The 230,686-nt window shown below is 34.2% G+C and carries 186 protein-coding genes, 3 tRNA genes, 2 other RNA genes and 2 pseudogenes (2 of these 193 only partly in view); 93 read left to right on the top strand and 100 right to left on the bottom strand.

Going from position 1 to position 230,686, the window contains the following annotated elements; all coding sequences use genetic code 11:
• The 6 genes from FQU23_RS11025 to FQU23_RS11000 form a co-directional block, all read right to left on the bottom strand.
• Positions 1-495, bottom strand: partial view of an MlaE family ABC transporter permease gene (locus FQU23_RS11025; RefSeq protein WP_132112906.1) — the 5' portion only. The gene continues 297 nt to the left of window position 1, outside the view; 495 of the gene's 792 nt are visible here — the first part of the coding sequence; it begins with the start codon at positions 493-495; the stop codon falls past the left edge of the window.
• Between the two features lie 328 nt (positions 496-823).
• Positions 824-1,690, bottom strand: coding sequence for a ribose-phosphate pyrophosphokinase (locus FQU23_RS11020; protein WP_147673864.1), 867 nt, complete (start codon positions 1,688-1,690; stop codon positions 824-826).
• 5 nt (positions 1,691-1,695) lie between these two features.
• Positions 1,696-3,189 (bottom strand): thymidine phosphorylase family protein, encoded by a 1,494-nt coding sequence (locus FQU23_RS11015; protein ID WP_147673863.1) that lies wholly within the window; start codon positions 3,187-3,189, stop codon positions 1,696-1,698.
• A 145-nt stretch (positions 3,190-3,334) separates the two neighbouring features.
• Positions 3,335-3,628, bottom strand: a complete 294-nt coding sequence (locus FQU23_RS11010; protein WP_207917115.1) for a chaperone modulator CbpM — start codon at positions 3,626-3,628, stop codon at positions 3,335-3,337.
• The gene (locus tag FQU23_RS11005; protein ID WP_147673862.1) at positions 3,625-4,515 is read right to left on the bottom strand and encodes a DnaJ C-terminal domain-containing protein; all 891 of its coding nucleotides are present in this window, start codon (positions 4,513-4,515) and stop codon (positions 3,625-3,627) included. Before FQU23_RS11005 ends, FQU23_RS11010 begins: the two co-directional genes overlap by 4 nt.
• A 240-nt stretch (positions 4,516-4,755) precedes the next feature.
• Positions 4,756-5,568 (bottom strand): AraC family transcriptional regulator, encoded by an 813-nt coding sequence (locus FQU23_RS11000; protein WP_147673861.1) that lies wholly within the window; start codon positions 5,566-5,568, stop codon positions 4,756-4,758.
• Positions 5,569-5,748: 180 nt separating this feature from the next.
• On the opposite strand from FQU23_RS11000, the gene FQU23_RS10995 reads away from it, so the two are divergent.
• Genes FQU23_RS10995 through FQU23_RS10985 form a run of 3 tightly spaced genes read left to right on the top strand, consistent with a single transcriptional unit; the run spans position 5,749 to position 9,672 of the window.
• Entirely contained in the window at positions 5,749-7,008 is a 1,260-nt protein-coding gene (locus FQU23_RS10995) for a TolC family protein (RefSeq protein ID WP_245181109.1), read from the top strand.
• A 2-nt stretch (positions 7,009-7,010) separates the two neighbouring features.
• Positions 7,011-8,072 (top strand): HlyD family secretion protein, encoded by a 1,062-nt coding sequence (locus FQU23_RS10990; protein ID WP_147673860.1) that lies wholly within the window; start codon positions 7,011-7,013, stop codon positions 8,070-8,072.
• A gap of 7 nt (positions 8,073-8,079) precedes the next feature.
• Positions 8,080-9,672 (top strand): MFS transporter, encoded by a 1,593-nt coding sequence (locus tag FQU23_RS10985; protein ID WP_147673859.1) that lies wholly within the window; start codon positions 8,080-8,082, stop codon positions 9,670-9,672.
• Between the two features lie 347 nt (positions 9,673-10,019).
• On the opposite strand, the gene FQU23_RS10980 is transcribed toward FQU23_RS10985, so the two are convergent.
• The 4 genes from FQU23_RS10980 to ppsA all read right to left on the bottom strand — a co-directional run bounded on the left by FQU23_RS10980 (position 10,020) and on the right by ppsA (position 16,510).
• Positions 10,020-12,653 (bottom strand): cation-translocating P-type ATPase, encoded by a 2,634-nt coding sequence (locus tag FQU23_RS10980; RefSeq protein ID WP_147673858.1) that lies wholly within the window; start codon positions 12,651-12,653, stop codon positions 10,020-10,022.
• 54 nt (positions 12,654-12,707) lie between these two features.
• Positions 12,708-13,697: a 2-hydroxyacid dehydrogenase gene (locus FQU23_RS10975; RefSeq protein WP_147673857.1), complete on the bottom strand. Its 990-nt coding sequence runs from the start codon at positions 13,695-13,697 to the stop codon at positions 12,708-12,710.
• 93 nt (positions 13,698-13,790) lie between these two features.
• Complete coding sequence (locus FQU23_RS10970; protein WP_147673856.1) at positions 13,791-14,051, bottom strand: zinc ribbon domain-containing protein; 261 nt, start codon at positions 14,049-14,051, stop codon at positions 13,791-13,793.
• A 44-nt stretch (positions 14,052-14,095) separates the two neighbouring features.
• The gene (ppsA, locus tag FQU23_RS10965) at positions 14,096-16,510 is read right to left on the bottom strand and encodes a phosphoenolpyruvate synthase (RefSeq protein WP_147673855.1); all 2,415 of its coding nucleotides are present in this window, start codon (positions 16,508-16,510) and stop codon (positions 14,096-14,098) included.
• Between the two features lie 552 nt (positions 16,511-17,062).
• On the opposite strand from ppsA, the gene FQU23_RS10960 reads away from it, so the two are divergent.
• The 6 genes from FQU23_RS10960 to FQU23_RS10935 all read left to right on the top strand — a co-directional run bounded on the left by FQU23_RS10960 (position 17,063) and on the right by FQU23_RS10935 (position 24,691).
• Positions 17,063-20,197 (top strand): PAS domain S-box protein, encoded by a 3,135-nt coding sequence (locus FQU23_RS10960; RefSeq protein WP_147673854.1) that lies wholly within the window; start codon positions 17,063-17,065, stop codon positions 20,195-20,197.
• Between the two features lie 7 nt (positions 20,198-20,204).
• Complete coding sequence (locus tag FQU23_RS10955) at positions 20,205-20,933, top strand: sensor histidine kinase (protein ID WP_147673853.1); 729 nt, start codon at positions 20,205-20,207, stop codon at positions 20,931-20,933.
• Between the two features lie 4 nt (positions 20,934-20,937).
• Positions 20,938-21,348 (top strand): response regulator, encoded by a 411-nt coding sequence (locus FQU23_RS10950; RefSeq protein WP_132112878.1) that lies wholly within the window; start codon positions 20,938-20,940, stop codon positions 21,346-21,348.
• A 19-nt stretch (positions 21,349-21,367) separates the two neighbouring features.
• Entirely contained in the window at positions 21,368-21,778 is a 411-nt protein-coding gene (locus tag FQU23_RS10945) for a response regulator (RefSeq protein ID WP_147673852.1), read from the top strand.
• 20 nt (positions 21,779-21,798) lie between these two features.
• Positions 21,799-24,153, top strand: a complete 2,355-nt coding sequence (locus tag FQU23_RS10940) for a response regulator (RefSeq protein WP_147673851.1) — start codon at positions 21,799-21,801, stop codon at positions 24,151-24,153.
• A 175-nt stretch (positions 24,154-24,328) separates the two neighbouring features.
• A complete protein-coding gene (locus tag FQU23_RS10935) occupies positions 24,329-24,691 on the top strand; it encodes a response regulator transcription factor (protein WP_132112872.1) in 363 nt (120 codons plus the stop codon).
• Between the two features lie 53 nt (positions 24,692-24,744).
• On the opposite strand, the gene FQU23_RS10930 is transcribed toward FQU23_RS10935, so the two are convergent.
• Entirely contained in the window at positions 24,745-25,416 is a 672-nt protein-coding gene (locus tag FQU23_RS10930) for an FAD-binding oxidoreductase (RefSeq protein ID WP_147673850.1), read from the bottom strand.
• Between the two features lie 381 nt (positions 25,417-25,797).
• Between FQU23_RS10930 and FQU23_RS10925 the strand changes: the two genes are divergently transcribed.
• A complete protein-coding gene (locus FQU23_RS10925) occupies positions 25,798-27,330 on the top strand; it encodes a SulP family inorganic anion transporter (protein ID WP_147673849.1) in 1,533 nt (510 codons plus the stop codon).
• Between the two features lie 279 nt (positions 27,331-27,609).
• Here FQU23_RS10925 and FQU23_RS10920 read toward each other — a convergent pair whose 3' ends face one another.
• The 9 genes from FQU23_RS10920 to thrA form a co-directional block, all read right to left on the bottom strand.
• On the bottom strand, positions 27,610-27,924 hold the full coding sequence (locus FQU23_RS10920) for an HPF/RaiA family ribosome-associated protein (protein WP_147673848.1): 315 nt from the start codon (positions 27,922-27,924) through the stop codon (positions 27,610-27,612).
• A 325-nt stretch (positions 27,925-28,249) separates the two neighbouring features.
• Positions 28,250-28,873, bottom strand: coding sequence for a murein L,D-transpeptidase catalytic domain-containing protein (locus tag FQU23_RS10915; RefSeq protein ID WP_147673847.1), 624 nt, complete (start codon positions 28,871-28,873; stop codon positions 28,250-28,252).
• 266 nt (positions 28,874-29,139) lie between these two features.
• Positions 29,140-29,313 carry a hypothetical protein gene (locus FQU23_RS16365; protein ID WP_317165200.1) on the bottom strand — a complete coding sequence of 58 codons (174 nt, stop codon included), beginning with the start codon at positions 29,311-29,313 and terminating at the stop codon, positions 29,140-29,142.
• On the bottom strand, positions 29,303-29,677 hold the full coding sequence (locus tag FQU23_RS10910; RefSeq protein WP_317165199.1) for a DUF488 domain-containing protein: 375 nt from the start codon (positions 29,675-29,677) through the stop codon (positions 29,303-29,305). Before FQU23_RS10910 ends, FQU23_RS16365 begins: the two co-directional genes overlap by 11 nt.
• A complete protein-coding gene (locus FQU23_RS10905; RefSeq protein WP_147673846.1) occupies positions 29,674-30,369 on the bottom strand; it encodes an SMUG2 DNA glycosylase family protein in 696 nt (231 codons plus the stop codon). Before FQU23_RS10905 ends, FQU23_RS10910 begins: the two co-directional genes overlap by 4 nt.
• Positions 30,370-30,779: 410 nt before the next feature.
• On the bottom strand, positions 30,780-31,403 hold the full coding sequence (locus FQU23_RS10900; protein ID WP_147673845.1) for a hypothetical protein: 624 nt from the start codon (positions 31,401-31,403) through the stop codon (positions 30,780-30,782).
• 278 nt (positions 31,404-31,681) lie between these two features.
• A complete protein-coding gene (thrC, locus tag FQU23_RS10895; RefSeq protein ID WP_147673844.1) occupies positions 31,682-32,971 on the bottom strand; it encodes a threonine synthase in 1,290 nt (429 codons plus the stop codon).
• A 73-nt stretch (positions 32,972-33,044) separates the two neighbouring features.
• Positions 33,045-33,965, bottom strand: a complete 921-nt coding sequence (locus FQU23_RS10890; protein ID WP_147673843.1) for a homoserine kinase — start codon at positions 33,963-33,965, stop codon at positions 33,045-33,047.
• Between the two features lie 76 nt (positions 33,966-34,041).
• Positions 34,042-36,489 carry a bifunctional aspartate kinase/homoserine dehydrogenase I gene (gene thrA / locus FQU23_RS10885; protein ID WP_147673842.1) on the bottom strand — a complete coding sequence of 816 codons (2,448 nt, stop codon included), beginning with the start codon at positions 36,487-36,489 and terminating at the stop codon, positions 34,042-34,044.
• A 679-nt stretch (positions 36,490-37,168) separates the two neighbouring features.
• Here thrA and hutH point away from each other — a divergent pair.
• The 3 genes from hutH to FQU23_RS10870 are packed head-to-tail and all read left to right on the top strand — an operon-like array spanning position 37,169 to position 40,750.
• Positions 37,169-38,677: a histidine ammonia-lyase gene (hutH, locus tag FQU23_RS10880; protein WP_147673841.1), complete on the top strand. Its 1,509-nt coding sequence runs from the start codon at positions 37,169-37,171 to the stop codon at positions 38,675-38,677.
• A 51-nt stretch (positions 38,678-38,728) separates the two neighbouring features.
• Positions 38,729-39,373: a DUF47 domain-containing protein gene (locus FQU23_RS10875; protein ID WP_147673840.1), complete on the top strand. Its 645-nt coding sequence runs from the start codon at positions 38,729-38,731 to the stop codon at positions 39,371-39,373.
• 30 nt (positions 39,374-39,403) lie between these two features.
• Entirely contained in the window at positions 39,404-40,750 is a 1,347-nt protein-coding gene (locus FQU23_RS10870) for an inorganic phosphate transporter (protein WP_147673839.1), read from the top strand.
• Positions 40,751-40,862: 112 nt separating this feature from the next.
• On the opposite strand, the gene rimK is transcribed toward FQU23_RS10870, so the two are convergent.
• Positions 40,863-42,233, bottom strand: a complete 1,371-nt coding sequence (gene rimK / locus FQU23_RS10865) for a 30S ribosomal protein S6--L-glutamate ligase (protein ID WP_132112845.1) — start codon at positions 42,231-42,233, stop codon at positions 40,863-40,865.
• Between the two features lie 146 nt (positions 42,234-42,379).
• Positions 42,380-44,926: an ATP-dependent Clp protease ATP-binding subunit gene (locus tag FQU23_RS10860; RefSeq protein WP_147673838.1), complete on the bottom strand. Its 2,547-nt coding sequence runs from the start codon at positions 44,924-44,926 to the stop codon at positions 42,380-42,382.
• A 255-nt stretch (positions 44,927-45,181) separates the two neighbouring features.
• Between FQU23_RS10860 and gyrA the strand changes: the two genes are divergently transcribed.
• Together gyrA and FQU23_RS10850 are read left to right on the top strand one after the other, a co-directional pair.
• Entirely contained in the window at positions 45,182-47,824 is a 2,643-nt protein-coding gene (gene gyrA, locus FQU23_RS10855) for a DNA gyrase subunit A (protein ID WP_147673837.1), read from the top strand.
• 51 nt (positions 47,825-47,875) lie between these two features.
• Complete coding sequence (locus FQU23_RS10850) at positions 47,876-49,147, top strand: tetratricopeptide repeat protein (RefSeq protein WP_147673836.1); 1,272 nt, start codon at positions 47,876-47,878, stop codon at positions 49,145-49,147.
• A gap of 55 nt (positions 49,148-49,202) precedes the next feature.
• Here FQU23_RS10850 and FQU23_RS10845 read toward each other — a convergent pair whose 3' ends face one another.
• Complete coding sequence (locus tag FQU23_RS10845) at positions 49,203-49,964, bottom strand: C40 family peptidase (RefSeq protein WP_147673835.1); 762 nt, start codon at positions 49,962-49,964, stop codon at positions 49,203-49,205.
• Positions 49,965-50,035: 71 nt separating this feature from the next.
• Positions 50,036-51,214: an acetyl-CoA C-acyltransferase gene (locus tag FQU23_RS10840; RefSeq protein ID WP_147673834.1), complete on the bottom strand. Its 1,179-nt coding sequence runs from the start codon at positions 51,212-51,214 to the stop codon at positions 50,036-50,038.
• Between the two features lie 241 nt (positions 51,215-51,455).
• On the opposite strand from FQU23_RS10840, the gene FQU23_RS10835 reads away from it, so the two are divergent.
• The 4 genes from FQU23_RS10835 (at position 51,456) to FQU23_RS10820 (ending at position 52,563) form a co-directional block, all read left to right on the top strand.
• Positions 51,456-51,539 (top strand) — tRNA-Ser (locus FQU23_RS10835).
• Between the two features lie 98 nt (positions 51,540-51,637).
• Positions 51,638-51,712 (top strand) — tRNA-Pro (locus FQU23_RS10830).
• Between the two features lie 39 nt (positions 51,713-51,751).
• Positions 51,752-51,825 (top strand) — tRNA-Arg (locus tag FQU23_RS10825).
• An 81-nt stretch (positions 51,826-51,906) separates the two neighbouring features.
• Entirely contained in the window at positions 51,907-52,563 is a 657-nt protein-coding gene (locus tag FQU23_RS10820) for a M15 family metallopeptidase (RefSeq protein ID WP_147673833.1), read from the top strand.
• A 1-nt stretch (position 52,564) separates the two neighbouring features.
• Here FQU23_RS10820 and FQU23_RS10815 read toward each other — a convergent pair whose 3' ends face one another.
• From FQU23_RS10815 to tsaD, 7 genes and pseudogenes are all read right to left on the bottom strand, one after another.
• Positions 52,565-53,131, bottom strand: a complete 567-nt coding sequence (locus FQU23_RS10815) for a hypothetical protein (protein ID WP_147673832.1) — start codon at positions 53,129-53,131, stop codon at positions 52,565-52,567.
• A 5-nt stretch (positions 53,132-53,136) separates the two neighbouring features.
• Positions 53,137-54,315 (bottom strand): THUMP-like domain-containing protein, encoded by a 1,179-nt coding sequence (locus tag FQU23_RS10810; protein WP_147673831.1) that lies wholly within the window; start codon positions 54,313-54,315, stop codon positions 53,137-53,139.
• Between the two features lies 1 nt (position 54,316).
• Positions 54,317-55,408, bottom strand: coding sequence for an AI-2E family transporter (locus FQU23_RS10805; protein WP_147673830.1), 1,092 nt, complete (start codon positions 55,406-55,408; stop codon positions 54,317-54,319).
• 79 nt (positions 55,409-55,487) lie between these two features.
• Positions 55,488-56,436: pseudogene (locus tag FQU23_RS10800) on the bottom strand (zinc metalloprotease).
• Positions 56,437-56,879: 443 nt separating this feature from the next.
• A complete protein-coding gene (locus tag FQU23_RS10795; RefSeq protein ID WP_147673829.1) occupies positions 56,880-57,518 on the bottom strand; it encodes a DUF4159 domain-containing protein in 639 nt (212 codons plus the stop codon).
• 109 nt (positions 57,519-57,627) lie between these two features.
• Positions 57,628-58,335 (bottom strand): 16S rRNA (uracil(1498)-N(3))-methyltransferase, encoded by a 708-nt coding sequence (locus tag FQU23_RS10790; RefSeq protein ID WP_147673828.1) that lies wholly within the window; start codon positions 58,333-58,335, stop codon positions 57,628-57,630.
• A gap of 3 nt (positions 58,336-58,338) precedes the next feature.
• Positions 58,339-59,361 carry a tRNA (adenosine(37)-N6)-threonylcarbamoyltransferase complex transferase subunit TsaD gene (tsaD, locus tag FQU23_RS10785; protein WP_147673827.1) on the bottom strand — a complete coding sequence of 341 codons (1,023 nt, stop codon included), beginning with the start codon at positions 59,359-59,361 and terminating at the stop codon, positions 58,339-58,341.
• 232 nt (positions 59,362-59,593) lie between these two features.
• Here tsaD and FQU23_RS10780 point away from each other — a divergent pair, with 232 nt between their 5' ends.
• From FQU23_RS10780 to FQU23_RS10760, 5 genes are all read left to right on the top strand, one after another.
• Positions 59,594-64,000, top strand: a complete 4,407-nt coding sequence (locus FQU23_RS10780) for a translocation/assembly module TamB domain-containing protein (RefSeq protein WP_147673884.1) — start codon at positions 59,594-59,596, stop codon at positions 63,998-64,000.
• 357 nt (positions 64,001-64,357) lie between these two features.
• The gene (gene pfkA / locus FQU23_RS10775; RefSeq protein WP_132111159.1) at positions 64,358-65,344 is read left to right on the top strand and encodes a 6-phosphofructokinase; all 987 of its coding nucleotides are present in this window, start codon (positions 64,358-64,360) and stop codon (positions 65,342-65,344) included.
• A 78-nt stretch (positions 65,345-65,422) separates the two neighbouring features.
• On the top strand, positions 65,423-66,427 hold the full coding sequence (gene gap, locus FQU23_RS10770; RefSeq protein ID WP_147673826.1) for a type I glyceraldehyde-3-phosphate dehydrogenase: 1,005 nt from the start codon (positions 65,423-65,425) through the stop codon (positions 66,425-66,427).
• Between the two features lie 126 nt (positions 66,428-66,553).
• The gene (locus FQU23_RS10765; protein ID WP_132111163.1) at positions 66,554-67,405 is read left to right on the top strand and encodes an N-acetylglucosamine kinase; all 852 of its coding nucleotides are present in this window, start codon (positions 66,554-66,556) and stop codon (positions 67,403-67,405) included.
• A gap of 6 nt (positions 67,406-67,411) precedes the next feature.
• Entirely contained in the window at positions 67,412-67,786 is a 375-nt protein-coding gene (locus tag FQU23_RS10760) for a methylglyoxal synthase (RefSeq protein WP_147673825.1), read from the top strand.
• Here FQU23_RS10760 and FQU23_RS10755 read toward each other — a convergent pair.
• Both FQU23_RS10755 and FQU23_RS10750 read right to left on the bottom strand, forming a co-directional pair.
• Positions 67,767-68,147 carry a RidA family protein gene (locus FQU23_RS10755; protein WP_147673824.1) on the bottom strand — a complete coding sequence of 127 codons (381 nt, stop codon included), beginning with the start codon at positions 68,145-68,147 and terminating at the stop codon, positions 67,767-67,769. The two genes, FQU23_RS10760 and FQU23_RS10755, sit on opposite strands and share 20 nt — an antisense overlap.
• 63 nt (positions 68,148-68,210) lie before the next feature.
• Positions 68,211-70,964, bottom strand: a complete 2,754-nt coding sequence (locus FQU23_RS10750; protein ID WP_147673823.1) for a putative LPS assembly protein LptD — start codon at positions 70,962-70,964, stop codon at positions 68,211-68,213.
• 75 nt (positions 70,965-71,039) lie between these two features.
• Here FQU23_RS10750 and FQU23_RS10745 point away from each other — a divergent pair, with 75 nt between their 5' ends.
• The 9 genes from FQU23_RS10745 to FQU23_RS10705 all read left to right on the top strand — a co-directional run bounded on the left by FQU23_RS10745 (position 71,040) and on the right by FQU23_RS10705 (position 81,670).
• Positions 71,040-71,816, top strand: a complete 777-nt coding sequence (locus FQU23_RS10745) for an N-acetylmuramoyl-L-alanine amidase (RefSeq protein WP_147673822.1) — start codon at positions 71,040-71,042, stop codon at positions 71,814-71,816.
• Positions 71,817-71,986: 170 nt separating this feature from the next.
• Positions 71,987-73,168 (top strand): N-acetylmuramoyl-L-alanine amidase, encoded by a 1,182-nt coding sequence (locus tag FQU23_RS10740; RefSeq protein ID WP_245181108.1) that lies wholly within the window; start codon positions 71,987-71,989, stop codon positions 73,166-73,168.
• Positions 73,169-73,216: 48 nt separating this feature from the next.
• Positions 73,217-74,182: an MlaD family protein gene (locus FQU23_RS10735; protein WP_147673821.1), complete on the top strand. Its 966-nt coding sequence runs from the start codon at positions 73,217-73,219 to the stop codon at positions 74,180-74,182.
• Positions 74,183-74,187: 5 nt separating this feature from the next.
• Positions 74,188-75,525 carry a (Fe-S)-binding protein gene (locus FQU23_RS10730; protein ID WP_147673820.1) on the top strand — a complete coding sequence of 446 codons (1,338 nt, stop codon included), beginning with the start codon at positions 74,188-74,190 and terminating at the stop codon, positions 75,523-75,525.
• A gap of 81 nt (positions 75,526-75,606) precedes the next feature.
• Positions 75,607-76,398 (top strand): (Fe-S)-binding protein, encoded by a 792-nt coding sequence (locus FQU23_RS10725; RefSeq protein ID WP_147673819.1) that lies wholly within the window; start codon positions 75,607-75,609, stop codon positions 76,396-76,398.
• Between the two features lie 43 nt (positions 76,399-76,441).
• Complete coding sequence (locus FQU23_RS10720) at positions 76,442-76,924, top strand: ABC transporter ATPase (RefSeq protein ID WP_147673818.1); 483 nt, start codon at positions 76,442-76,444, stop codon at positions 76,922-76,924.
• A 17-nt stretch (positions 76,925-76,941) separates the two neighbouring features.
• Positions 76,942-79,944, top strand: a complete 3,003-nt coding sequence (locus tag FQU23_RS10715) for a glycoside hydrolase family 3 N-terminal domain-containing protein (protein WP_147673817.1) — start codon at positions 76,942-76,944, stop codon at positions 79,942-79,944.
• 100 nt (positions 79,945-80,044) lie between these two features.
• Complete coding sequence (gene bshA / locus FQU23_RS10710) at positions 80,045-81,214, top strand: N-acetyl-alpha-D-glucosaminyl L-malate synthase BshA (RefSeq protein WP_147673816.1); 1,170 nt, start codon at positions 80,045-80,047, stop codon at positions 81,212-81,214.
• A gap of 27 nt (positions 81,215-81,241) precedes the next feature.
• Complete coding sequence (locus FQU23_RS10705; RefSeq protein WP_147673815.1) at positions 81,242-81,670, top strand: protease complex subunit PrcB family protein; 429 nt, start codon at positions 81,242-81,244, stop codon at positions 81,668-81,670.
• A gap of 48 nt (positions 81,671-81,718) precedes the next feature.
• Here the strand turns inward: FQU23_RS10705 and FQU23_RS10700 are convergent, their stop codons facing one another.
• On the bottom strand, positions 81,719-82,228 hold the full coding sequence (locus FQU23_RS10700; RefSeq protein ID WP_132111187.1) for a hypothetical protein: 510 nt from the start codon (positions 82,226-82,228) through the stop codon (positions 81,719-81,721).
• Between the two features lie 485 nt (positions 82,229-82,713).
• Between FQU23_RS10700 and aroC the strand changes: the two genes are divergently transcribed.
• The 4 genes from aroC (at position 82,714) to FQU23_RS10680 (ending at position 88,981) form a co-directional block, all read left to right on the top strand.
• Entirely contained in the window at positions 82,714-83,784 is a 1,071-nt protein-coding gene (aroC, locus tag FQU23_RS10695; RefSeq protein ID WP_147673814.1) for a chorismate synthase, read from the top strand.
• An 81-nt stretch (positions 83,785-83,865) separates the two neighbouring features.
• Positions 83,866-85,146 (top strand): dicarboxylate/amino acid:cation symporter, encoded by a 1,281-nt coding sequence (locus FQU23_RS10690; RefSeq protein ID WP_147673813.1) that lies wholly within the window; start codon positions 83,866-83,868, stop codon positions 85,144-85,146.
• A gap of 80 nt (positions 85,147-85,226) precedes the next feature.
• Positions 85,227-86,507, top strand: coding sequence for a dicarboxylate/amino acid:cation symporter (locus FQU23_RS10685; protein WP_147673812.1), 1,281 nt, complete (start codon positions 85,227-85,229; stop codon positions 86,505-86,507).
• A 260-nt stretch (positions 86,508-86,767) separates the two neighbouring features.
• The gene (locus tag FQU23_RS10680; RefSeq protein WP_147673811.1) at positions 86,768-88,981 is read left to right on the top strand and encodes a response regulator; all 2,214 of its coding nucleotides are present in this window, start codon (positions 86,768-86,770) and stop codon (positions 88,979-88,981) included.
• 87 nt (positions 88,982-89,068) lie between these two features.
• On the opposite strand, the gene FQU23_RS10675 is transcribed toward FQU23_RS10680, so the two are convergent.
• The 3 genes from FQU23_RS10675 to FQU23_RS10665 form a co-directional block, all read right to left on the bottom strand.
• Positions 89,069-89,545 (bottom strand): Hsp20/alpha crystallin family protein, encoded by a 477-nt coding sequence (locus FQU23_RS10675; RefSeq protein WP_245181107.1) that lies wholly within the window; start codon positions 89,543-89,545, stop codon positions 89,069-89,071.
• A 177-nt stretch (positions 89,546-89,722) separates the two neighbouring features.
• Positions 89,723-90,982 (bottom strand): DEAD/DEAH box helicase, encoded by a 1,260-nt coding sequence (locus tag FQU23_RS10670; RefSeq protein ID WP_147673810.1) that lies wholly within the window; start codon positions 90,980-90,982, stop codon positions 89,723-89,725.
• A 132-nt stretch (positions 90,983-91,114) separates the two neighbouring features.
• The gene (locus FQU23_RS10665) at positions 91,115-92,152 is read right to left on the bottom strand and encodes a formimidoylglutamase (protein WP_147673809.1); all 1,038 of its coding nucleotides are present in this window, start codon (positions 92,150-92,152) and stop codon (positions 91,115-91,117) included.
• 98 nt (positions 92,153-92,250) lie between these two features.
• On the opposite strand from FQU23_RS10665, the gene FQU23_RS10660 reads away from it, so the two are divergent.
• Entirely contained in the window at positions 92,251-93,135 is an 885-nt protein-coding gene (locus FQU23_RS10660; protein WP_147673808.1) for a hypothetical protein, read from the top strand.
• A 46-nt stretch (positions 93,136-93,181) separates the two neighbouring features.
• On the opposite strand, the gene hutI is transcribed toward FQU23_RS10660, so the two are convergent.
• On the bottom strand, positions 93,182-94,420 hold the full coding sequence (gene hutI / locus FQU23_RS10655; protein WP_147673807.1) for an imidazolonepropionase: 1,239 nt from the start codon (positions 94,418-94,420) through the stop codon (positions 93,182-93,184).
• A 13-nt stretch (positions 94,421-94,433) separates the two neighbouring features.
• A complete protein-coding gene (locus FQU23_RS10650) occupies positions 94,434-95,507 on the bottom strand; it encodes a glutaminyl-peptide cyclotransferase (protein ID WP_147673806.1) in 1,074 nt (357 codons plus the stop codon).
• An 87-nt stretch (positions 95,508-95,594) separates the two neighbouring features.
• Here FQU23_RS10650 and ffs point away from each other — a divergent pair.
• From ffs to fsa, 3 genes are all read left to right on the top strand, one after another.
• Positions 95,595-95,692, top strand: an RNA gene (ffs, locus tag FQU23_RS10645) — signal recognition particle sRNA small type.
• A gap of 105 nt (positions 95,693-95,797) precedes the next feature.
• The gene (locus FQU23_RS10640; protein WP_147673805.1) at positions 95,798-96,601 is read left to right on the top strand and encodes an SDR family oxidoreductase; all 804 of its coding nucleotides are present in this window, start codon (positions 95,798-95,800) and stop codon (positions 96,599-96,601) included.
• 162 nt (positions 96,602-96,763) lie between these two features.
• Entirely contained in the window at positions 96,764-97,420 is a 657-nt protein-coding gene (fsa, locus tag FQU23_RS10635) for a fructose-6-phosphate aldolase (RefSeq protein ID WP_147673804.1), read from the top strand.
• Between the two features lie 107 nt (positions 97,421-97,527).
• On the opposite strand, the gene fahA is transcribed toward fsa, so the two are convergent.
• Entirely contained in the window at positions 97,528-98,811 is a 1,284-nt protein-coding gene (fahA, locus tag FQU23_RS10630; protein ID WP_147673803.1) for a fumarylacetoacetase, read from the bottom strand.
• Positions 98,812-98,918: 107 nt separating this feature from the next.
• Here fahA and glyA point away from each other — a divergent pair, with 107 nt between their 5' ends.
• From glyA to FQU23_RS10600, 6 genes are all read left to right on the top strand, one after another.
• Positions 98,919-100,193 (top strand): serine hydroxymethyltransferase, encoded by a 1,275-nt coding sequence (gene glyA, locus FQU23_RS10625; protein ID WP_147673802.1) that lies wholly within the window; start codon positions 98,919-98,921, stop codon positions 100,191-100,193.
• Positions 100,194-100,328: 135 nt separating this feature from the next.
• Entirely contained in the window at positions 100,329-100,922 is a 594-nt protein-coding gene (locus tag FQU23_RS10620) for a tRNA-(ms[2]io[6]A)-hydroxylase (RefSeq protein ID WP_074722355.1), read from the top strand.
• A 179-nt stretch (positions 100,923-101,101) separates the two neighbouring features.
• Positions 101,102-101,656, top strand: a complete 555-nt coding sequence (locus tag FQU23_RS10615; RefSeq protein ID WP_147673801.1) for a helix-turn-helix domain-containing protein — start codon at positions 101,102-101,104, stop codon at positions 101,654-101,656.
• Between the two features lie 50 nt (positions 101,657-101,706).
• Complete coding sequence (locus tag FQU23_RS10610) at positions 101,707-102,159, top strand: response regulator (protein ID WP_245181106.1); 453 nt, start codon at positions 101,707-101,709, stop codon at positions 102,157-102,159.
• Between the two features lie 14 nt (positions 102,160-102,173).
• Complete coding sequence (locus FQU23_RS10605) at positions 102,174-103,967, top strand: ATP-binding protein (protein ID WP_147673800.1); 1,794 nt, start codon at positions 102,174-102,176, stop codon at positions 103,965-103,967.
• Between the two features lie 129 nt (positions 103,968-104,096).
• Positions 104,097-104,597: a GNAT family N-acetyltransferase gene (locus tag FQU23_RS10600; RefSeq protein ID WP_147673799.1), complete on the top strand. Its 501-nt coding sequence runs from the start codon at positions 104,097-104,099 to the stop codon at positions 104,595-104,597.
• Between the two features lie 104 nt (positions 104,598-104,701).
• On the opposite strand, the gene ssrA is transcribed toward FQU23_RS10600, so the two are convergent.
• Positions 104,702-105,098: a transfer-messenger RNA gene (gene ssrA / locus FQU23_RS10595) on the bottom strand.
• Between the two features lie 97 nt (positions 105,099-105,195).
• The gene (locus tag FQU23_RS10590; protein WP_147673798.1) at positions 105,196-106,392 is read right to left on the bottom strand and encodes a serine hydrolase domain-containing protein; all 1,197 of its coding nucleotides are present in this window, start codon (positions 106,390-106,392) and stop codon (positions 105,196-105,198) included.
• A 245-nt stretch (positions 106,393-106,637) separates the two neighbouring features.
• On the opposite strand from FQU23_RS10590, the gene FQU23_RS10585 reads away from it, so the two are divergent.
• Positions 106,638-107,840 carry an NAD(P)-dependent oxidoreductase gene (locus FQU23_RS10585; RefSeq protein ID WP_147673797.1) on the top strand — a complete coding sequence of 401 codons (1,203 nt, stop codon included), beginning with the start codon at positions 106,638-106,640 and terminating at the stop codon, positions 107,838-107,840.
• A gap of 115 nt (positions 107,841-107,955) precedes the next feature.
• On the opposite strand, the gene fumC is transcribed toward FQU23_RS10585, so the two are convergent.
• The gene (fumC, locus tag FQU23_RS10580) at positions 107,956-109,353 is read right to left on the bottom strand and encodes a class II fumarate hydratase (protein WP_147673796.1); all 1,398 of its coding nucleotides are present in this window, start codon (positions 109,351-109,353) and stop codon (positions 107,956-107,958) included.
• A 255-nt stretch (positions 109,354-109,608) separates the two neighbouring features.
• On the opposite strand from fumC, the gene FQU23_RS10575 reads away from it, so the two are divergent.
• The gene (locus tag FQU23_RS10575; RefSeq protein WP_132111227.1) at positions 109,609-109,776 is read left to right on the top strand and encodes a hypothetical protein; all 168 of its coding nucleotides are present in this window, start codon (positions 109,609-109,611) and stop codon (positions 109,774-109,776) included.
• Positions 109,777-109,910: 134 nt separating this feature from the next.
• On the opposite strand, the gene FQU23_RS10570 is transcribed toward FQU23_RS10575, so the two are convergent.
• Together FQU23_RS10570 and arsC are read right to left on the bottom strand one after the other, a co-directional pair.
• Positions 109,911-112,379, bottom strand: coding sequence for a TonB-dependent receptor domain-containing protein (locus FQU23_RS10570; RefSeq protein WP_410503914.1), 2,469 nt, complete (start codon positions 112,377-112,379; stop codon positions 109,911-109,913).
• Positions 112,380-112,477: 98 nt separating this feature from the next.
• Positions 112,478-112,819, bottom strand: coding sequence for an arsenate reductase (glutaredoxin) (arsC, locus tag FQU23_RS10565; RefSeq protein ID WP_147673794.1), 342 nt, complete (start codon positions 112,817-112,819; stop codon positions 112,478-112,480).
• Positions 112,820-112,934: 115 nt separating this feature from the next.
• On the opposite strand from arsC, the gene FQU23_RS10560 reads away from it, so the two are divergent.
• Entirely contained in the window at positions 112,935-113,855 is a 921-nt protein-coding gene (locus FQU23_RS10560) for a CPBP family intramembrane glutamic endopeptidase (protein WP_147673793.1), read from the top strand.
• A 30-nt stretch (positions 113,856-113,885) separates the two neighbouring features.
• Positions 113,886-114,932, top strand: coding sequence for an AMP-binding protein (locus FQU23_RS10555; protein WP_147673792.1), 1,047 nt, complete (start codon positions 113,886-113,888; stop codon positions 114,930-114,932).
• Between the two features lie 69 nt (positions 114,933-115,001).
• Here the strand turns inward: FQU23_RS10555 and FQU23_RS10550 are convergent, their stop codons facing one another.
• The 6 genes from FQU23_RS10550 to prfB form a co-directional block, all read right to left on the bottom strand.
• A complete protein-coding gene (locus tag FQU23_RS10550; RefSeq protein WP_147673880.1) occupies positions 115,002-116,561 on the bottom strand; it encodes a S41 family peptidase in 1,560 nt (519 codons plus the stop codon).
• Between the two features lie 78 nt (positions 116,562-116,639).
• Entirely contained in the window at positions 116,640-117,152 is a 513-nt protein-coding gene (locus FQU23_RS10545) for a GNAT family N-acetyltransferase (protein WP_147673791.1), read from the bottom strand.
• A gap of 396 nt (positions 117,153-117,548) precedes the next feature.
• The gene (locus tag FQU23_RS10540; RefSeq protein WP_147673790.1) at positions 117,549-119,177 is read right to left on the bottom strand and encodes an acyl-CoA carboxylase subunit beta; all 1,629 of its coding nucleotides are present in this window, start codon (positions 119,175-119,177) and stop codon (positions 117,549-117,551) included.
• Between the two features lie 153 nt (positions 119,178-119,330).
• The gene (lpxD, locus tag FQU23_RS10535) at positions 119,331-120,329 is read right to left on the bottom strand and encodes a UDP-3-O-(3-hydroxymyristoyl)glucosamine N-acyltransferase (RefSeq protein WP_147673789.1); all 999 of its coding nucleotides are present in this window, start codon (positions 120,327-120,329) and stop codon (positions 119,331-119,333) included.
• A gap of 482 nt (positions 120,330-120,811) precedes the next feature.
• The gene (locus tag FQU23_RS10530) at positions 120,812-121,516 is read right to left on the bottom strand and encodes an energy transducer TonB (RefSeq protein ID WP_147673788.1); all 705 of its coding nucleotides are present in this window, start codon (positions 121,514-121,516) and stop codon (positions 120,812-120,814) included.
• Positions 121,517-121,611: 95 nt separating this feature from the next.
• Positions 121,612-122,713 (bottom strand): peptide chain release factor 2 gene (gene prfB / locus FQU23_RS10525; RefSeq protein ID WP_147673787.1). Its coding sequence is split into 2 segments (ribosomal slippage): positions 121,612-122,649 and positions 122,651-122,713, totalling 1,101 coding nucleotides; the frame shifts between segments, so codons are not numbered across the junction.
• Positions 122,714-122,803: 90 nt separating this feature from the next.
• Between prfB and FQU23_RS10520 the strand changes: the two genes are divergently transcribed.
• Entirely contained in the window at positions 122,804-123,823 is a 1,020-nt protein-coding gene (locus FQU23_RS10520; RefSeq protein WP_147673786.1) for a threonine aldolase family protein, read from the top strand.
• 65 nt (positions 123,824-123,888) lie between these two features.
• Here FQU23_RS10520 and FQU23_RS10515 read toward each other — a convergent pair whose 3' ends face one another.
• Positions 123,889-124,209: a YbaB/EbfC family nucleoid-associated protein gene (locus tag FQU23_RS10515; RefSeq protein WP_147673785.1), complete on the bottom strand. Its 321-nt coding sequence runs from the start codon at positions 124,207-124,209 to the stop codon at positions 123,889-123,891.
• A gap of 141 nt (positions 124,210-124,350) precedes the next feature.
• Here FQU23_RS10515 and FQU23_RS10510 point away from each other — a divergent pair, with 141 nt between their 5' ends.
• The 3 genes from FQU23_RS10510 to wrbA all read left to right on the top strand — a co-directional run bounded on the left by FQU23_RS10510 (position 124,351) and on the right by wrbA (position 128,880).
• Positions 124,351-126,411 (top strand): S9 family peptidase, encoded by a 2,061-nt coding sequence (locus FQU23_RS10510; protein ID WP_147673784.1) that lies wholly within the window; start codon positions 124,351-124,353, stop codon positions 126,409-126,411.
• 70 nt (positions 126,412-126,481) lie between these two features.
• Positions 126,482-127,522 (top strand): PLP-dependent cysteine synthase family protein, encoded by a 1,041-nt coding sequence (locus tag FQU23_RS10505; protein ID WP_132111259.1) that lies wholly within the window; start codon positions 126,482-126,484, stop codon positions 127,520-127,522.
• Between the two features lie 191 nt (positions 127,523-127,713).
• Positions 127,714-128,880 carry an NAD(P)H:quinone oxidoreductase gene (wrbA, locus tag FQU23_RS10500; protein WP_147673783.1) on the top strand — a complete coding sequence of 389 codons (1,167 nt, stop codon included), beginning with the start codon at positions 127,714-127,716 and terminating at the stop codon, positions 128,878-128,880.
• Positions 128,881-129,091: 211 nt separating this feature from the next.
• On the opposite strand, the gene FQU23_RS10495 is transcribed toward wrbA, so the two are convergent.
• A complete protein-coding gene (locus FQU23_RS10495) occupies positions 129,092-130,291 on the bottom strand; it encodes an aminotransferase class I/II-fold pyridoxal phosphate-dependent enzyme (RefSeq protein WP_147673782.1) in 1,200 nt (399 codons plus the stop codon).
• A 19-nt stretch (positions 130,292-130,310) separates the two neighbouring features.
• Positions 130,311-130,943, bottom strand: a complete 633-nt coding sequence (locus FQU23_RS10490) for a MarC family protein (RefSeq protein WP_147673781.1) — start codon at positions 130,941-130,943, stop codon at positions 130,311-130,313.
• 157 nt (positions 130,944-131,100) lie between these two features.
• Between FQU23_RS10490 and FQU23_RS10485 the strand changes: the two genes are divergently transcribed.
• Both FQU23_RS10485 and lpdA read left to right on the top strand, forming a co-directional pair.
• Positions 131,101-131,559, top strand: a complete 459-nt coding sequence (locus tag FQU23_RS10485; RefSeq protein WP_147673780.1) for an Lrp/AsnC family transcriptional regulator — start codon at positions 131,101-131,103, stop codon at positions 131,557-131,559.
• A gap of 155 nt (positions 131,560-131,714) precedes the next feature.
• On the top strand, positions 131,715-133,118 hold the full coding sequence (gene lpdA / locus FQU23_RS10480) for a dihydrolipoyl dehydrogenase (RefSeq protein ID WP_147673779.1): 1,404 nt from the start codon (positions 131,715-131,717) through the stop codon (positions 133,116-133,118).
• Positions 133,119-133,204: 86 nt separating this feature from the next.
• Here lpdA and FQU23_RS10475 read toward each other — a convergent pair whose 3' ends face one another.
• Positions 133,205-133,582, bottom strand: coding sequence for a DoxX family membrane protein (locus FQU23_RS10475; protein WP_147673778.1), 378 nt, complete (start codon positions 133,580-133,582; stop codon positions 133,205-133,207).
• Positions 133,583-133,829: 247 nt separating this feature from the next.
• On the opposite strand from FQU23_RS10475, the gene FQU23_RS10470 reads away from it, so the two are divergent.
• The 3 genes from FQU23_RS10470 to FQU23_RS10460 are packed head-to-tail and all read left to right on the top strand — an operon-like array spanning position 133,830 to position 138,519.
• Complete coding sequence (locus FQU23_RS10470; RefSeq protein WP_147673777.1) at positions 133,830-135,116, top strand: anthranilate synthase component I family protein; 1,287 nt, start codon at positions 133,830-133,832, stop codon at positions 135,114-135,116.
• Positions 135,117-135,163: 47 nt separating this feature from the next.
• Positions 135,164-136,474 carry a tRNA lysidine(34) synthetase TilS gene (tilS, locus tag FQU23_RS10465; protein WP_147673776.1) on the top strand — a complete coding sequence of 437 codons (1,311 nt, stop codon included), beginning with the start codon at positions 135,164-135,166 and terminating at the stop codon, positions 136,472-136,474.
• A complete protein-coding gene (locus FQU23_RS10460) occupies positions 136,474-138,519 on the top strand; it encodes a protein-disulfide reductase DsbD family protein (protein ID WP_147673775.1) in 2,046 nt (681 codons plus the stop codon). Before tilS ends, FQU23_RS10460 begins: the two co-directional genes overlap by 1 nt.
• A 105-nt stretch (positions 138,520-138,624) precedes the next feature.
• On the opposite strand, the gene FQU23_RS10455 is transcribed toward FQU23_RS10460, so the two are convergent.
• The 9 genes from FQU23_RS10455 to FQU23_RS10415 form a co-directional block, all read right to left on the bottom strand.
• Positions 138,625-139,938, bottom strand: a complete 1,314-nt coding sequence (locus tag FQU23_RS10455; protein ID WP_147673774.1) for an ammonium transporter — start codon at positions 139,936-139,938, stop codon at positions 138,625-138,627.
• 277 nt (positions 139,939-140,215) lie between these two features.
• A complete protein-coding gene (locus FQU23_RS10450) occupies positions 140,216-141,520 on the bottom strand; it encodes an amidohydrolase family protein (protein WP_147673773.1) in 1,305 nt (434 codons plus the stop codon).
• A gap of 46 nt (positions 141,521-141,566) precedes the next feature.
• Positions 141,567-144,557, bottom strand: a complete 2,991-nt coding sequence (locus tag FQU23_RS10445; RefSeq protein ID WP_147673772.1) for an amidohydrolase family protein — start codon at positions 144,555-144,557, stop codon at positions 141,567-141,569.
• Positions 144,558-144,731: 174 nt separating this feature from the next.
• Positions 144,732-145,805 (bottom strand): alanine/ornithine racemase family PLP-dependent enzyme, encoded by a 1,074-nt coding sequence (locus FQU23_RS10440; RefSeq protein WP_147673771.1) that lies wholly within the window; start codon positions 145,803-145,805, stop codon positions 144,732-144,734.
• Positions 145,805-146,956 (bottom strand): alanine racemase, encoded by a 1,152-nt coding sequence (alr, locus tag FQU23_RS10435; protein WP_147673770.1) that lies wholly within the window; start codon positions 146,954-146,956, stop codon positions 145,805-145,807. Before alr ends, FQU23_RS10440 begins: the two co-directional genes overlap by 1 nt.
• Positions 146,946-148,100, bottom strand: coding sequence for an amidohydrolase (locus FQU23_RS10430; protein ID WP_147673769.1), 1,155 nt, complete (start codon positions 148,098-148,100; stop codon positions 146,946-146,948). The genes alr and FQU23_RS10430 overlap by 11 nt, the downstream gene beginning before the upstream one ends.
• A 6-nt stretch (positions 148,101-148,106) precedes the next feature.
• A complete protein-coding gene (locus FQU23_RS10425; protein WP_147673768.1) occupies positions 148,107-148,541 on the bottom strand; it encodes a GNAT family N-acetyltransferase in 435 nt (144 codons plus the stop codon).
• Positions 148,519-149,994: a sodium:solute symporter gene (locus FQU23_RS10420; protein ID WP_147673767.1), complete on the bottom strand. Its 1,476-nt coding sequence runs from the start codon at positions 149,992-149,994 to the stop codon at positions 148,519-148,521. The genes FQU23_RS10425 and FQU23_RS10420 overlap by 23 nt, the downstream gene beginning before the upstream one ends.
• Before the next feature lie 369 nt (positions 149,995-150,363).
• Entirely contained in the window at positions 150,364-151,566 is a 1,203-nt protein-coding gene (locus FQU23_RS10415; RefSeq protein ID WP_147673766.1) for an NAD(P)/FAD-dependent oxidoreductase, read from the bottom strand.
• Positions 151,567-151,738: 172 nt separating this feature from the next.
• On the opposite strand from FQU23_RS10415, the gene FQU23_RS10410 reads away from it, so the two are divergent.
• Complete coding sequence (locus tag FQU23_RS10410; protein ID WP_147673765.1) at positions 151,739-153,274, top strand: YifB family Mg chelatase-like AAA ATPase; 1,536 nt, start codon at positions 151,739-151,741, stop codon at positions 153,272-153,274.
• Between the two features lie 137 nt (positions 153,275-153,411).
• Here the strand turns inward: FQU23_RS10410 and FQU23_RS10405 are convergent, their stop codons facing one another.
• The 10 genes from FQU23_RS10405 to FQU23_RS10360 form a co-directional block, all read right to left on the bottom strand.
• Positions 153,412-154,071, bottom strand: a complete 660-nt coding sequence (locus tag FQU23_RS10405; protein WP_147673764.1) for a hypothetical protein — start codon at positions 154,069-154,071, stop codon at positions 153,412-153,414.
• A 298-nt stretch (positions 154,072-154,369) separates the two neighbouring features.
• On the bottom strand, positions 154,370-155,653 hold the full coding sequence (locus FQU23_RS10400) for a DEAD/DEAH box helicase (protein ID WP_147673763.1): 1,284 nt from the start codon (positions 155,651-155,653) through the stop codon (positions 154,370-154,372).
• A 279-nt stretch (positions 155,654-155,932) separates the two neighbouring features.
• A complete protein-coding gene (locus FQU23_RS10395) occupies positions 155,933-156,793 on the bottom strand; it encodes a neutral zinc metallopeptidase (protein WP_147673762.1) in 861 nt (286 codons plus the stop codon).
• 89 nt (positions 156,794-156,882) lie between these two features.
• Positions 156,883-160,380: a PAS domain S-box protein gene (locus FQU23_RS10390; protein WP_165425759.1), complete on the bottom strand. Its 3,498-nt coding sequence runs from the start codon at positions 160,378-160,380 to the stop codon at positions 156,883-156,885.
• A gap of 693 nt (positions 160,381-161,073) precedes the next feature.
• Positions 161,074-161,844 (bottom strand): hypothetical protein, encoded by a 771-nt coding sequence (locus FQU23_RS10385; protein ID WP_147673760.1) that lies wholly within the window; start codon positions 161,842-161,844, stop codon positions 161,074-161,076.
• A gap of 42 nt (positions 161,845-161,886) precedes the next feature.
• Entirely contained in the window at positions 161,887-162,624 is a 738-nt protein-coding gene (locus tag FQU23_RS10380; protein ID WP_147673759.1) for a nitroreductase family protein, read from the bottom strand.
• Positions 162,615-163,943 carry an aldehyde dehydrogenase gene (locus FQU23_RS10375; protein WP_147673758.1) on the bottom strand — a complete coding sequence of 443 codons (1,329 nt, stop codon included), beginning with the start codon at positions 163,941-163,943 and terminating at the stop codon, positions 162,615-162,617. Before FQU23_RS10375 ends, FQU23_RS10380 begins: the two co-directional genes overlap by 10 nt.
• Before the next feature lie 73 nt (positions 163,944-164,016).
• Positions 164,017-164,706: an RluA family pseudouridine synthase gene (locus FQU23_RS10370; protein WP_147673757.1), complete on the bottom strand. Its 690-nt coding sequence runs from the start codon at positions 164,704-164,706 to the stop codon at positions 164,017-164,019.
• A 100-nt stretch (positions 164,707-164,806) separates the two neighbouring features.
• Positions 164,807-165,625, bottom strand: coding sequence for a 3-methyl-2-oxobutanoate hydroxymethyltransferase (panB, locus tag FQU23_RS10365; protein ID WP_132111313.1), 819 nt, complete (start codon positions 165,623-165,625; stop codon positions 164,807-164,809).
• 224 nt (positions 165,626-165,849) lie between these two features.
• Positions 165,850-166,893 carry a glycosyltransferase family 9 protein gene (locus FQU23_RS10360; RefSeq protein ID WP_147673756.1) on the bottom strand — a complete coding sequence of 348 codons (1,044 nt, stop codon included), beginning with the start codon at positions 166,891-166,893 and terminating at the stop codon, positions 165,850-165,852.
• 248 nt (positions 166,894-167,141) lie between these two features.
• Between FQU23_RS10360 and FQU23_RS10355 the strand changes: the two genes are divergently transcribed.
• Positions 167,142-167,498: a hypothetical protein gene (locus tag FQU23_RS10355; RefSeq protein ID WP_147673755.1), complete on the top strand. Its 357-nt coding sequence runs from the start codon at positions 167,142-167,144 to the stop codon at positions 167,496-167,498.
• A gap of 79 nt (positions 167,499-167,577) precedes the next feature.
• Here FQU23_RS10355 and arsB read toward each other — a convergent pair whose 3' ends face one another.
• From arsB to FQU23_RS10330, 5 genes are all read right to left on the bottom strand, one after another.
• Positions 167,578-168,648, bottom strand: a complete 1,071-nt coding sequence (arsB, locus tag FQU23_RS10350; protein ID WP_147673754.1) for an ACR3 family arsenite efflux transporter — start codon at positions 168,646-168,648, stop codon at positions 167,578-167,580.
• A gap of 1 nt (position 168,649) precedes the next feature.
• Complete coding sequence (locus FQU23_RS10345; protein ID WP_147673753.1) at positions 168,650-169,282, bottom strand: low molecular weight phosphatase family protein; 633 nt, start codon at positions 169,280-169,282, stop codon at positions 168,650-168,652.
• Between the two features lie 19 nt (positions 169,283-169,301).
• Entirely contained in the window at positions 169,302-169,772 is a 471-nt protein-coding gene (locus FQU23_RS10340) for a DUF6428 family protein (protein WP_147673752.1), read from the bottom strand.
• 18 nt (positions 169,773-169,790) lie between these two features.
• The gene (locus FQU23_RS10335; protein WP_147673751.1) at positions 169,791-170,123 is read right to left on the bottom strand and encodes an ArsR/SmtB family transcription factor; all 333 of its coding nucleotides are present in this window, start codon (positions 170,121-170,123) and stop codon (positions 169,791-169,793) included.
• A 169-nt stretch (positions 170,124-170,292) separates the two neighbouring features.
• On the bottom strand, positions 170,293-170,538 hold the full coding sequence (locus FQU23_RS10330) for a heavy-metal-associated domain-containing protein (RefSeq protein ID WP_147673750.1): 246 nt from the start codon (positions 170,536-170,538) through the stop codon (positions 170,293-170,295).
• Between the two features lie 269 nt (positions 170,539-170,807).
• On the opposite strand from FQU23_RS10330, the gene FQU23_RS10325 reads away from it, so the two are divergent.
• Complete coding sequence (locus tag FQU23_RS10325) at positions 170,808-171,164, top strand: hypothetical protein (RefSeq protein ID WP_147673749.1); 357 nt, start codon at positions 170,808-170,810, stop codon at positions 171,162-171,164.
• A 63-nt stretch (positions 171,165-171,227) separates the two neighbouring features.
• Here FQU23_RS10325 and FQU23_RS10320 read toward each other — a convergent pair whose 3' ends face one another.
• The gene (locus FQU23_RS10320) at positions 171,228-172,331 is read right to left on the bottom strand and encodes a DUF3667 domain-containing protein (RefSeq protein WP_147673748.1); all 1,104 of its coding nucleotides are present in this window, start codon (positions 172,329-172,331) and stop codon (positions 171,228-171,230) included.
• Between the two features lie 443 nt (positions 172,332-172,774).
• Here FQU23_RS10320 and FQU23_RS10315 point away from each other — a divergent pair, with 443 nt between their 5' ends.
• The 6 genes from FQU23_RS10315 to msrB all read left to right on the top strand — a co-directional run bounded on the left by FQU23_RS10315 (position 172,775) and on the right by msrB (position 177,340).
• The gene (locus FQU23_RS10315) at positions 172,775-173,110 is read left to right on the top strand and encodes an arsenosugar biosynthesis-associated peroxidase-like protein (RefSeq protein WP_132111333.1); all 336 of its coding nucleotides are present in this window, start codon (positions 172,775-172,777) and stop codon (positions 173,108-173,110) included.
• A gap of 24 nt (positions 173,111-173,134) precedes the next feature.
• The gene (arsS, locus tag FQU23_RS10310; RefSeq protein WP_147673747.1) at positions 173,135-174,190 is read left to right on the top strand and encodes an arsenosugar biosynthesis radical SAM (seleno)protein ArsS; all 1,056 of its coding nucleotides are present in this window, start codon (positions 173,135-173,137) and stop codon (positions 174,188-174,190) included.
• A 17-nt stretch (positions 174,191-174,207) separates the two neighbouring features.
• The gene (locus tag FQU23_RS10305; RefSeq protein WP_147673746.1) at positions 174,208-175,026 is read left to right on the top strand and encodes a purine-nucleoside phosphorylase; all 819 of its coding nucleotides are present in this window, start codon (positions 174,208-174,210) and stop codon (positions 175,024-175,026) included.
• Between the two features lie 26 nt (positions 175,027-175,052).
• The gene (gene arsM / locus FQU23_RS10300) at positions 175,053-176,021 is read left to right on the top strand and encodes an arsenosugar biosynthesis arsenite methyltransferase ArsM (RefSeq protein WP_147673745.1); all 969 of its coding nucleotides are present in this window, start codon (positions 175,053-175,055) and stop codon (positions 176,019-176,021) included.
• A 132-nt stretch (positions 176,022-176,153) separates the two neighbouring features.
• Complete coding sequence (gene msrA, locus FQU23_RS10295) at positions 176,154-176,792, top strand: peptide-methionine (S)-S-oxide reductase MsrA (protein ID WP_147673744.1); 639 nt, start codon at positions 176,154-176,156, stop codon at positions 176,790-176,792.
• A gap of 5 nt (positions 176,793-176,797) precedes the next feature.
• Positions 176,798-177,340 carry a peptide-methionine (R)-S-oxide reductase MsrB gene (gene msrB, locus FQU23_RS10290; RefSeq protein WP_245181105.1) on the top strand — a complete coding sequence of 181 codons (543 nt, stop codon included), beginning with the start codon at positions 176,798-176,800 and terminating at the stop codon, positions 177,338-177,340.
• An 81-nt stretch (positions 177,341-177,421) separates the two neighbouring features.
• Here msrB and FQU23_RS10285 read toward each other — a convergent pair whose 3' ends face one another.
• From FQU23_RS10285 to FQU23_RS10220, 14 genes are all read right to left on the bottom strand, one after another.
• Positions 177,422-178,111 (bottom strand): haloacid dehalogenase type II, encoded by a 690-nt coding sequence (locus FQU23_RS10285; protein ID WP_147673743.1) that lies wholly within the window; start codon positions 178,109-178,111, stop codon positions 177,422-177,424.
• 14 nt (positions 178,112-178,125) lie between these two features.
• The gene (locus FQU23_RS10280; RefSeq protein WP_147673742.1) at positions 178,126-179,154 is read right to left on the bottom strand and encodes a glycoside hydrolase family 113; all 1,029 of its coding nucleotides are present in this window, start codon (positions 179,152-179,154) and stop codon (positions 178,126-178,128) included.
• Between the two features lie 122 nt (positions 179,155-179,276).
• A complete protein-coding gene (locus FQU23_RS10275) occupies positions 179,277-180,341 on the bottom strand; it encodes a DUF2652 domain-containing protein (RefSeq protein WP_147673741.1) in 1,065 nt (354 codons plus the stop codon).
• Positions 180,342-180,644: 303 nt separating this feature from the next.
• On the bottom strand, positions 180,645-181,985 hold the full coding sequence (locus FQU23_RS10270) for a glycosyltransferase 87 family protein (RefSeq protein WP_147673740.1): 1,341 nt from the start codon (positions 181,983-181,985) through the stop codon (positions 180,645-180,647).
• Positions 181,982-183,463, bottom strand: a complete 1,482-nt coding sequence (locus tag FQU23_RS10265) for a cellulose synthase family protein (RefSeq protein ID WP_147673739.1) — start codon at positions 183,461-183,463, stop codon at positions 181,982-181,984. Before FQU23_RS10265 ends, FQU23_RS10270 begins: the two co-directional genes overlap by 4 nt.
• A gap of 4 nt (positions 183,464-183,467) precedes the next feature.
• On the bottom strand, positions 183,468-184,157 hold the full coding sequence (locus FQU23_RS10260) for a glycosyltransferase family 2 protein (protein ID WP_147673738.1): 690 nt from the start codon (positions 184,155-184,157) through the stop codon (positions 183,468-183,470).
• A 75-nt stretch (positions 184,158-184,232) separates the two neighbouring features.
• Positions 184,233-185,825, bottom strand: coding sequence for a 4Fe-4S binding protein (locus tag FQU23_RS10255; RefSeq protein ID WP_147673737.1), 1,593 nt, complete (start codon positions 185,823-185,825; stop codon positions 184,233-184,235).
• A gap of 1 nt (position 185,826) precedes the next feature.
• Positions 185,827-187,122 carry an NAD(P)/FAD-dependent oxidoreductase gene (locus FQU23_RS10250; protein ID WP_147673736.1) on the bottom strand — a complete coding sequence of 432 codons (1,296 nt, stop codon included), beginning with the start codon at positions 187,120-187,122 and terminating at the stop codon, positions 185,827-185,829.
• A gap of 88 nt (positions 187,123-187,210) precedes the next feature.
• Positions 187,211-187,966 (bottom strand): hypothetical protein, encoded by a 756-nt coding sequence (locus tag FQU23_RS10245; protein WP_147673735.1) that lies wholly within the window; start codon positions 187,964-187,966, stop codon positions 187,211-187,213.
• A gap of 71 nt (positions 187,967-188,037) precedes the next feature.
• The gene (locus tag FQU23_RS10240) at positions 188,038-188,730 is read right to left on the bottom strand and encodes a TIGR04283 family arsenosugar biosynthesis glycosyltransferase (protein ID WP_147673734.1); all 693 of its coding nucleotides are present in this window, start codon (positions 188,728-188,730) and stop codon (positions 188,038-188,040) included.
• Positions 188,723-189,484, bottom strand: a complete 762-nt coding sequence (locus FQU23_RS10235) for a DUF547 domain-containing protein (protein WP_147673733.1) — start codon at positions 189,482-189,484, stop codon at positions 188,723-188,725. Before FQU23_RS10235 ends, FQU23_RS10240 begins: the two co-directional genes overlap by 8 nt.
• Positions 189,485-189,551: 67 nt before the next feature.
• Positions 189,552-190,424, bottom strand: coding sequence for a sterol desaturase family protein (locus FQU23_RS10230; RefSeq protein ID WP_147673732.1), 873 nt, complete (start codon positions 190,422-190,424; stop codon positions 189,552-189,554).
• A 22-nt stretch (positions 190,425-190,446) separates the two neighbouring features.
• Complete coding sequence (locus FQU23_RS10225; RefSeq protein ID WP_147673731.1) at positions 190,447-191,055, bottom strand: TIGR04282 family arsenosugar biosynthesis glycosyltransferase; 609 nt, start codon at positions 191,053-191,055, stop codon at positions 190,447-190,449.
• Positions 191,045-191,539: a rhodanese-like domain-containing protein gene (locus tag FQU23_RS10220; protein WP_147673730.1), complete on the bottom strand. Its 495-nt coding sequence runs from the start codon at positions 191,537-191,539 to the stop codon at positions 191,045-191,047. Before FQU23_RS10220 ends, FQU23_RS10225 begins: the two co-directional genes overlap by 11 nt.
• A gap of 263 nt (positions 191,540-191,802) precedes the next feature.
• On the opposite strand from FQU23_RS10220, the gene FQU23_RS10215 reads away from it, so the two are divergent.
• Complete coding sequence (locus tag FQU23_RS10215) at positions 191,803-192,624, top strand: alpha/beta fold hydrolase (protein WP_147673729.1); 822 nt, start codon at positions 191,803-191,805, stop codon at positions 192,622-192,624.
• A gap of 72 nt (positions 192,625-192,696) precedes the next feature.
• On the opposite strand, the gene nhaA is transcribed toward FQU23_RS10215, so the two are convergent.
• Entirely contained in the window at positions 192,697-193,998 is a 1,302-nt protein-coding gene (gene nhaA / locus FQU23_RS10210) for a Na+/H+ antiporter NhaA (RefSeq protein ID WP_147673728.1), read from the bottom strand.
• Between the two features lie 607 nt (positions 193,999-194,605).
• On the opposite strand from nhaA, the gene FQU23_RS10205 reads away from it, so the two are divergent.
• The 20 genes and pseudogenes from FQU23_RS10205 to FQU23_RS10110 all read left to right on the top strand — a co-directional run bounded on the left by FQU23_RS10205 (position 194,606) and on the right by FQU23_RS10110 (position 218,597).
• Positions 194,606-195,778: an acyl-CoA dehydrogenase family protein gene (locus FQU23_RS10205; protein WP_147673727.1), complete on the top strand. Its 1,173-nt coding sequence runs from the start codon at positions 194,606-194,608 to the stop codon at positions 195,776-195,778.
• 180 nt (positions 195,779-195,958) lie between these two features.
• The gene (locus FQU23_RS10200) at positions 195,959-196,927 is read left to right on the top strand and encodes a type I phosphomannose isomerase catalytic subunit (protein WP_147673726.1); all 969 of its coding nucleotides are present in this window, start codon (positions 195,959-195,961) and stop codon (positions 196,925-196,927) included.
• A gap of 247 nt (positions 196,928-197,174) precedes the next feature.
• Positions 197,175-198,182 (top strand): LacI family DNA-binding transcriptional regulator, encoded by a 1,008-nt coding sequence (locus tag FQU23_RS10195; protein WP_147673725.1) that lies wholly within the window; start codon positions 197,175-197,177, stop codon positions 198,180-198,182.
• A gap of 95 nt (positions 198,183-198,277) precedes the next feature.
• Positions 198,278-200,275, top strand: coding sequence for a glycoside hydrolase family 2 protein (locus tag FQU23_RS10190; RefSeq protein ID WP_147673724.1), 1,998 nt, complete (start codon positions 198,278-198,280; stop codon positions 200,273-200,275).
• A gap of 135 nt (positions 200,276-200,410) precedes the next feature.
• Complete coding sequence (locus tag FQU23_RS10185) at positions 200,411-201,262, top strand: endonuclease/exonuclease/phosphatase family protein (protein ID WP_147673723.1); 852 nt, start codon at positions 200,411-200,413, stop codon at positions 201,260-201,262.
• A 72-nt stretch (positions 201,263-201,334) separates the two neighbouring features.
• A complete protein-coding gene (locus FQU23_RS10180) occupies positions 201,335-202,189 on the top strand; it encodes a family 16 glycosylhydrolase (protein WP_147673722.1) in 855 nt (284 codons plus the stop codon).
• Positions 202,190-202,319: 130 nt separating this feature from the next.
• Positions 202,320-203,237: an ROK family protein gene (locus FQU23_RS10175; RefSeq protein ID WP_147673721.1), complete on the top strand. Its 918-nt coding sequence runs from the start codon at positions 202,320-202,322 to the stop codon at positions 203,235-203,237.
• A gap of 242 nt (positions 203,238-203,479) precedes the next feature.
• Positions 203,480-204,478, top strand: coding sequence for an isoaspartyl peptidase/L-asparaginase family protein (locus FQU23_RS10170; RefSeq protein WP_147673720.1), 999 nt, complete (start codon positions 203,480-203,482; stop codon positions 204,476-204,478).
• Between the two features lie 3 nt (positions 204,479-204,481).
• The gene (locus FQU23_RS10165) at positions 204,482-205,156 is read left to right on the top strand and encodes a copper homeostasis protein CutC (protein ID WP_147673719.1); all 675 of its coding nucleotides are present in this window, start codon (positions 204,482-204,484) and stop codon (positions 205,154-205,156) included.
• Positions 205,157-205,591: 435 nt separating this feature from the next.
• Positions 205,592-206,173: an RNA polymerase sigma factor gene (locus tag FQU23_RS10160; RefSeq protein ID WP_165425758.1), complete on the top strand. Its 582-nt coding sequence runs from the start codon at positions 205,592-205,594 to the stop codon at positions 206,171-206,173.
• A gap of 62 nt (positions 206,174-206,235) precedes the next feature.
• Entirely contained in the window at positions 206,236-207,399 is a 1,164-nt protein-coding gene (locus tag FQU23_RS10155) for a FecR family protein (protein ID WP_147673717.1), read from the top strand.
• A gap of 215 nt (positions 207,400-207,614) precedes the next feature.
• A complete protein-coding gene (locus tag FQU23_RS10150; RefSeq protein ID WP_209282341.1) occupies positions 207,615-210,974 on the top strand; it encodes a TonB-dependent receptor in 3,360 nt (1,119 codons plus the stop codon).
• A 15-nt stretch (positions 210,975-210,989) separates the two neighbouring features.
• Entirely contained in the window at positions 210,990-212,828 is a 1,839-nt protein-coding gene (locus FQU23_RS10145; protein ID WP_209282340.1) for a RagB/SusD family nutrient uptake outer membrane protein, read from the top strand.
• A 129-nt stretch (positions 212,829-212,957) separates the two neighbouring features.
• Positions 212,958-213,791 (top strand): glycoside hydrolase family 16 protein, encoded by an 834-nt coding sequence (locus FQU23_RS10140; RefSeq protein ID WP_165425757.1) that lies wholly within the window; start codon positions 212,958-212,960, stop codon positions 213,789-213,791.
• A 328-nt stretch (positions 213,792-214,119) separates the two neighbouring features.
• Positions 214,120-214,281 (top strand): IS6 family transposase, encoded by a 162-nt coding sequence (locus FQU23_RS10135; protein WP_147673713.1) that lies wholly within the window; start codon positions 214,120-214,122, stop codon positions 214,279-214,281.
• Between the two features lie 12 nt (positions 214,282-214,293).
• Positions 214,294-214,713 (top strand): annotated as a pseudogene (locus FQU23_RS16405) (DDE-type integrase/transposase/recombinase); the annotation flags it as partial.
• Positions 214,714-214,869: 156 nt separating this feature from the next.
• Positions 214,870-215,283, top strand: coding sequence for a response regulator (locus FQU23_RS10125; protein WP_147673711.1), 414 nt, complete (start codon positions 214,870-214,872; stop codon positions 215,281-215,283).
• A gap of 7 nt (positions 215,284-215,290) precedes the next feature.
• A complete protein-coding gene (locus FQU23_RS10120; RefSeq protein WP_147673710.1) occupies positions 215,291-215,833 on the top strand; it encodes a heme NO-binding domain-containing protein in 543 nt (180 codons plus the stop codon).
• A gap of 1 nt (position 215,834) precedes the next feature.
• Entirely contained in the window at positions 215,835-218,444 is a 2,610-nt protein-coding gene (locus tag FQU23_RS10115; protein ID WP_147673709.1) for a PAS domain S-box protein, read from the top strand.
• Positions 218,445-218,456: 12 nt separating this feature from the next.
• Positions 218,457-218,597 (top strand): hypothetical protein, encoded by a 141-nt coding sequence (locus FQU23_RS10110; RefSeq protein WP_209282339.1) that lies wholly within the window; start codon positions 218,457-218,459, stop codon positions 218,595-218,597.
• 299 nt (positions 218,598-218,896) lie between these two features.
• On the opposite strand, the gene FQU23_RS10105 is transcribed toward FQU23_RS10110, so the two are convergent.
• From FQU23_RS10105 to FQU23_RS10085, 5 genes are all read right to left on the bottom strand, one after another.
• A complete protein-coding gene (locus FQU23_RS10105; protein WP_147673708.1) occupies positions 218,897-220,189 on the bottom strand; it encodes a type II toxin-antitoxin system HipA family toxin in 1,293 nt (430 codons plus the stop codon).
• On the bottom strand, positions 220,189-220,536 hold the full coding sequence (locus FQU23_RS10100) for a helix-turn-helix domain-containing protein (RefSeq protein ID WP_147673707.1): 348 nt from the start codon (positions 220,534-220,536) through the stop codon (positions 220,189-220,191). The genes FQU23_RS10105 and FQU23_RS10100 overlap by 1 nt, the downstream gene beginning before the upstream one ends.
• Before the next feature lie 1,084 nt (positions 220,537-221,620).
• Positions 221,621-222,472 (bottom strand): nucleotidyl transferase AbiEii/AbiGii toxin family protein, encoded by an 852-nt coding sequence (locus FQU23_RS10095; RefSeq protein WP_147673706.1) that lies wholly within the window; start codon positions 222,470-222,472, stop codon positions 221,621-221,623.
• Complete coding sequence (locus tag FQU23_RS10090; RefSeq protein ID WP_147673705.1) at positions 222,469-223,107, bottom strand: hypothetical protein; 639 nt, start codon at positions 223,105-223,107, stop codon at positions 222,469-222,471. Before FQU23_RS10090 ends, FQU23_RS10095 begins: the two co-directional genes overlap by 4 nt.
• An 867-nt stretch (positions 223,108-223,974) precedes the next feature.
• Positions 223,975-224,580 (bottom strand): RNA polymerase sigma factor, encoded by a 606-nt coding sequence (locus tag FQU23_RS10085; RefSeq protein ID WP_147673704.1) that lies wholly within the window; start codon positions 224,578-224,580, stop codon positions 223,975-223,977.
• Between the two features lie 338 nt (positions 224,581-224,918).
• Here FQU23_RS10085 and FQU23_RS10080 point away from each other — a divergent pair, with 338 nt between their 5' ends.
• From FQU23_RS10080 to FQU23_RS10070, 3 genes are all read left to right on the top strand, one after another.
• Positions 224,919-226,073 (top strand): FecR family protein, encoded by a 1,155-nt coding sequence (locus FQU23_RS10080; protein WP_147673703.1) that lies wholly within the window; start codon positions 224,919-224,921, stop codon positions 226,071-226,073.
• A 205-nt stretch (positions 226,074-226,278) separates the two neighbouring features.
• Positions 226,279-229,791, top strand: a complete 3,513-nt coding sequence (locus FQU23_RS10075; protein ID WP_245181104.1) for a SusC/RagA family TonB-linked outer membrane protein — start codon at positions 226,279-226,281, stop codon at positions 229,789-229,791.
• Positions 229,792-229,809: 18 nt separating this feature from the next.
• A protein-coding gene (locus FQU23_RS10070; RefSeq protein WP_147673701.1) for a RagB/SusD family nutrient uptake outer membrane protein crosses the window boundary here: on the top strand, positions 229,810-230,686 show its 5' portion. Its footprint extends 533 nt past the window's final position; the window shows 877 of its 1,410 coding nt (coding positions 1-877); it begins with the start codon at positions 229,810-229,812; the stop codon falls past the right edge of the window.

Genomic DNA, 230,686 nt, shown 5'->3' with positions numbered 1-230,686 from the left:
TGCATCACCAAAAAACACAAGTATAGGAAGCATTAATGTAGTAGCCATGATGCGAGTAACCACTAAGTATTTGAATGGATTTGTACCCGATACTTCCATTGCATCAATTTGTTCGGTGACGCGCATGGACCCTAATTCTGCACCAATCCCAGAACCGATACGCCCAGCACATATTAAGGCGGTTATTATAGGTCCTATTTCTCGAATGATCGAAATACTTACCATTGAAGGCATCCAGGAAACGGCACCAAACTCAAGAAGGGTAGGACGCGATTGTAAGGTAAAAACCAAACCAATGATGAATCCAGTTACAGCAACCAACAATAAGGATCGATTTCCCATGTAAAAACATTGGCGAAGGAACTCTTTAAATTCAAAGGGACGTCTAAAAGATTCTCTAAAAAAGCGACCCGCAAAGAAGGAAAGTTCTCCAATTTCAAGCAAGAAAGATTGGATCAGTTTTATTATTTTAAAAATAGGATTCATAGGTGTCATGAATTAATTTTTATAATAAGGAGCTACTCAAATATACGAATATTCCACTGATTATCAGTTATTTTGAATTTGTTAAACTGGTTTTTTGATGTTTTAATCGGGGGGAAATAGTTTTTACACCGATAATAAAACATTTGCAAAAGACATTCTCATAAAAACACGAAATATGAACGGAATAAATGAAGAAGAATCTAGATTCTAGGTTTTGAGTCTAATTGTTAAATGACTTACTATTTCCGGTAAAAAATTCTGGTGACTGGTTTGTTTTTCGAAGAAAAAATAGCTTAGTTGGATATTCTTCGGATTACAAAAGACTGATGTTTTTAGCTTAGAGAATCAACAAATCGCTAATGTCAATTCTATTGCTTTCATGAGGAATCGTGTTGCAAGTAATGATTTCCTTTGCTCCTGATTTTTTTATTTCCTGAAAAGCATTTTTAGCAAATACGGCGTGTACGCCAATGCAAATGGGAGGTTTCATTCCAGCGTTTTTCAAATGAGTAATCGTCTCTATCATCGTTCGTCCAGTTGAAATAATATCATCCACTAAAACGGGAACATGGGTTTTGTATTTATCAATTTGTGGTATGGAAACTTCTACATCACGGTCACCATGTCTAATTTTCGATAAAATAATATAGGGTGCGTTAGCATTTTTTGCGACTTCTGCAACCCATTGTTCACTTTCACTGTCGGGGCCAATTAGTACCGGGTTCTCAATAGTATATTTTATCCAGGCCGAAATATGCAGTGCTGCATGAGAGACCGTTGTTGGTATGCTGTAGATTTCAGATAAAGAAGTTCTTCGATGTAAGTGGGGATCAACCGTAACTAATGTATCTACAAATCCGGAAAGTAAATTTGCAAAAAGAGTAGAGGTAACACTTTCTCCAGTATTGAAGACCTTGTCTTGGCGCATATAGGAAAGATATGGCGCGATTAAACAGATGCTTTTAGCACCAAATTCTTTTGCGGTCTTCGCCAAAAAGTAGAGCGGTAACAATTTAGAGTCAGGCTGATGAAGGGTACAAACTAGAAATACTTTTTTGTCTTTCACATCTGATATAATCCGAACATAGGTTTCTCCATCAGGAAAAGAGCGGATTTCTACGTTTCCTTTTTCAGCATTTTCTTTTTGAATAAGTATTTCTGCCAACTCTTCATTTCCTGGTAAAGCAAAATATATTTTTTTCATGAGCATTATTGAATTAGAATAATATCCTTTTCTGATTTCATGTAGTCGACAGAGTATTTCAGTTCACCATTTGTTTCGGAGTAAATTGTATACAATATATCACCTTTCTCGACTTTGGTATTCAAAGGCGTTTTTAATAGCAGTCCTGCTTTACTATCGTGCGGTGCACCAGCAAGTTTTGCGATTTTCGCAAGTTTGCGGTTATCAATTTCAATCACAACTCCTGACTTATCAGCTGTAACATCTTCTTTAAAGACGGCAAATTCAGGTTCTCTAAAACCACCTTGGGCTTTGCATATCGAAAGAAACTTTTCGTAAGCCTTTCCGGAGGATAGGATTTCTTGAGCATTTTGTAATCCATTTTTGTCATCTACTAAGTCGATGATACTAGCTGCAATTAGGAGTGATTTATTTTTTAAATCTTGAGGTGCATTTTCTTCATTACGCAACACACTAAGCACATCCATAGCTTCTAGTGTAGGGCCAATTCCTCTGCCAATGGGCTGGGAGCCATCCGTAAAAAGAACATTTACTTTGATGCCCATCGCTTTTCCAACGACATTGAAATAATATTTTAGTTTTTCGGCATCTTCTTCTGTTCTTACTTTTGCTGTTTTTCCTATTGGAATATCAATAACCACATGTGTCGAGCCCGCGGCGATCTTTTTTGACAATACTGATGCGATCATTTGTCCTTCACCATCTACATCAAGCGCTCTTTCGACACGAATTAAGATATCATCGGCTGGGCTTAGTTTGATGGAACCACCCCAAACGAAGCATCCATTTTCCTGCTCTACTACTTTTTGAATTTGTTTGATGCTGAGATCAATTGTCGTCATGGTTTCTAAGCTGTCAGCCGTACCTGCAGGCGATGTAATTGCCCGAGAAGAAGTTTTGGGTATTGTAAGACCGTAGGCAGCAACTATTGCTACCACGATAGGTGTTGTTCTATTTCCAGGAAGTCCTCCTACACAATGTTTGTCGACCACAATTTTTTTATTCCAAGAAAGTCTTTGTCCTGAAACTACCATCGCTTTAGTGAGTCCTATTATTTCTTCGATGTTGAGATTGTCACCGGCACAAGCAGTTATAAAAGCAGCAATTTCGATATTAGAATATTCGCCCTTGACAATATCGTTTATTATGTTTTGTAGGTTCTCATTGTTCAGCTGTTTGCCATACATTTTAGCTCTAATACTACTCATGGAAGTCACGGGCTGCACATGTGAAAAACTAATTTCGTCCCCTTTTTTAGCGTTTAAATCTTTCCATGCACTTTCAGACAATCCCGCTTCTCCCGCTTGTAAAATTCCATCAGTGATAATATATAAAGTGGCTATTTTAGAATTGCCATTTACAGTTACTAGTACTCTATTTAGTGCTTCGAAACCTTCTGATTTACAGATATGGCAATCTTTTCGCATGAAAACAACGTGTTCTCGCTGCGCATCGATGCCAAGATGGATTAATTTTAGAGTGTTAAAAGTAGTATCCATAAAACAAATATTTAATGGCGCAATTCATTAGAAAGGTACAACCTCAATTATTACGGTTGAAGGATTTTTGGAGCTAAATCACAATTAAAACTGAATATAAAAATAGTTGAACTTCAGTTATTGTAATTTGTAAAATTAGCGCCATTTAGTTCTCATATAGTCTTAATCTGTTTCTAACAGCTATAAGCTCTGTCTGTAATGCATCAATTTTCTGTAGTAAGTTAAAAACAACATCAATTCCTTCTATATTGACATCTAATTCTTGATGCATCCGGATGATCTTTTCGATTTCATAAATGGAATCTTGATGAATATATTGCACCTGTTCCACTGTTTGAATCTCCACTAATCCAAGTTCGCTTAAATGACTAAAGAAAGCCAGTTCGACTTTATAGTGGCTAACTAATGTGTGGAGTGGAATGAAGTTTTCTGTATTCATAATGTTCTTAGCTTAGAAAGTTCAGTGTATAATTCCTTTTCTTTTTCAGACAGACTTGTTGGAATTTTTATTTCATAAGTGATGTATAAATCACCAAATTGATTTTCCTTTTTATAAACGGGAAAGCCTTTTCCTTTTAGTTTTACTTTGGTTCCATTTTGAGTTCCCGCGGGTACTTTCAATTTTACTTTTCCGTCAAAAGTGTCTACGGTAATCTCACCTCCTAATATGGCTGAATAGACATCTAAATCTACAGCTGTGTACAGATTTGCTTTATCTCGTTTAAAAGCAGTATGATTCTCTATGGTGAAAGTGATGTATAAATCCCCTTTTGGACCGCCTCCAGTACCTTCTGCTCCAAGTCCAGTAATTTTTATTATTTGTCCGTTTTCTACTCCTGCGGGAATAGTAAGCCGAATGTTTTTTCCATTGATCGTCAATGTTTGTTTGTGAGTGGTATAGACCTCTTTTAAGTCAAGATGCAGTTCAGCATTAAAATCCTGACCTTTAAATTGTGTACTACGGCCACCACCTCTTGCAGATTGTCCACCAAACATAGATTCGAAAAAGTCCGAATAATCTCCGCCGCCGCTAAAACCGGCTTGTTGTCTTCCTCCTTGGTATTGCTGCTGCTGTCTTCTTGATTGTTCATACTGCTCCGCCTGCTGCCAGTTTTCACCGTGTTGATCATATTTTTTACGATTCTCGGCATTGCTCAAGACTTCATTGGCTTCATTTAGTTCTTTAAATTTTCTTTCGGCCTCTTTGTCATTAGGATTCAAGTCGGGATGGTATTTTCGGGCCATTTTTCGATACGCCTTTTTAATGTCAGCTTCGCTAGCCTTTTTTTCGACTCCTAATACTTTATAATAGTCTATAAATGCCATTGTATATTTTTTTTTTCAATTGTTGATACGGCGATTCCCTTTTAGCGATACTACTTTTCTAATAGTCTGAAAAGATATAATATAGTAGCTGTATAAATTTACTGATTTTTTATATGATTAATTGTAATAAAATGTTTTATTTCAGTTTGTTAGGGGGATTTTATAAAGTGTATCAATAATAATATATTTTTGGTTACAGATTAGCAGAAGGATGGGTAAGATTAATGATAGATAAATCTTTTATTCTGATATCTCTCGGTTCTTTTTTCTAAAATCAACCGGTCTTATCTTAACCAAATTATAAAAAGTGTTGCTAAAAGTAGCCGGACTATTGTATCCAGATGCATAGGCAATCTCACTGATAGTCATTTCAGTTTGCAGTAATTTTTCCATACTATGAATTATTCGAGTGAGTTTTACATATTGCAAAAATGAAATATCTAAGTTATCTCGAAATATTCGCGAAAGGCTGCGGCTGCTGAAACCAAAATGTTTAGCAACATCTTGTAAAAGAAGCAGTTGGTCTACATTAATATGGATGTATTTTAAAATTGGGCGTAATCTCTGGTTAGTAGTTGTGGGAAGTACTACAGGAAGTGGATTTTTGCTAATTTCTGCAATAATATTTCCTAAGGTTTTTATATATTGAAATTTATTTTTTTCTTTTTTAAAAATATTTCCGCTCCAATTTTCGGTGAATAAAATCATTTCCAGAACCAAATTTGATGCAGGGAAAATCCCCATTTTCGAATAGAAATCATTACTATTAAGAATGTGAGTAGGAATATAAATATTCCGTATCATAGTTATGGAGCTTTTCAACTCGATAAAATGCTCCATACCTGCTGGAATCCAAATATAGTGACGGGCAGGTAAGAAATAGGAATTGTCATTTGTCTTTAAATAAGCCGCTCCTCCTTCTATATAAGTAAGCTGATGCTTGTTGTGACTGTGCATGGCAAGTTGCTCTTCAATCTTAGTATGGTAGATGTAAGTAGTCTTGGGATATTGATTTACCTTTTCTAAAAAACTAGGCTCTTTTATCGTGGGCATATCATGAGTTTTAATTTGGCTCAAATTAACAATTAAATGGCTTAATTAACAAATTAAGACTTAAAAAGAAATTGGAATTTTGCAGTTCTAATTTAAGAAGTAAATATGCACTTTAATTATTGTAAAATAGGACTGCCTATATTCTTGTTTTTTTTTGTTCCAATACAAGCTCAAAAACTAATGAAAGATAGTGTTGCAATTTCGCTCGAAAGCGTTTGGGAAAAAGCCGCTCGAAATAGCAAGGAAATTAAAATCCATCATTTGCATACAGCATCTGGTGCCGAAGCTGTAAAAAATGCAAAGAGCAAACAACTTCCTGAAATAGGTTTTAATGCTAACTATGGCAAATTAGCTAACATTCCCATTTTTAACAATGGAATTTTACACCATCCAGACTATATACCCTTAGAGGATCATTCTATTTATGGTGCTACAATTGATGCGTATTTTGAAATTTACAATGGGCATAAGCTAAAAACAAATATCAAAAAAGAAGTTGCGAAACAGGAGTTATCAGAATATATAGAAGAGGAAACTATAGAAAACATCCATTATCAAGTGGCTGAAACTTATTTGAAATTGCAACTCTATTTACAATTTGAAAAATTAGTAAAGAAGAATATTTATCAAAATGAAGAACGCTTAAAACTAATTCAAAAATTACATGCAGGAGGAGTCGTTTTGAAAAGTGATTTACTTCGAGCGCAATTGCAATTGTCTAAGCAGAAAACTTCTTTAACAGAAATTCGAAATAATGCGCAATTAGCCATGCAGGAGCTAAATATTTACATGGGAGAACCTGATTTTCAAAATTTGAAACCCACAGATTCTATAGGTTTTCGAGAAGGTCAGCATTTAATGAGCTATGATGATTATGTTGATAGCGCTATAAACAAGTCTCCATTACATAAGATTGCTAAGCAAAAAGTAGCACTAAGTAAATTAAATATAGAAGGCTTAAAATCGGATAAATTACCAAGAATAGGTTTGTTTGGCGATTATAATTATTCCTATCCGCAGATCAAATTGTATCCCTATGAAAATGCGCCCTACTTACTAGGAGTTGTGGGGGTTAAATTATCGTACTCGATTTCGTCGATATATCATGATGTGCATAAAGAAGAAGAAGCTAAAATCCTCTATGAAGAGCAAAAAATAGCACAAGAAAATGTGCAAGATAATTTACGAAAAGACATCAATAGGGCCTATAAACGTTACATAGAAGATCAAGGAAAAATAGAGGAATTGCAATTGAACATAAAACAAGCGGCAGAGAATAGTCGCATACTCAATCATACCTATTTTAACCAATTGTCATTAATAACTGACTTGCTTGATGCGGACACACAGTTATTGCAAGCACAATTTGAACTCGTTTCAGCCAAAATATCAGAGCAAGTACACTATTACCAACTACTAAAAAATACAGGAAACCTATAATTATGGCTACAACAACAGAAAAACACGAACGTATTGACAGGATTATTGTTAAGATTACTTATAGTATTGCCTCAATAGTATTGGTTTTATTGGTTATTTATGGTCTATATGCACTCGTAAAAATGTATCGCTATGAAGAAACTAATGATGCTCAGGTAGAAGAATATATTAATCCAATAGTAAGTAGAACGACAGGATATGTTCAAGAAATTAAATTTAGAGACCATCAACGTGTTTATAAAGGAGACACTTTGCTAGTGATCGATAAAAATGAAACTATGATGGAATTAAAAGAAGCCGAAGCTGAGTTGAGTTCCGCCAGAGCTTCTTTAGTAGTGCTCGAAAGTAATACAGTAACCACAACCAGTAGCGCATCAATAAGTGAGGCTAGTATTGCTGCATCTAAGGCAAAGCTGTGGCAGCAAGAAAAAGAATTTAGTAGATATAAAAAATTACTAGCTGAGGAAGCAGTTACGCAACAACATTTTGAGGCTATAAAAACCAGCTTCGAAATCGCAAAGTCAGAATATAAAGCGGTTCAAAACAGCTATAAAACAGCCAAAGGGAAGATAAATGATGTTGGTTCACAATTAGTCGTAGCCAAAGCAAATGTTCAGCAAAGAGAAGCTATCGTAGAACATATTAAGCTCAATTTGACCTATGCTGTTATCACCGCACCAGCCGATGGGATTATGGGAGATAAAACCTTGCAAGTAGGGCAATTAATTCAAAAAGGACAAACGATAGGCTTTATTGTAGATCAAGATCAAGGGAAATGGATTGTAGCTAATTTTAAAGAAACCCAAATTGCAAATTTGAAAGAAGGACAAGAGGTAGAAATTAAAGTAGATGCTTACTCTAAGGAGACTTTTCATGGTACCATACAATCTCTTGCCCCAGCTACAGGATCTCGATTCTCGCTTTTGCCTCCTGATAATGCTACGGGGAATTTTGTGAAAATTATTCAGCGTTTTCCAGTTAGGATACTTTTGACAGATGCTGTAGCAAAAACAAATAATCTTCGTGCAGGTATGAATGCTGAGGTTTTGATTCCTAAATTATAACTTTTATATGAATCCATCGTCAAACATTTTTAAAAATTGGGTTCCGAAATGGCTAATTAAAGTTACGATATTTATAGTAATTCTTCCAGCGGTATCCATGTTAGCGGCTTATATAGGAGGAGTTAGTAGTGCCGCAAGTTTTTATGGTCTGGACCCTACAGATATCCAATTTTCGATCGTACTGTATTATGTTGGAATTGCTAGTTTTTTTCCATTGGAAAGAAGGTTTTTTAGCTATTTTGATTCCAAAACTTATTTTTTAATGTGTGTTTTATTGTTTACAGCAATCAATTTACTACTGTATAGTACTCAAAATGCATTACTTTTTCTGGTCTTACGATATTTAGGAGGAGTGGTTACGGTGGGTTTAATTGGTGTTACAATAAATCTGATATTTTCTCAGTTTCATTCGAACCGATCAAGAGTTTTAGGATACGCTGTTTTTTATGGAACCTTGCTAATATCTAATGCATTTATCTACTTGTTTGATGCTTATATATTTCAAAATTATGATTTTAATGTATTGTATTTAGCGATTATTTATGTTCAAATTCCGGGCGTGCTTCTACTGCTACTGTGTCTGAAAACAAATTTACGGTTGCACCAAAAAAGGCTTCCCTTGCTGGATTTAGATTGGAAGAGTTTCGTGATTTACAGCACACTACTTACTTTAATAGCCTATGTGATTATGTATGGTCAATATTACAATTGGTTTGAAAGTATTCGTATTTGGGTATGTGTAGGAGGCATCATGCTATTGCTTGGAGTTTTTATTTTAGTACAAAAAAATCGAAAACGTCCGTTTATCGATTTAACAATTTACAAATTCCGAAATTTTCGAATAGGCGCCTTGCTACTAATTCTCTATTATATTTCTAAAGGTGATCTTAGTGCCGCTAATACTTTTCTTTTTAATGAGATGGGTTTAGATTCGTATCATTATGCCTACATCATGTTATTTAATGCCATTGGTATTGTTGTTGGTATAACAATAACGGCGCGATTTCTTTTACGTAAGCGAAATATGCGCTTAATATGGCTTACAGGATTCGCTTTTTTACTGCTGTATCATATACAAATGTTTTTTGTTTTTGGCTCTCAAGCCAATGAAGATAGTGTTGTACTGCCTTTATTTTTTCAAGGACTTGGAAATGGGATTTTGATGCTTTCTATTGTTTTTTTTACAATTTCCTCTGTTCCAGAATCTAAGAGTTTCTCCGCTTCCTTGAGTGGCGTCTCTTTTCGTTTTTTTGCATTCACAGTAAGCTTAGCACTTATTTCCTTTGTGAATTTAAAACAAGTAAGTGTACATTATAACGAACTTGGAAATACTATAACCATTTTAAATAGTGAATCCAGTAAGCGTTTACAACTGTATGAAAATCTGGCTCTTGACAAAGGAGCTTCAACAATTAAAGCCAAAGTAGTGGCGAAGAAGTTAATGGGGAAAGCTGTTGCAAATCATACGAATATTCTGTTTGCAAGAGATTATTACTATTATATGGGTGTTTTTATATTTTTTATAATGCTAGGTATTGCACTAATTCCTCATTTACATTTTCGATTCCGGAAAATTGGTGCAGAAGTGATTCCTATCTAATTTGAAAGTAACCATCATTGCATTATATCCTATTCTATAATTGATGAAAACAATAAACGCAATAAGTAGCGAAAATGTCCAATGTCTAAACAGATCGATACATGATATTTTTCTGATTTTTAATGTTCCTTTCGTTTTTATTTTTTTTATGAGTTGTTTAAATACAGAATATATTTAAATAACTAAAAATCAACATTGTACCTTGGAGATTAATTAGCATAAAGTTAAACCAAAAATTAACGCATTTGTATAATTGGTCTTTGGTATTAAATAGTATGTAGTCAAAAATCGATTCGATTATAATTAGGTCGAATTCGTCGAAGCGGGATTAGAATAAATCTAACCAGCTATTGTTTTTTTTCAACTTTTAGCTTTTCATTTTTAGTATTCCGACGAAATATCCATTTCTCTATTTCTACTGCCCAAAAAATGATGCTTGACACGGCTAAGGTTATAACTAACTCTAAATAAGATAATGGTTGCGTTCTAAAAACTTCATTGAAAAAAGGAGTGTAGATAATAATCAATTGTAAACTAACCGTTAATAATAGAGAAATCAACATGGGTTTATTCGAAAAAAAACCGATTTTGAAAACGGATTCCCGCGTGGAGCGAATTGCCATTACGTGTCCCATCTGACTGAAGCAAAGCACTGTAAAAGCCATTGTTTGCCAATGCACAATCTCACTATGAATTGCCCAGGCTTGTATACCAAGTGTTACTACTCCCATCAAAAGTCCGACCCATAAAATGTGTATGGCCATGCCTCCGGCAAAAATATTCAACTTCGGATTTCGTGGTGGACGCTGCATGATATTTGCTTCGGCGGGCTCAGAGGCTAATGCCAGTCCTGGTAGTCCATCGGTTACAAGATTAATCCAAAGTATATGAATAGCAAGCAACGGTATTGGCAAACCGAAAAAAGGGGCTAAAAAAATTGCCCAAATTTCGCCAGAATTAGATGTCATAGTATATTTTATAAATTTCAGGATATTGTCAAATATTCTTCGGCCGTGTTTTACTGCTACTACGATTGTGGCAAAATTATCATCGAGTAATATCATCGCTGCGGCTTCCTTAGAAACGGCTGTTCCATTAATTCCCATTGCTATACCTATGTCGGCATTTTTAAGTGCTGGCGCATCATTTACACCGTCACCGGTCATAGCAACAAAATGATTTTTAGACTGTAAGGCGTTAATGATTAGTAATTTTTGTTCGGGATTTACTCGGGCATAAACACGTACATTTTCTACAATTTCCGAGAATTTTGTGGGTGATAATTTGGCAAGTTCTATTCCTGTTAAGACAAGGTTTTTCTCGGAAGTAATGATTCCTAACTTCTCAGCAATGGCTTTGGCGGTCAATTTATGATCGCCAGTAATCATGACAGGAATAATACCTGCTTCTACGCATTGTGAAACGGCCTGTTTAGCCTCTTCACGTGGAGGATCAATCATTCCCACAAAACCGATAAGTGTTAATGAAGACTCTATTTCATTCGAAACTAATTTGTCAGGTAAATTGGGTAGGGTTGTCATCGCATAGCCTAAAACCCGATATCCTTTTTCGGCCATCTCGTTTACCCTGAGTTCTAGTTCTGGAATAAGCGATTTTTGATTGTCATTTAATTTATTGAACAATACGTCAACCGCGCCTTTTACAATGACAATTATTTCGTTTGGCTGGCCCGAAGAGGGATTTTGGATTTGATGTAATGTGGTCATACATTTCCTTTTCGAATCGAAAGGCAATTCTGCAATGCGGGGAAATTTTAATTCTAATTCGGCCCGCTCCATTTTTTTTTGTGAAGCATATTGAACTAATGCTACTTCAGTTGATTCCCCGAGCCATTCTCCAGTTTTATCTTTTGAGACATCATTGTTCAATGCCATTAGATGGAGAAGGATGTCTCCTTCGAGAAAAATAGTATCGTATTTTTTGTCAAACGTTTCATAAATGCCTTCGACTGTCATTTTATTTAATGTAAGTGTACCTGTCTTGTCAGAGCATATGTAAGTCACGGAACCTAGTGTTTCAACGGCTGGAAGTTTACGTATTAACGCATTTCGTTTCACTAATCGCTTAGCGCCAAAGGCAAGAGCAATAGTCACCAAAGCGGGTAAAGCTTCGGGAATGGCGGCCACCGAAAGGGAAATAGACACTATTAACATGGAATATGGGGATTCTCCACGCAGCCAGCCAATTAGAAAAATAACGAGGCAAATAAATAGAATGACCATTGACAATCGTTTTCCAAAAGAGGCTAATCTTTTTTGCAATGGAGTCAAAGCTGCTTCAGTCTGAATCATTTTTGCAATTCCTCCTAACTCGGTATTCATTGCCGTTGCCACGACATAAGCAAGTGCTCTGCCGTTAGTGACAAAAGTTCCCTTGAATCCCATATTCGTAAGATCTCCTAGGGAATATTCTTGTTTAGGAAGAGAGTCAGCGTTTTTTTCTACATTATAGGATTCTCCTGTAAGTGTAGATTCATCTACTTTTAACTGATGGGTTTCAAAAAAACGAACATCAGCAGGAATACTATTTCCAACTTCAAGAATCACCACATCTCCAGGAACAATATCAGAAGCGGGGATATCAATTCGATGTCCTTCACGTAGAACCTGCACCACGTTTGACACCATGTTTTTTAAAGCCTCCATTGCTTTTTCAGCGCGGTATTCTTGAACTACACCAATAACTGCATTAATAATTACGATCGCAACGATAACTATAGTATCTGTTAGGTCACCCATTATTCCTGAGATAATTGCCGCAATGACTAAAATAATAATCATAAAATCTCGGAACTGACGAACCAACATCTGCAGAAGGGTCTTCTTTTTTTTATCTTCAATCTGATTTTTACCGTACTGGGCTAGACGTTCTTCAGCAGTTCTTTCATCTATACCTGAGGGGGATGTCTCCAACTTCTCAGAAACTTCAGAAAGTGAAAGTAAATGCCAATTGATATTCATCTGAATTTATTTTAAGTAATGCGTGCTTTCTGCTTTTCAAAATAAAATAAATAATTAATTTATTTCGTTTTCACAAATACCAGCGTAGGCCCATGCATTAAAATTAGCAATTGTAGTATTTGCAATTCCCTGTAAAGCTTCATTGGTCAGAAACCCTTGGTGTCCTGTAATTAAAACATTGGGAAAGGCGCGAAGAATGGTATATAAATTATCTTCAAATTTTTTATCCATATGGTTGCCAAAGAAGATGTTTTTTTCCTTTTCATAAACATCTAAACCGGCTGCTCCAATTTTTCCTGACTTGAGCGCCATTATCAAATCTTCGGTATTCACGACGCTTCCTCTGGCGGTATTAATAAAAATCACTCCTTTTTTCATCATATTAAAGTAACTTTTATGGAACATGTATTTTGTTTCTGAATTTAACGGACAATGAACTGAAATCACATCAGAATTTTTACAAAGTTCTTCCAGTGTGCTATAGCTAATGTTAATTTGTTTGCTTAACTCCTCATTTATTTGTGGATCATAAGCTAAAATTTGGCAACCAAAACCATGCATAATTTTCGCAAAAGCGGTACCTATTTTTCCGGTTCCAATAACTCCCACTTTTTTTCCATGCAAGTCAAAACCTATCAATTTATCTAGGCGGTAGTCGCCCATTTGCATTAGTTTTTGGCCGAGCGTAATTTTTCGATTTAAAGCCATTAGTAATGCGACAGCATGCTCCGCTACAGAATAGGGGGAATAGGCCGGAACATTAGCCACTTTGATTCCCAATGCTCTTGCTTTTATAATGTTTATATGGTCGTATCCTACAGAGCGTAAGGCAATATATCTAATGCCAAGTAAATATAATTTTTCCAGTACAACATCAGAGGCATCGTCAGCTGTAAAAAGAGCAATGCCTTCAAATCCTTTGGCAAGAATTGCAGTATCTTCATTTAATGATTTATCTGTGTATTCTATTTCCAGTTTGCCATGGGGTGTATTCTCGATAAAGGATTTGTCAAATGCGAATATGCTGTACATTAGAATTTTCATGATGTTTACTTTATTTCAAATGATGAATATTTTAGTTGTTTACATGGTTATAATTTTTATTATTTCGAATAAGTTATTTTAAAGTGAAACATATCAAATCGCTTTCCATCTGCTTAAGTAGGGAAGAAGATCTAACGCTTTTTGAATCGTATGTTCTGAAAGTTTTAGTTTTTTCATTTGTGTTTCTACCGTTTCTTTCATGTCGGAAAATGTCATATTTGGCTGTGTAAATTCCCCAGCTTGGTAGCAATATTTGCAATACTCATCCGTTTTTAATCCATTTAATTTTGTTCCTTTCAATTGCTCGTTATCAAGTGGAATTCCACAACTCTGACATAATGTATCTAATTGCATAATATTGATTTTTAGAGAGTTAAATTGATCTTTTTTCTAGTCATTTATGGCCGTACCATATTTTTCTTTTCGGTTTTCAAAATGTTTTCAATTCCTTTTATGATGGCATCTGGGTTAAATGATATGCTATCGATTCCCTGTTCCACTAGAAACTGTGCAAATTCTGGGATGTCACTAGGCGCCTGGCCGCACAATCCTACTTTTATATTATTTCTCTTAGCGGCAAGTATTGTTTCCCGTATTAATTTTTTTACCGCTGGATTTTGTTCGCTAAACAAATCACTTATTAAAGTAGAGTCGCGATCCAGCCCAAGAGTGAGTTGTGTTAAATCATTTGAGCCAATGGAAAATCCGTCAAAAATCGAGGCGAATTCGTCGGCCAATATTACATTACTTGGGATTTCTATCATAACATATACTTCTAAACCATCTTCACCCTGAACCAACTGGTTAGTGGCCATCTCTGCTAATACTTTTTCTCCTTCCTCAACTGTTCGACAAAAGGGAATCATCAGTTTTACGTTGTGGAATCCCATTTCATTTCGTACTTTTTTCATGGCTGCGCATTCTAAAGCAAACCCTTCTCTATAAAAATTACTATAGTAACGAGAAGCACCCCTAAAACCAATCATTGGATTTTCTTCCTCGGGTTCAAAGTATTTTCCTCCAATGAGGTTAGCGTATTCATTGCTTTTAAAATCACTCATTCTAACAATAACCTCTTTTGGATAGAAAGCGGCCGCGACGATCGAGACTGCTTCAGCTAGTTTGTCAATGAAATATTTTTTACCGTCATCATAACCTTTAGTTAATTCTGATATTTGGTCATTTATATTTTGGTCGGTTATTTTATCAGGTTCACAAAGTGGTAGGGGATGAATTTTAATGCTGTTAGAAATCGCAAATTCCATGCGCATCAAACCAACTCCTTTATTAGGGTAGTTACTTAATTCAAAAGCTCTTTCGGGATCCGCAAGAATGAACATTGGAGCTGTTTCGGGCATAGATAGTTGACTGAAATCATGTTCTGTAATTTCCCAATTTAATTTTCCGTCATATATTTTTCCAACTTTACCCTCAGCACAACAAACTGTAATTTGTTGACCATTCTTTATGAGATTTGTCGCGTCACCGCAACCTACAACTGCAACAGTCCCTAGTTCTCTTGCGACAATGGCGGCATGACTTGTACGTCCACCTTTGTTAGTAATTATGGCTGCCGCCTTTTTCATAATTGGATCCCAATCTGGATTTGTCATATCGGTAACGAGAATCTCGCCTTCTAATAATTGATTACCTTCCAAAGGACTATGCAGTATGCGTGCTTTTCCAGTTGCTATTTTATCGCCTAGTGCGATTCCTTGAGTGATAATAGTACCAGTTTCTGTAAGTGAGTAAATCTCCCTAACTTTTTTTTGAAACTTACCGTGAATCGTTTCAGGTCGAGCCTGAACAATATAGAGTTGATTGTTTAAGCCATCTTTGGCCCATTCAATATCCATAGGTTTTTTATAATGTTTTTCAATCTTAGTACACCATTGTGCCAGCTCAATTACTTCTTTGTCATTTAATGAAAATTGATTTTGTTTTTCGACAGTCGTTGTTATATTTACAATTGTATTTTCAAAAGTGGTTTCTTCATTTTTTTCGGCATAAATCATTGTAAATTCTTTTCTGCCGCAATGTTTTTTTATAATAGGTTTCAGTTTTGTATCCTCCAAAGTAGGTTTGAAAATCATCCATTCATCTGGTGTTACAGTTCCTTGTACGATATTTTCTCCAAGTCCCCAGCAACTGTTTATAATGATTGTGTTTTGAAAACCAGTATCAGGATCGATAGTAAAAGCAACTCCAGAAGCTGCCTTATCACTTCGAACCATCTGTTGTATTCCAACCGAGATTGCGATATCTAATTTTGTAAAACCCATATCATGCCGGTATTTTATGGCGCGATCAGTAAACAGGGATACATAACAACGATGTACAGCATCAAGTAATTGATTTTCCCCGCTGATATTGAGAAAGGATTGCATTTGTCCTGCGAAACTTGCTGTGGGTAAGTCTTCTGCTGTGGCGCTGCTTCGCACTGCGACATCAAGATTGTAGATATCGCTTTGTTTGCTTAGCGATCGGTATGCTGCACTTATTTCAGCGCGCACTTCGTCAGGAATAGTTCCTGAAAGAATTAAATTTCTTGCTTTTTCACCTACTTCAGAAAGGTTGCTGTACTGCTTTGTGTCTAATTGGTTTAAAATTTCATCTAATGAATTCTCGAGATTGTTTTTCTTTCGAAAAAGACGGTAGCCAGCTGCAGTAACTGCAAACCCATTGGGAATATTAACTCCAATAGGTTTTAATTGATTGTATATTTCTCCAAGAGAGGCATTTTTACCACCTACCTGATCTATGGTATTGATACCAAATTGGTTAAAGAATAAGATGTATTTGTAATCTTCCATTTTTATCATTTTAAATTGTAAGTGCGTACTCCTTTTAGTAGATTAGACGATAGATAGTTATTCAAGGCACGATTTAATTATGCAAATCAAAAAATGATTTTAAAGCCAATACTAGGAATAATAGGAGCAATCTGCTAGTAAAGGTAGAGCGGAGTAGGTGTGCTCGTTTTTATTTCCTTAGTGCTCCACTAATTTAATCAAAAAAAGACGGAATTAGTACTCAAAAGATACTTATTTTATTAATAAGTATCTAATTTATAGTTATTAGAGTATTTTTTTGGTTTAATGATTTAGCAGCTTTTGATTTTTAATAGAATTAGCTCTTATTTTTTTGTAAGATACACTTATTAGCAGCAATTTAATTCTATAAAATGTTTCAAAAAATCCGTTAAAAAGGGCAGCACAAGGGCCAATAATTAACAGAGAAATACAGTTTTAATTCAATTTTTATTTTATTTTTGTAAGGTTTCGGGAGTATTTGACTTATTAGAATTGTATTTTTAATAATCATTTTTTCGAACGATTAACCCCAAAAGAAGACCTACCTATATAATGAAAAAACCAATATTGCCTCTAAATGAATCAGAGAGACTTATGGCTCTTGAAAGTTATTCAATTATGGATTCATTGCCTGAAAAGGAGTATGATTCGATAACACAGTTAGCTTCCTTCATTTGTGGAACTCCCATAGCCTTGATAAGTCTATTAGATGAAAATCGACAGTGGTTTAAATCAAGTGTCGGTTTAGGAGCTAGTGAAACTCCCCGAGAACTCTCTTTTTGCCAATATGCAATTATGGGAGAGGAAGTTTATGAGGTAAATGACGCACTTGAAAATGAACTTTTTGCTGATAATCCATTGGTGACTGGAAGTCCAGATATTCGGTTTTATGCTGGCGCACCGCTGCATGATGGAAACGGGTTTACCTTAGGGACACTTTGTGTGATTGATACAGAACCAAAAGAACTAACTAAAGATCAAAAAAATGCATTACAACTCTTGGCGTACCAAGTAGTTTTATTATTAGACCTACGAAAAAAAAATGTAGAGCTTAAAACGACGCAACTGGAATTTCAGAATTTTATTGAACTTTCTAAAGATTTAGTATGTATTGCTAATGTTGATGCTACTTTTCATAAAGTAAATCCGGCATTTACTACTGTTTTAGGGTATGCGAAAGAGGAATTAGAAGGGAAGCCATTTGTAGATTTTATTCACGGCGATGATTTAGAAAAAACCTATAAAGAAATAGAAAAGCTGGAGAAAGGAGAACAGACAGTTAGTTTTGAAAATAGGTATCGATGTAAAAATGGTGAATATGTTTTATTGAATTGGAATGTCTCACCTCATCCTGAAACAGGTAATTTATACTGCATCGCGAGAGATACAACTTTTGAAAAAAAACAAGAAGAAATACTTATCAATACAACAAATGAGCTAAAAGCTATATTAAATGCATCCGATTTTTCAATAATAGCCACTGAACTTGATGGTACAATAAAACAGTTTAACCGCGGAGCTGAGAAGATGACAGGGTATACAGCGGAAGAGCTTGTAGGTCTTTCGTCACCCGCTATTTTACATTCTATTGATGAAATTGTTAAACGATCACAAGAATTAACAAAGGAATTAGGAGAAGAGATTGAGCCTGGTTTTGACGCTTTCGTTGTAAAAGCACACAAGCTTAACGTTCCTGATTCGAATGAGTGGACTTATATCAGAAAAGATGCAACAACATTTCCTGTAAAACTAACTGTAACTGCTATAAAAAATAGAGATGGGGAAGTATCTGGTTATTTAGGTATAGGTAAAGATATTTCACAGGAAAAAGAAATTGAGCTCAATTTAATAAATAGCAATACGCTGTTAGATGAATCTCAAAAGATTGCTAAGATAGGAAGTTGGAGGTTTGAATTTAAATCAAACCGTCTTACATGGTCACAGCATCATTATACTATTTTCGAACTTGAAAATTTACCAGTTCAGGAACTAAATATTGCGTTTAGAGATAGAATTCACCCAGATGATATTACAATTCTGGACAAAATCGGCGACGAAGTTGTAAAAACGGGATGCGATTTTAAAATTAATTATAGAATAATTCTTCCAGGTAATAGAATCAAAGAAATCTTAGAAATTGGGCAACCTTACAGAAATAGTAGGCGGGAAATAGTTGGAATAAAAGGTACAGTTCAAGATGTAACCGATGAAAAAATAGCGGAACAGAATTTAATAAATAGTAAAAAATTATTAGATGAGTCCCAAAGCATCGCAAAAATTGGTAGTTGGAAATATGATTCAGCAGCAGATTTTCTGGTATGGTCGAAGGGACATTATCAGATATTTGAAATGGAAGAATTGCCATCAGAGCAACTTCTTAAGGCCTTTAGAAGTAGAATTCACTTCGAAGATGTTTCAGTTTTAGATGAATTGATGACGAAAACTTTAACAAATGGTACAGACTTAACTTATCGATACAGAATTGTACTTCCAGATGGCGGTATTAAGTACTTAATAGGAATTGGTCAAGCCATCAAAAATTCAAGAGGCGAAATTACAGGTATTCAAGGAACAGTACAGGATATCACTGAGAAAACGCTAGCGGAGCAAATCATATTCGAAAAAGCCAAAGAAATCAATGATGTTAGGACTGCCTTAGACGAGTCTTCTATTGTTACAATTACAGATGAACAAGGAGTAATACTCTTCGTGAATGACAAGTTTTGTTCGATTACCCAATATAAAAAGGAAGAACTAATAGGACAATTTCATTATCTGGGTAATCACAGCGATATGATCAATAAATTTGTTGAAAATATATTTGCCACTATTTCGGATGGAAAAATCTGGAAAGGAGAGATCAGAAATAAGAGAAAAGATGGAACATATTATTGGGTTTATTCTACTATTGTTCCTTTTTTAAATAAGGAAGGAAAGCCCTACCAATATGTTGCAATTAGTCAAGATATAACAGAACAAAAACAGGATCAGAAGAGTTTAAATAATGCATTATTTGATCTTGAAAGGAAAAATAAAGAACTGGATCAGTTTGCTTACATTGTCTCTCATGACTTAAAAGCGCCTTTAAGAGCGATAAATAACTTGTCAGAATGGATTGTAGAAGACATGCCAGATATGCCAGAAGAGGTAAATAGTAATTTTGGCTTGTTGAGAGGCCGTATTCAGCGAATGGAGAATTTGATCAATGGAGTTTTAGACTATTCTCGAATAGGCCGTACAAAAATAGAAAAAGAAACTTCCGACGTTAAAGTAATGCTTGATCAGATTGTAGAAATGATTGTGCCAACTGCAGGTTTTGAAGTTTTTATAGGAGAAGGATTTCCTGTTTTTGACACTGAAAGGATTCTATTACAGCAAGTGTTTAGTAATATTATAAGCAATGCCGTAAAGTATAGCGATAAACCGATTGGCAAAATAGAATGTCTTTATGAATCATTGCCAGATTTCCACCAATTTTCCATAAAAGACAATGGTCCTGGTATAGCTGAGGAGTATCATGAAAGGGTGTTTCAAGTATTTCAAACTATAGAAGCCAGAGATAAAAAAGAAAGTACAGGAGTAGGTTTGTCTATTGTAAAAAAAATAATTGAAGAAAAGGGCGGCAGTATTCGAATAGAATCTGAAGAAGATAAGGGAGCCAATTTTATATTTACAATTCCTAAATAAATGATAAATGGAGGAAACAGAAAGAAATTATAAAGAGGAATTAGAAGTTCTTAAACAGGAATATGAAGATTTTGTATACATTGTTTCGCATGATATAAAAACACCTATGAGAGCAATTTCTAATATTGCAACCTGGATTGAAGACGATTTAGATCCTAGCGTGGGAGGAGATATAATCAGTAATTTTAATTTGTTAAAAAACAGAGTGGGACGCCTTGAGAATATGATGAATGGTTTGCTGGAACTCTCAAGAGTTAATCGAATGGAATTAGAATTTTATGATATAAATATTCCTAAAATTATTAGTGAAAGCATTGAAACTTTAGAGGATAAAGAAAACGTTGATTTTCTAATTATCAATAATTTATCGAATGAAAATGTTGATACTTTAGGAAAAAAATTAACCCGAGTTTTAAATCATCTTATCACAAATGCAGTTCGATTTAATAACAAAGAGAAGAAAGAGGTAGTTATTGAGCTAAATGAAACGGCTGAGGCCTATGAAATAAAGATATGCGACGACGGTCCCGGAGTGCCCGAAGCAGTAAAAGATAAAATATTTTCAATTTTTTATACTGTAAATTCGAAAGATGTTGTAGATTCGACTGGTGCAGGATTAGCAATAAGTAGTAAAATCTTACAAGTCGTTGGAGGAAGCATAAAGTATGAAAAAAGAGATACTGGGGGCTCAATTTTTAAATTTAATTGGCCAAAAACAATAACATTAAAAATATAAAAGAATGATTCAAAAATTAGTAAGTATTTTATTAGTTGAAGACGATGAGGTCGATGTAATGAATGTGAAAAGAGCATTTTCTAAAAATAATATAAAAAATGAATTATTTGTGGCAGGAAATGGAGTTGAGGCTCTAGACATGTTGCGCAATGTAATTAATCCTTTACCTAAAATCATTATTTTGGATATTAATATGCCAAAAATGAATGGGATCGAATTTCTAAAAGAGATGCGAGCAGATGAAAATCTTAAGAATATATCAGTATTTGTCATGACCACTTCTAACGAGGATAGTGATAAAATTAACGCCTATAATCTAAATGTAGCCGGTTATATTTTGAAGCCGCTTTCGTTTGAAAAATTCCTTTCTTCGGTAGCTACACTTAAGAACTTTTGGTCACTATGCGAAATGTAATTTTTTATAGATTTACTTTATGAGAAGCTCAAACATCCTCTATATCGATAGCTGTAAAACAACAATCGAAAATGCCAAAACAGCTTTGTTAAAAGTTGAGGTTCAATCGAATTTATATTTTTCCGAAAGTTATCCCGATGCATGGCAAATGCTAACAGGCGAAAATACCTTGACACCTGCGCCAAAGATTGTTTTGATAGCCATAAATGAAATTGGAAGTGAAGGAATAGAGTTAATAAAGAAAATCAGAAAAGATCCTAATCTAAGGTCACTTTTAATTTTTGTGATTACAAGTGTACATGATGATAAAAATAAAGTCGCAGCCTTAGATTTAAATATTGCGGGTTATTTTGACAAACCTTTTGAAAACTATAAAATATTGGAATTTTATACAATAATGAATGATTATTGGAATATCATAGAGTTTTAAGCGACATAAAATAAAAAAAGATGGCTATAGCCTTAAATATATTAATTATTGACGATGATAAAGTTGACTCTATTACTATTATTAGATCAATTTCAAAATCAGGAATAATTGCCGATGTCGAAACCGCTTTTTCTGCAAAAGAGGCCATCGAAAAGATTAAATCATCGCAATATGATTTAATCTTTTTGGACTATTTAATGCCAGATAGCGATGGTATTTCCTTTTTAAAGAAACTACGTGCTATTGATATAGACATTCCAGTAATTTTTGTGACTTCTCAGGGAGATGAGAAGGTTGCGAGCCAAGCTATATTGGGTGGAGCTTCAGATTACATTCCAAAATCATTACTGACTCCTGACGGTGTGTCACAAAGTATAAGAAATGCGCTTAAACTTCACGAGAATCTTGTGCATCGCAAGAAAACCGAATTGGCTCTAAGGATTAATGCTAACCGACTTTTGGAGGCACAAAAACTTGCTAAAATTGGATTCTGGGAATTGAATCTAATTGATGAAGAGGTGTTTTTCTCTGAACAAGTCTACGCTATTTTTGAAATAGACAAAAGAAGTATTCCTTCGTTAGCTCTTTTAAAGTCACGCCTAGTCAATTCAGATAGTGTTAAGCTATTCGAGGATAACCTGAATTTGATTATAAAAAACAATTCGGAAGTAAAGTTCAGTCATAGTTTAACTACTAAAAGAGGTACTGTTAAATATATTAATGAGTATATAAAATGCTTGAATGATGAGCATAACAGGCCTTTTAAAATTTTAGGAACAATTCAAGATATCACTGAACAAAAACATATTGAGAGAGAACTTATAAAGGCCAAAGAACTGGCTGAACAATCCGTTCGAGCAAAGGAGCAATTTCTAACTAATATGAGTCACGAAATTCGTACTCCAATGAATGGTATTATCGGATTTGCACGAATTCTGGAGGGAACTAATTTAAATGTTGATCAAGAACAAAGTGTAAAAGCCATAAAAAGAGCCGGGAAAAATTTGATGGTTATGATAAATGATATCCTTGATTTTTCGAAAATTGAAGCTGATAAAATGGTTATCGAAGAAGTGAAATTCTCGTTATCAAAAAATATTAAAACCGTTATAGAGCTGCTTTCCACAATTGCTAAAGAGAAGAACGTAAAATTGCTTTATAAAATTGATCCTAAAATTGACGATTTCTTAATAGGAGACCCAACAAGGCTGTCTCAAATTTTGATTAATTTATTAGGGAATGCCTTAAAATTTACAGAAGAAGGACAGGTGGAGTTAATTATTTCATTGGATAAAGAATCTGAAACTGATGTTTTTATAACATTTGCAGTTACTGACACTGGTATAGGTATTCCTCAAAATAAAATTGATTCTATATTTGAAAGTTTTAATCAAGCCTCAAATGAAACCACCAGAAAATTTGGAGGTACAGGTTTGGGCCTAACCATAACAAGGAAGTTGATTGAGTTGCAGGGTAGTAAGATTAATGTAAAAAGTGCAGTTGGAAAAGGTAGCGAGTTCTCCTTCCCAATGCAATATGCAAAGGATCAAAGTAGAATAGGGGACGTTCCTATTGTAGAAAACAAGCAACTTACTCCTGATTTTCTAAAAGGGATTAAAATATTAATGGTGGAGGATAACGACCTAAACCAACTTTTAGCCATTAAGGTTTTTAAGAAATGGGAGAAAGAAATTGATATTGCTGAGAACGGAAAAATAGCAATTGATAAAATTGAAAAAAATGATTACGATATTATATTAATGGACATTCAAATGCCAGAAATGGATGGAATCGAACTAACAAAATACATTCGAAATAATATGGGAGCTAAGGCTAATATCCCTATTATTGCGTTGACGGCACATGCAACTTTAATAGAAGAAACGCGTTGTTTAGAAAACGGAATGAACGATTATTTATCAAAGCCGTATCATTTTAATGCATTACTTGAAAAACTATATAAAAATTTAATGAAGACAAACACCAATGATGCTGCTGACGGAGCTGCGAAGGAAAGTAAAGATGAAAAATTAATTGATTTAACATATTTGACTGATTTTGCAGACGGAGATGTTGATTTTATTGACCAAATGATACAGTTGTTTAGAAAAAATTCTCCAATAGCACTAAAAATAATCTTAGAATCAAATGAAGCAGATGACTTAATTATTCTAAAAAATGAAGTGCATAAATTGAAGTCTTCTATCAATTTGTTAGGAGTTGTTTCAGCGTTAAAAAGTATTGAAATTATCGAGGCAGAAATTACGACTGATCCTTTTGGTCAAAAGAGGAAAGACGAAGTACTCCATCTTCATGAAATATGCCAGTCTGTTTTTACTGAATTGGAATCAATACACACTGTATCAAAAATATAGTTTAGTTTTGCATCTAGAATGATACAGAAAGAAACTATTTGTACCATATTATTTTTTAACTTTTAAAATGAAGGACTTACCAATTACTATTTTTTTAAAGAAGCTCTAGCGATAGAGTTAAAAATGCAGTTTTTGAACTAATTATTTCCCCCAAATAATAATTAAATTAAAACAAATGAAAATTTTAATAGCCGAAGATGACGAAATGTTGCTTAAAACTATGGAGTTTAAGCTAAAGAGAGAAGGGTTTAATGTAATTTCATGCGCCAATGGCGAAGAAGCGATTGCTATCGTTACAGCCGAAAATCCTGATATAATAATTACTGATATTATGATGCCCATAGTCAACGGACTTGATATCGTAAGAGCAATAAAAGTTGAAATGAAACTAGAGATTCCTATAATAGTGTTGTCTGCGATGGGCTTAGAGAAGACAGTTCTAGAAGCGTTTGAACTAGGTGCTGATGATTTCATCACGAAGCCATTTAGCCCGAACGAACTTATTGTAAGAGTAAAACGATTGTTAGTTAAAGCTTAAGTACTTTATAAATAGATATGAAGTTGTTTTTATGAGATCTAAAATCTTTATTTTTAAGATTTTTCAAAAACAACTTCATCTATCTTGGCTCCCAAATCAATCAAATAGCCAGAAATACTTTTTACAAACTCTTTAGATCCACAGATGTAGAAATGCTGGCTAAAGTCAGTAATGTTTTCGATAAGGTATTTTCGATCAATCCTCTTTCCTGTAAAACCCATTACCTTTTCTCGGGTAAATAACTTAATAAAATTATCTTTTAACATTCCCTCTAATTCCTCGTTCATTATAACATCTTCTGAAGTTTTATTTGAATAAATTAGTTTGTTACCCGCCAGTTGCTTTTTTATAAATAGGTCTCTAAATATCGAAATAAAAGGTGTGATTCCAGCACCTCCAGCAATAAAAACTCCAGGACCCTTGTACTGAATCGCGCCCCATACATCATGAAGAATTAATTCATCTCCTTTGTTGATTCGGCCCAGCATGTTTGTTACACCATTATGCTCCTTGTAAATTTTAATCATGAATTCGAGATAATTTTCTTCCTTCAAATTAGTAAAGGTGAATGGTCTTGGTTTATCGTTCCACTCAGTTGTATTAATTGAAACCTCCGTTGCTTGACCGGGTATAAAATCATATCCTTCCGGTTTTTCGACTTTAAAACATTTTACGTCATGAGTTATGAATTGCGCATCAAGAACTCTAACAGTATGATTTTCCATTTTATTTAGTTGTAAAGAGTTACAGTGAAACAACCGTAACTATTGTTTAGGTCTGATTTAATACTATAAATTTAACCATAAAAATAAAACTTCACAATTTTATATGTCATTGTTTTTCAGACGTATATGTATTTTATTGAAGTGATCCATGAAATGCAACTTTCTGGGTAATAAATAGTATAGTTACATTCCTTTTTGAACAGCCATTTAAAACGAGTACATTTGCATTCCTAAAGAATAAATAATATTTTTTATTAATGGCTAAGAATTGATTATGCCATTTTAGTCTAATGATTATATGTCATTTTTTTTGGTTTTAAAGTTTGACTTATTTTTGACGACTTTTTCCATCCTAAACTCATTAATATTTTATAAAATAGAATGAAACAGTATTTCAACTTATTTGATTTTACACAAAAAGTAAATTACAGAACCGAAATTTTAGCTGGTTTAACAGTTGCGATGACTATGATTCCGGAATCATTATCATTTGCGATATTAGCTGGTTTTCCACCTTTAGTAGGACTGTATGCAGCATTTATAATGGGTTTAGTTACTGCTATTTTTGGTGGTAGGCCTGGAATGGTGTCTGGAGGAGCAGGAGCAACGGTAATTGTTTTAATTGCGCTAATGAATTCAAACGGCTTAGAATATATCTTTGCTGCTGTCGCTTTGGCAGGGATAATACAAATTTTGATTGGTCTGTTTAAGTTAGGTAAATTCATACGGCTGGTGCCACAGCCCGTTATGTTTGGTTTTGTAAACGGTTTAGCGATAATTATTTTTATGTCGCAGCTGGATCAATTCAAAACTATTGTCAATGGTGAAAGTGTTTGGTTATCAGGGAGTCCTATGTTTATCATGGCTGGTTTAGTAGCATTAACAATTGCAATTGTTGTACTATTTCCTAAAGTAACAAAGGCAGTACCTGCTTCCTTAGTGGCAATTATAGTTGTTTTTGGATTAGTTTTAGGATTTGGAATTGAAACAAAAACAGTTGCCGATATTGCTTCCATAAGCGGTGGCTTTCCTCCATTTCATATTCCTGAGATTCCTTTAAGCTTTGCTACTTTAGAAATCATTTTTCCCTATGCATTAATAATGGCTTCAGTAGGATTGACTGAAGGATTATTAACTTTAAACTTAGTGGATGAAATAACAGGAACAAAAGGTAATGGTAACCGAGAATGTGTCGCTCAAGGAAGTGCTAATATTCTAAATGGTTTTTTCTTTGGAATGGGAGGTTGTCCTATGATTGCACAAACTTTAGTTAACCTTTCAGCAGGCTCGAGAGCCCGATTGTCTGGTATTGTGGCAGCATTTGCAATTCTGATCATTATTCTATTTGGAGCACCAGTAATCGAACAATTACCCATAGCTGCTTTGGTAGGAGTAATGGTAATGGTGGCCATAGGTACGTTTGAATGGATTAGTTTTCGAATCATCAATAAAATGCCGAAACACGATATATTTGTTGGAGTTTTAGTAGCAATCATTACTATTTTAATGCATAATTTGGCACTAGCAGTTTTGATAGGAGTTATTATTTCAGCTTTAGTTTTTGCTTGGGAGAGTGCTAAACGCATTCGGGCTAGAAAATATATTGACGAAAAAGGGATTAAGCATTATGAAATATATGGACCGTTATTTTTTGGTTCCACCACTGCATTTGCCGAAAAGTTTGACGTTCACAATGATCCTAAGGAAGTAATTGTTGATTTTAAAGAAAGTAAAATTACTGATATGAGTGCAATAGACGCCGTAAATAAATTAACGGAACGCTATGCCAAAGTGGGTAAAAAGATTCATCTAAGGCATTTAAGCACTGACTGTCGCCAGTTACTGCACGATGCTGACAAGGTAATTGACATTAACATCATTGAGGATCCTACTTATAAAGTGTTGATGGATTAAGATAAAAATAGACTTGAAAAAAATCAAGTCTATTTTTATTTATAAGAAAGTGAATATTTTCATCAAACTTGTTTATTAAGTAAAACGTATTTTAAAAGGCTACTAATTTGTTAATTGGTTTATAAAGAACAGTTCAAACAGTGCTATAAAAAAGCGTCCTCAAATATTAAATGAGGACGCTTTGCGTATTGAATTAGAAGTAACAGTTAGATAAACACCTTTTTATTATAATCTATAATTTTCTAAAGATTTAAACCAACTGTACTTTTCTATTTGAAATTAATGATTGTTCAAACGGCCAAGGGTGGTGTCTAACGTTGTTTTCAGCTTATTTATAGCGCCTTTTACAGCTAGTTCATGATTGTTGCCATGATTGGAAACAAGAATTGGTTTCATTCCTTCAAGACGTGCCTCAAGTTTACATAATTTATCGTTTTGCCCTTCTTTGTGACCGTTTTCGTCAGAAAAATGAGCTTCTAGTCTTGTAATATGTCCGCTAAATCTGCTTAATTCCTCATTTAGTAAAGTATTTAACTGTGTTCTGAAAGCTTCGTGTAATGTTAAGTTGTTGTCTGAATTTAATTGAATAGTCATAAATGTATATTTTATTTGTTATTAATTTTTTTCCGAAAGAGGCGGTGTTTAAAATAATAGTAGGCAGCGTGTCCTACTAATTTTATGACTGTTCTAATTCCTTTGATAAAGGATAAAACGCCAATACTGCATTTAAACAACCTCCGGGCTTTTCAGAGATTTTGTTCTAATGTAAATTTAAGCTTTATGATTCGAAATGTGTTACATCTATGCGTAAATTAATTACATGATTCACACATCTAGCTAGCGCTACTTCTGCCATAAAGAAGAAATAGAGTAAGTGAAATAGAGTATTTAAAGTGAAGAATCTTAGGACAGTTTCAAATTAGTAGTAGATGTCTAAAATGATAGCGGTTTTTGAATCGTCAATAAGTTTTTCGATTCGTTCGTAGTATTTTTCATTTACCATTGGACAACCAAAACTATAACCAATTTGATCATTCTGTTCTTCATAGGGTACGTCAGTACTTTTATGGAGTACAATACTTCTGGAGAATGAATTATCGTTAGAAGAATCTAGGCCATATAATTTATACGCTTTACCAAACTTGCCATTGTAACTGTGTCCAATGCTATAATTGCCTAAGGCAGTGCAAAGAGAACTGTTTTCATTGCTGAATTTTTGTTCACCATTTATTTTTATTCTGGAGCCAAAACCGTGAGCTACTAATCCCTGATCTAGTAATACATTGTTTTTAATGTCGTATATAAAGAACCTATTTTTTCCAGACATCACTTTCATATCTATAAAAAAAGCAATTTCTTGATTGTATTTGGAATTATCAGCTACTAATTCCTTAACGTTTTTTACCTGTTGTAAAAGTTTGGCCTCTGTTATGAAATCTAATTCAGAATACGCAAAAGGAATGCTATTAGAACTTTTAGAAAAAATTCTGATAGTCAAAAAGAATATTCCTATTGATAGTAATACAAAGAAGATCTTTCTCATTTTGCTTTGGTGTAAGTATTATTTTTATTTGTACCAATACCTTTATAATAAGGCGGAGGTATTTAAATTGGCAATAGCTTCTACTATTGTACAAAGTTATTAAAAAAACAAACGCATAGTATGCTGTAAATCAATAATTTAACATTTTAAAAATAGAGAAATAGCTAGTTTTTTTCTTTTTTAAATTCATTCATTTCCTTTAATTTCGAAAGAACCATGTACTCTTTCAAGTTATTTTACTTCCATAATTCGCTTTTTAATTATTTTTATACATCATCTGAATAAAATACATTGTCGTCAATTACTTGCGCCGGTGCAGTATATTTATGTTCCTGCACTTTTCCTATTCCTATAATATGTAATACTGTCCAAAGTTTTGCTTTTAGATGATCAGAAACCAGAGAGCGATGGCAACGCCACCAAAGGGCTTCAGAGCACATATATACTGTGTTTTTTTTTTAAAGCGATTTCTTCTAGTTTGTCGACTGCAATTTCAAAGGCTGTTATTTCCATGTAATCAGCATAACCTCTGAAGGATTCATTGTTCCAGCGCATATTTTTAGAGTCTTTATTTGCTTTTCTTTTTCCTCCCAAATCGATCATATGGAGGTGTTGGATTCCATTTGTTTCGAGAGCTAATTTTAAATTTTCTTGATTGAATTGAGAAAATTTTCGAGAACTATGAAACTTACGGATGTCAACAACAATTTGTGTATTAAAAGAATGGAGCATAGCTAAAAACACTTCTAGACTATGGCTAGAATGGCCTATGGTGTAAATTGCAGTTGGCTTCAAAGTGTTCATAGCACATTATTCAAGGTTAAAATATACTTGTCAATATAGATCTGTTTTTCTTTTGACTTGTATTGTTGGATGTAGCGTGGATGTTCTAGTACTTTTATGTGGTCAAATAATTGAGCTTCTTTGTTTAACTTTTGGATGAAAACGGCGTTTTTCTTTCCCAATACGTAAACTTCCGAGGTATCTAAACCCAGACTGATGTGGTTTTTTATGGTCGAAATCATAAAATCCTTCAACATCTTAAAAAGAGTAGGATCGTCATAGTAATTGGCATTAAGATATTTTCCTTCTTTTGTTCGGCGAACAATTGCTAACGGGAAGGGCGAGTTGATGTAAAATTGCTTGTAAAAGGCATTCACTCCTCCATATTCGGCGATCATATCGTACATAAACACTGAGGAAATCTCATGTGTATGTGCTGATTCCATTCTAATCCCACAAACCCTTTCCAGTCGTTTGGTATCTGTAAAAGGGACACCCGTTACACCAGCTCCGTGACGACTGGGGTTAATACCGATAAGGAATTTTCGTTGATTAGAATCGTAGTAAAATTTATGATAAAACTGTTGCATGACCTCCAAAGTTTCCGGATTATCCATAAAAGGATTAAGTACCATAAAGTCTTCTGGCAGCGCATCAGAATAGTGTAAACCTCGATTGAAATCAATCACTTTTTCTCCGAATGTTTTTGACATAATAATTTCATCTATTTTATAATCAAGCAAACTCTTTTACTATAGTTGTCCAAATATTAAAAAGAATGCTCCCCTAAATGTTTTGCATAGAATTCTGCCGTTTTGCTACTAGAATAGGAGCTACCTTATTAACTGAATAATTTCAATTTCAAATATCTAAGGTAACAAAATAAAGTAGAACGTGCTTAAGTGGAGAAGAGAGTGTTTTTTGAAGTAGTTGTTTCTTTTTCTAGATGTTAATTTTTATGATGGCGAGTCTAATTTTTAGAAATATTCCTGACTAGTAAATTAAAAATAAGTGTTGAAAGTGATTCACTTCTAAAAAAATAAAGGCTTCATTGGTAGCTTTTTTGCCCAATGAAGCCTTTATTATTGCAGTCACAAGTGGAATGCTTGAGTACTAAGGTTTTCTAGTTTTTCTTCAATAAAAGATCAGCATGTACTGCCACTTCATTCCATGTTTTACTTACGCCATCTGGACCTGTATGCAATGCCTCACATGCTTTATTGATTGACGCTACTGCTGCTAAAGCATCCCAGTTTTCTAAATTCATCACCCCATCAAAAGAAAGGCTTGTGTCACTATTTGTAGTGTATTGTAAAGGGATATTTGCTGTTTTCCCGTTTAATAATACATCTATAGAACAAGTATTATCGGCAGCGACTTTAAACTCACCAGAGATAAGCTCTGTATTTTTCATTACTCCAAAAAAGAATTCTAAAATTTTAGGATCTCTGGTTCCGGTAGCATCATTTGTAAATAAGCTACTCACTGGAATACTGAATTTTGTACCATTTAAAGCTTCTAAGGCAGTTTCTCCTTGTCCGATGTTTGCAAACGTAATTTCTTTAAATGTACCACCTACAGCTACTTTGTCCGTTGTTTTATAAGCAGTAAAGCTAACTTTTGTAGAGTCATTTACGATGCTGTAAGTTGCTGCTGTAGTTGCTTCTTCTGTAGTTTTTTTAGAATCTTTACAGCCAATAGCAGTAAAAAAAATCATTCCTAGAGCAATCAGTTTTAAGTTTTTCATTGTTTTATTCTATTTTTAATGTTTAGCGTAAAACTAAACATAATTAGACAGACAGCATACTTTATAGTGGAAAGAGTGCGAGGTATTTAATGTTAAATCTTACAAAACGGAATGTTAAGAACTGTTAAAATTAGGTTTCTTTTAGATTATAAAAGCTACAGCTACAGCCTGATTTTGTTGCAGAAACGACTAGAATAACGTTTTGCTCTACCAAGTTAAGCCATAAAAAAAGCGGCTGAAAATTACTTCTCAGTCGCTTGTATTTATGAGTTTAAATTTTATCCTAAAAAAGCCTTTAATTCTTCATACGTCTTAATTTTAGTACTTGCTTTTTCTCTATCCATCACACTTTCTATTTGTGCGGGAATTTCTAATTTTACGTTTAATGTAGGTTCTACGACATCCAGAAACTTAATAGGATGTGCCGTTTCTAGGAAAACACCAATAGCATTTGGATAATTGTGTAATTCTCTTTTCAATCCTAAATAACCCACGGCACCATGGGGTTCAGCGATATAACCATTAGCTGTAAAAATGGTTTTCATCGCTTCGATCGTTTCTTCATCTGTAAAAGTATAAGAAGAAAAATCTTTCTTGAATTGTACCAAATCATTGTGGTACATTTCCTGAATTCGAATAAAATTACTTGGGTTTCCTACATCCATAGCATTCGAAATCGTCGCTTTTGATGGTTTAGGGTCATAAAATCCACTTGCTAGAAACCTTGGTACAGTATCATTTACATTGGTGGAAGCCACAAAATGGAGTAGAGGCAAGCCGAGTTTTTTAGCCATGATTCCCGCACAGATATTCCCAAAATTTCCACTTGGGCAAGAGAATACCAATTCTTTGTTTTGCTTCTTTAATTCTTTATAAGCAAAGAAAAAGTAAAACATTTGGGGTAACCAACGTGCAATATTTATCGAATTTGCCGAAGTCAGGTTTTTATGCTTCAGACTTTCGTCTAAAAATGCTTTTTTAACCATGTCTTGGCAATCATCAAAAACACCATCTACTTCGAGCGCTTTTATATTCTGCCCTAAGGTCGTTAGTTGTTTTTCCTGAATGTCGCTCACTTTTCCCGATGGATAGAGAATGATCACCTCGACGCCAGCAACACCTAAAAAGCCACTTGCGACTGCACCGCCGGTATCTCCCGAAGTCGCCACAAGCACAGTGTTTTTACTGTCTTTTTTGTCTTTGTTGAAGTAGGCCAAACAACGTGACATGAAACGCGCTCCAACGTCCTTGAACGCCATTGTAGGTCCGTGAAATAATTCAAGGGAGTAAATCCCTTTTTCCACTTCGACAACGGGGAAATCAAAGCATAAGGTGTCTGCGATGATTTCTTTTAATTTGTTTTCTGGAATTGCATCTCCGACAAATTGCTTAATAGCTTCAAAAGCAATTTCTTCATTGCTTAAATTTTCGATCTTGTCAAAAAAACTTTGCGGCAGCGCACTGATCGTCTCCGGAAAATACAATCCTTTATCAGAGGCTAATCCTTGTATTACCGCTTCCTGAAAGGAAACTTTTGGAGCATTATGGTTTAAACTGTAGTATTTCATTTTTTAGCTTTTTAGTACTTAGTTGTTAGTCCTTAGTGGCTAATCTAAGGACTAACAACTAAGTACTTTTTTCTTATAATATTCTCACGCCATCTGGATTTACTTTCGACACATGTATTTCAAAAGGTAAATTCATCTCTTGGTACACTTTGCTCATTGCCTTTGCAATTTGATTTGCCGTTTCTTCGCCTTTGCTTAAAGCAAAAATAGAAGGACCAGAGCCAGAAATACCAGAACCCAAAGCACCATTTTCTAAAGCAGCCTGTTTTATTAAATCGAAGCCTGGAATTAGTACACTTCGTATTGGTTCTACAATTTCATCATGTAGGGAACGCCCTATCAAATCATAATCTTTAGTATATAAACCAGCAATTAGACCACCGACATTTCCCCATTGGATGATAGCACTTTTTAGCGAAACCGTTTGTTTTAACACAGAACGCGCATCCGATGTTTTTAGCTCAATCTGAGGATGAACCACCGTGGCGTATAATTCATCAGGGCTTTCTATCTTTATAATATCTAGAGGGTTATAGCTTCTTACCAATGTAAAACCACCTAAAAGGGCAGGAGCAACATTGTCAGCATGAGCGTTTCCGCAAGCCAACTTTTCGCCTTGCATGGCAAACTGCACTAGATCTTTTAATTCAAAAGGTCTTCCTAATAATTCGTTGATTCCAAAAACGGCTCCGGCGGCACTGGCGGCACTACTCCCGATTCCGCTACCAGCTTTTATATTTTTGTAAATTTCGATATCAAAACCAAAATCACTTTCAACAGCATCAAGCAAAGCCAGTCCGGCAACACCTGCAACGTTTTTCTCTGTTTCTAAAGGTAAGTCGGCGCCCACAAGTTTAGTGATGCGAATTCCTTTTTGATCTGATTTTCTGATCACCATTTCGTCGCCTACATTGTTTAAGCAAAGACCAAGCACATCAAATCCGCAGGATAAATTAGCAATGGTGGCTGGGCAAAATATTCTTATTTCATTCATCTATTTTAGTCTTAAAGTCGTAAAGCCGAAAGCCAAAAGTTAGTTTACTTTATGACCTTGGAGATTACGATATTTTTTATACGTTTCCTATTCGAATTACATCGGCAAAAATTCCCGAAGCAGTCACAGCAGCTCCAGCGCCGGCGCCTTTTATCAATAAAGGTTGGTCTACATATCGATCTGTGTAAAACAATACAATATTGTCTTTTCCTTCTAAATTGTAAAAAGGATGGTCTTTTGGTATGAATTGCAAGCCAACGCTTGCTTTACCATCTTCAAATTGAGCTACAAATTTCAGTCTGCTTTCTTTTTCATTCGCTTCAGCCAAAATTCCCTCAAAATGTGCCGCATGATCAACAAGAGATTTGAAAAAATCTTGATTATTTACTGTTTCCATGCATGCAGCAGGAAGAAATGATTCGTTTTCAATAGATTCAATTTCCATTTCGTAACCGCTTTCTCTAATTAAAATCAATATTTTTCTGGCAACATCAATTCCGCTCAAATCAATTTTCGGATCTGGTTCTGTAAATCCTTGAACTCCGGCTTCTTTTACCACAGTTTCGAAAGAATTATTTTTATCGAAATTATTAAAGATAAAGTTTAAACTACCGGATAAAACAGCTTGGATTTTATTGATCTTATCTCCAGATGCTACTAAATTTTTAACAGTGTCAATGATTGGTAAGCCCGCTCCGACATTCGTTTCAAACAAGAAAGGCGCATTATATCTTCGGGATAAATTTTTAAGGTTTTTATAATTATCAAATGCAGATGAACAAGCAATTTTATTACAAGTTACTACGGCAACACTTTGTCTTAGAAAATGCTCGTATGTTTTAGAAACACCTTCATTTGCAGTAATATCTACAAAAATACTATTACGTAAATTCTGGTCTTTTACTCTTTTAATAAACAACTCTTGATCAGCTGGCTCTCCATTTTCGATAGCTGATTGCCATGCTTTTAGATCAATTCCTTCTTCGTCAAAAATCATTTTTCGAGAATTAGACAAAGCGATAACACGAAGATTTATTTTTAAGTTCTCTTTTAGGAATTTTTTTTGCTGGTTGATCTGGTCGATGAATTTCTCGCCAACATTCCCAACTCCCATAACAAACAAGTTCAATTGTTTAGTGTTGTCTTCAAAGAAACGTTCGTGAAGCGTGTTCAATGCTTTTTTCACATCTCTTTGATTGATTACCGCCGAAATGTTTCTTTCGGAAGCACCTTGGGCAATTGCACGAATGTTGACATTGTTTTTTCCTAATGTACTGAACATTTTACCACTCAATCCTTGATGATTTTTCATGTTTTCACCAACTAATGCAATGATACATAAGTTTTTTTCTACGATGCAAGGATCTATTTTGTGCTGTAAAATCTCAATTTCAAAGGCTTTATTGATAGCATCTTCAGCTGCTTCGGCGTCTTCATTTAGGATCCCGATACAAATTGAATGCTCAGAAGAGGCTTGAGTAATAAAGATTACATTGATTTTCTCTTGAGACAAAACTTCAAAAAGTCTTTTTGAAGAACCAGTTACACCTATCATTCCAGGGCCTTCCAGCGTAATCAATGTAATATTCTCGATATGGCTGATTCCTTTTACGGGCTGGCCATTAGAAATCGATTGGGCCGAAATATAAGTTCCTTCTGCTTTTGGTTCGAAAGTATTCTTTATATGAATAGGAATGTTTTTTCTTAAAACCGGCTGAATGGTAGGCGGAAATAAAACTTTGGCTCCAAAATGAGACAACTCCATTGCTTCCTGATACGATATGGAAGCTATTGGCTGCGCTTGTTTTACAATTTTCGGATTGGCAGTATACATTCCGTTTACGTCAGTCCAGATTTCTAAATCAGTTGCGTCTAATGCTCCAGCCATTATTGCAGCGGTATAATCTGATCCGCCACGACCTAAAGTGGTGTTGATTCCGTCAACAGAGGACGCAATAAAACCGGGCATTAAAATTACCTGAGATTCATTCGCAGCATAAAACTTGTTGATTAATTCATTTGTAACTTTGAAATTGACGGCTGCTTTTCCAAAATTATTGTCGGTTTTAATCAACTCACGGCTGTCTTTATAAGTACTGTTTTTATAATTTTGTTTCAGTGCTTCAGCAATAATATAAGAAGAAAGCAACTCGCCAAAACTTAAAATCGTATCTGATGTTCTATTAGATAGTTCGCCCAATAGGAAACAACCGTCTAGTAAGGTCTCTAGATGATTGATGATGCGTTTGATATGACTTAGAACGCTACTTTGCTCACTAACAGGAATTAATTCTTTAACAGCGTTTAGATGTTTTTGCTCAATTTCGGCAACGATTTCCTTATAACTTTCATCCGTTGAGGCTGCTTTTTGTGAAGCCAACTGAAGAAGATCCGTAACTTTACTTAGTGCAGATACAACTACGATTAATTGGTCTTGTTTTGCTTGATTTTGAACTATATCTAAGACTAGTTTTATATTTTGGGAATTGGCTACCGAAGTTCCGCCAAATTTTAATACTTTCATTTTGTTTGTTTTATTTTAGAGAAAAAGCAATGTAATACACCTATCCAAAATCTTTCCTTCCAAAAAAAGAAAAATATAAAATAGGATTATATGTAAAATGTATACCCCTAAGGGGTAGTAGTAGTTGTAGTAATTGTAGAAGTAACAGAAAGTGCAACCCAAATTTGAGTTGTTATCGAAGAGTGATATGTAGTTCTGTTATTTGTCATTATTGTTTTTCAAAAATACAGCTTTTTATAAAGAGGAAGTGTCTTTTATTTGCTTTTTGCGAATATTTTAAAATTTAGAAGAGAATTCGTCCTCAATTGAATATTTCTTATTTTATCTCCTTCTTATTGTAGCAATCGTTATTTGACTTCTAGGCAACTAGCTTTATTAAGTAGTTTTAGAGCGCGTTTTTTTTGATTATAACTCTTAATTCCATCTGGTTTATAGGATAAAGAACCAAGATTGATTCCTAATAGTGATTTTTTCGAATTTGAACTACCATGGATAAAACTAGGTGATAATCCACTCAATACAATTAAAATGATCACTTTATGAAGCATGGTAATTCTGTAATAAACACTGTCAAGTTTGGCAAATCGATACTTTTTAATCTGAAATCTAAATTATAGTTAATATATGTTGCTTTTTAATATTGATTTAGTCAATTTTGGATTCTCAAATTAAAGCCTAAATGGATAATACACATTATATAAGTACTGCGCTACTTTCCCTGGAAACCGTAAACGAGATTATTTCACAACAGATGTTATTAGACCTCTCTGATGAGGCTAAAATTAATATTCAAAAATGTAGGGATTATTTAGATGCAAAAATGGCGACGCATTCTGAACCTATTTACGGTATAAATACGGGTTTTGGATCGCTTTGTAATGTTAAGATCTCTAATGAAAACTTATCAAAACTTCAGGAAAACCTAGTAAAATCGCATGCTTGTGGTACTGGGGAAGAAGTTTCGCCTGAAATTGTGAAATTGATGTTGTTGTTGAAAATCCAGTCATTGAGCTATGGGCATTCAGGAATACAATTGCAAACAGTGGAGCGTTTGCTGGCTTTTTATAACAATGATATTTTACCTATTATATATACTCAAGGTTCCCTTGGTGCATCTGGAGATTTAGCTCCTTTAGCACATTTATCTTTACCTTTATTAGGAGAAGGTGAAGTGTATTTTGAGGGTAAAAAAGTGCATTCAAGCGTGATTATGGAACGGTTTAACTGGCAGCCTATTGTATTGCAGTCTAAAGAAGGACTGGCTTTGCTAAATGGAACGCAATTCATGAGCGCTTATGGAGCTCATATTTTGATGAAAGCCAATAAATTTTCTTATTTAGCTGATTTAATAGGCGCGATATCCTTAGAAGGTTTTGATGGTCGCATCGAACCATTTAATGAGTTAATCCATTTTATTCGTCCTCATAAAGGGCAAATCACAACTGCAGGACGTATAAAAGAATTTCTGGAAGGAAGTGAAATTATCAAACAAGTGAAAGTACATGTTCAAGATCCGTACTCATTCCGTTGCATTCCACAGGTTCATGGCGCTTCAAAAGATGCTATTGATTACGTTAGAAAAGTCTTTAAAACTGAAATTAATTCGGTTACAGATAATCCAAATATATTTATCGAAAGTGACCAGATTATCTCTGGTGGGAATTTTCATGGACAGCCTTTGGCATTGGCATTAGATTTTATGGCAATTGCTTTAGCTGAATTAGGTAGTATTTCCGAAAGAAGGACCTATCAGTTGATTTCAGGATTGCGTAATTTACCTGCTTTTTTAGTGGATAATCCAGGATTGAATTCGGGTTTTATGATTCCACAGTATACGGCTGCTAGTATTGCGAGTCAAAACAAGCAATTAGCGACACCTTCTAGTGTAGATAGTATTGTTTCCAGTAATGGGCAAGAAGATCATGTGAGCATGGGGGCAAACGGCGCTACAAAAGCGTTGCGTGTTATGGATAATCTGGAACGTATTTTAGCGATCGAATTGATGAATGCTTCTCAAGCGATGGAGTTTAGAAGACCACTTCAGTCAAGTGAGTTCATCGAAATGTTTTTAAGCTCTTATAGAGAAGAGGTTTCGTTCGTAAAAGAAGACCGAATTTTACATTATGACATTGAGAAAACGGTTGCTTTTTTAAACAGTTTTCAAATAGAAGATGATTTATTGGATTAGATAATCGATCGAATAATAAAATAAAGTATTTTTGCATCCAAAAAAAAAAATATGTCGTTAAATACCATCTTCCAATTTTTAGTTCCGAAGGATAAAAAATTCTTTCCTTTATTTGAGGAAGCTTCTAGTAATTTAATTGAATTAGCAAGTTATTTACATGAGGCTGTTAATCAACCATTAAAAGAAAGAGAAGTTCTTTTTCAAAAAATCGATAAATTAGAAGAAAGAGGAGAGGAAATTACTCGTCAGACTAATCTTGAGTTAAGTAGGAACTTTATTACTCCGTTTGACAGAGAAGACATTCATGCACTAATTACATCTATTGACAATGTTGCTGACAATCTTCAAGGTGCAGCAAGTAGAATGAGATTGTATCAAGTGGATAAAATTACTAAATCAATTCGAAAATTGACAGAAATCAATTTAGAAGCATGTCAAAACATTGACACAGCCGTTAAAGAATTAAAAGGTTTTAAGAATATAAAGAATATAACTGCTGCCTGTGCTCGAATTAATAAATTAGAGAATAAATCAGATAACGTTTATAACAAAGCCGTTTTTGAAATTTTCGAAAATGAGACAGATGTTAAGAATTTATTGAAGTATAAAGAAGTATTATCGGTTTTAGAAACTGCTACAGATAAATGTAAAAGCGTTGCCGGTGTCCTTGAATCAATCGCTGTAAAGCATTCTTAATTTTATCTATTTCTTTCTGAAATTACATTTATGGAATTTACTTTACTTATAGTTATTATAGTCCTGGCTTTAATTTTTGATTACATCAATGGTTTTCATGACGCAGCTAATGCTATTGCTACCGTTGTTGCCACAAAAGTTTTATCGCCTTTCCAAGCCGTTGTTTGGGCTGCTTTTTTTAATTTCTTAGCTTATTGGGTCTTTGGTTTTGGAGTCGCAGATACTGTCGCTAAAACCGCTAATACATTAGAAATTAATCTAGTGGTGATTCTCGCCGGTGTTATTGCGGCCATTATTTGGAATTTATTTACCTGGTGGCAAGGAATTCCGTCCAGTTCTTCTCATACTCTAATTGGTGGGTTTGCAGGTGCGGCTATTGCCCATGCCATTGCGGTTCACGGTTTTCTTAAATATACAATCGTTAATGGTGCCGAAATTAAAACTGCTTATTGGTACGATACCGTAAACTGGTATACTGTAGGTAAAGACGGAAGTTTTCCTTCGGGAGTTTTGGTGATCATTGCTTTTATTGTTTTAGCTCCTTTATTGGGTGCTTTAATGTCTTATTTAATATCTATTTGGCTTCTTAATGCTTCGAAGAAAAGCATTTATCCTAAATTATTTACACTGAGTTTAATGATTTTGACTATTTGGTTTGTTGCAAGTCAGATGGTTCCCTACGATGAAATTAAAAAGCCTCGTTTTGATTCTCACATGTGGAGTGTTGTTTTTGAATCACACAATATTAAATGGTTTTTGGTTGCTTTTATCATTTTGTCAATTAGTACTTTTTGTTTAATATTTAGTAGTTTAAACTTACATCAATCGGCAGCGTGGTTGAAGAAAATGCAATTATTGTCTTCTGCTGCATTTAGTTTAGGACATGGTGGAAATGATTCTCAAAAAGTAATGGGAATTATTGCTGCGGCAGTTACTGTTTATATTCATACAAGTGGAATTGCTCAAGAAAGTCTGCCTCATTGGTTAGATGTGGTGCTTCCAAATGAAGATGGCGATTTTAGAATGCCGGAGTGGATTCCGTTAGCTTGTTACTCCGCAATTGCGGCAGGAACATTGAGTGGAGGTTGGAAGATTGTAAAAACAATGGGATCAAAAATCACAAAAGTAACTTCATTTGAAGGGGTAGCTGCTGAAACTGCTGGAGCTTTAACTTTGTATTTCACAGAACACTTTAAAGTTCCCGTGAGTACTACACATACTATAACAGGGTCTATAATTGGAGTAGGGATGACTAAACGTGTATCTGCAGTACGATGGGGAGTGACGGTAAGTTTACTGTGGGCTTGGGTGTTAACGATTCCTATTTCGGCTTTGTTAGCGGCTCTGGTTTATTATGCACTTTCATTTTTTCTTTAAGATAATTATATTTTCGAATAAATAAAAAACCATCCTAATTTTAATGTTAGGATGGTTTTTTTATCGAATTTATTAAGTCTAAAACTGTTGATTTCTAAGAGAACTGAATCTACTATCTCATCTTAAAATTCTTTTCGATAGCTTTTATCATTTCGCCGGCGATATCTTTGTTTGTAGCGCCTTCTATTCCTTCTAATCCTGGAGAGGAATTTACTTCAAGTAATAACGGGCCTTTCGCTGAACGGATAATATCTACTCCGGCCACCTTTAAGTCCATCGCTTTTGCTGCTTTAATAGCAATTCGCTTTTCTTCCATGGTTGCTTTAATAACAGATGCTGTTCCGCCAAGGTGGATGTTAGCTCTAAATTCACCTGGCATCGCTTCACGCTGAATAGTCGCAACTACTTTTCCGTCAATCACAAATAAACGTAAATCTTTACCATTAGCTTCTTTTATAAATTCTTGAACTAGTATATTAGCATTTACACTTTTAAAAGCGTTGATTACACTTTCTGCTGCTTTCTTAGTCTCTGCAAGAACAACACCTTTACCTTGAGTTCCTTCTAGTAATTTCACAATCAATGGCGAACCGCCTACCATTTTTATCAAGTCATTGGTGTCTAAAGGTGAATTAGCAAAACCAGTTGTAGGAATCCCAATACCACTGTTTAATAATAATTGCAATGAGAACAACTTATCGCGTGATTGTGTAATTGCTGCAGCTGAATTTAAACTAAATACTTTTAAAGCTTCAAATTGTCTCGTTAAAGCACAGCCGTAAAACGTGATACTCGGTCTTATTCTTGGAATGATTGCATCAAATTGATTTAATATGATTCCGCCTCTGTAGTGAATTTCAGGTGTTTTAGCATCAAGCCGCATGTAACACTCTTTGATGTTTAAAAAATGCATTTCGTGACCACGCATTTCACCCGCTTCCATAATACGTTTGTTGCTGTACAATTCAGGATTACTAGCTAAAACTCCAATACGTAAACCAGTAGCTGCTTTTTCTGAATTTTTATATAATTCTTTAAGATTGTCATTTGTTGGTTGGCCCAATAGGTATTGTTGTGCTGGATCAACTAGTACTCTTCCGCTCATGGCTTCTCTACCTAAAAGCATTCTGAATCCCATTGAATCTCGATTTGTCAATGTCATTTCAATAGGCCAGCTCTCGGTACCAATCTCTAGATTAGTTTGAATTACGTAACGCTGTTCTCTAAATCCACTAGAGCTTTTTACAATACGCTTATCAACTAAACGCGCCTCGCAATGGATGACGGTTTTTAAATTATTTTGAATAGGATTGATGTCAAATCGCACCCAATTTGTTTCATTTTTAATAAAAGGAGCAATGTTGATAGCGTGTAAAGCAGATGTTTTTGCACCAGAATCCACCCGTGCTTTTATTGTAGGAATTCCTAGTTCGGGAAAAGAACACCATTCTTCGCTACCTAGAATAACTTTGTCTTGAGCCATATATTTTTATTTTTGTTAAGTGCATATTATAAAAGTCAAATGTAAATATTTGTTTTTATAAATATACAGAATTGCTATTAAGAATAAACCCGTTACGTAAGAAAGACGTAACGGGTTTACGGTATTATAAAAAACGCAGTTTGCAATTACTTAGTAGGTGCTTCTGCTTTATTAACTTTTACATTTAATTCTTGTGCGCCCTCTTCAATATCCATGAATATCTCATCTCCGGCAGCGATTTTAGAAGTAATAATCTCTTCAGCAAGACTATCTTCAACATATTTTTGAATGGCTCTTTTTAATGGTCTTGCTCCAAATTGCTTATCAAAACCTTTCTCTGCAATAAATGCTTTTGCTTTATCAGAAATTGTCAAATTGTATCCTAGTTCAGTAAGACGAGCATATAATTTTTTCAATTCAATTTCGATAATTAAATCGATATCATGTTTCTCTAATGTGTTGAATACAATTACATCGTCGATTCTATTTAGAAATTCAGGTGCAAAAGTTTTCTTTAACGCGTTTTCAATAATGCTTTTAGAGTTATCTTCAGCATTTGCTGTTCTTGCGGCAGTTCCGAAACCTACACCTTGACCAAAATCTTTTAATTGTCTGGCTCCAACATTTGAAGTCATGATAATTATCGTATTTTTGAAATCAATTTTTCGACCTAAACTATCAGTTAAATAACCATCGTCTAAGACTTGAAGTAGCATATTGAAAACATCTGGATGCGCTTTCTCAATTTCATCCAAAAGCACTACGCAATATGGTTTTCTACGAACTTTCTCAGTCAATTGACCGCCTTCTTCATAACCTACATATCCTGGAGGCGCCCCAACTAATCTAGAGATCGCAAATTTCTCCATGTATTCACTCATGTCGATTCGAACCAATGCATCCTCAGAATCAAACAATTCTTTAGCAAGAACCTTGGCTAATTGTGTTTTTCCAACACCTGTTTGACCAAGGAAAATAAAGGAACCAATAGGTCTGTTTGGATCTTTCAATCCCGCACGATTTCTTTGAATCGATCTCGCGATTTTTAAAACTGCTTCTTTTTGTCCAATAACTTTACTTTCGATCAATTCTGGTAAAATGGCCAGTTTGTTGCTTTCTGTTTGTGCAATACGGTTCACAGGAATTCCAGTCATCATGGAAACTACATCGGCAACATTGTCCTCTGTAACTTCAATTCGATTGTTTTTTGCATCCTCTTCCCATTGTTCTTGAGCAATTGCTAATTCTTTTTCGATGCGTTTTTCGTCATCACGAAGCTTAGCGGCTTCCTCGTATTTTTGTTTTTTAACAACTACATTTTTTAATTCTCGAATGTCTTCTAGTTGACGCTCTAGATCCAATACCTTTTTTGGAACTTCAATATTGGTGATATGCACGCGTGAACCTGCTTCATCCAAGGCATCGATAGCTTTGTCTGGCAAGAAACGTTCGGACATATATCTATTTGTTAACTTAACACAGGCTTCAATAGCTTCGGGTGTATAAGTAACATTATGATGGTCTTCGTATTTGTTTTTGATATTGTTTAAGATGGTAATTGTTTCCTCAACAGATGTAGGTTCTACAATTATCTTTTGAAAACGTCTTTCTAATGCACCGTCTTTTTCAATATATTGTCTGTATTCATCCAGCGTTGTTGCTCCAATACATTGGATTTCTCCTCTTGCTAGAGCAGGTTTGAACATATTGGATGCATCCAAAGAACCAGTTGCGCCACCAGCACCAACGATAGTATGAATTTCATCAATAAAAAGAATGATATCATCATTTTTTTCTAATTCATTCATTACCGCTTTCATGCGTTCTTCAAACTGTCCTCTATATTTAGTTCCAGCAACAAGACTTGCTAAATCTAAAGTAACTACGCGTTTGTTAAAAAGGATTCTTGAAACTTTTTTTTGTATGATTCGTAAAGCTAAACCTTCGGCGATAGCTGATTTACCAACTCCCGGCTCACCTATAAGGAGCGGGTTGTTTTTTTTGCGTCGGCTCAAAATTTGGCAAACACGTTCAATTTCTTTCTCACGCCCTACAACTGGGTCTAGTTTTCCTTCTTCGGCCATTTCAGTTAAATCCCTTCCGAAGTTATCTAATACAGGAGTTTTAGATTTCTTATTGGATTTATTGGCTGGATTATTGAAACTTCCCTCTTTAAGACTGTCATCTTGTCCTGAATCGTCATTGTATGAGTCTGTAGCTCTTGGTAAATTTTCCAAGAATTCTTCTTCGTTTGGTGTCATATTGATATATTGTTCTTTAGCTACATCATAATCAATTTTAAGTTTATTCAGTAGCTTGGTTGTGGGATCGTTTTCGTTTCTCAAAATACAAAGCAATAAATGCGCTGTACTCACAGAGGAGCTTTGAAACACTTTTGCTTCTAGAAAAGTTGTTTTTAAAGCGCGTTCTGCTTGTCGGGTCAAATGAAGATTTTTCTTTTCTAAATTTGTTTCGATGCTAGGAGTTGCGGGGCTTAGTATTTCTACCTTTCGACGCAAATGGTCTAAGTCGACAGATAGGTTATTTAATATTTGAATTGCTTTACCATTACCATCGCGAAGAATACCTAGCATCAAGTGTTCAGTTCCTATGAAGTCGTGACCTAAACGCAAGGCTTCTTCCTTGCTATAGGTTATAACATCTTTTACTCTTGGTGAAAAATTATCATCCATAATGTGTGTTTTGTATATGTAAACTTAGTGAATTAGTATTTTAAAAACAAAAATCGTACCCGAAGATGTCATGTCAGCTAATTGACAAAAAAATATGGGGAAATATTGTGAAAACGCACTTAATTTATTAAACAAAGCTCCTCTAATTTTGTTAATAAATCTTTGAAATTAGAATGCTAAAACAGGACTATAAATTTCAAAAAGCCGTATATTGGCACGTTTTGAAACTAATATAATATTTTAATATAACAACTTATGTCTGAAGGAGAAAAGTTAATTCCTATTAACATAGAAGATGAAATGAAGTCAGCTTACATTGATTATTCGATGTCAGTAATTGTATCAAGGGCGCTTCCAGATGTTAGAGATGGTTTGAAACCAGTTCATCGAAGAGTTCTTTACGGAATGTATGATTTAGGAGTTTTTTCAAATAAAGCCCATAAAAAATCCGCCAGAATTGTCGGGGAAGTTTTAGGTAAGTATCACCCTCACGGAGATACATCAGTTTATGATGCCATGGTTCGTATGGCTCAGGAATGGAGTTTGCGATATTTATTAGTGGATGGTCAAGGTAACTTTGGATCTGTAGATGGTGATAGCCCTGCAGCAATGCGTTACACGGAAGCTAGAATGCGCAAGATTTCGGAAGAAATAATGGCTGATATCGAAAAAGAAACGGTTGATTTTCAACTGAATTTTGATGATACTTTATATGAGCCAAAAGTAATGCCAACTCGTGTTCCTACTTTATTGATCAATGGAGCAACAGGAATTGCTGTAGGTATGGCGACTAATATGCCTCCTCACAATCTTACCGAAGTAATCAACGGTACTTTGGCTTACATGGATAATAACGATATCGAGATAGATGAGTTAATTACCTATATAAAAGCGCCGGATTTTCCAACAGGAGGAATTATCTACGGTTACGAAGGTGTTCGTGAAGCGTTTAAAACGGGTAGAGGACGTGTTGTAATGCGTGCTAAAGTTGGTTTTGAAGAAGTGGACGGAAGAGAATGTATCATTGTTACCGAAATTCCATACCAAGTGAATAAGGCCGACATGATCAAGCGTACTGCTGATTTAGTTAACGATAAAAAAATAGATGGGATAGCAAATATTCGCGATGAATCAGATAGAAACGGTATGCGTATTGTTTATATCTTGAAGCGCGATGCGACTCCAAACGTAGTTTTAAATACGCTTTACAAATACACGCAGTTACAGTCTTCTTTCAGTGTGAATAATATTGCATTGGTAAAAGGTCGTCCGCAAATGTTGAATCTGAAAGATATGATTCACTATTTTGTGGAGCACCGTCATGATGTGGTAGTTAGAAGAACACGTTTCGAATTGCGTAAAGCTGAAGAAAGAGCTCATATTTTAGAAGGATTAATCATTGCTTCAGATAATATTGACGAAGTAATCGCTTTAATTAGAGGTTCGAAAAATACCGAAGAAGCTCGTGAAAAATTAATCGAAAGATTCAAATTATCAGATATTCAAGCGCGTGCTATCGTAGAAATGCGTTTGCGCCAATTAACAGGTCTGGAACAAGACAAGTTAAGAGCTGAATATGAGGAATTAATGAAGTTAATAGCGCACTTAAAAGCATTGTTAGAAGATATTAATCTTAGAACGGCTTTAATTAAAGACGAGCTTATCGAAATACGTGATAAATACGGAGATGAGCGTCGTTCTCAAATTGAATATTCAGGTGGAGATGTAAGTATCGAAGATTTAATTGCTGATGAGAATGTAGTTATTACAATTTCTCATGCAGGATATATTAAACGTACAAATTTAACAGAATACAAAACACAAAATAGAGGTGGAGTAGGTCAAAAAAGTGCTGGAACAAGAGATCAAGATTTCTTAGAGCACATGTTTGTGGCTACTAACCATCAATATATGATGTTCTTTACTCAAAAAGGAAAATGTTTCTGGATGCGTGTTTATGAAATACCAGAAGGAACTAAAACTGCTAAGGGTAGAGCGATTCAGAATCTTGTTAATATCGAAAGTGATGATAAAGTAAAAGCATTTATTTGTACACAAGACTTAAAAGATCAAGACTATATTAAGAGTCATAATTTAGTTATGGTGACTAAAAAAGGTCAGGTTAAGAAAACTTCTTTAGAGAAATATTCTAAACCTAGAGTGAATGGTGTAGCTGCAATTACAATTAGAGAAGGGGATGAATTATTGGAAGCTAAATTAACGAATGGTGAGAGCCAAATTATCCTTGCTGTTAAATCAGGGAAGTTAGTTCGTTTTGAAGAATCTAAAACCCGTCCAATGGGAAGAACAGCTTCTGGAGTGCGTGGAATCTCGCTTAAGGATGATACTGATGAAGTTATTGGCATGGTTACTGTAGATAAAGATGCTGTGAACGAATCTCAAGTTTTAGTTGTGACTGAAAATGGATACGGAAAACGTACTAAATTAGTTGATGACGATGGAGAAGATGTTTATCGTATTACTAACCGTGGTGGAAAAGGAGTCAAAACTTTAAATATTACTGAGAAAACAGGTAATCTGATTTCGATCAACGCGGTTACTGATGCCGATGATTTAATGATTATCAACAAATCAGGATTAACAATTAGAATGGCTGTCGAAGACTTAAGAGTTATGGGACGTGCTACTCAAGGTGTGAAATTGATAAACTTAAAAGGTAAAGATTCTATCGCTGCAGTTACAAAAGTGATGAAAGATGATCCAGAAGTTGTTGTTGATGAAGACGGTAACGTTATTGAAGTGGAAGCAATCGAAAGAGTAAAACCTATCTTAGAAGTTTTAGAAGACGAAGGTGTTACTGACGAAGATGAGAGCGAAGATGACGAAGTAGAAGATGAAGCTGAGGATGAGGCAGACGATGCTGATGACGAAGTGTAAACAAGAATGATATACAAAAACAAAGATTAATTAATTATTAAATAGAATTTTATGAAAAGTAAATATGCAGTACTAGCGTCAGCTTTATTGATATCAGTAGCATCTTTTGCTCAAAAAGATGAAATTAAAGCTGCTGAAAAAGCGCTGAAAAAAGGAAGTACTCAAGAAGCAGCTACTATTTTACAAGGTGCTGAATCTTTATTGTCTAATGCGAGTGCTGACGAAAAAGCACAATTTTTCTTTTTAAAAGGAAATACATATCTTGAGTTAGCAAATAAAAACGTTGATACAGATAAAAATTTAGCCTTGGCTGCAGATGCTTATTTAAGTTTAGTAAATGCAGAGAAAGCGTCTGGAAAAGCTAAATTTTCTGCCCAGGCTGCGACATCAATCATTGATATAAAGTATAAATTGATTAATAGTGCCATTGCTGACTCTAAAGTTGAAAAACATTCAGATAGTGCAAAGAAATTGTACGATGCTTATTTATTGGACAAAAAAGACACTTTAAATCTTTACTATGCAGCTTCGACTTATGTAAACGCAAAAGAGTATGATACAGCATTAAAGATGTACGAGGAGTTAAAAAGAATGAACTACTCTGGAAAAGGAACTAGCTACTTAGCGGTAAATAAAATTTCAGATAAGGAAGATCTTTTTAATACCCTTGCAGAAAGAGATAGAGCTGTTAAGTTAGGTACGCACGAAAAACCTACTGTTGAAGTTATTCCTTCAAAAAGAGGAGAGATATACAAAAACATGGCCTTAATTTTGGTCGAAGGTGGTAAAACAGAAGAAGCTAAAAAAGCAATTGAAGAAGCTAGAGCTGCTAATCCTGACGACACTTCATTGATATTAACACAGGCAAACTTGTATTTAGAAACTAAAGACTTTGATACTTATAAAAAGTTAATTAATGAAGTTTTAGAAAAAAATCCTAATGATGCAGATTTAGTATTTAACTTAGGAGTAATTAGCGGTAATGCTAAAGATCTTGTAAATGCTGAAAAATATTATGATAGAGCGATTGCAATTAACCCTAAATATGTTAATGCTTATATAAATATGGCGGCATTAAAGTTAGACGCTGAGACTGGTATTATCGATGAAATGAATAAGCTAGGAGCGTCTGATAAAGATATGAAACGTTATGCAGTTTTGAAAACCCAAAGACAAAACGTATTTAAAAGCGCTATACCTTATCTAGTAAAGGCATTAGAAGTAGATCCAAAAAATGATGATGTAGCTAAAACACTTTTAAATGTGTACAGTGCATTAGAAATGACTGCTGAAAAGAAAGCTTTGCAGGCAAAAATGAATTAATACATTAGTTTAAAACTAAAAAAAAACCTATCTGATTTAGTTCAGATAGGTTTTTTTATATAATCTTTTTTATGACTCTAAGTTTGTGAGTGTGCTTGTTAATTTCGGGATTATAAATCCCTAGATGATCTAATCTATCAATCCGTATTTTTCCGCTGGCATGGATAATATAGTTGTTTTCCATGATGATACCTACATGAATAATACTGCCTTCTTCATTGTCGAAAAAAGCCAAATCACCTGGTTCACTTTCTTCGATAAAGCTTAAAGCTTCTCCTTGAGTGGCTTGTTGCGAAGCGTCTCTTAGTAGTTTGTAGCCGTTAAGTTTGTAAACCATCTGTGTAAAACCAGAACAATCAATACCAAAAGGTGTTTTCCCACCCCAAAGATAAGGAGCGTTAAGGTATAAAAACGCGGTGTTTATGAGCTGCTTTTTATCTTTTACACCATTTACTTTTGTTCCTTCAAAATCAAAGTTACTTGTATTTATAGCCTCGTTGCTAATAAATGAAATAGAGGCTCCTAGAGGAATTGGCATCAGTAAATTATCAGATCCAGTGACGTATTCGATTAAATCAGCATTTAAAATAATAGGTTCGTCAGAAAGCTGATTGAAGTCAGACTCTGAAATCACTTGGTATTGTTTGGAATCTACCCAGCCTTCATACCCATCAAATTGCATCTTGATGCGAGACCATTGTTTTTGTTGTTCTAAAACTTCAAAATGTTCACCAAATAAAACTTGAGAAACGATTTCGCTTCTATCATTTGGTTCAAACCGAAGCGGGATAATAGCCAGATTACAAATTCCGAACATTTAGGTAAAATTATGGGTTTAGAATTAGGAGTTGCAAGTGATAGAACTTGCAACTTCTAATTCAAAAATATTTAAAGTCTTTCTATCACAATTGCTGAAGCGCCACCACCACCATTGCATATAGCTGCGGCTCCAGTTTTAGCATTATTTTGCTCTAAAACATTCAATAAAGTAACAATAATTCGAGCTCCTGAACATCCTAGAGGATGTCCTAGTGAAACGGCACCACCATTTACATTTAATTTATCATTTTCTAAACCTAAAATTTTAGCATTTGCAAGTCCTACGACTGCGAAAGCCTCGTTGAACTCAAAATAATCAACATCACCGATTGCTATTCCTGCTTTATCTAAAGCTTTAGGAAGTGCTTTAGATGGGCTTGTTGTGAACCATTTCGGTTCTTGAGCAGCATCAGCATAGCCTTTGATGAATGCAAGAGGTTTTAATCCTAAAGAAAATGCTTTTTCTTCGCTCATTAAGATCATAGCTGCTGCACCATCATTTATGGTTGATGCGTTTGCGGCAGTTACAGTTCCGTCTTTTGAAAAAACAGCGTTTAATGTTGGAATCTTATCTATTTTGACATTTGTGTATTCTTCGTCTCTTGATACTATAATTGGATCTCCTTTTCGTTGCGGTACAGCTACAGGAACTATTTCGTTATCAAACTTACCAGATTCCCAAGCTTTTGCTGAACGCTCATACGATTGAATTGCGTACTTATCTTGATCTTCTCTAGTGAAATTATATTCAGTCGCACATAAGTCCGCACAAACGCCCATAGCGTTGTTGTCGTAAGCGTCAACAAGTCCGTCCTTTTGCATTCCGTCAACCATAGTCGAAGGGCCAAATTTAGTTCCAGCTCTCAAATTCATGTAATGCGGAATTAAACTCATGTTTTCCATACCACCAGCAACTACGATTTCGGCATCACCGCATTGGATAGCTTGTGCTGCTAGCATTACTGATTTCATGCCTGATGCACATACTTTATTTATTGTTGTGCAAGCAACGGTATTGGCTAAGCCTGCAAAAATTGCAGCTTGACGTGCGGGAGCTTGTCCTACACCGGCCTGAACCACATTACCCATATATACTTCATCAACTAATTTTGGATCTAATTTTATTTTATCTAAAGCTCCTTTAATGGCTATAGCGCCTAATCTTGGAGCAGGCACTGTAGATAATCCTCCCATAAAGCTTCCGATAGGTGTCCTAACGGCAGAAACGATAACAACTCTTTTGTTCATGATTTTTGTAATGTTAGTTTATCTAGCAAATTTAATCAAATTAATATAAAATCTGATTTTGATTTGGGTATTATATTTTTCTCGAAATAAATATGATTTTTATTTCAAGCTATATGTTTGATTGTTAAGTGGTTTTATAAAAATGCGAAAAAACATTAAAAAAAAGCCCTGAAATAGTTGTGAGTAATGCAATGAAGTGTTACATTTGCAACCGCAAAACGAGACATGTTTCTCTGAGCTTGGAGGGGTGCCAGAGTGGTAATGGAGCAGTTTGCTAAACTGTCATCGGGTAACCGGTGCCAGGGTTCGAGTCCCTGTCCCTCCGCTTACTTTTTTTGTTTCGAAAGATAGCATTTTCGAATTAAATAACTCAAATATTTTGAGAGCTATTTGAAAAAAGTATAATAATGATTTTATGTTTTACGGGGTGTAGCGTAGCTCGGTTATCGCGCCTGCTTTGGGAGCAGGAGGCCGCAGGTTCGAATCCTGCCACCCCGACAGAATAAACTTTTTCCATTTAAGTTTTAAAAGAAAAATGGAGGCATAGCTCAGCTGGATAGAGCACCTGCCTTCTAAGCAGGCGGTCGAAGGTTCGAATCCTTCTGCCTTCACAAAAACGACACTAGTAATAGTGTCGTTTTTTTTGTTTATAATAATTTCAAATGTTTTATTTTTATAAAAAAAATAACATCATGACGCTTCCTACTAAATCACTTTTTCTTTTCTTGTCGTGCTTTGCGATAATTTCTTGTAAAGCACAAATAGAAATCCCTGCCAATAATGCAAACTTAGCTCAGTTACATGACACCACATTTGTAAATTTAAAGGACTATAGTAGCGATTTTGTGTATGATATGAAATATGCAACTGACGATAATTTTTTGAAAGCTACGGTATACGATTGTGCGGAATGTTTTTTGCGTTTAAAAACGGTAACGGCATTGGTGGAAGCCAATAAAGAATTTATTAAAAAAGGATATAGAATAAAGCTTTTTGATTGCTACAGACCCTTAGATATTCAAAAAAGAATGTGGACAATTGTTTCCAATCCAAAATATGTTGCTGATCCTGCTAAAGGATCTATTCACAATAGAGGTGGGGCAGTAGATATCACTTTGGTCGATGCTGCAGGAAACGAACTGGATATGGGAACTGGCTTTGATTTCTTTGGTATCGAAGCCAGTCATGGTTATTCTAAGCTTTCACAAGAGGTGAAAGACAATAGGCTGTTATTAAAAAACGTAATGATAGCGTCGGGTTTTATGCCTTTCGATTCAGAATGGTGGCATTACAATCTAAAATCAGGACTGAAAGATGCTGTTTCTAATGTGAAATGGGATTGCGAATAACTTATTCGATACACTTTAAATTATTTATAAAGTAGTTTTCGGGTTTGTAAACTTTATTATCTAATTCGGATTGAAACTCCTTTTTGAGTATATAATCTTCATTTTCAGTTAAGTATTTGATTCGCATCATGGAAACTGGAGCACTTTTTAGATCTTCAAAACTTCCTTTTGGGAACATAAAAGATGCCGTAATAACTCTATTGTCATATCCTTTATCGTCGCGTATCAACGACCCGCAATTCTCTTGATCAATGTGCAGTAAAGTCACTATCTTCCCATTAAATAACTGTAAATAAAGTTTAGAATTTTTATCAAAACAATTGGCTTTCATAAAATCTTTACTTTTTTGAAGCATTTGAACATTCAATGTTGGTAAACCATCTGTCATTGCTAATGAATAGAAGATGTAGCTGGAGTTTCCTGCAAAGTTTTTCTCCCAGATTATATGGTCTTTAGTAGATTTGTAAGTTCCTATAGAATCTGTGACGTTAACACTATAATCGCATGGCGCTTGAGCAAGGACATTCCCTGATATGAATAAGAATACTAGTATGGCGAGTTGTTTCATTTTTATTATATTTTGGTGCAAATTAAAACAATTTTATTGTTATTCTCATCAGTAGTGAAAAAACAATAGAGATTTCCTCCATCTTTTATTTTCCATTTTTTTCGAATATTTTCTACCGTATCTGGAAAGTTTCTAGTGGTAATATTTGCTTTCTTATCCTGCAAATAAGTTTTCATTTCATTTTTACTGTAAGGGATACAACGTGTGATCTCAAAAATTCTTCCAGGGAAAGAAATTAGGTTTGCCGATGTATATAAATGAGAATGTTTGTGCAGTTTGTTTAAAGCATAGAAAGTGGCTACTTCATCAAATCCTCCTGATTTCATTATCGCGCTATTGGGCTCGTATAAATAGCTTTGAGGTAAGTCGTAGTTTGGTGTTTGTGATTGATCACTCCAAATAAAATCAAAAGTTTCGGTTTTATCTTTTAAAATGTTAATTGTCTTAATCTCAATTTTTCCCTGATAATCTTTATGCAATTCCCACAGCAATTCTTTTACATCATTTTCTAAAGCTACAATATGAATGGTTTTTACATTTTGCAACTCTAGTACGCCGGCAGCAATATCAAGTAAAGGAGCGGTTTTTATTAAAATAGCATCCGAATTTTTGAAATATAAGTCAAGATTGTCAGGAACGCTTGGTAGGCAGTCTTTCAACATAAAAACTTTGCCTTTGGCATCATTGCGTCTCGAAGGATCGATATAGATCCAGTCCCATTTTTGGTATAATGATTCTAGGGTAGCTGCGCTGTCTCCAGCGTAGCAGCTAATATTTTCAATTCCTAACTGGTCATAATTATGTGCTACGATTTTAGATAATTCAGGATTAATTTCGCAGTGAGCGACCGTGCTGACACTTTTAGAAAAATAAAAATCATCTACGCCAAAACCTCCTGTAAGATCGATTAATTTGGCACCAGATACAATCGTAGATTTATAGTGTGCCGTTTTTTCAGAGGAAGTTTGTTCTATCGAAATTTTACTGGGATAGATAATGTTTTTGGTCTTAAACCAATTGGGTAATTTGTCTTTCGCCTTTGTTTTGGCTTCAATTTGATTCAAAATAGCAATCCATTCTACCTCTGGAAACGGATTTTTTTGCAATGCCAATTTTGCAATACTGACTCCAATATTATGATCTATAAATTCTTGAATTTCAGAATTTAGTATGTTAGAATCCAAATTAAATGTTTTTAGTTAGCATGAGAATTACTTTATTCTGCGGAAAAAATTCTTTACCTACCACTTTTAGAATAGTATATAGTGGAACTGCCGCAATCATTCCTAAAATGCCAAAAAGAAAACCTGCAATAAGGATCACAAGGAATATTTCTAATGGATGTGAACTGACACTTTTAGAAAAAATGATAGGCTGTGATAGATTGTTGTCGATAATTTGAACAATCCAGAAACCAATTAATACATAGATGGTTGTAGGTAAAATTTCGCTCTGAAAATCACTTCCGAGATTACTTAGCATTGTTAAAATCGCAGCTAAAACGGATGCGATTAGTGGGCCTATGTATGGAATGATATTTAAAACTGCGCATAAAAAACCGATAATAAACGGATTGGGAACGCCAAAAATAAGTAGTACGGTAAGATATAAAATAAAAACAATAAATAATTGGAGTAATAATCCAATAAAATAACGAGATAGTAAGGAATTTATTTTTTCTAATGAGTTAAGTGCTTGGTTTTCATGGCTGTTCGGAATAAGTTTTATTGCTCCCGACATAAATGATTTTCGCTCTTTAAGAAAGAAAAAAGTGATGAACAATACAGAGGCTAATCCCATTCCGAAACTGCTTATGGTTCCCAGAATTGCATTTAAAAAATTTGGAATAATGTTGAAATTTATTTTAGAACTAATATCTGCAGAGCCTAAGACTTTAGATGAATCAATATGATGATTTTCTAAAAATTGAGTTATTTGATTCACTAATTGAAGCGTCTGCTGTTCAATAGCGGCAGTATTTAACAACGATAGATTTTGACCTTGAGATAAAATTAAAGGAATAAACATCATTATGAAGCCGGCGATAATTATCACAAAAATGAATAAGGTAGCAATAGTTGCAAAAACATGGTTGAACTTTAATCGTTTTCGAAAGAAATCTAAAATAGGATTTCCAATTAAGGTAAGGATTAAAGCGACAATCAAGTAGATTAATACGGATTGGATTTGGTAGAGAAAATAAAGAAGTAGTGTAGTTAATACTACGACGGCTATTGCCTTTAATATTCCTGATGCTATAATTCTAGACGTGACCATTAATTTTTATTTTGGAGCTAAAGATAAAAAAAACTCGCTAACAAGTAGCGAGTTTCAGTATTCTTATTTTTACCATAGTTTAGATCCCAAAACCGGCTCTCGCGCCTCCGGAAATAAATATAGCAGCCATTCTACTTTTTTGTCCGTTAGAGAACATATACATACCTCGGTCATCTGTATAATCCATATAGTTCATTGTCATTTCCACTGGAGTACCAGTGCAAGTACTATAATGTGGGTAAGCAGGAACACCATAATTTGCAGTATTGTGTGAAGGTGTATCATCAACAGAATCACTTCCGCAAGTTGCGTCGCCCCAAATGTGACGTAGGTTCATCCAGTGTCCTACTTCGTGAGTAGCGGTTCTTCCTAGGTTGTAAACTCCAGAAACGGTGCCTGTGCGACCAAATGCATTGTTGTCTATTACCACTCCGTCCGTTGCTAAAGATCCACCTGGAAACTGAGCATATCCTAGAATACCACCACCTAGATTACAAGACCACATGTTTAGTACCGTTGAAGGTGAAGTAGGCGGAATCCCTTTATTTGAGGATTTCATGGCGTCATTAGTAGAAAAGGAAACAAGTTCTAACTGATTTTCTTACTATGTTTTGGAGGACAAATGTTATCCCTACATTTGCTTTTACTCCAGAGAATAAGGCAGGAACATCATTATAGTCAGCGTTCGTTGCATTAAAATCTTCGTTTAAAACGTCAATCTGAGATTGAATTTGTGAATCTGAAATGTTTTCAGCTGCAGTTCTGTACAATACGTTTACGACAACCGGTATTTCAACTTTTCCGTTTACTAAACGACCAGTTAATTTAGCATTTTGAGTAAAGGCTTCAATTTGATTCATTCGCACCGCTAAGGTTGGGTCAGCGGCTAATTGTGCTGCAAGTACTTCGTGCGAAGCACAACCACGTTGGCTAATCGCATTTGCATTTAAGTTTGTTGATTCTGTCTGGTCATTTTGACAGGAGAAAAGCATCATAAGTGCTGTTGCAGATAAAATAATCTTTTTCATAATAATTAAAGGTTATGTTAGTTAAATATGATTTTGGGCAATCATTTGACAATTTTATAACAAAACCAGTTGTAAAAAAATAATTGTGAAAAGTATTTTTTAACAATTATTTAAGAGTCCTTATTTCGCGCGCTTTTTTTAATTTACAGAATTAAAGAAAATTTAATAAGAAAGATTTATCTGATACCTTAGTACTACTTTTTGCTCCATATTCTGCTTTTATTTTTTCTAATAAAGTCAATTAAAGTAATTTTAGTGAAGAGTAAATCTTACTTTTTTCTTTTAATGGAACGAGCGGGAAGTTTTTTTTAAGTTTGTTTTTTCTATTTTCCAATAGAAAAAGTCGCTTTTTGGCTAATAAAAAATAGAATTGCAGTCCATTGTGTGGACCAAGAATTTCTTTCGAAATTGAATTAGGTGTAATAAAGAAGCCTGCGAAAGTGTTAATTGCTAAAAATGTAGTTTATAATGTTTGCTCCCATTTTTAATGCTTTTTCACGAACAGCGGCTGGATCGTTGTGGACTTCTGGATCTTCCCAGCCATTACCTAAATCAGATTCGAAAGTGTATAGTAAGACTAGTCTATTTTCTACGAAAATTCCAAAAGCTTGCGGACGATTCCCGTCGTGTTCATGGATTTTGGGTAATCCACTAGAAAAGAGATAGGGTTTTTGAAATATTATATGTGAAGCTGGGATTTCACTTAATGGATTACTTGGAAATATCTTTTTTATTTCTTTTCTAATGTATTGATCCATCCCGTAATTATCGTCAATATGAAGAAATCCTCCAGCACTCAAATATTTTTTTAGATTGCTAACTTCGGTATTATTAAAAGTTACATTTCCATGTCCCGTCATATGAATAAAGGGATATGAAAACAAATCTGGGCTGCCGGGCTCTACCGTTGCTGGCTTAGTATTTATCCTAGTATTATTGTTTGCGTTACTGTACTTAATAAGATTAGGTAGCGAAGTGGGATTAGCGTACCAGTCTCCACCGCCGCTATATTTTAATAAAGCAATCTCTTGCGAAAAAGAGGAGATGGAGGTTAAAAGTAAAATAAGATATATTCTTTTCATAGTCAATCTGTATTGTTTGTTTAAAGCGCTATCGGTATTCGAAATAAACCTTGAATGTCTAAAAAAAAGAAGCTTATAATATTAGTTTCACGATTAATTGTACTGTTTTCTAGTCTTCGTTGAAAAATGCAACACTGTGACAGGCAACTATTGCAGCAGTTTCTGTTCTTAATCTAGTATTGCCTAAAGATACAGCGACGAATCCATTCTCGATTGCCATTGCGATTTCTTTTTCAGAAAAATCACCTTCAGGACCTATAAGCATGGTGATATCTTCATTTGGTTTTAAAATTGATTTTAATGTTTTCTTATCTGTTTCCTCACAATGTGCTATTAATTGCAATCCTTCATTTTTAGTTTTAATAAAATCTTTTAAGGTAACGGCTTCATTTAATTTTGGAAGATACAATTCGTTTGACTGTTTCATGGCAGCCAAAATGATTTTGTCAAATCGCTCGTTGTTGATCACTTTCCTTTCAGAACGGTCACATATTATAGGTGTAATTTCATGAACACCTATCTCTGTTGCTTTTTCAAGGAACCATTCGTAACGGTCGTTCATTTTTGTAGGAGCCACAGCCAGATGTAAATGGTATTTTGATTTTGGTTTCTTTTGGAAAGAAATAATCTTTACCGTGCATTTACTGTCGGAGGCTAAGGTGATTTCAGTTTCGAATAGACAACCTGCTCCATTGGTAACATGTAAAATATCAGTGTCTTTTTTACGTAATACTTTTATAATGTGTTTGCTTTCTACCTTGTCAAAAGTAAAAGTTTCGGTCGTTTCGTCAATATTTGGATTATAAAATAATTGCATAATTTAGAATTGTATTCGTGCTTTAGAAACTACTGCTGCAGTTTCAAATTGTTGTGATAAAAATTTTTGATAACCTACAATTCCAATCATTGCAGCATTATCAGTAGTATATTCGAATTTTGGAACGTATGTTTTCCAACTGTATTTCTGCTCTGCATCTTTAATGGCTTTTCTAATTCCAGAATTAGCTGATACGCCACCACCGATGGCGATTTGTTTAATACCAGTTTCTTTTACTGCTAGTTTTAATTTGTCCATTAAAATCTCAACAATGGTATATTGTATCGAGGCGCAGATATCATCCATGTTTTCAGAAATAAAATCAGGGTTTTCTAATTTTTTCTTTTGTACAAAATACAATATAGCTGTTTTCAAACCTGAAAAGCTAAAGTTCAATCCAGGAACTTTGGGTTTAGTAAAAGCAAATGCTTTTGTGTTTCCAAGTTGTGCATGCTTGTCAACCAAAGGGCCGCCTGGATAGGGAAGACCTAGTATTTTTGCGCTTTTATCGAATGCTTCGCCCACAGCATCATCTGTAGTTTCACCGATGATAGTCATATCAAAAAAGTTATTTACTTGTACAATTTGAGTATGACCGCCACTAATGGTTAGCGCCAGAAACGGAAAGTTAGGTTTATCAAATCCTTCTTCATCTATAAAATGAGCTAAAATATGAGCGTGCATGTGATTTACAGAAATCAGCGGAATATTTAAGGCTAAAGCCATTGATTTAGCAAAAGAACTTCCTACAAGTAACGATCCCATGAGTCCGGGACCTTGGGTGAATGCGATTGCTGACAGCTGTTCTTTACTAATATTTGCTTTGCGAAGTGCCGCATCTATAACGGGAACAATATTTTGTTGATGTGCACGCGAAGCTAATTCGGGGACAACACCTCCATATTGAGCGTGAATGAGTTGGTTTGCCACAACATTTGACAGTACTTTGTCGTTATGTAAAACGGCCGCAGCCGTGTCATCACAGGAACTTTCGATAGCAAGAATAAAAACCTCGGAATTTTGCATAAAAAGGCACAAATTTTTGAATTATAGTTACAAACCGATTTTATTTTTTATAATTTTACGGCGCAGCCAAAATTAAAGAATTTTTATTAAAGGTGCCGCTCTTTCCTTGGGCAAAATAGTATTTTAGGATAAAAATAAAACATCAATAGGTATCAAAAAATTCGTTAAAATAATTCTTCGTTTCATTCTGGGACTAATTGTGCTTTTGCTGCTGCTGGGGATTGCCCTTTCGATGCCTTATTTTCAGACTAAAATAGCGAAGCATTTTACAAATAGCCTTAATAAAGATTTTGGTACTGATATTTCTATTGAATCTGTACGACTATCCGTTTTTGGCGGGGTGAAATTTAAAAATGTTTTGATTCTAGATCATCATAAGGATACTTTAATTTTTTCTAAAATAGTAAACACTAATATACTAGAAGGAAAAAAAATTCTGGAAGGCGACTTGATTTTTGGAGACGTTAGACTTGATGGTTTGCTCTTTAAAATTAAATTATATAAAAACGAAGACGAAACGAATCTAAATAAATTTATAGCGGCTTTCGACAGTGATAAACCCTCGACAAGAAAATTTTTATTAAAAGTTGACAATGCAAATATCACCGATGCTCGGTTTAGTATTACTGATGAAAATAAAGCAACCCCAGTTGACGTTGACTTTACGAGGTTAAACACAACGCTTAGTGATTTTTTATTATATGGACCTGATTTAAAAGCAAACATAGATAAAATGTCTTTTCTAGATCATCGTGGCTTGTATGTTGTAAATATGAGTTCTAAATTTACCTATGCTAGAAACAAAATACAATTTGACAAACTTGACTTGTCTACTAAAGAATCAAAATTTAAGGCAAATGTAATTTTAAATTATAAACCAGGTGATTTTTCGAAATTTACTGATAATGTGAAATTTGATGTTAAAATAAAATCGTCCCAAATTGCCACTAATGATATTAGACATTTCTACAATGAACTAGGTAAAAACCAGTTTTTTAAAATTAATGCCGATGTTCTAGGACCGTTAAATGATTTGAAAATAAATAAATTAGGCCTTGTTGACTCCAGAAATTCTCAAATATTTGGGACTATAAATTTCAAAAATCTTTTTGGAAACAAGGATCAGAAATTTTATATGGATGGTGATTTTACCAGACTTTCTAGCAGTTATGATAATTTAGTAACCATATTACCTAATATTTTAGGAAAGAAACTACCGGTTGAGTTAAAAAAACTGGGCAGGTTTACGTTAGTTGGAAATTCTCAGCTAAGCACCACTTCAATCGATGCCGATTTTAAAATGGACACTGATATAGGTAGTGTAAAATCGTTCTTCAGGATGGAAAGCATTGATTTTATTGACAAAGCTTCTTATATGGGGAATGTTATTCTAGATAATTTTGATTTAGGAGTATTGTTGGATAAAAAAGATTTGGGTAAAATCACCATGAACATAGACGTAGATGGGAAAGGTTTTACCGAAAAATATCTAAATACGGCATTAAAAGGAGATGTTACTAAAATAGGTTTTAAGAATTACACCTATTCTAATGTAGTGGTAAACGGTAACTTTAAAGCGCCTAATTATAAAGGTCAGATTTCAGTAAATGATCCGAATCTAACCATGAATTTTGATGGTTTATTAGATTTAACCAATAGAGAAAACAAATATGATTTTCATATTGAAGTAGAAAATGCCGATTTAAACAAGCTGAAATTAGTTAAAGATTCCATTTCAGTATTTAAAGGAGATGTAATCGTGCAAGTTACTGGAAATTCGATTGAAAATTTACAAGGAAACGTATTTATAAAGGAAACGTCTTATCGCAATGGAAAAGACACCTATAATTTTGATGATTTTAATATCTCTTCCAGCTTTGATGCAGAGAGGGTTCGTACGATTACGGTGAACTCTCCTGATATTATTGAAGGTGAAATTATAGGGAAATTTCAGTTTAGCGAACTTGGGAATTTGGTTAAGAACTCATTAGGAAGTTTGTACACGAATTTTAAACCCAATAAAGTTAGTAAGGGACAGTTTTTGAAATTTGATTTCACGATTTATAGTAAAATTATTGAGTTATTTTATCCAGAAATTGCCATTGGATCAAATACTGTTGTAAAAGGAAATATAAAATCAGACAATCAAGAATTTAAACTGAAATTTAATTCACCACAAATTGTAGCTTCAAAAAATACTTTTGACAATATAAGAGTGTCAATTGATAATAAAAACCCATTATACAATGCATATATTGAGTTAGATAGTATTAAAACGAAGCACTATAAAATCCGTGATTTTAGTCTGATAAATGTAACGATGAAAGACACTTTGTTCTTTAGATCAGAGTTTAAAGGTGGACCAAAAGGAGAGGATTATTTTAATTTAAACTTATATCACACTATTAATAAGGACAACGACAATGTGGTAGGATTGAGTAAATCTGAAATGAAATTTAAAGACTACTTGTGGTTTTTAAATGAAAAAGAAACGCCTAATAACCAAATTGTCTTTGATAAGTCATTTAAAAATTGGAAGATAGACGATATAATATTGTCTCATGAAGACCAAGAGATATCGCTAAAAGGAACTATAAAAGACAATACTAATAAGGATTTACAGCTCAGTTTTAAGGATGTTGATCTCTATAAAATCACACCCGAAGATGAAAAGTTTGTGTTTAGAGGAAATATAAATGGCGATATTAGTTTTAAACAGAATAAAGCAGTTTATAAACCAACGGCTTCGCTCTTAATTGATCATTTAAACATCAATAAAACAGATCTGGGTGATTTGAAATTTGATATTGAAGGAGATGAAAATTTAGAGAAGTTTACCATAAATTCCTTTTTAGAAAATAAGAATTTTGAATCGTTTAATGCTTTTGGTAATTTCGAAATTATAGATAATAAAACGATTCTTGATATGAAACTTAAATTTGCCAAATTTGATTTGGGGATTTTAAGTTCGCTAGGAGGAGACGTAATATCTAATATAAGAGGATTGGTTAGCGGAAACTCTACAATTCAAGGTAATTTAGACAGACCAGATATTAACGGACGATTGTATGTTGAAAAGACTGGCTTGACAATTCCTTATTTAAATGTAGATTATGAATTAAATGATCGATCTATAATTGATTTAATTGGTCAGAAGTTCTTGTTTAGAAATAACACATTAACTGATTCTAAATTTGGAACAAAGGGATCTTTAAACGGAAGTATCGAGCATCATAATTTCGGCGATTGGAAACTGGATTTGGCGGTAAGTACTAAGAAACTTCTTGTTTTAAATACTGTCGACAAAGAAGACGCCGCTTATTATGGTACAGCTTTTATAGATGGTAATGCCACTATAAAAGGACCTACAAATGGTTTGTTTATAAAGGTTCAGGCTAAATCTGAGAAAGGTACCGAAGTTAAAATCCCAATAAATTATGCTGAAAGCGTAAGTGATAATTCTTTTGTTCACTTCTTAACTCCAAAAGAAAAATACAATATCCAAATGGGAATTGTTGAAGATACGAGGAATTATAAGGGACTGGAATTAGAGTTTGATCTTGATATTACACCTGATGCTGAAGTGGAGGTAATTTTAGATCGAAACTCAGGACATGGTATTAAAGGAAAAGGTTTTGGATCCTTACTATTTAAGATAAATACATTAGGTAAATTTAATATGTGGGGAGATTTCCAGGCCTATGAAGGTTCTTATAATTTTAAGTATGGAGGATTAATAGATAAGAAATTTGATGTAAAAAAAGGAGGTTCTATTTCATGGGAAGGGAATCCAATGCGAGCACAATTAAATTTAGAAGCCGTTTATAAAACGATTGCTAATCCATCTGTTTTACTTGAAAACTCATCTTTTAATAGAAAAGTTCCAGTTGAAGTAGTAATTGGAATACGTGGAGATTTAGCAAGTCCAGAACCAGATTTTAATATCGAATTCCCAACCGTTAGTAGTGTTTTAAAATCAGAGATTCAATACAAACTAAATGATAAAGATGTTAGACAAACGCAAGCACTTTATCTATTGTCTACAGGAGGATTTTTAAGTGCTGAAGGTGTTAGTCAGTCTGATTTTTCTGGAAGTTTGTTCGAAACGGCCTCTAGTTTATTAGGAGGAATTATAAAATCGGATGATGAAAAATTCAAAGTTGGACTTAATTATATCTCCGCAGATCGACGAATAGGAAAAGAAACTGACGGAAGGTTTGTGGCAACGATTTCATCAAAGGTTAATGAGAGAATTACAATTAACGGTAAAGTAGGGGTGCCTTTTGGAGGTATTAATGAGTCGGCGATAGTTGGGGATTTAGAAATTCAATACAGGGTTAATGAAGACGGAACACTTAATTTGCGTTTGTTTAATCGTGAAAATGACATCAATTATATCGGAGAAGGAATCGGATATACTCAAGGAGTAGGGGTGACTTATGAAGTCGATTTTGATACCTTCAAAGAATTCGTTAATATAATTTTTAAGAATCATAAATTAGGTGTCGAAAGTAACTACAGTCAGCAATTCCAAGATTCGAACCTAGCTCCAGAATATATTAATTTCTCTAAGCCGACGACTCCTAAAACGGAAACTCCGAAGAAAAATAATGAAGGAAGAATTCCTGAGGAGGACTAATTTGTTGCGATTGTATAGTACCTGCTAGTTAACGTTATTACTACTTTATTTAAAAGTCCAGATCTACTTGTTGGATTTTGTAGCACAGCACCTTATCTAAATAAGAGAGCTGTGAAAATGACACTTTTACTTCTGGGTGTTTAATGCTATAAAAACACTATTTAAGGCAAAAAACAGTTAATTATTAAATTATAATTAACAAATTCAACTTATTTTGAAAAAAAATGGAGGTTTTTGATGTTATTTCGAAAACTTATCAACGAAAACGTTTGAATTTAGTTCGCTTAACTAATTTAGTAAAGACATAACGCTAAAAGTGTAATTTGTTTGCTAAATTTACGCTTTAATACTTAAATAATGCCAAAAACAATAAAAAAAGTAGGGGTGCTAACTTCTGGTGGAGATTCGCCGGGAATGAATGCTGCAATTCGATCAGTTGTTCGAACTTGTGCTTACCATAACATAGAATGTATAGGAATTTATAGAGGTTATCAAGGAATGATTGAAGGAGACTTCAAAGAAATGGGACCTCGAAGTGTGAATAACATTGTAAATAAAGGAGGAACAGTTTTAAAATCAGCAAGATCTCTTGAATTCAGAACGCCTGAAGGTAGAATAAAAGCACATGAAAATCTTGTGAAAGCGGGAATTGATGCTTTGGTAGTAATTGGTGGTGACGGTTCTTTTACCGGAGCATTACTATTTAATTCTGAATTTAATTTCCCAGTAATGGGAATTCCAGGAACAATTGATAATGATATTTTTGGGACTAGTCATACCTTAGGATATGATACAGCTCTGAATACAGTGGTGGATGTCATTGATAAAATTAGAGATACCGCAAGCTCACATAATCGTTTGTTCTTTGTAGAGGTGATGGGTAGAGATGCTGGTCATATTGCTTTGAATGCTGGAATTGGTGCTGGTGCCGAAGAAATTCTTATTCCCGAAGAGGATTTAGGATTAGACAGGCTATTAGAATCTTTACAAAAAAGTAAGGCTTCTGGAAAATCATCTAGTATAGTTGTTATCGCTGAAGGAGATAAAATTGGAAAAAATGTATTCGAATTAAAAGATTATGTAGAAGCTAATTTACCAGAATATGATGTTAGAGTTTCAGTATTAGGTCACATGCAACGCGGTGGATCACCTTCTTGTTTTGATAGAGTTTTAGCAAGTAGATTAGGAGTGAAAGCGGTCGAGTCATTGATCGAAGGAAAATCAAATTACATGGTTGGATTACAAAATGATAAGATTTCATTGACACCTTTAGAACAAGCAATTAAAGGAAAAACTGAAATTGACAGAGAGTTGTTAAGAGTCTCTGAGATCATGTCAACATAAAAATAAAAGTGAAGTTTATTGTGAGGAAATTAGACTTTAAATGAGGGTTAGGAAAAATAAACAAAAAATTTAATTAAGATGTCAAAAGTAAAATTAGGAATAAACGGTTTTGGAAGAATTGGAAGAATTGTTTTTAGAGAATCTTTTAATAGAGATAATGTAGAAGTAGTAGCAATTAACGATTTATTAGATGTAGATCACTTAGCTTACTTATTGAAATACGATTCAGTTCATGGACGTTTTGCAGGTGAAGTAGAAGTTAAAGACGGACAACTTTTTGTAAACGGGAAAAACATCCGTATTACTGCTGAAAGAAATCCAGCTGACTTGAAATGGAATGAAGTTGATGTAGATGTAGTTGCTGAATGTACTGGTTTCTTTACTACAGTTGAAACTGCTAATGAGCACATCAAAGGTGGTGCTAAGAAAGTAATTATTTCTGCTCCTTCTGCTGATGCTCCAATGTTTGTAATGGGAGTAAATCATACTGAAGCTAAAGCTTCTGACTTGATCGTTTCTAACGCATCTTGTACCACAAACTGTTTAGCTCCATTGGCTAAAGTAATAAATGATAATTTTGGAATTGTTGAGGCTTTGATGACCACTGTACATGCTACAACATCAACTCAAATGACTACTGATGGTCCTTCTAGAAAAGACTGGAGAGGTGGACGTGCTGCATCTGTTAATATAATACCTTCTTCTACTGGAGCTGCAAAAGCAGTTGGTAAAGTAATTCCTGAATTGAATGGAAAATTAACTGGTATGGCTTTCCGTGTTCCTACAACAGACGTTTCTGCAGTTGATTTAACAGTAAAAGTGGCTAAAGAAACTTCATACGAAGAGATTATGGCAGTTTTAAAAACAGCTTCAGAAACTACAATGAAAGGAATCTTAGGATATACTGAAGATTTAGTTGTTTCTCAAGATTTCGTTTCAGATCCAAGAACATCAATTATCGATGCAAATGCTGGAATTGGTTTGAATTCTACTTTTTTCAAAATCATATCTTGGTATGATAATGAATATGGATATTCAAGTAAATTAATTGATTTATCAGTTCATATTTCAGGATTAAAATAATCAAAATTTTAAAAAATCCCGTTTTTAGTTTTTAGACGGGATTTTTTTTATTTTAGCGATAAATTAAAGTAAAACATAGTTTTATTAGATTTAGAAGAAAGAGAAGATAACCAAATAGTAAAAGAAATGAGATTAATAGTTGACAGTGGTTCCACAAAAGCCGATTGGATTGCGATTGACGATGATGGAAAAGTATTATTTACCACGCAAACATTGGGATTAAATCCTGAAATTCTTGAAAATGAACAAATAATCGAACGTTTGAATGATCGTTTTGATATCGTTCAGAGTAAAAAGACGGCTACTCATTTGTTTTTTTATGGTGCAGGTTGCGGTACAGATAGAATGAAAGTAAATCTTTCGCAAGCTTTTCAAAGCTATTTTACGAATGCCATTGTTACAGTTGAGGAAGATACTTATGCGGCGGTTTATGCCACTACTCCAAAGGGGCAGCAAGCGATTGTTTCCATCCTTGGAACTGGATCTAATTGTAGTTATTTTGACGGAAAAGAATTGCATCAAAAAGTACAGTCGTTAGGATATATTATCATGGATGATTGTAGCGGTAATGTTTTTGGGAAAGAGTTGATACGCAAGTATTATTTCAATAAAATGCCTAAAGATTTAGCAGCTAAATTCGAAAAAGAGTACAATGTAGACCCTGATTTTATTAAAAATAAATTGTACAAAGAAGCCAATCCGAATGCTTATTTAGCCACTTTTGCAAAGTTTTTAATTCAAAATAAAGATACTGAATTCTGTAAGAAAATTATTTTCAAAGGAATGAAATCTTTCGTAAAAAACTATATCAAACAATTTGATAATCACAAAGAAGTACCAGTACATTTTGTAGGTTCTATTGCTTTCTATTTGAAAGAGGAATTAGAGCAAACATTCGAAAAATACGATTTAAAGTTGGGAAATGTGCTTAGACGACCTATTGATGGATTAATCGCCTATCATATTGCAAATAAATAAATGGCTATGGAAATTGCTATTATTGCTCACGATGGAAAAAAAGCAGATATGGTCCAGTTTCTAAATAAAAACACGGACATATTACAACACGTGAACATTAAATTGATTGCTACTGGAACTACTGGTAGTAAGTGTGAAAAAGCGGGATTTAAAGTAAAAAAGATGCTTTCAGGTCCTTTGGGAGGTGATGCACAAATTGCGGCTCGTGTAGCCGAAGGTAAGACTAAAATGGTTTTATTCTTTAAAGACCCAATGGCTAGTCATGCTCATGAGGTTGATATAAACATGTTGCTTCGCGTATGCGATGTACACAATGTACCAATAGCTACAAACGAAGCAACTGCTCAATTGCTATTACAAGCTATAGAATTGCAATCATAGAAATTTCTACATTTACGTTTTTTGGCAAACAAGCCACTTGAACCGTTTCACGAGCTGGAGCGGTTTTTTCATTGAAATAAGAACCGTAAACGGTATTTATTTTTCCAAAGTCATTCATGTCCATGATGAAAATTGTCGTTTTAACGATGTTTTCAAAAGTCATTCCAGCAGCATCTAGTACGGCTTTCATGTTTTTCATTACTTGAGCAGTTTCTGCCTCAATCGTTTCTAAAACTAGGGCACCTGTAGTAGGATTAATAGCGATTTGCCCAGAAGCATAAAGTGTGTCTCCTTTAAGTACCGCTTGATTGTAAGGACCTATTGGCGCCGGAGCTTTATCAGTGAAAATTATCTTTTTCATAAAAATGTATTTAGTGGTTTTCTAATGAATTATAGTAGTTGTAATCAAAAGAGAAATAGAGGCTTAGCGCGAAGTATTGGTGCTTCGTTTATCCCATTTGATATCGCTTAGCACTCCTGATTTTATCCCAATGAAGAATCCCCAGTTAGCATTTGTTCCAAAAGGAGTCCAGTTGAAATCCATTCTCCAACTAAGCAAGTCGCGCTCAAAACGAAGCTGTGTAAAGGTAACTCCGTTTTGTACAAAATCATAACCGGTAGATATCCCTGCTTTCCATTTTGGAGTCAAGTCAGTATTAGCAGATATCATTATAGAATTTCCTATAATTTTTTTCTCTCGGTTGTTGTTTCCATAAGTTAGAGAGTAGGCAAAAGTCATATCCCATGGTAATTTGTTATTAAAAAATTCTGCAATTTTATCTTCACCCGCTTCTTCAGCACCGTCAAATTGACTTTTTCGAGTATCATTCAAGACTGTATTGGAACCAAAAAGATCATCCTCACGACCACCATTTCTTTGACTTTGTTCGTTTTTATCTTTTTTGTTTTTATCCTTTTCTGAGCTGGATATGGAATAGTTCATAGTCAAATTAGCACTTGTCATTCTAAATAAGCTACCGCCGTTGTCAATATTATAAACTGCGATTCTATTACCAGAATTGTCGATCGCGTAAGGATCTAAGGTTGCACCAAAATTGACATTCATTTTATTGGCAAATAATTGTGTTCCACCGCTAACTCGAACTGGTGACCAAGCAAGAGATGTTACTCCGTCGGCATCTAGATTGTAACTCGTGGATAGATTTAAATTATTAAGTAGCATTATTTTTTTTGCTTCTACTTTAGTACTGTCCTTATCCGTTACTTTTGCTTCAAAGGTATTGCTTAAGTCAAATCCAATATTGTTAGAGTTACTTAGTCCTGGCGCTCCAAAGATTCCGCTTTCAAAACGAGAATATTGCTTTATAATCGTTCCGCTGGCATCAGAAGCATAAGTATCATAGTATTTTTCGAAACTTGGAGTATAACCATAAGAAACAGAAGGTCTCATGACGTGCCGAACTGATTTAATTTTTTTGTCTTCGCCAAAATTAAAAGTACCATAAATAGTAGTCCCTACACTAGAGGAAAAAGAGTACGTTCTAAAGGCGTCAAAACCGCTTACAATTTTATCGACAACTGCGCTTTGGTCTGAATCATAGCTTCTTTGAATTGTTTTGGCATACCAAACTTCTTCATAATTTAAAGCGGTCGATGCGCTAAAGTATTTAAACAATTTAAAATTTGTGCTTAAAGGGATGCTGTGTTGTACTCCCAACTTAGCATCTCTAAACATTTGTGGTTTGAAGAAAAGCGAATCAGTTGTAGTTATTGTGTTTCGGCCATTTAAATTATACTGCAAATTTATATTTTTGAAAAAGCCTTTTTTAATGTCGTTTTTTCCGGCGAAAGGATAAATTCGGTCTACACTAAGTTGAAGTGTAGGCAGCGTCATATTAATTTGCTCTGTTTGCGTGTTTTGCGAATGGGTGGCAGACAATGACATTCTTACTTGAGGAGCAGTCTGGAAAGTTTTAGAATAGGAAATAGAAGAGTTCAAAGTGTTATTAAGATTCGAACCAATATTCGCCTGATTTATCGATTGCTTAAAATACTTACTGCTTCCAAGGTTTACCGAGGCTGAAAAACTAGAATTTGGATTTGCTTTTGAATCTCTAGAATGCGACCATTGTAAATTGTATATATTTTGCTTCGAATAATCTGGATAGCCACGCTCACTGCTGATTAGATTCTCAAATCGGAAATTTATATTCCCTCGAAAAGCATATCTTTTTGCATAAGAGGATTCAAAACGCATTCCGTAACTACCGTTTGTATAATAATCACCTAAAACAGTAAGATCATAATGGTCGTTTAAAGCAAAATAATAACCACCGTTTTGTAAGGAGAAACCTCTATCGTTAGAATCATTATAACTAGGTAAAATAATTCCAGAAATGCTAGTTTCCTTACTCATGGGGAAATAAGCAAATGGTAAAGCTATCGGAGTCGGTACATTAGCAATTACCATATTAGTCAAACCGGTGATTACTTTCTTTCCTGGAATAAATTTAACTTTATTCGTTTGAAAATAATATTCCGGATTATCGACATCAGCCGAAGTGGTGAATCGTGCCCCTTTTAAGAAATAAACGGAATCATTTTCCTTTTTCGTAATTTCTGCTTTTATTTTAAATTCTCCTTGACTGGATCTTGAATTATAGATTAAAGCTTTTTGTGTCTTAAAATTGAAACGAATAGAATCGGGCTCCACGACATTTTCGGCTTGTTTAAAATTAGGATATTGAGTGAATTTCCCTGTAGAATCCTTTATTCTACCGGCATAAACTTCATTTTTTTCGTAATCCATTACAATTATTCCAGCCTTCAGTTCCACATCTTGATAATAGAGTTCTGCTTTATCGTATAAGGTAATCAGTTTTTTCTTTTGATCGATCTTGGCATATTGGTTAGCCTTATATTTTACCTTTCCGTCAAGAAAAGCTTTTTTTTGCTTGATTGTATCTTTTACAATAATGGTATCTGTTTCTTTTTTCAGATCTAAAATAGAAACATCATTTTTCTTAGTTCCTAAAGTAGAACTGTCTGCTTGTTTTTTAGCAGTAATAGCGGTCGTTTTTTTGGGTAGCTCTTGAGAATATATATTGGCATATCCCATTGACAGGAATAATGATACTAAAACGATATTAAATAAGTTTGTCTGCAAAGGTTTAAATGCTATTTTTGTAAAATTACGGCCTGTTTTTTGAAGTGTCAAACTTACAGATTATTTGTGGGCAAAAATAATCAAATAAATTTAAGATTAGTGTTCCATTAAAATTAACTTTAACATATGAAACTCAATTATTATAGTTTTATTTTGATAGCTATTTTGATAGCGTTTAGTAATACTTGTGTGTTTTCTCAAGATAATCAAAATTTCACTGTCATTTTAGATGCGGGTCATGGTGGTAAAGATCCTGGGAATTCGCACCATGGATTTGTCGAGAAGGATATTGTGTTAAAAACGACGCTAAAAGTAGGAAGTTATTTAGAAAAAACACCTGGCTTTACTGTTATTTATACAAGAACTACTGATGTTTTTATTGAATTAGCAAAAAGGCCGAAAATTGCTAATAAAGCAAATGGTAACGCCTTTGTTTCTATTCATTGTAACGCAGTGAAAAATTATCTGCCTCATGGCACAGAAACCTTTGTGATGGGAATGTCTCGAAGTGATTTAAATTTAGAGGTAGCAAAAAGGGAAAATTCCGTAATTTTATTAGAGGAGAATTTTAAAGATACCTATCAGGGTTTTGATCCAGCTAAACCGGAATCCTTGATTGGATTGACTATGTTGCAAGAAGAGAATTTAAGCAACAGTATTATGTTAGCCACCGAGGTTCAAGATAACTTTACAAACAACTTAAGCAGAAACTCGAGGGGAATTAAACAGCAACCACTTTGGGTTTTAGACGCTGTTTACATGCCAAGTGTTCTAATCGAACTCGGTTTTTTATCAAATAAAGAGGAAGGTGAGTATTTAAATTCTGAAGCTGGCCAAGATGAAATGGCGTTACAAATCGCAAATGCAATAATTGCATACAAGAAAAAGTATTTTGGACTTTGATGGACTGGAAATAACATATTTCATTACAATAGTCTAAATAATATAATTAGAAGTTTAAATTCTTAGCTATCTTGACGCTTATACAGTGATTTCGAATTAAATCAAAGTCTTGTCTTAATAGTTTGATGTTGTTAGTAAGAATAATTAAATTTGTAAAAAAAATCTAAATTTTGAAATTGATAAAAAGTAATAAGTATAGTGCTTTAAAAGTAGTAGTAGTTTTCGCATTTTTAATTAGCAGCATTTCTTATGGTCAAAACACTAATTTTAAAGTTACCTTGGATGCAGGTCATGGTGGTCATGATTTTGGCGCTGTCTATGGTGGTCATGTAGAGAAAAATATTGCTTTGGCAGTAGTGCTTAAAGTCGGTAAGTTATTGGAGGCACATCCTAAAATAGACGTTATTTATACAAAAAAAACGGATGTTTTTGTAGATTTAGTCGAAAGAGCCAATATTGCCAATAGAGCTAATGCTAATATTTTCGTTTCTATTCATTGTAACGCAAACAGAAATACTGCTGCTTATGGAACCGAAACCTATGTTATGGGTATGAATAAAATTGCTTCAAATTTAGAAGCGGCTAAGAAAGAGAATTCTGTAATTACATTAGAGAAAGATTATAAAACAAAGTATGAAGGTTTCGACCCGAATTCTCCAGAAACAATGATAGGAATGACCTTGATGCAAGAGGAATACCTTGAAAACAGTATTTCGCTAGCCAGTAAAATCGAAAATGAATTTGCAACACTTGATAAAAAAGTAAGAGGCGGCGGAGTAAAACAAGCTCCGTTTATGGTATTGCATAAAGCGTATATGCCAAGAGTTTTAGTCGAAATGGGGTTTATCTCTAATCCTGCAGAAGGAAAAATATTAGACTCAGAATCAGGTCAAAATGAAATTGCTAAGGCTATTGCTACTGCAATAATTAGTTATAAAAATGAATATTACGGTACCGGAAGTATAGATACTCCTGAAGTTAGATCTTCGCAAAGAAGCAATGAAAGTTCGGCTAATGATAGTGGAAGAGCTACGACTAGAGTTAAAGAAGTTCCACAAGCTGCTGAAGATAGAAAAGCAGCGTCTAAAATAGATAGTTCGCAGGTTCTTTTCAAGGTTCAAATTTCAGCAAGTAGTAGAAAATTGGATTTACACCCTAGGAATTTTAAAGGTTTGAAAAATATATCAATAGATTACGGAAGTAAAGTCTATAAATATATGTATGGTGAAACGACTGATTATGAAAAGTCTAGGAATCTTTTAGAGGAGGCTAAGGCAAAAGGCTATGATTCTGCTTTTCTGATTGCTTTTAAAAATGGCAAGAAGATTAGTATCCAAGAAGCGATTAAATAACAAGAAGTTCAATTATTTTATATTAAATTTGTCCAAAATACTTACATTTTGAAATTAACGAGAGAAATTAAAACTGCAATTCTAGTAATTGCATCGATATTATTATTTATTTGGGGATATAGTTTTTTAAAAGGGAGAGACCTTTTAAGCAGCTATAAGATATTATATGTCGAATACAAAACCGTAGAAGGTTTAGCCCCTTCGGCCCCAGTTACATTAAATGGTTTAGAAATAGGTAGAGTTGTTGCAATTACGATCGATGAGAGCACAGGGAATTTGTTAGTAGAACTGCAAATAAAATCGGATTTTCCTATTTCGAAATCAAGTATAGCGGCAATTTACGAGCCTGGTTTTATTGGCGGAAAACAAATCGCGATTGAACATAATTTTAATGATAAGACTTTAGCCTTAGATGGCGAAAGGCTTCAGGGTGTGATTAGGTTGGGACTTACTGACAAAGTTGCTGATAAACTCGTTCCGCTTCAAGAAAAATTAGATAAAGTTATGGCTAATGCCGATAATCTAATTACAGGAATTAATAATGTTTTAGATCAGAAAGCACAGGAAGATCTGAGGGTTAGTTTAGCTGAATTGAGCAAAACTATGGAGCAGTTTCATAAAGCTTCATTAAGTATGAATACTATTCTTGATGAAAACAAAACTCAAATAAAAGGAGTGGTAACTAATTTCAATAAGGTCTCTGGCAATTTTGCTAAAATTTCCGACTCTTTAAACAAAGCAGATTTAGGTAAATCGGTGCGCAATCTAAACCAAACATTGGCAAAAGTTGACGGTCTCATGAATGGATTAAAATCTGGAAACGGTACCATGGGTAAATTGTTGAATGATGATGCATTGTATGCCAACTTGACGAAAACTTCGAGAGAACTAGAGCTTTTACTGCAAGATGTTAGACTTTATCCTACTAGATATGTAAACGTTTCTCTTTTTGGAAAGAAAAACAAACCCTATGTAGCACCTGTAACTGATACTATTTCAAAAGAAAAAAACTAGCAACTATGAGCTATCTAGACAATATTTTATTTGCCCTATTATTAATAATCGGATTTGGATATTTTTTTGCTAACATCTTAAAAATAAAAAGAAACATAAATCTAGGTATTGAGATAGATAGAAAAGATAACCCTGCTGCACGCTGGAAAAACATGGCTATGATTGCTCTTGGGCAGTCAAAAATGGTGAAACGACCAGTTGCGGGAATACTTCATATTGTTGTTTATTTAGGTTTTATAATTATCAATATTGAGTTGTTGGAAATTATTATTGACGGTTTATTTGGGACGCACCGCGTTTTTGCTTTTTTAGGCACTACTTATGATGTTTTAATCGCCTCATTTGAAATATTGGCGGTTTTAGTACTTGTAGCGGTTAGTGTTTTCTGGATTAGAAGAAATGTTGTAAAATTAAAAAGATTCATAAATAAGGATCTAACAGGATTCCCAAAAAACGATGCTAACTACATTCTTTATTTTGAAGTAGTCTTGATGACCTTGTTTTTATTAATGAATGCCACTGATTTGCATTTGCAAAATGTACCTGGAGGCTTTTCTCATTTTATACAAGCTGGTTCTTTTCCTATTAGTCAGTTCATCGAGCCATTATTTAACGGAATGTCAAATGAGTTAGTGATGCTAATTTTTGAAGCGTCATGGTGGTTGCATATTATTGGGATTTTAGTTTTTATGAACTATTTGTACTTCTCAAAACACCTACACATCTTATTGGCTTTTCCAAACACTTACTTTGCTGATTTAAATCCACTAGGACAGTTTAATAACTTAGAAGAGGTAACTAAAGAAGTTAAAATGATGATGGATCCTAACGCTGATCCATTTGCGGCAGCACCAGCGCCTGCGGAGGGCGAAGTTCCTGCGAAGTTTGGAGCCAGCGATATTCAGGATTTAAATTGGGTACAATTGTTAAACGCATATACTTGTACGGAGTGTGGTAGATGTACTTCTGCTTGTCCTGCTAATATAACGGGTAAAAAACTATCTCCTCGCAAGATCATGATGGACACCAGAGATAGAATGGAAGAGGTAGGGAAAAATATTGATGCTAATAAAGGTATTTTTATTCCAGACAACAAAACATTATTGAATGATTATATTACTCCAGAGGAACTTTGGGCTTGTACTTCCTGTAATGCATGTGTCGAAGAATGTCCTGTAAATATTAGTCCATTATCTATCATCATGGACATGCGTCGTTACCTAGTTATGGAGCAAAGTGCTGCTCCGATGCCTTTGAACGCGATGATGACCAATATTGAAAACAATGGTGCGCCTTGGCAATACAATCAACAAGATAGATTGAATTGGAAAAACGAAAATTAAATTTGTAGAGTATAAGTAGTTGTTTATTGAACTATTTCTCAAATAACCGGTTGGTGAAATAACCGAATAAAAAAATAGAAAATGTCAGAGAATTTAATAGTGCCAACAATGGCCGAAATGCTAGCCCAAGGAAAACAACCTGAAGTATTGTTTTGGGTAGGTTGCGCAGGTAGTTTTGATGATAGAGCAAAAAAAATAACAAAGGCATTTGTACGAATTTTAAATCGTGCAAATGTTCCTTTTGCAGTATTGGGTACAGAAGAAAGCTGTACTGGTGATCCGGCAAAAAGAGCAGGAAATGAGTTCTTGTTTCAGATGCAAGCGATGATGAACATCGAAGTGTTGAACGCTTATGAAGCTAAGAAAATAGTTACTGCCTGTCCGCATTGTTTTAACACTTTAAAAAACGAATATCCGGAACTAGGAGGTAAATACGAGGTGGTACATCATACTGAGTTTTTAAAATCCTTGCTTGATGATGGAAGGCTAACTATTGAAGGCGGACAGTTTAAAGGGAAACGAATTACTTTTCACGATCCTTGCTATTTAGGTAGAGCAAATAATGTATATGAAGCGCCTAGAGAATTGATTCAAAAATTGGATGCCGAATTAGTGGAGATGAAACGTTCTCGCGCAAACGGCTTGTGTTGTGGAGCGGGAGGAGCTCAAATGTTTAAAGATGCAGAGCCGGGAGACAAAGAAATTAATATCGAAAGAACGGAAGATGCATTAGAGACAAAACCAGATATAATTGCTGCTGGATGTCCGTTTTGTAATACGATGATGACTGATGGTATTAAAAACAAAGAAAAAGAAGGTGATGTAAAAGTGATGGACATTGCAGAATTAATTGCAAATGCTCAAGATTTATAGAAATTTAGAATCTAAATTTCGAAATTAAAAAAAATAAAAAAAAATGTACGTACCATTTGAAAATTTACCAGAAGAATCCAAAATTTGGATCTATCAATCCAATAGAAAATTTTCGGATGCTGAGTTCGCTGAAATTGCTACTGATTTGGAAGCTTTTTTAGAAAACTGGGCTTCCCATGGAACAAGTTTAGTTTCTTCTTTTGAACTAAAATACAATCGGTTTATTATTATAGCGGTAGATCAAGAAGTTCAGGCAGCGACAGGTTGCTCTATAGACACCTCTGTTGAATTTATCCAATCTTTGGAAAAGAAATACAATGTTGATCTATTGGACAAAATGAATGTGACTTTTAAACTCGGAGAGCATATTGCCCATAAACCATTAATAGATTTTAAAAAAATGGTAAAAGACAAGGCAGTTACTGAAAACACAGTGGTTTTTAATAATTTAATCAACAACATTCAGGAATATAATGAATCATGGGAAGTTCCGGCGATCGATAGCTGGCACAGCCGTTTTTTCTAAAATTATTTAATAGCATAATGAAAAATACAGACATCAGAATTTATATTCTTTATGTCTTATTTTTTTTTGTAGCCAGCTGTAGTACTACGAAAAAGAATGAGTCAAAAGATAAATTGACACCTATTCCTGCTGTTGCAGATGAATATTTAGTTGACAATTCATTGGATACAGATACCATTCAAGAACCTATAGCTCTATTTACAGAGCGGAAGAAATGGGTGGATAGTATTTATTCAAATATGACTTTTGATGAACGTTTAGGGCAGTTGTTTATGGTTGCTGCTTATTCGAATAAGGATAAAGCACATGAAAACGCTATTGAGAAATTAGTTGTAGAGTCAAAGGTGGGGGGCTTGATTTTCTTTCAAGGTGGGCCAGTTAGACAAGCAAAGCTAATTAACAGGTTTCAAGCAAGAGCAAAAACGCCTTTATTTATTGGGAATGATGCCGAATGGGGATTAAGTATGCGATTAGATTCAACTTATGCATATCCTTGGAACATGACTCTTGGAGCGGTTCAGGATATGAAGTTAATAGAAAAAATGGGTGTGCAAATTGGCCGCCAAAGTAAACGTCTCGGAATACAGTTTAATTTTGGTCCCGTATTAGACATAAATACGAACCCGAATAATCCAATAATTGGTTTTCGTTCTTTTGGTGAAGACAAGTATAATGTTGCAACGAGAGCGATTGCATTGATGAAAGGAATGCAACACCAAGGAATTTTTGCTACTGGAAAGCATTTTCCTGGACATGGAGATACCGAAGTGGATTCTCATAAAGGATTGCCTACTATTACTTTTTCGAAAGAACGACTAGATGTAATGGAGTTTTACCCTTATAAGCAAATGTTCAAAGAAGGCCTTTCCTCTGTAATGGTCGCTCATTTAAATGTACCTAGCTTAGAGTCTAAACCTAATTATCCATCTTCTATTTCTTATAATGTAGTGACTAATGTTTTAAAAAAAGAGTTAGGTTTTAAGGGCTTAATTTTTACTGATGCTTTGAACATGAAAGCGGCCAGTAATTATTTACAACCTGGTGAAATTGACTTAGAAGCATTTTTGGCCGGAAATGATATATTGTTGTTTCCAGAAAATGTTCCTCTGGCGATTCAAACCTTAACAAAAGCTTATCAAGACTCTTTGTTTAGTGAAAAAAGATTAGCGTACTCTGTCAAGAAAATTTTAAAATACAAATACATCGCAGGTCTTAATAAGTTCAAACCTATTGTTATTGATAATTTAGTGTCAGATCTTAATGAAACTAAAAACGATGCCTTGCAGTATGAATTGTATGAAAGCGCATTGACTGTCCTTAAAAATGAAGAGACTATATTACCTATAAAAGAATTGCAAAATGAAAAAATTGCCTATGTAAAAATTGGTGATGCCACAAATAGCAGTTTTATCTCGACCTTAAAAAAATATACAGCAGTTACTGAAGTTTCAGATAGTAATTTAGACAGTTTACAGCTGAAATTAAATAAATTCACCAAGGTTGTTGTGGGCTACCACACCTCTAATACACCTTTTAAAAATTACAAGTTTAGCAATAGTGAATTAGCGAAACTTGATTTTTTAGCTAAAAATAACAAAGTTATAGTGGCTGCTTTTGCTAATCCATATTCGTTATTAACAGTTAAAGATTTTAGTGGCATCGAAGGATTAATAGTTTCCTATCAAAATAATGCTATTGCTCAGGAAGTGACTGCAGAACTGATTTTTGGGGCTATTGCGGCCAAAGGAAAATTACCCGTAACGGTTACCACAGATTTCAATACAAACGCGGGATTTCCCACAGAGAAATTAAATGTATTAGGATTTACAGCTGCGGAGAATGTGGGAATGAATCCTTTAATTTTATCGAAAATTGAATCGGTGGCACAAAAGGCGATTAATGGAAAGATGACGCCCGGGATGCAGGTTTTAGTGGCTCGAAAAGGAAAAGTTATTTATCAGAAGTCTTTTGGTGGCCTAACCTATGAAAAGGGTTCTAAAGTCAGTAACAATGATTTATATGATGTCGCTTCCTTGACAAAAATCGTATCTACTTTACCAAACGTCATGTTGCAGTACGACCAGCAAAAAGTAAATATGGAAACGAAATTAGGAGCTATGCTTCCGATATTTAAAAATTCGAATAAGGGAAACATATCATTCAAGGAATTGCTCTCACATTATGCGAGACTGCAACCGTGGATGCCTTTTTATAAAGCTACCGTAGATAAAAACGGAAATCCTTTAGAAAAATATTATAAAAAAACTGCGGATGCCCAGTTTTCGACAAAAGTGGCCGACAGTCTTTTTTTAAGAAATGACTACCATGACACTATTATGAAGTTGATTGCTGAGAGTAGTTTGCTTCCGCAAAAAAAATACAAATACAGTGACTTCACTTTTATCATTCTAAAAGAGTATCTAGAAAAAACTACTGGAAAAAAATTAGACGAGTTAAGTACGGATAACTTTTTTAAGCCGCTTGGCGCCAATAATACAATGTACAATCCGTTGCAAAGAGTGGCTAAAGATCGAATTGCTCCAACAGAAATCGATACCTATTTCCGTCAGCAAACGATACAAGGATATGTTCACGATATGGGAGCAGCTATGGAGGGCGGAGTAGGAGGACATGCCGGTATTTTTTCGAATAGTTTGGATGTAGCCAAAATAATGCAACTGTATCTACAAAAAGGGAATTATGGGAATAAGCAGTATTTCTCTGAAAAAACTTTCAATGATTTCAATACCTGTTATTTTTGTGAGGAAGGAAATAGAAGAGGAGTAGGTTTTGATAAACCTCAATTAGGAGATAAAGGTCCCACTTGTGGTTGTGCTTCGATGACTAGTTTTGGACACACAGGATTTACAGGAACAATGGCTTGGGCCGATCCAGAAACAGAAATCGTCTATGTCTTTTTATCCAATAGAACCTTCCCAGCAGACGGCACAAATAAATTATCAAGAGAAAATATTCGGGAAGATATTCAAGAAATAATATATAACGCAATCGAAAAGTAAGTCAGTAATTGAAAACAGAAAACGAATAATAGATTTCTTTTTCCCTTTTATAAAAATAGCGTTCCTATTTTTCTTAATTTCGGTAGATTAAAATAAATACATGAGAATTGCAATAGTTTGTTATCCTACCTTTGGTGGAAGTGGAGTTGTAGCTACAGAGCTAGGACTTGAATTAGCTCGTCATGGCCATGAGGTTCATTTCATTACATACAGTCAACCCGTACGTTTAGCATTATTAAATCCCAATGTGCATTACCATGAGGTAAACGTTCCTGAGTATCCATTATTTCACTACCAACCTTATGAATTAGCCTTGTCTAGTAAGCTAGTCGATATGGTGAAACTTTATAAAATTGAAGTGCTACATGTGCATTACGCAATTCCTCACGCTTACGCGGGATATATGGCTAAGCAAATGTTGAAAGACGAGGGAATTGAAATTCCTATGGTAACTACACTTCATGGAACTGATATAACTTTGGTAGGGAATCATCCTTTTTACAAGCCAGCAGTAAGTTTCAGTATTAATAAATCTGATGTGGTGACCTCAGTTTCACAGAGTTTAAAAGAAGATACTTATAAGTTATTCAACATAAAAAAGGACATTCATGTCATACCTAATTTTATTGAATTAGATAAGAATATCCAAGATCCTAATATTCCTTGCCGCCGTTCTGTAATGGCAAAAAAAGAAGAAAGAATAATTACCCATATCAGTAATTTTCGAAAAGTAAAGAGAATTCCTGATGTCATTAAAATATTTTATAAAATTCAAAAAGAAATTCCTGCCAAATTGATGATGGTAGGTGATGGTCCTGAAAAAGAAAAAGCAGAACAGCTGTGTCAAGAATTAGGGATTTTAGACAAAGTAATCTTTTTTGGAAACAGTAATGAAATTGATAAAATCTTAAGTTATACTGATTTATTTTTACTGCCATCGGAGACGGAAAGTTTTGGTTTAGCGGCATTAGAAGCGATGGCTTGGGGAGTTCCAGTCATCTCTAGTAATTCAGGTGGGCTCTCTGAAGTAAATTTCGAAGGAATCTCAGGTTATTTGACTGATGTTGGGAAAACAGATGAAATGGCTGAAAATGCATTAAAAATATTGAAGGACGATGCAGTTCTTTTAAAATTCAAAGAAAACGCATTAACAGTTGCGAAGAAATTTGATATTAAAAATATTTTGCCATTGTATGTAGAAATATATGAAAAGGCGATTAAGAAATATATGAAAAAAAATAAGTTTTTGAATCAATCAAAAACGGAATAGATTTTTGAAGTTATCTAAAACAATCCAATGAAAAAAATCACGTATTTGTTAGTTATTTTTCTAGTAGTCTCTTGCGGATCTAAAGCTATAGTCGACGCTGGAAAAAGACCTTTGTATGAAGTCTTGATACAACAATCTGATGGTGGAGGGAATATTCATTTCTATGAGATTTTGACGGAGCCAAACGAGATAAAAATGTTGCAAAACGATGAATTGTTGAAAGATAAGATTTCGGCTCTGGATGTTCAGAAGTCAAATTTTTTAATTCTGAATATGGGCGAAAAAACTTCTGGAGGTTATGCGGTAGGAGTGGAAAGCGCAGTAGAAACCGATAAAAATATCATTATAAATGTAAAAGAGAGTATTCCAGAGCCTGGTGCAATGGTAATTCAAGCGATTACTTATCCATTTTGTGTTGTTAAAATCAATTCTAAAAAAGATATTATTATAAAATAAAAAATGCCGCTATTTCTAGCGGCATTTTTTATATAATGTATTCTAAGATTAGAATTGGAATTTAACTCCCAAAGCGATATCAGAACCGTAATTGTTGTTGTAGTATCCACTTCCACCAAATTCAGGTCTGAAATCTAAAGAGATCAACAATGGAATATCAAAATTATATTCGATTCCGATATCACCTGCAGCAAAAACAAAAGCTTCGTTATTGTAGTTACGATTGTCATAGTAATCTCTACCGAATGTTCCTACTCCTCCACCTACACCTGCATACCAGTTGAAACCACCATCAATATTCCATACCCATTGGTACAAAGCAGCAAGTTTGATTGCATTGTCATCGTAGTTGTCATTATTATAATCTTTTCTATTTCTCCAACCTAAATCAAGTTCAAGTCTATTGTTGCTACCTAAAGCTCTTTGATAACTGATTTCAGTTCCGAAACCTCCACTGTCTCCTAAACGTAGACCTAATGCATTTTTAGAGATGTCTTGTGCCTGTGCGCTAAATGCTAATCCAACTAGCATAAAAGCAGATAAAATAATTTTTTTCATAAGTAGATATTTGTTGTTGCAAAGATACAACGAAATGGGAACGTTAAATTTATACTATAATTGTTAAATGTTTCAAAATTCACACTTTATTTAGGTTGGATAGTGGCGTTTTTACTGGTTGTCAGGAGATTGACTCTGTTATTATTGATTATTAAAAAAATGTTAAATATTTCAGCGTCCAGTGTAAATTAGGCGTAAAACGCTACAATTGTGCTTTTTTATTTCATTTGTAGTAGATTTTTTAAGGCTAAAAAAAATTAGCTTTCCAATAGGGGTAATAGCTTGCGTATTTGCTTTTTTATATGATTCTAATTTAAATTTTAGTACATTATGGAATTAAAGAGGTCTTAACATAAGAGTAAGGTTAATAAATTAACGATATAATTCAATTAAAGTGATTAATATTATCATTGTGAAGGAAAACTTTAAACTTTAAACTTTTAATCTTTCAACTAAAATATTACATTTGTTCCAAACTTTTTATAATGGCAGGAAATAGCTACGGAACCCTATTTAGAATAACCACTTTTGGAGAATCGCACGGAGAAGCATTAGGCGGAATAATTGACGGTTGTCCGTCAGGAATAGCATTAGATTTAGAGGCTATTCAACTTGAAATGTCTAGAAGAAAACCAGGTCAATCTGCCATAGTTACACAACGAAAAGAACCGGATGATGTCCAGTTTTTATCCGGTATTTTTGAAGGAAAAACAACAGGTACTCCTATCGGATTTATTATACCAAATACAAATCAAAAATCAGACGATTACTCTCATATAAAAGACAATTATAGACCTAGTCATGCCGATTATGTTTATGAAAAAAAATACGGAGTACGTGATTACCGTGGTGGCGGACGTAGTTCTGCACGCGAAACAGCAAGTAGAGTAGTAGCAGGTGCAATTGCTAAGCAAATGATGCCAGATATTAAAATTAATGCCTACGTTTCCTCTGTAGGCCCTATTTTTTTAGAAAAACCGTATCAAAATTTAGATTTTTCAAAAACTGAAAACAATCCAGTTCGCTGTCCTGATGAAGAATCGGCAGTAATTATGGAAGAGTACATACGTGAAATTCGCAAACAAGGAGATACTGTAGGCGGAACTGTTACTTGCGTAATTCAAAACGTTCCAGTTGGTTTAGGTGAACCTGTTTTTGACAAACTACATGCTGAACTTGGTAAAGCGATGCTTTCTATCAATGCCGTTAAAGGGTTTGAATATGGAAGCGGATTTTGTGGTGCGAAAATGAAAGGTAGCGAGCACAACGATTTATACAATACTGACGGAACTACTAGAACAAATCTTTCTGGCGGCATTCAAGGCGGTATTAGTAATGGTATGGACATTTATTTCAGTGTTGCTTTTAAGCCGGTAGCTACCATAATGCAAAAACAAGAATCATTAGACAATCAAGGCACTATTACTGAAATGACAGGAAAGGGACGTCATGATCCTTGTGTAGTTCCACGTGCAGTACCTATTGTTGAAGCAATGGCAGCAATTGTTTTGGCCGACTTTTATTTGATCAATAAAACTTATAATAAAAACATCTAAGATTTTAAGCGCAGTTTAATTATAGCGTTAAAATCGGTATTATCATACTCACAAAATAAAATCTAAACCAATTTAAAGCCAATGAATGCTACACCAGTGGAGAAAAAGTCTTTTTTTAAAGGGCTTACAGGTCAAATATTAATAGCAATGCTATTAGGAGCTGTATTAGGAATTATAATACATAACACAATTTCTCCAGAAGCTGCTACAGCTTTTAGTACTAAAGTAAAGATTCTAGCGACAGTTTTTATCAGATTAGTACAAATGATTATTTCTCCTTTAGTTTTTACCACATTAGTAGTAGGGATTGCAAAATTAGGAAATGTGTCTGCTGTAGGAAGAATTGGTGGTAAAGCACTTGGTTGGTTTTTTACAGCGTCATTTATATCACTATTATTAGGTATGTTTTTTGTCAACGCTTTAAAACCAGGAATAGGTTTGAATTTATCTGATGTGGATATGAGTTCAGCGTCAGAAGTAGCAGCAAAAACGCAAAGTATTTCATTCGAAAATTTTATTGAACATATTGTTCCGAAAAGTGTTTTTGAGGCAATGGCAACTAATGAAATTTTACAGATAGTCGTTTTTTCTATTTTCTTTGGATTGGCTGCCGCATCAATAGGGGATCATGTTAAGCCCGTAATCACTGCATTAGATAAAATGTCGCATATCATTTTGAAAATGGTAAATTATGTGATGAATTTTGCACCAATAGGAGTATTCGGAGCAATTGCAGGTGTTTTTGCAGTTAGAGATTTCCAGGAACTAGCAATTACGTATTTCAAATTCTTTGGTTCTTTTTTAATTGGAATTTCATCCTTGTGGGTAGTTTTAATTCTAGTGGGTTATCTCTTTTTGAAAAGTAGGATGACTGTGCTCCTTAAAAGAATTGTAAGTCCACTGGTTATTGCTTTTGGGACAACAAGTAGCGAAGCAGTTTTCCCAAAATTAACAGAGGAGTTAGAACGCTTTGGAGTAAAAGATAAAATTGTTTCTTTTATGCTTCCTTTAGGATATTCGTTTAATCTTGACGGGAGTATGATGTATATGACTTTTGCTAGTATTTTTATTGCACAAGCCTATGGTATCGATTTAGATATAGGAACTCAGATGACAATGTTGCTGGTACTGATGCTTACTAGTAAGGGTATTGCAGGTGTACCAAGAGCAAGTTTAGTTGTAGTTGCCGCTACTTGTGGTATGTTTGATATACCAATTGAAGGAATTGCTTTAATTTTGCCAATAGATCACTTTTGCGATATGTTTAGAAGTGCTACTAATGTTTTAGGAAATGCGATTGCTACTTCGGTGGTAGGGCAATGGGAAGAAAACACTCAAATAGATGAAGTTTCTATAGAATAAAACACACTAAAAATTCCTCGCATTTGAGGAGTTTTTTGTTTATGGATATATGGCTTGACCGCTAAAAAAAACTTAAAAACATGAAAAAACTTGCGATGCATTGGAAAATCCTAATTGGAATGATATTAGGATTGCTTTTTGGATTATTGATGAAGAATCTGGAACAGAAAGGGATTGTTGTCGATTGGATTAAACCTTTTGGAACTATTTTTATAAATCTTCTTAAGATGATCGCGGTTCCATTAATTGTGGTTTCATTGATAGTAGGATTAGCGGATCTAAAGGATATTGCAAAGCTCTCAAAACTAGGCGGTAGGACAGTTCTGTTTTACCTAGGCTCAACGGTAGTTGCTGTTAGTATTGGTTTAGGATTAGCTAATTTGATCAAGCCGGGAAGGTATATTAATCAAGAATCCAGAGAAAGTTTACTAAAGAATTTTGCTGTAGATGCTTCTCAAAAAATCGAGATGGCAGAAAGCGCCAAACAAAGCGGTCCACTTCAACCACTTGTTGATATCGTACCAGATAATTTTTTCCAAGCTTTGAGTGATAATGGAAGTATGCTACAGGTTATCCTTTTTGTAATCCTTCTAGGTATCGGACTTATTTTAATTGAGGAAAGTAAAGCTAAGCCTGTTGTTGACTTTTTTAAAGGGTTGAATGATGTAATTATGAAAATAATCGACATTATAATGCTTTTTTCACCATATGGTGTTTTTGCATTGATGGCTTCTTTAATGGTCGAAATCCCTGATTTTAGTACCTTACGAGCTTTGGGTATTTATGGATTGACCGTTGTGTTAGGTCTATTAATAATGACTTTTATCTTTTATCCTACTTTGTTGATGGTTTTTGCAAAAGTAAATCCAATAAAATTTTTCAAGGCGATTGCGCCAGCTCAGTTGTTAGCGTTTTCGACGAGTTCAAGTGCAGCAACTTTGCCAGTAACGATGGAATGTGTGACTGAACATGTAGGTGTAGATGAAGAAGTTTCGAGCTTTGTACTTCCTCTAGGTGCTACGGTAAATATGGATGGGACCAGTCTTTATCAGGCTGTCGCTGCCATTTTTATTGCGCAAGCAATGCTTCCGAATCCCTTAGATTTAAATACGCAGTTGATGATTGTGGTGACGGCAACCTTAGCCTCTATTGGTTCTGCCGCAGTTCCCAGTGCCGGAATGGTAATGCTAGTTATTGTTTTAGGGCAAGCTGGAATTCCCGAAGCGGGATTGGCTCTAATTTTTGCCATTGATAGACCTTTAGATATGTGTAGAACTGTTGTGAATATAACGAGTGATTCTACAATTGCTACTATAGTGGCAAAATCAGTAGGAAAGTTGCATCATCCTAAAGATTTTTAGAGAGATTCTCATGTAGATTCTTTTGTAATTGGTATAAAATAAGCCGTTCGGTACATTTATTTAAGATGGTATATCTTGATTGTAATTGTGCTGAACGGCTTTTTATTTTTACTTAAGTTTTAATGTTCATTTTAAACTTGGTTGTTAGATTTGCTTGACAATATTGATTTTTATTATTTCGTGTAATTTCTTACTATTTATTTGATGTAAATGTTGATGCTCAATTATATAAATGTATATTTGATACTCAAAAACAATTTATGCTCCATATACGAATATTTTTATTTTGTTTTTTTTCGTTAAATGTCTTTAGCTATGTTCCTGTAGCTAAAACTCCTGCACCTTCTAGAAAGGTAATTTTACAATTAACGGTAGAGGCTGCTAAAAACTTGAGGCAATCTAAATACGATAAATCCTTATCTACAGCAAGAGTAGCATTGCAGTACGCTATAGATCGAAATGATGATTACCTTATAGCTAAATCATATAATACAATTGCAGCAAATTATGAAGAACTAGCAGAAGTTGATAAAGCAATTTTTTATTATAAGAAAGGACTTTTCCATGCTGATAAAACAGATAATGATACAATCAAGAATTCGTTAAATAATAACTTAGGGAATGCGTATTGTTTCGGATTAAACAATATGGACGAAGGATTAAGCTATTATAAAAAATCATTAAATTACAGTTATAAAATTTCCGATACCATCGGGATATATATAACAAAAGTGAATATTACCTGGGCTTATTTTTATAAAGATAAATTTAATGAAGGAAAGCCATATTTGGATTTTATTACTAAGCATCAAAATGAATATCATGGCAACGGGACAATTCTAGCCGTAAATATGCTAAATGGAATGTTTTTTACCCGTAAATTAGAATTTGATAAAGCGGAATCGTTCTTTATAAAAGCAATCAAATCCGGAAAAGAAGCTGGTGATAAATCTGATTTACCTTATGCATACGAAGAGTATGCTAAATTATTAAAGAAAAAGGGAGATTTTAAAAAAGCCTACGAAAATTTAGTTTTGTATAATTTGGTCAAAAAAGAACTAGAAGACGTTGACAAACTTAATAGGGCAAATGTAGTAGGTGTTAATATCGAATTAGATGAATATAAAAGAAAGGTTGATGCAATAGAAAGCGAAAAAAACTTACAATCTATAAGCATACAAAAGTCAAGAATTATTGTTGCCTTATTTGTAATTGCATTAACGGTAGTTCTACTATTGCTATATAGTGTTTATAAAAATTATAAATTCAAGAAGGAAAAGAATGAAGAACTTACAATTGCAAATAATGATTTGTCAGCGGCAAAAGAGAAAGCGGAAGAAGCCTCGTATTTAAAATCTCAGTTTGTATCAACGATTAGTCATGAATTGCGAACTCCTTTATATGGAGTTATAGGAATTACAAACATGCTGTTAGAGGAGCATAAGGAATTGGTCAATAGTCCACACTTAGGTTCTCTTAAATTTTCTGCAAGATATCTATTGTCACTAGTGAATGATGTACTTCAAATAAATAAAATTGAAGAAAATAGGATTATACTCGAAAGCTTGACTTTTAATGTCGCCGATGAAATTAATATGATTAAAAACTCATTATCATTCATTGCAAAGAGTCATAATAATTCAATAGCTCTTACTATTGATCCCGCAATTCCTGAATATTTAATTGGTGACAAATTAAGGTTTTCCCAAATTTTGATCAATTTAGTGAGTAACGCTTTGAAGTTTACGCAAGATGGTGTAGTGAACATTAATGCTACATTAATTAAAGTTGAAGACCGAATTCATTTTGTTGAATTTAGTATTAAAGATACGGGTGTTGGAATTGCCGAAGAAGATCAGGAAAAAATATTCGATACCTTTGTTCAAATTGGTAGAAAGGAAATTGATTATCAAGGGACAGGTCTGGGATTGTCGATTGTCAAACGATTGTTAACTTTGTTTAACAGTACAATTTCTCTCAAGAGTAAATTAGGGCAAGGAGCTACCTTTACATTTACAATAGCATTCGATTGGGATCCTATTAAAACTAAAAAGTTAATAAATAACATCGAAGTTGATCTTTCAGAAGCTCAAGTTTTCAGAGTTTTGGTGATCGATGATAATTCGATAAATCAAATAGTAACGAGGAAGATTATCGAAAAAAACAATTTTGCATGTAGGGTTGTTGATTCAGGATTTTTAGCCTTAAAAATCCTTGAAAACGAAGAATTCGACATTGTATTAATGGACATAAACATGCCAGTAATGAACGGGTTTGAAACTACGAGAAGAATTCGTAAAAATGGAATAATCACACCCATTATAGCCCTAACCGCTTTTGATAAAGAAGAAGTTTTAGAAGAAGCACTTTCTGCAGGAATGAATGATGTAATCATCAAGCCATTTGCATCGGAATTATTAGTTAGAACAATGAACCAACTTATATTCAAGGAAACTGAAATTCCTGTGAGTTAGCCGTTCCTATTCCAATAAAAATCACAAAGCCATTTTAATTTCAAATGACTTTGCGAATGATTACATTTTAGACTTTTTTGTCCTATTTTATTTAATGGCAATAGTCTTAGCGATTTTTTTCTTAGCGCCTTCTTTTTTAGCGATTTCTACGTGAAGGATTCCATCTTTGTAGTTTGCATTAATATTATTTTCATCAGCATAATCCGGTAAACTGAAAGATCTTCTGAAGGCTTGATAATTAAATTCTTTTCGATAATAATTATCTTTTTTTCGTGTTTCTTCTTTCTCTTCTTCTTTTTCTGAGGAGATAGAAATCATGTTATTTTCAATTTCAACTTTGAAATCCTCTTTTTTCAAGCCTGGCGCAGCCAATTCAATATTAATTTTTTTATCAGTTTCTTTTAAGTTTACTGAGGGTAAATTGCTTCCCATGGTAGAAAAACTTCTGTCTGTCCAGTCCATAAGATCTCGTCCTGCAAAATCATCAAAGAATGAATTTACAGTAGGCATAAATGCACTAGTTACTAAGGGTACAAATCCATTTCTTTTTACTAAAGTTTCCATAATTTATAAGTTTAAAGGTTATTTTATTATTTAACTAAGTTACAGAAAATGATAGCTTGGTTGTTAAGATTTGAAGTTAATTAACTGGTTAACAAGTGTTTACTTAAAAAAAAAACACCTTTTTCCATAATGGGAAAAGGTATTTCTTACAGCTCGTTAATTAGATTTGATTCTAATTTAGTACCAGCGTTTTTTATTTTGTTTAGAAGCATCTGATTTTCTTGACTTATGAGCACCACCACTTCTGTTTGAGTTTTTCGGTTTGTTTGATTGTCCTGGAGCAGTCTCAGGACTTCCAGAATGCCAGGGGTAAGGATGATCGTTAACAGTTTTAACATCAACTTTTATTAATTTTTGTATGTCTTTCCAGTAGCCGTGCTCATCTTTACTACAGAATGAAATAGCCACTCCGCCATTTCCTGCACGTCCAGTTCTTCCTATTCGGTGAACGTAGGTTTCAGGGATATTGGGTAAATCAAAGTTAATGACAAATGGTAATTGGTCAATATCGATTCCTCTAGCTGCAATATCAGTTGCTACTAATACACCAACTTCTTTATTTTTAAATGCATCCAAAACACGTTGTCTCGCATTTTGCGATTTATCGCCATGAATGGCTTCAGCGGCAATTCCGTTTTTATGCAATGCTTTTACTACATTATCTGCGCCATGTTTCGTTCTTGAAAATACTAACACATCAGATAAATCTTGATTCTTAATCAAATGGTATAACAAGTTTCGTTTTTCTGTTTTTTCAACAAAATATACGTGTTGCTCTACATTTTCTGCAGTAGAGGAAACGGGAGATACTGTTACTGTTTCTGGGTTTGTTAAAAACATTTCAGCCAGTTCGCGGATAGCCATTGGCATGGTGGCAGAGAAAAACAAAGTTTGTCTGTTTTTAGGAGTCAGTTTTACAATCTTTTTTACATCGTTTACAAATCCCATATCCAGCATTTGATCAGCTTCATCAAGTATTAGTACATGCAAATGATCTAAGTCAATAAAACCTTGTTTGTGTAAATCAAGTAATCTTCCTGGAGTTGCAATTAAAATATCAACACCACTTCTTAAAGCATCAACTTGTGGATTTTGAGAAACACCACCAAAAATAGTCAGTTGTGTTAAATTCGTATATTTTGCATACGTGTCAAAACTTTGACCAATTTGAACTGCTAGTTCACGTGTTGGTGTAACTACTAATGCACGAATTTGTTTTGCTTTTTTTGAAGAGCCTACAATACGGTGTAATTGATGTATAATTGGTATAGCAAAAGCTGCTGTTTTACCGGTTCCAGTTTGTGCACAACCTATTACATCCTTTCCTGCTAATACTAGCGGAATGGATTGTTCTTGAATGGGAGTGGGGTTTGTATAGCCTTGTTCATATACGGCTCTTTGTATACTTTTTGAAAGTGATAAATCTTCGAATAACATATTTTTGAAATTAAATATCCCGTATTAAGTGCAAGGATAGTTTTGCAAAGATAGTGTTATTATTTTTTATGCTCATATAGCGCTAATGCTCTAACGGTTTTGTGGCTGGAATAAAAGAATGTAAGAGGTGGATTATCTTGCTGTATTATTCGCTTTTATAAAATCAGTAACTAAATATCCAATTAGTTTGCCTATCAAATGGCTGTTTTTATCTTCAGCTAAGTCAGGTGCTCCTTCACATATATGTATATAAGAAGCGTTTTTATTGCTAGCGAAAAAAGAAATGAATTGTCTAAGTTCTTCTACCGAGAAGCCACTCAAAGTCATAGCGCTGCTAGCGATGTTTGGAATAGCATCTAAGTCAATTTCGATTCCAAAACAATCCGTTTTTATAAATTCAAGGGCAGTTATCATTTCTTGGTTAAACTCTTTTTCCCTTCTTATCGCCAGACTATCGTAGGTATTGTAACGCACGCGATCCTCTGTTTTTTTAATTAGATCTAAAACACTTTTGGAAGTATAATTTTCATGCAATCCAAAAACAAAATATTTTTTAAGAAAACCTTCTTCGTAGGCATATGAAAAACCGTTGCCGCTATGACGTCCTTCCAGAATTCTAAAGTCAGAATGAGCGTCAAAATTAATGGCATTTACTGGTTTTCCTTTTGCTAGAGCGGTACCTTTGATATTACCATAGGAATTATTGTGGCCTCCGCCAATTATTATAGGTGTTTTGCCAGCCTTGATAATATTAAAAATAATATGAGAAACGTCTTTGTCAATTTTTTCTACTAATTGACTTAGCTTTGAGCGATCATCGATATCATGGAAGTCTAAATGTTCGACTTCTTTCATTTCTTCACAAACATTAATTCGGCCTAGAACTATAATTTGACTCCCTTTACAAAAACGATTGTGCTGAATATTAGCTATGTTTTTAATAGCGTTGTCCCATGCTGAGGCTGCACCAGGTCTACCAAAATTAGCTCTTATACCTATGTCTTCTGGAATTCCTACCAGAACATATTTTGCTTCAGCGGTTTGTAAAAATGTAATAGGATCCACTCCTTTAGGGACCGTAATCATTTTTTCTCCAAATTTAATTTCACCACTTCTATGGTTAGTGATTTTGGCTAGGTCGTTCGTTGTAAAAGGCAGAAGCTTTTCCATAAAAAGAAAAATATTTTTCCAAAAATAATATAATTGTGTTAACTTACGTTATGCATTGAATATATATTGTTAAATTTGATAAAATAAAAATTTTAAAAATGGAAAATCAAAAAAGTAGTTCAAGTCTGAAGGCGGTTATTGCTGTATTAGCAGTTTTATTAGTAGGTAGCTTAATTTATATTTTTAAGGTGACTTCTGATGTAAAAACGGTGCAAACAGAGTTGAAAAGTACAATGACTGAAAAAGAATCAGTCATGACGGATTTACAAGAGTTAAAAGCTACCTATGACGCAGCAATTTCAGAGAATACTTCAATGTCTGATGAGTTAATTCAAGAAAGAGACAAAGTGGTGAGTTTAATGGCAGATTTGAGCAAATCTAAAGGAGATGTGTCTTCAATGGCTAAATACAAAAAACAATTTTTTGCACTTCAAAATAACATGAAAGCTTTAATGGCTGAAAATGAAGGTTTGAAAAAAGAAAATAAAATGGTGACTTCACAACGCGATAGCACTGTGGTAGTTCTTGGAGAGTCTCAAAAATACAATGAGACTTTAGTAGGGCAAAATGAAGAATTATCAAAAACGGTTGAAAAAGCTGCAAAACTAACTATTTTGAACACGAGTGGTACGGCTTTTAAAGTAAGAAGTTCAGGAAAACAAGTAGAAACAGATAAAGCTAGCAGAGCAGATATGCTTAAAATTAGCTTTACAATTGCTGCAAATCAAATTGCAAAATCAGGAGAAAAAGCATATTATGTTCAAGTTATCGATAGTAAAAACAATGTTTTAGGAGATAAAAAAACAGTCAATTTTGGTGATCAGACATTGACATATAGCTTCATAACTAATGTAAACTACGAAAATAAAACAGTTCAGGTTACAGAAAATTTACCAGGTAAAGATTTTCCAAAAGGTGTTTATTATGTAAATGTTTTTGATAATAACGAAAACGTTTCAAAAACTAGTTTTACTTTGAAATAAGATAAAACTTTAGTTAAAAAAGAGGAGTCTAATAGCTCCTCTTTTTTTATGCAATAACTTTTCCTTCAATAATTACGGTATCTATTAAATTACTACCAAAGGCATAAGGCAATTGATAATAGGAATGAATCGGTTTTGTAATAATTAAATTAGCCTTTTTGCCCGCTGTTATGCTTCCATGAGTGTCCGAAAGCCCCATTGCATAAGCTCCGTTAATGGTGGCAGCATTTATGGCTTCCTCAGGAGTCATTTTCATCTTAATGCAAGCGGTTGCCACAACAAAATTCATGTTTCCTGATGGAGTAGAACCCGGGTTATAATCTGTAGCGAGAGCAAGCGGAAGTCCAGCTGCAATCATTTCGCGTGCTGGAGTATAGGGAATACTCAAAAAGTAAGAACAAGAAGGTAAGGCAACAGGCATTGTATCGGTATTTTTTAAAGCTTCGATATCTGAACTTGTCATTACTTCAAGATGATCCACAGAAAGCGCATTGTACTTTATGCCTGCTTGAACTCCGCCAATTGAATTAAACTGGTTGACGTGAATTTTTGGCTTTAAGCCAAATTGTATTCCAGCATTCATAATTTGTTCGGTTTCTTCAACAGTAAAGTACCCAGTCTCACAAAAAACATCTACATAATCAGCAAGATTGTCTTTGGATATTTCTGGAAGCATCTTGTTTATTAGAATATCGATATAGCCTTTCCGATCGTCTTTATATGCTGCTGGGAAAGCGTGAGCTCCTAAAAATGTTGCTTTTATTGCTAGTGGATAGTTCGTAGCCAGTTTTTTAATAACCCGAAGCATCTTTAACTCTCCGTCTATTGTTAATCCATAACCCGACTTAATTTCGACCGCTCCAGTTCCTAAACGCATGACTTCTTCTAGTCGTTCTTTAGACTGAATGTAAATTTCTTCTTCAGTTGCATCGTTTAGCTTTTTAGCTGAATTTAGTATTCCACCACCACGATTAGCTATTTCTTCATAGCTAAGTCCATTGATTCGATCCACAAATTCCTGTTCCCGATTGCCAGCATAAACTAAATGAGTATGACTGTCGCACCAGGCAGGTAAAATCATTTTTCCGGTAGCATCGATAGTTTGATCCGCGGTTATTTTTGGCAAATTATCCATAGAACCAAAATCGGCAATCAAATTGTCATCTATAAGTAAATATGCGTTTTTAATAGTTGGAAGAATGGCCATTGCAGCACCAGAAACCTTGTCGATCTTAGTATCACGTACTTGTAATAACTCTTTGATATTTGTTATTAATGTTGTCATTTTTGTTTTTTAGTTACTCAGAAATGGCGATTTCAAACAGCTTGTCCCAGTTTTTCCCAGTCACAAAAATGGTTTTCGTTTTAGGATTGTATGCGATTCCATTTAAAACATCGGTATCCTCTAATTGTGTGATTTTACTTTTTAAATCGATAAGATTGATAATTCCTTCAACAGCACCATTTTTTGGGTTTATAACGGCAATTGCGTCTTTTTGATAAATGTTTCCATAGACTTTGCCATCAATCCATTCTAGTTCATTTACGGACTTTATTTTCGATTCATAAGAATAGACATTGATATAGTCTACTTCTTTCATTGTTTTTGGATCTATTTTCCAAATTTTCTCTGTCCCATCTGATTGGTACAAATAAGTTCCGTCATTTGTAAGTCCCCAGCCTTCAATGTTTTTGAAATACGGGAATGTTTTTTCTTTTTCGAAAGTATCAGCATTATAGATATAGCCTTCGTTATTTTGCCAGGTTAGTTGGTAAACTTTGTTGTTTAGTATTGTTATTCCTTCTCCAAAATATTGATCCGCTAACTCAACTTTTTTATAAGTCTTTCCAGTTTTATAGTCTGTTTTTCGTAGGCTTGAAATTCCCTTTTTACCAGAAGGACCACTTCCGTTTCCGGTTCCTTCATAAAGAGTGTCACGGTAAAACTCTAAACCTTGGGTGTAAGCCTCGATATCGTGAGGATAGGTATTTACAATTTTATACTTCAATAATTTAGGTTGGACACTAGAGACTAATTCTATTCTTGCAGTCGCCTCTGAGTTTTGACCTTCATAGTACACCAAAGCTTTAAGGTTTTGATAACCTAGTTTTTGGTCTTTTAATTCGAAATTAAATTTTTCAAGTCCTTTTGTAGCTTGCACCTTAACATCGTTTACATAATAGATCGTGCTGTCTACAGTTTTCGATTCTGAGTTCAGAATTTCTAAATTTAGAGCGTCTTCTGGGGTGTATTTTGCTGCAAATTTTGATGTATCGAAATTAAATATAGTATTTTCTCCTTTTTTTGGATCTCCACAATTAGAAAGTGCCATTGCTAATAAAATGACTGATAGGAAGTTATAGTTTTTCATGATTAATTTTTTGAATACACCAATATACAATGTTATTTTAAGGGAGCAAAGCGCTTGCAAAAATATAAAAAGATTGTATATTTGCACCGGCAAGTCCTACACGACCAGCTCCTGCAGACTCCCCCAGGATGGGAACATAGCAAGGGTACGTGGTTGAGCGGTGCGATGTAGGTCGCTTGCCATTTTTTTTTAATCTGAATTTATTTCAGATTCTTATTTAAGAATTTATACAAAAGTAGTCTTCCTTCGGGAGGATTTTTTTATTTTTGGTCCAACCAATAAAAACACCCATGAGTAAAGTAGTTTTGATTACAGGAGGTTCCTCCGGAATAGGGAAATCTATTGGAGAGTTTTTGTATCACAAAGGTTTTATTGTTTATGGAACGAGTAGAAACCCAGAACGCGTTTTGAATTCGGTTTTTCCATTAGTGGCTTTAGATGTACGAAATTCAGATTCTATTCAGGCTGCTGTTGCAAATATTATTGCGAAGTCTGGAAAATTAGACATTGTAATTAATAATGCGGGTGTTGGGATTACTGGACCTTTGGAAGAAATCCCTTCCGAAGAAATTAAAAATAATTTTGACACTAATTTCTTTGGTCCTATAGAAGTAATGAAGGCGGCGTTACCACAAATGCGTACACAAAAATCAGGTTTAATTATCAATGTTACTTCTATTGCTGGATATATGGGCTTGCCTTATCGCTCCATTTATTCTGCCTCAAAAGGAGCGTTAGAGCTAGTGACAGAAGCATTGCGAATGGAGGTGAAGTCGTTTGGGATTCATATTACGAATGTTGCTCCGGGAGACTTTGCTACTAATATTGCTTCGGGACGTTATCATGCACCAGTTATTACTGGGTCTGCGTATGAGGCTTCTTACGGAGAATCTTTGCGTACCATGGATGAGCATGTAGATAGTGGTAGCAATCCAAACGAGATGGCTGAAGCGGTTTATAAAATCATCCAGACTAAAGAGCCAAAAGTACATTATAAAGTAGGGGTTTTTATGCAGAAGTTTTCTATTGTACTGAAACGAATACTTCCTGATAAAGTTTACGAAAAAATGCTAATGAACCATTATAAGTTATAACTTTGCAGCGAATTTACGTGAGAGATTGAAGTGAAAATCCTTTTCCTTTTTTTAGGAAAAGATTGTAGCGGAAAGCTCGACCCGAAGTTGCGAGGAGGAACGACAAAGCGATCTGAAGGGTCACGCCCAAAACACAAACACACAATTAAATAAACATATACTATGAAGTTTTTTATTGACACGGCTAATTTAGCTCAAATTAAGGAAGCGCAAGCATTAGGTGTTTTAGACGGAGTTACTACAAATCCATCCTTGATGGCTAAAGAGGGAATTACTGGAAAAAACAGCATTTTGAAGCATTATGTTGACATTTGTAATCTTGTTGACGGTGATGTAAGTGCTGAAGTAAATGCGCTTGATTATGACGGAATGATTAAAGAAGGTGAAGAATTAGCTGATTTACATGAGCAAATTGTTGTAAAATTGCCAATGACCAAAGAAGGTGTTATGGCTGCTAAATACTTTTCTGATAAAGGTGTTAAAACGAATGTAACTTTAGTATTCTCTGCAGGTCAAGCTTTACTAGCTGCTAAGGCGGGTGCTACTTATGTTTCTCCATTTATCGGTCGTTTAGATGATGTTTCAACTGATGGATTAGCATTGATCGAAGAAATTAGATTGATTTATGATAACTATGGTTACGAAACAGAAATTCTAGCTGCTTCAGTACGTCACACAATGCATATTGTAAACTGTGCTAAAATTGGCGCTGATGTTATGACAGGACCACTTTCTGCAATTTACGGATTGTTGAAACACCCATTAACGGATATCGGTTTAGCTCAATTTGTTGCTGATTTCGAAAAAGGAAACAAGTAAAAGAAAATAGCAATATTCAGTGATCAGTCACAGAATGTCGCTCAATATAAAAAGTCCTATTTGCTGCTGCAAATAGGACTTTTTTATGATTGCTATTTAATATCAAATTACTTTCTTACAAAAGGAGGTAGCAGTTTAGAAGATACTTCACCAAAACCAAGACGTACTTGTCCGTTTTGACAGAAGCCTTTCATGATTACCGTATCGTTATCATTTATGAACTTACGCTCTGTACCATCATTTAATTTTATAGGGTTTTTTCCGCCCCAAGTCAGTTCTAGCATCGAACCATAACTATTTGGTGTAGGCCCAGAAATAGTTCCTGATCCCATCATATCGCCAGAATTTACACGACAACCGTTTGACGTATGGTGCGTTAATTGTTGGCTCATGGTCCAATACATATATTTAAAATTGGAATTTCCTATAACTGTAGGTTCTTCATTTTCTGGTTGGATTGCAACTTCTAAATGGATGTCAAATGAATGTTTTCCTTTTTGCTGTAAATACGGTAGCGGACTAGGATCTTGTTTTGGGCTGGCTACTCTAAATGGTTCCAAAGCATCCATAGTTACAATCCAAGGTGAGATTGAGGATGCAAAACTCTTAGCTAAGAAGGGTCCAAGTGGTACATATTCCCATTTTTGAATGTCTCTAGCGCTCCAGTCGTTTAATAACACCATTCCAAAAATATAATCTTCGGCTTCGTTAATAGGAATCATTTCTCCCATCACATTAGCATCAGTAGTGATAAAAGCAGTTTCTAGTTCGAAATCGATTAAACGACTAGGACCAAAAACGGGTGTGTTTTCGCCCGCAGGTAATGTTTGACCAATGGGTCTGTGAACCGGAATTCCTGAGGGGATAATGGTAGAACTTCTTCCGTGATATCCTACCGGGATGTGAAGCCAGTTTGGTAATAAAGCATTTTCTGGATCGCGGAACATCTTTCCTACATTAGTAGCGTGTTCTTTACTCGAATAGAAGTCTGTATAGTCACCAATAAGAACAGGCAGCTGCATTTCTACTTCGTCCATTTTAAAAATGACGATATCTCTATGTTTGGCGTTGTCTCTTAATTTAGGATTGTTTTGATCAAATATTTCAGCAATACGATTTCTTACTAAGCGCCATGTTTTTTTACCATCTGAGATAAAATCATTTAGCGTGTCTTGCATGAACATATCGTCAGTTAATTCAATACCTTCAAAGTAATTTAATTGCTGTAAGGCGCCCAAATCTATAGCAGAATCGCCAATTCTAGTTCCTACAGTCACCACATACTCTTTAGTTAGGAAAACTCCAAAAGGAATGTTTTGAATTGGAAAATCACTGTTTTCTGGTACTTCTACCCATGATTTTCTTTTGGTATCGTTGGCTGATATTGGCATAATATGTTAATTGTTTTGTTGAAAATAATACCTCAAATATATTATAATCTAGCAGTTTCACAAACGTTTTTTTGTATTTTTGCTTCAAATTAACTAAAAACAAAGAAATGCAACGCGACAAACAAATTTTCGACCTTATTTTAGAAGAACAAGAAAGACAAATACACGGATTAGAATTAATTGCTTCAGAGAACTTTGTAAGTGACGATGTGATGGAAGCAGCTGGTTCTGTGTTGACTAATAAATATGCAGAAGGATATCCTGGAAAAAGATACTACGGAGGTTGTGAAGTAGTGGATGTCGTAGAGCAAATTGCGATTGATAGAGCTAAAGAGTTATTTGGAGCAGAATATGCTAATGTGCAACCACATTCAGGTTCACAAGCAAATACAGCCGTTTTCTTTGCTTGCTTGAAACCCGGAGATAAGATTCTTGGTTTTGATTTGTCTCACGGTGGACATTTAACACACGGTTCTCCTGTGAATTTCTCAGGACGTTTGTATAGCCCCGTTTTCTATGGTGTAGATGCTGAAACAGGACTTTTAGATTATGATAAAATTCAAGAAATAGCAAAGAAGGAGCAACCAAAATTGATCATCGCAGGAGCTTCGGCTTATTCTCGTGATATGGATTTTGAACGTTTTAGAGTAATTGCAGACAGCGTAGGAGCAATTTTATTTGCTGATATTTCACATCCTGCCGGATTAATTGCTAAAGGATTGCTGAATGACCCAATTCCTCATTGTCATATTGTTTCGACTACGACACACAAAACATTGCGTGGACCTCGTGGAGGATTAATTATGATGGGGAAAGATTTTCCAAATCCATTTGGTTTAACTACTCCAAAAGGTGAAATCAGAATGATGTCATCTTTATTAGATTTAGCTGTTTTCCCTGGAAATCAAGGTGGACCTTTAATGCACATCATCGCTGCTAAAGCAGTTGCTTTTGGTGAAGCTTTAAAAGATGAATTCTTTACATATGCTTTGCAATTGCAAAAAAATGCTAACGCAATGGCAGATGCTTTTGTAAAAAGAGGATACAATATTATTTCTGGAGGTACAGACAATCATATGATGTTGATTGATTTGAGAAATAAAGGAATTTCTGGTAAAGAAGCTGAAAACGCATTAGTAAAAGCAGAAATCACTGTGAATAAAAACATGGTTCCATTTGATGACAAATCACCGTTTGTAACTTCTGGTATTCGTGTAGGAACTCCTGCTATCACCACTCGTGGATTAGTTGAAGAAGACATGGAAACTATTGTAGAATTAATCGACAGAGTATTGATGAATCATACAAATGAAGAAATCATTGAGCAAGTAGCAAATGAAGTAAACGAAATGATGAGCGAAAGAGCTATTTTCGTTTTCTAAAAACGTTTTAGAGTTTAAAGTTTAAAAGTTTAAGGTTTTGTGTTTGCCGAAAGGTCTCGCGAAACTTTAAACTTTTTTTGGTTCTTGAGTTAGCTTTAAACTTTAAACAATTTTATAAACTTTAAACAAATAATCATGGGTGTATTAAGATTGCAATTACCAACAGATCCAAGATGGGTCAATATTGTCGAAAAAAACATTGAGGAAATTTTGACAGATCACGCTTGGTGTGAACAAAAGGCGGCTACAAATGCGATTACCATAATTACTAATAATTCAGAACATCAGGATTTGGTAAAGGATCTTTTGGCTTTGGCCAAGGAAGAAATCGATCATTTTGAGCAAGTACATAATATTATTATCAAGCGCGGATTGAAGCTAGGTCGCGAGCGTAAAGACGACTATGTAAATGAGTTGTATTTGTATATGAAAAAGAACGGAAATGGAAGTAGAGTTTCTAGTTTGGTAGAGCGATTACTTTTTTCAGCAATGATTGAAGCCAGAAGTTGTGAACGTTTTAAAGTGCTGTCCGAAAATATTCAGGACGAAGAATTAGCCGTTTTTTATCGAGATTTGATGGAAAGTGAAGCAGGACATTATACTACTTTTATTACTTATGCCCGAAAATACGGAACTGGAATTGATGTAGAGAAACGCTGGCGGGAATGGATTGATTTTGAAGCATCGATTATCGAAAATTATGGTAAAAACGAAACTATTCACGGATAATTAATTTATTCTTACAGCTGCTGCGGTTTGATATAAAAGATTATAGATCAGTAATATATAAGAATTTACTTCTATTTCTGCCAGGTATTATGAATTCAGAAGTTTTATTTATTTCATTGATTAACAAAATTAGTATATATTTATATCCGAAAAATGTGAAACAATTATAATTTTTGTAAATGAGACTCTATATAAAATGTGATGGAATTGTTGCTTGTAGAGTAATTTTACAAGAACAGTTAGAAAGATTAAATATTAAACATAGACTTTTAGAATTAGGAGAGATTGAAATAAGTAATACTGTTTCGGATTCTGATTTCGCTGAACTTCAAGCGTCTTTGAATAAATATGCTATATATATTGTAAACAATGAAAAAGCGCAACTTATTCAGAGAATAAAAGATACTATTGTAGAAATGATATATGAGCATGATAAACTTCCTGCGATTACCATTTCTCAGTATTTATCTGATAAACTTAATTTAAGTTACGGATATATCACCAATATTTTTACCGAAAATACCTATTCCTCTATTGAGAATTTTATTATTATTCAAAAAATAGAAAGGGCGAAGAAATTAATACTAGAAGATCAATTAACTTTAACAGAGGTTTCGTATAAATTGAATTACAGTAGTGTAGCTTATTTATCAAGTCAGTTTAAAAAAGTTACTGGATTAACGCCTTCAGCGTTTAAGAGAATTGTCGATAAGAGACGAAGTTTATCAAGCTAATAGCCGACGTCTAATTATTAGAAATTTAAAAATAAATAATACCAGTAAATATGATTTCACATAATGATTCTATGCATATTTTAATCGCAGATGACGATGAAGATGACCGCACTTTTTTTAGTGAAGCAATGATGGAACTTAAAATGAATAATAAGTTGACATTGTTTAACGACGGTAAAGATTTAATGGATTATTTATCATGCCCTGATATTATCATGCCGCATATATTGTTTTTAGATTTAAATATGCCTTATATGTCAGGATTCGAATGTCTCAAAGAGATTAGAGCCGATGATAGATTTAAAGATGTTTCGATTGCAATCTACTCAACCTCTTCGTCTGAAAAAGACATTGAAGATACATTTGTGGAAGGTGCTAATATTTATATTAAGAAACCAAATGATTTCAGTAATTTAAAAAAAGTGATTAAAGAAGTTGTTAATATTAACTGGCAGTTCCATTCTTCGGGACTAAATAAGGAAACTTTTTTCTTTAGTATCTAAAGTAATAACTGCTTATGAAGTTATTGAAACTATATAAAAGCCCTGAGATATTTAAAATTGCTTTAATCATAGCAATTGTAGTGGTGGGTTATATTGCTTCCGTTTTTTACGGTCAGATGAAAAATCTTGATTCTTCAGTGGAGTTAATTACAAATTCTACGGAAACCCAATTAGAATTAGAGAAGATACTTTCGATTATAACAATGTATGAAAGTAATCTAAAAGGATATTACATTACTAAAGACGAGGCATATCTCAAAGATAGGTTTTTGCGACGCGGCGAAATTGATGAGAATATTAAAAATATTAAAATTTTAGTAGCCAAGAATCCAAGTTTAATCGAGGATATTGATTTGTTAAATACCTTAATAGATCGTCGATTTAATTTGTTTAGAGAGACTTTGTTATTGGCCAAAAGTAATAAAACTGACACTGCTAAATTTAATGCTAAGATTAAGCAAAGCAGCGAATTTACGATGGCCATGAAAGATTTTGTATATAAAACTATAAATACAGAAGGCGCTAAAATAAAAGCTCATAATCTTAATCATCAATTTGATTTAAGAGACTCTATTATTAGTGCTTTTTTATTGGTTTTACTTTCTCTATTAATATTACTTCTATCATTCAATAAAATAAATGTAGATGTTATCGAGCTGAAGAAAACGAATGATGAGTTGCAATTTTTATATTTATCATTTAGTAAAGCTGAAAAAATAGCAGGATTTGGGCATTGGAAAGTAAATACAGTAACAGGTGCATATACATTCTCAGATAATTTTTATCGCCTTTTTGGAGTTGAGCCTAATGCTTTTGAGCCTACATTTGATAATATTGCGAAATTCATTCATCCAGATGATTTAGATTATGTACTCAAATCGCATAAAGGTTCATTAATATCACATGATTCGACAGTAATTACGTATCGTATAATATTAGACAATGGAGAAACGAGATACATCGACTCTGTAGGAAGTTTTACTCAAAACAGTAAAGGAGAAGTGGTTAAGACTGGTGTGAGTCACGACTTGACAGAAATATATAAAAAAACACTGAAATTAGAAGAGAACAATTTTGAATTGAAAAGCATTAATGAAGAATTAGAGTCTTTCAACAATATTGTAAGTCATGATTTGCAAGAACCGTTGCGTAAAATTCAAATGTTTATATCTAGAATAGTAGATACTAACAATGAAACTATTTCAGAGCAGGGAAAAATATATTTATCCAAGATTCGTATTTCGGCTAATAAAATGCAATCCTTACTTATTGACTTAGTTGACTATTCTCGAGCGATAAAAGGAGATAAAGAGGTGAAACAAATCATTAACTTAAATGATGTTGTAAATCAAGTGCTTGAGGATCTATCCTCTAATATAGAAGAGAAAAATGCAGTAATAACAGCAGGGGTTTTACCAGAAATTAATGGAGTCTCTTTTCAAATAGAACAACTTTTGGTTAATTTGATAGTTAATGCTTTGAAATACAATAAAGATGATGTTCCTCCCGAAATAAGTATTAATAGGGAAGACATTGGTACAGATGAAGTTTTTGAAGATAAACTAATTTTGGACCACGACTATTATAAAATCGTAATTAAGGATAACGGAATTGGATTTAAACAAGAATATGCTGAAAAAATATTTGTATTGTTTCAGCGTTTAGAAACAGATTCTAAATATAGTGGAACAGGTGTAGGTTTAGCTATTTGTAAAAAAATAGTTGATAGCCATAAAGGTTATATTAAGGCTCAATCTGAACCTAATATTGGTACTACATTTTCTATTTTTTTACCAAAAGTCGTTTAGTTCATTTGGGTATTAGTTCTAATTATTCTAGAGCCGCCTAGTTATAAAAAACACACTGAAATTTACTATTACTAATCCAGAGAATAACTAGTTCAGCTTACTAAGTTTTAACTGCTTAAATTCATTTAAATGATTACTATTACCGAAGCTACTGCTGACGATTTTGGGACAATTCAGGATATCGCCTATAAAACGTGGCCTGTTGTTTATAGAGAAATACTTTCTACTGCTCAATTACAGTATATGTTAGAGGCGTTTTATTCGGTTGAAACCTTGATGGATAATGCAGTTAATAAAGGGCATCATTTTATTTTTGCTAGTGACGGAGACCTTTGTCTAGGTTTCGCCTCGTTTCAACATCATTATTTGGGCCAAAAAGTGACGCGTTTGCATAAAATATATTTGCTTCCGGAGGCGCAGGGAAAAGGTGCAGGCAAGCTTCTAGTTGACGCTGTTGCAAATTATGCGAAATTGAATGGTTCAACCGTTATTTCGTTAAACGTAAACCGGTTTAATAGCGCATTAAGATTTTATGAAAAACTAGGTTTCAAAATCGTCGGTGAAGAAGATATTGTTCTAGAACATGGTTATTTAATGGAAGATTATATGATGGAAAATCAGTTGCGCTAGTCAAATTACTAAAATTGCAGATAAGTTTTGATTTTTCTCCGCTAGAGAATAGAAATAAAAAAAACCGTAATAACTTAAAAAAAAATAAGTTTATTACGGTTTTTTTGTGGAGTCGCCGGGAATCGAACCCGGGTCCAAACAAGCAACTAAAAAGCTTTCTACACGTTTATTTCCTGATTGAATTTTCGACCTTGTGTTTGACCAGAAACAGTCGCACAAGACTTATCTTCTTTATTTCGAAGTCCACCCGAAGCTTATGGAAATCTAGGTTTAAATTTACGATTCACCTTTATCGACCGCTATAAACCAAAGCTTTCGAGGTAAATCCTGCTTTCCTATCTGATAGGAACTAGGCTAATCTTACTATGATTCAGATTATGCAGCAAGAGCGTAGTTTCCTTCGCCGTGTAAGTGTTTTGGAACCTTTTATTAACGAGAATTGTCCCAGTTCTCCACGTGCTTACATTTCAATTCGACTTGCTGTCAAAACCAGTCGACCCCTTTTTTATTCTAACTCAAATAATTTATTTGAGTGTGCAAATGTATTCTATTTTAACTGAAATCTGCCATTTGAGTTCAAAATATTAGTACTCAAATATCATTCCTCTTTTTCATCATCGCTTAACTTGAAGGGATAGTCACCAAATAGTGCTGCCAGATTCTTAACTTTGTAAACTTTCTTGTCATATTTATTCGATAATGAGATAATAGTGACACTTTCATCTGGCAAGGTGATGAAGGCGGCTGTATTTCCATGCCACCACCCATTGTGAAAATAGAAGTTTTTCCCTGTTGGCCAATTTATCATTCTGATTCCCAAACCATAATTTTTAGTGCCTTTGTACTCGTTACTATAAGGAACATTGGACTCCTTTAGTAGTTTTGAATCCAAGAAAGCCGAAGAATTTCTTCCCATATCAAATTTTAATAAATCTCGTGGTGTAGAATATATATTTTTATCACCATAAACGGCATCTAAGTAATCCAAATTCACTTTAGCGAAATTTCTTTTATAAGAGGGTGTGGCTGTTAATTTGTCTTTTTCATATTCGAAAACAAAGGTATTTGTCATTCCTAATGGTTTAAATACCATTTTGGTCATCGCATTTTTGTAGGTTAAACCAGTTACTTTTTCGATAATTAAGGCTAACATGGCATAGTTTGTATTGCAATAACTAAATCTAGAATCAGTTCTAAACTCAAGATCAATACCCTTTGTGGCCATAATTGTCAAAATGTCCTGATTAGTTAAGATTTTGTGTCGGTCCCAAATCCCTTTTTTTTCTGTAAAATAAGCATAGTTGCGCAGTCCTGTTCTATGGTTTAATAAAGTTCTTACCGTTACATCAGGGTAAGGAAATTCTTTTAAAATTGTATTGACTTTTTGGTCTAATTCTAATTTATTTTCGCTGATTAATTTCAGTACGACAGTAGCGGTCATAACTTTACTTACCGAAGCAACATGAAGAGGCGTCGTGCTAGTCATTTCGGACTTTTCTTTATAGTTAGCCAAACCTTCGTATTTTTCGAAAATAATCTGACCGTTTTTTGCCACAAGAAAACCTCCGTTAGCAGTTTTATTTGGCCAGTTTTTATTGTAAAAATGTTCGATAGATTTACTTTTAGAAGCTATGTAGGCTGATGTAAGTTCAGGACCTTGTTTTATCTGGAGAATTGTATCATTTTTTGCCTTTTCCGAAGTTTCTTTATCTGATGAATTCTTTTGATTACAAGAACTCAAAACCAATAATAGCAGGAGTATTTGTAGTATATTTGCCTTTTTTATAAAAATCATTTCTTTGTAGTGCTAGAAAAACAAATATATAGAATCAAACTGTTTTGTTGATGTTTTTTCCAAAACTTAACAGTATTTTATTAAGTTTCGAGCTGATATTTCTATTATTTTGGGCATCAGTAAGTAAAGTGCTTTTCTTTGATTTTTTTTTATAAAATAAAACTATAATAATATTAATTTGTTATATTTGAAACAAATAGGTCTGATAAAGTTATATTAATTCAAAACAAAACAGTTAAAAAGATATGAAGTTCGGAATTTTAAAAGAGAGAAAGAATCCACCAGATAGAAGAGTTGTTTTTTCGCCTGAAGCACTAGTGCAATTGAAGGAACTTTACCCAGAAGCTATAGTGAAAGTAGAAAGTTCTGATATTCGAATTTTTACTGATGAACAATATAAAGAGTCAGGGATCGAAATATCGAATGATATAAGTGAGTGTGATGTTTTATTTGGAGTTAAAGAAGTTCCTGTTGATTCGTTGATTCCAAATAAGTCTTATTTCTTTTTTTCGCACACGCTAAAAAAACAGCCATACAATAGACAATTACTACAAGCTATTCTTGAAAAAAACATTGATTTATACGATCACGAAACTATAGTCGACGCTAATAACCGCAGATTAATTGGTTTTGGACGATATGCAGGAATTGTTGGGGCTTATAATACGATTCGTGCTTTCGGAATAAAGTTTGGGTTGTTCAAGTTAGCTAAAGCAGAAACATTATCAGGAAAAGAGGAGTTGATCAGTCACTTAAAACGATTGGTTTTGCCGCCATTAAAGTTTGTTATTACAGGATCAGGTAAAGTAGGAGGTGGTATCAAGGAAATTCTAGATGCTATGAAAATCAAAGAAGTTTCTGTTGATAATTATTTAACTAAAAACTATGCTCAGCCAGTATACACACAGATTGATGTATTAGATTATAATAAAAGGATTGATGGAAAAGTCCTGGATTGTATGGATTTCTATCAAAAACCAATGGAGTATGTTGGGGATTTCGAACGATTTACAAAGGTATCGGATATCGTTATTACTGGACATTTTCATGGAAACGATGCGCCGGATATTCTTAGCCGAGGAATGTTGCAATCTAAAGATTGTAAAATAAAAGTAATAGGTGACGTTTCATGTGACATTAATGGTCCCATTGCAAGTACGCTTAGATCATCGACAATCGCAGAGCCATTTTATGGTTATTTAGCATCTGAACATAAAGAAGTAGATGTATTTCATCCAGCCTCGATTGTAGTGATGGCGGTTGATAATCTTCCTTGCGAATTACCAAAAGATGCGAGTGAAGGTTTTGGTGCCATGTTTATGGAGTACGTTATTCCTGCGTTTTTTAATGATGATAATGATGGAATTTTGGCTAGAGCCAAAATGACCGAAAAAGGAAAATTGACACCAAGATTCAGCTATTTGCAAGATTTTGTAGACGGTAAATAAATAAAGAATGTTGGATTATTAGTTAAAATGTTTCTAAGAAATAGCTATTATTAAATTGAAAAACCCTGCAATGTAAAACGTTGCAGGGTTTTTAATTTATATATTTTAAGCTAGATTATTTAAGGCTTCCAACCATATCTTCTGGTTTTACCCATTCGTCAAAGTCTTCTGGCGTGACATAACCTAAACGAACCGCTTCTTCTTTTAGCGTTGTTCCGTTTTTGTGTGCTGTTTGAGCAATTTCAGCTGATTTGTAGTATCCAATTTTAGTATTTAAAGCGGTAACTAGCATTAGTGAATTGTCAACTAGTTCTTTAATGCGTTTGTAGTTGGGTTCGATACCTTGAGCACAGTGTTCATCAAATGACATACAAGCATCACCTAATAAACGTGCCGATTGTAAAAAGTTTGCTGCCATAACGGGTTTGAAAACATTCAATTCGTAGTGTCCTTGCATTCCGCCTACAGTGATTGCAACATCATTACCCATTACCTGCGCACAAACCATTGTTATCGCTTCACATTGCGTAGGATTTACTTTTCCTGGCATGATAGAAGATCCTGGCTCGTTTTCAGGAATAATCAATTCACCAATTCCTGAACGTGGTCCTGAAGCTAGCATACGGATATCATTTGCAATTTTGTTTAAGGAAACAGCTAATTGCTTTAATGCACCATGTGATTCTACGATAGCATCGTGAGCAGCAAGTGCTTCAAATTTATTTTCGGCAGTTATGAAAGGGTGTCCTGTGAATTCAGCAATGTATTTTGCCACTAGTACATCATAACCAGCTGGAGTATTTAAACCTGTTCCTACCGCAGTTCCACCCAGTGCAACTTCAGACAAGTGTGCTAAAGTGTTTTTTACTGCTTTTAAACCATAGTTCAATTGTGCTACATAACCTGAAAGCTCTTGACCAACAGTTAGTGGTGTAGCATCCATAAGATGGGTACGTCCTATTTTTACAACGTTTTTGAATTCGGTTGCTTTTGCATGTAAAGTGTCTCTTAATTTTTCAACACCTGGAATCGTAACTTCTACTACTGCTTTGTATGCGGCAATGTGCATTCCTGTTGGGAAAGTATCGTTAGATGATTGCGATTTGTTGACATCATCATTTGCTTTAATGAACTGTTCGCCTTCGCCAATTTCAAATCCTTTTAGAACTTGAGCACGGTTTGCAACTACTTCATTTACGTTCATGTTACTTTGCGTACCTGAACCAGTTTGCCAAATTACAAGTGGAAATTGATCGTCTAATTTACCAGCTAGGATTTCGTCACAAACAGCTGCGATAGCATCACGTTTCTCAGTAGCTAAAACACCTAAGTCGCAGTTAGCATAAGCAGCTGCTTTTTTTAGGTAAGCAAAACCTTCAATAATCTCTTTTGGCATAGAAGCCGAAGAACCTATTTTAAAATTGTTTCTAGAACGTTCTGTTTGTGCTCCCCAGTATTTGTCAGCGGGAACTTGCACTTCACCCATGGTGTCTTTTTCTATTCTGAATTTCATTTTATTGTTGATTTGTATGTGTTATTTTAATAATTGACTTGTTGTATCATATCTGGTTCTCTAGCCCCGATAGTAGTGAAAATCCTTATATGCCAGGGTTTGGGATATAAGATTGCAATGGATAGCGGGAATATCTCCTAAATTGAGCTCAAAAATACGGATAAATACTATTTTATGAAAATTGAATTGGAATTTTATTGCTAAGAAAAAATAATAAACATACATTTGTACTTACATTCAAAAATTCCGGAAAACATGTTTGAATTTTCACAGTATTTAGGCTTTTTACTTTTTTTAACCATCCTTACAATGGGATTTTGGTTAATGTTTTTTTTAGTTGGTTTCGTATCCTATTGGGTAGGAGGAGCATCTTGGGAAGCATATAAAGAGAAAAGAAAAGCAAAGAAAGAGCAATCAGTTTAGTTTGATTGACACCTAAAAAAGGACCCGTTTACACGAGTCCTTTTTTTTATGCCTTTTTTTTTAAAAAAAAAATACGGGCCCGTATTGAAACGAACCCGTACTTATTGAAATAATTAACCAAATTAAATCATTTATTATCCAGGAAATCCACCGCCCTCTTCTTCAGTGTTTTTTGGCGCATTTTTATCTCTATCGGTTTTCTTTTTGTTGATTCGGTACGTAAATGACAAGTTAAATTGTCTTTTTCTCCATTGAAATTCACTGTCAGAACTTACACTTGGTAAATTAGTTTCTGATCTCATTTTTCTAGAATTGAAGATATCACTTACGTTAAAAGCGATCGTCGCTTTGTCTTTTAGGATGTCTTTGCTAAACGCAGTGTTCACCATATACATACCTAAACTTCTACCTTGTGCGGTGTTGCTTGGTCCAAAGTACATTCCGCTAGCTTGCCACTCAATTTGGTACGGCAAAGTTAAACGTGAGTTCACACGGGAAAACCATGAAAAAGCTTCGTTATCTAGGTTTTGAACAACTATTTCGTTCTGTGAATTAGTATACATGAAATCTCCAGTTGTTTTTGTGTTATACAAGTTGAAACTACCGTTTAATTTCCATTTTTTTATTGGAGAATAATTTAGAGTGAATTCAAATCCAAATTTTTGTTCTTTTCCAATATTGATAGGCGTACTAAGGATTACTGGAGTACCATCAACAAATTCACCACTTTCATAACGTACAAAAGAGAACACATCAGTTGTGTTTTCAAAATACATAGAGGTGTTAAATGTTACTTTATCCCAACGTTTAATATATCCGATGTCAAACTTATCTGTCAGCGAAGGGTCTAAATCAGGATTACCTCTAAAGATATTGATATTACTCGAAATGTTAGGAGTAGGATCTAAAAAGCGACCTCTGGGCCTCGATAAACGCTTGCTATAACTTAATGAGACGCTACTCATGTCTGAAATTTCATAATTAGCAAAAGCACTTGGAAAAAACTTATTGTATTTCTTGTTGTTGTACTCTTGTGTATCCAATAAGTTAACATCGATGTTTGTGTCTTCCCAACGTAAACCAAATAAATACGAGAATTTGTTTACTTTAAATCCGTACTGTGTATAAAGTGCATTGATTTTTTCTTTGTATTCTAATGTATTGGATAGAAAATCACCAACATTATTTCCGTTATCGCTAGAGAAAATATCGTAGTCTTTATTTAGATTATTGAAATTTCCTTTATATCCAGCTTCAAACTGACTTCCTTTTCCAAGAGGTAAAACGTAATCTGCCTGAAGTAAATACTCTTTTTGAAGTTTTTCGTTTTGAGTTGTATTCGTAGTAGATCTGTCTGGGAAGGTGACATTAACTCCATCAATTGTTGAATCATCTTTATCTGTACTTCTAGAAAAGGATCCATCAACGGTTAATTTGTGACCTTCGTCATTGAAGTTTTTAATTAAATTAGAGGAGTATTCAAAGTTTTTTCCTTGGTCATTTCCATTATTTAAACGGTAGCTATTTGAAGCAAAATCTTGATTACTATCGAAAGCATTATAATTTACTCTATCTCTATTTTTCCCGCCATTTTCACTGTAACTAATAGAGTTTGTCCAAAAAGTATTGGGAGCTACTGTCCATTCTACACCAGACTTTGTGTTTATTCCGTCTCTAGTTCTCTCGGTATTTCTATTTTCATAAATAAATTTATTAGTAGAACCGTCAGGGTTAAAATATTCTGAGTTTGTAAATCCTCCGCCTTCATTGGTTCTATAGCTATATCCAGTAGAAGTAAAGAAATTTAGTTTTTCAGTTTTGTAATTTAAGTTGGCGCTCAAACCATAAGTTTCAGGAATACCAGCAGATGCAATAAATGAACCATTAAATCCTTGGTTTTTTCCTTTCTTCAAGATGATATTTAATATACCAGCGCCACCTTCAGCATCGTAACGAGCTGATGGGTTTGTAATCACTTCTACTTTGTCAATTGCATCTGCAGGAATTTGACGCAAAGCTTCGGCCATATTTAATGCATTTGAAGGACGACCATCAATGAAGACACGCACATTGTCACTTCCTCTTAAACTTACGTTTCCTTCAATATCAACAGAAACAGAAGGTACATTTTCTAAAACATCACTTACAGTTCCACCTTTAACTAACATATCTTGACCTACATTGTAAACTTTTTTATCAAGTTTAATTTCTACAGTAGATTTTTCAGCACGAATAATCACTTCGTTTAGTTGTGCCGCATCTTCTACTAATGAAATCGTTCCTAAAGTAGTGCTTTCTTTTAGATTTTTTTGAGTTATTTCTACAGATTTAAATGAAATAAATTCAATTTTAATAGTGTAGATTCCTGGCGTTACATCAATATTGAATTCTCCTTTCGGATTTGTAATTCCTCCTGCTACTACTTTTGCAGTTTTGGAGTTGATAAAACTAACCGTTGCATATTCAAGTGCTTGTTGAGTTGTTTTTTCAATAACATTTCCTGTTATCTTAATTTTTTCTGCCATTGGACCTCTTTCTTGAGCAAAACTAATAAAAAAGGAAAGAAATAAAGTAAGCGTAAAAATCTGTTTTAATCGATTCATCATTATAATTTAGATTTGATATTCGTCATAGGAATGCAAAAAACGCATTTGGTTTAATCACTAAACCTTAAAAAATTGTTAAATATAGCTAGTGCGAATTATAGAAAACTGTTAAGTTTGTCTAACTCTCTGCCAATGATAGCCTTGTCTCCATTTATAACAATAGGTCGTTCTATAAGAATGGGTTTTTCGACCATTGCTTTTATGATATCTTGGTCGGTCATTTCTTTATTTTTAAAATTCTCTATCCAAATTTTTTCTTTTTGTCGAACTAATTCTAATGGTTTCATGTTCAATTTTTTGAGGAGTAGCTGAAGTTCGTCTGTAGTAGGTGGATTCTCAAGATACTGAATGATTTCATATTCTTTTCCTTCTACTTCTATGAAAGTAAGGCATTTTCTCGATTTTCCGCAACGGGGATTATGGTATATTTGTATCATTTTGTTGTTTTTTTTAGAGTAAAAATTAATTGAAATAAAAAAAAGTATTTTAGACGAAACAAAAATAGGCTTTGATAGTCTAACTCATCATATATAATTATAAAAAAAAAAATAGATGTTTGTAGAACAAGGAGTAAATTCAGAGAACAAGTTTTGGAAATATTTAATTGGGTCAGGAATAATTATTGCAACCTCTTTTATTGGACAAATTCCCTTGTTATTGGGCGTTATTTATGAATCGTTTGCAAATGGCGTACCTTATCCCTCTAGTAATTCAGAGATGATGCACTTTTTTGATCCAAATTTAACATTGTTTCTGCTTTTGATTTCATTTGTTTTTACCTTGGGTGGAATCTATTTTGTAGTGCGTTATGTTCACAATCAAACATTACGTTCTATTACTACAGCGCGGGCAAAAGTCGATTGGGACAGAGTTTTATTCTCTTTTTCTTTATGGGCAGTTTTTACGATTGTTTCTACTTTAATTTATTATTACACGAGTCCAGCGGATTTTGTATTGAATTTTAAACCCGTTCCATTTGCAATATTAGTAGTTATTGGAGTGTTTTTAATTCCGATACAGACAAGTACTGAAGAATATGTTTTTCGAGGTTATCTGATGCAAGGTTTTGCCAATTTAGCAAAAAACAAATGGTTCCCATTGCTAATGACTTCCATTATATTTGGAAGTATGCACCTTTTCAATCCCGAAGTTTCAAAAATGGGTAATATCATATTTATCTATTATATAGGGACTGGATTGTTTCTAGGTGTAATTACATTGATGGATGATGGGATGGAGTTGGCATTAGGTTTTCATGCTGCTAATAATTTGGTAAGTGCCTTATTAGTCACTTCAGATTGGTCGGCTTTTCAAACACATTCGATATTTAAAGACATCGCAGAACCTAAGGCTGGTTTAGATGTAATCTTACCTGTTTTGGTTATTTACCCGATACTTTTATATATCTTTAGTAAGAAATACCAATGGACTGACTGGAAAGAAAGATTAGCTGGTAAATTAAAAGCAGAATAAAACAACGCAATTTAAAACAATACGCTAGTAATGAAAGAAGTAACTTATAAAAATGTACACAATCGTTTTAAATTGAATGGATTTCATCTAGATAAAGAAGATTTATGTAGAGTGTCCTACTGTTTGATAAAGGAAGGTGATGAGTTTGAGAAGTCGATAGGAGATTTTTTATTGGACTGGTTTGACGAAAAATCCTATATCGATTTACAGACTTCAGGAACAACAGGACCGCCTAAAGTAATTAGAACAAACAAACAAACAATGGTAAACTCTGCCTTGGCTACAGGTGACTTTTTTAATTTAAGCCCTGGGGATAAAGCTTTGTACTGTTTGCCAACTAAATTTATTGCAGGAAAAATGATGCTGGTTCGCAGTTTTGTTCTGGGATTAGATATCGATTGTGTTGCGCCAAGTTCACATCCATTAACTAAAAATGAAACTGTGTATGATTTTGTAGCCATGGTACCTTTACAGGCTGAAAATTCATTAGCAGGTTTGAAAAATGTTAAAAAAATGATTGTTGGAGGTGCAAGTATGAGCAAATCACTTGAAAAAAGCCTACTGAAAGTAAAAACCGAAGTGTATGAAACTTATGGTATGACGGAAACCATAACACATATTGCCGCCAAGAAAATAGGAGAGAAGTCATTTTCTATTTTGCCTAATATCCAAATTTCACAAAATGATAAAAATTGTCTTGTAATCAGTGCGCCAAAGATTACTGCTGAACCTATTGTCACTAATGATTTAGTAGAATTAATAAACGATCATCAATTTACTTTTTTAGGTAGAGCTGATAATGTTGTTAATAGCGGCGGAATTAAACTGATACCCGAGCAAATTGAAGAGAAACTATCACATGGAATCCATTCTCGATTTTTTGTGGGTGGAGTAGCAGATGCTGTATTGGGAGAAAAATTAGTTTTAGTCATCGAAGGGGAGAAGCAACCAATAGATGAAGCTATTTATAATGCATTAGACAAGTATGAAAAGCCCAAGGAAGTATTTTATCTCAGTAAATTCATGGAAACGGAAAGCGGAAAAATAAAGAGAAAAGAAATGCTAGCCAGTTTCTAAATTTATTTCGAATATAATACAAGCATCATGGCAGTAGTCATGATGCTTTTTTATTAGCTGTAAAGGCTCTTATTTTCCCATTATATCTTGTAAAATCCAGTTGAGTTCCGGGTCATTTCCTTTCAATTTGTCTTCAAGAGTAGGAGTAATTTCCTTATCAGGAAAAATTCCGCGTCCTATTATTTCTGTTTTATGGTGCGGTACCATAGCCATTATTCCAATTCTAATTTTTAACTCAGAATGTGGTAGTTCTAGAACTGGCATAAATCCCGCTACAGTTCCGTTGAAGGCGCCACCGGTTTCTTCGCCCACAAAAGTCACCCTTTTAGAACTCTTTAAATTAGCTGAAATAAGGCTGGAAGCCGAAAAACTGCCTCCGTTTATCAGGACATATATTTTTCCTTTAAAAGCGTCTTCCTTCACTTTATGCGGTTTTATATGTGTAGCGTAGTAATTTTTCCCGTCGCTTTCTTTATGAACTGTCAACAATAAGTAGGAATAGAGGATGGGTGCATAAATCGCTTTTAGGATTTTTAAACCAAAGGAACCTCCATTAAAATAAGCGCCTTCAATTAAACTCGATTTTGATACCACTTCCGACTTATCCAAAAATACAAATGTAGAGTCGGATAGGTAAGAGTACAAATCGACAATTTCAGATAATCTACCGCCGCCATTGTCTCGTAAATCAAGAATTAGAGTATTGGATTTATAGTTATCAATTTCGCGGAAGCTTTCTTTATAGAAAGGTCTAAAATTTCCTTTGCTGAAACTTCTAATTTTCATGATGGCGACACTGCTGTCTTTTTCTAGAAAATGCAGGTTTCTGTTGTAGTTTTTCGAATCGGCATTGTAGCCATTCACTCTTTTCTTTCTTCTAAGTTCTCTAGATTTTACTCTGTCAGTCGCGGTTACTATTTTCTTAGTTTTTTGCTCTTTTTTCTTAATCGAATCCTCCTTGTATCGTCTAATTGTAATTTGTTGGATACTGTCGTTATATTTTAGAGTATAGATTAAGCTGTCTTTAATGCCATTTTCAACAGTAAAGTAGGAAGAAAATCGTTTGCCTGATTTGTTAGTTTTTAATGTGTAGTTGTATCCATCAGAACTGTAGTAGTTGTTGTATTCCCGAATCAAATCCATAGGTTTTACGTCATTCACCGCAATAACTTCAGCTCCTGGTTTTATGCTCTTATTGTAGGATTTATTGTTTACGACGTAAAGTTTATTGTAAAAATAATCAAAATCAAATTGTGAAAATGGGCCTATTCCTTTTTTAATAAGTGCTTTCGTTTCTTTTTTCGTCATTTCTTTTGAAATAGGATACAGATAGGTGTGGCCTTGCCTTACTGCGGCAACAACAGGACTCAGTTTTTTATAGAATGCAAGAGGAGTAATAGGTTGAGTGATAGTAGATTTTAGACTGTCAAATTTAGAATCTAAGGCGGGCTTACTGATGTACCAATAAAGATTAGGGTGTAATTTTTGTAGTTTTTTATAAGTAAAATCAACATCCGATTTTAACTGCGCTATAGGAATTTGTTCAGTTAAATGCCTATTGTGTTTTTTTACAGAACTACATTGAGAAAAGAAAAGCAGCGTAAAAACGTATAAAATTATTTTCCTCATGTGTTCTGAAAAAGAGTTGGTCATTTTGTGTTCTGCAAATGAACAGTAATTTAGGATTTTAGTTCAAATTTAACTATTTTATTTTTTAGTGATAATCTTCTCATAAGCTTTTCTGGCGCTACCTCGAAAATACACTTCGCCACAATAAACGTAACCTAATTTATCAAAAACTTTGATCATAGCAAAGTTGTCAAAATTAGTGTCTGCTTTGATGCTGTAGATATTGTTGCTTATCGCAAAATCTTCAATGAAACCAACTAATTTTGTAGCCAAACCTTTCCCTAAATGATTCTCTGAAATAGCGACGCGATGGAAAACAACAAAATCATTATTCGTAAGCCATTTTCCAACTATCTTTTCATATTCGGGTTCATCACTGATTAGTAGCGCAGTGTATCCAATGATAGTTTCTCCTTCAGTCAAAACAAAACCTGCATTTTTATCAATGTCATTTTTTATCACTTCTGGATTAGGATAACCGTCTTGCCATTGGTTGCTGCCATCCTTTTTTCTACGTGAGATTGCTTTTTGTAATATGTCCCATATTTTTGGGATTTCTGAAATGGTTGCTTTTCTAAATTGGTGATTCATTAGTTTAAGATATATATTTAGGTCTTGCGATTGTTTCGAGGACTTTTTTTGCGGGTACAAGCGGCACGCTTGCGCTATCAAGGGGTATTATTTTTTGTAAGATTGTATAAAGAACTTGAAAATGAGTTTCATTTTCATATTATAAATATCGGCTTTGTAATTTGTGCCCGCAATCTACATTAAATCAACTTTTATTTAATTCTCTAAATCTGAGTAATCAAAATTTTGTACTGTGTTGATATTGTAAAATGGCGTTAAAAACAAAACTACAACTTTTTACAGTTGTAGTTTTTGTGCTATTTGAATTTTTGTGCGTGCACAGAGTACAAATTCACGCTTTCCTCTGTGTGGAAAATATCCGCACCATCAGTAGACTTTTTTGCTCCTTAAGATAAATTATACCTGAATTACACCCAAGTTAAATTGTTTCTCGATAGGGGAGTGATTCGCTGCTTCGATACCCATGGATATCCAAGTTCGTGTGTCAAGAGGATCGATAATCGCATCTGTCCACAATCTAGAAGCAGCATAGTAAGGAGAAACCTGTTCGTCGTATCTTGCTTTTATTTTGTCAAAAAGTGCTTTTTCTTTCTCTTCGTCGACGATCTCACCGCTTTTCTTCAAGGAAGATGCTTCGATTTGCGCCAATACTTTTGCAGCTTGTGTTCCGCCCATAACGGCTAGTTCTGCACTTGGCCAAGCGAAAATCAATCTTGGGTCATACGCTTTTCCACACATTGCATAGTTTCCAGCACCGTAGGAGTTCCCCACAATAACCGTAAATTTAGGTACTACAGAATTACTTACTGCATTCACCATTTTGGCGCCATCTTTTATGATTCCGCCTTGTTCTGATTTAGATCCCACCATAAAACCGGTAACATCCTGAACAAAAACTAAAGGAATTTTCTTCTGATTGCAATTTGCTATAAAACGAGTCGCTTTGTCGGCACTGTCAGAGTAGATTACACCGCCAAATTGCATTTCCCCTTTTTTGGTTTTTACCACTTTTCGTTGGTTAGCAACAATTCCTACAGCCCAACCGTCGATTCTAGCGTAACCAGTAATTATTGTTTGGCCATAGCCATCTTTATAGGCTTCAAATTCGGAGTTATCCACAAGACGGTTGATAATCTCCATCATGTCGTATTGCTCATTTCTAGCTTTGGGCAAAACACCGTAGAGTTCTTTTTCGTCTAAGGCCGGTTTTTCTGACTTCACACGGCTGTAACCGGCTTTATCGAAACCTCCTATTTTATCAACTATATTTTTTATTTTGTCTAATGCATCTTTGTCGTCTTTGGCTTTGTAATCTGTCACTCCCGAGATTTCACAATGTGTGGTAGCACCTCCCAAAGTTTCATTGTCGATACTCTCTCCAATAGCTGCTTTTACTAGATAACTACCCGCAAGGAAGATACTACCTGTTCCTTCAACAATGATCGCTTCATCACTCATTATAGGTAGATAAGCACCTCCGGCAACACAGCTTCCCATGATAGCCGAAATCTGGGTAATTCCCATACTACTCATTTGGGCGTTATTCCTAAAAATACGTCCGAAATGCTCTTTGTCTGGAAAAATTTCGTCCTGCATTGGTAAATAAACTCCTGCACTATCTACTAAATAGATAATAGGTAGCCGATTTTCCATCGCGATTTCTTGTGCACGCAAGTTTTTCTTGGCAGTAATTGGAAACCAAGCACCCGCTTTTACGGTGGCATCATTAGCGACTACAATACATTGCTTTCCGCCGATATAACCTATTTTGACTACAACACCTCCAGAAGGACAACCGCCATGTTCAGCATACATTCCTTCACCAACAAAAGCTCCAATTTCAATACATTTCGCCTTAGGATCTAGTAGATAATCAATGCGCTCCCGCGCTGTCATTTTTCCTTCGGCATGCAGTTTTTGAATTCTCTTTTCGCCTCCTCCCAATTTTACTTTCGAGAGATTTTGTTTTAATTGAGACAATAACAGTTTATTGTGATCTTCGTTTTTATTGAAGTTTAAATCCATGTTGTAATAGTGTTATAAATAGTTGGTGCTAAAATACAAAATCGAACGAAATAAAATTTATTATTTTGGTTCATTTGTAAATAATTTCGAGATAAAATCAAAAAAACAGAAGCGAACTCCTGTTTTTTTATGAATATGATAAAATCTACTTGTTTATTTCTTAGATTCGTTAACGAGTCTTTTTAATATTGCCCATTGTTTTAAGGCATCGCGTGCTTCAACTGCAGGATAGCCCAAAACTGTTTTTCCAGCGGGTACATCACCGGTAACTCCAGATCCAGCTCCTACGATTGCTCCGCTGCCTAGAGTGGCATGGTCTTTTATGGAGGCGCTTCCACCAATGATAACGCCGTCCCCTAAGGTTACAGAACCTGCGACTCCACTGTGTCCAGCCATAATACAAAAACGTCCCAATTTACTGTTGTGACCAATTTGTACTAGATTATCAATTTTACATCCATCTCCTAAAACCGTTGAACTAAATTTTCCCCGATCCACGCAAGAGTTGGCGCCTATTTCGACATTATTTCCTATAACTACATTTCCTATTTGAGGAATTTTTACCAAACCTCTTTGAGGGCAAGGGCGAAATCCAAATCCATCTGCTCCGATAGTCGCATTAGGATGTATGATACAATCATTACCAATATGGCAACGTTCTCTAACCACCGCTCCAGACCATAAGATTGTGTTTTTACCAATGGTAGATTCATCAAGAATGGTGACATTAGGATAAATGATAGCATTTTCGCCAATTTTCACATTGGGTCCCACATAACATCCAGCACCTATTTTTGTTCCAAGACCGATGGTCGCTGATTTAGAAACAACTGCCATTGGGTGAATGTCGATGTAAAATTCGGGTGCAGGAGGAGCAAAAAGTTCTAAAACCTGAGACATCGCTAAGTCAGCATTTTTCACTTTGATGAACGCTCTATTTTCACCTGGTTCTATCGAAATATCCTCATTTACTACCGCAACACAAGCTTTAGAAGAAGCCCATAATTTTTCATATTTTTTATTTCCAATAAATGATATTTCAGAATCGGTAGCAACCTCAAGTTGTTCAGGCGCTGTAATCGCTTGGGAAGTGTTTCCATATATAACTCCGTTTAGAATTTCATTTATTTCTTGGACTGTATAAGATTTCATAAGTGGTAAGGTGCTAAATACTTTAATTCGAATTCAAATAAAGTAAATAGTAACTAGTTTTCCAAATCCTTTATGAATAGTGAATGTAACATTAACTAAAAATAGTTATTAATTTTTCTTAATTGTGAAGGTTTTACGATTTATAGTTACTCTCCTTTTGGTGGAATTACTATTTAACTATTGTTCTCGAATGATGGTGAAATACTAAAAAAGCCGACGTAGTATAATCCTGTCGGGTTTGATAATTATCTGCTTGCTAATAAAAACAGTTATTTTTATTGTATACTATTTCTTTTCTTTTCACCGTACCTTTAATTAAAAGATTTTAAAGAAAGCGGTGTCTACTTTTATGAGTTAACTATTAGAAACATCATTTTTTCAAAAATTTGATCTTTTATATACGGGAGAAGTTTATGTTATATAGCTTTAAAATGAAAGGATAATCGATTGGTATACAATTGATATTCAGAGAATTATAATTTTTAATTGTATTTTATGGTAATTGGAATTTTTAGTTTTACTACGGCGTCTTTACCATCGATTTGACCAGGAGTCCATTTGGGACCATTCACTAATACTTTTATCGCTGCTAAATCCATCTCTTTGTTGATGCTCTTAATAACTTCAAAGTGATTTAAAGTACCATCCAATTCAACAGAAAATCCAATAACTATTTGACCTTGGCCGCTATTTGGGGCTTTAAAATTTTTTGCTACATAAGCATAAAATAATTTGATGCCTCCAGGAAATTCGGGGTCTTTTTGATAAGGAAAATATGCGATTTCACTTCCGTTTTCATCAAAACACTTACCGCTCACAAATAAACCATTTTTAAAGTGCTCAGTACGTTTGATTTGCCCGTTTTCATAATACGAATTTGAAACTCCTTCAATCTTGTTTTTTACGTAAAATAAATCTCTTGCTTTATTTCCGTTTTTGTGCCATTCAATTGAAGACCCCTCTTTAACTCTCTTGCGATAGTTTGAGAAAAAATCACTGTTTCGCTTTGTACCATCGATAAAGTACGTAGTTCTTTGTGTGCCTTTTTCTAACTCTTCGTAAGTACTGTAATATACAGCTTTTTCTGCGGTAAGTAATTCCTTGAAATCTTCAGTAAAATAGACCTTTTCTTGACTATAAAAAGTACTCGAAATTAGAAATAAGAAAAATAAAACAGATTTTTTCATACGTGCTACACTTTTATTTTTGGCTAAAATAAACAAAAAATCCTACAAAGAAGGTTTGGTTTCTCTGTAGGATTATAATTAGTGATAAAATATCATTATTCTTCCTCGTCCCTTTGTCCCATCATCATTAGATAGGCCTTCAAGAATTCGTCGATTTCACCATTCATCACACCGTCGACGTTGCTGGTTTCATAACCGGTACGTACGTCTTTTACTAATTTATAGGGCTGCATCACATAATTGCGAATTTGTGAGCCCCATTCTATTTTCATTTTTCCAGCTTCAATGTCAGCGCGCTGCGCTAATTGTTTCTTTAGTTCGATTTCGTACAACTGCGAACGAAGCATTTGCATCGCACGTTGTCTGTTGTCTTGCTGTGAACGAGTTTCTGAACATTGAATTTGAATGCCTGTAGGTTTGTGAAAAAGTTGCACTTTAGTTTCGACCTTATTCACATTTTGTCCACCGGCACCACTAGATCGAGAAGTGGTAATTTCAATATCGGCGGGATTGATATCAATCTCGATACTGTCATCTACAAGCGGATATACATATACAGACGCAAATGAAGTGTGCCTTTTTGCATTACTGTCAAATGGAGAAATACGCACTAAGCGGTGAACTCCATTTTCTCCTTTTAAATATCCAAAGGAATAATCACCTTCAAACTCAAGTGTAACGGTTTTTATACCAGCGGCATCTCCTTTTTGGAAATTCAGTTCTTTTATTTTGTAGCCGTATTTCTCACCCCACATCATGTACATACGCATAAGCATTTCGGCCCAGTCGCAACTTTCAGTACCTCCAGCACCTGCAGTAATCTGTACAACAGCACTTAGTGAATCGCCTTCGTCAGAAAGCATATTCTTGAATTCTATGGCTTCGATATGATTTGAAATAAGAGCATATTGCTCATCTAATTCTTCTGTAGTGAGTTCTCCCTCTCTATAAAATTCATAGGCTAGCTGCAGTTCGTCAGTCATTTCGACTGCTTTATCGTAGTCTTCAATCCATTTTTTCTTATTTCGAAGATTTCTTACAATTAGTTCGGCTTCTTTTGCGTTATTCCAGAAATCTGGAGCAAAAGTCTTTTCTTCTTCGTTAGAAATTTCAATTAGTTTGGCATCAACGTCAAAGATACCTCCTCAACGCACCAAGGCGCTCTACAATACCTTTAATTTGTTCGGTAGTTGTCATAAATTATGTAATTTTGTGCGACAAAAATAAGAAAAATTTTTACTTGGGGAGAAGTCGCGGCTTTTCCTTTCGAAAATATAAAATAAATCAATGGAAATAAATTTAATTAGCGATACAATTACTAAGCCTTCAATTGAAATGTTGCAGTATATGTTCAATGCCGAAGTAGGTGATGATGTATACAAACAAGATCCAACAGTAATAGAATTAGAAGATACCATAGCGCAAATATTTGGGATGGAAGCAGGGCTGTTTTTCCCTTCGGGAACAATGGCTAATCAAACGGCTTTAAAACTTCATACAAATCCAGGAGAGCAAATTATTGCCGATAAATATGCACATGTTTACCTGTATGAAGGTGGCGGTGCTTCATTTAACAGTGGAGTATCTTTTGCATTGCTTGATGGTGATCGCGGAATGATTACTGCCGAGCAAGTGGCTGGAGCCATAAATGATCCCGAATTTTACCATAGTCCGTTAACGAGTTTAGTTTGTGTCGAAAACACGACTAACAAAGGCGGTGGTGCTTGTTATGAGTTGGACGAATTAAAAAAGATAAAAGAAGTATGTGTTGCTAATAATTTGAAGTTCCATCTTGATGGTGCCCGAATTTGGAATGCCTTAATTGCCAAAAAGCAAGATCCGAAAGCCTTTGGACGTTTGTTTGACACGATTTCAGTTTGTTTATCCAAAGGAATGGGTGCGCCAATAGGTTCTGTACTATTAGGAGATAAAGCGACCATTCATCGTGCGTTGCGTATTCGAAAAATATTAGGAGGCGGAATGCGTCAAGTGGGGTATTTGGCGGCAGCCGGATTATATGCTTTAGACAACAATATCAGTCGTCTTGCAGAAGACCATAGAAGAGCAAAGGAATTGGCTGCAGTTTTGCAAACTAGAGATTGGGTAGCCAAAGTCGAGCCGGTTGAAACAAACATCTTGATTTTTACTTTGAAAAGTAATTACAGTGAGAAGAACTTTATCGAAAAATTAAAACAGAAAAATATATCTATTAGCTCAATGGGGCAGGGTAAATTGAGAATGGTAACACACCTTGATTATAGAGAAGTGATGCATACTTACGTTTTAGAAACCTTGGCCAGACTGTAAATTATGAGTTATGAATTATGAGTTACTATATTGACTCATAATTCATACTTCATAAAGTGTTTATTTTACTTAAATAAGTTGTCCATGCCTGGAATCATAGGCATATCCATTTTTGCAACAGCATCAAGTTCCGCTTCATTTACCTTCGTTGCTTTCTCGATTGCTTTGTTCATCACTAAAATCATATAGTCTTCTAGTTGCTCTTTGTCTTCCAATAATTCATCGGCAATAGTGACTGATTTTATCTTTCTGTTAGCAGTTACTGTAACTTTCAATAAACCGTCTGTACTTTGTTCATCAACAAGAACTGTATCCAGGCGTTTTTTAGTGTCTTCCATTTTTTGTTGGGTTTCTTTAAGTTTACCCATCATTCCCATTAAATCCATTTTTTATAATTTAAAAATTATTGAAATACGAAATTACGAATTTTTGAATGAATAAGGATGTTAAATTAGATCAAAAACGGATGCGTTATAGATCGGCTTTGTTTATTTTTGCAGCTGCTTTATAAATATGAAACTCAAATAATGACAGAAAACATACAGCCACCAGTTGCTAAAATTATACCTACACTATTAGAAAAATTTGACGACGTAAGAGTTGATAATTATTTTTGGCTAAAGGACCGCGAAAACCCTGAAGTGATTGACTATCTAAATAAAGAAAACGAGTACTATCAAAAAATGACGGCTCATACTCAGGAGTTCCAAAAGGATTTGTTTGAGGAAATGAAAGCTAGAATCAAGGAAGACGACGAGTCGGTTCCTTACCTATATAATGGTTACTACTATATAACCCGTTTTGAAACAGGTAAAGATTATCCTATATATTCTCGAAAAAAGGAAAGCCTTTCGGCAAAAGAAGAAATCATGCTGGATTGCAATGAACTAGCAAAAGGCAAAAAATATTTCAAATTGAGTGGATTGAGCATCAGTAATGACAATCAATTAGCAACTTATGCCATAGATTTAGTGGGAAGGAGAATTTATACTTTAGAAATAAAAAATCTCACAACGGGCGAAATCATAAGTGACAGAATAGAAAATACTACTGGAAATTCGACTTGGGCAAACGACAATAAAACGATTTTCTATACTACTCAGGATGCAAATACTTTACGTTCGGATACTGTTCGAAAGCATAAATTAGGAACAGATTCTGCAGCAGATGAAATAGTTTATTTCGAAAAAGATGACACTTTTGATGTAGCTGTAGGAAAAGAGAAATCAAAAAAATACATTTTGATTAGTTCATCAAGCACGCTAACAACCGAATTCAGAACTTTATTAGCAGACAATCCGAAAGGGAAATTTAAAGTTTTCCAAAAAAGAAAAAGAGGATTGGAATATAGTATTTCTCATTTTGGAGATCATTTTTATATACTTACTAATAAGGACAAGGCAACTAATTTCAAATTAATGAAAACGCCTGAGTCTAAGACTTCGATGGAAAATTGGGAAGATGTTATTGAACATAGAGAAGAGGTTCTACTTGAGGACATTGATATTTTCAAGGACTTTTTGGTAGTAACAGAGCGTAGCAATGGTTTAACTCAAATAAGAATCATGCCTTGGGATGGAGCAGAAGAGTACTATTTGCCTTTTGAAAGCGAAACTTATACAGCTCATGCGACTGCAAACGTTGATTTTGAAACTGATATTTTAAGATATGCATTTCAATCTATGGCGACACCGGCTTCGATTATTGATTTCAATATGAAGACCAAAGAAAAGGAAGTCAAGAAAGAACAAGAGGTATTAGGCGGGAACTTCGATAAGGATAACTATACTGAAGAACGTGTTTGGGCAACTTCTAAAGATGGAACTCAAATTCCTATCTCTATGGTTTATAGAAAAGGATTGAAAAAAGATGGTAAAAATCCATTGCTTCTTTATGCATACGGTTCTTACGGACATTCTATGGATGCTTATTTTTCATCTACAAGATTATCCTTGCTAGATAGAGGCTTTGTTTATGCTATAGCGCACATTCGCGGCGGAGAAGATTTAGGAAGACAATGGTATGAAGGTGGAAAATTATTAAAAAAGAAAAATACTTTTAAGGATTTTATAGATTGTTCGAAGTTTGTAATTGAGCAAAAATATACTTCTCGCAAACATTTATATGCTGAAGGTGGTTCTGCCGGCGGATTACTGATGGGAGTTATTTTAAACATGGCGCCAAAACTATACAATGGTGTAATCGCTCAAGTACCTTTTGTTGATGTTACTACTACAATGCTAGATGAAACAATTCCACTTACAACGGGGGAATATGATGAATGGGGAAACCCAAACGTTAAAAGGTATTATAAGTACATGAAGTCCTATTCTCCTTATGATAATGTAAAAGCCCAAGCTTATCCAAATATGTATATTTCAACGGGATTACATGATTCACAAGTGCAATATTGGGAGCCCGCAAAGTGGGTTGCTAAGCTGAGAACATTAAAAACTAACAGCAATCTTTTGTTTTTAGATACGAACATGGACGCAGGTCACGGTGGAGCGTCGGGAAGGTTTGAAGCTATTAGAGAATTAGCGAAGGAATTTAGTTTTTTGTTAGATTTAGAGAAAATTAAAAAGTAATTCAAAAAAATTTGTTAAATTTGCCACGTTATGAGGTCTAATAAAATTCACCTCGACTAACTATTTTTTTATGAAAGAAGAAATACAAGCTTACAATAGTGTTTTAGATTTAATTGGTAATACACCTCTTATTAAACTAAATAAAGTCACAGAAAAGTTAGAAGGTAATTTCTATGCCAAAGTAGAAGCTTTTAATCCAGGCCATTCCTCGAAAGACAGAATCGCATTATATATCATTGAAGAAGCAGAAAGAAAAGGAATATTATCTCCAGGAGATACCATCATTGAAACGACATCGGGTAACACTGGTTTTAGTATTGCAATGGTTAGTATCATCAAGGGGTATAATTGTATTCTTGCTGTAAGTTCAAAATCATCTAAAGATAAAATTGATATGCTACGCAGTTTAGGCGCTAAAGTCTATGTTTGCCCAGCACATGTTTCTGCAGATGATGAGCGCTCTTATTACAATGTTGCCAAAAGACTACACGAAGAAACTAAAGGATCTGTTTATATCAACCAATATTTCAATCAGTTGAATATTGATGCGCATTATAACTCTACAGGACCAGAAATTTGGAAACAAACTAATGGTAAAATCACCCATCTTGTTGCTTGTAGTGGCACAGGAGGAACGATTTCAGGAACTGCAAAGTTCTTAAAAGAACAAAATCCTAACATTAAAGTACTTGCTGTTGATGCTTTTGGATCGGTATTGAAGAAATACCATGAAACAAAAGAATTTGACAACGATGAAATTTATCCATACAGAATTGAAGGTTTAGGGAAGAACTTAATTCCCTCAGCTACAGATTTTGATACTATCGATAAGTTTGTGAAAGTTACTGATGAAGAAAGTGCACACTGCGCAAGAGAAATTACTAGAACAGAAGGTTTATTTGTAGGTTATACTTCGGGAGCAGTTTTGCAAGCGATTAGACAATATGCCGAAGAAGGTGAATTTGACGAAAATAGTAATGTAATCGCAATTTTTCCAGATCATGGATCTCGTTACATGAGTAAAGTTTACAGTGATGATTGGATGAACGAGCAAGGATTTTTTGATAGCGTTAATCAAGAAGAGGTTCAGAAAATTGAACTTATAAAATAGAAAATTACAATGTTTAAATAGAGAAACTCCAGAGAAATCTGGAGTTTTTTGTTTTAGTCGCTTAGCGCTATGTTTTATTGATATTTTAATAAAATACTTTAGGATAATTATAAGATTTTTAAAATAGTATACCCCTAGATTTGTAGGGTGGCGTATTGCCGAAATCTATTAATAATTGTATTAATTCTTCTATGAAAAAAAACACATTTTTATTCTCCTTATTCTTTTTAGTGCTGCTGTCACAAACCTCTTTTGGGAAAGATAAAGAAACAAACTTATTAATTTTACTTCATTCACAAAATGGATCGACGCTTAAATTAGCTCAGGGAATAGCACAAGGAATACTGTTGTATCCCAATACTAAAGTAGTGATAAAGAGAGTACCCTCATTAGATTCTAAAATGGTTTTAAGTTCGGATGTGCAAAAACTTCCAATTGCGACAATTGAGGAGTTAGCCATTTACGATGGTATCGCTTTTGGAAGTCCTGTACATTTTGGTAACATAAGTGCTGATATGGCTGCTTTTTTTGCTAAAAGTATTCCTCTTTGGACTACTAGAGCTTTAGAAGGGAAGCCTGCAACAGTGTTTATGTCTTCGGGTTCAGGTTCAGGAAATGAGGTTGCTATACAATGTTTTTGGAGTACAGTGGCTTTACATGGTATGGTTATTATCCCTACTGGTATTATGGCAAGTGATATGTTAGATAAAACAATAGCTCAGGGAAACACTCCTTTTGGTGCTACTTCAATAACTGGTGCTACGGGACCAAGACCTTCCGAAAGTGAATTGGCTTTAGCAAAGGAACAAGGAAGGGCTTTGGCTAGAACAGCTAGTGCGTTGAAAATTTTTAGCACATCTAAAATAAGTGAAAATGTTTTAAGTACGGAAAAGGAATGGGATGTAAACCAAACGCTTGTTAAATTAGGAATTGTTATTCCTAAAGCGCCAAATCCAGTAGGAAATTATGTTCCGTATGTAATTTCAAATAATGTGGTTTATATTAATCAAGTTGCTTTAAAAGACGGTAAAATTCTTTACCCTGGAAAAATAGGAACAAATGAAATTACCGATGAACAGGCCAAAGAAGCTACAAAGCAAGCGTTTTTAAATGTAGTTTCTGTTTTAAAAGAAGCGTGTGGTGGTGACTTAAATAGAGTTAAAAGAGTGGTCCAGCTAACGGGTTATTTTAATACTTCCGCTAATTATACACAACATGCCGCAATTATGAATACTGCTTCAGATTTAGCTGTAGGTATATTTGGAGATAAAGGTAAACATGCACGCGCAACAATTGGAGCGGTTTCATTACCTATAAATGCTTCTGTGGAAATACAGGCTATTTTTGAAATAGAATAATTATTTAAAACTTCGTGTTATTATATAAAAACTCTAGAGAAATCTGGAGTTTTTTTGTATTTAAAAGTTAGGTTGCGCTCAGAGTGGTAGCTTTCTATCGGGAATTTACGAAAAAGCGATCTTTAATAAAACAAAAAATCTGCTTAAAATGGCTTTTAAGCAGATTTGGAAAAGAAATAAACAAATTAAAAAAATACTTGTTAGTATTGGGTTATAGAATATCCAATTCTTGCATACAGGTTTTCATCATTTCGTATGTTCTTGCAATGTCATTGTCTAGACCAATTGAAAAACGGATCAAACCTTCAGTTAGCCCCATTTCAGCTTGTTCTTCTAATGGAATTTCGCTTGAAGTTGAAGTCCCAGGAGCACTAAACAGTGTTTTATAGAATCCTAAACTTACCGCTAGATAACCTAAGTTGTGTGATTGCATTAGTTCCATTAATGCATTGGCTTTCGCCAAAGTACCAACGTCTAATGTCAGCATTCCGCCAAAACCGTATTCTGGATTGATCATCGAGGCATATAAGTCATGACTTGGATGACTCTTTAAACCTGGATAAACCGTTTTTATTCCGTCTTTTTCGAAATGTTCAGCTAGGTACGCTGCATTATGGCTGTGTTGTTTTATTCTGAGGTGAAGTGTACGAAGGTTTTTCATCACACTTGCAGAGCGCATGCTATCCATTGTTGGACCTAATAACATACTAGCACCACTATTAACGTCTTTTAATTGATTGATAAAGTCTTGTGAAGCACAAGTAACACCGCCTACAGTATCACTGCTTCCGTTGATGTATTTTGTTAAACTGTGAATTACGATATCAGCACCAAATTTAACCGGAGAAACAGATAGCGGAGAGAAAGTATTATCAACAACCAATTTTAAATTGTGTTTTTTGGCAATTTTTGATAAACCTGCAATATCAGCAACTTCTAATAAGGGGTTACTTACTGTCTCGCAATACAATACTTTCGTGCCTGGTGTAATCGCTGCTTCAACTGCGTAAAGTTTTGTAATATCTACAAATGTCGTTTTGATTCCGAGTCTCGGTGCGAAGTTTTTAAGAAAGGCATAGGTTCCGCCATAAATCGTTCTGCTCGAAACAATGTGGTCTCCGGAACCACACAACTGCAATAAAGTAGGCGTGATGGCACCCATTCCAGAAGCAGATACATTTGCTGTTTCAGTGCCTTCCATTGCAGCCATTGCTTTGTCTAAATACAAATTACTAGGAGAGGAATGACGGGAATATAGATAACAGCCTTCCATGTTTCCTTCAAAGGTGTCGAACATCGTTTTTGCCGAAAGGAAGGTGTAAGTCGAAGAATCTGAAATGGATGGGTTTACACCACCAAATTCACCAAAATACTGTAAGTCTTGAATATTGTCTGCGGGATTGAATTTCATACTGGTTGTTTTTTATTAGTTATTGCATTAGATTGTGTAAAATTGGCTTTAATCCACTAAAAAAGAATTCGACCGCGATTACCATAACGATAAGTCCCATAAGTCTCATCATGACGTTTATACCTGTTTGTCCTATTACTTTTATAATTTTAGAAGAACTCAGTAAAACAAAATAGGTAGTTAAGACTATGGCTGCGATAGAAACGAGTAGAATTACTATTTTAGAGATAGAAGTTGCATCTTCCATTAAAACAATTGCATTTGTAATGGCGCCTGGTCCGCAAATCATAGGGATGGCAAGAGGTGTTATGGAAATATCATTCACATAAGTTTTTACTTCGTTTTTTTTAATTTTTACAGCGCTCAATCTTGCTTGTAGCATATCCATTCCCATCATAAAAAAGATAACGCCACCTACAATTTTAAAACTGTTCACGGAGATTCCGAAAAATTTAAAAAGCAATTGTCCTGAAAGCGCAAAGCAAATGATAATAATGAAGGAAACTAAAGAGGCTTTTTTGGCTGTAACTTGACGCTCCTTTTCAGTCAAGTCAGTGGTCATAGTCAAAAAAATAGGCATTGTCCCTAACGGATTGATCAAGGTAAAGAAAGAGGTGAGGCATAAAAGGCCAAAAGTGATTAAATCATCCATTAAAACAGTACTATTTATAATGTAAAGTACGTTTATATAGTTTTTATTTTCAATATTAAAGTTAAAACTCAGTTTTTAAAACGGTAAATATTAAATTATGTAGATTTTATTTCTATTTTTATGGAAAAATTTACGCTTTCGCCAAATAAACTACAATATGACTTTAGACGCAATCGATAAAAAACTACTCTTGTTATTACAAACAGATAGTAAAAAGACAACAAAAGAATTGTCTTTGAAGTTAAATTTATCTGTAACGGCCGTTTATGAACGCATAAAAAAATTAGAGCGAGAGGGTATTATTGACAAATACGTGGTATTGCTCGATAAGGCCAAGATTGAGAAGGGATTTGTAGTCTTTTGCCATTTGAAACTTATTCAGCATACTAAAGGATTTTTAACTACGTTCGAAAGTGAGGTAGTTCAATTAAAGGAAGTGTTAGAATGTTATCATGTAAGTGGTGATTATGACTATATCCTTAAAATTGTAGTCAAAGACATGGAGGCTTACAGAGAATTTTTGGTCACCAAGTTAACGACTCTTCATCATATTGGCAGTACGCAGAGTACCTTTATGATTAGTGAAGTTAAAAACACAACTGTAGTTGAGGTTTAGTACTTGTTATCGCAAATACTGAATTGTTTGTGGGATATTAAATAAGATGATGTGTAAAATCTTAGAAAAATATATTTAATATTAAACTTTAAACAAAACTTAATTCCTTAATTTTGTGCGACATTTTATAAAAAAACAACAAAAATAAATATACTATGAATTCATTTGACGTAGTCATTATTGGTTCTGGCCCAGGCGGATATGTATCAGCAATTCGTTGTGCACAACTTGGTTTCAAAACAGCAATTATCGAAAAATATTCAACTCTTGGTGGAACTTGCCTTAACGTAGGATGTATTCCTTCAAAAGCATTGCTTTCTTCCTCGCATCATTATGCTGAATTAGCACATTTTGCTGATCACGGTATTGAAGTTTCTGGAGAAGTGAAAGTGAACCTAGAAAAAATGATTGGACGTAAACAAGCAATTGTTGACCAGACTTCTGGTGGTGTGAAATATTTAATGGATAAAAATAAAATCACTGTTCTTGAAGGATTAGGTTCTTTTGTAGATGCAACTCATGTTGCGGTTGCAAAAGCAGACGGAAGTAGCGAGACTGTAGAAGCAAAAAATATAATAATTGCAACGGGTTCTAAGCCTTCTAATTTGCCATTTATCAACATAGATAAAGAAAGAATTATTACATCTACTGAAGCATTAAAATTAAAAGAAGTGCCTAAACATCTTATCATCATTGGTGGCGGTGTTATTGGTATCGAATTAGGTCAAGTATATTTACGTTTAGGAGCTCAGGTTTCTGTTGTTGAATACATGGACCGAATCATTCCTGGAATGGACGCTTCATTGTCTAAGGAATTAACTAAAGTATTGAAGAAACAAGGAATGAAATTCTACGTTTCTCATAAAGTGAAGTCCGTAGAAAGAAACGGAGATGCCGTGACTGTTCAAGCAGATAATGCTAAAGGTGAGACTATTACTTTACAAGGAGATTATTCTCTAGTTTCTGTTGGTCGTCGTCCTTACACAGACGGATTAAACGCTGACAAAGCAGGAGTGAAAATTTCTGATAGAGGAATGGTTGAAGTAAACGATCATTTACAGACTAATGTTGCTAACATATACGCTATTGGTGATGTTGTTCGTGGAGCGATGTTAGCGCACAAAGCGGAAGAAGAAGGCGCTATGGTTGCTGAAATATTAGCAGGTCAAAAACCGCATATCAATTACAATTTAATTCCCGGTGTTGTTTATACATGGCCAGAAGTGGCTGCAGTAGGGCAAACAGAAGAGCAATTAAAAGCTTCTGGAATAGATTTCAAATCAGGAAGTTTCCCTTTCAAAGCTTTAGGACGTTCAAGAGCAAGTGGAGATTTAGATGGGTTTGTTAAAATTCTTGCTGATTCAAAAACGGATGAGGTTCTAGGAGTTCACATGATTGGAGCTCGTTGTGCTGATTTAATTGCTGAAGCAGTCGTTGCGATGGAATTTAAAGCTTCAGCCGAAGATATATCAAGAATGTCACACGCACATCCTACTTTTGCGGAGGCGATTAAAGAAGCGGCACTAGCGGCTACAGATAATAGAGCATTACACGTATAGAAATTCAAATCTTACTGTTTTGTTTACCAAAAAAAGGAAACCCGTTCATTGAGCGGGTTTCCTTTTTTTTGTATTTGTACTATAAATTAATCCATTTTGAATAAACCTTTGTAGTTTTCCCAGTGAGTGAATATCAGGAAAATGTTCCCAACGAATACAAAAATAGCGAGGGGAAGGTTATCTGGAGTTAAGAAATAATTGATCAATAATATATTTAGTGTAACTGGGAGAATGACTAGATTAGCCAAGGTTGTGAATTTCCCTGTTACAAATGCCAAGCCACACAACAGTTCGACACCTTTTGCAAGCGGAAGTAAATACATAGAAGCTACTAAGCCAAGTTGGAATGCTTTAAACTCTCCTGTTGATGCAGGCTCAGGATTTAGGTGTAAAAAATAACTTACAGAAGTATAGAGAAATAGAAGTCCAAGTATAGTTCGAATAATAATGGTAGCGATTTTCATAATATTTAGGTTTATTGGTTAAAATTTAAAATGTACTGATGCGGTAAAGCTCATTTATTTTTAATAGTATATTTCCCCTTAGATTACCGTATATATCAGTATTAAAACAAACAATAAAAAATCGATTAAGTGTTTTAATATTAGTGTTTTATAGTAAATTTACGAAAAAATAACAACTGATTTTTCTGATAACCACATATTAAAGCTTTTTTTTTATCGTAATTTTGAATTTTAAAGACAAATTTTCTTGAGAACATCAATTTACAAGCTTATTTTAGATCCAAAATTGTTTAAAGAACAACTTCTAATTTGGTCACAACAATTTCGCGAAGTCATTTTTTTGGACAGTAACGATTATCCGCAGCAGTATTCAAGTTTTGATTGCGTCCTGGCGGTAGATGCTTTTACTTCGATTAAAACGGACCAGCATAATGCTTTTGAGGACTTAAAACAATACCAGCAAATTACTAAGGATTGGCTATTTGGCTATTTGTCTTATGATTTAAAAAATGATGCAGAGGATTTACAATCGAACAATTTTGATGGTTTAGATTTTCCAGATTTATTTTTCTTTCAACCAAAAAAACTATTTTTATTGAGAGGCAATGAAGTCGAAATTCAATATCTAAATATGTGTGACGATGAGGTTGAGGAGGATTTTACAGATATTAATTTGCAAACTAAACAAGTTGAACGACAGACAGCAATTTTAGAAATTCAACAAAGGATTTCGAAAGAAAACTATCTAGAAAAGGTTGCGACAATGCTTACTCATATTCATCAGGGAAATATATATGAAGCTAATTTTTGTATGGAATTTTATGCAGAAAATGCGGTTTTAAATCCATTGGATAAATTTTTTAAACTCAATGAAATTTCACAACCTCCATTTGCCGTTTTTTTTAAAAATCACACTCAGTTTTTGCTTTCGGCCTCACCAGAGCGGTATTTAAAGAAAGAGGGAGAGCTTCTTATTTCGCAACCTATAAAAGGAACTTCAAAACGATTTTTGGATCCTATTTTAGATGAAGAATCGAAGAATAAACTAGCAGAAGACCCAAAGGAGCGCGCCGAAAATATTATGATAACTGATTTAGTGCGCAATGATTTGTCGCATACTGCCCAAAAAGGATCTGTACAAGTAACTGAGTTATGCGAGATTTATTCTTTTATGCAGGTGCACCAAATGATTTCTACAATAATTTCTAAACTCGACTATCAATATAGTGCCGTCGATGCTATTAAGAAGTCTTTCCCAATGGGAAGTATGACTGGTGCACCAAAGATTTCAGCTATGAAAATCATTGAGGACTTAGAAGAGACTAAAAGAGGTTTGTACAGTGGCGCAGTAGGCTATTTTACGCCAAACGGAGATTTCGATTTCAATGTGATTATTAGAAGTATTTTATACAATCAGAAGAATCAATACGCTTCTTTTTCTGTAGGTAGCGCGATAACAGCATTGTCAATTGCCGAAAATGAATACGAAGAGTGCTTGCTTAAAGCAAAGGCAATGCGCGAAGTATTGCAATAATTGTCTTTCATAATTTAAAATTGAATTTTAATCTTTATTTTTGAGCTATGTTAGATAGACTCAAAAATAATATTGCTCAAAACTTTCCTTTTTTAGAAAATAAAAAACTTTTTTTGGCTACCAGTGGTGGTCTGGATAGTATTGTCATGGCTCATTTATTTAAGCAATTAGACTTTACAATTGCTCTGGCGCATTGTAATTTTCAATTGCGTGGAATGGAGAGTTTTGGAGATCAAAATTTTGTCCAGGATTTTGCTGTAGCAAATGATATTCCTGTTTTTATAACTCAATTTGATACAGAGGCTTTCGCCAAAGATTATAAGCTTTCGACACAAGTTGCGGCTCGCGACCTGCGCTATAATTGGTTTTACGAGCTTTTAGAAACAGAAAAATTTGATTATATCCTTACCGCGCATCATGCTGATGATAATATAGAAACGTTTTTAATTAATCTAAGCAGAGGAACCGGACTGGAAGGCTTGGTGGGAATACCAGCTCAGAATGACAAGATTATACGTCCTTTATTGCCTTTCTCGAGAGACGAAATTGCAAACTATGCCCATGAAAATAAGATAGAATGGCGCGAAGACAGCAGCAATATTTCCGATAAGTATTTACGCAATAAGATTCGGCATGACTTAGTTCCTTTATTAAAAGAATTGAACCCACATTTTCTAACTTCATTTCAAAAAACGCAATCTCATTTACAGGAATCACAAGCCATGGTCGAAGACGCTTCGATTATGGTGTACCAGCAGGTAGTGAAACAAGAGGAAGACGCATTCTATTTTGATTTAAATCAATTAAAGAAATTACCCAATTACAGCAGTTATTTATACCAGTGGTTGCGTGATTTTGGATTTAGCGCTTGGGAGGACATTTATAATTTGGTTGAAAGTCAGTCAGGTAAACAGGTTTTGTCGGCTGAGTTTCGGTTATTAAAAGATAGAGAAACCTTAATTCTGACGCCAATTGACTTGGATAATGATCAGCAAGAGTATTTTATTGAAGAAGAGTTTCAAGACGTTAATGTTCCCTTAAATCTTAGCTTTGAGAAAGTAGATGCCATTTTTATTCCTACAATTAGGACTATATTTGTCGATCAAGAAAAATTAGAGTTTCCGCTAGTTTTACGCAGATGGAATGACGGAGATAATTTTCAGCCTTTTGGTATGGAAGGCAAGTCTAAAAAAGTGAGTAAACTTTTTAAAGATGAAAAATTATCATTGTTAGAAAAAGAAAATATCTGGGTCTTATGGTCAGGAACTAAAATAGTTTGGATAATTGGTCTTAGACAAGATGAAAGATTCAAAGTCGATAACAACACCAGCAATATATTAAAAATAGAATTACAGTAATGAAGAAATTATTATTTATCCTTATCACTTTTCTGGCTTTCGCCAAAGTAAACGCCCAAATCCTTGATCCAGCAAAATGGACAACAAAAATCGAAAAAAAATCAGACAATACTTATTTGTTAACCTTTGATGCAGTAATAGAAAATGACTGGCATTTGTATTCTCAGTTTACTCCAGACGGTGGTCCGCTGCCACTGGAAGTTAATTTTAAGAACGCAAAAGGTAATTACGCTCTTGTAGGTAAAGCCAACGAAAGTAAGACTAGAACGGCTTTCAATGACATTTTTGAAGTTAACGAAACCTTCTTCGAGAAGAAAGCGCAAATACAGCAGCTCGTTCAAATTACAAATCCCAAAGCTTTTTCAATTGAAGTCGAACTGAATTATCAGGTTTGTAAAGAAGTATGTATTAATGTAGAGAAGAAATTTACGTTTTCTATAGCTGCAGGTTCCACAGTAGTTGCAGTCTCAAATGAAGCGGCTGCAGAAGTTGATGCTGTTGTAAATGTTGTTGAAACTGATAGCGTAAAAATAGATTCATTAGCGCCAAGTCTTGGTGAAACTGATATTGCGGTTGCTCCAACTGAAAAAGTAGTAGTTGAGGAAGCGAAATCAGATACGCAAAGAGGCTTGTGGTCTATCTTTTTTATTGCGTTTTTATCAGGATTTGCAGCCTTGCTTACGCCTTGTGTATTTCCAATGATCCCTATGACGGTAAGTTTTTTTACAAAGCAAAGTAAAACAAGAGCGACTGGGATTAGAAATGCGATTATCTACGGGGTTTCGATTATTGTTATCTACGTATTACTTGGATTTTTAGTGACTTGGATTTTTGGTGCTGATGCATTGAATGCTTTATCCACAAATGTGTGGTTTAACATAATATTCTTTGTCTTATTAGTAGTTTTTGCAGCTTCGTTCTTGGGAGCATTCGAAATTATGTTACCTAATTCTTGGGCAAACAAGGTCGATAGTCAAGCAGACAGAGGCGGAATTATCGGGATTTTATTTATGGCTCTGGCTCTTGCAATTGTTTCGTTCTCTTGTACTGGACCAATTGTTGGTACATTATTAGTAGAAGCTGCTTCCAAAGGAGGAATTGCTCCTATCATTGGAATGTTTGGTTTTTCATTGGCCTTAGCCTTACCATTTATGCTTTTCGCTATGTTTCCAGGATGGTTAAATACCTTACCAAAATCAGGCGGATGGTTGAATACCGTAAAAGTTGTTTTAGGATTTCTAGAATTAGCTTTAGCCTTTAAATTCTTATCGAATGCCGACTTGGTACTTCAATTGCATTTGTTAGAAAGAGAAGTATTCTTAGCGATTTGGATTGCTATTTTTGGAACATTGGCTTTTTACCTATTCGGAAAAATCACCTTGCCACATGACAGTCCAATTACACATATCTCGGTTGGAAGATTAATGATGGGATTATTAGCTTTAACCTTTACGATATATATGATTCCGGGACTTTGGGGAGCACCGTTAAAGATCATTAGTGCTTTCCCTCCAACGTTGGAATACAGCGAAAGCCCTAAGGGTCTGGGAGGCTCAGGCGCGAGCGCGACAAATGTAGTTTTGCCAGAAGGCGCTAAAAGCGGTCCTCACGGGATAGTACTATTTCATGATTATGAAAAGGGATTGGCTTATGCCAAAACGGTAAATAAACCCATTATGCTTGATTTTACAGGATATGCTTGTGTAAACTGTAGAAAAATGGAAAACAATGTTTGGTCTGACAACGCCATTCTACCTATTTTAAACAATGAAGTGGTATTGATCTCCTTGTATGTTGATGATAAAAGAGATTTGCCGAAAAGCGAACAGTTTGTATCAAAAACCACAGGTTCAGAGATTGAAACAGTAGGGGATAAGTGGACTGATTTTATGATATCTAAATACAAAACTAATACACAGCCTTTGTATGTTTTAACAGATTTAGAAGGTAACAATTTAAATAAAGTAAAGCCAACAATTAGTTATGTAGGTGTAGCTGAATATGAAAGCTGGCTGAAAGCTGGAATTTCTAATTTCAATAAATAAAATAAAATAGCAAAAAAAAAAAGAGGCTGTCAGAAAATACTTTTCTTAGGCTGCCTCTTTTTTTTGTGCTATTTTTAAGGTGCGACAAGCTTTTTATAAATACTATTATAGAAACTCCCCGTGTTGAGAAAGGTCTAAACCTAACTCTTCTTTCTCTTCACTTACCCTTAACGGTGTAATTTTATTGACAATAAAAAATAATAAGTATGAGGATAAAAAGGCGAAAATCGATACTCCTACCAAAGCGATTAATTGGTTGAAAAACAAGGTGGTTTCACCAAATATTAACCCCTGATCCGTAACCGCAGAATTTACTGCCGAAGAGGCAAAAACTCCAGTTAATAACATACCAGTCATACCGCCTACACCGTGACAAGCAAAAACATCTAAAGCATCATCGATTGTACTTTTATGGAATCGAGTTACAGCAAGATTACTTACAATACTACTAAAAATTCCTATGAATATGGCATGAGGCATACTTACAAATCCAGCTGCAGGAGTGATAGCTACTAATCCTACAACAGTACCAATACAAGCTCCCATTGCTGATAGTTTGTGACCAAGAATTTTATCTAAGAATACCCACGCCATTCCAGCAGCAGCAGCAGCTATAGTTGTAGTCCCAAGTGCTTGTACCGCAATTCCATTTGCGCCTAAAGCAGAACCTGCATTAAAGCCAAACCACCCAAACCATAATAATGCTGTTCCTAATAATACATAAGTGATACGAGCAGGATTTGATTTTTGAGACTTTCTTTTTCCTAAAAATATGGCGCCTGCTAATGCCGCCCAACCTGCACTCATGTGTACTACCGTTCCACCGGCAAAATCCAGTACCCCCATTTTGAATAATATTCCTTCTGGATGCCAAGTCATGTGACATAAAGGAGCGTAAATTAATATAATAAAGAGAACCATGAATAACAAATATGCCCAAAAGCGAATTCTCTCCGCAAAAGCACCTGTAATTAAAGCGGGTGTAATTATTGCAAATTTGGCCTGAAACAAAGCAAATAATAGAAATGGAATAGTGGGAGCTGCCTCCCAAGCGGTGTGGATACCAACTCCTTGAAAGAACAGAAAGGGAATAGGATTACCGATTATTCCTCCGATTGTAGGGCCAAAAGACAAGCCAAAGCCAATTACGATCCAGAGTACAGTTACAATGATCATAGCCATGAAACTTTGTAACATGGTGCTGATCACATTTTTTTTACCTACCATTCCGCCGTAAAAGAATCCTAAACCGGGAGTCATAATAAGAACAAGTGCTGTGGCAACAATCATCCACGCGGTGTCGCCAGTGTCGAATGCTATTTCTTCTATCGGAATTGGATGGGCCGATAAAATCGAAGTGGAAAACAAACTTAGTACTAATAGGGAAATCAGCAATATGCTTAATACAATTTTTCTCATTTTGTGTTTATTTAGATTTCGACAAAAATATAAAATATTACAAAGCACCCCTTTAAAAATGATTACTGTCTGGATATTTTTATTATATTGTGATAATGACCCCTATTTTTTTACGGGTATTCAGAATTAAATTGTTCGAAATAGGGATTTATTAATCTTAAAGCACATTAGAATTGACTATTGTTTTTATTTTCGATCTAATTCAAAAAAAAACAGACAATTTACTGTGGCGTAAATTGTCTGTTTGTGAAGCTAAAGCTATTTTGTGTGAAATAATCTAGTTTTGATTGAATTTTTCTTTATATCTCTTATTTAGTACAGACTGATGCGTTTCAAGACTGATCATTCGACCTTGTATAAAAGCATGTGATATTTTATTAGTTCTCATGTCTAAGGCATCACCAGCAGAAAGGAATAAAGTGGCATCTTTACCTATTTCTAGTGTACCACATTGAGCGTCTATTCCTAATATTTTGGCTGTATTAGAAGTGATTAATTGTAATGCTTGTTCTTTATCCATTCCGTAAGCAGCACATGTACCTGCTAAAAAAGGTAGGTTTCTGGTATTCATACGTTCCATGTCACCACTGTTTTCTAATCCTACTAATACTCCTTTGTCAGTTAATAGCTTTGCTACTTTGTAAGGTAAGTTTACATCGTCATCTTCATGCTCTGGCATATCATGAACTCTTTTTAAAAGAACAGCTACGTTATTTTTTTGTAATAATTCGGCAGTTTTATATGCTTCGTAACCGCCTACAATTACCATTTTTTTAATGCCATTACTTTTAGCTAATTGTACAGCATCAATAATTTGCTTTTCTTCATTAGCATTAATGAATAAGGTTTGAGAACCATCAAACAATCCTTTTGTTGCTTCAAAAGTTAGATTTCTTTCTTTTACATTTTCAACTTGATACGCTTTTGCATTGGCCAAAAATGTAAGAATCTCATTGATTTGAGTTTTGTAGTCTTTGTTTTCTTCAATACTTCCTGGTTCAAACCAAGATCCACTTCTCTTGTAGCTGGATGGAAAATTAAGGTGGATACCGTCATTTTCTTTCATAAGTGCATCTTCCCATGTCCAAGCGTCCAATTGAACAATAGATGAAGTACCTGAAATTCTCCCGCCGCGAGGTGTGATTTGGGCAATTAAAACACCATTAGGCCTTACGGTTTCAATAACTTTAGATTCGGAGTTGTAAGCTATGATACTTCTCACGTGTGGGTTAAGTTGCCCAATTTCATTTTCATCATCAGATGATTTAATGGCATCGATTTCTACTAATCCCAGTGTTGAGTTTGGCGCTATAAATCCCGGATAAACCTCTTTGCCGCTAGCATCTATGGTCATGTCATAAGCACTTTTGTCTATTCGAATTGTAGTAGCGTCAGCAATCATAATGATTTTTCCATCTTTAAAACCTAAGGCGCTATTTTCGATAACTTGTCCGTTACCGATATGTGCTTTAGCATTTAAAATCAATATGGATTTTGATTGTTTGGGAGCCGGCGTTTGTTGTGCATTTGTAAATAATGAAACACTCAATGCCAATACTAATATATATATGTTTTTATTCATTTGTCTCTAATTTATTAGGTGATAATAACTCTTAAGGTTCAATTTATTAATGTTCCATAGTATCACAGTGGTATTCTACTTTCTCTTTTCTTTTTGGTTCTTGAGTTGGTGCACCTTGGTTTTTCTCTTGTAGTAATTGACCAATTAGCTCGTTTCTTTCTTTGGCAATAGCCGCTCTTTGAAGCTCATCTTTTTGCACATCATAGTAAACTACACCTTCAATTAAAGTTTTTTCAGCTTTAGCATAAATCGAAAGAGGATTGTTATTCCAAAGTACGATGTCAGCATCTTTACCTACTTTTATACTTCCTACTTTGTCATCGATATGTAATAATTTAGCTGGATTCAGAGTCACAAATTTCCAAGCTTCTTCTTCCGAAACATCGCCATATTTCACCGCTTTTGCAGCTTCTTGATTCAATCTTCTAGACATTTCAGCATCGTCAGAATTATAGGCTACTAGTACTCCAGCGTTATGCATTATTGGCCCATTATAAGGGATTGCATCATTTACCTCAAACTTATAAGCCCACCAGTCAGCAAATGTAGAAGCTCCAGCACCATGTTCCTTCATTTTGTCAGCTACCTTATATCCTTCAAGAATATGAGTGAATGTGTTGACTCTAAAGTTAAATTTTTCAGCGACCTTCATTAGCATTAAAATTTCTGATTGAACATAAGAGTGACAACTAATAAAACGCTCTTTATTAATTATTTCAGCTACTGTTTGTAAATCTAAATCTACTCTTGGAGCAATTCCTTTTCCTTTTTTCGAATTATAGTTTTTCCATGCTAAATCATATTCTTTTGCACGTTGAAAATAATCTGTAAAAACTTGTTCAACACCCATTCTTGTTTGTGGAAAACGAGTTGGGTTTATATTGCCCCAGTTAGACTGTTTTACATTTTCACCCAAAGCAAATTTGATGAATTTAGGTTGGTTTTTATAAAGCATCTCATCTGCATCTTGTCCCCATTTCCATTTTACAATGGCAGATTGTCCACCGATAGGATTTGCAGAACCATGTAATAATTGAGAAGTAGTTACGCCACCAGCAAGCTCTCTATAGATATTAATATCTTCAGAGTTTACAACATCTTGAATTGAAACTTCAGCACTAGAATTGTGTCCACCTTCATTAACTCCGCTTGAAATTGCGATATGAGAATGTTCGTCAATAATTCCGCTGGTTAAGTGTTTTCCTTTTGCATCAATTACAGTTGCTCCTGCATCAGAGATATTTTTACCAATTGCAGCGATTTTACCATTCTTAACTAAAACGTCTGTTTCCTCAACAATACCTTCTTTCTCATTTGTCCAAACCGTTGCATTTTTAAAAAGTAATGTTTCAGCAGTAAGTTTTTTTGCATTACCAAAAGCAACATTAGGAAATGTTGTAGGCATAATGATATTGTTCTTTTGTATTTTTAGTGAATCCACCGGTTTTATATAAGGAGCGATTTTATTGGCTGACCATTTCACTTCGTTACCATTAAATAAAATTGCTTTTCCTGAAAGAACTTGAACATCATCTATATATCCAATCAAGCGAGTGAATGTCGTTTGTGTAGAATCTGTTGATTTTAAAACATTCGAAATCCAATTATTTGAAATAGAAAGTTTAGAGCTTAATTTTTGAGAATTAGCTGTATTTACTTCCGATTTTGGAGACTCTATTTCGCCTGTAATTTTCCAGGTGTATTTTTTATCGGCGATTGTCAAGTCATATTCTCCTCTAATGTCCTTGATGGTGATGTCATTTACAACATACTTAGATCCTTGAACCCAGTTTTCATAAATTTTGGTTTGATCATCGAATATCGCACCGCTAGTAATTATGAAGTTTGCATAATTCCCGTTCTTCAAACTTCCAATTTCATTGCTTTTTCCTAAGATTGAAGCAGGTACAGTTGTTAATGCCTCTAATGCTTTTGTTTTGTCAAAACCATATTTTATAGCTCTCAGCAGATTTGTTCTAAAATCTTCTGTTTTTTTCAATTTATCAGTAGTCAATGCAAAAACAATCCCGTTGTCTGTTAACACTTTTAGATTAGTAGGCGCTTGATTCCAAAAACGTAAATCTTTCAATTCCATTTGGTTGGCCTGATTTGGATCGGACACATTATAAGCTTCAGGGAAATTTATTGGAATAATAAATTGAGCATTAGTTTTCTTAATTTCTTCAATTCTTTCGAATTCGTTTCCTATTCCTTTCATCACATATTTCAAACCGAATTCCTTAGCGATTTTTGAAGCTCGCATGCTATTTAGTTTGTCTTCTGTAGCAAATATTTGAACAAGTTTTTCGTTTTCGGCCAGGGCAGATAATGATAAATCCTTATTTTCAGCATTCCCATTTTTATACCACTTTAAATCATGATTAAGTTGTTTTAACAATGCAGTCATTCCCATCAATGAGCTAGGATAAGCTTGGTTTGAGGTAACGCTTCTGGTAAAACCAAAATGATTAGATGCTTTAGCAGTTATTAATCGGTTGCTTTTTTCATTATTATTTAATGCGATTAAAGAACCTGTTCCTCTGGCAATACCGTCGTGTAGATGAGTTCCCACTACACCAAATCCAGCTTTCAATAATTCTTCGGCTTTAGCTTGGTCGTATTTAAAATTATCATACGCATTCACTTCTGAGCGAATATGCTCATTCCAGTAATAACCTTCGCGCTTGGTATCATAGGATTGACTTTGGCGATTACCTTCTGTTCTTTTAGGTTTGTCCATACCAAAACTCGTGTACATATCAATAAAAGAAGGGTAAATAGATTTTCCTTCTAAGTTTATTGTAATGGTGTTTTTTGGAATGTTTACCGATGTTCCTGCTGCAATTACTTTTCCATTTTGAATAAGTAAAGTACCTTTTTCGATTATCTGCGTGGGAGTTACAAATATCTTGGCATTGGTAAAAGCCGTAAAATTGTTGTTTTTGTTTTGAACACTTTCGTTGTTAGGGAAGTATTCTTGAGCATTAATTTTTGGTATAAAAATTAATAAAAAGAGAAGGGTAATTATTCTTTTCATAGTTTTTTTGTTAGTTTTTGGGTAAAAATAGAGAATAAGTATGATATTTTTTGCTAAATTAAATAATTAACATCTGTTTTCTGACTTTAAGTCGGAGCTTGTGTTTTTTTCGAAAAAAAAAGGGAACATAAATAATTATTATATTCCCTTTTGTGATTTATTATTGACACTTTTCTAGCCAATCGTTTTTTCTATGTAATCTGAATTTAAAAGATAAAGTGCTCCCATATATTGAATCTTAAATGAGACTAAATCACCTATTTTATAGCCTTTTTTCGAATGAGAAATATCAATGACTAACATATCAGAGCTAGCGTCGACGATGGTAATATCAGCATCTTCTGCTTCAATATATTGTGGTTGCATGTCTAACAGTCCAATATCCAGAATTGCACGCAATGAAGTAACTCCTAAGTCGGTATTGTCCTCCATGACATAAGTGTTCCCAACGCCACTTTCGCCTAACTCACCTGTAGGAGCATCTGGTTTTTCGGTAATTTCTATAATCTCCGAATACAATTTAAAGACATCATTGTGCATGTCTTTAATAGTTTCACCAGTGAATAAGTCTTTACCAAAGAATAGTGCTTCTCCAATTCTGAAATGATTCACCGCCATAGGACGTGCATTTTTTAGAATTAACGGAATTGCTACAGAGGTTCCTCCGGAAACCCATGATATTTTAATATTAAATTTAGCTTCAATCAATTGTTTGTAAAGACTCAGTTGAATTAGCTTGTCTTGAGTAGGCATTATTCCACTCAGGCAATTTAGATTTGTTCCAATGCCTCGAATTTCGATATTTGGTAAACTTAGAATACTACCATAAAAATCAACTAATTCCTCGCCCATCACCCCTTCACGTAAATCGCCCATCTCAATCATAATTATGATTTTATGGATTTTATTTTGATTTTGCGCTTCTTTCGAAAGCATTTTTATGGTGTCAATTTCAGTATTAAAGCTTACATCTGCATAGCGAACAATACTTTCAATACTTCGTTTTGCGGGTGGTTTGATATAGACGGTTTGAATAGTAGGGTCTAAGGCTTTAATTTTTTTTAAATTACTAATTCGGGAGTCGTGCATTTCTCTCACTCCCAAAGCGATAATTTCCTTTAAATATATTTTATTTCCGCAAAGTAGTTTGGTTACAACGCCCCATTCTATATTTCTGGATTCGAAAATAGTATTCAAGTACGCATAATTCTCTTCTAATTTTTTTCGGAATAGTTTTATAAAAGCCATTATTCTATAATTTTACGTGGAATCGTTTTGGAAATTCTGGTTAATAATTCATAATTCAATTGGTTACTATAATCGCTAAAAGAAGCTATAGTTAGTGCGATGTCATTTTGAGAACCTATTAGTACCACTTCATCGTCTTTCTTTACTGATTCTAGGTTTGTTACATCGACTGTCATCATATTCATGTTTACAGAGCCTACGACAATACATTGCTGTCCATGAATAAGCACTCTTCCTTGATTGCTAAGCGAACGGCTGTAACCGTGGGAATAACCAATGGGAATTACGGCGACTTTCATTTTTCTTTCTGCCAGAAAACTGGTTCCATATCCTATAAACTCTCCAATTTTCACCTTTTTAACGCTCATTATTTGACTTTTCCAAGTAATAACTCTTTGTAGCGGATCAATTTTGCTCTTTTTGGTACTCAAATAATTTACAAATACTTCAGGACTTGGCCATAAGCCATATTGAAGAATCCCTATACGAACCATATCCATTCTGGTTTCAGGAAACATGATAGATGCCGCTGAACAAGCTGAATGTTTGATTTCTGGTTTCAGGTCATTCTTACAAAGATATTGATATATCTCTTCGAATCGCTTTATTTGCTTGTCCACTCTGTAATAGTTTGCTATACTTTCGGCACCCGCATAATGGGTGCAAAGTCCTTTAAAATAGACGTATTCTTTTTCTTTTTTTAGAAAAGGAATTATGCTATTTAGGACGTTCTTTTCAAAACCTGTGCGGTTCATTCCAGTCTCTACTTCGATGTGTACAATTGCTTTTTTATTAAGTTTTTTTGCTGTTTTTACAGCTTTTGTCAACCGGCCTTTATCAAAAACAAAAAATTCGATATTATTATCGACCACCCATTCCATGTCTTCGTCTTGAACGAGTCCCATGACCATTACGGTGGCTCTGTCTTGCAATTCTTCTATTATATCTCTTGCTTCCTGTACATCAAAAACCGAGAAATGTGCAATTCCGTTTTTATATGCCATCGAAACAATTTCCTTGACTCCATGTCCATAAGCATTGCCTTTTACAACGCATGATATTTGTACTTTTTTTCCAAAAGTAGTGCGGAGAAAAGACAGATTATTCTTGTAGGCAGTCGTATTAAGTTCTATTGTTGAATTAGTGTGCATTTGTAATCTTTTTGCTAATGTGATGAAAAATAGATACTCCAGCCGTAATGATTTCGTCTGGAAAATCGTAGTCTGGATTGTGTAAGGCGGGCGTTTCTGTTCCTGATCCCAGTCCAAACATCGCACCAGGGTAGTGTTGGGTAAACAATCCGAAATCTTCTCCCCAAGTAAAAGGAGTTTCTTTTTCCAATAGTTCAAAATGATTTTCGTTGGCAGCTACTCTAATAAAGTTGACCGCTGTTTCATTATTTTCATTGGCTTGGAAACCTTGCGTCCATTTGATATTGCATTTCAATCGATATTCATCTGCAGCAGTATTTGCTATATTTTCTAAAGTAGTTTCTACTTTTCTCATCTGAGAATTGCTATCACTTCTCACCGTAAAATGAATTTCTCCAGCTCCCGCCGAAACACCATAGGCTTTTTTGCCCATTTTAGTATAAATAGGAGTGATCAGGCAATAATTTTCTTTCGAAATGTCAGCTTGAATAAAAGTGTTAAACTGTGTAATAATCGAAGCTATCGCTAAGGCAGGATTGATTCCTTTTTCAGGTTCTCCAGCATGCGCTGTTATTCCGTCCAACTTTATTATCATGCTATTCACGGCGCAAGTAAATGTACCGTTTTTAACTACAATTTGGTTTTTTGGATATCCAGGTAAATTGTGTAGGGCAAAAACGTAATCGGGTTTAAATCTTTCAAATTTTGGATCTGAAAATAATTTTTGCGCACCGCTACCATCTTCTTCCGCAGGTTGAAATAATAGCATCACACTTCCCGTTTCTGGGTTGTGTTGGTATAATTGGGTGGCTAATCCACATAGAATAGCCATATGACCGTCATGTCCGCATTTATGCGACAAGCCCTCAGTGAGCGAACGATGTTCAAACGTATTGATTTCTTCTATGGGTAGGGCGTCCAACTCGCATCTAAACAATACCGTTTTTCCTGGCTTTTCACCTTTGTAAATAGCAATAATTCCAGTTCCTCCAATAGTGGTTATGACTTCATCAGCTGGATAGTTTTCTAGAAAAGAGATTATTTTTTTTGCAGTTTTCACTTCTTTTCCAGACACTTCCGGATATTTATGTAGTTCCTTTCGCAGTAGAACAAGGGGGTTCATGCGTTGGTTTAAATTCTCCATTTTGGACTATTTGATAAGACGCATTTCTAGGTATTTATTGGTAAAACCTAATTTTTCATATAAACCTTTAGCGGGATTGTCTGGCTCTACGTGAAGGGCTATGTTTCCTTCGGCGATCGATATTGCTTTTTGCATTAATTGTTTCCCGTAGCCTTTCCCACGTTGGCTATTGTCTACAGCAATATAAACTAAAATATTCTCAGGGATAAAATCTTTCATTCCTGTGTTATTTAAGATTACAACACCTACAATTTTATTCTCGTCTAGACCTATCACTATATTTCCTCCTTTGTCCGGATTCATAACATAAGCGATACATTTTAGAATGTCTTCCACCTTATCTCCGTATTCTTCTAAATGAGTATATAGAAACTGAGCGATGATTTGGTTTGTATGTGTTTTGTCTTCTCCTGAAGCACTATTGGTTATTTTGAATTCCATTTTGATTTTCTTGTTTGTTATTATGATAAAGTGATATTGTAACGAATAATAGAAGTGAAATAGTTATTCCATAAATATTTGCGTCTAAATGTTCAGGTAATTTTATTCCTAAAGGTAACTTATTTTCGGTAATTATAAGTAAAATTGTGGTTGCTCCGCCAAAGAGCATACTCCAGAAAGCAGCTTTAGGATGGCTTTTTTTCCAAAATAAAGCACCAAGGACGGGAATAAATAAACCGGAAACCATAAAAGCGTAGGAGTATAGCATGAGTTCCAACACGTTTTGCATTTGGGAAGCCAATAAGATTGCGAAAATTCCAACTAGTAACGTTATGATTTGTGATAGCCTAAGTTCCTTCTTATGAGTTAGTTCTTTTTTCGAAAATTTTGCAATAATATCAGTTATTATATTTCCCGATGCAGCCATTAAACAGCTGTCAGCGGTAGAAAGAATTGCCGAAAAATAGGAGGAAAGCATTAATCCCATTAAACCAATTGGTAAAACGGTAGCTAATAAAATGGGTAATCCCATTTCGCTATCCATTGAAGCAGCATCTGTAATTCCGTCAAACATTCCTTTGGTTGCCGCTACCTTGGCTAACATTCCAAGAATAACCCCCATCAATGCCATTATTGGCCATTCGAAAACTCCCGCAATTAACCATGCTTTTTTTGCTTCCTTTTCTCCTTTACTGGCGTAAATTCGCTGGTATAATGTCATTCCAACAAACCAAATAGGAATAATGGTTACGGACCAATTTAATATTTGGTACCAAGTAACATTGGTCAGCGATAAATATTTTGGATCTAAGGTTTCTTTGATGGCTTCCCAACCACCTACAGCATTGTAGGCAACAGGTATTCCTATAAAAACTAAACCACCAATAAGCATTAGCCATTGAATCGTATCTGTATAGATGACCGCTTTTAAACCGCCAATGGTGGTATAAGCAACAGCAATAACCCCCATGACAATTAAGGCCGTTTGGATATTTAGTCCGTCAATAGTTGCCGAAGCTAATTTGGCTCCTGCCAAAACCTGAGAACTGGTGAACCCTATGTAGCCAATTGCAGAAATAATTCCTGCAAGAAGTGCCACTTTTCCATTATAGAAATGACCGAAAATTTGCGGGAAGGTGAAAAATTTATACTTGTGTCCCAGATGACTTACTTTCGGAATTAGGAAAACAGCACTTAGCCAAGCACCAAGTAGTCCTGTAAAGAGCATCCAAGAACCGGAAATTCCCATTGTAAAACCAAGTCCTCCTAATCCTATTGAGAACCCACCACCAACATCAGTAGCCACTACCGATAATCCGATATGCCAACTGCTCATGTTTCTACCGCTAACATAAAAATCCTCGGCAGTTTTGTTTTTGTTAAAAAAATAAAGACCGACACCTAACATCGCCAGCATGTAAACCACAAATATTACATAATCTATTATGTGCATTTGTTCCTATTTTTGATTATTTAGTAGCCTGTAAATGGAATTTTTCCAAAAGGCAATAGATGCAGCGAACTGCAATAAAGGTTTGTATTTTCAAGTTGATTTCAGGAATGTGAAATCGGAGATTGGGTTATTCGAATTATTGAAAAAAATTCGGTTTAAACCCTGAAAAAACAAATAATTAGCGGCAAATATAAGAAAATATATCCGATAACACATGAAAATGCAATGATATAGCGCAGTTTACTCTGTCGAGTGCTGTGTTTTTACATTGTTTTGTTAGGTGTAAAAGAATGTTTTTATAGGTCATATTATTTGTAAAACCTTCAGTTTAGTTCTCTTATTGAGGATGGTTGTTTGGTTTTAAAATCACTATCTATCAAATGAAAATAAGTCTGAATCTGTGGGTTTTCCAATATAAAGGTCTTTTATCATTTCGGCGGCAATGACGCTAAATGTGATTCCATTTCCTCCATAACCAAGTGCAAAATACATATTTGGATGGTCTTTATGTTCGCCAATAAACGGCAGTCCATCTTTAGTTTCTCCAAAAGTGCCGCACCAATAAAAGTCAATTTCGATTTTACTATCGGGGAATAATTTTTTAAATCTTTTTAGAATGGCTTCGTTCTTTTTCTCCATCAATTTGTCTCTTCGCTCAGGGTCTTGAAAAGGCTCATCAAAACCACCTACCATTATTCTGTTGTCTTCAGTAGTTCTAATATAAATATACGGTCTAGCTGTCTCCCAAATTAGGCATTTCTCTTTCCAAAAATCGTTAGGCTTCATTGGTTTGCTGACCAGGACATAGGTAGAGTTAAGTTGGATCACTTTCTCTTTCAATAAATTTTGAGACTCAAAACCGGGAGCCGCAACTATTTTCTTTGCTTTTATTGTATTTTTATTTGCCGTATGCGCAATTATGTGGTCTTTTTTATTCACAATCTTAACCACATCGGTATGACTGTAAACCAATAAGCCCGAATGTTTTTTGTGATAATCTAATATTGCATTGCAGAGTTTAAAAGTGTCTATCTGAGCCGAACAGTCATTATATAATGCACCTTTTTTATCAATATTGAATTTGCTCTTCAGTTGTTTTTGGGTCAATAAAGTTACTGGTAATTGATGCTTTTTTCGAACGTCAAATTCCTTTTTTAAATCCTTTAAACCGGCCGCATTTGAAGCAAGGTATAAACTAGAACGCCAATCAAAGTCTCCATCAATCTTTAGTTTTTTTATAATTTTCTCTAAGGTGTAAATGGATTCCAAACACTTTCTATAGGCTTTAACGGCATTTTCTTCGCCTACTTTTTCAATTAGATCAAAAAGAAAAACATCAATTTCATATTGAAGTTGGGCCGTACTTGCTGTGGTACTTCCTGTCGAAGCCATTCTTTTGTCTACGATAATACATTTCACTTTAGCTTCACATAAAAAATGCGCGCATAGTGCTCCTGTAATTCCAGAACCTATTATTAAAATCTCGGTTTCAATATTATCATCTAAAGTCAAGTAATCTTTGGTAAGCCCATTCCTTATAAGCCAAAATGGTAATCCTGATTTTAAATCCATGATTTTATCTGTTTTAGTTTAGCATTTATAAAAATAATGAATATTAGGAAACCCTTATTTTGTAATATTGGTTTAATGTTATAAAATTGACAACTAATCGTTTAGGAGAGAAGTTGTACTAAATTTAATTTTGGTATGTTAAAAATCATTATTTTTAATAAAATTATCCGATATGCTAGTTAAAGTTTTTGGAAGTGCCGTTTTTGGAGTAGAAGCTACCACCATCACCGTAGAAGTGAATATTGATAAGGGAATTGGATATCATTTAGTGGGCTTGCCTGATAACGCCATCAAAGAAAGTAGTTATCGTATTGCGGCTGCTCTCAAGAATAACGGCTATACTATGCCTGGAAAAAAGATTACGATCAATATGGCTCCTGCTGATTTACGCAAAGAAGGTTCTGCTTACGATTTAACTTTAACGATCGGAATTCTTGTTGCATCTCAACAAATTCAAGCTACTGATATCGACAAATATATTATTATGGGCGAGCTTTCGTTGGATGGAAGTTTACAACCCATTAGAGGAGCATTACCTATAGCCATAAAAGCCAAAGAGGAAGGTTTTAAAGGTTTCTTTCTGCCAAAACAAAATGTGAAAGAAGCAGCTATTGTTGCAGGATTAGAGGTATATGGTGTAGAAAATGTTCAGGAAGTAATTGATTTCTTGGAAGGAAAAGGAAATTTAGAACCCACAACTATTGATACCAGAGCCGAGTTTTATAAAGATTTAGATTTTCCAGAATTTGATTTTTCAGATGTAAAAGGGCAGGAGTCTATAAAAAGATGTATGGAAATAGCCGCTGCGGGTGGTCATAATATTATTCTAATAGGTCCGCCAGGAGCTGGAAAAACGATGTTAGCCAAACGATTACCGAGTATTTTGCCGCCCATGACTTTGCGCGAAGCACTAGAAACTACTAAAATTCATAGTGTTGCAGGAAAACTGAAAGAAGTGGGTCTGATGAACCAAAGACCGTTTAGAAGTCCACATCATACAATTTCAAACGTGGCTCTTGTTGGTGGTGGGAGTTACCCGCAACCGGGTGAAATTTCGATGGCACATAATGGAGTTTTGTTTCTAGATGAATTACCAGAATTTAAACGGGATGTACTAGAAGTAATGCGCCAACCCTTAGAAGATCGAGAAGTTACGATATCGAGAGCCAAGTTTACGGTTACTTATCCTTCATCTTTTATGTTAGTTGCGAGTATGAACCCGAGTCCGAGTGGTTTTTTTAACGATCCTGATTCTCCTCAAACTTCTTCACCACACGAAATGCAACGGTATCTGAGTAAAATATCTGGACCATTATTGGACCGAATAGACATTCACATCGAAGTTACTCCGGTTCCTTTCGAAAAATTATCAGATGATCATAAGGCAGAAAGCAGCGTCGATATCAGAAAAAGAGTGACTGCAGCACGAGAATTACAATCGGCACGTTTTGAGCAAATGGACAACATCCATTACAATGCCCAAATGAATACCAAGCACATTCGAGAATACTGTGCGCTTGATGATGTTTCTAAGCAGTTGTTAAAGACCGCAATGGAACGGCTAAATCTTTCTGCTAGAGCTTACGATCGTATTTTGAAAGTAGCACGCACGATAGCTGATCTTGATGCTGCTCCTACGGTTGTGTCCTCTCATATTGCCGAGGCGATTCAATATCGTAGTTTGGATCGTGATGGTTGGTTGGGGTAGTTTAGAGTTAAGTATAAATACACACTATTTTGTCATTCCGAAGAACGAGGTATCACATTATTACTCACGTAATGGAATTTATTATTTGAATGGGAACGGATTGCAAATCCGTGCTATCTGGTGTTAGAATAAAAGGTTTAAAATCGGTCAATAAAATCTGAAACAAATGCAAGGATTGAAAAAGCCTTGAGGCTATTTATTTCGCTACCGAAATCCGTTTCTAAACCATGCATAACTCCATGTCTATTTAATTGATTGTCAGATTGATTTACTTTTGAATAAAATGAATCAATTGTATTTGTATTTTCGATTGCAATCATTAAAATTGAAAAAAAGCTACCACCTTTATTTTCGGATATATACTTTTTTAAAGCATTTTTATTTTTGCGATTTTGAAATAAAAGTCCTCTGCATATACCATCTGCTTGAGTCAAAAAAAGAGTAGTGGAAGCGTAATACATTCCAACTTGGTGACAATAAACAGCTTCTTCTATAATTTTGGATCGATTATCTTGTTTTTTTGAAATAACACTTGATTTTTCTTCCATATAAGTTTCATAATACTGAGAAAAAAAGTCATCCAAGTATTTTTGATCTTTATTAATTGCTTTTTCTAATAATCCGTTAATGTATCCGAGCGAAATATCAGCATCGACATACCATCCATAATTTGCTAATTTCAGTAAACCATCATTTGATAATTCATAAAATCTTTTGAATGCTTCGGTAATTGTTTTGCCCACTTCTAAAAATTGTTCTAATATTTTAGGCTCGATAGGATTTTCAAACTTTTCCATTGATTTTTGCTAAATGAAATATGAGTACCAAATTTATATATATCTAATGATTTTAATTAAAATAAATGAATACAGTCAAGCTTTATTCATAATAAATGTGTTTTTCCTCAAAAAATTGCTGACTTTTAAAGGCTTGTAAAATGCTTTTAAAAAAACAAAACACTCTAACCTAGCCCCGATAGAAACGAAAATCCCTGTGTGGGCTAGTGTTTAGCCCTCACAAGGATTGTAGTGTATAGCGGGAAAAGACGTCAAAAAAACGAAATCATTCTGCTCCTAAAAAACGAAATTTAATTTCTTAGTTGGAACGCCTGTCATTATTAGCATTCGGACGTCTAGGTCCAAAACTATTACTTGCTCTAGCAGTAGTTTCAGGTTTTGGTTTTCTAGGTGTGGAATTGCGCTGTGGTCTTCCTTGCCCTTGTTTAATAGGTTGAGTAGATGCTTTTGGATCTGGCTCAAAACCAGCAATGTTTTCGGTTGCTATTTTAAGACCAATTAACTTTTCTATATCGCGTAAAAAAGTAGTTTCGTCTGGGCTAAATAAAGAAATTGCTTCTCCATTTGCTCCAGCTCTTCCTGTTCTACCTATGCGGTGAACATAATCTTCAGGAATATTAGGCAACTCAAAATTGACAACATGAGGTAATAATGGAATGTCTAGTCCACGAGCCGCAATATCTGTAGCTACTAAAGCGGTTATGCTTCCGCTTTTAAAACCGGCTAAGGCTTTTGTACGTGCTCCTTGTCCTTTATTTCCGTGAATTGCTGCTGCCTGAATGCCAGCACTAATCATGCTTTCGGTAAGCTTATTTGCACCTTGTTTTGTTCGAGTAAATACCAAAATCTGTTTCCAGTTTCCTTCAGTAATCAATTTGATAATCAATTCTGTTTTTTTCTCTTTTGCAACGGGATATACTTTTTGAGTAATGGCATCAACAGTAGTATTTTCGGGTGTTGCTTCAACCTGAACTGGTTTATGCAAAATACCCATCGCCAAATTTTTAATATCTTTTGAAAAGGTCGCCGAAAATAATAAGTTTTGTCTTTTTGCAGGCAATACTTTCAGTATACGCTCAATGTCTCTTAAGAACCCCATGTCTAACATTCTGTCCGCTTCATCTAAAACCAAGATTTCTACTTTAGATAATGTAAGTAAACCTTGATTTTGTAAATCGATTAATCGACCAGGAGTTGCAACTAAAATATCGACACCTTGTCGTAGTTGAGCCACTTGTGGTTTTTGATTTACACCTCCAAAAATCACTGCAGATCGTATATCTAAAAACTCACTGTATTCTTTTATATTAGCTAGTATTTGAGCTGCTAATTCTCGTGTTGGAGTTAATATTAAGGCACGAATAGGTCTGTGACTTAAGTGCTTTCCTTGTGATAATGTTTGTAATATTGGTAGCGTGAAACCGGCTGTTTTTCCTGTTCCTGTTTGTGCAGAAGCTAAAACATCTTTTCCTTCTAAAATAGGTGGAATTGCTTTTTGTTGAATTGGAGAAGGGGTTGTGTACCCTTTTTTGCTGATGGCTTTTAATAAAGCATCAGATAAGCCTAATAAGTTAAATGACATAAAATGTGTTTATGAAGTAAACACCTTTTGTTTAGTGTACCTCTTTAATTTGACGCGAAGATACTGCTTATTTTTCCTTTGTTTTTTAATAATTAACTTTGTTTGAATAAATATGCGGCTTCAAATTGAATCAGTCGTAAATAGATGGTGTAAAGTTTACTGTTTATTTCGAATAAAACACAGACAAAAAATTTTGAACGGAGAAGCTCAAATTAGAAAAGTTGGGAACAAAAAAAATCGGGAGATTTCCCGATTTTAATGATTGTGTGTCTTTACTTTTTATCTGATTTCGTCAAAAGTATTTCCTTGAGTGATATCTCCAGTTTTATAGCCTTTCATGAACCAGTACTTTCGTTGTTCGGATGTGCCGTGAGTAAATGATTCTGGGACAATATGCCCCTGCATTTTAGATTGAATTGCATCGTCGCCTACTGCATGTGCGGCGCTTAAAGCTTCATCAAGATCGCCATCTTCTAAAATATTATTCATTTGCTGGTTGTAATGCGTCCAAATTCCGGCATAAAAATCGGCTTGTAATTCCAGAGCCACAGATAATTTATTGGCTTCAGCCTTGCTTTTACCTTGTTGCATCTGACGCATTTTATCAGATGTTCCTAATAAAGTTTGAACATGATGTCCTATTTCATGTGCAATTACATAAGCGGTTGCAAAATCTCCACCTTGAGCTCCAAATCGAGTTTTTAATTCTTCGAAAAAAGCTAAATCCATGTAAACCTTTTGGTCTGCTGGACAATAGAAAGGACCAGAATCGGAGGTGGCATTACCACATCGTGTTTGCACTGCGCCACTGAATAATACAATGTTTGGCTTTCTGTACTCTAGATTATTTTCATTAAAAATTTTTGTCCAAACATCTTCATTATCGGCTAATACTGTTTTGATGAAGGCTTGCTCTTCAAGTTCTACAGCTGTTAGTGCTCTTTCTTCTGTTTGTGCAGGTTGGTTGCCTTGAGTTTGTTCTAAGATGTTACCCACGATTTGTGCATTTTCGCCTCCAAAAACATTTATCAGTAATATAATAACGCCTATAATTCCTCCACCTACAATTGTTTTACCGCCAGAAGACATTCCTCGTCTGTCTTCTACGTTGTCGCTTTGTCTACGTCCTTTCCACCTCATATGATTTCAATTTTGGATTCCTTTTTGCTTCTAAAAATAGGTACCTAAGATAAGCAATTTTTTAATTAGAAGATACACATTTAAATAGTCTACGAAATAGCCCATTTAATTAAGGCATCTTCGATTACTGTCTTTACAATTGGTTTTGAAATATAGTCATTCATTCCTGCAGCAATACATTTGTCAAAAATTTCGATGCCAGTTCCTGCCGTTATTGCGATTATAGGCATTGATGCCCTTAAATGTAATTTTCTAATTGCTTTTGTCGCTTCATAGCCATTCATTAGTGGCATTTGTATGTCCATAAAAATGAGGTCAGGGTATATGTTTTCAAACTGATTAACAGCCTCTAATCCATTAACGATTTCATAAAAAACGGCTTTAGGAAGAACGTTTTTTATAATTGTTTTGAGTAATAGCATATTGATTTTGTTATCCTCGACGATCATTATTTTTACTGCTTTAGAATAATCAACCGTATTAAGAGCTACATCTTCGATAACAATAGCATTACTATTTAGAAGAATTGTTTCTTCTTCGGGTTCGTTAGTAGTTTTTAATTCTAAATCGAAATAGAAAGTACTACCAATTCCTATCTCAGTATCGAGTTTTAATTGGCTGTCCATAAGTGCTAACAACTTATCAGATATCGTGAGACCTAATCCAGTACCTCCAAATTTTTTAGTTGTGGAGTTGTCCTCTTGGGAGAAGGCTTTAAAAATCTTCGCTTGATTTTCCTTTAAAATTCCAATTCCGGAATCGATTACGGCAAAACGAATTCCACTTGTGCAATGGGTAGTACTGATCATTGAAACTTCGAGTTTTACAAAACCTTTTTCTGTAAATTTCACTGCATTAGCTAGAAGGTTTATCAGGATTTGTTTTAAACGAATGCTATCTACCCATAAGTAGATAGGTATTTCGGGAGATATTATAAGATCTAATTGAAGCTTTTTTTGATTGGATTCGAAATGGATTAAATCAATAATTTGGTTTAAGATGTCTCTAATCGGATGCTTTTCGATAAGTAAATCAAGTTTTCCCGCCTCAATTTTAGAAAAATCAAGGATGTCATTTATAATTCCTAGTAAAGAATGTGCTGATTGATTAACGGTAATCATATGTTTCTCTTGAATTACTTCAAGTTTAGTTTTCATTAATAGATCTGTAAATCCAATTATTCCATTCAAAGGAGTTCTGATTTCGTGGCTCATATTAGCCAAAAATTCTGATTTTGCTTTATTTGCTGCTTCTGCATATTGAAGGTCTTTTAAAGCATTTTCAGCCTGTTTTTTCTCCGTAATATCGATGTAAATTCCTTCGATATAGGCGATGCTTCCGTCCTTAAATATTGCTTCGGCAAATTCTTCTACCCAAGCAATTTCCTTGTTTTTTCTTATAATTTTATAAATTGAATGGATGGGCTTGCCATTTTCAATAGTCTTGAATTGGTCTCGTACAATTTCGTCTCTGTCTTCAGGAACAATTAAGTCTATAAATCGTAGTTTATTAGAAAGAAAGTCAGATTTTGAATAACCTGTTAATTTTTCAATTTCATCGTTGATATAAATTTTAGTGGCAGTTGCATCATATTTAGCCAAATAGACTGTTCCAGGGATGTTATTTGCTAAAAAACGGAACTTTTCTTCACTGTCATAAATGGCAGTTTCATTTATAAGTCGTTCTATGGTGGTAGCAATGTTACGTGCTAAGGTTTGTAGAATATTGATTTCGTCCTCTGACCAATTTCTTTGTTCAGTTGAATCATCAAATCCTAAAAAGCCATGAAATTTATTTTTGACAAAAACAGGAAAAAGAATTAAGGATTTTACTTCTAAATTTATAAGCTTATTCCTCAAAGAGTCATTCTCAATTTCGCCTACTTTGGCACTATAGATTTCATTATTTAATAAAGGATGTAATAGCTCTTCAAAGTAATCATAGGATATGTTTTGAAGATTGGGATTTATTGCAGTTAAGGTTTCGTTATCAAAAATCCATCTGTATTTTTGGCTGATTAGCTCGGTTTCTGGATTATTTTCATAATAGTAAACTCTTTTCGATTTAGTCGTTTTCCCCATGATAATAAGTACATCTGAGAAAATAGCGTTGATATCTTTACTACTCAAGAATTTTTCGGTGCACAATGTCATAGCCGATAAAAGCTCACTCTTATATTGCAATTTATTTTCGATTTCCATACGCATTTCAGATTCGAAAGCGATTGCAATGATATCAGAAATTGACCTTGAAAAATTGATATCTTCACTATCCCATTGTTTTCCTTCTGCTGTAACTTCAAGGCAGATAAGCCCTTTTAAGCTACCGTTAATAAAAACGGGAGTATCGAGAAGCGAAACAATTCTATTAGCATTGATATAAATAACACCTAATTCTTTTGTGATTTCATTGTTATGAACATTAGATGCTACAATTTGGTTTTTATTTTCAATTGCTGAAAAATATTTTGGAAAGGAACTTTTTAAGAGCTCTTGATTGTTTGTGAATTCATTATTTGTTAAATCATATTGTTGTACACACTGCAACTTATTTTCAAAATAATTCCAGTAACTCGCTCGTTCTACGCCAATTGTTTTAGTTGTAATTTCTAAAATCGATTTTAGTTTAGATTCTAATCCTTCATTGTTTGAATAACTTTTAGCTGTAAATCCTTTGAGAGTAGCGTTGTATTTTAAATTTTTTAGCTGTCTTTCGCTTTCTTCTTTTTCAATATTTTTCAAATAAGTAATGTCTCTACCAATTGCGGAATAACTAACTATTTTGCCAGAATCATTTCTATTAATAGTTACTTTTTGCGAAATCCAGATTGTTTCTCTATTCTTTTTTAATATTGGAATTTCAACTAAGGGAAATTCAAAATCAATTTCTTTAAAATTTTTGTAAAAAGGAATTATTTTGTCAATATAATCTTTTCGTATAAAAAAAGAATAATGTTTATCTTGAATTTCGCTTTCATTGTATCCCAGCGTTTTTAATATAAAATTATTAGCAAATTTTAGTTTGCCATCAAAATCAATTTCATAAATTAAATCAGTAGCGGTTTCGATCAAATTTTTGTACTGATTGTGAATTTGAATTTCGTTAGTTATATCCTGTCCGATCCCGATAATTAAATTATCTGAATATTTTTTGTTGTTCCATCGAATAATCTTTTCCTCTCCGTTTTTACATCGTACTTTTCGAGTAAACGTATTATTATTTTGAAGGTTCCATTTCCGTTCTTCCTCTGGAGTTTTGAGCTCGTCCGTCAATTTCAAATAGCCCAATCCCATAACCTCATCAACTGAATATCCTAAAACAGACTCAATGTTTTCACTACAAAATACTATTTCTTGATTTTTATTAATAGCCATTACTAATGAATTCCCTTTATGGATAATTTGGTTGTAAAAATGAAATTTGTCATTGATATCTAATGAAGACACGTGTCTCACATAGTTAATACCTACAATAATTAAAGAATAATTGAATACTAATAGGATTGACTGACGAGGAACTAATTGAAATAGAATAAGCGAAGCCAGGAAGATAAAAGCAGTAGCAATAAAAAGCCAATATATTTTCACTGGTTTTAATACATTGTAGGAAAAGAAAATGAACAACAGAAAGGTTATGATGGGTATGCCATCTGAAGGTGAAAAAACTAAATTTCGAGTTACATAGATAAAAGTGCTCAGATATACAAAACGAAATATTAGTTCTAGATGCTTAAATACAAAGGACGATTTCTTACTTAGAAAATGTATCGCAATTAGAACTGTTGCAATAACAATATTGTTTATAAATAAACTTTTGGGTCTTACTTTGAAAATCTCGAATGTGATTTCCAAGATTAACATTATAGCTCCAATAAATAAAAAATAGAGTTGGCATTCTTTATTTCTAGATTTTTTACTAGCATAATTTTCTATAAACTTGCTGCTTAGATTGTATTTGATTCGGTGAAACCTAAAAATCAATAAAAAAATAAAAAAATAAATAAAAGGAATTATGGAACTAAATAGATTTTGATTAAAAGAAATGCGATCAAGTAATTGATTTGATGTTGTACCCAAATAACTGGCATAGTAGACAAAACTATTTAAACTGGAAAAATAATCTATTTGAATACCATTATTTAATAGCATAAAAAGTACTTAGGTTAAGGGAGTTGATTTGGGAAATCTAGCTATATTAAAAATCAAGAGAAAAGTAAGAATTTATTTCAGATAAATAAAGCCTTAATTCGATAAATTAAGGCTTTTTTTATAATGACTATTTTAGATTTCTAAATCTTGATCAAACCCGATAATTTCGCTATACATGGCATAGTACATCGAGTAAATAAAAGGTAGTGTAAAAAAAACTCCAATACAACATCCTATAAATCCAACCATTGACCCAATTATTGCGACAACTATAAGAGCAAGCAGAATAAGAGGTTGTTTTAATACAATTGAAAAACTATATTTTATAGCTTCTACCGCTGTCAAATCACTAAAAATGATTAGTGGAATAGTCAATATGGTGAAAAAAGATATGGCAAGAGAAATCATAGGTCCCAGGAGAATAACGCCTGTATAGTTTAATCCCATTGATATTGCGTTACTCAATACAAGAATAAGAAATGTTGCAATAAAAATTTGGGCGAAATACTTTGTGCTATAGTAGCTAAAAACGGTTGAAACATGAAATTCTTCATCTCTTTCAGCACAATAGGCCATCTTTATTAAGCCAGCTTGTAATGGACTAAGTAAACTGGAAAATAAAATCGATACTCCCACGTAGATTAGTAGTGAAGTTCCATTAAGAGTTTCTAAACTACGACCTAGGCCCTCTATTGATTCTTGAGAAAAGGAAGCCATTCCTACAAATGCGATTCCGACACTCGCTATCACAATAAAAGCAATAACGGCAAATACAAAGATCATAAGTCCTGCATAGAGCGCTATTTTTTTATAATTTTCAAATGCTTTGTTAAATACATCAGCAAAATCCAGCTGATATCCATTGCGTACTAATTCCTCTAATCGGTTTTGCTTCAAGCTCATTTTTTATTGGTTTTAATTTTTGGTTAAAATAGTAGTAATTGATTATATTTTAAAGAAGACTTCTTCAAATGGAACTCTAAACCGTTCTCCATAAACGCCAGATTCTTCTCGTCTTCCACATCCGATGATCATATTAATCTCAGCTGCAGCCGGTAAATTTAATATTTTTTTTATTCTCAGAGAATCAAAACCTTCCATAGGACAAGTGTCGTAATTTATAGCTGCCATACTTATCATAAAATTTTGTGCGGCTAGTGCAGCGCTTTTTTGCGCAACAATTCGCATATCACTTAGTCTGGCTTCTCTATATATGGGTTTGAATATTCCAATGATTTGGAAAGCAAGAAACTTTAGTGCTCCCAGAATTCCTATGAAATCAAAATAGAGAGTAGGTACAATCTTTTGATAATAGTTTAAGGCAAATTTTTCTCTTTTCGAATAATCTGCAGCTGATTTATCACCAAACTGCGATTTTAAGAAAGCGATATTTGATTGAACTCTTTTCTTCCATAAATCTTTTCTAGCGACAACAATCACCATTTGGTTTGCCGTTTTTGCCGCATTTTGATTAAAGCTAGCCGTTGTAATTTGTTCTAAAACTTTAGGAGTAGTAATTTGATAGAATTCCCAAAGTTGCATATTACTACTCGTTGGTGCGAGTGTAGCTAAGTGGATGCATTCTTTTACTTTATCATCATCGAGAGCTTCGCTTTTAAAAACACGCACAGAGCGCCTATATTGTATGGCTTCGCTGACTGATCTCTCGTTAACTATATCCATTTCAATAATTTCTTGATTGTGGCTAATTTGTCTTTGTAAGGAGCGTAACGCATGGGTAAATCTAGCCAATTTGCTTTTTTTACAATTGATTTCTTATGTGAAAAAACATCAAAACTTAAGGAACCATGATAAGCGCCAATCCCACTATGACCTACGCCGCCAAACGGCAGTCTTTTATTCGAAAAATGAACTACAGTATCATTTATACAACCTCCTCCAAAAGAGTAATCTTGAATGATTTGTTTTGCAAACACATTATTATCTGTAAATATATACAGAGACAATGGCTTTTCATATTTTGAAATCACGGTCTGCAAGTCGGCATCACTCGAATATTCGAGAATGGGTAACAATGGACCAAATATTTCATCTTTCATAATCAGGCTGTCGATATCTGACTCGTCAATAAGTGTTGGAGCGATATAACAGTCTGACTCATTTGTTTGACCACCAAAAATGACTTTTTCATGGTCAATCATTTCTGTTAGGCGTTGCCAATTTTTAGTATTGACAATTCTGGCATAATCAGGAGATTGTTCTGGTTTATCGCTATAGGCAGCGGTTATTTCCTCTTTTAAATAGCCAATAAACTTAGTTTTCATATCTTTTTGAACCAAGATATAGTCAGGAGCAATACACGTTTGCCCTGCATTTATAAATTTCCCCCAAACTATTCTTTTGGCCGCGAGTTTTAAATTGGCGGTTTCGTCAACAATGCATGGGTTTTTACCACCAAGTTCTAATGTAACTGGAGTAAGATGTTCTGCTGCTGCCTTTGCCACTATTTTTCCAACAGGGACACTTCCCGTAAAAAAGATGTAATCCCAGCGTTGCGAAAGTAAATTTTTGGACACATCCACACCACCTTGAACAACTTCTACATGATTGACTTGGAATGTCATTGCAATTATTTTTGCAATAATTGTTGAAGTATTTGGTGTTAACTCAGACGGTTTAAGTACGACTTGATTTCCTGCAGCCAATGCTGATACCAAAGGGCAAAGAGCCAATTGAAACGGGTAATTCCAAGGAGCAATTATCAGTACTTTTCCATAAGGTTCTTTATAAATATAATCTGTGGAGGGAAAATTAAGTATGGACGGAAAAACCTTTTTTGGCTTTGCCCACGTACTCAAATTCTTAATTGTATCTTTTAATTCCGAAATAACATAGCTGGTTTCTGTGAGCACCGCTTCAAAAGCGGGCTTCTTAAAATCATCATAAAGTGCTTTAATAATCTCATCTTCATGAACTATAATGGTATTGAGTAGCTTTATTAAAGTCTCTTTTCTAAATTCTATATTAGTTTTATAGTTCATTATAAATTTGGATAAATAAATTACATGCAAGTTAATTCTTAAATTCTAAAAATGATTCTTTATTCAACTTAATTTATAGTGCATTCCAGATTACTTCATTTGGTACTGGGGCAGTTATCGATAATACATCTTTAGTGACTGGGTGAATGAATACTAATTTTCGTGCATGCAAATGAATACCGCCATCAGGATTGCTGCGGTCAAAACCATATTTTAAATCTCCTTTTATTGGAGAACCTATTGCCGATAATTGCGCTCTAATTTGATGGTGTCTTCCAGTATGTAAATTGATTTCTAAAGCGAAATAATTGTTTAATTCTTTAAAAACGGTATAATCCAAGCTCGCTAATTTACTATCAGGAACTTCTTTTATATGCGCTTTTGAAGTATTATTCTTCTCGTTTCTTTTAATATAATGAACCAATTTATCTGTCGGGTTAGCTGGTTTGTTTTTTACAATCGCCCAATAGGTTTTTTGCGTTTCTCTGTTTTTGAATAATTCATTTAAACGAGTTAATGCTTTGCTGGTTCGAGCAAAAACTACAATTCCAGTTGTGGGTCTGTCTAAACGGTGTACCACACCTAGGAAAACTTCAGCAGGCTTGCTGTATTTTTCTTTGATATATTCTTTTACGACTTCAGAGAGTGGCTTGTCTCCTGTTTTATCTCCTTGAACGATGTCGCCCACACGCTTGTTTACCACAATAATATGGTTGTCTTCATGAAGAACTTGAAGGTTATTCTTGTTTGATATCTCTTTCATTAGTTAATGCTGTTCCTTCATTGGAATACAAAAAAAAAGGAATTTTTAAAATTGGTTGCCAGCTATACGCTGTTACTACTTAAAAGTTTCTTTCTAATTATTAATATTGTTCCTTTTCGTTAGGGAAGTCACTTGATTTTACATCGGCAACATACTGACCAATTGCAGTTGTCATTCCTTCATATAAATTCATGTATCTCCTTAAGAAACGAGGACTAAATTCATTGTTCATCCCTAACATGTCATGAATAACAAGTACTTGTCCGTCAACGCCACCTCCAGCACCAATTCCTATTACGGGAATCGAAATACTTTTGGCTACTTTTTCGGCTAAATGTGCTGGTATTTTTTCTAGTACCAAAGCAAAACAACCTAGCCTTTCCAGCAATTGAGCATCTTCGACTAATTTGTCTGCTTCTTCTTCTTCTTTGGCACGAACAGTATAGGTCCCAAATTTATAAATTGATTGCGGTGTTAAACCCAAATGTCCCATTACTGGAATACCGGCGTTTAATATTTTTTTTATTGACTCTTTAATTTCCTTTCCGCCTTCTAGTTTTACGGCATGTCCACCGCTTTCCTTCATAATTCTGATCGAAGATCGTAAGGCTTCTTTTGGGTCAGACTGATAACTTCCAAAAGGTAAATCTACCACAACTAAGGCTCTTTCTATTGCTCTAACAACGGAAGAAGCGTGGTATATCATTTGGTCTAAAGTAATAGGCAGCGTTGTTTCATGACCAGCCATCACATTGGAAGCAGAATCACCCACAAGAATAACATCAATACCGGCTTGGTCCACAATTTTGGCCATGGTGAAATCATAAGCGGTAAGCATAGAGATTTTTTCCCCATTAGCTTTCATTTCGATCAATGACTTAGTGGTAATTCTTTTGTAATCTTTTTTTGCGACAGACATAGTTATGTTTTTATGAGTTGTAAAAGTAATAAAACAAATGCATACCCAATAAAAAAATGGATTCGACTTTCATCGAATCCATTTTTCAAAAATTTGTATTGAGTGAAATAGTGTTTTTAGATCTGTAAAAGACGTCTAAAATGTAATTACGATAGAAGTTTTCGATTGCATTTTCTAAATTATGAGAAACGATGGTAACTGCTTCAACTTTCTAAACTTCAGTACTATCTAAGAATTTTATTAATTGCAGTAATGAAATCTTCAACAGAATCGGTATTGGTATCTATCGCCACGCTCTTGTCGTTATAGGGCTGATACATTTTTATATTGTCACGAGAAAAAAGTCCCACTGTAGGCGTTTTTGATGCACTAGCAAGATGCATAATTCCACTGTCTGCACCTATAAACACTTCGGTATTTGCAATTAACGCTCCTATTTCTCGAACGTCTTTACTATAAAATGTTGGTGCTTTGAAACCTATTTGCGATACATTCTCAACAGGTAAAACTTCAACAATATTGTAATCTGGATATTCTGCTAGCAATCGATCATAAAACGGTGCCCACCATGCTTCTGAATAGCATTTGTCTGCAGTTGCAAAAGTAAAGATGGCAATGGTCTTTTTGTCATTTTGCACAATGCTATGTAATATCTTTTTGGCTTCAGCAAGTTCTGAATCGCTTAGTTTTAAGTCTAAGTTAGGAACAGCGCTGTTGTTTTCCTTAAATCCAAGTTTAGTCAAATAGTGTCTAAAATTATAGACTGGATATTTAGCAATGTGCTCATAATCGTTGTGTTTTTGTTGAACAGCATCAACATCATCGCCAAAAAACTTGTATTTTGAATTCACAAATTGAGCAGATAATCTTCCAGACGAAGAGTTTTCGACTACATTAATGACAATGTCATAACTATACTTCTTTAGAGACAACCATCCTTTTACGTATTTTGTAATCTCTTTAAACGGCTTTCGAGGAAGTCTAATTATTCGGTTTATGTTTGTATAATTTTCGAATATAATAGGGGCTAAACCACCGTTCACGAATAAGTCTATTTCACAATCTGGAAAAGTGGTAATAACGTCTTGCACGAGCGGAGTGATCAACAATTGGTTTCCTAATCGGGGGTTTGGTCTGCAAATTAGAATTTTTTTAAACTTCACTTTTGACAAATCAACGTTTTTATCAAATTGTGAAGTACCAACGTTTTTAGTAAGCTTACGCATTAATTGACGTCTTAATGCGTTAATGTTTGTTTTCAAACTCATGATTTATATAGAATTTACTTTGATCTGTATTTTAATTCAACTTCAAATTTTTGCTTAACTTTTGCAAAACTGTTTTCAAAGGAACGATTTTTTTTTAAATCCGATAGTAGTACGACGTTTCTTTAGACAAAAATACATCGAGCTACGCTATCGCTTGTTTTAAATGGCATGAGAATTGTATCAATCGAGCAGGTTGTATTACTGTGCTACAATTGTAAAAAACAAAAACCAGGAAGTATATTGTCTCAATGTTGTTGTTGTCTGGTGCTATCTATTCTCAAGAACAGGTTTTTAATGTGCAACGCTATTGTGTTGACGAAGCTCCATTTAGGACAGGGGAATGTGATGTTTCGGGAAATGAATATTCCTTTGTGTTTCTCGATAGAAAAAAGAATGATGTGGTTTTCTTTTTTACCAATATGAAATTGAAATATAAAATTATAAAGTCTGTGGTCTATGCTCCAGATCCTAATTACATGCTTTATTCCTTGCAAAATGAGAAAGGCACTGTGGATATGAAAATTAACAATCAGAACACGAAGATGGAGTTCTTATATCCCAACAACCATATTTATTTGACTGTGGGTAAATCAACTAAGTTGTAATAACTCCTAAAAAAAATAAACCATCCGCTTATTTGACGATAAAAGGATGGTTTTTATATTTAGACGATATATTAATTCTTTATACAGTCGCTGGATAATATTTTTTTCGAAACCAAAAAGCAACATTTACCAAAGCAATTAATGCTGGAACTTCTACTAACGGTCCTATAACGCCAGCAAAAGCCTGACCGCTGTTGATTCCAAATACGCCGATGGCAACCGCAATCGCTAACTCAAAGTTGTTCCCCGTTGCGGTAAATGCAATTGCAGTACTTTTAGAATAATCGGCACCAAAGTATTTCCCAACCATAAAACTCAGCACAAACATCATAGTGAAGTAGATTATCAAAGGAATGGCGATTCGAACTACATCCATCGGAATTTGAACAATCAATTCTCCTTTTAAACTAAACATGATTACAATCGTGAATAATAAAGCGATAAGAGTAATGGGCGAGATAAAAGGTACGTACTTATTCTGGAACCATTCTTCTCCTTTTAAATGTATTAAAGCATATCTACTTATGATTCCCAATGCAAATGGAATTCCTAAATAGATTCCGACGCTTTCTGCGATTTGAGCAATACTAATATTGATATCAAAAGCAGTAAAACCAAAGTAGGGTGGAAGTACCGTAATAAAAACATAAGCATAGACACTATATAATACTACTTGAAAAATACTGTTTAAGGCAATTAGTCCGGCTGCATATTCCCGATTTCCATCGGCAAGATCATTCCAAACCACGACCATGGCTATGCAACGCGCTAAGCCGATAAGAATTACACCAACCATGTATTCAGGATAGTCCTTCAAAAAAAGCAGCGCTAGGACAAACATTAATATTGGACCAAGAACCCAATTCAAAAATAAGGAAGCGCCTAAAACTTTTGTGTTTTTAAAGACTTCGCCCATTTGTTCGTATTTCACTTTTGCCAAGGGCGGATACATCATCAGGATAAGCCCAATTGCCAGAGGTATATTAGTGGTTCCAGAGGAAAACGAATTGATGAAATTTGAGCTTGAAGGAATGAAATTACCAATAGCAACGCCTATTGCCATGGCAAGGAATATCCAAAGTGTTAAATAACTATCTAGAAATCCCAGTTTTTTTCGGTTTAATGCGGGAGTGCAATTATTGGCAGACATATTATAAATTTATTTGTGAGAAGACGTAAAAAAGCTCTGTAGCAATTTGAGTGCTTCTTTCTTTGTATTTTTCTTCCTGTTGTGTAGTATTGTCAAATGCCTTTGGATCTTCGAAGGTGATTGTGATTCGTTTCTCTGCACCAGCAATAAAAGGACAACCGCCATCTGCTTGTGAGCAAGTCAATATCGCTGTAAAATCGGAAAGCGGGTTGAAATAATCATCATAGGTTTTAGAAAAACAGATAATTGGATGTTCATTGGCTGCATATTTTATGCTGTAAACCGGATTCGTTCCTTCAGAAAGAGTTGCAACTTGAAACCCTGTTTGCTCTAATGTTTTTGCAACCACAGGAAACAATGCGGTAGCTTCAGTTCCTCCCGAATAGCAAAAAACATTTTTCACATTGAAATGTGCCGCTGCTGTTTGTGCCCAAACTTGAGATAAATGGCTTCTTCTTGAATTGTGGGTACATATAAAGTTGAGTCGGATTTCTTGCTTCTTATTTACTTTCTCTTGTATAAAATTGATAAGTGGTAGTAGTATAGCTTTACGTTCGGGCGAAATAGCTTCAAATTGAAAAGCACGAATTTCATTTTGTATCGAAGGGAATATCCCAGTATTTGATTTAGTCATTTATAGAATAAATTTTTAGTTAACAACAGCCTCCTCCAGGAGTGCAGCTATTTGTTTGACTTGGAATTTCAGATAGTTTTATTTTTTGCTTTTCCTGCGGGATGCCACAGGCATCTTCTGCTAAACAGGCCGTTTGTTTGTTTACTAAAACAAAATCCTTTCCGTTAAAACCTAAGTCGTATTTACCAATAGTCTCTGCTTGGTATTCTACTTCAATTTCGAAATCTTCAATGCCTAAAACTTTTTCAGACAATGTAATAATATCCAATAGTTTCTTTGGTTTTAAACGGTGTTCAAAATCATTGGCATCCCACAACTGGAAGTTTACCACGGTTTCATTTCGCAATTTACCACCGCAGTCAATGAATTTTTTGGTAATTAAACCTACTTCGGTAACGTGAAAATGTTCTGGAACATAAGTGCCGTTTGGTAGCTGAAAAGTTACATTTTCTAATGTGTTTAGCTGTTTTTTAATTTCTGATAATTTCATATTCTTATAATTTTATAATTAGCAACATTGATTTTTTCTGTTTTCTAAATAAGTATCCACATGTTGAAAGAAGCCTCTTATTTTATTGAAGCCCACTTCGTCAAGGCAATAGCAAATAGCATTTCCTTCAAAACTAGCTTTTATGAGTCCAGCGTTTTTTAATTCCTTCAAATGCTGTGATACCGTAGGTTGTGCCAGTGGTAATTCGTTTACAATGTCACCACAAACACAGCTGTTTACTTTTATGAGGTGCTGTATAATAGCAATACGAGCAGGATGTCCAATAGCTTTAGCTAAGATTGCCAACTCATTTTGATCTTCGGTAAAATGTTCTGTTTTAGTAATTCCCATTGTGATATATTTATATTGCAATATTACGATATACTGAAATAAAAAACTAATGTTAGCGTAATTATTTTCACAAATCAATGAAACTAGTATGAGGTAGCGTAGCGCGCAAATGAAATTGGCAGAACGTAGCGGTATTTTTTTATCGAATTAAGGACTATAGCTTAAAGGCTTATTTTGGGATAGCATGAAAGCCCACAGATTTTACTGCATTCTCAATGTCTTTTATTGAAACGATTTTATTAGTGTATATCGTAAACTCTCTTGGAAATATTTCGATGTTCAAGACAATATCATTAATTCCCTCTAGTTTAAGTAATCTGGTTTTAATTTCGATTAGCTCGTTTTCTTTCATTGCATTAGTCCCAAAAACTTTACCGTGAATTCCTGGAATTACATTTTCTGCTAGTAAGCTCATGATTTTACAATTTTAAGATTGATATAAAAAACACATGATAATTAAACACGTTTTGTGTAGTTAAATTTAGTCATTTATTTGGATATAAACTTTAAAAGGAGGGACACTTTTTTATTTTTATCTCTAAAAATTATTTGAATAAATGAACGGAGTTAAATCTTTAGAATAAAAAATTTAGAGGGAATGAATTGCTTAATCATCAAGGTTTGAATAAAAAAAAAATAGTAACTTAGTGTGTTGTTTATTAATTAGTTAAATCCTTTGAAAAGATGAAAAAGCAAGATGGAAATTCAGACACTAAATCTTCTAAAGCAGAACAAGTAAATAAAGATGAAATAGCAGATTCTTTAAACTATCCACCAAGCGAAGATATTTACAATCAGTTACACAAAGAGAGTGACATCAATCCAGCTGATATTAGCAAAAATAAGATTCCTGTTGAAATAAATAATCGAAGCGAACTAAATCAGAAAGATTTTGAGGAAGACATGGTAGGTGGAGATTTAGACATTCCTGGTGCAGAGTTAGACGATGCACAAGAGGAAATAGGGAGTGAAGATGAAGAAAATAACCATTACAGCATTGGCGGTGATAACCACAATAATTTGGAAGAAGACAATGGATAGCTACTTTTTTATTCCACCTAATCTGGACTATAAGCATTGATTAAAGCAAATAATGATCTTTTTTTAATGAATGTTGCTATAAGTATACAATGCAAAAAGTATTAATATCAACGTAATTGCAACTAAGTTGATAAGGATTATAATACTACTTTTAAACAAGGAGACAAAGAATTTTTCTCCATAAAAACGACGATGTGCTGGAAAAAAATAATAAATCATCCAAAATATCCCCATAGTTCTTAAACTAAAATGAATCCATTCGACCGCTGGGCTCTTTCCAAATAATGGTAGTAATTTATCAATAAAAAATAGGGTTAAGATTAGTAAAAGTAGAAAGGAGAAATAATGTAAAGTAAAGATGCCACTGTCAAAGTAAAACCACTTTTTCTTATCGTGAAAAAGCCATAAAACTAAAGCAAAAATAGGCATATACATAAATAATAACTTGGGTAAATTATAGGCAAATGAGTTTGTGAACTTTTCTACGATTTCCTCATTTGTGTTTTCTTGTTTTACGGCCAGCCACTTTCTAAGAAACCAATATTCAGTGTCGCTTACTTTTACTTCGTCGCTACCATGTTTTTGGATAGAGTCTAATTCCGTCAAGGATTTATAGCCAAAATCTGCTACTTCTTTCTTAATAACGGAATCAGTTGTAGGAGTACTATCGATTTTAATAATGCTCGTGGTTTGCTTTAATATTTTTTTTATGGTGTCATTATTCTGTTGAGACAGCAAGCCCACTTTTGTTAATCCATCGACGCTTTTCTCTTCGATATGTAAAGAATCTATGGTGGGAATTACTACTTGCTCCTTTATTGCTGTAGGTTCTAGAACTACTTCTTCTGGATGATCAGGAAACAAAGAAATCAACAAAAAAGTAACAAAACTGATGAATATATAGAGTCGTATTGGAGCTAAAAAAGACAAACGCTTTCCTGACATATAAGCTTTAGTCAAGGCGGCTGGTTTGAAAAATAAATAAATAATTGTCCGCCAAAATGCATTGTCATAATGGGTTAAATCTTCGAAAAAATGAATGAAGATATGATGAAAAGATTTACGGCTTAGGGTGTTTTCCTGTCCACAATTAGGACAATATCGTTGATCGACAACATGATTGCAATTGAGGCAGGTTTTATCTAAACGTAGTTTTACTTTTGACATAGGTATTTATTGGAACAGTTCAAGTTTGTAAATTTATTGTATTTTGGGTTTGTTTTTTTATTATTTCTATAAGATTTAACATGCTATATTAGTAAAAGCTCGCACTATAACTTCATTGGTAGTTTTTATTTACGATACTTTTTCTGAAAATTGTGTTTTAGTTTAAAAACTTAATGCAACTGCAGTTAAAGTTTTATGAATCAGGGCTTAAAGCTGTTTTTTTTAATAAGGAGTTTTATTGTCAGGAAACCGATTTTGTTCCGTCAATTTAACCGTGAATTGCATGATGAATTATTTTTCACTGTTAATTGCATTAGGTTTTAGAAAGATCAATGTACACTTTGATTTTTGGCTGTAGCCCAAAAAGACAATTTTAATGTAAGGGAAATAGTAATCTTCAATTCAAGATTGTATTTTTGATAACAATCTAAAAAAATGACATAATGGAAAAAACATATTACGACCCTGCAGATCTTAAAAAATTTGGTAAAATAAGCGATTGGAATGAAGAACTAGGAAGTAAATTCTTTGATTATTACGGAAAAGTTTTCGAAGAAGGAAGTCTGTCAGCTCGTGAAAAGTCACTGATTGCTTTAGCCGTTTCTCATACCGTTCAATGCCCGTATTGTATTGATGCTTACACTGGAGACGGATTAAAAAGAGGAATTACCAAAGAAGAAATGATGGAAGCTGTGCATGTAGCTGCAGCAATAAGAGGTGGAGCAACACTTGTTCACAGTGTTCAAATGATGAATAAGTACGATAAATTATCGATGTAATTAAATAGTTTTAACTAAAATACAATGACCTTAAAATCACTTCACGCTATAAAAAGTGCACTTTCTAAAACAGAAAAACAATTAGAAATTCTTTCGACAGGTATTTTTGAAGATGGTAGTTTGCCTACCTTTTCTGAAAAGATAAAATCATCAAATCAATTCCCTATACGGCCAAAAAAGATTGAGATTCTGCAACTTAATGTAGGCTATATGTGCAACCAAGTTTGTGCGCATTGCCATGTTGATGCAGGTCCGGACCGTAAAGAAATTATGACTGTTGAAACCATGCAACAGTGCCTTGATGTCATAAAAAATACCGGCGTTCATACTTTAGATTTAACAGGTGGAGCACCAGAAATGAATCCGAATTTTAGATGGTTTGTAGAAGAAGCTTCAAAACTTGGAGTACAGGATTTTATTGTGCGATCTAATTTGACGATTATTTTAGCCAATAAGAAATACCATGATTTGCCAGAGTTTTTTGCCAAACATAACATCCATGTAATTTCTTCTTTACCTTTTTACAAAAGAGAGAAGACAGACAAGCAGCGTGGCGATGGTGTTTTTGATAAATCGATTAAGGCATTACAAATGTTAAATGACGTTGGTTACGGAAAACCTGATAGCAACTTGAAACTGGATTTGGTTTACAACCCGTCAGGAGCTTTTTTGCCAACAGATCAAAAAACGCTAGAAAAAGATTTTAAGAAAGCATTAAAAGAAGATTTTGATATTGATTTCCATTCTCTTTTTGCCATTACAAACTTACCTATTAGTAGGTTTTTAGATTATCTAATAGCATCAGATAATTATGAAGATTACATGTATGCCTTAGTAGAGGCTTTCAACCCTGATGCGGTGGCTAATGTGATGTGTACCAATACAATTTCGGTTAGTTATGACGGTTGGCTTTATGACTGCGATTTTAATCAAATGTTAGGATTGAAAGTAGCTTCCAAAGAAAATCATATTTCTATGTTTAACGAAAAGAGCTTAACCAATAGAACCATATTAATCTCACAGCATTGTTATGGCTGTACAGCAGGTGCGGGCAGTAGTTGTCAAGGTGCCGTTGCATAATGCACTTTTTTACAAATATGAATATAGAGACAATACATACGACAGTAGATTTTTTAAAGGGAAAAGGATTTTTATCACCAGGAATAGGAATTGTACTAGGAACAGGTTTAGGGCAATTAGTAAGTCATATCAATATTGAAGCTGAGATTAATTATAGTGATATTCCAAATTTCCCGGTTTCGACAGTAGAATTTCACTCCGGAAAATTGCTGTTTGGAACAATAGAAAATAAAAAAGTAGTAGTAATGCAGGGACGTTTTCATTTGTATGAAGGCTACACTTTGCAAGAGATTACCTTTCCAGTTAGAGTTTTAAAAGCCCTGGGCATTACCAAATTATTTATTTCGAATGCGGCAGGTGCGATCAATTTAAATTATAAAAAAGGAGATTTAATGCTGCTTGACGATCATATCAATTTGCAAGGAGGTTCACCTTTGGCATTTGCAACGGTAGGTGATTTTGGAGACAGATTCACAGATATGTGTGCGCCCTATGATGAAGATTTAAATGCTAAAATTTTGGCTGTAGCCAAAGAAAATGCGATAACGCTTCACAAAGGAGTCTATGCAGCCGTAGTGGGACCACAATTAGAAACCCGAGCTGAATACCGTTATTTAAAAGTTATTGGCGCTGATGCCGTTGGGATGAGTACCGTTCCAGAAGTTATTGTAGCCAATCATTTGAGATTGCCCGTTATCGCTGTTTCGGTTTTAACAGATGAATGCGATCCTGATAATCTAAAACCGGTAAATATTCCTGAAATTATTGCAATTGCAGGGGCGGCTGAGCCAAAAATGATTACCCTATTTAAGACTTTGATACAAATATTAGATTAATTGTCCATTAAAAAACACTTTGAATTATGAGCTATTTAGACGCTACTACCGATTTATATAAAAATGCAGCCTTAACTCCTGATGTGGGACTTTGTTGTACTACGACACCAATTTGGAAATTCCCAGGTTTGGAGATTCCGATGATTATGCAAGAAATGAACTATGGTTGCGGAAGTACCATATCAGCTCAAGATTTAATTAATAACCCTAAAATTCTGTATGTAGGTGTTGGTGGCGGAATGGAGCTATTACAATTTTCTTATTTTTCTCGACAAAAAGGAGGAGTAATAGGAGTAGATGTAGTAGATGAAATGCTGGAAGCCTCTCGTAAAAACTTCATTCTTGCTGAAGAGCAAAACGATTGGTTTAAAAGTGAGTTTGTAGAGCTAAAAAAAGGGGATGCTTTAAATCTACCAATTGATGACGAAACTATCGATGTAGCCGCACAAAATTGTCTTTTTAACATCTTTAAAGCCGAAGATTTAAACAAAGCACTAAAAGAAATGTATCGTGTATTAAAGCCACATGGCCGTTTGGTTATGAGTGACCCGACATGTGAGCAAGAAATGAATGAAACCTTGCGAAATGATGATCATTTAAGAGCCTTGTGTTTAAGCGGAAGTATTCCAATTGCAGAATATATCAAAGCATTGACAGATGTAGGTTTTGGAACAATTGAAATTCGTGGTCGTAGACCGTATAGAATATTAGATCCAGAAAACTATCCTACCGAGGAACTTATTTTTATAGAGAGTATAGAAGTGTGCGCTATCAAAGACCCAATGCCGGCTGACGGTCCCTGTGTATTTACAGGTAAAGCTGCTATTTATTTTGGAAAAGAAGACCATTTTGATGACCAAAATGGGCATTTTCTACTGAAAAATCAGCCGTTGGCAGTTTGTGATAAAACGGCAGGGGCATTAGCTAGTCTGGAAAGAAAGGATATTTACATTAGCGAAAGTACTTTTCATTATAACGGTGGAGGTTGTTGTTAATAATTATTTTGAAAGAATTGATTATCGAATTTTATTTTTTAAAGATGAGTTGAAAAACTAACAAACTTTTAAGAATTGTTTAAAAACCACAACAGCTAAACTGTCGTATATTAGTTTAAAACCATTAAGATTATGAAAAATAAAATAGCAGGGTATGTATTAGTTTTATTTACAATAGTGAGTTGTAATTCTAATGCACAAACTAAGAAGTTGTCGTTAGAACCTAAAAAAGGAAAAGCCATTGCGGTTTTTGCCGAGGGGTGTTTTTGGTGTAGCGAACACGTTTTTGAAGCTGTAGTAGGAGTTGACGAAGCAGTTTCTGGCTACGCTGGTGGATCTATAAAAAATCCTTCCTATGAACAAGTAGGAACTAACAGAACGGGTCATGCAGAATCAATAGCGGTTTATTACGATCCGAAAATTGTTTCTTTCAAGGAATTAGTAAATGTATTTTTTGCGTCTCAAGACCCTACAACTCCCAATCAGCAGGGGCCAGATAAAGGTTCTTCGTACCGTTCGATAGCTTTTTATCGAAATGCAGCAGAGAAGCAAATAATTGAGAATAAAATTAAAGAACTTACCACCAATAAAGTATTTGCAAATCCGATTGTGACAGAGGTAAAACCCTTAACTGATTTTTATGAGGCAGAAGAATATCACCAAAATTATGTGAAACTAAACCCTAATCAACCTTATGTAAAAGGAGTTTCTTTACCTAGGTACAACAAATTCAAAAAAACATATAAAGGAAAATTAAAACCTAAATCATAAAAATCATGAAAATATACCAACAAATGCTAGCACTGCCATTTATTGCAATTAGTTTTATGGCGTGCATGCAAGCAAGTAAAAGTGATGAAGCAGTCACTGCAATGGAAAAAACTGCGCAACAACAACCCATATTATCACTGACAGATACTTCATTGAAAAAAGTGGTGAAAACGGATGCTGAATGGAAGAAAATCTTGACAGAGAATCAATATTATGTTCTTAGAAAAAAAGGCACGGAGCGCCCTTTTCAAAATGAATTTAATAACAACCATAAAAAGGGACATTATTTTTGTGCAGCTTGTAAATTACCCTTGTTTGACTCCAAAACAAAATTTAATTCAGGTACTGGATGGCCAAGTTTTTACGATGTAATTAATCCAAATAGGGTAAAAGAAGTAGTTGATAAAAGTTTAGGGATGGTGCGTGGAGAAATTGTATGTGCCCGTTGTGATGGACATATAGGGCATCTTTTTGACGATGGACCTAATCCCACGGGACTAAGATACTGTATGAATTCGGCAGCGATGTTATTCAAAGAATCGAAATAATGGTTGGTTAATTATTTGTTCAAAAAAAGGGCGTTGGTTTAATTTTAAACTAACGCCCTTTTTAGTTTTTATCAAACTGGATTATTCGGTATAAGCCGCAACTAATTGCTCTGCCATTACTAGAATATCATTAGCCACAAAATCCGGCTTTTTGGATAAATTATATAATGCTTGTCCTTCACGAGCTATAAAACCAGTTGCTAATCTAGCATGTGAAGCACCAGCTAGATCCCAACCATGTGCTGCAATCATTAGCATTTCGTCAGGTTTTACAGCTAGTTTTTCTGCTGCCCATAAATAGGTTTCTTTAGCTGGCTTGTATTTTCCTATAGTGTCAATACTTAATGCTTGCTCAAAATATATCGTTAAATTAGAGTTTTTTAACTGTTCATTTAAAGCACTTTCAGGGGAGTTGGTTAGGGTTATTAGCCGGAAACCATATTCTTTTAAAAGTTGCAAGCCTTTGATCACATCGGGATAAGTTTGCAATGATTTAATAACTGACAATGTTTCTTTAATTTCATCTTCCGTTACTTTTTTATGCATTGACGTCGCTGCCATTTCCAGTGTTGCAGCTGCAATAGTAGTGAAATTATGATATTCATTAATGCTGTTTGAAACTGTGGAATAATGTAAGAGCATTCCAAACCAGATGCGGAATCCTTGCTCTTCGCTCAAAAGTGTATTAACTGCTTTTTTCAGAGGAGTCATATCGAGTAAGGTCTCGTTTACATCAAAAACAAGTACGGGTTTTATTTTCTGTATTGTCATTATTTAATTTTATATTATTGGTACCATTTTTTTATGGTTTCCAGCGCAGGTTTGTCTTGCGGTGTGTAATCTACACTATTTTTATTCTCCTTATGATAATCATCGGCATACCATTTCCAGGCGAAGCCTCCGGCAAACCAGGCTTTATTTGTTAAGGTTTGAAATAAGGATTCATAGGCATTGGCTTGCGCCAAATTATTAATGTTTTTTTGATTTTCAGTCCAGGGTTCTTTGGCTGCTTGGTCTGAGTTTCGGTAACCAAACTCTGTAAAGAGTATTTTCTTCTTTGTTTTGGCGTGAAGCTTCTCCATTTTTAGAATGTGTTGCAGCCATGCTTCATTAAGATCTGCTACTGCTGGTGTTGTAGCGTCAGACAACGGGAAATAAGCGTCAATCCCGATGTAATCCAACTCATTCCAAAAAGGGAAATTATCAAAATCATCCCAGTTTGCGGCATAGGTAAGTTTTCCGGTATAGATTCTTTTGATTTTCTGGATTAACTGTGACCAGTATTCTGGTCGTTTTGCTACAGCATTCCCTAATTCAGTACCAAAACAAAAAAGTTCTATTTTTTCTTTTTGTGCAAGTTGTGCAAAATCAAGAATATACTTCTCATAATTAGCTTCCCATTTTTCCCACTCGGCATCAGTTGAAAAATCCAAGTCACCAGTGTAGAAATTATGATTTACCCAAAGGTGAGGTTTTAGCATTACAGCCATTTTATAATCATGGGCTAGTTGATTACTTGCGATAATTCCTTCTGTTCTTTCGCCCCACCATTGTCTTTTATTATTATAGTGAACAGAGGCATTTTCGACATCCACAAAAGCATAGGGAATTAAAGAAACCGAGTTGATATGATGCGCTTTTAATTCGTCAAACGTTGTACTTTTTAATTCCTTGATAGGCGCGACCAAGTTCATGCCTTTGTATTCTAATTTAGCTACAGCAGCGGTTTTGAAGGTAGTGTTGAAATGATAAAAAGCATACCCACTACCGATTATGAGTAAAAATGCGGCGAGTATAAGAAACGTCTTTTTCATAACAGTAAAGTTACTTATTAAAAAAGAGAATACTAAATTGTATGAAAAATTTAAGATTTTTTCTGCTTTTAAAGTAATAGTATGAGCTTATCACATTCGTAGGTTAGCGAACTAAAAAAGTGCTATGGAAAGATTTCACTCTGCGTAACTTGATGCAAGGATTCTAATTTTTTTCGCCAGATTTTTGTAATTTGTTTTAAGATACTTTGTTTTATAAAACTACCTAGGAAGGTGTATTCAAGATACAAGCTCACACTTACTTCGGTGGTGTTTAAATCTTGCGGATGTAAATTTACGAGGTAATAGAATTTTTTAAGAAAAATAATGCTCTCTGTTGTTTCACCATAAATCAAGCTGTCTTTTGATGGCCTGCTGATGGTTTTAAACTTTAAAGTTCCTAATTTTAAAACACAATTGTGTTCTGTGCCCACTCGGTTGACTTCATTTTCATCAAATTCAACTTTCATAACTTCTTTATCCCAGATATGGCGGTATTTTAATTCACTTAAGTATCGGTGAATCTTTTCAATGTTTGCATTAAATATTTTATTTATTACTGCGTTAGGAACAGTGAAATCCTCATTTTTATCTACTTCTCGCTCTGCCGATGCTTGTACTTCGAGTTTTATATTGTCTAAATTCTTGTAGTAATAATTTAAATTACGGGAATCATAGATCTCGGTATTTTTTGTCCAACCTTCGATCATATTGTCTTGATAGAGCGCAGACAGACTCTCCGTAAATAAAACATATTCTTGAACGGGTACTTTATTTTTCAGCAATCTATGGATTTGGATGACTTCCATTCCATAAGGTTTAATTATGTTTTTGACTTTAATCATCGTTAGCTCTCCGTAATGCACTAAAAACTTAAGGTTTAAATCGATGGTAGTCTTACAAGAACCGCAACTACAAATCCGTTTGGAATCATACCCTTTAGTATGTTTATGAAATTCTTCAAGCATCGTTTTTGTATGCTGCATCAACTCTTTATAAGTTGGAATCTTTGTGGTGAACATGAATAAGGCATCGCCTTCAATTTCTATTAGTTGAAGTTCGAGCGTATTGTTGTCTAGTAAAAGCTCAAGCAGTTCAGCTATTATATGAATGCTGTGATCTATTTCTGTATCATTTACAAATTTTGAAAAGCCACTTATATCTGGCATAAAATAGAGTGCTTCAGCCATTATAATTTCTGTTTTATGTTAAGTAGTTGTAATTTAATACTTTATTTAATCGTATTTGCTTTATTAGATAAATAGTTGAAGGGAAAAGGCAACATTTATTGCTTTTTATTTTAAAGTATATTTTCGATTCCTTCGATTATGTAATAGACATACAGCTAAGCGTCTGGAGCTAGATCTTCGGTAGCTTCTTAAGTAGAAGTTGTGTAAAAAGCCCATGAGTATAGCTCGTCGCTAAATTCCGTAACTCAAATGCCGAATGTTTTTTTTTCTTCTTTTTTTATTCGCATGAATTAATTCTAGTCTTTATTCTATGCTAATAAATTGACTTTTTTTACACCCTCGTTTTTCATAAATTATAAAAGCGAAAACTATGATATATTCTAAAGCGATGAGCCAGAAGTTCTCTTTGAATTCAGGATTCATATAAGCGCTGTAACTCAAAATCACTGCGAAACTCCATACAATTGGGAATTTGTAATTTGTGAAAACACCAATAAGAATAAGGTTTATTATATACCAAGGATGAACAGTAGTTGAACTTAAAAAATACAAGGTTAGAACAACAAGAAAACTTTGGAACAAATCAATTGTCGTTTTATTTTTTGCAATAAAGGTTTGATATAATATAAAAAGCACAATTAATACAGGAATAATTTTTCCGGTGATATGAATGATATTGTATCCAGTAATCCAGAAACCTATTTCACGAATGATGTAATAAATACTGGCATTGAATTCAAAATTAGTGAACCATAAACCGATAGTTTCGCTATAATTCTGAATTAATTCATTCGAAAGAAAGGGGAGGAAGAGCAACACATTTACGCCAATAACAAGGGTGTAAAATAAAACTGCTTTTCTCCAGCCTAAATTTTTAAAAAATAATGGTAGTAATACTAACGGTAATAATTTGACAGAGATAGATAATGCTAAAATAACGGCTGATAATTTCCATTTATTTTGTTCCAATAAATACATTGCCCAAACAAAAAAGAAAAGCATAATTCCTTCAAAATGTAAATTTCCAGTAAGCTCAACAAGTACTAAGGGATTGAGTATATACCAGAAAATACGGTGCTTCTCCATACCTAAACGAACAAGTAATTTACTGCCAAAGTAAAATGTACCAAAATCTGCCGCGATAATCAATAGTCGCATTCCTATTACAGTCCCTAGTATAGATTGATTACTAAAAAATGCTGCAACAGCAAATAAAAATTGGTTGACAGGAGGATAATTAGAATAATGTCTAGCACTCAAACTTCCCATTCCATTGTATAAATCAGTAGCATTTGGAATAACAAAGTTGCTTTGCTTGATTAAGTCCCTTGGTAACTGTAAATAGGGATTTATATTTTCAAGGATAAGTTTTCCATCCCATATAAACCGAAAATAATCTTGGGATAAATTGGGTAAAGCCACTAGAAAAACCATTCGAAATAGTAGTGCTGTTCCAATTAAAAAAGGAAGATTCTCCTTTTGTAGTTTTATAATTTGGTAAAAAGAGACAAACAAAAAACTATAAGACGTCACTAAAAATAGAAAATCGGTGCGATTTAAAATATAAGCGATATAGGCATAAATAAAGAGGCTTAGTATAAGAAAGCCATAGGACTTCATGTTATTTGAAGTGTTCCAACTCATCTATTAGTTTGTATTGATTTGACAAATACATAGCTAAAACCGATGAAAAGCATTAAATGCAAAGCGATCAAGCTGTAGTCATTCAATAGAAAAGCACTATACATCGCAAAAATGAAGTAGAAGATTAATATTCCTTCAACAATGGTGTTTTTTGAAATGGTATTAGAAAGATAAGTATTCTGTTTCCATTTTTCTTTAAGACCTTCGATATTCAATTTTGGAGTGCGCACAAATTCACTTTTCTTACCCCATAAACCTTCTAATACCGCTATGGTGTTGTGAAATGAAAACCCCATTGCAATGGTGTAAAAGGTGATAAATAAAGCCATGTATTTTAGAAAGTTCTTGAAACCTCCTCCGTGAATACTTTTGTACGTCGCCCAGTAACTTATAAAAAAGAGAATGGATGTAATTACAAAAAAGATTAGCAAGTCAAATACTTTTTCAAATACGGCAAACTCATTCTTGATATACAGCATTGGCACGCTTAAAACGGCCATTGTAAAAATCGCCAAGAACATGGTGCTATTCAATAAATGTAACATTCCATGCGCTTTTGTCTTGAATCCAATAGATTCTGACTGTAGCACTCGAGCGGCATTTTTGCTAAAATTTTCTGCACCGCCTTTATTCCATCTAAACTGTTGAGAACGCGTGGCACTAATTATTGCTGGCAATTCAGCAGGGGTAACCACACCTTCAAGATATTTAAATTCCCATTTTTTTAACTGAGCGCGATAACTCAAATCTAAGTCTTCGGTAAGGGTGTCACTTTCCCAGTTTCCTGCTTCTAGGATACACTGCTTTCTCCACACTCCGGCAGTTCCATTAAAATTGATGAAATGGAATTTTGAATTTCTTCCTACCTGTTCTAATGTGAAGTGAGCATCTAAAGCAAAAGCTTGAATTTTTGTCAATATCGAATAATTACGGTTCAAATGTCCCCAGCGAGTTTGAACTACTCCAATATTTGGATTTTTAAAATAGGGAATCGTTTTATAGAGCCAGTCTTTTTGTGGAACAAAATCTGCGTCAAAGATAGCGATGAATTCCCCTTTGGCGCTAAGCAAACCTTCCTTTAAGGCACCTGCTTTAAAGCCCGTTCTAGTGCTACGCCTAATGTGCTTTATATCTAGGCCTGATTTTGCAATTTTATGAATCAGTTCTTCTGTTTCTGAGACACTTTCATCAGTGCTATCATCAAGAACTTGGATTTCCAATCGATCTTTTGGATATTCTATTTTTGCAATCGTCGTCAATAAACGCTCTACCACATACTTTTCATTATAGATAGGAAGTTGTATGGTAACAAAAGGAATTTCATTTGGTTGAGAAAGGTCAAATTGCACAGATTTATCCTTATTTTTTTTACTTTTCAAATAATTCAGTAGTAAATTAAAATTAGCTAAACTATAGAAAAACAGCAGTAAAATAGAGACGGCGTATAGAATTACAATGATATATGAAAGTTGTAGCATGCTATTATTTAAAGGTGTATTTGAAAATCCATCCTATTATTTTTACTCCAGCCATTACGCTTCCTTTTATAGTTCCGGAAACTTTTGAAACTCCAATTCTATTTTTATAGCGAACAGGAATTTCTAGGTAAGACATTTTTTGTTTTAAAACCTTAAGCTGCATTTCTACAGTCCATCCATAAGTTTTATCTTCCATTTTTAAGGCCAATAACTTTTCATATTTAATGGCTCTAAAAGGTCCTAAATCTGTAAATGTTGCCTTGAAGAAAATTTTCATTAAAGTCGTCGCCAGCCAGTTTCCGAAAATTTGCTGTGGTGTCATCGAATGTTTTTCTCTTAAAGAAGCCACTCTGGAGCCAACAACAAAATCTATATTATTCTCAAGTATCGGAGCAATCAGTTTCGTCAATTCTTCAGGATAATCAGAATAATCTCCATCTAAAAATACAATAATTTCAGGTTTTATTTCTAGAGTCGAAATGTACTCCATTCCTTTTAGGCACGCATAGCCATACCCTTTTCTGTTTTCAGAAAGTACAGTTGCGCCAGCTTCTGTCGCTACTTTAATAGTATTATCTGTCGAATTGTTACTGATGACAATAACCTCATTAACAGAATTTGGAATTTCTTTAATAACATTGGCAATTGCTTTTTCTTCGTTATAAGCAGGAATAATTACTTTAATGTTTTTCATAGTGTTTTTTGAGTCTTTTAAAAAAAAAGACTGGTTGCTTGGGCGAAAATAAGGATTATTGTAAAAAGGACTAGCCTATTTTTGGTTAATTAAATCCATTAAATCAACATCATTCCCTAATAAGATATCATTTGAATTGATTCGGCCTGCAGGAGTATCATTTTCTAATTTTAATACACCTCTAGGACATACGGCTGCACATATTCCACAACCCACACAGGATGAGCGAACAATGTTTTCTCCTTTTTCGGCATAGCTTCGCACGTCAATCCCCATTTCGCAATAAGTAGAGCAATTACCGCATGAAATACATTGACCTCCATTAGTTGTAATTCTGAATTTTGAAAACAAGCGTTGTTGCAAGCCTAAGATTGCAGCCATAGGACAACCAAAACGACACCATACTCGATTTCCCATGATAGGATAAAAACCCACACCCACAACACCACTAAAAGCGGCACCAATGGCAAAACCATACCATTCTCTAAGCGAATTACTATCGATAAAAAGAATGTTTTGATTCCCAGAAAAATAATTAATAAACAATGAAATGATGATAATGGCCACTAATGAAAGCATTGTATAAACAGCGTCAGTATCTAAATCTTTTCGTTTAAAGATGTACAAGGCCGCTGTAAAAACGATTAGAAAAGCTACAATTCCCCAAATAAATTGGTCTCTTGTAATAAAGCTCATTTCAGGATTATTAGATAGGAAAGTAAAGATAACTGCAATGGTCATTACAAATGAAAACACTAATACCGAGTGTATCATCCATCTCTCAATTTTCCAGGAGGTATCAGTCTTACTTGATAAGTGTCTATAGCTGTCTCCTGCGGTTTCAGCCAGACCACCACAACCACAAACCCAAGAACAATACCAGCGTTTACCATAAAAATAGGTTAGAATAGGGGAGATAATAAAAATCATCGCAACCCCAAAAATGAGCATGAACATTCCTAAATTGCCTCCTTCAAGCATATTTTTTAAGTGCCAGTCATTGAAGAAATAATAATTAAGCGGCCACATATTTTTTAAATCCTTAGCAAAATATGCTTTTTCCGGATTTAATTTTTCGAGTATCTCCGGAATTAAAAAAGCAAAACCCAACTGGAAAAACATCACTGAAATGGTACGTACTAATTGATACTTATTGTGTCTATATTTTAATATGAACTTATAACCAAGACCCAGAATGGCAATGGTATATAGGGTTCCATAAACAAACCATTGACTAGCCGCTTTTCCATTTAAAATAAAACTTAAAGGATCAAAAAAGCCAACAATTCCAGTACTTGAAGCGCCGTTCTCATTAAACCCTAAATATTGCGGGAACCAGTATAAAACAATATAAAAGGAAGTCAGAATAATCCCCATCATCCAAGCCCAACTTCCTCTGTTAGTAAAGTCTCTATGCCATACTCCATTGTTTTTTATTCCTTCAGGTTGGTTGAGATAGGTTCTATTCGAATAGATTACAATTCCTGCAAAAATTGCCACAATCGATCCTGTGAGCCATATTCCTTTGTTAGGAAAAGAAACATTAAACAGGGCTAATGTCATTATAAAAAGACCAAGCAATCCAAGCGCAATTCCTAATTTTTGGATGCCATCCATCTGCATGTTTTCAGGAGACGCGATAGATATATTTTTTATTGATTTGCTCATCTTATATTGTTTTTACAGCAACGAATTGGCTACTAAATTGTTTTTGGATTTCTGCGTCGTATGAAGTATAAAACTCTGGATCAAAGTTGGCTTTTTTCAAATTAGCAATTACATAGTCAACGGTTTCTTTATTGGTGAGCACCGAGTCAAAAAACTCATGACGCATGCGTATCCCAAAGGTATTGATGCCTAAAAAAGTGCGGTCTCTTTTGTCAAATGAGACTCGAATTGCTTTTTTACCCGACTCATGTTCCCAGTAAAAATGATCCTCATTTTCCTTTGGCTTTGCCCAAACCCAGCCGTAGGTTTGATATTCAATATCTAAAAACTTAGCCGAATTAAACCAATGTCCTGGTTTATAAGCAGTAGGTGTTCCCGTTAATGTCTGTGCTAACACTTCTCCCATCATTCGACCTGTATACCACACCGCTTCTATTGGTCGTCGTAAATCGATGGCTTCATGCTGTTCAGCGCAGTCGCCAATGGCATAAATATCCTTAATATTCGTTTCTAAGAAACGGTTCACTTTCACTCCTTTTCCTAATTCTACGCCCGAATCTTTAAGGAAATCAATGTTTGGTGAAACACCAGCTGTCAAACCTACAATCTCGCAATCAATGGTTTCTCCTTTATCCGTTACAACTGCTCTGGCGTATCCATTTTCATCCGAAAGAATCTCGACCAAATTAGTGTCTAATCTTAAATCGATATGATGTTCTAAAATATGACGGTTGATCATTTGGCTTTCGCCGAAAGGCAAAACACCACTCCAGAAACTTTGTTCCCGAACCAGAAAAGTAACTTGAATATCACGGGAACGAAGCATTTCGGCTAATTCGATACCTATTAATCCACCACCTACTATTACAGCACGTTTGGTTTTAGGTGCCCAATTCTCTAAAGCTTCTAAATCCTGCTTGTGGTAAAGACCAGTTACACCTTGCAAATCTTGTCCTGGCCATCCGTATTTATTGGGTTTTGATCCGGTTGCTAATACTAATTTGTCATAGCTTATCTTTTCATTATTTGATAAGACAATTTCTTTTGAGCTAGGTACTACCGCGGTAACCATTCCTTGAACGAGATCAATTTTGTTCTTTTTCCAAAAATCATTTTCATAGGATTGCGTGTGTTCAAACTTCATGTGTCCCATGAACACGTACATTAAAGCAGTACGCGAAAAGAAAAATTCAGTTTCAGAAGAGACAATAGTAATTTTTGACTCCGCTTTTTTTCGAATGTGACGCGCAAGTGTAACTCCCGCAATTCCGTTTCCTATTATGACAATATGTTCCATAAACAATGAATTTGTTCGTTATGTTTTCAATATAAAGATGGTCTAATGATCTTTAAAGTTAGGCAATTAAATCCCAAGGAAAAATACTCTATTTCGTTCTAAAGTTGGCTCCAGCCTTAAAATAATCAGCATCTACTTTAACAAATTTAATGTCAGATAAAGTGGCAAGGCCTAACTCATTGGTAAGTCCTTTTCCATCTTCCCATCCCCAGAAAACCCATTTAGTCGCCATAGGAATACCATCAACTGTTTTATAATCTAAATATTGAATCGCGTGTGGGTCTTTTTCGGCTTCTTCTTTACCCGCTTTTACACTAACAATATAAGCGGCTTTTTCTAGTAAATTTGTCTTTTTATTAGCATAAACTACGTACCAATCATCTGGTGCATCACCTGTTCCTGATTTGAAAGTTAACTTTTCAGTGTTATAATTTTCAAGATCTTTTTCTTTATTAGTATACGCATTCCATATCGTTCCCGGATCAGATAATTTATAAGGGAAAAGGAAAAAATAACTCCATGTAAATGCATCAAAACGTACCGATTCCTCATTTGGAATTGTAGAGGAATAGTACACTTTATCTTTATTGAATATTATTTTCGAACCATTTTTAAACTCAATTACGCCTTCAGTAGAATTGGTAAGCGTAGTGAATTTAGCATCCATTCTTTCTTTTCCTCCAAACTCTAATTTAAAATCAAATTGCACGGCTTCTTTAGCTAAAAAATCCTGTTTGTGATGTGCATTTTCAACTTTATCTGTAAATTTTAAGTTTTCTTCATTCGATTTACATGCTACTGCTGTAAGAAGGATTGCGGTTAAAGCAAGGGCAATTTTGTTCATTATGAATTGTTTAATTGTTATTATTGTGTTTTTTATACGGTCAAATTTATTATAACGAGTTAGTTATTCGCTTACAGGATGTTTTTTTTATAGTACTGAAGCATACTTTCAGCAGAATGTCCTAGTTTGCGTTTAAGATGAATAATGCTAAAATGGTATTGTAAACGCCAAACCCCATTCTGTTGATATCTTCTGGCCGATGTAATTACGTAGTCTGGAATGACGATAAATTGTTTTTTGGCGTAAAGCCTAGAAATTATTTCATTATCCTCATAAATCATAAATTGCTCATCAAATCCCTTTATTTCCTCAAATAATCTTTTGGTTACAAATAACGATTGATCTCCGCCACGGCAGGAAATGTGATTGAATCGTGTGAACCACTGCGAAACCATTAAAACCGGATGTTCGTAATCAAACTTTATTCTGAAACAACCTGCCTGATTCCCTTTTTGAACGACATCATTGATAATACGGTCAAAATCCTGTGGTGGAAAACTATCACAATGTAAAAAATAGAGAATGTTTCCTGTAGCGGCTTTGGCTCCCACATTCATTTGTTTGGCTCTTCCCTTTGCAGCTTGAATTAATTTAATCTTTGAATTAGTACTTACTGAATCTTGTGAACCATCCGTACTTCCGCCATCGACGACTATTATTTCGATTTTCTGGTTTTGAAAAGCATTATTTTCAAGATGCGATAATAGTGTACTTATGCGGCTTAGTTCGTTAAAAATAGGAATTATTATCGAAATTTTATTCATTCAATTTCCAATTGTAGTCTTTGTAATTCACTTTTGCTTTACTACTAATTTTGATAGTACTGTACTGGTTTAAAAAATCAATAACAGAACCTTTTTTCTTAAAATCTCCGGAGAACCAATCAAATATTTTTGAGATTTCGATTTCATTTGCAGTGATAGTATTCTTCGTTTTATCGTTAATAAAACTTTTAGAAATGGCTACCAATTGCTTTTCTAATTTCGTTTCAGTATAAGCTTCATTTAGTAAATTCGGGCAAGAAAAAGAAGCGCAGTTTATGGCAAAATGTATTCTTGGTTCATCCATTTTTCGAAGTATCTCGTGCTCGATTTCTTCTAGACTGTATTTCTTGTTTCCTAATGAAATGAACTTTTTACCCCAAGGATCATTAATTTCCTTTATACTTTTAGTTGGATAATTGTCTAAAATTAATTTAACGGTGTAGGCATTGTAGGCATTGATCCAATAGGCAAGCGTGGCATTTTTTGACCATGATTTTGTAGGAACATTTCCCGATAATTCATTAAGATACGACTGAAGTTCTTTGCTGTCTTTTTGAAATGCCTTATAATTTACCTTGCCGTTTTTAGAAACATTTTTTTGTAATAATGTATTCCATTTAGCATGATTTATACTTTGAAAATCTGCTGTTGCAGTAGTAGTTTGATCTGCAGTGGTTGGAATTTCCGGATTGTATTTGGTTTTCCCACATGAAAGTAGTGGTAGTAGAATGAGTATTATAAAATATTTTTTCATGGGGACATTTATTTAAATTATAAAGGAATAGACAGTCATAGAAGTTGTTTCTGACAGCAGAAAGAAACTATTTTTTAAAAGGATATATTTCTTGCTTGATAAAATCGGTTGGAAACTCACTTTCATCATGAAAACCAAGTTCGATATCTCTTCCATCTGTAGGTATGTAGTTGGTTTTGAATAAATAGTCCCATACGCTTAATGAAATCCCAAAGTTGACACCGTATTTATTCGGTATTTTTTTACTGTGATGCCAAATATGCATTTTTGGATTGTTAAAGATGTACTTTAGAAAACCATAATCCCAACCTATATTAGCGTGGTTTAGATGACCTATTGCAATGGCAATGAAATGCACAATAAAGGCATCTTCAAGATTTACACCACCAATAAGAATTATAGGAATGTAGAGAATTGATTTATACACGATTGGCTCCATCCAGTTGTATCTAAAATGAGCAGCAAAACCCATTTCTTTTACGCTGTGATGGGTTTTGTGAATTTTCCATAAGAAAGGAATCATATGCAATAAGCGATGAACGTTCCATTGCAGAAAATCACTTATGAGGAAGAATACAAATAAAGCTAAAGGTTTCGGCAATTTAGAGATAGAAAACAGCTGTATAGATGTTAATTCGAATCCAAATAAATATAGGACGTCATTAATTAACTGTTCCGTTACATTAGACAATGCAATAAGAAGAATTAAATTGAGTAAGAAAAAATTAAAAAATAGATAGAATAAATCCAGCCAAAAATCTTTTCGAAAAACAGCTTGTTTCTTTCTCCAAGGAAAAGTAATTTCAAGGAACCATACAACCAGAGAAATGGCAATCAATCCATAAAAGTAGTTGTCCCAGTTCCAGTATAAAATTTCATTATTCAGATAATTAAAATAACCGCTGTAAGAATTCAATAGTATATCAATGTATTTTTCCATTATTGGCAATGTTTTTTATTTACTATAGCAGGTTTAAGGCAGTTATATTATACTGGCTTTTTTCTAAATCTTCAAAGGTATCAATATCATTTAATATGTCTAAAACGCCTACTTTCTGATGCTTAAAATCGCTCATCGTAGCTGCAAAAACCGAATCCGTTCCCCAATCTTTATTTTTGAATACCGCTGGATTTCCTTTTTTTAGTCCTAATAAATAGTAACCACCGTCTTCAGCAGGACCAATTACGACATCGTGATTTAAAAGTTTTTTAAAAGCTGTTTCTATTATACTCGATTTCAGGTCGAATAAATCACTGCCTACAATGATACATTTTTGATAACCCATTTTGAAAAGACTTTCGAAAGCTTGACACATTCGCTGTCCTAAATCACCTTCAGATTGTAGCTTTTTTTGATAATATTCATTCGACCAAATGTCCTCTTCGATAATGTTAGTATCATAAAAAACAAATTTATCACAGTCGAGAGTTTGGGTTTCATTTCTGGTGTGCAACAGCAAATCGTTATAAACAGTCAAGGCATTTTCGTTGCCAATTGTTTTTGCGAGTCTGGTTTTTACCTTTCCTGATTCAGGATTTCGGGTAAAAATTATAAGTGCATCAGTTTTCATAAACCTTAATTCCTTTTTTTAAATAAATACTCCATGCTTTGTTGTAAGTATGTATACTGTCTGTAACTTTATTTTGATTGTTCACTACTTTTTCGCCATTGTTTTTATATTCGAAAATACCTCCGTACAAATTGTAGACATTTTTGTATCCTAGTTTTTGTAGTTTTTCACCTATTTGTTCACTTCGGACACCAATGGAGCAATAGACAATGATAGTGGCATTCTTATCTTTTAGGTTTGCAGTAACTTTTTTGGAATTAAAGTGATCGAAACCTACGGGAATAGCATTTTGAATGTGACTTACTTTGTATTCTTTTGGCTCTCTGGCGTCTAAGAAAACTAGGTTTTTCTTGTTTTTCAGTTCATTCACTTTAATATATGGAACCGTTTCTATATTGAATTTTTTCAATGCTTGCTCAATGTTATTTTGCGCATGAAGCGTTATTGAAAATAAGAAAGCAATAAAATAAATATAGTGGCGCATAGGATTTTTTTTATAAAGGTATTTAATTTATTAGACGTCTAAAAACTTATTTCCTTACAGAAAAGTTAATTTAAGTTTTAAGGATGCTGGAAAACTCTACTTATTGATTTTGCTACGAAAGTCCACTTAGCCGAGAATAAGGAGTAATTGGAGGTTTATTAGGAATTAATGTGCTAATTATATAAATCCTTTTACTATTAATGTAATGATTTCTATATTGAGATGTTGCAACTTTGTGATAAGAATAATAAAAAAAAACTAAGATGAAAACAGCTGCTAACGGATTTAATAGAACTATCGACCTTAAAAATGTTTCAATTTCATATGATGATTTAGGTGAAGGTCCAATTCCAGTAATTTTTCTTCACGGTTTTCCCTTTGATAAATCGATGTGGCAAAACCAGTTGGAGTACTTACAATCGTCGAGGCGGGTAATCGCTTTGGATCTACGTGGATTTGGAAAATCAAAAAATGAGGAAACAGCGCTAACCATTGATTTATTTACTTCAGATTTAATTGAATTTATGGACAAATTAGCCATTGACAAAGCCATAATATGCGGGCTATCGATGGGCGGATATATCGCATTAAATTCCATCCACAAATACCCCGAACGTTTTCAAGCTTTGATTTTGTGCGACACCCAATGTATTGCTGACACTACAGAAGGAAAGGAAAAACGGTATAAAACGATAGATGAAATAGAAAACGGTGGTTTAATCGAGTTCTATGAAGGGTTTATAAAAAATCTATTTAATAAAGACTCAGGAATCAATAACAAGGAAATGGTTGAAGAATTGCAAACAGTTGTTTTTTCTAATACTCAATCAAGTATTACTAAAGGACTTGTTGCCATGGCAGAACGCACCGAAACATGTAGCTATTTAGCTTCAATTGCAGTACCAACGCTAATTATTTGCGGCAGAGAGGATGTTCTCACTCCGCTTGGGCAATCAGAATTTATGAATGGAAAAATTAAGAACTCTATACTGAAAGTAATTGATAAAGCAGGACATGTATCCAATTTGGAACAGCCACAAGAGTTCAATAAATACCTGAGTAATTTTCTAAACGCTATAAGTTAAGCTGCGATGGCCTGCTATGATTATTTGTACGATTAATTTTAGAGCTAGTTAGTGTTTGCCTGTTTAAAGACGCTATGTTGTTTTAGTTTTCTTCGAATACAATATTGCTAAACCTATAATTGCAGAGATTAGAGAACCGATAAGAACCCCAATTTTAGCTGAGTCAAGAAAAAGCGGACTACTTTCGAGTGCTAAACTCGCAATAAAAATCGCCATTGTAAAACCGATTCCAGCTAAAAATGAAACACCCACAATTTGTCGGTTGCTAATATCTTTTGGAACTTCAATAAGTTTTGCCTTTTTTGCAATAAGAACAAGAGAAGTAATTCCGATACTATTCCCTAAGACCAATGAGATAATTATATTTCGCATCAAATCAGTATCCAGATCAATTTCGCTACTAATTAAAACACCAGCATTTGCTAATGCAAAAACGGGAATTATAAAATAAGCAACCCAACCATGCAAGCTGTGTTCAAGATTTTGAAGAGGAGATTGGTACTTTCCGGTCCATTCCCCTAGATTACCTACTTGATGTAGTTGTTCTTTTGAAAGAATTGGTTTTTTAAGAACCACAGCGTCTTTAATTTTATCGGTAATTGCTGTTAAATTATCAAGAAATTCAGGAGTATCGATTTTTTGTCTGATAGGCACAGAAAAGGCTAAAAGTATTCCTGCAAGTGTAGGATGTATTCCTGATTTTAGAAACAAAAACCAAATAACAATCCCAAAAAGAATCATTACTACTTTCGAATAATACCCTTTAAAGGAGACGATATATAAAACTGCTAATAGCCCAAGTGCCGCAACTAACAGCATGATGTTAATATTAGCACTGTAAAATAATGCGATTACTAAAACCGCTCCCAAATCATCCACAATTGCAAAAGCAGTTAGAAAAACTTTAAGACTAAGCGGAATGCGATCTCCTAAAATCTTTAGTACGGCTAGTGAAAAGGCAATGTCAGTAGCCATAGGTATTCCCCAGCCACTTTGAGTTTCAGGATTTTGATTTAGAACAGTAAAAAACAAAACTGGAAACGCCATTCCTCCAATTGCTCCTAATAATGGAAAGGCTATTTTTTTGGCTGAATTTAATTCGCCAATGAGGAACTCTCGTTTAATTTCTAATCCAATTAAAAAGAAGAATACGGCCATTAAACCGTCATTGATCCAAAGTATTAGAGGCTTATATAATTCGAAATTATGAATGGAAAAACCAACTTTATACTGCAAAATATTCTGGTATAAATCTCCAGCTGAGGAATTGGCCCAAAGAAGTGCAGTAAGTGTCGCGGTGAGCAATAAAATTCCACTAAAACTTTCAATCTTAATAAATTTTTGAATAGGAGTAAGGAGTACTTTTTTTATCATAGTTGTTTTTAATTTTTGGAAAAATCCAATAAGGCTTTAGACCGCGGACTTTAAACGAAGATTATTTTTTATAGTATACTTATAAAGCTATTAGCTGTAATTTATGAAGCTTTATATTTTCTAATCGGATACTATTCAGAGTGCTTAATCTCCAAACATACGAAAAATAAAAAAAAAATAAAAGTAGATGGAGGCTGAAACACTCAATAATGCTAAAGTTTCACTTAAGTTTAACATTGAGTCTGTGCGAAGACTTTTTCTTCTAAAGGAATTATTGGTCACTTATGCTTTGTAGAAAGTTGAAAAAATGAGCCTAAGTTTAAAATAAAGGTAGAAATGGAAAGTAATGCATCAGGATCACTTGTGGTATTATCTATACTCGAAATTGATATTATGATTTCAATAGCATTTAGTTTGGATCAGTATGATAGTTTTGAAAAAGAAATAGTCAAAAAAAGTTGACATTCATTGCCAAACTGATTTGCAGTCAGGACATTGTGCTCAACTATTGTATTACTATATTTTGATTTTAACATCAAAAAGAGTAATTGTGTTTCTGTATCTTTACTATTTCAACCCTACTTTAAAAATCTTAAACAGTATAAACATGCTACAAAATGTACTAATTGAACGAAAGATTTACGCATCGGAAGAACATAAGATGATGAAAGAAATGATAAAGGAATTCATTTCGAATGAAATTATGGATCAGCTAGATGAATGGGAAAAAGCAGGAATGGTTAGTCGCAAAATTTGGAAGCGAGCTGGTGAATTAGGATTATTGTGCATTGATATGCCTGAGATATATGGTGGCGGCGGATTAGATTTTTCTTTTAACGCTTTGTTCATCGAAGAATTTGCTAAAAAAGGAATTAGTGGCCCTGGTTTCTCCTTGCATTCTGATATTGTGGCTCCTTATCTATTAAAATATGGAACGGAGGGACAGAAGCAAAAGTATTTACCACAAATGGCCAAAGGAGATATGATTACTGCCATAGGGATGACGGAACCAAATTGCGGAAGTGATTTGAAAGCCCTTCGGACCACAGCTGAAGACAAAGGCGATCATTATTTAGTAAACGGACAAAAAACATTTATCACTAACGGCTTTATGTGCGATATGGCAATTGTAGCGGTAAAAACAAATGTCAATACTGATCAAGAAGGAGTGACCTTACTTATTATGGAATCCTCGATGGAAGGATTTAGCAAAGGAGTTCCCTTTAAAAAAATCGGGATGAAATCTCAGGATACCTGTGAATTGTTTTTTGATAAAGTGAAAGTGCCAAAGGAAAACAGATTAGGTGATGAAAAAATGGGTTTTAAAATTATGATGGAGGAATTGGCTCGGGAAAGGCTAACGGTTGGAGTAACCGCAGTCGCAACTGCTCAAGGAGCTATCGAAAATACAATCGCCTACACCGCCGAAAGAACGGCTTTTAACACTACCATTTCCGGCTTTCAAAATACCCAATTTAAACTAGCTGAATGTACCACCCAGTTGCAAATACATCAGGCTTTTTTAGATCGATGTATTGAATTGTTAGTGGATCATAAATTAACCACTGAAACCGCTTCGATGATTAAATATTCGGCTACTGATATGTGTGGCAATGTAGTAGATGAGTGTTTGCAATTGTTTGGCGGTTATGGTTATATGTGGGATTACCCAATAGCTCGTATGTATGCTGACAATCGTGTTGCTCGTATCTATGCAGGAACAAATGAAATCATGAAAATAGTAATTGCACGAGGACTGTTTAAAGAAAAATTGGAATGATTTTGTATTTAACCTAAAGATCGGACTTCATTTCTCGAACTTGAACACTGTCTTTTGATACTAGTGATTTTTTAATATATTTGCTAAAACGTTTTAGAATATCTTAATTTTCAAAATTATGATGTTAACTAATTCTATTTTAGATTTGCATTAGCCAATATCCATTAAAATCATAAATAAATGAATACAGAATTATATCCTTTGCAATTTGACCCAATTTTAAAAGAAAGAATCTGGGGCGGTGAAAAGCTAAAAACGGTTCTTAATAAACCAATTGAGTCAAAAATCACGGGAGAAAGTTGGGAATTATCAACTGTAGAAGGAGATGTAAGTACTATTGCAAATGGAGTTTTGAAAGGAAAATCATTGACAGCAATTATCGAGGAGTTTCCAAACGAAATTTTAGGAACAGCAGTTTATTCGAAATTTGGAAAACAATTTCCATTGCTTTTTAAATACTTAGATGCACGCGAAGATTTGTCGATTCAGGTTCACCCGAATGATGCATTGGCTAAAGAACGCCACAACTCTTTTGGTAAAACAGAAATGTGGTACATCATGCAAGCCGACGTTGATGCCCGAATAATTGTAGGTTTCAAAGAAGATTCAAACAAGGAGGAATATGTGCAGAGCCTCGAAAATAAAACCTTATTGAATTTGCTGGATGATGTAAAAGTAAAATCAGGTGATGTTTTCTTTCTAGAAACAGGAACGGTTCACGCCATTGGAGCTGGACTAGTAGTTGCTGAGATTCAGCAAACTTCAGATATTACTTATCGTCTTTATGATTTTGACAGGAAAGATGCTCAAGGAAATACAAGAGAGCTACATATTGACTTAGCTCTTGATGCGATCAACTATGATAAGGTAGATACTTTTAAGGAATACACAAAAGAGATGAATCAATCTAATTCGATTGTTGATTGCCCTTATTTTACTACTAATTTCGTTCCATTGGATGGAGAAATTACCTTGAATAAAAACGGAGAATCATTTACAGTATATATGTGTATCGAAGGTGATTTTGAAATTGAATATCATAATTCGACGTTCAATTATAAAAAAGGAGATACAGTTTTAATTCCTGCAGCGATGAAAAATTACCTACTCAAAGGGAAGGCTTCCATTTTAGAAGTTTACATTTCATAATTATTTTTTTCGAATAAATTAAAAGAGATTAAAAGTATAGAATTCGCCATAAAGTGGATTCTATACTTTTTTTTTTGATTTACATAATTTAATGATAGTAAAGGATGCGCACTTTTTCACTTATTATTTTGATAGTTTATTAACAATAAAAAAAATCATATTATTCAAAGTAAATATTTACTAAAACGTTTTTGTAGAAGTTTTTACATATATTTGGGATAATATTAAGAGAAAATAAACTTATTAGATGAAGAAGATTACTATCAAAGATATTGCCTTAGAAGCTCAGGTTTCTATCTCTACAGTTTCTTTTGTACTCAATGATAAAGGGGAGAAAATGGGCATTAGTCCAGCGGTCATAAAAAAAGTTCAAGTCATCGCAGCTAAGTTAAATTACAGGCCTAATATGATCGCAACTAGTCTAAGAACTGGAAAGACAAGATCAATAGGACTTATAGTTGAAAATATTGCAAATCAGTTTTTCTCTTCTCTTGCCAGAGTAATTGAAGAAGAGGCGAAGAAGAATGGGTATAGAGTTTTCTACTGTAGTACAGGAAATGATGAGGAAAGGTCAGCAGAGCTGGTGCAAAGTCTACTTCAGGCAAACGTGGATGGCTTTATTATTACTCCAACAGAGAAGCTGGACAAAAGTATTGATCAGCTTTTAAAAATGAAAAAACCCGTTGTCTTAATCGATAGGTATTTTCCAGGACAAGAAGTGAGTCATGTGGTGATGGATAATTATGAAGGAGCTTTTTCAGCAACAAATTTTTTAATCGAAAAGGGGCGACGTAAAATAGCTTTGATTAACAATAATTCTGGCATGGTTCAAATGCAATTGCGAGAAAAAGGATATGTTGATGCAATGAAAAAAGCTGGTATTTATGATGAAATATTGATTCTTCACCTTGATTACCACAGTAGCGAGGAGGAAAAAGTAGAAGAGCTGATTAGTTTTTTTAGAAATAATAAAACAATTGACGGTGTGCTTTTTTTAACAAATTATATGGGTCTCGCAGGTCTTCAGGCTTTTCAAAAAATAGGTTTAAAGTTGCCTAAAGACTTGGCTATAATTAGTTATGATGATCATTATAGTTTTAGACTGCATTCACCAACGATCACCGTTGTCGAACAGCCAATAAATACTATTGCAGTAAAAGCTGTGGAATTGCTTATGGATCAAATGATAAATGATGATGCTGCGGTCGAAAAAGTTGTTTTAAAAGGGAATATAATAGTGCGAGAATCAGTGTGATTAAAATTTTCTAATATTAATTTTTTTTCAAGGAAAATTAAAAAAAAAATCTAGCTGCTCTAGTTTACTACAAAAGGTTTAAAAATGCCATTATAATGAATTTTAGAAAAGGTTTTTATTGGATAGTGATCATTTGTTTGACAAATTTTTCATTGGCAGTGCATGCTCAGAAGAGCGCGATGGTTTTAAAAAGTGGTTGGGAATTTCGTCAGCAGGGAGCTACTAATTGGAATGCAGCAACGGTACCTGGTGAGGTTCATTCTGATTTGTTGAATAACAAAATGATTCCAGACCCTTACTATCGTGACAACGAAAAGAAAGTTCAGTGGGTTGAAAAAGAAAACTGGGAATATAAAACTTCCTTTTCAGTAACTCCCAAAACTCAAAAACAAAAACATATAGAATTAGTTTTCGACGGACTGGACACCTATGCTACGGTTTATCTTAATGACAAATTAGTACTAGAAGCTAATAATATGTTTCGGCAATGGAGAGTTGATGTCAAGTCGCATTTGCGTTTAGGTGAAAATCAATTAAGGATTGTATTTCAATCGGCACAAAATGTGGTTGATTCATTGGCCAAAAAAGAGCTGCCATTTATAATTCCAGATAATCCACGTGCTTATGTTCGTAAAGCCCAGTATCATTTTGGTTGGGATTGGGGACCTAAATTAACCACTTGCGGCGTTTGGAAAGAAGTAAGACTCGAGGCCTACAACAAAAATCCAAAGGAGAAAGAATATGTGCCAAGTCGAAAAGTCGAATTAGTACAGCAGCCAGACAGCCTTGGCAAATCGTTTTATTTTAAAATTGATGGCAAGCCAGTCTATATGAAAGGCGCTAACTATATTCCGTTGGATGCTTTGCTTTCAAGAGTAACAAAAGAGGAATACGAGAAAGTGATTAAAATGGCCAAAGATGCCAATATGAACATGCTTCGTGTTTGGGGCGGAGGTATTTATGAAGATGATTATTTCTATGATTTATGTGACAAATACGGAATTAATGTTTGGCAGGATTTTATGTTTGCTGGGGCAATGATTCCTGGTGATGACGCTTTTTTTGATAATGTAAGAGAAGAAGTAAAATACCAGGTGAAGCGTTTGCGCCACCATAAGAGCATCGTTTTATGGTGTGGAAATAATGAAGTTGACGAAGCTTTTAAAAACTGGGGTTGGCAGAAAAAAATGAAAATGTCCAAACAGGATTCGACTCGTTTATGGAAAGATTATGTAAGATTGTTTCAAGACAGTATCCCAAAATGGGTTAAGGAAGTTGATCCTACAAGACCATATATTAGCAGTTCACCGTTGTTTGGTTGGGGAAGAAAAAAGAGTTATTCTGAGGGCGATAGTCACTATTGGGGAACTTGGTGGGGACTAGCAGATATCGAAGCAGTACAGAATAAAACTGGTCGTTTTGTGAGTGAATACGGTATGCTAGCGATGCCAAACTATTCTACTGTAGAAAAGTTTACTGCTGCTGAAGACCGCCATTTATTTTCGGATGTATTAAAAGCACATCAAAAAGCGGGCAAAGGTTTTACGAAACTGAATTCTTATTTAAATCGGTATTTTATTGATTCGACTAAAGTCGAGAAAATGGAACTTAAGGATTATACGTATCTAACACAATGCTTACAATATTATTCGCTTAAAAATATTATAGGAATTCATCGTTCTAAGGCGCCTTATAATATGGGAACTTTGGTGTGGCAGTTAAATGATTGTTGGCCCGTAGCCAGCTGGAGTGTCACTGATTATTACAATCGCCAACCTAAAGCGGCTTGGTATGCCATTCGAGAAGCCTATCGCGATGATATTGTTCCCGAAATTGACTTAACTCGTCCCGTCGATTTGAAATTGGAAAACCCAAATATAACTTGGAAAAGAAAAGGCAATAAAATCACATTAAAAGCGACCAAGCCAGCAAAGTATGTCTATGTAGAAATTGAAGGTTACACGGGTAAATTAAGTGACAACTACATGGATTTAGATGCTGGAAAAGAACTGAAAATTTCATATGAAGGTAGATTAAAGAAGCCAGTTATTCGTGTAACGTCGTTGTATGATGTTCTTAATAGATATAATTAAATATTATAAATTGTTATTATCATTATTTAGATTTGAGATAATTAAAGGAGAAACGGCGAATAGCTGTTCAGTCAAAGTTTTATCGAATAGTAGAAGCAAATTCATTTCACCATCGCTAATAAAAAGTAGCAACTTATGAAAAACATATTTTATTTAATGTTGTTTTTTTCTCTATCGTCAAGTACGATGGATAGATCTAATCTTGACTTGAAGATTATGACTTTTAATATTCGATACGATAACCCAGATGATAATAAAAACAACTGGAAGTATCGAAAAGAGGAAGTTACAAAAATGATTCGTTCTAATGGAGTTGATATTCTTGGAGCTCAAGAAGTGTTGGCGAATCAACTGAAATATATCTCGGAGAAATTACCCGACTATAATGCAATTGGAGTAGGAAGAGAAGATGGAAAGGAGAAAGGCGAATTCAGTCCAATATTTTATAAAAAGGATAAATTTAAAGTAGGCAAATCAGGTTATTTTTGGTTGAGTGAAACACCTGAGAAACCGTCAAAAGGATGGGATGCTGCGTGCGAGCGAATTGCAACTTGGGCTCAGTTAAAAGATATTAAAACAAATAAGATGTTATTTGTAATTAACACTCATTTTGATCACGAAGGAATGATTGCTAGGCAAGAGAGCGTTAAATTAATTAAGGAGAAAGTGGCGCTTTTAAGCGAAGGTTTACCTTTAATTATTATGGGAGATTTTAATGCTGAACCTGAATCAAGTGTTGTAAAGCAAATGCTTTCATCTGCTGAGGCTATAACTATTTTTGATTCACGTTCTAGGACTTCAAAGGTGTATGGGGAGTCTTGGACATTTAACGGGTTTGGAAAAGTTCCTTTTCATCAGCGACAAATTATCGATTATATTTTTGTCAATAATGATGTAAAAGTTAAGAAACACAATATTCTTTCTGAAACGGTAAATGGGATGTTCATTTCAGATCATTCTGCTGTATTTATCGTAGTTTCTATTTGACATTTTGTTGATTTTTTGTAGAGTAAATTATAAAATAATATAAGCGTACAACTTATGAAATTATGAAAAAGTATGATTAAGAATGAAAAAATAGCACCTTTTAGCAAATCGTTTTTAGTAGCAATACTAATTGGTAGCGCTTCTTTAAACGCACAAAAAAAGGAAAAATGGAAATTAGTATGGAAAGAAGAATTTAATTATACCGGACTTCCAGATCCATCAAAATGGAATTACGAAGTAGGACATATTCGAAATAATGAGCAACAATATTATACTAATGCTAGAAAAGAAAATGTGTGGGTAAGCAAAGGAGCTTTGGCTATTACAGGCAGAAAGGAAAGCTATCCAAATGAGTTCTATTCTGAAGAAAATAAGACTTGGAAAACCGAAAGCCCTACCGCCCAATATACTTCCGCTAGTATCAATACTCTCGGGAAAGTAGGTTGGAAATATGGAAGAATCGAGGTCAGAGCTAAGCTGCCTCAAGGTGCAGGAATATGGCCAGCGATCTGGATGATGGGAACGAATAGATCTGAAATAGGTTGGCCAAAATGTGGTGAGATTGATGTTATGGAATTTGTGGGAAATCAACCCAAAGAAATTTACGGAACGATGCATTTTCCTGACCCTCTTGGCAAAGGGAATAAATCGAATGGGAATAAGATTACTACCGAAAATTTGGGAGAGGACTTTCATGTTTATGCCATAGAGTGGAATGAGCAAACGATTGATGTTTATTTTGATGATAAAAAGTATCATAGTTTTTCAGTTGATTCGGCGGGAGTGGGTGATGATAATCCTTTTCGTAAACCATTTTATTTATTGCTGAATTTGGCAATGGGAGCGAACTGGCCTGGACCAATTGACGATACCATTTTGCCACAAAAATTCTTAGTAGACTACGTCAGAGTTTATGAGAAGAAATGATTTTGAAGTAGTGAAGAGTTGAAAACTCAGTTTTTTTTACTGAGGAAATTAAGATATAGATGTAGAGACAGCGTTATTTGAAAATGAGTAGTACATTTTTAGAAAGGAGTTGTCCAGTTAATATAAATAGATGAAAAATATATACGCAATAGGATTAGATGTTGGCGGTAGCCATATCACAGCTGGAGTCATCGCTGTCAATGAAATGAAATTGCTAGAATCCTCTTTATCCAAAGAATCATTTGATTCGAATCTTGCGGTAGATCAGGTAATGGATATTTGGGAACGAGTTATTCGTACTTCATCGAAAAATTCTGGCATCGAAGAATTTGCCGGAATCTCCATTTGTATGCCAGGGCCATTCGATTATAAAAATGGAATTTGCTGGATCAAAGGGCAAACTAAATACGAAAATTTTTATGGATTAGATATCCGGAAACTAATTCAAAACCAACTTGATTTAGCGCATGATTTTCCAGTTTTTTTCGAAAATGATGCAGATAGTTTTGGTAAAGGAGAAGTTTTTAAAAATGGGGAGAATCGTTCTAAAAAAGTTATGGCAGTCACTCTGGGGACTGGATTAGGGGCTTGTTTTATCGAAAATGGAGAAGCAATTACAACGGGGAACCAAGTTCCGTTAGATGGCGAACTTTATAACGCAGCATATAAAGATAGTATCGCCGAAGATTATGTGTCCGCTCGCGGATTAAAAGAGTGCTATTATGAGCTTAGTGGTACTATGGCTGACAACGGGCTTGAAATTTTTAATTTGGCGACAGCTGGCGATAGATTGGCAATTCAATCGTTTCAGCAATTGGGTGAAGATTTAGCTGAAATTGTAGCACCTTGGTTAGAAACTTTCGAGGCTGAGAGTTTTATTATCGGAGGGAAAATCGCAAACGCAAGTTCTTTTTTCTTGCCTTCTTTTGAAGAAATACTTAAAAATAAGGGCATAGAAATAAATGTTATTATCTCTTCAGATAATGAGGTAGCAGCTTTGCTAGGAGCTACAAGTTTAATTTATAAAGAATACTTTGATATAAACTAATTTCTTTTTTTGTGTTAAGAAGATAGGCGCGTAAATAGTAAGCTGATTAGAACAGTTGCTTAGGTGGTAATTTAGATTACTATTTGGCTAATAATTAAAACAAAGTGAATTTTAGCCGCTAATAAGTTCAGAGTATTATTTTAAATTTCAAAATAATATCTTTGAGATTAGAAATACAAAGAATGCTAGAAATTCTAGTTTTATTGTAAATTACAAAACGATAGACAATTAAAAATAATAAGATGAGTAATCGTAGAAATTTTATAAAGACTGCAGCAATGGCATCGGTGGCTGTTGGATTGAATTCTTTTGTAGGAAAGCCCGAAGAAGAAAACAAAAATGTTACGTCGAGAAAAGTAAGAAAACCTATAGTTCTTTCTACTTGGAGATTTGGTATCGAAGCTAATGCAGCAGCTTGGGAAGTATTGAAAATAAAAGGGCGCGCTCTTGATGCTGTAGAAGCGGGAGTAAAAATCCCTGAAGGTGATCCTAATGAACGTAGTGTAGGCTTTGGTGGACGACCAGATAGAGAAGGACGTGTAACGCTCGATGCTTGTATTATGGATGAAAAATCTAATATAGGTTCAGTAGCTTGTTTAGAACATATCAAACATCCTATATCTGTTGCGAGAGGAGTGATGGAAAAATCGCCGCATGTGATGTTAGTGGGAGAAGGTGCTTTACAATTTGCATTAGCTCAAGGATTCAAAAAAGAGAATTTATTGACAGAAGAGTCCGAAAAAGAATGGAAAGAATGGCTGAAAACCAGTCAATACAAACCGATAGCTAATATTGAAAATCACGATACCATTGGTATGATTGCCTTAGATGCTGATGGAAATCTGTCAGGAGCATGTACGACTAGTGGAATGGCTTACAAAATGCATGGGAGAGTAGGGGATTCTCCTATCATTGGTGCAGGTTTGTTTGTAGACAACGAAATTGGTGCGGCGACAGCTACTGGTCATGGTGAAGAAGTGATTCGGATTGTGGGTTGCCATTTGGTTGTCGAATTAATGCGTCAGGGGAAATCACCCCAAAAAGCCTGCGAAGAAGCAGTCTCCCGAATCGTAAAATTGACTAAAAACAGAGGCAAGGAATTAAAAGATATTCAGGTAGGTTTTATAGCCTTGAATAAAAAAGGAGATTTCGGATCTTATTGTGTTCAGGGAGGATTTAATTATGCCGTTCATGACGACACTGGAAATAGATTAATTGATGCCGAATATTTTTTAAAATAATAAATGAAAAAAATCAAATTAGAGATTGCCTGTTTTAATCAAGAATCTGCAATTATAGCGCAAGCAAATGGCGCAGATAGGGTAGAATTATGCGCTAATATGAAAGAGGGCGGAACAACGCCTGATCTTAAAATTACAGAACAAGCTCGAATAGAATTGTCAATCGATTTGAATGTAATGATTCGTCCGCGTGGTGGAGATTTTGTTTACACGAATGCTGAATTCGAACAAATGAAAGAAGAAATCATCGCGTTTAAAAAATTAAATGTAGATGGTTTTGTCTTCGGGATTTTAGACAAAGAAGGTAATATTAATATAGAACAGAACAGTGAATTAGTGGCTCTAGCCAGTCCGACCCCATGTACTTTTCATCGCGCTTTTGACGTGGTGAATAATGTATATCAATCGCTTGAAACGGTGATTGACTGCGGATTTAAAACAATACTGACTTCTGGGCAAGAGCAAAATGTAGTAGAAGGTATTGTGGTGTTAGCTGAATTAGTTGTTAAAGCTAATGGAAGAATAACAATTATGCCAGGCGGCGGATTGCGTTCGAGTAATCTTAGTTTACTACAAGAAAAAACGAAGGCTATATTTTTCCATTCTTCGGCTATTGTTGATCCAGGTGAAACCGCAAATGGTGATGAAGTGAATGCTTTAAAGAGAAAGTTGGAATGAAGCCTTTAAGGAAACTATTGAGGTAATTAATAGTAAAATATAAATTCGTCCGTAAAAATCGACTCCGTTTTAATGAAGTTGAATTTTAGGACGAATTTTTTATTAAAATAGATAGTAGTTCTAATTTTTAATGTTTAGATATTTAACTATAGTTTTGTGTATTATTTATTTATATTTATTTTTTTTGTTTAATAGAGCGTATTTTTTGCTTAGTAAATGCAAATTGCTTAATATTGAAAAAATAAAGATTTTGGCTTTTATTTGTAGTTTATTTCGGAGTTTTTTATACCTTTTTGATGAAAGTGTTTAGATTATCTTACTTTAATCTCAAACCCAAAACATTAAGAAAAAACTTCTCTTTCTATTTATAATTGACTTTATTTTTAGACTATAGAATAATTACACTAACATCAATAATTATTAAACTAGATTTTCTTGAAATCAATTAGAACATATACCGATAAAGAGTTACTCGACCTTCTTTCTAACGATAGTAGTACCGCTTTTGAGGAAATTTACCACCGCTATTGGCAGTCTTTAATTGATGCTGCATTTAGGAGGATAAAAGATATAGATAATAGTAAAGATATAGTACAAAATGTTTTTATCGATTTATGGAATAGAAGGGATAAAGTCGAAATTGAAAATTTATCTGCTTATCTAAATACAGCGGTACGTTTTCAGGTTTTTAAGATATTTTCGAAGAAAAAATCAAGTCCTGTTTTTCTTGCGTTATTTGATACCATTCGTAGTCAGCATAATTGTCCCGAAAGCAATTTGCATGATCAGGATCTAAAAATTCTCTTCGATAGTTGGGTTGAATGTCTTCCTGAAAAGAGGAGGAAAATATTTATGTTACACTTTCGCGAAAACTTGAGTACTAAGGAAATTGCTGAGTTATTACAAATTTCACAAAAAACTGTTCAAAACCAAGTTGGACGTGCAACTACTGATTTATATGACAAAGTGATACTTTCTACACTTGTTTTGGTTGCGTTAAATGAAATAATAAAATAAATTTAATTTTTTTTTTGGGAGTTTTATATTTTTCTGGTACATCTATATAAAGGGAAGATAGTATGACCAATTTACTCAGGAAAAAAGAATTCATAAAAGTTATAAAAAAGTACCTCAAGGGGCAAGCTTCTGAGAGTGAAGTTTCGTTTCTTGAGAAGTACTATAATCATTTTGAGAAAGAGTCGAGTGTTACTTCTCTACTTTCTCAAAATGATAAAGAAAACCTTGAGCGTGAATTATTTGCGGGAATACTACAAAAAACTACGAAAAAGAAGAAAACCTTCCACTTAAGCAAAATCAGCTGGTACAAACAAGCGGCGGCAGCCTTAATTCTTCTGTTTATAGGTCTAGGAACTTATTATAATTTTATCTCGACAAATGATTCCGAAACTACTGTTATTACCGCTCCTGTTTTGGCTAAAAAAGATTTACCTCCAGGAGGAAATAGAGCCATACTTACATTATCTAATGGTTCTACTGTTGTTTTAGATTCTACAAAGAATGGACTTGTTACTCAGCAGTCCAATACTCAGATAGTTAAAACAGCTAAAGGACAATTATCTTACACTACGTTAAATCAAACTACTAAAGAATTAGTTTATAACTCCGTTAGTACACCACGAGGTGGAGAATATCAACTTGTATTGCCAGATGGGACTAAGGTTTGGCTAAATGCTGCTTCTTCCATCCGGTTCCCTGTTGCTTTTGTAGGGAAGGAAAGAAAAGTAACAATTACTGGCGAAGCTTATTTTGAGGTGGCAAAAAACAAAAAAATGCCCTTTATTGTGAGTTTAGCAAAGATGGATATTGAAGTGCTAGGTACTCATTTTAATGTTTCATCGTATCATGATGAATCTATAATTAAAACAACATTGTTAGAAGGTGCTGTAAAAATTAACAGTGAAAAATCAACAGTTTGCCTGGTACCAGGGGAACAGTCTCAACTAAAAGAAAACGGTCAGTTATCTAAGAAAAACAATATTGATTTAAATAAAGAAGTCGCTTGGACTAAAGGGAAGTTTCAGTTTAATTCTAATACGATACAAGAAATTATGCTGCAGCTAAGTCGCTGGTATGACGTAGAAGTTGTTTATCACGGAAAAGTTAGTACTGAAACATTTAGTGCTATAGTTAAGCGCTCTAGTAATATTTCTCAAGTTTTAAAATTAATGGAAACTTCGGGAGTAAAATTTGAAATTGAAGGAAAGAAAATTTATGTAAAATAAAACCAATGCCTATGTGAAAAATTAGAAATAAAATAAAACCGCATAGTGTTTGCACCACTACACGGTTAAAATTTTAAGGTCAAAGTCAAAAAACTAATTGCGAAAAAAGTTATTTATTATGTTTAACCAAAATTCAAACCAAATTTATGAATTATTTATTTAAAAAGTACCCACCTAGAAATAATAGTAGGGACTATTCCAAAACATTTCTAATTATGAAATTAAGTGTTGTTCTGCTTTTTGTTGCTTGTTTTCAGGTAAGTGCAGCTGTTTTTTCACAAACAGTAACTCTATCTTCAAAAAGTATTCCATTGAAAAAAGTTTTTGAGGAGATTAACAAACAAACAGGTTATGATTTTTTTATAAAAGACGCATTGCTAAAACAAGTTGGTAATGTGAGTGTAAATGTTAAGGATGCTACAGTTAGCGCTTTATTGCATCAATGTTTAGATAACACAAATCTTAAGTTCTATATTTCGAATAATACTGTAACAGTTAATTCTAAACCAGTAAAAATTTCGGGATCTGCGGTACAACAAATAGTTACCGGTAAAGTTGTGGATGAAACTGGTTTTCCTTTAGCTGGAGTTACTGTAGGTGTTAAGGGAAGTCCTATAGCAACAGTTACTAAAGAAGACGGAACCTTTACTATTGAAGTACCTGCAAAATCATCGAGACTTATTATTTCGTTTATTGGAATGGCAACTCAAGAAGTGGCTGTAAGCAGTAATCCTATTACAGTTATTTTAAAAGGATCAGATGAACAGCTGGATGATGTAGTTGTCGTAGGTTATGGTAAGCAAAAGAAAGAACAAATTGTTGGAGCTGTAAGTACAGTGAAAGGCCAAGACTTAAAGTTTCCTACCAGGAATTTAACCAATAATATTGCGGGACAAGTTTCAGGACTTCTTGCTATACAGAGGTCAGGTGAGCCTGGTTATGATAATTCTGAATTTTGGATAAGAGGAATTAGCACTTTTGCTGGAGGCTCTCAGCCTTTAGTTTTGGTGGATGGAGTTCCTCGTTCTATAAATGATATTGAACCGGACGAAATCGAAACATTTTCAGTGCTTAAAGACGCTGCTTCTACAGCGGTTTATGGAGCTGAGGGTGCTAATGGTGTTATAATTATCACCTCTAAAAGAGGAAAAGCTCAAAAGCCAGTTATTTCTTTTAGAACAGAGCACAGTGTGTCACAACCAACTAGACTTCCTAAGTTTGTAGGTTCGGCTGATTATTTACAATTATATAATGAAGCATTAAAAAATGACGGAGAATCACCTATTTTTAGTGATGAGTTGATTTCAAATTATCGAAATGAAGTGGATCCTGATCTATATCCTAATACAGATTGGATGAAGACTATGTTAAAAAACTTTACTGAAAATCACAGGTATACCTTAAATGTAAGAGGAGGAACTGAGGCATCAAGATATTTCGTATCTGGGGCATATTATAATGAAAGTGGAATTTTTAAAGACAATCCAACTAATCGTTATGAGACTAATATTGGTGTGAAACGTTTTAATTTGCGCAGTAATATTGACATGAATATTACAAAATCAACTTTACTAAGTGTTGATTTAAGCGGTCAGTATTTGGTTAATAATTATCCTGGAGTTGGTTCATCTACTATTTTTAGACAAATGTTAATTACACCCGCACATGTTTTTCCAGCGGTATATAGTGATGGTACTATAGCTACTTTCCAGCAGGAAAGAGATTCAAACATGAGAAACCCTTATAATATGTTGATGAATTCAGGCTATTCTAAAGAATGGCGATCTAATATTCAATCATCGGTACGTCTTGAACAAAAATTAGACTTTATCACTGAGGGATTAGGGTATCGTGGGCTTGTGAGTTATGACTATAATGGAAATTTTTATAGCAGTAGATCGTATAACCCAAGTAGGTATTTTGCAACGGGAAGAGATGCTGATGGTAAGCTTATTTTTTCAAGGACTTATGCTGGTAGTGAGAATATGAGTGAACCAACTGAAACTTCAAATGCAGACAAGAGAATTTATATGGAGTCAGCTTTAAACTATAAAAGAAGTTTTGATGACCATTCTGTTGAAGGGATGTTGCTTTATATGCAAAAAGAAACGCAGTACAATACGGAAGCTTTAGCTTTTAGAAAACAAGGTTTAGTGGGAAGATTAAGTTACTCCTATGATAGAAAATACTTTATCGAAGGGAATTTTGGTTACACTGGAAGTGAAGCTTTTGCTGACGGATACCGTTATGGATTTTTCCCTGCAGTAGGGGTGGGTTATCAAATATCGAATGAAGATTTTTACCCAGAGAGTCTAAAAGATTATGTTAGCACTTTGCGCTTTAGAGCATCGATGGGACGCACAGGTAATGATAATACTGGAACATCAAGGTTTCTTTACCGACCTACATTTAATTTAGGTGCTGGAGGTTTCAATCAAGGTATTACCAGCGGTGGTGGTTCAAACGGGTTAGGTTCTGGAGTTGTGGAAGGGCAGTTTGAAGCTCCTTTTTTAAGCTGGGAAATTGAAGACAAACAGAACTACGGAGTTAACGTTGGGTTGTTTAATGGACGTGTTGATATTGTTGCAGATTATTTTAGTTCTGAAAGAACAGGTATTTTACTACAGCGTAGAACTATTCCAGGAAGTGTTGGTTTTAGAACTTCTCCTTGGCAGAATTATGGAAAAGTTAAGAATTGGGGAATTGATGGAAGTATCGATGCAAATCAACAAATCAATGATTTTAAAATTGGTTTTAGGAGCACATTTACTTTTGCCAGAAATAAAATCACAGAGTATGACGAGTTGCCACAGCCTCACAAATGGATGGAAGTTACAGGAACAAGGGTTAATGAAAATGTATTATACATTGCAGATGGCTTATATAAAGAGTCTGATTTTAATGTCACTACAAACCAAAATGGAACAAAATCTTATGCCTTAAAAGATGGGCTTCCTACGCCAACGCTTGGAGGTTTAATTGCTCCAGGGGATATTAAATACAAGGATTTAAATGGCGACGGAGTTATAAATTCATTTGATCGAAAAAGGGGAGTGGGTAATCCTCAAAATCCTGAAATTGTTTACGGATTTGGTTTAAACCTAGAGTACAAAGGTTTTTATGCAAGTGCCTTTTTTCAAGGTGTAGCTAACACTTCAGTTGTTTTGGGTGGTAGTACTCCAGAAGGTTGGTTTCCTTTTGCTTGGGGTGTAGATCAATCGAATTATAGAACCTTTGCATTGGACAGATGGACTGAAGAAAATCCAAGTCAAAATGTATTAATGCCACGTTTACATAAAAGCAATACAAATTCAGCCAACAACAGTGTTGCCAGTACATGGTGGCTAAAAGATGGTAGCTTTCTTCGTTTAAAAAATGTAGAGGTTGGTTATAATATTCCTAAGATTATGTTGAACAAGGTAAATGTTCAATCAGCTAGAATTTATATGATGGGGTATAACTTAAATGTTTGGGATAAAATAAAGTATTGGGATCCTGAAACAGGAAATGGTAATGGAGGTTTAAATTATCCATTGCCTACTACAGTTACTTTAGGACTTGAAATGACACTTTAAAACTTAATTATTAGTATGAAAAATATAATAAAAATTATCCTATTGACTGTTTTAATAGGATCTAGTTCTTGTAGCAAAGATTATTTAGACGTATCAGATGAACTTGCAGGCGGATTAAAATCTGTTGATGAAGTTTTTGAGAATCCGGGCTATACCAGAGGGTGGTATGCAAATGTTTTTACAGGTATACCAGATTATTCAGAGATGGTTAGAGCTAACTGGGATGGCAGCGGACAAACAGGACTTCACAATCCTTGGACAGGAATAACTGATGAAATTAACAACTCTTACGGTGATAACGCTAATTATTCGATCTCTTTCTACAATCCTTCAAATGTAAAGTTTCATAGATGGAATAGCTTGTATACCTTAATTAGGCAGGCAAATCTTTTCTTAGAAAAAGCTAAAGTAATCCCCGCTTCAGGACCTAGTTCAGATAAAATAGATCAAGAAGAGTTTGATAAGATGACAGTAAACGTAAAGTTTATGCGTGCTTTTTACCATTACCTCTTGCTAGAGCAGTACGGAGCAATACCTATCATGGATAGGTCGTATAGTATACAAGAAGATCTTGATATACCTCGTTCATCAGTTGATGAAGTGGTTAATTTTATAGATGCAGAGTTGGTAAAGGTCATTCCTTTACTACCGCAATTACCAGCCACTGATGATGCTTTTAAGGCTTTACCAACAAAAGGAGTGGCTTTGGCAGTTCGCGGAAAGTTATGGATTCATGCAGCTAGTCCGCTATTAAACGGAGGATTCCAGGAAGCACTTTCATTAACTAATAAAGATGGAAAAAAATTATTCCCCGAAACTGACGCTTCAAAGTGGAATAAAGCGATGCAGTCTCTTAAAGATATGATTGATTATGCAAATACTGGAAATTATGAACTATATAAAGAATTTACAGCAGGTGTCTTAGATCCTGATAAATCAGTATACGGATTGTTCCAACAGTACAATAATGAAATAATATGGGCTTCTTCTATTACTGGGTATAATGGGATTACAGGCGACCGTTTTGAAAGACGTTCAACTCCTAGAAGTGAACCTAACGGAATAGGAAGCACAGCTGTTTTACAAGAACTGGTAGATGATTTTTATATGAAGGATGGAAAACCAATTAAAAACACAAGTTTTTTAAATTCTTCTCCTCTATATTCAGAAACCGGAAAAGGATTGTATAATGGGGTTCAAGTTTCTAATATGTATGTAAATCGTGAACCAAGGTTTTACAACACCGTATTTTTTGCAGGTAGAAAATGGCACATTTCAAATAAAGAAACTTATTTTCATACAGGAACTCCAAATGACAGAACTGGTCAGCATACTCCTAATGGATATTTACTTTATAAAAGATACAATAGAACGGTGCATTTTAATAACCCAGGGGTTAGAAGTAAGTTTAGACCTTCTATAATTTTTAGATTGGGAGAGTTTTATCTTCTTTATGCCGAAGCGCTTAACGAAGTTGATCCTGGAAATGCAGATGTGCTAAAATATGTAAATTTAGTAAGAGAGCGTGCTGGACTACCTAAATTAGAAGTACTTAATCCAACGATCATTGGTAATAAAGCAGCTCAAAGAGATGCAATCCGACGTGAAAGTAGAATCGAATTAGCAACCGAAGGACAACGCTATTTTGATGTAAGAAGATGGATGATTGCTGAGACTCCAGAAGCCAAACAAGGAGGTGATTTCACAGGTATGAATATGGCTGGGGATGCAACGACATTTTATCAAAGAACGAAGTTTCAAACTCGTGTTTTTGAGCGTAAACAATATTTGTATCCAGTACCTTATGCTGAAATTCAAAAAAGTAAAAACTTAGTGCAAAACCCAGGTTGGTAAGTAATTTAAGTTCATAAAAATAAATTATGCATTTCCTTTTGTTAGTGATGTGGTTATTTTTTAATCCACATTGTAGCATTGGAAATGCATTATTTTTATAAATCTATTAGTAGAAATAATATTAGAGCTATGTGTTATATAAAAAATATAAGTTACGTATGTATAGTTGCGCTTTTTAGCTTTTGTAGCACTCAAGAAAGTGTACAAGAGCCCATAATAGTAAAACCGGTCGCAAAATCATGGAAATTAGTATATGCTGATGAATTTGACGGTACGGAGTATGATCAGAAATATTGGACTAGCTATCAAACGCAATCTTGGAAATCAGCATGGAATTATTATGTAGTTCCTAATGACGCTTCATTGGCCGAAGTCAAGGATGGAAATTTATATTTAAGAGCGAGATGGAATTCAAATACTGATTTACCGGAAACAGGGGCAATACAAACATTGAATAAGCTGAGTTTTAAATACGGTAAATTAGAGGTGAGAGCGAAGTTTACAAGCTCAGGAGTAGGTGGCTGGCCTGCAATATGGTTAATGCCTCAGAATCCAGTATATAGTGGTTGGCCTCAAGGTGGTGAAATTGATATAATGGAACGACTAAATAATGAATCTTTTGTTCATCAGGTAGTGCATCAAGTAGATGGAAATTCAAATCCAATTTCAACAGATAGTAAACCTGTAATTAACGCATCCGATTATAATACTTATGGTATAATAAAAACACCTAATCGTATTGAGTTCTATGTGAATAATAAACTAATCAGTACCTATGAAGCTGCGGGCAATAGAAAAGATAAATGGCCATTTGAAACAGATTTCTATCTTATTCTTAATTATGCTTGTGCAGATAAAGGACAATCAGGAAAATATTTTTGGCCAGGAAATGTAACTTCTACAACTAATTTTCCTTATGAAATGGCAGTTGATTATGTTAGAATTTGGGAAGAGGAGAAATAGTTTAAAATTTAAGTTTAAAGTTAGTCTGAGTAGGATAATACATAGGAAAGCTTGCGTAAATTTACAACAGGAGTATTATTATTAAAATACAATATGTCAAAAAAGCAATGTGAACTAAGACTTCTATTTCAAACGAGCGAATTCGGTTTTAATACTACTGCTCAACTAGGTTCTGTCGCGTCTGTTTAATAACTATTATCTTTAGAGCTTCAAAATATATTAAATGAATACCAAAGGACATTGTTATCCCAAAGCTATTATTCTTCAGGCCGTTTATTTCAAATTGAGATTTACATTGATTTACATTAATGTTTAAGAAATAATGAAAATGCGTGGAATAGCAGTTGATCATGCTACGATTCAGCGTTGGGTGTTTAAATTTGGACCTTTGATTGAATCACAAATCAAAAAGAGAAAGAACAGAGTACGTGTCAGCTGGCGAATGGATGAAACTTATATAAAGGTAAAAGGGATCTGGTGTTACTTATAGCGGGCTGTTGATAAGTTGGGTAATACGTTGGCTTTTCTTCTGACCAAAAGAAGACAAAGAATGAGTGCGCAGTCATTCCAAATTAAAGCAATAAATAATAATTGCCGGCCAAGGGTAATAAATACAGACAAAAGCAGCTCTAACATCAGCGCAATAAGCGTTTACAACAAACGATCATTTTCGAATATAAAGATTAGGCAATGTAAATATCTCAATAATATTGTTGAGCAGGATCATCGTTTTATAAAATGGCGGATACAAAACGGATTGGGTTTTAAAAGTTCTGAGTCCGCCAAAAGAACCTTAGGAGGAATTGAAGTGGTGCACAAGTATGTTCAAATCATTTTGCAAATTAGCTGCATAATTTTCGGGTCCCTGATTTCTCTTGGATTTATAGGGCAGATGCAACAGAACCTAGCTAAATTGTATTAAAGATTACTGGATAGCTACAAAATCTATTCAGCATTTTTAAATCAGCTCATCGATACTTTTTTGCCATTCGGCGATACTAACAATTGAACCAACGAATAAAAAAACAAGTTTCAAAGGCTTTGTCCTAGTTTTGATCTTGGATAATTATAAAAAAAAATGGCAAAATCATTAAACATATTACTTATTGAAGACGATACAATCGAATTATTAAAATTCAACAGAGTGCTCACTACTTTAAAAATGAATCATAAAATAGTTGAGGCTAATAATGGTGAAGAAGCGTTACTCATTTTAAAAGAAAAAAAAATCATTCCTGATATAATTATCTTAGATTTGAATATGCCTAAAATAAATGGTATTGAATTTTTGCAGATTCTAAAGAATGATGACTATTTAAGATACATTCCTGCAATAGTTTTAACTACTTCCAACAACTACAAAGATGTTAAGGAATGTTATAATATTGGTATTGCTGGTTATGTTTTGAAGCCATTAAAGTATGAGGATTATGTAGACCGTATTAAGAAAATCATAGAATATTGGAGTAGTAATGAATTAATTCCTCAATAATAAGGTTATGTATGGAATTGTAAACAAAGCTATCGAAGACTTAGTGATCGCTAATTTTGGTGAGGAAAAATGGGAAGCCATCAAAGAGCGAAGTGGTATTGATATTGATTTTTTTATTAGTAGTGAACCCTATGATGATGAGGTGACTTTCAAATTAGCAGTGGCTGTTTCGGAAGAAATGAAAATGAGTGTAGGTAATGTACTAATTGCTTTTGGAGAATGGTGGGTTGTCAAAACGACAACCGAAAAATATCCTGGATTAATGGATTCTGGAGGAACTAATTTGAAAGAATTTCTAATGAATTTACCGAACTTCCACAACCGAGTAATGCTCATATATCCAAAGCTAACACCTCCTGAATTCAAAGTTAGTGATGTTACCGAAAACGGTTTGCATCTGCATTATTTTTCTAAAAGACAAGGTTTGCAAGAGTTTGTTCGTGGCTTAATTCAAGGATTGGGTAAAATGTTCAATACTGCCTTAACTTTGGAACTAATTCAAACTCGTGATGAAGGAAGTACGCATGAAATTTTTAAAATAAACTGGTAAAATGAAAAAATTAGAATTTAAATTTAGTGATGATAATTTTAATAGATTATTCCCATTTTATATTCTAATTGATGATTCATTAACAATCAAAAGTTATGGCAAAAGCTTAGCTAAAATTTGTCCAGGAATTGAAAAAGCCGCTTCTTTTGCTAATTGTTTTGAAATTAGCAGACCACATCTTGAAAAACCAACCTTTCATGAATTAGTACTTAGTAATAACCAACTAACAGTTATTACATGTAAAAAAAGTGGCATGTCACTTCGAGGACAATTTGAATTAATCGATAATTCCTTATTATTTGTAGGCTCGCCTTGGTTTCAATCCATGAATGAAGTTGTCGAAAAAAAGCTAACCTTACACGATTTTGCTTTGCATGATCCGCTTTTAGATTTACTTCATGTGCTTAATAATCAGGAAAATACTTCCAAAGAATTAAAAGAATTATTAACTACAATTAATAACCAAAAAAACAAGTTAAAGCTTGCTAATAAGGAAATTCATGATATTGCCTTATTTCCTATGCAAAATCCAGATCCATTAATACGCTTAGATTTTGACGGAAATCTGTTAAAAAGAAATCCCGCTGCTGAGAAACTTTCTTCCTTTATTCATTTAAAAAAAGAATACAATGCCGAATCCTTTTTCAAGTACATTATTAAAGAAATAAATGTTGATGCTGAACGATATACTTTTGAAACCAAATGTGGAACTGTAGATTATTCTTTCTTATGCAAAAGTCTTAAAGAGGAAAGGTACATCAATATTTATGGACGAGACATCACCGAGCAAAAGAAAAATCAAGCCGAATTAGAACGTTTATCTTTAGTAGCTAGTTCGAATGAAAACGGAATAGTATTTACTAATCCCGATGGCAGCATTTTTTGGTGCAATGATGCCTATACAAATTTGACAGGTTATTCTAAGGAATTCATTTTAGGAAAAACTCCAATAGAAATTGGAAATTGTGAACACACCAGCAAAAAAGATTTTTCAAAGATGCTCATTCCTTTCTATAGAGGCGAGCATTTTGAAGTGGAACTTGTACACGGTAGAAAAGATGGAAGCTATTTTTGGTCACGAACCAAAGGACAGCCTATTTTTGATGAGCAGGGCAATGTGAAACAATATTTCGCCATGTTAGAGGATATCTCGCTTAAAAAACGCTATGATGAAAGTATTGAGATAGAAAAAAACAAATATCAAAATATCATTGCCAATATGAATTTGGGACTACTTGAAGTAGACTTAAATGATGTCATCACTTTATCTAATAATAGCTTTAGTGAAATGAGTGGGTATGCTTCTGAAGAGTTAAAAGGTAAGAAAGCCTCCGAATTTTTGATTCCAGAAGATAGCCTGCAGACCATACAATCTAAAAATGATACTCGCACTAAAGGAGAAGCCGACTCTTATGAAGTAAAAACAGTAAACAAAAAAGGAGAAAAACGCAACTGGCTAATTAGTGGAGCGCCTAATTATGATCTTTACGGAAATGTTATTGGTTCAATAGGAATACATCTTGATATTACCGAACAGAAAAGACAAGAAGAACAATTGTTTTTGCTATCACTCATTGCGGAGAAAAATATCAATGCTGTAATTATCACCGACAAAGAAGGAACTATCGAATGGGCTAATCCAAGTTTTTTAGGCATGTCGGGCTTTTCAATGGAGGAAATTATAGAACGAAAACCGGGTCATTTCTTGCAAGGCTCTGAAACCAATCCGGAAACAGTATGCTATATGAAAGACTGCATTCAAAAAGGGTTGCCTTTTAATTGCGAAATTATCAATTATTCTAAGAATGGCGAAAAATACTGGGTGAATATTCAAGGGCAAGCTTTGTATAATAAGAACAATGAAGTGGTCAAATTCTTTGCCATTGAGGAAAATATTACTAAGAAAAAAGAATTGGAACAACAACGAGAATTTCTAGTGGACAGTTTGGCGAAAAGCAATGAAGAACTCGAAGATTACGCATCTATTGTTTCGCATGATTTAAAATCGCCTTTGCGTAGTATTTACTCTTTATTGACATGGATAAAAGAAGATAATGAAAAAGAGTTTAATCCTCAAACTTTGCAGTATTTGGGAATGATGGAAAACAAAGTAGAAAAAATGGATCATCTTATAGAAGGCATCCTGACCTACGCCAAAATTGACAAGACCGATGTCGCAATGGAAAACGTCAACACCCAAGAAATCGTTCAAAATATCATCAACATTATTCACATTCCGTCGCATACAGCAGTTGTTATTAAAAATAATTTACCAATGGTAAATGCCGATCGATTTAGAATCCAACAATTGTTTCAAAACATCATCAGCAACGCTGTAAATTATATTGATAAACCTACCGGAATTGTTGAAGTAGATTGCAAGTCTTTGCCAAAGCATTATCTATTTTCAATAAAAGATAACGGACCGGGAATCGCAAAAGAAAATCAAGAAAAAATATTTAAAATATTTCAGTCTTTAGGCGCTAGTGATAAATCAACAGGACTCGGGCTTTCAATAGTAAAAAAAATAATCGACTTGTATCATGGTAAAATCTGGATTGAAAGTGAAATCGGTCAAGGAGCCACCTTCTTTATTAAACTAAACAAATAAATTTTCCAAATAATGAGAATAGTTCAAGCTTCAAAATTAGAAAACCAGCCTTGGAAATTCCTTCAAGAAAATATAGTATTAAACCATCCTTTGGTGTTCGTTTTTGCTAATCGTTTTTTATTAGAAGATAAAGATGTTCCGATGCCTTTATAATAGTCCCAGTATTTACTGAGCTTTCGAAATATTTTTTAAGAACAGGGTCACCAATAGGGTCACTAGACTTTCAGAGTCTTTATTTATAACTATGTAAAGGTAAGGAATAAGTTTTTAATTGATTGTTTTAAGAGGGTAAATTACATCTTTATTCAAAGGCTATGACGGTATAAAGAGGCGAATTTAGATAAAACTTGAATAAATGAAAGAACAAAAAAATGTTTGAGAAAAAACAGAAAAATAAGTTCATCAAACAAGTCGAATCCTTTGATATTATGGCAGCAAACATTGTCCATTAATTATAATATTAGATGTGATTTACCGATTCGCTCCTTCAAATCCTTTTTTACCTTGGCTTCTTCTGCGAATTCATTCCATTTTTTTACTGTATCGTCAATTTGTTGAATGATTGTATTCGCCTTTTTTATATTCATTGATTTTGCCACAGAAAGTAAATCCTCTTTTGTAATATAGGTTCTCTTACCATTAATACTTAAGTTATGCTGACTTACCCAATCACTGTCCGGGCGATATGCAAAACAAATATCATAAGCAGGAGAAAGTTCCCAATTACCATCCTTTTTTAGACGGAATGCAAAGTTCTTAGTATGGTCGTCACAATTTCGTGCTATTACATTGAATACCATTCTTCTGTATAATTCTTCTGCTTGTGGATAAGGCAGTTTTAATAAACGCATGGTTTGGAACAACTGTTCGTAACTGAAACTTGTTATTTGGTTGAAATCATAGTGCTGCATGGCACATAAAGTTTGGATATGGTGTTTCTCCTCACCACCTTCACGATCAAAACGTTTTGTCATGAAATGTGCCCTGTTATTTTCTTCGTATAACCGGCATTCCATCATTTCAATCCCCGCCGCTTTTGCCATCAAGTAATAGGCCATTTCAATTCTGCCATAGCCAGTGCTTTCCCCAAACTGTACATCACTTACCGTATCGAGTTTAATTAACCAATGCTCAAATCCTTTTGGAGCATTGGTTTGCCCTGATTTGACTTGTCCCGTTTTTTCGTTGTAGGCAATAATAGCTTTAGGACGTGCTCCACCAGCTGACGTTCCAATTTTTAGGATATCCATCATGGCTTGTTGCTCGTCTTGATTTAGATTGGTTTCAAAGCCTTCTCTTTTGTAAAGCATTTTTTGGGAGATTGCTACCAAGCTGTCCACTTCAATATCAAAAGCTCTTTTATTGGCTTTGAATTGTGAAGGTTCAAATTCTAGTGCGCCCATCCCGCGGTTTCCGATAAAGCATAATAACTCTACAGGATTCATACTGTTTTCCGGACGACCATTTTGGGCTAGCCAACTGTTAATTAATTGGTTTCCATAATCATCAGGTAGTACATCTGCCAACAAGCCCGGAAGCCCTTTGAATGTTTTCACATCCCGTAGTTCCGGGAAAGAAAACACACGTCTGTTAGCATTTGCAATGGACATTTTTAAGGGTGCAATATCCCATTTTTTGGATAAAAATTTTGGTTCAAATTCAAAGCTGGCTACACCCGTTTCCGGATTCCACGCTACAGCGCCGATGGTTTCGTTCCAAACTTTTACAAAAGCCGTTGTTATCATTACCAGTCTGTTTGTTTATTTGTATTATTATCGCTATTTCTAGCTCTTTGTCTTTTTTGTTGGTCCAATTTTGCTAATTCTATTGGACTTATTTGCTCTTGTATTTTGAATATGTCCATGATATAAAGCAAATCTAAAACGCGTAAAACCTGAAGTAGGGTAGGGATTGTAACTGCTTCTCCTTTTTCGAGTAAACTTAGTGTAGAACGGCTTATATTTGCAGCGGCGGCAACTTCTTCCTGGGTTTTGTTTTGAACTAAGCGGTGGTGTTTTACAAAAGCACCAATGGTTTGCGCTAATGCATAATCACTCATTGCAATCCAGTTTATGTATTGTATATCATTCATAAAGTTGATTTTTAATTGTTAGCGACTGATATGTCATACAAAAGTATGAAAATAATAATAATTATTTCACCTATTGCTTTTTTTTGTTATAAGGTGCGGGAAATCTGGTCAAATTGATTACCTGATTTCGGAAAAAATTGACTAACGCTTTTGGTTGAAAATGACCATTCAAAAAACTTTTGTTTAAAAGCTATTATCTTACTTATTTAAAAGACAGATATGAGAAACACTTTGCAGTGATTGGGTTTGCATGGTACAAGAGTAAGTGAGCTTCAGATTTTGAGGTTTTCCACTGTTCATTCTTTTGTTTAGGATGAAAATTCGACTTCCCTTGTGTTAGGTGTCTTTTTTTTGGGGTACAATAAAATTAATCTTGGCTTTGGATTTAAAATGATGCTCTCGCTACGCTCGTCACCATATAATTTTCGAAAGAAAAAAAGAAAAAAAAGAAAGTCGTCTCTCAAGCGAAGGTTTCTAAAAAGTCAAGTTTTTTAATAAAATACGACCCAATTGGTGATTTGAATCGGAATTGTGATTTCAAAATCAAATAATATTTTGAAAATGAGTGGGTGGAGATTTTATAAAAAACCGAAGGCTCGAATTTTACTTTTTAGAAACCAGGACTTACCTTTACTTTCTTTTTTTATTTTCCTTTCAACTGTGAAGTTTCTTTTGAAAATAAATGCAAAAAAATATTGATGAGATAGATGATGCGCTTCGGAAAGGGTATGAAATTTTAAATCAGAAAAAATAACCGATATCCAATCAAACTGAATCACTTTTTTCTGATTTAAAATTTCATTCTCTTTCTTGGACTTGATTTTGTGGGTGTAATAAAATTGCTTGACCGAAATCGTGAATTTTTGAAGTAAAGTTGAAAAGTAATTTATTACACTTACAAAAACAATATAAATACTTCTTAGTGTGTTGGCAGTAGCGTGAGCAAAGGTATGGATTTATATTGTACCAATTTTAAACTTTATGGAACAATGAAAATTTAAATCTTGATATTTTGGATGTAGTATGTCATAAAAATAGAAGAACAAGAACTTCTGAATTAAATTGCCAAAATTCAATCTTGAATTTATTCTATTTGTAAGTGTGAAGCTAAGTCATGAAAGTATGTGGTCGACCATATATCCAATTGTTCAGGATCTTTTATAAATCGAATTACATCTCTCTTTACAAATTCCATATTTACAGTGTCGATTTTTTGTGCTAGTAATTCTCTGAATTCCTTTTCTGAAATTGTTTCCTCTTTCCAGTCGCCGCTATCTTGTGCTCTAGTTAAGAAATGACTCAGATCAAGTTTAATTCCTTTTCTTATATACCATTCCATGTCGTACCAGTCACGTCCTTTTACGTTAGTTCCCCATTTGCGGAATAGCAGTGCATGCATCTTACCGGCAAAGAGATCTGGAAGAGTAAAGCACTTAACATAGAAAGCAAAAGGTTGTAAGAGAAGTTTTTCTTCTGTCTTAAAATTCAAAGGAGGTTCTGTATCTACCTCTATCTTAATTTTCACCTTAGCTTTAGTGTCCAGGCCAATTTGAGGTATGATAGTTTCCAGTTTTAATTCACGCCACAGGGTTTCCGATTTTAGGAAAGCTGAATTGATATTATTCTGCTTCACTTTCTGTTTCTCACTAATACTTACATTCATACCTAATGCTGCAAATTCATTTACAATTGCATTCTGGTACTTTTCCAAAGAGAATTCTTGTTCTACTTGCAGCAGAGAGAAATCAAGGTCTTCGGAGAAACGATCCAGTTTATGGAATATTCTCAAAGCTGTACCACCATAAAATGCTGCTTTGTCAAAAAAACCCGAGCGGTAGAGTCCGGCCAGAGCAATCTCCTGCATGATTTCGCGAAGTGCGGATTGTGCTTCTTCTTTGTTTTTAGGGGTGTAACTTTCAAGCCATTCTTTTATCATAATTTCTCTATCATTTTAATTAATATTTCCAAGCTCTCTTTTTTTGGTGCATCCGATAACCAGGAACGCATCTGAGCTATATCGAAATCTTTTAAATCAGATTGTTCCATTCTTAGATTTTCGAAAACAAAATTTTGAGCATTGTTCATGCTTCTCAGTATAACCCCCGGTGTAGTTACTATTTTGTCAGCTAGTGCTTTTTCTGGTGATGCCATAATTACCCTCTGATTCTCCTGAAGTTTTACATTCTTAATTCCAAAAGCATAATATGGTAGTGGAAGATATGAATAGCTATATAATCCAATCGCAGTCCGGAAGTCTTTTGAAGGTTTTATTGTCATCGATGTTACTGCGTATACACGTTCTGGAATCAAGCCGTAATGAGATAAGGCGGTCTCCATCGATAAATAACTTGGACCATAAATATGATTGGCAATTAAACTACTTTCGGGCATTTGCATATTTGAATTTTCCCCGGGAATGTAAATTCCTCTTTTTATAGATTTGATCATTCCCTTCTCTTTCAGGGCTTTAATTTTATCATTAGGTCGCTTGTATTGACGCAATAGGCTGGTCAAAATTTGATGGGTTATTGGTTGTCCTTCAAAAGCAGATAATAATTTGCTGAAATCCATAATTAAGATAATTTTGTAAAATTACAAATAGATACTCGATATTTTATCGAGTATCTATTTGCAAATATACATCTTTTATTGTGATTTTAAAAGTATTTAATCGGTAATTAATCGATTATCTATCCGTAAATATACATATAATTTATACAATGGTAATTCATCAGCAAATTAATTATCAATACTATAATTGAATATCTGTATTTTAAACCAATAGGATAGCACTTTCAATTTTTACGGAGTTTTGTTTTAATCATACGGTGCTTATTTCCTATATTATGTTTCGCTCTAGTATAGCTTGTCACTAATGGTCTTTATATCATCTTTGTACAAATAAGTTATATCTGACAAGGAAGATTAAGTTGAAAAACGTCACGATGTGCCATTCGTGAAACTGTACATGCTAACTTAGCTATCACAGAAAGTTAAGAAATAAATCTTAATTTTAACTTATGAAGCAAGTCCCCAAAATTTATGATAAAGCTTTTGGATATGCTAACATAAAGTTAAGCTAGTTTTTTCCTAACTCAGTCTTCATTTTTTGTTAGCATATTCAGTTCCTATTGTTGGATAGAATAATTCAAAAGACCTAAATATCAAAGTTATTTTCTCATAAGAGGAAGCCTAAGGACTTAGTGCCTATTTATTTTTTGAAATTTACTATTTATAAAATGTCTGTTAAATACAAAGTGATAACAACAGAGAACGAGATTTTAAAAAACTCGTTCTTTTGTTGTTTATAAACTGTAATATTGAGTTTTATTTACGTTATAATTCAACTCCAAAGTGAGGCATAATTTGCGCTTCGCAAGTAAAGGAAAGAGACTTTGAAGTCTTTATGATAATCCTAATGTCAAGCTTTATAGTACCTTAAAAATTTAATCCTAAATTTTTCTTTATTGTGAATAATAAAAATAAGAAGGTTTTTGATTTTTCCTCAAGAGAAGAACGTAAAATAGAAAAAGCCTTTGTTATTTGTGCTTCAACCGTTTTTATTGATACGTGAAGATGCTCGGCTATTTCAATATTAGTCAAACCTTCTTGTTTACTTAAAATGAAAACTTCTTTGCATTTTGGAGGAAGATTCTGAATTTCTTTTTTTACAACCGTAAGTATTTTATCAAATGACTCCGAATCATCTTCGAGAACAAATGCATTTAATGCTTCATGATAGTTTTTTTCTAGGGTAAAAAGAGTTTGATTTTTACGGTATTGATCTATAAATTCATTGTATACTGATTTATATAAGAAACTCTTAATAGAATGATTAGTCTTTAACCGGCTTCGTTGTTCCCAAGTTCTCACAAAAACATTTTGAACAATATCCTCTGCTGTATACACATTTTTAATCAGGCTGTTTGCATATACACAAAGCCTATGATGATAGTTATCTATCATATAAGTAAATGCTTTTTCATCACCACTCCTGAGTGATTCGATTAAGACATCATTATCATTGTAATCCTCCCTTTTCATGAAAACAAATAAAAGAAATTATAATTGAATATGCATCAAAAATAAAAATATATTAAGAAATTGTTAGGGTTTTCCTTTTTTGACTCGTAATAACAATGTAAAAGTACTATTAAAGCGAGAACGATTTATTACAGCTTAAGTTGTGGAATAGAAAATTATTAGTAGGATAGTATGTCATTTTTAATGTTAATTATGGTTAAGAGGAGTTAATCAGTTAAGTAGTCAATTGGATAATGAATAGCACTAAAAAACAGATTAACTAAATAAAAACAAAAATAGATTATCAAATTGTTAGGGTTTTGTTTTTTAGCTTCGTAATAATATAAAAAGAGAATAAAATGACAGCGAAACAGTCTGAACGATTAATCGTCAAATATATCACAAACCAAGCCAGTCAAGATGAAATGGAACTTCTTACTATATGGCTTGAGGATGTGGATAATCAAAAAGTGTTTAAGGATTTTTTAAAAACCAATTACGCTATAGATTATATGATGAGTACCTTTGATGCTTCTGAAGCTAAAAAGAAACTCTTGTTAAAAATCAGACAAGACAATAATGTTTTTTATAAACGAAAAATACAGTCGTATTTTAAGTATGCTGCAATTTTAATTGCTGTTTTAGGTGGTTTTTATTTTTATCAAAACTTAAACACTCACAGTACTGAGGCTAATAATGTTATAGTTCCAAAAGAAAATGCAATAGTTTTACAGGTAGATAATGAATCAGAACAAATTATTGACCCTACAAATACTCAAAATTTGACGGATAATTTAGGGAAGATTATTGGAAAACAAAACAAAAGTAAATTAGTGTATTCGAATTTAGAGTCGAATGTAAAATTGATTTATAATACCTTAAAGATTCCTTACGGAAAGACTTTTGAAGTTGAATTGTCCGATGGTACAGTAGCTTATTTAAATGCTGGAAGTACATTACGTTTTCCTACTCAATTTAATAAAAAGGGTAATAGAGAGGTTTACTTAACAGGTGAAGGATATTTTGAAGTGGCAAAAGATAGATCACACCCTTTTATTGTTAATACTCAAGAAATGAATGTTGAGGTTTTAGGAACTAAATTTAATGTAAGTTCTTATGCCGAAGATGTTGCTACCGATGTTGTACTTGTAGAAGGTAAAGTTTCTCTTTATAAAGGAGTGAAAAAAGCAGATAAAATGGTGTATTTATCGCCAGGTTTGAAAGGTAGTACTGTAAATGGTCAAGGTAAAATTACCAAAGTGAAAGTGAATACAGATTATTATACAGAATGGATGAAAGGTAATTTGGTTTTTAAAAATGCTTCCTTTAGTGACATTATCATAAAATTGGAACGCCGTTACAGCGTAACTTTTATTAATAAAAATAATACATTAGGTAAAGAAGTTTTCAATGCTCGTTTTGATAATGAGTCGATTGAAACTGTTTTGAAATATTTTAGTGATAGTTATGCTATTAATTATGAGATAAATAAAAACATCATTGTTATCAAGTAAAATTTAATTTAAAAAAAGTAATGCCTATGATATAAAAAATAATAAGTACAGGTCATATTTAAAAAACCGGAAAATGCGTCAACATTTCCCGGCAATTGTAATATGATTAGAAATTAACTAACCACAATTAAAAGTATTTAAAAGTATGAAAAAAGTCTCGAACAAAATCAGGTTTAATAAGCCTTTTTTGAAATTTGATTTAAAAATGAAATTAACCACATTATTTTTATTAGCGACAATGTCAGTTATGCACGCAAGCATTTCTTATTCTCAAAATACAAAAGTGTCTTTGAATGAGAATAGTATGACTATTGCGAAAATTATTGAAAGAATTGAGTATACCACAGATTATCGATTTGTTTATAATGTTAAGTCTGTTGATTTAGATCGTATAGTAAAACTTAATGTATATAATGCTAGCATTGAGACTGTATTAAATAAATTATTTAAAAATACAGGAACTGAATTTAAAGTAGAAGGAACTCATGTTATTTTAAAAGAATTAGGTGCTGCTATAAAAGAACTGAAACCTACTCCAAATAAGCAAATTCAAGCTTTTGTTGTAAAGGGTAAAGTAACCGATGAAAAAGGAATGCCTTTGCCAGGAGCAGCAGTTGCTGATAATGGATCAGGAAATGGAGTCACGACTGATTTAAACGGAGAGTATGAGATTAGTGCAGTCAGTTCAGCAACTACATTAGCATATAGCTATGTTGGTTTTGTTAGACAAGAAATAAAAGTTGCTGGTAGAAGCCTAATCAATGTGACTCTTATTCAAAGTAATCAGGAATTAGGGGAGGTATTAGTTACAGGATATCAAAACATCTCCAGTGAAAGAGCGACAGGGTCTTTTTCTAATTTAAAATCGAAAGATTTTAAAGAACAACGTTTAAGTAGTTTGGATAAAATATTAGAAGGACGTATTGTCGGGTATCAAGGCGGAAAAATTAGAGGGACTACTTCTATGACTGGTTTGACAACGCCATTGTATGTAATAGATGGTTTTCCTGTTGAAAATACAAAACTGACTCCGTACGCTGATATAGAAGAGAACTTGCCCAATCTTAATTTGGAAGATATTGAAAATATTACTGTACTAAAAGATGCTGCAGCGTCATCTATTTACGGAGCACGTGCAGCAAATGGGGTTGTGGTAATTACTACTAAAAAGGCCAAGGCCGGAAAAACAACTATTTCATATTCAAGCAATTTAACTGTTACTCCTTATAGAAATTATACTGGTAACCTTACTGATTCTGCTGATATTATTGGTTTAGAAAAAGGTTGGGCAGCTGGGAATCCTGATTTGCAGGGAACAAATAGTGCTAGTTATGCACAATCATTATTAGATAATGCTGTGTTTACTAGTCAGGGGATGCAAACTCTTTTAAATGGATACGCTGGAAATATTTCGCAAACTGAAATGAATAATAGTTTGAACGGTCTTGGAGCACAAGGGTATAAATATTATGATGATGTTGCCAGATATGCAAAACGTGACCAGTATTTTACTCAACACAACATAAGTTTAGGCAAAGCAACTGAAACCAATAGTTTTAATGCCTCTTTAACTTACAAAGGAAATCAATTTGAAGATGTATATACTGATAATAAATCAGTTGGTCTTAATTTAAAAAATTCAACACAAGTTAACAGCTGGTTATCTATAGATTTGGGAACCTATCTTAATTACGGTAAAGGCAATACACAAAGCTATAATGCTTTTTTTCCAGAATTTAAATATCAGCCGTACAATCAATTGGTGAATAATGATGGTTCTCATTTTACTTCGACAGCGGCGTCTCGTTATAGTAACTTTACGCTTCAATCGATGCAGAATTATGGTCTTTACAACATGGATATCACGCCAATGGATGAGTTTAGAAGAAATTTAACAGAGAGTAAATACTTCCAAAATAGAACTTACGCCAAATTCAATGTAAAGTTCAGTAAAGTATTTGCCTATAATGCTATGTTTCAATACGAATATGGCGTAGATCGTGACAGTCAGTTAAGAGATAAAAATTCTTATAGTGTAAGAAATCAGGTAAATGGTTTAGTAACTATCGCTAATAATAAAGCAGTTTATAATTTACCTTACGGTGATATTATAAAAGAAACCAATCAAACTTCCAATGCTTACAATTTTCGTCAGCAGTTAAACTTTGATCAGATATTTAATGGGAAACATGATGTTTCAGCCATTGCGGGTATGGAAATACGTCATACAAAACAAGAATTTGACAATAGTACGCGTTACGGTTATGATGCGCAGACATTGTCTTTTACGCCAATAAATCAGATAGATTTACTTAAAGTTTACGGATCTGTTTTTGGTGGTTACTTAAGTCAGAGTGAATTTTCATTAGAAAAAGAATTGCAAAATCGTTATGTCTCTTTATACAGTACAGGAGGTTATACTTTTGATAAAAGGTATTCTGTAACAGGAAGTATTCGGATGGATCGTTCTAATCTTTGGGGGACGAATAATAAATATCAAAACAAACCAACCTGGTCCACCGGAGCAGCATGGAATATCGATAAAGAATCGTTTTTTGAAGCTTCATGGGTAAATGCACTTAAACTTCGTGCTTCGTACGGTATTGGAGGGAATATCGCCAAAGACTCAGCGCCTTATCTTACAGCATACTACAGTTCTAATCCTAATGTTGGAGGAATCCAAGGAAGTGTGAGTTCACGACCAAATCCTGAACTATCATGGGAGAAAACAACAACAACTAATATAGGTTTAGATTTTGCATTCTTTCAAAACAGATTAAGCGGAACTTTTGATGTCTACAACAAAAAAGGAGAAGATTTGTTAGCCAGCAGTCAAGGAATTCCAACAGAAGGATGGGGTTACTCTACTTACAAAATCAATAATGGAGAAATGACTAACAAAGGGATCGAAGTTAGCTTAAGAGGAACCATCGTAAGAACGCCTTCTTTTTCTTGGGATGCGGCTGTTTTATATGCCTATAATAAAAATAAAGTTGATTATGTAAATGTAGTAGCTCCAGTTTATTTCCTACAGTTAGATTACCCTCAGTCATTTCCAAGAGTTGGAACAAATTTCAACTCAGTATACGGATATAAATGGGCTGGATTAAGCAGTACAGGACTACCACAAGTTTATGATGCTTCCGGAACTGCAGTAAAATATAATCCTGGTCAACTGGATGCCATAAAAGATTATGGTTCAACAGTACCCACTCATAGTGGTTCTTTCCATACTTCAGCAGCTTATAAAAACTTCTCTCTTTCGGCACTTTTTATTTATGAATTAGGTCATAAAATTCGAAATACATTTTTACCAATGTTGAGTAATAATTATTCAGGTGCAATGGGAGGTTATATAGCAGATATCAGTATTGTAAACAAAAACATTGCAAATCGCTGGATGCAGCCGGGTGACGAAGGTTTTACAGATGTTCCGAGAGTAGTATATGAATACGATCCGGAATTTAGTTCTGATTCACGTACTATTTATTCGTATGCCGATGTCAACATTCTTGACGCTTCGAATGTAAGATTAAGTAACATTTCACTTTCATATCAAATGCCTTCAGCGCTTATTGAAAAAGTAAAATTACAGGATATACGCTTCAATTGTAATGTAGAAAATGTTTTTACTCTAGCCAAAAGCAGAGATGCTAAATATCTTATAGGTGGCTTCCAATCTCCAAATATTGTATTTGGTGTAAACGTAAATTTCTAATTTTAAAAGACAACAACGATGAAAAATATATATAAAAATATAGTTTGCTTATTAGCATTGGGATTGGCTTTTACCTCTTGCGATAACTATTTAGATGATGTTCCAAAAGGCTCAAAAGTACCAACAACGTTAGCAGATTTTGAAGCTTTTATACGTTCCGAATACGGAAGCCATAGAGTAGATGTTACAGCAGCTTTACAGTTACTAAACGACAGATTTTTAACAATTGCAAGTTTAGCAAACAACCGCTTGGACAACGCAAATTATATGTGGGATGAAAATGCAGACCGCATTGCATTAAAGCAGTCTGATGAGACTGCATACTATGCAAGTTATGCAGGTATTTCGACTTTTAATTTAATTATCGAGAATGCATTAACTGCAACTCAGGCGACTGAAGAAGAAAGAAGAGCAGTTTGGGCTGAGGCAAAAGTATTGCGTGCCATGAATTATTACAATTTGGTAAATTTTTATGCGGATACTTATTTAGCGGCAACAGCTTCAACAAAATTATCGGTGCCTTTAATTACAAGTGCTGATATTAATGCAGCAAGCAAACAGGTAAGTATTCAAGAAATGTATGATTTTATTCTTACTGATGTAAAAGATGCCTTGCCGTATTTACCAAAAGTTTCACAAACCGCTTTGCATCCCAATTTGGGAGCCGGTTATGCTTTTTATTCACGTGTTTATCTGCAAATGAATAATTATACAGAAGCCTTAAAATATGCTGATTTAGCTTTAGCCGAAAACAACAAACTTTATGACTGGGTAGGGTATTATAATACTAATAAAGCAATCATTGAAGTCCCAAATTCATATATAGCAACAACATCTCCAATGGGATATAATTATGTAGAGAATTATACATTCCGTCACGGAGCTACATCAAATG

This window comes from Flavobacterium sp. XN-5, from assembly GCF_008033395.2.
GTDB lineage: Bacteria > Bacteroidota > Bacteroidia > Flavobacteriales > Flavobacteriaceae > Flavobacterium > Flavobacterium hiemivividum.
The sequence above is the reverse complement of the archived record's forward strand: the minus strand, read 5'-3'. Positions and strand labels throughout refer to the sequence as shown.

Bases quoted from the DNA above. Each gene is read 5' to 3' on its own strand.
- FQU23_RS11020 (WP_147673864.1), bottom strand. From the start codon at position 1,690: ATGAAAAAAATATATTTTGCTTTACCAGGAAATGAAGAGTTGGCAGAA.
- FQU23_RS11015 (WP_147673863.1), bottom strand. From the start codon at position 3,189: ATGGATACTACTTTTAACACTCTAAAATTAATCCATCTTGGCATCGAT.
- FQU23_RS11010 (WP_207917115.1), bottom strand. From the start codon at position 3,628: ATGAATACAGAAAACTTCATTCCACTCCACACATTAGTTAGCCACTAT.
- FQU23_RS11005 (WP_147673862.1), bottom strand. From the start codon at position 4,515: ATGGCATTTATAGACTATTATAAAGTATTAGGAGTCGAAAAAAAGGCT.
- FQU23_RS11000 (WP_147673861.1), bottom strand. From the start codon at position 5,568: ATGCCCACGATAAAAGAGCCTAGTTTTTTAGAAAAGGTAAATCAATAT.
- FQU23_RS10995 (WP_245181109.1), top strand. From the start codon at position 5,749: ATGAAAGATAGTGTTGCAATTTCGCTCGAAAGCGTTTGGGAAAAAGCC.
- FQU23_RS10990 (WP_147673860.1), top strand. From the start codon at position 7,011: ATGGCTACAACAACAGAAAAACACGAACGTATTGACAGGATTATTGTT.
- FQU23_RS10985 (WP_147673859.1), top strand. From the start codon at position 8,080: ATGAATCCATCGTCAAACATTTTTAAAAATTGGGTTCCGAAATGGCTA.
- FQU23_RS10980 (WP_147673858.1), bottom strand. From the start codon at position 12,653: ATGAATATCAATTGGCATTTACTTTCACTTTCTGAAGTTTCTGAGAAG.
- FQU23_RS10975 (WP_147673857.1), bottom strand. From the start codon at position 13,697: ATGAAAATTCTAATGTACAGCATATTCGCATTTGACAAATCCTTTATC.
- FQU23_RS10970 (WP_147673856.1), bottom strand. From the start codon at position 14,051: ATGCAATTAGATACATTATGTCAGAGTTGTGGAATTCCACTTGATAAC.
- ppsA (WP_147673855.1), bottom strand. From the start codon at position 16,510: ATGGAAGATTACAAATACATCTTATTCTTTAACCAATTTGGTATCAAT.
- FQU23_RS10960 (WP_147673854.1), top strand. From the start codon at position 17,063: ATGAAAAAACCAATATTGCCTCTAAATGAATCAGAGAGACTTATGGCT.
- FQU23_RS10955 (WP_147673853.1), top strand. From the start codon at position 20,205: ATGGAGGAAACAGAAAGAAATTATAAAGAGGAATTAGAAGTTCTTAAA.
- FQU23_RS10950 (WP_132112878.1), top strand. From the start codon at position 20,938: ATGATTCAAAAATTAGTAAGTATTTTATTAGTTGAAGACGATGAGGTC.
- FQU23_RS10945 (WP_147673852.1), top strand. From the start codon at position 21,368: ATGAGAAGCTCAAACATCCTCTATATCGATAGCTGTAAAACAACAATC.
- FQU23_RS10940 (WP_147673851.1), top strand. From the start codon at position 21,799: ATGGCTATAGCCTTAAATATATTAATTATTGACGATGATAAAGTTGAC.
- FQU23_RS10935 (WP_132112872.1), top strand. From the start codon at position 24,329: ATGAAAATTTTAATAGCCGAAGATGACGAAATGTTGCTTAAAACTATG.
- FQU23_RS10930 (WP_147673850.1), bottom strand. From the start codon at position 25,416: ATGGAAAATCATACTGTTAGAGTTCTTGATGCGCAATTCATAACTCAT.
- FQU23_RS10925 (WP_147673849.1), top strand. From the start codon at position 25,798: ATGAAACAGTATTTCAACTTATTTGATTTTACACAAAAAGTAAATTAC.
- FQU23_RS10920 (WP_147673848.1), bottom strand. From the start codon at position 27,924: ATGACTATTCAATTAAATTCAGACAACAACTTAACATTACACGAAGCT.
- FQU23_RS10915 (WP_147673847.1), bottom strand. From the start codon at position 28,873: ATGAGAAAGATCTTCTTTGTATTACTATCAATAGGAATATTCTTTTTG.
- FQU23_RS16365 (WP_317165200.1), bottom strand. From the start codon at position 29,313: ATGTGCTCTGAAGCCCTTTGGTGGCGTTGCCATCGCTCTCTGGTTTCT.
- FQU23_RS10910 (WP_317165199.1), bottom strand. From the start codon at position 29,677: ATGAACACTTTGAAGCCAACTGCAATTTACACCATAGGCCATTCTAGC.
- FQU23_RS10905 (WP_147673846.1), bottom strand. From the start codon at position 30,369: ATGTCAAAAACATTCGGAGAAAAAGTGATTGATTTCAATCGAGGTTTA.
- FQU23_RS10900 (WP_147673845.1), bottom strand. From the start codon at position 31,403: ATGAAAAACTTAAAACTGATTGCTCTAGGAATGATTTTTTTTACTGCT.
- thrC (WP_147673844.1), bottom strand. From the start codon at position 32,971: ATGAAATACTACAGTTTAAACCATAATGCTCCAAAAGTTTCCTTTCAG.
- FQU23_RS10890 (WP_147673843.1), bottom strand. From the start codon at position 33,965: ATGAATGAAATAAGAATATTTTGCCCAGCCACCATTGCTAATTTATCC.
- thrA (WP_147673842.1), bottom strand. From the start codon at position 36,489: ATGAAAGTATTAAAATTTGGCGGAACTTCGGTAGCCAATTCCCAAAAT.
- hutH (WP_147673841.1), top strand. From the start codon at position 37,169: ATGGATAATACACATTATATAAGTACTGCGCTACTTTCCCTGGAAACC.
- FQU23_RS10875 (WP_147673840.1), top strand. From the start codon at position 38,729: ATGTCGTTAAATACCATCTTCCAATTTTTAGTTCCGAAGGATAAAAAA.
- FQU23_RS10870 (WP_147673839.1), top strand. From the start codon at position 39,404: ATGGAATTTACTTTACTTATAGTTATTATAGTCCTGGCTTTAATTTTT.
- rimK (WP_132112845.1), bottom strand. From the start codon at position 42,233: ATGGCTCAAGACAAAGTTATTCTAGGTAGCGAAGAATGGTGTTCTTTT.
- FQU23_RS10860 (WP_147673838.1), bottom strand. From the start codon at position 44,926: ATGGATGATAATTTTTCACCAAGAGTAAAAGATGTTATAACCTATAGC.
- gyrA (WP_147673837.1), top strand. From the start codon at position 45,182: ATGTCTGAAGGAGAAAAGTTAATTCCTATTAACATAGAAGATGAAATG.
- FQU23_RS10850 (WP_147673836.1), top strand. From the start codon at position 47,876: ATGAAAAGTAAATATGCAGTACTAGCGTCAGCTTTATTGATATCAGTA.
- FQU23_RS10845 (WP_147673835.1), bottom strand. From the start codon at position 49,964: ATGTTCGGAATTTGTAATCTGGCTATTATCCCGCTTCGGTTTGAACCA.
- FQU23_RS10840 (WP_147673834.1), bottom strand. From the start codon at position 51,214: ATGAACAAAAGAGTTGTTATCGTTTCTGCCGTTAGGACACCTATCGGA.
- FQU23_RS10820 (WP_147673833.1), top strand. From the start codon at position 51,907: ATGACGCTTCCTACTAAATCACTTTTTCTTTTCTTGTCGTGCTTTGCG.
- FQU23_RS10815 (WP_147673832.1), bottom strand. From the start codon at position 53,131: ATGAAACAACTCGCCATACTAGTATTCTTATTCATATCAGGGAATGTC.
- FQU23_RS10805 (WP_147673830.1), bottom strand. From the start codon at position 55,408: ATGGTCACGTCTAGAATTATAGCATCAGGAATATTAAAGGCAATAGCC.
- FQU23_RS10795 (WP_147673829.1), bottom strand. From the start codon at position 57,518: ATGAAAAGAATATATCTTATTTTACTTTTAACCTCCATCTCCTCTTTT.
- FQU23_RS10790 (WP_147673828.1), bottom strand. From the start codon at position 58,335: ATGCAATTATTTTATAATCCAAATATTGACGAAACGACCGAAACTTTT.
- tsaD (WP_147673827.1), bottom strand. From the start codon at position 59,361: ATGCAAAATTCCGAGGTTTTTATTCTTGCTATCGAAAGTTCCTGTGAT.
- FQU23_RS10780 (WP_147673884.1), top strand. From the start codon at position 59,594: ATGCCTTATTTTCAGACTAAAATAGCGAAGCATTTTACAAATAGCCTT.
- pfkA (WP_132111159.1), top strand. From the start codon at position 64,358: ATGCCAAAAACAATAAAAAAAGTAGGGGTGCTAACTTCTGGTGGAGAT.
- gap (WP_147673826.1), top strand. From the start codon at position 65,423: ATGTCAAAAGTAAAATTAGGAATAAACGGTTTTGGAAGAATTGGAAGA.
- FQU23_RS10765 (WP_132111163.1), top strand. From the start codon at position 66,554: ATGAGATTAATAGTTGACAGTGGTTCCACAAAAGCCGATTGGATTGCG.
- FQU23_RS10760 (WP_147673825.1), top strand. From the start codon at position 67,412: ATGGAAATTGCTATTATTGCTCACGATGGAAAAAAAGCAGATATGGTC.
- FQU23_RS10755 (WP_147673824.1), bottom strand. From the start codon at position 68,147: ATGAAAAAGATAATTTTCACTGATAAAGCTCCGGCGCCAATAGGTCCT.
- FQU23_RS10745 (WP_147673822.1), top strand. From the start codon at position 71,040: ATGAAACTCAATTATTATAGTTTTATTTTGATAGCTATTTTGATAGCG.
- FQU23_RS10730 (WP_147673820.1), top strand. From the start codon at position 74,188: ATGAGCTATCTAGACAATATTTTATTTGCCCTATTATTAATAATCGGA.
- FQU23_RS10725 (WP_147673819.1), top strand. From the start codon at position 75,607: ATGTCAGAGAATTTAATAGTGCCAACAATGGCCGAAATGCTAGCCCAA.
- FQU23_RS10720 (WP_147673818.1), top strand. From the start codon at position 76,442: ATGTACGTACCATTTGAAAATTTACCAGAAGAATCCAAAATTTGGATC.
- FQU23_RS10715 (WP_147673817.1), top strand. From the start codon at position 76,942: ATGAAAAATACAGACATCAGAATTTATATTCTTTATGTCTTATTTTTT.
- bshA (WP_147673816.1), top strand. From the start codon at position 80,045: ATGAGAATTGCAATAGTTTGTTATCCTACCTTTGGTGGAAGTGGAGTT.
- FQU23_RS10705 (WP_147673815.1), top strand. From the start codon at position 81,242: ATGAAAAAAATCACGTATTTGTTAGTTATTTTTCTAGTAGTCTCTTGC.
- FQU23_RS10700 (WP_132111187.1), bottom strand. From the start codon at position 82,228: ATGAAAAAAATTATTTTATCTGCTTTTATGCTAGTTGGATTAGCATTT.
- aroC (WP_147673814.1), top strand. From the start codon at position 82,714: ATGGCAGGAAATAGCTACGGAACCCTATTTAGAATAACCACTTTTGGA.
- FQU23_RS10690 (WP_147673813.1), top strand. From the start codon at position 83,866: ATGAATGCTACACCAGTGGAGAAAAAGTCTTTTTTTAAAGGGCTTACA.
- FQU23_RS10685 (WP_147673812.1), top strand. From the start codon at position 85,227: ATGAAAAAACTTGCGATGCATTGGAAAATCCTAATTGGAATGATATTA.
- FQU23_RS10680 (WP_147673811.1), top strand. From the start codon at position 86,768: ATGCTCCATATACGAATATTTTTATTTTGTTTTTTTTCGTTAAATGTC.
- FQU23_RS10675 (WP_245181107.1), bottom strand. From the start codon at position 89,545: ATGGAAACTTTAGTAAAAAGAAATGGATTTGTACCCTTAGTAACTAGT.
- FQU23_RS10670 (WP_147673810.1), bottom strand. From the start codon at position 90,982: ATGTTATTCGAAGATTTATCACTTTCAAAAAGTATACAAAGAGCCGTA.
- FQU23_RS10665 (WP_147673809.1), bottom strand. From the start codon at position 92,152: ATGGAAAAGCTTCTGCCTTTTACAACGAACGACCTAGCCAAAATCACT.
- FQU23_RS10660 (WP_147673808.1), top strand. From the start codon at position 92,251: ATGGAAAATCAAAAAAGTAGTTCAAGTCTGAAGGCGGTTATTGCTGTA.
- hutI (WP_147673807.1), bottom strand. From the start codon at position 94,420: ATGACAACATTAATAACAAATATCAAAGAGTTATTACAAGTACGTGAT.
- FQU23_RS10650 (WP_147673806.1), bottom strand. From the start codon at position 95,507: ATGAAAAACTATAACTTCCTATCAGTCATTTTATTAGCAATGGCACTT.
- FQU23_RS10640 (WP_147673805.1), top strand. From the start codon at position 95,798: ATGAGTAAAGTAGTTTTGATTACAGGAGGTTCCTCCGGAATAGGGAAA.
- fsa (WP_147673804.1), top strand. From the start codon at position 96,764: ATGAAGTTTTTTATTGACACGGCTAATTTAGCTCAAATTAAGGAAGCG.
- fahA (WP_147673803.1), bottom strand. From the start codon at position 98,811: ATGCCAATATCAGCCAACGATACCAAAAGAAAATCATGGGTAGAAGTA.
- glyA (WP_147673802.1), top strand. From the start codon at position 98,919: ATGCAACGCGACAAACAAATTTTCGACCTTATTTTAGAAGAACAAGAA.
- FQU23_RS10620 (WP_074722355.1), top strand. From the start codon at position 100,329: ATGGGTGTATTAAGATTGCAATTACCAACAGATCCAAGATGGGTCAAT.
- FQU23_RS10615 (WP_147673801.1), top strand. From the start codon at position 101,102: ATGAGACTCTATATAAAATGTGATGGAATTGTTGCTTGTAGAGTAATT.
- FQU23_RS10610 (WP_245181106.1), top strand. From the start codon at position 101,707: ATGATTTCACATAATGATTCTATGCATATTTTAATCGCAGATGACGAT.
- FQU23_RS10605 (WP_147673800.1), top strand. From the start codon at position 102,174: ATGAAGTTATTGAAACTATATAAAAGCCCTGAGATATTTAAAATTGCT.
- FQU23_RS10600 (WP_147673799.1), top strand. From the start codon at position 104,097: ATGATTACTATTACCGAAGCTACTGCTGACGATTTTGGGACAATTCAG.
- FQU23_RS10590 (WP_147673798.1), bottom strand. From the start codon at position 106,392: ATGATTTTTATAAAAAAGGCAAATATACTACAAATACTCCTGCTATTA.
- FQU23_RS10585 (WP_147673797.1), top strand. From the start codon at position 106,638: ATGAAGTTCGGAATTTTAAAAGAGAGAAAGAATCCACCAGATAGAAGA.
- fumC (WP_147673796.1), bottom strand. From the start codon at position 109,353: ATGAAATTCAGAATAGAAAAAGACACCATGGGTGAAGTGCAAGTTCCC.
- FQU23_RS10575 (WP_132111227.1), top strand. From the start codon at position 109,609: ATGTTTGAATTTTCACAGTATTTAGGCTTTTTACTTTTTTTAACCATC.
- FQU23_RS10570 (WP_410503914.1), bottom strand. From the start codon at position 112,379: ATGAATCGATTAAAACAGATTTTTACGCTTACTTTATTTCTTTCCTTT.
- arsC (WP_147673794.1), bottom strand. From the start codon at position 112,819: ATGATACAAATATACCATAATCCCCGTTGCGGAAAATCGAGAAAATGC.
- FQU23_RS10560 (WP_147673793.1), top strand. From the start codon at position 112,935: ATGTTTGTAGAACAAGGAGTAAATTCAGAGAACAAGTTTTGGAAATAT.
- FQU23_RS10555 (WP_147673792.1), top strand. From the start codon at position 113,886: ATGAAAGAAGTAACTTATAAAAATGTACACAATCGTTTTAAATTGAAT.
- FQU23_RS10550 (WP_147673880.1), bottom strand. From the start codon at position 116,561: ATGAGGAAAATAATTTTATACGTTTTTACGCTGCTTTTCTTTTCTCAA.
- FQU23_RS10545 (WP_147673791.1), bottom strand. From the start codon at position 117,152: ATGAATCACCAATTTAGAAAAGCAACCATTTCAGAAATCCCAAAAATA.
- FQU23_RS10540 (WP_147673790.1), bottom strand. From the start codon at position 119,177: ATGGATTTAAACTTCAATAAAAACGAAGATCACAATAAACTGTTATTG.
- lpxD (WP_147673789.1), bottom strand. From the start codon at position 120,329: ATGAAATCTTATACAGTCCAAGAAATAAATGAAATTCTAAACGGAGTT.
- FQU23_RS10530 (WP_147673788.1), bottom strand. From the start codon at position 121,516: ATGAAAAAATCTGTTTTATTTTTCTTATTTCTAATTTCGAGTACTTTT.
- FQU23_RS10520 (WP_147673786.1), top strand. From the start codon at position 122,804: ATGGAAATAAATTTAATTAGCGATACAATTACTAAGCCTTCAATTGAA.
- FQU23_RS10515 (WP_147673785.1), bottom strand. From the start codon at position 124,209: ATGGATTTAATGGGAATGATGGGTAAACTTAAAGAAACCCAACAAAAA.
- FQU23_RS10510 (WP_147673784.1), top strand. From the start codon at position 124,351: ATGACAGAAAACATACAGCCACCAGTTGCTAAAATTATACCTACACTA.
- FQU23_RS10505 (WP_132111259.1), top strand. From the start codon at position 126,482: ATGAAAGAAGAAATACAAGCTTACAATAGTGTTTTAGATTTAATTGGT.
- wrbA (WP_147673783.1), top strand. From the start codon at position 127,714: ATGAAAAAAAACACATTTTTATTCTCCTTATTCTTTTTAGTGCTGCTG.
- FQU23_RS10495 (WP_147673782.1), bottom strand. From the start codon at position 130,291: ATGAAATTCAATCCCGCAGACAATATTCAAGACTTACAGTATTTTGGT.
- FQU23_RS10490 (WP_147673781.1), bottom strand. From the start codon at position 130,943: ATGGATGATTTAATCACTTTTGGCCTTTTATGCCTCACCTCTTTCTTT.
- FQU23_RS10485 (WP_147673780.1), top strand. From the start codon at position 131,101: ATGACTTTAGACGCAATCGATAAAAAACTACTCTTGTTATTACAAACA.
- lpdA (WP_147673779.1), top strand. From the start codon at position 131,715: ATGAATTCATTTGACGTAGTCATTATTGGTTCTGGCCCAGGCGGATAT.
- FQU23_RS10475 (WP_147673778.1), bottom strand. From the start codon at position 133,582: ATGAAAATCGCTACCATTATTATTCGAACTATACTTGGACTTCTATTT.
- tilS (WP_147673776.1), top strand. From the start codon at position 135,164: ATGTTAGATAGACTCAAAAATAATATTGCTCAAAACTTTCCTTTTTTA.
- FQU23_RS10460 (WP_147673775.1), top strand. From the start codon at position 136,474: ATGAAGAAATTATTATTTATCCTTATCACTTTTCTGGCTTTCGCCAAA.
- FQU23_RS10455 (WP_147673774.1), bottom strand. From the start codon at position 139,938: ATGAGAAAAATTGTATTAAGCATATTGCTGATTTCCCTATTAGTACTA.
- FQU23_RS10450 (WP_147673773.1), bottom strand. From the start codon at position 141,520: ATGAATAAAAACATATATATATTAGTATTGGCATTGAGTGTTTCATTA.
- FQU23_RS10445 (WP_147673772.1), bottom strand. From the start codon at position 144,557: ATGAAAAGAATAATTACCCTTCTCTTTTTATTAATTTTTATACCAAAA.
- FQU23_RS10440 (WP_147673771.1), bottom strand. From the start codon at position 145,805: ATGGCTTTTATAAAACTATTCCGAAAAAAATTAGAAGAGAATTATGCG.
- alr (WP_147673770.1), bottom strand. From the start codon at position 146,956: ATGCACACTAATTCAACAATAGAACTTAATACGACTGCCTACAAGAAT.
- FQU23_RS10430 (WP_147673769.1), bottom strand. From the start codon at position 148,100: ATGGAGAATTTAAACCAACGCATGAACCCCCTTGTTCTACTGCGAAAG.
- FQU23_RS10425 (WP_147673768.1), bottom strand. From the start codon at position 148,541: ATGGAATTCAAAATAACCAATAGTGCTTCAGGAGAAGACAAAACACAT.
- FQU23_RS10420 (WP_147673767.1), bottom strand. From the start codon at position 149,994: ATGCACATAATAGATTATGTAATATTTGTGGTTTACATGCTGGCGATG.
- FQU23_RS10415 (WP_147673766.1), bottom strand. From the start codon at position 151,566: ATGGATTTAAAATCAGGATTACCATTTTGGCTTATAAGGAATGGGCTT.
- FQU23_RS10410 (WP_147673765.1), top strand. From the start codon at position 151,739: ATGCTAGTTAAAGTTTTTGGAAGTGCCGTTTTTGGAGTAGAAGCTACC.
- FQU23_RS10405 (WP_147673764.1), bottom strand. From the start codon at position 154,071: ATGGAAAAGTTTGAAAATCCTATCGAGCCTAAAATATTAGAACAATTT.
- FQU23_RS10400 (WP_147673763.1), bottom strand. From the start codon at position 155,653: ATGTCATTTAACTTATTAGGCTTATCTGATGCTTTATTAAAAGCCATC.
- FQU23_RS10395 (WP_147673762.1), bottom strand. From the start codon at position 156,793: ATGAGGTGGAAAGGACGTAGACAAAGCGACAACGTAGAAGACAGACGA.
- FQU23_RS10385 (WP_147673760.1), bottom strand. From the start codon at position 161,844: ATGAGCTTGAAGCAAAACCGATTAGAGGAATTAGTACGCAATGGATAT.
- FQU23_RS10380 (WP_147673759.1), bottom strand. From the start codon at position 162,624: ATGGATATAGTTAACGAGAGATCAGTCAGCGAAGCCATACAATATAGG.
- FQU23_RS10375 (WP_147673758.1), bottom strand. From the start codon at position 163,943: ATGAACTATAAAACTAATATAGAATTTAGAAAAGAGACTTTAATAAAG.
- FQU23_RS10370 (WP_147673757.1), bottom strand. From the start codon at position 164,706: ATGAAAGAGATATCAAACAAGAATAACCTTCAAGTTCTTCATGAAGAC.
- panB (WP_132111313.1), bottom strand. From the start codon at position 165,625: ATGTCTGTCGCAAAAAAAGATTACAAAAGAATTACCACTAAGTCATTG.
- FQU23_RS10360 (WP_147673756.1), bottom strand. From the start codon at position 166,893: ATGAGTTTGAAAACAAACATTAACGCATTAAGACGTCAATTAATGCGT.
- FQU23_RS10355 (WP_147673755.1), top strand. From the start codon at position 167,142: ATGTTGTTGTTGTCTGGTGCTATCTATTCTCAAGAACAGGTTTTTAAT.
- arsB (WP_147673754.1), bottom strand. From the start codon at position 168,648: ATGTCTGCCAATAATTGCACTCCCGCATTAAACCGAAAAAAACTGGGA.
- FQU23_RS10345 (WP_147673753.1), bottom strand. From the start codon at position 169,282: ATGACTAAATCAAATACTGGGATATTCCCTTCGATACAAAATGAAATT.
- FQU23_RS10340 (WP_147673752.1), bottom strand. From the start codon at position 169,772: ATGAAATTATCAGAAATTAAAAAACAGCTAAACACATTAGAAAATGTA.
- FQU23_RS10335 (WP_147673751.1), bottom strand. From the start codon at position 170,123: ATGGGAATTACTAAAACAGAACATTTTACCGAAGATCAAAATGAGTTG.
- FQU23_RS10330 (WP_147673750.1), bottom strand. From the start codon at position 170,538: ATGAGCTTACTAGCAGAAAATGTAATTCCAGGAATTCACGGTAAAGTT.
- FQU23_RS10325 (WP_147673749.1), top strand. From the start codon at position 170,808: ATGAAAAAGCAAGATGGAAATTCAGACACTAAATCTTCTAAAGCAGAA.
- FQU23_RS10320 (WP_147673748.1), bottom strand. From the start codon at position 172,331: ATGTCAAAAGTAAAACTACGTTTAGATAAAACCTGCCTCAATTGCAAT.
- FQU23_RS10315 (WP_132111333.1), top strand. From the start codon at position 172,775: ATGGAAAAAACATATTACGACCCTGCAGATCTTAAAAAATTTGGTAAA.
- arsS (WP_147673747.1), top strand. From the start codon at position 173,135: ATGACCTTAAAATCACTTCACGCTATAAAAAGTGCACTTTCTAAAACA.
- FQU23_RS10305 (WP_147673746.1), top strand. From the start codon at position 174,208: ATGAATATAGAGACAATACATACGACAGTAGATTTTTTAAAGGGAAAA.
- arsM (WP_147673745.1), top strand. From the start codon at position 175,053: ATGAGCTATTTAGACGCTACTACCGATTTATATAAAAATGCAGCCTTA.
- msrA (WP_147673744.1), top strand. From the start codon at position 176,154: ATGAAAAATAAAATAGCAGGGTATGTATTAGTTTTATTTACAATAGTG.
- msrB (WP_245181105.1), top strand. From the start codon at position 176,798: ATGAAAATATACCAACAAATGCTAGCACTGCCATTTATTGCAATTAGT.
- FQU23_RS10285 (WP_147673743.1), bottom strand. From the start codon at position 178,111: ATGACAATACAGAAAATAAAACCCGTACTTGTTTTTGATGTAAACGAG.
- FQU23_RS10280 (WP_147673742.1), bottom strand. From the start codon at position 179,154: ATGAAAAAGACGTTTCTTATACTCGCCGCATTTTTACTCATAATCGGT.
- FQU23_RS10275 (WP_147673741.1), bottom strand. From the start codon at position 180,341: ATGGCTGAAGCACTCTATTTTATGCCAGATATAAGTGGCTTTTCAAAA.
- FQU23_RS10270 (WP_147673740.1), bottom strand. From the start codon at position 181,985: ATGAGTTGGAACACTTCAAATAACATGAAGTCCTATGGCTTTCTTATA.
- FQU23_RS10265 (WP_147673739.1), bottom strand. From the start codon at position 183,463: ATGCTACAACTTTCATATATCATTGTAATTCTATACGCCGTCTCTATT.
- FQU23_RS10260 (WP_147673738.1), bottom strand. From the start codon at position 184,157: ATGAAAAACATTAAAGTAATTATTCCTGCTTATAACGAAGAAAAAGCA.
- FQU23_RS10255 (WP_147673737.1), bottom strand. From the start codon at position 185,825: ATGAGCAAATCAATAAAAAATATATCTATCGCGTCTCCTGAAAACATG.
- FQU23_RS10250 (WP_147673736.1), bottom strand. From the start codon at position 187,122: ATGGAACATATTGTCATAATAGGAAACGGAATTGCGGGAGTTACACTT.
- FQU23_RS10245 (WP_147673735.1), bottom strand. From the start codon at position 187,966: ATGAACAAAATTGCCCTTGCTTTAACCGCAATCCTTCTTACAGCAGTA.
- FQU23_RS10240 (WP_147673734.1), bottom strand. From the start codon at position 188,730: ATGAATAAAATTTCGATAATAATTCCTATTTTTAACGAACTAAGCCGC.
- FQU23_RS10235 (WP_147673733.1), bottom strand. From the start codon at position 189,484: ATGAAAAAATATTTTATAATACTCATTCTACTACCACTACTTTCATGT.
- FQU23_RS10230 (WP_147673732.1), bottom strand. From the start codon at position 190,424: ATGGAAAAATACATTGATATACTATTGAATTCTTACAGCGGTTATTTT.
- FQU23_RS10225 (WP_147673731.1), bottom strand. From the start codon at position 191,055: ATGAAAACTGATGCACTTATAATTTTTACCCGAAATCCTGAATCAGGA.
- FQU23_RS10220 (WP_147673730.1), bottom strand. From the start codon at position 191,539: ATGCGCCACTATATTTATTTTATTGCTTTCTTATTTTCAATAACGCTT.
- FQU23_RS10215 (WP_147673729.1), top strand. From the start codon at position 191,803: ATGAAAACAGCTGCTAACGGATTTAATAGAACTATCGACCTTAAAAAT.
- nhaA (WP_147673728.1), bottom strand. From the start codon at position 193,998: ATGATAAAAAAAGTACTCCTTACTCCTATTCAAAAATTTATTAAGATT.
- FQU23_RS10205 (WP_147673727.1), top strand. From the start codon at position 194,606: ATGCTACAAAATGTACTAATTGAACGAAAGATTTACGCATCGGAAGAA.
- FQU23_RS10200 (WP_147673726.1), top strand. From the start codon at position 195,959: ATGAATACAGAATTATATCCTTTGCAATTTGACCCAATTTTAAAAGAA.
- FQU23_RS10195 (WP_147673725.1), top strand. From the start codon at position 197,175: ATGAAGAAGATTACTATCAAAGATATTGCCTTAGAAGCTCAGGTTTCT.
- FQU23_RS10190 (WP_147673724.1), top strand. From the start codon at position 198,278: ATGAATTTTAGAAAAGGTTTTTATTGGATAGTGATCATTTGTTTGACA.
- FQU23_RS10185 (WP_147673723.1), top strand. From the start codon at position 200,411: ATGAAAAACATATTTTATTTAATGTTGTTTTTTTCTCTATCGTCAAGT.
- FQU23_RS10180 (WP_147673722.1), top strand. From the start codon at position 201,335: ATGATTAAGAATGAAAAAATAGCACCTTTTAGCAAATCGTTTTTAGTA.
- FQU23_RS10175 (WP_147673721.1), top strand. From the start codon at position 202,320: ATGAAAAATATATACGCAATAGGATTAGATGTTGGCGGTAGCCATATC.
- FQU23_RS10170 (WP_147673720.1), top strand. From the start codon at position 203,480: ATGAGTAATCGTAGAAATTTTATAAAGACTGCAGCAATGGCATCGGTG.
- FQU23_RS10165 (WP_147673719.1), top strand. From the start codon at position 204,482: ATGAAAAAAATCAAATTAGAGATTGCCTGTTTTAATCAAGAATCTGCA.
- FQU23_RS10155 (WP_147673717.1), top strand. From the start codon at position 206,236: ATGACCAATTTACTCAGGAAAAAAGAATTCATAAAAGTTATAAAAAAG.
- FQU23_RS10150 (WP_209282341.1), top strand. From the start codon at position 207,615: ATGAAATTAAGTGTTGTTCTGCTTTTTGTTGCTTGTTTTCAGGTAAGT.
- FQU23_RS10145 (WP_209282340.1), top strand. From the start codon at position 210,990: ATGAAAAATATAATAAAAATTATCCTATTGACTGTTTTAATAGGATCT.
- FQU23_RS10140 (WP_165425757.1), top strand. From the start codon at position 212,958: ATGTGTTATATAAAAAATATAAGTTACGTATGTATAGTTGCGCTTTTT.
- FQU23_RS10135 (WP_147673713.1), top strand. From the start codon at position 214,120: ATGCGTGGAATAGCAGTTGATCATGCTACGATTCAGCGTTGGGTGTTT.
- FQU23_RS10125 (WP_147673711.1), top strand. From the start codon at position 214,870: ATGGCAAAATCATTAAACATATTACTTATTGAAGACGATACAATCGAA.
- FQU23_RS10120 (WP_147673710.1), top strand. From the start codon at position 215,291: ATGTATGGAATTGTAAACAAAGCTATCGAAGACTTAGTGATCGCTAAT.
- FQU23_RS10115 (WP_147673709.1), top strand. From the start codon at position 215,835: ATGAAAAAATTAGAATTTAAATTTAGTGATGATAATTTTAATAGATTA.
- FQU23_RS10110 (WP_209282339.1), top strand. From the start codon at position 218,457: ATGAGAATAGTTCAAGCTTCAAAATTAGAAAACCAGCCTTGGAAATTC.
- FQU23_RS10105 (WP_147673708.1), bottom strand. From the start codon at position 220,189: ATGATAACAACGGCTTTTGTAAAAGTTTGGAACGAAACCATCGGCGCT.
- FQU23_RS10100 (WP_147673707.1), bottom strand. From the start codon at position 220,536: ATGAATGATATACAATACATAAACTGGATTGCAATGAGTGATTATGCA.
- FQU23_RS10095 (WP_147673706.1), bottom strand. From the start codon at position 222,472: ATGATAAAAGAATGGCTTGAAAGTTACACCCCTAAAAACAAAGAAGAA.
- FQU23_RS10090 (WP_147673705.1), bottom strand. From the start codon at position 223,107: ATGGATTTCAGCAAATTATTATCTGCTTTTGAAGGACAACCAATAACC.
- FQU23_RS10085 (WP_147673704.1), bottom strand. From the start codon at position 224,580: ATGAAAAGGGAGGATTACAATGATAATGATGTCTTAATCGAATCACTC.
- FQU23_RS10080 (WP_147673703.1), top strand. From the start codon at position 224,919: ATGACAGCGAAACAGTCTGAACGATTAATCGTCAAATATATCACAAAC.
- FQU23_RS10075 (WP_245181104.1), top strand. From the start codon at position 226,279: ATGAAATTAACCACATTATTTTTATTAGCGACAATGTCAGTTATGCAC.